At 62.8% G+C, this 161,711-nt stretch carries 149 protein-coding genes and 1 tRNA gene (1 of these 150 only partly in view); 85 read left to right on the top strand and 65 right to left on the bottom strand.

From position 1 onward, the window contains the following. On the top strand, nt 1-223 hold a 223-nt coding region (locus HJ536_RS11825; RefSeq protein ID WP_177157857.1), incomplete at its 5' end, for a 5-deoxy-glucuronate isomerase. A 53-nt stretch (nt 224-276) separates the two neighbouring features. Here HJ536_RS11825 and HJ536_RS11820 read toward each other — a convergent pair. From HJ536_RS11820 to HJ536_RS11810, 3 genes are all read right to left on the bottom strand, one after another. Next, complete coding sequence (locus tag HJ536_RS11820; RefSeq protein ID WP_177157856.1) at nt 277-675, bottom strand: hypothetical protein; 399 nt, start codon at nt 673-675, stop codon at nt 277-279. A 12-nt stretch (nt 676-687) separates the two neighbouring features. Continuing rightward, nucleotides 688-873 carry a hypothetical protein gene (locus HJ536_RS11815; protein WP_177157855.1) on the bottom strand — a complete coding sequence of 62 codons (186 nt, stop codon included), beginning with the start codon at nt 871-873 and terminating at the stop codon, nt 688-690. A 243-nt stretch (nt 874-1,116) separates the two neighbouring features. After that, a complete protein-coding gene (locus HJ536_RS11810) occupies nt 1,117-3,156 on the bottom strand; it encodes a methyl-accepting chemotaxis protein (RefSeq protein ID WP_177157854.1) in 2,040 nt (679 codons plus the stop codon). Between the two features lie 485 nt (nt 3,157-3,641). Here HJ536_RS11810 and HJ536_RS11805 point away from each other — a divergent pair, with 485 nt between their 5' ends. The 14 genes from HJ536_RS11805 (at nt 3,642) to HJ536_RS11740 (ending at nt 15,586) form a co-directional block, all read left to right on the top strand. Then, entirely contained in the window at nt 3,642-4,787 is a 1,146-nt protein-coding gene (locus tag HJ536_RS11805) for an amidase (protein WP_177157853.1), read from the top strand. Further along, on the top strand, nt 4,784-5,935 hold the full coding sequence (locus HJ536_RS11800; RefSeq protein WP_177157852.1) for an acyl-CoA dehydrogenase family protein: 1,152 nt from the start codon (nt 4,784-4,786) through the stop codon (nt 5,933-5,935). Before HJ536_RS11805 ends, HJ536_RS11800 begins: the two co-directional genes overlap by 4 nt. A gap of 39 nt (nt 5,936-5,974) precedes the next feature. Then, nucleotides 5,975-6,340, top strand: coding sequence for a hypothetical protein (locus HJ536_RS11795; protein WP_177157851.1), 366 nt, complete (start codon nt 5,975-5,977; stop codon nt 6,338-6,340). Further along, nucleotides 6,337-6,873, top strand: a complete 537-nt coding sequence (locus HJ536_RS11790; RefSeq protein ID WP_338082434.1) for a nuclear transport factor 2 family protein — start codon at nt 6,337-6,339, stop codon at nt 6,871-6,873. Before HJ536_RS11795 ends, HJ536_RS11790 begins: the two co-directional genes overlap by 4 nt. Nucleotides 6,874-6,890: 17 nt before the next feature. After that, a complete protein-coding gene (locus tag HJ536_RS11785; protein WP_177157850.1) occupies nt 6,891-8,165 on the top strand; it encodes an aromatic ring-hydroxylating oxygenase subunit alpha in 1,275 nt (424 codons plus the stop codon). Continuing rightward, on the top strand, nt 8,162-8,656 hold the full coding sequence (locus tag HJ536_RS11780; protein WP_177157849.1) for an aromatic-ring-hydroxylating dioxygenase subunit beta: 495 nt from the start codon (nt 8,162-8,164) through the stop codon (nt 8,654-8,656). Before HJ536_RS11785 ends, HJ536_RS11780 begins: the two co-directional genes overlap by 4 nt. An 11-nt stretch (nt 8,657-8,667) precedes the next feature. After that, complete coding sequence (locus HJ536_RS11775; RefSeq protein WP_228028705.1) at nt 8,668-9,417, top strand: SDR family NAD(P)-dependent oxidoreductase; 750 nt, start codon at nt 8,668-8,670, stop codon at nt 9,415-9,417. A 3-nt stretch (nt 9,418-9,420) separates the two neighbouring features. Beyond that, nucleotides 9,421-10,386: a PDR/VanB family oxidoreductase gene (locus HJ536_RS11770; RefSeq protein ID WP_177157847.1), complete on the top strand. Its 966-nt coding sequence runs from the start codon at nt 9,421-9,423 to the stop codon at nt 10,384-10,386. Between the two features lie 11 nt (nt 10,387-10,397). Next, on the top strand, nt 10,398-10,880 hold the full coding sequence (locus HJ536_RS11765) for a flavin reductase (protein ID WP_228028418.1): 483 nt from the start codon (nt 10,398-10,400) through the stop codon (nt 10,878-10,880). A 61-nt stretch (nt 10,881-10,941) separates the two neighbouring features. Beyond that, on the top strand, nt 10,942-11,973 hold the full coding sequence (locus tag HJ536_RS11760) for a TRAP transporter substrate-binding protein (protein ID WP_177157846.1): 1,032 nt from the start codon (nt 10,942-10,944) through the stop codon (nt 11,971-11,973). Next, nucleotides 11,970-12,512: a TRAP transporter small permease gene (locus tag HJ536_RS11755; protein WP_177157845.1), complete on the top strand. Its 543-nt coding sequence runs from the start codon at nt 11,970-11,972 to the stop codon at nt 12,510-12,512. Before HJ536_RS11760 ends, HJ536_RS11755 begins: the two co-directional genes overlap by 4 nt. A gap of 2 nt (nt 12,513-12,514) precedes the next feature. Beyond that, nucleotides 12,515-13,807 carry a TRAP transporter large permease gene (locus tag HJ536_RS11750; RefSeq protein ID WP_177157844.1) on the top strand — a complete coding sequence of 431 codons (1,293 nt, stop codon included), beginning with the start codon at nt 12,515-12,517 and terminating at the stop codon, nt 13,805-13,807. 15 nt (nt 13,808-13,822) lie between these two features. Beyond that, complete coding sequence (locus HJ536_RS11745) at nt 13,823-14,818, top strand: ketopantoate reductase family protein (protein ID WP_177157843.1); 996 nt, start codon at nt 13,823-13,825, stop codon at nt 14,816-14,818. A 3-nt stretch (nt 14,819-14,821) separates the two neighbouring features. Then, on the top strand, nt 14,822-15,586 hold the full coding sequence (locus tag HJ536_RS11740; protein ID WP_228028704.1) for a class II aldolase/adducin family protein: 765 nt from the start codon (nt 14,822-14,824) through the stop codon (nt 15,584-15,586). Between the two features lie 9 nt (nt 15,587-15,595). Here the strand turns inward: HJ536_RS11740 and HJ536_RS11735 are convergent, their stop codons facing one another. After that, nucleotides 15,596-16,060: a MarR family winged helix-turn-helix transcriptional regulator gene (locus HJ536_RS11735; protein WP_176853961.1), complete on the bottom strand. Its 465-nt coding sequence runs from the start codon at nt 16,058-16,060 to the stop codon at nt 15,596-15,598. Nucleotides 16,061-16,194: 134 nt separating this feature from the next. Beyond that, nucleotides 16,195-18,219 carry a Hint domain-containing protein gene (locus tag HJ536_RS11730; RefSeq protein WP_177157842.1) on the bottom strand — a complete coding sequence of 675 codons (2,025 nt, stop codon included), beginning with the start codon at nt 18,217-18,219 and terminating at the stop codon, nt 16,195-16,197. Nucleotides 18,220-18,615: 396 nt separating this feature from the next. Between HJ536_RS11730 and HJ536_RS11725 the strand changes: the two genes are divergently transcribed. After that, a complete protein-coding gene (locus HJ536_RS11725) occupies nt 18,616-19,104 on the top strand; it encodes a LysM peptidoglycan-binding domain-containing protein (protein WP_177157841.1) in 489 nt (162 codons plus the stop codon). A 150-nt stretch (nt 19,105-19,254) separates the two neighbouring features. Further along, nucleotides 19,255-20,910, top strand: a complete 1,656-nt coding sequence (locus tag HJ536_RS11720) for a U32 family peptidase (RefSeq protein ID WP_177157840.1) — start codon at nt 19,255-19,257, stop codon at nt 20,908-20,910. A 40-nt stretch (nt 20,911-20,950) separates the two neighbouring features. Here HJ536_RS11720 and HJ536_RS11715 read toward each other — a convergent pair whose 3' ends face one another. The 4 genes from HJ536_RS11715 to HJ536_RS11700 form a co-directional block, all read right to left on the bottom strand. Then, nucleotides 20,951-22,339, bottom strand: coding sequence for a glutamine synthetase family protein (locus HJ536_RS11715; RefSeq protein WP_177157839.1), 1,389 nt, complete (start codon nt 22,337-22,339; stop codon nt 20,951-20,953). 12 nt (nt 22,340-22,351) lie between these two features. Continuing rightward, complete coding sequence (locus HJ536_RS11710; protein ID WP_177157838.1) at nt 22,352-23,725, bottom strand: transaminase; 1,374 nt, start codon at nt 23,723-23,725, stop codon at nt 22,352-22,354. Nucleotides 23,726-23,842: 117 nt separating this feature from the next. Beyond that, nucleotides 23,843-24,319 carry a CAP domain-containing protein gene (locus HJ536_RS11705; protein ID WP_177157837.1) on the bottom strand — a complete coding sequence of 159 codons (477 nt, stop codon included), beginning with the start codon at nt 24,317-24,319 and terminating at the stop codon, nt 23,843-23,845. A gap of 153 nt (nt 24,320-24,472) precedes the next feature. Continuing rightward, nucleotides 24,473-25,414 carry a class I SAM-dependent DNA methyltransferase gene (locus tag HJ536_RS11700; RefSeq protein WP_177157836.1) on the bottom strand — a complete coding sequence of 314 codons (942 nt, stop codon included), beginning with the start codon at nt 25,412-25,414 and terminating at the stop codon, nt 24,473-24,475. A gap of 268 nt (nt 25,415-25,682) precedes the next feature. Here HJ536_RS11700 and HJ536_RS11695 point away from each other — a divergent pair, with 268 nt between their 5' ends. Continuing rightward, entirely contained in the window at nt 25,683-26,657 is a 975-nt protein-coding gene (locus HJ536_RS11695; protein WP_177157835.1) for a GNAT family N-acetyltransferase, read from the top strand. Nucleotides 26,658-26,687: 30 nt separating this feature from the next. Here HJ536_RS11695 and HJ536_RS11690 read toward each other — a convergent pair whose 3' ends face one another. Both HJ536_RS11690 and HJ536_RS11685 read right to left on the bottom strand, forming a co-directional pair. Then, nucleotides 26,688-27,977 carry an NAD(P)/FAD-dependent oxidoreductase gene (locus HJ536_RS11690; protein ID WP_177157834.1) on the bottom strand — a complete coding sequence of 430 codons (1,290 nt, stop codon included), beginning with the start codon at nt 27,975-27,977 and terminating at the stop codon, nt 26,688-26,690. A 12-nt stretch (nt 27,978-27,989) separates the two neighbouring features. Continuing rightward, nucleotides 27,990-28,655 carry a haloacid dehalogenase type II gene (locus HJ536_RS11685; RefSeq protein WP_177157833.1) on the bottom strand — a complete coding sequence of 222 codons (666 nt, stop codon included), beginning with the start codon at nt 28,653-28,655 and terminating at the stop codon, nt 27,990-27,992. A gap of 203 nt (nt 28,656-28,858) precedes the next feature. Between HJ536_RS11685 and HJ536_RS11680 the strand changes: the two genes are divergently transcribed. From HJ536_RS11680 to HJ536_RS11635, 10 genes are all read left to right on the top strand, one after another. After that, nucleotides 28,859-29,227: a cupin domain-containing protein gene (locus tag HJ536_RS11680; protein WP_177157832.1), complete on the top strand. Its 369-nt coding sequence runs from the start codon at nt 28,859-28,861 to the stop codon at nt 29,225-29,227. 3 nt (nt 29,228-29,230) lie between these two features. After that, nucleotides 29,231-30,349, top strand: a complete 1,119-nt coding sequence (gene argE / locus HJ536_RS11675; RefSeq protein ID WP_177157831.1) for an acetylornithine deacetylase — start codon at nt 29,231-29,233, stop codon at nt 30,347-30,349. 129 nt (nt 30,350-30,478) lie between these two features. Next, nucleotides 30,479-31,312, top strand: a complete 834-nt coding sequence (locus tag HJ536_RS11670) for a GNAT family N-acetyltransferase (RefSeq protein WP_228028703.1) — start codon at nt 30,479-30,481, stop codon at nt 31,310-31,312. Between the two features lie 15 nt (nt 31,313-31,327). Then, a complete protein-coding gene (locus HJ536_RS11665; protein WP_177157830.1) occupies nt 31,328-32,701 on the top strand; it encodes an aspartate aminotransferase family protein in 1,374 nt (457 codons plus the stop codon). Further along, nucleotides 32,701-33,612, top strand: a complete 912-nt coding sequence (locus HJ536_RS11660) for a 2-hydroxyacid dehydrogenase (protein ID WP_177157829.1) — start codon at nt 32,701-32,703, stop codon at nt 33,610-33,612. The genes HJ536_RS11665 and HJ536_RS11660 overlap by 1 nt, the downstream gene beginning before the upstream one ends. Nucleotides 33,613-33,900: 288 nt before the next feature. Next, complete coding sequence (locus tag HJ536_RS11655) at nt 33,901-34,632, top strand: HAD-IA family hydrolase (RefSeq protein WP_177157828.1); 732 nt, start codon at nt 33,901-33,903, stop codon at nt 34,630-34,632. Nucleotides 34,633-34,702: 70 nt separating this feature from the next. Next, a complete protein-coding gene (locus HJ536_RS11650; protein ID WP_177157827.1) occupies nt 34,703-36,322 on the top strand; it encodes an ABC transporter substrate-binding protein in 1,620 nt (539 codons plus the stop codon). A gap of 69 nt (nt 36,323-36,391) precedes the next feature. Continuing rightward, nucleotides 36,392-37,351, top strand: coding sequence for an ABC transporter permease (locus HJ536_RS11645; RefSeq protein WP_176853945.1), 960 nt, complete (start codon nt 36,392-36,394; stop codon nt 37,349-37,351). Continuing rightward, nucleotides 37,348-38,208 (top strand): ABC transporter permease, encoded by an 861-nt coding sequence (locus HJ536_RS11640; RefSeq protein WP_177157826.1) that lies wholly within the window; start codon nt 37,348-37,350, stop codon nt 38,206-38,208. Before HJ536_RS11645 ends, HJ536_RS11640 begins: the two co-directional genes overlap by 4 nt. After that, nucleotides 38,208-39,869 carry an ABC transporter ATP-binding protein gene (locus tag HJ536_RS11635; RefSeq protein ID WP_177157825.1) on the top strand — a complete coding sequence of 554 codons (1,662 nt, stop codon included), beginning with the start codon at nt 38,208-38,210 and terminating at the stop codon, nt 39,867-39,869. Before HJ536_RS11640 ends, HJ536_RS11635 begins: the two co-directional genes overlap by 1 nt. A gap of 25 nt (nt 39,870-39,894) precedes the next feature. Here the strand turns inward: HJ536_RS11635 and HJ536_RS11630 are convergent, their stop codons facing one another. Then, nucleotides 39,895-40,392 carry an Lrp/AsnC family transcriptional regulator gene (locus tag HJ536_RS11630; RefSeq protein ID WP_176853942.1) on the bottom strand — a complete coding sequence of 166 codons (498 nt, stop codon included), beginning with the start codon at nt 40,390-40,392 and terminating at the stop codon, nt 39,895-39,897. 161 nt (nt 40,393-40,553) lie between these two features. On the opposite strand from HJ536_RS11630, the gene HJ536_RS11625 reads away from it, so the two are divergent. Continuing rightward, complete coding sequence (locus HJ536_RS11625) at nt 40,554-41,879, top strand: NAD(P)/FAD-dependent oxidoreductase (protein WP_177157824.1); 1,326 nt, start codon at nt 40,554-40,556, stop codon at nt 41,877-41,879. 2 nt (nt 41,880-41,881) lie between these two features. On the opposite strand, the gene HJ536_RS11620 is transcribed toward HJ536_RS11625, so the two are convergent. After that, a complete protein-coding gene (locus HJ536_RS11620) occupies nt 41,882-42,985 on the bottom strand; it encodes an NAD(P)/FAD-dependent oxidoreductase (RefSeq protein WP_177157823.1) in 1,104 nt (367 codons plus the stop codon). A 102-nt stretch (nt 42,986-43,087) separates the two neighbouring features. On the opposite strand from HJ536_RS11620, the gene HJ536_RS11615 reads away from it, so the two are divergent. From HJ536_RS11615 to HJ536_RS11580, 8 genes are all read left to right on the top strand, one after another. Next, nucleotides 43,088-43,963, top strand: a complete 876-nt coding sequence (locus HJ536_RS11615; protein ID WP_177157822.1) for a LysR family transcriptional regulator — start codon at nt 43,088-43,090, stop codon at nt 43,961-43,963. A gap of 74 nt (nt 43,964-44,037) precedes the next feature. Continuing rightward, nucleotides 44,038-46,122 (top strand): hydantoinase/oxoprolinase family protein, encoded by a 2,085-nt coding sequence (locus tag HJ536_RS11610; protein ID WP_228028702.1) that lies wholly within the window; start codon nt 44,038-44,040, stop codon nt 46,120-46,122. A gap of 4 nt (nt 46,123-46,126) precedes the next feature. Continuing rightward, complete coding sequence (locus tag HJ536_RS11605) at nt 46,127-48,112, top strand: hydantoinase B/oxoprolinase family protein (RefSeq protein WP_177157821.1); 1,986 nt, start codon at nt 46,127-46,129, stop codon at nt 48,110-48,112. Further along, nucleotides 48,109-48,414: a (2Fe-2S)-binding protein gene (locus HJ536_RS11600; RefSeq protein ID WP_177157820.1), complete on the top strand. Its 306-nt coding sequence runs from the start codon at nt 48,109-48,111 to the stop codon at nt 48,412-48,414. The genes HJ536_RS11605 and HJ536_RS11600 overlap by 4 nt, the downstream gene beginning before the upstream one ends. Further along, nucleotides 48,411-49,760, top strand: coding sequence for an NAD(P)/FAD-dependent oxidoreductase (locus HJ536_RS11595; RefSeq protein ID WP_177157819.1), 1,350 nt, complete (start codon nt 48,411-48,413; stop codon nt 49,758-49,760). Before HJ536_RS11600 ends, HJ536_RS11595 begins: the two co-directional genes overlap by 4 nt. A gap of 135 nt (nt 49,761-49,895) precedes the next feature. Continuing rightward, nucleotides 49,896-51,359 carry an aldehyde dehydrogenase family protein gene (locus tag HJ536_RS11590; protein WP_177157818.1) on the top strand — a complete coding sequence of 488 codons (1,464 nt, stop codon included), beginning with the start codon at nt 49,896-49,898 and terminating at the stop codon, nt 51,357-51,359. A 20-nt stretch (nt 51,360-51,379) separates the two neighbouring features. After that, nucleotides 51,380-52,426, top strand: a complete 1,047-nt coding sequence (locus HJ536_RS11585; RefSeq protein WP_177157817.1) for a tartrate dehydrogenase — start codon at nt 51,380-51,382, stop codon at nt 52,424-52,426. A gap of 3 nt (nt 52,427-52,429) precedes the next feature. Then, entirely contained in the window at nt 52,430-53,866 is a 1,437-nt protein-coding gene (locus HJ536_RS11580; RefSeq protein ID WP_177157816.1) for an NAD-dependent succinate-semialdehyde dehydrogenase, read from the top strand. 69 nt (nt 53,867-53,935) lie between these two features. Here HJ536_RS11580 and HJ536_RS11575 read toward each other — a convergent pair whose 3' ends face one another. The 6 genes from HJ536_RS11575 to HJ536_RS11550 are packed head-to-tail and all read right to left on the bottom strand — an operon-like array spanning nt 53,936 to nt 57,687. Then, on the bottom strand, nt 53,936-54,370 hold the full coding sequence (locus tag HJ536_RS11575; protein ID WP_177157815.1) for a c-type cytochrome: 435 nt from the start codon (nt 54,368-54,370) through the stop codon (nt 53,936-53,938). Between the two features lie 19 nt (nt 54,371-54,389). Then, nucleotides 54,390-54,839: a cytochrome c gene (locus HJ536_RS11570; RefSeq protein ID WP_177157814.1), complete on the bottom strand. Its 450-nt coding sequence runs from the start codon at nt 54,837-54,839 to the stop codon at nt 54,390-54,392. Nucleotides 54,840-54,843: 4 nt separating this feature from the next. Beyond that, nucleotides 54,844-55,368 carry a methylamine dehydrogenase light chain gene (locus tag HJ536_RS11565; RefSeq protein ID WP_176853930.1) on the bottom strand — a complete coding sequence of 175 codons (525 nt, stop codon included), beginning with the start codon at nt 55,366-55,368 and terminating at the stop codon, nt 54,844-54,846. A gap of 34 nt (nt 55,369-55,402) precedes the next feature. After that, entirely contained in the window at nt 55,403-55,990 is a 588-nt protein-coding gene (mauD, locus tag HJ536_RS11560) for a methylamine dehydrogenase accessory protein MauD (protein WP_176853929.1), read from the bottom strand. Nucleotides 55,991-56,017: 27 nt separating this feature from the next. Continuing rightward, nucleotides 56,018-56,545 carry a MauE/DoxX family redox-associated membrane protein gene (locus tag HJ536_RS11555; RefSeq protein ID WP_177157813.1) on the bottom strand — a complete coding sequence of 176 codons (528 nt, stop codon included), beginning with the start codon at nt 56,543-56,545 and terminating at the stop codon, nt 56,018-56,020. 2 nt (nt 56,546-56,547) lie between these two features. Beyond that, on the bottom strand, nt 56,548-57,687 hold the full coding sequence (locus HJ536_RS11550; RefSeq protein WP_177157812.1) for an amine dehydrogenase large subunit: 1,140 nt from the start codon (nt 57,685-57,687) through the stop codon (nt 56,548-56,550). Nucleotides 57,688-57,897: 210 nt separating this feature from the next. Here HJ536_RS11550 and HJ536_RS21165 point away from each other — a divergent pair, with 210 nt between their 5' ends. After that, nucleotides 57,898-58,821: an AraC family transcriptional regulator gene (locus HJ536_RS21165; protein ID WP_177157811.1), complete on the top strand. Its 924-nt coding sequence runs from the start codon at nt 57,898-57,900 to the stop codon at nt 58,819-58,821. A gap of 1 nt (nt 58,822) precedes the next feature. Here HJ536_RS21165 and cynS read toward each other — a convergent pair whose 3' ends face one another. After that, on the bottom strand, nt 58,823-59,266 hold the full coding sequence (gene cynS / locus HJ536_RS11540; RefSeq protein ID WP_176853925.1) for a cyanase: 444 nt from the start codon (nt 59,264-59,266) through the stop codon (nt 58,823-58,825). A gap of 835 nt (nt 59,267-60,101) precedes the next feature. Between cynS and HJ536_RS11535 the strand changes: the two genes are divergently transcribed. The 5 genes from HJ536_RS11535 to HJ536_RS11515 all read left to right on the top strand — a co-directional run bounded on the left by HJ536_RS11535 (nt 60,102) and on the right by HJ536_RS11515 (nt 68,637). Next, complete coding sequence (locus HJ536_RS11535; protein ID WP_176853924.1) at nt 60,102-61,142, top strand: fatty acid desaturase; 1,041 nt, start codon at nt 60,102-60,104, stop codon at nt 61,140-61,142. A 317-nt stretch (nt 61,143-61,459) separates the two neighbouring features. Further along, nucleotides 61,460-64,057 (top strand): bifunctional lysylphosphatidylglycerol flippase/synthetase MprF, encoded by a 2,598-nt coding sequence (gene mprF / locus HJ536_RS11530; protein ID WP_338082433.1) that lies wholly within the window; start codon nt 61,460-61,462, stop codon nt 64,055-64,057. A 272-nt stretch (nt 64,058-64,329) separates the two neighbouring features. Beyond that, nucleotides 64,330-65,964: a calcium-binding protein gene (locus HJ536_RS11525; RefSeq protein ID WP_177157810.1), complete on the top strand. Its 1,635-nt coding sequence runs from the start codon at nt 64,330-64,332 to the stop codon at nt 65,962-65,964. A gap of 171 nt (nt 65,965-66,135) precedes the next feature. Further along, nucleotides 66,136-67,272 carry a cytochrome-c peroxidase gene (locus HJ536_RS11520; RefSeq protein ID WP_177157809.1) on the top strand — a complete coding sequence of 379 codons (1,137 nt, stop codon included), beginning with the start codon at nt 66,136-66,138 and terminating at the stop codon, nt 67,270-67,272. A 174-nt stretch (nt 67,273-67,446) separates the two neighbouring features. Then, nucleotides 67,447-68,637 (top strand): hypothetical protein, encoded by a 1,191-nt coding sequence (locus HJ536_RS11515; RefSeq protein ID WP_177157808.1) that lies wholly within the window; start codon nt 67,447-67,449, stop codon nt 68,635-68,637. 2 nt (nt 68,638-68,639) lie between these two features. On the opposite strand, the gene HJ536_RS11510 is transcribed toward HJ536_RS11515, so the two are convergent. Next, entirely contained in the window at nt 68,640-69,308 is a 669-nt protein-coding gene (locus HJ536_RS11510) for a GntR family transcriptional regulator (RefSeq protein ID WP_177157807.1), read from the bottom strand. Between the two features lie 129 nt (nt 69,309-69,437). Here HJ536_RS11510 and HJ536_RS11505 point away from each other — a divergent pair, with 129 nt between their 5' ends. From HJ536_RS11505 to HJ536_RS11490, 4 genes are all read left to right on the top strand, one after another. Then, complete coding sequence (locus HJ536_RS11505) at nt 69,438-69,731, top strand: ribbon-helix-helix domain-containing protein (RefSeq protein WP_177157806.1); 294 nt, start codon at nt 69,438-69,440, stop codon at nt 69,729-69,731. Nucleotides 69,732-69,844: 113 nt separating this feature from the next. Further along, a complete protein-coding gene (locus tag HJ536_RS11500; RefSeq protein ID WP_176853918.1) occupies nt 69,845-70,240 on the top strand; it encodes a VOC family protein in 396 nt (131 codons plus the stop codon). A 30-nt stretch (nt 70,241-70,270) separates the two neighbouring features. Continuing rightward, on the top strand, nt 70,271-70,795 hold the full coding sequence (locus HJ536_RS11495; protein ID WP_177157805.1) for a Twin-arginine translocation pathway signal: 525 nt from the start codon (nt 70,271-70,273) through the stop codon (nt 70,793-70,795). 25 nt (nt 70,796-70,820) lie between these two features. Further along, nucleotides 70,821-72,392 carry a GMC family oxidoreductase gene (locus tag HJ536_RS11490; protein WP_177157804.1) on the top strand — a complete coding sequence of 524 codons (1,572 nt, stop codon included), beginning with the start codon at nt 70,821-70,823 and terminating at the stop codon, nt 72,390-72,392. Between the two features lie 54 nt (nt 72,393-72,446). Here HJ536_RS11490 and HJ536_RS11485 read toward each other — a convergent pair whose 3' ends face one another. Continuing rightward, the gene (locus HJ536_RS11485; protein ID WP_177157803.1) at nt 72,447-73,130 is read right to left on the bottom strand and encodes a DUF2161 domain-containing phosphodiesterase; all 684 of its coding nucleotides are present in this window, start codon (nt 73,128-73,130) and stop codon (nt 72,447-72,449) included. Nucleotides 73,131-73,248: 118 nt separating this feature from the next. On the opposite strand from HJ536_RS11485, the gene HJ536_RS11480 reads away from it, so the two are divergent. Further along, nucleotides 73,249-74,406, top strand: a complete 1,158-nt coding sequence (locus HJ536_RS11480) for a WD40/YVTN/BNR-like repeat-containing protein (RefSeq protein WP_177157802.1) — start codon at nt 73,249-73,251, stop codon at nt 74,404-74,406. On the opposite strand, the gene HJ536_RS11475 is transcribed toward HJ536_RS11480, so the two are convergent. After that, on the bottom strand, nt 74,403-75,017 hold the full coding sequence (locus HJ536_RS11475) for a glutathione S-transferase family protein (protein ID WP_177157801.1): 615 nt from the start codon (nt 75,015-75,017) through the stop codon (nt 74,403-74,405). The two genes, HJ536_RS11480 and HJ536_RS11475, sit on opposite strands and share 4 nt — an antisense overlap. A gap of 73 nt (nt 75,018-75,090) precedes the next feature. Between HJ536_RS11475 and HJ536_RS11470 the strand changes: the two genes are divergently transcribed. The 9 genes from HJ536_RS11470 to HJ536_RS11430 all read left to right on the top strand — a co-directional run bounded on the left by HJ536_RS11470 (nt 75,091) and on the right by HJ536_RS11430 (nt 86,646). After that, a complete protein-coding gene (locus HJ536_RS11470; protein WP_177157800.1) occupies nt 75,091-75,795 on the top strand; it encodes a helix-turn-helix transcriptional regulator in 705 nt (234 codons plus the stop codon). Nucleotides 75,796-75,925: 130 nt separating this feature from the next. Continuing rightward, entirely contained in the window at nt 75,926-77,377 is a 1,452-nt protein-coding gene (locus HJ536_RS11465; RefSeq protein WP_177157799.1) for a TrkH family potassium uptake protein, read from the top strand. A 265-nt stretch (nt 77,378-77,642) separates the two neighbouring features. Beyond that, nucleotides 77,643-78,395 carry an SDR family NAD(P)-dependent oxidoreductase gene (locus tag HJ536_RS11460; protein ID WP_177157798.1) on the top strand — a complete coding sequence of 251 codons (753 nt, stop codon included), beginning with the start codon at nt 77,643-77,645 and terminating at the stop codon, nt 78,393-78,395. A gap of 57 nt (nt 78,396-78,452) precedes the next feature. Next, nucleotides 78,453-79,337 (top strand): DMT family transporter, encoded by an 885-nt coding sequence (locus HJ536_RS11455; RefSeq protein WP_228028701.1) that lies wholly within the window; start codon nt 78,453-78,455, stop codon nt 79,335-79,337. A gap of 86 nt (nt 79,338-79,423) precedes the next feature. After that, complete coding sequence (locus HJ536_RS11450) at nt 79,424-80,392, top strand: efflux RND transporter periplasmic adaptor subunit (RefSeq protein WP_177157797.1); 969 nt, start codon at nt 79,424-79,426, stop codon at nt 80,390-80,392. Continuing rightward, nucleotides 80,385-83,597 carry an efflux RND transporter permease subunit gene (locus HJ536_RS11445; protein WP_177157796.1) on the top strand — a complete coding sequence of 1,071 codons (3,213 nt, stop codon included), beginning with the start codon at nt 80,385-80,387 and terminating at the stop codon, nt 83,595-83,597. Before HJ536_RS11450 ends, HJ536_RS11445 begins: the two co-directional genes overlap by 8 nt. An 81-nt stretch (nt 83,598-83,678) precedes the next feature. Beyond that, nucleotides 83,679-84,608: an HlyD family secretion protein gene (locus HJ536_RS11440; protein ID WP_177157795.1), complete on the top strand. Its 930-nt coding sequence runs from the start codon at nt 83,679-83,681 to the stop codon at nt 84,606-84,608. Beyond that, nucleotides 84,605-85,528 carry an ABC transporter ATP-binding protein gene (locus HJ536_RS11435; protein ID WP_177157794.1) on the top strand — a complete coding sequence of 308 codons (924 nt, stop codon included), beginning with the start codon at nt 84,605-84,607 and terminating at the stop codon, nt 85,526-85,528. Before HJ536_RS11440 ends, HJ536_RS11435 begins: the two co-directional genes overlap by 4 nt. Then, a complete protein-coding gene (locus HJ536_RS11430; RefSeq protein WP_177157793.1) occupies nt 85,525-86,646 on the top strand; it encodes an ABC transporter permease in 1,122 nt (373 codons plus the stop codon). Before HJ536_RS11435 ends, HJ536_RS11430 begins: the two co-directional genes overlap by 4 nt. A 36-nt stretch (nt 86,647-86,682) precedes the next feature. Here the strand turns inward: HJ536_RS11430 and HJ536_RS11425 are convergent, their stop codons facing one another. The 4 genes from HJ536_RS11425 to HJ536_RS11410 form a co-directional block, all read right to left on the bottom strand. After that, nucleotides 86,683-88,398, bottom strand: a complete 1,716-nt coding sequence (locus tag HJ536_RS11425) for a tannase/feruloyl esterase family alpha/beta hydrolase (RefSeq protein WP_177157792.1) — start codon at nt 88,396-88,398, stop codon at nt 86,683-86,685. A 129-nt stretch (nt 88,399-88,527) separates the two neighbouring features. Next, on the bottom strand, nt 88,528-89,448 hold the full coding sequence (locus HJ536_RS11420; protein ID WP_228028700.1) for an FAD:protein FMN transferase: 921 nt from the start codon (nt 89,446-89,448) through the stop codon (nt 88,528-88,530). Then, nucleotides 89,429-91,618: a PepSY domain-containing protein gene (locus HJ536_RS11415; protein WP_177157791.1), complete on the bottom strand. Its 2,190-nt coding sequence runs from the start codon at nt 91,616-91,618 to the stop codon at nt 89,429-89,431. The genes HJ536_RS11420 and HJ536_RS11415 overlap by 20 nt, the downstream gene beginning before the upstream one ends. Before the next feature lie 10 nt (nt 91,619-91,628). Further along, a complete protein-coding gene (locus HJ536_RS11410) occupies nt 91,629-92,099 on the bottom strand; it encodes a DUF2271 domain-containing protein (protein ID WP_176853902.1) in 471 nt (156 codons plus the stop codon). Between the two features lie 164 nt (nt 92,100-92,263). Between HJ536_RS11410 and HJ536_RS11405 the strand changes: the two genes are divergently transcribed. Both HJ536_RS11405 and HJ536_RS11400 read left to right on the top strand, forming a co-directional pair. Beyond that, the gene (locus HJ536_RS11405) at nt 92,264-92,923 is read left to right on the top strand and encodes a response regulator (protein ID WP_177157790.1); all 660 of its coding nucleotides are present in this window, start codon (nt 92,264-92,266) and stop codon (nt 92,921-92,923) included. Then, on the top strand, nt 92,920-94,242 hold the full coding sequence (locus tag HJ536_RS11400) for an ATP-binding protein (RefSeq protein ID WP_177157789.1): 1,323 nt from the start codon (nt 92,920-92,922) through the stop codon (nt 94,240-94,242). The genes HJ536_RS11405 and HJ536_RS11400 overlap by 4 nt, the downstream gene beginning before the upstream one ends. On the opposite strand, the gene HJ536_RS11395 is transcribed toward HJ536_RS11400, so the two are convergent. The 16 genes from HJ536_RS11395 to HJ536_RS11320 form a co-directional block, all read right to left on the bottom strand. Continuing rightward, complete coding sequence (locus HJ536_RS11395; RefSeq protein WP_177157788.1) at nt 94,243-95,196, bottom strand: DUF808 domain-containing protein; 954 nt, start codon at nt 95,194-95,196, stop codon at nt 94,243-94,245. 60 nt (nt 95,197-95,256) lie between these two features. Next, entirely contained in the window at nt 95,257-96,249 is a 993-nt protein-coding gene (locus HJ536_RS11390) for a zinc-binding metallopeptidase family protein (RefSeq protein WP_177157787.1), read from the bottom strand. Nucleotides 96,250-96,376: 127 nt separating this feature from the next. Beyond that, nucleotides 96,377-97,360, bottom strand: a complete 984-nt coding sequence (locus HJ536_RS11385) for an ABC transporter substrate-binding protein (protein ID WP_176853897.1) — start codon at nt 97,358-97,360, stop codon at nt 96,377-96,379. A gap of 57 nt (nt 97,361-97,417) precedes the next feature. After that, entirely contained in the window at nt 97,418-98,245 is an 828-nt protein-coding gene (locus HJ536_RS11380; RefSeq protein WP_176853896.1) for an ABC transporter permease, read from the bottom strand. Further along, nucleotides 98,242-99,105 carry an ABC transporter permease gene (locus HJ536_RS11375; RefSeq protein WP_177157786.1) on the bottom strand — a complete coding sequence of 288 codons (864 nt, stop codon included), beginning with the start codon at nt 99,103-99,105 and terminating at the stop codon, nt 98,242-98,244. Before HJ536_RS11375 ends, HJ536_RS11380 begins: the two co-directional genes overlap by 4 nt. Next, nucleotides 99,102-99,878: an ABC transporter ATP-binding protein gene (locus tag HJ536_RS11370; protein ID WP_177157785.1), complete on the bottom strand. Its 777-nt coding sequence runs from the start codon at nt 99,876-99,878 to the stop codon at nt 99,102-99,104. The genes HJ536_RS11375 and HJ536_RS11370 overlap by 4 nt, the downstream gene beginning before the upstream one ends. Nucleotides 99,879-99,935: 57 nt before the next feature. Next, complete coding sequence (hydA, locus tag HJ536_RS11365) at nt 99,936-101,387, bottom strand: dihydropyrimidinase (protein ID WP_177157784.1); 1,452 nt, start codon at nt 101,385-101,387, stop codon at nt 99,936-99,938. A 64-nt stretch (nt 101,388-101,451) separates the two neighbouring features. Beyond that, nucleotides 101,452-101,847 (bottom strand): tautomerase family protein, encoded by a 396-nt coding sequence (locus tag HJ536_RS11360; RefSeq protein ID WP_177157783.1) that lies wholly within the window; start codon nt 101,845-101,847, stop codon nt 101,452-101,454. Between the two features lie 151 nt (nt 101,848-101,998). After that, nucleotides 101,999-103,249 (bottom strand): Zn-dependent hydrolase, encoded by a 1,251-nt coding sequence (locus tag HJ536_RS11355; protein ID WP_177157782.1) that lies wholly within the window; start codon nt 103,247-103,249, stop codon nt 101,999-102,001. 266 nt (nt 103,250-103,515) lie between these two features. After that, entirely contained in the window at nt 103,516-104,820 is a 1,305-nt protein-coding gene (preA, locus tag HJ536_RS11350; RefSeq protein ID WP_177157781.1) for an NAD-dependent dihydropyrimidine dehydrogenase subunit PreA, read from the bottom strand. Beyond that, nucleotides 104,820-106,154: an NAD(P)-dependent oxidoreductase gene (locus HJ536_RS11345; RefSeq protein WP_177157780.1), complete on the bottom strand. Its 1,335-nt coding sequence runs from the start codon at nt 106,152-106,154 to the stop codon at nt 104,820-104,822. The genes preA and HJ536_RS11345 overlap by 1 nt, the downstream gene beginning before the upstream one ends. A 144-nt stretch (nt 106,155-106,298) precedes the next feature. After that, on the bottom strand, nt 106,299-107,363 hold the full coding sequence (locus HJ536_RS11340) for a 4-oxalomesaconate tautomerase (RefSeq protein ID WP_177157779.1): 1,065 nt from the start codon (nt 107,361-107,363) through the stop codon (nt 106,299-106,301). Nucleotides 107,364-107,451: 88 nt separating this feature from the next. Continuing rightward, nucleotides 107,452-108,126, bottom strand: a complete 675-nt coding sequence (locus HJ536_RS11335; protein WP_177157778.1) for a 4-carboxy-4-hydroxy-2-oxoadipate aldolase/oxaloacetate decarboxylase — start codon at nt 108,124-108,126, stop codon at nt 107,452-107,454. 13 nt (nt 108,127-108,139) lie between these two features. Next, nucleotides 108,140-109,093: a VOC family protein gene (locus HJ536_RS11330; protein WP_177157777.1), complete on the bottom strand. Its 954-nt coding sequence runs from the start codon at nt 109,091-109,093 to the stop codon at nt 108,140-108,142. 30 nt (nt 109,094-109,123) lie between these two features. Continuing rightward, on the bottom strand, nt 109,124-109,612 hold the full coding sequence (locus HJ536_RS11325) for a cytochrome b (protein WP_177157776.1): 489 nt from the start codon (nt 109,610-109,612) through the stop codon (nt 109,124-109,126). 65 nt (nt 109,613-109,677) lie between these two features. Next, complete coding sequence (locus HJ536_RS11320) at nt 109,678-110,409, bottom strand: PIG-L deacetylase family protein (protein WP_177157775.1); 732 nt, start codon at nt 110,407-110,409, stop codon at nt 109,678-109,680. Nucleotides 110,410-110,561: 152 nt separating this feature from the next. On the opposite strand from HJ536_RS11320, the gene HJ536_RS11315 reads away from it, so the two are divergent. The 4 genes from HJ536_RS11315 to HJ536_RS11300 all read left to right on the top strand — a co-directional run bounded on the left by HJ536_RS11315 (nt 110,562) and on the right by HJ536_RS11300 (nt 114,659). Beyond that, nucleotides 110,562-111,731, top strand: a complete 1,170-nt coding sequence (locus HJ536_RS11315) for a LysR family transcriptional regulator (RefSeq protein WP_177157774.1) — start codon at nt 110,562-110,564, stop codon at nt 111,729-111,731. Nucleotides 111,732-111,871: 140 nt separating this feature from the next. Then, on the top strand, nt 111,872-112,849 hold the full coding sequence (locus HJ536_RS11310; RefSeq protein ID WP_177157773.1) for a TRAP transporter substrate-binding protein: 978 nt from the start codon (nt 111,872-111,874) through the stop codon (nt 112,847-112,849). A gap of 5 nt (nt 112,850-112,854) precedes the next feature. After that, the gene (locus HJ536_RS11305) at nt 112,855-113,358 is read left to right on the top strand and encodes a TRAP transporter small permease (protein ID WP_228028412.1); all 504 of its coding nucleotides are present in this window, start codon (nt 112,855-112,857) and stop codon (nt 113,356-113,358) included. Beyond that, entirely contained in the window at nt 113,355-114,659 is a 1,305-nt protein-coding gene (locus HJ536_RS11300; RefSeq protein ID WP_176853881.1) for a TRAP transporter large permease, read from the top strand. Before HJ536_RS11305 ends, HJ536_RS11300 begins: the two co-directional genes overlap by 4 nt. Nucleotides 114,660-114,720: 61 nt before the next feature. Here HJ536_RS11300 and HJ536_RS11295 read toward each other — a convergent pair whose 3' ends face one another. Continuing rightward, the gene (locus tag HJ536_RS11295; RefSeq protein WP_177157772.1) at nt 114,721-115,782 is read right to left on the bottom strand and encodes an FAD-binding oxidoreductase; all 1,062 of its coding nucleotides are present in this window, start codon (nt 115,780-115,782) and stop codon (nt 114,721-114,723) included. Nucleotides 115,783-115,785: 3 nt separating this feature from the next. Next, nucleotides 115,786-117,021 (bottom strand): aromatic ring-hydroxylating oxygenase subunit alpha, encoded by a 1,236-nt coding sequence (locus HJ536_RS11290; protein WP_177157771.1) that lies wholly within the window; start codon nt 117,019-117,021, stop codon nt 115,786-115,788. Nucleotides 117,022-117,189: 168 nt separating this feature from the next. Between HJ536_RS11290 and HJ536_RS11285 the strand changes: the two genes are divergently transcribed. Together HJ536_RS11285 and HJ536_RS11280 are read left to right on the top strand one after the other, a co-directional pair. Then, entirely contained in the window at nt 117,190-118,080 is an 891-nt protein-coding gene (locus HJ536_RS11285) for a LysR substrate-binding domain-containing protein (protein WP_177157770.1), read from the top strand. Nucleotides 118,081-118,534: 454 nt separating this feature from the next. Beyond that, complete coding sequence (locus HJ536_RS11280) at nt 118,535-120,184, top strand: methyl-accepting chemotaxis protein (RefSeq protein ID WP_177157769.1); 1,650 nt, start codon at nt 118,535-118,537, stop codon at nt 120,182-120,184. A 79-nt stretch (nt 120,185-120,263) separates the two neighbouring features. Here the strand turns inward: HJ536_RS11280 and fdhF are convergent, their stop codons facing one another. Together fdhF and HJ536_RS11270 are read right to left on the bottom strand one after the other, a co-directional pair. Beyond that, nucleotides 120,264-123,035 (bottom strand): formate dehydrogenase subunit alpha, encoded by a 2,772-nt coding sequence (gene fdhF / locus HJ536_RS11275; protein ID WP_177157768.1) that lies wholly within the window; start codon nt 123,033-123,035, stop codon nt 120,264-120,266. A 2-nt stretch (nt 123,036-123,037) separates the two neighbouring features. Continuing rightward, nucleotides 123,038-124,729, bottom strand: a complete 1,692-nt coding sequence (locus HJ536_RS11270) for an NAD(P)H-dependent oxidoreductase subunit E (protein WP_177157767.1) — start codon at nt 124,727-124,729, stop codon at nt 123,038-123,040. A gap of 159 nt (nt 124,730-124,888) precedes the next feature. Here HJ536_RS11270 and HJ536_RS11265 point away from each other — a divergent pair, with 159 nt between their 5' ends. Further along, nucleotides 124,889-125,116 (top strand): sulfurtransferase TusA family protein, encoded by a 228-nt coding sequence (locus HJ536_RS11265; protein ID WP_177157766.1) that lies wholly within the window; start codon nt 124,889-124,891, stop codon nt 125,114-125,116. Here the strand turns inward: HJ536_RS11265 and HJ536_RS11260 are convergent. Genes HJ536_RS11260 through HJ536_RS11245 form a run of 4 tightly spaced genes read right to left on the bottom strand, consistent with a single transcriptional unit; the run spans nt 125,113 to nt 129,156 of the window. Next, entirely contained in the window at nt 125,113-127,194 is a 2,082-nt protein-coding gene (locus HJ536_RS11260) for a molybdopterin-binding protein (protein ID WP_177157765.1), read from the bottom strand. The genes HJ536_RS11265 and HJ536_RS11260 overlap by 4 nt on opposite strands. 3 nt (nt 127,195-127,197) lie before the next feature. Continuing rightward, nucleotides 127,198-127,689 carry a molybdopterin-guanine dinucleotide biosynthesis protein B gene (mobB, locus tag HJ536_RS11255; protein WP_177157764.1) on the bottom strand — a complete coding sequence of 164 codons (492 nt, stop codon included), beginning with the start codon at nt 127,687-127,689 and terminating at the stop codon, nt 127,198-127,200. Further along, complete coding sequence (gene mobA / locus HJ536_RS11250; RefSeq protein ID WP_177157763.1) at nt 127,686-128,294, bottom strand: molybdenum cofactor guanylyltransferase MobA; 609 nt, start codon at nt 128,292-128,294, stop codon at nt 127,686-127,688. The genes mobB and mobA overlap by 4 nt, the downstream gene beginning before the upstream one ends. Further along, nucleotides 128,287-129,156 (bottom strand): formate dehydrogenase accessory sulfurtransferase FdhD, encoded by an 870-nt coding sequence (locus HJ536_RS11245; protein WP_177157762.1) that lies wholly within the window; start codon nt 129,154-129,156, stop codon nt 128,287-128,289. The genes mobA and HJ536_RS11245 overlap by 8 nt, the downstream gene beginning before the upstream one ends. Nucleotides 129,157-129,244: 88 nt before the next feature. Between HJ536_RS11245 and HJ536_RS11240 the strand changes: the two genes are divergently transcribed. The 4 genes from HJ536_RS11240 to HJ536_RS11225 all read left to right on the top strand — a co-directional run bounded on the left by HJ536_RS11240 (nt 129,245) and on the right by HJ536_RS11225 (nt 132,065). Further along, entirely contained in the window at nt 129,245-129,748 is a 504-nt protein-coding gene (locus HJ536_RS11240) for a DUF2478 domain-containing protein (RefSeq protein ID WP_177157761.1), read from the top strand. Nucleotides 129,749-129,856: 108 nt separating this feature from the next. Beyond that, nucleotides 129,857-130,561 (top strand): ABC transporter permease, encoded by a 705-nt coding sequence (locus tag HJ536_RS11235; RefSeq protein WP_177157760.1) that lies wholly within the window; start codon nt 129,857-129,859, stop codon nt 130,559-130,561. Further along, a complete protein-coding gene (locus tag HJ536_RS11230) occupies nt 130,558-131,265 on the top strand; it encodes an ATP-binding cassette domain-containing protein (protein ID WP_338082432.1) in 708 nt (235 codons plus the stop codon). Before HJ536_RS11235 ends, HJ536_RS11230 begins: the two co-directional genes overlap by 4 nt. Next, nucleotides 131,262-132,065, top strand: a complete 804-nt coding sequence (locus tag HJ536_RS11225; RefSeq protein ID WP_176853866.1) for an ABC transporter substrate-binding protein — start codon at nt 131,262-131,264, stop codon at nt 132,063-132,065. The genes HJ536_RS11230 and HJ536_RS11225 overlap by 4 nt, the downstream gene beginning before the upstream one ends. 54 nt (nt 132,066-132,119) lie before the next feature. Here HJ536_RS11225 and HJ536_RS11220 read toward each other — a convergent pair whose 3' ends face one another. Genes HJ536_RS11220 through HJ536_RS11205 form a run of 4 tightly spaced genes read right to left on the bottom strand, consistent with a single transcriptional unit; the run spans nt 132,120 to nt 134,626 of the window. Beyond that, complete coding sequence (locus tag HJ536_RS11220) at nt 132,120-132,638, bottom strand: DUF6505 family protein (RefSeq protein WP_177157759.1); 519 nt, start codon at nt 132,636-132,638, stop codon at nt 132,120-132,122. 1 nt (nt 132,639) lies between these two features. Further along, nucleotides 132,640-133,371 (bottom strand): biotin/lipoate--protein ligase family protein, encoded by a 732-nt coding sequence (locus HJ536_RS11215; protein ID WP_177157758.1) that lies wholly within the window; start codon nt 133,369-133,371, stop codon nt 132,640-132,642. Beyond that, on the bottom strand, nt 133,368-134,432 hold the full coding sequence (gene apbC, locus HJ536_RS11210; RefSeq protein WP_177157757.1) for an iron-sulfur cluster carrier protein ApbC: 1,065 nt from the start codon (nt 134,430-134,432) through the stop codon (nt 133,368-133,370). The genes HJ536_RS11215 and apbC overlap by 4 nt, the downstream gene beginning before the upstream one ends. Beyond that, on the bottom strand, nt 134,429-134,626 hold the full coding sequence (locus HJ536_RS11205) for a DUF6494 family protein (RefSeq protein WP_176853862.1): 198 nt from the start codon (nt 134,624-134,626) through the stop codon (nt 134,429-134,431). Before HJ536_RS11205 ends, apbC begins: the two co-directional genes overlap by 4 nt. 62 nt (nt 134,627-134,688) lie before the next feature. Between HJ536_RS11205 and HJ536_RS11200 the strand changes: the two genes are divergently transcribed. Continuing rightward, a complete protein-coding gene (locus HJ536_RS11200; RefSeq protein ID WP_177157756.1) occupies nt 134,689-135,429 on the top strand; it encodes a c-type cytochrome in 741 nt (246 codons plus the stop codon). On the opposite strand, the gene HJ536_RS11195 is transcribed toward HJ536_RS11200, so the two are convergent. Next, nucleotides 135,423-137,369, bottom strand: coding sequence for a 4Fe-4S binding protein (locus tag HJ536_RS11195; RefSeq protein ID WP_177157755.1), 1,947 nt, complete (start codon nt 137,367-137,369; stop codon nt 135,423-135,425). The two genes, HJ536_RS11200 and HJ536_RS11195, sit on opposite strands and share 7 nt — an antisense overlap. A gap of 334 nt (nt 137,370-137,703) precedes the next feature. On the opposite strand from HJ536_RS11195, the gene HJ536_RS11190 reads away from it, so the two are divergent. The 10 genes from HJ536_RS11190 (at nt 137,704) to HJ536_RS11150 (ending at nt 148,244) form a co-directional block, all read left to right on the top strand. Further along, the gene (locus HJ536_RS11190) at nt 137,704-138,267 is read left to right on the top strand and encodes a DUF3305 domain-containing protein (RefSeq protein ID WP_228028699.1); all 564 of its coding nucleotides are present in this window, start codon (nt 137,704-137,706) and stop codon (nt 138,265-138,267) included. Further along, on the top strand, nt 138,267-138,875 hold the full coding sequence (locus HJ536_RS11185) for a DUF3306 domain-containing protein (protein ID WP_177157754.1): 609 nt from the start codon (nt 138,267-138,269) through the stop codon (nt 138,873-138,875). Before HJ536_RS11190 ends, HJ536_RS11185 begins: the two co-directional genes overlap by 1 nt. Before the next feature lie 8 nt (nt 138,876-138,883). Beyond that, on the top strand, nt 138,884-139,495 hold the full coding sequence (locus tag HJ536_RS11180; RefSeq protein WP_177157753.1) for a TorD/DmsD family molecular chaperone: 612 nt from the start codon (nt 138,884-138,886) through the stop codon (nt 139,493-139,495). An 83-nt stretch (nt 139,496-139,578) separates the two neighbouring features. Beyond that, on the top strand, nt 139,579-139,773 hold the full coding sequence (locus HJ536_RS11175; RefSeq protein ID WP_176853858.1) for a twin-arginine translocation pathway signal protein: 195 nt from the start codon (nt 139,579-139,581) through the stop codon (nt 139,771-139,773). 78 nt (nt 139,774-139,851) lie between these two features. Next, nucleotides 139,852-142,746, top strand: coding sequence for a formate dehydrogenase subunit alpha (locus HJ536_RS11170; protein ID WP_177157752.1), 2,895 nt, complete (start codon nt 139,852-139,854; stop codon nt 142,744-142,746). Between the two features lie 11 nt (nt 142,747-142,757). After that, nucleotides 142,758-143,351, top strand: a complete 594-nt coding sequence (gene fdh3B / locus HJ536_RS11165) for a formate dehydrogenase FDH3 subunit beta (RefSeq protein ID WP_176853856.1) — start codon at nt 142,758-142,760, stop codon at nt 143,349-143,351. Between the two features lie 107 nt (nt 143,352-143,458). Further along, complete coding sequence (locus HJ536_RS11160; RefSeq protein WP_177157751.1) at nt 143,459-144,700, top strand: formate dehydrogenase subunit gamma; 1,242 nt, start codon at nt 143,459-143,461, stop codon at nt 144,698-144,700. 18 nt (nt 144,701-144,718) lie between these two features. Beyond that, nucleotides 144,719-144,844: a hypothetical protein gene (locus HJ536_RS21105; RefSeq protein ID WP_265575600.1), complete on the top strand. Its 126-nt coding sequence runs from the start codon at nt 144,719-144,721 to the stop codon at nt 144,842-144,844. A gap of 24 nt (nt 144,845-144,868) precedes the next feature. Further along, nucleotides 144,869-146,245, top strand: coding sequence for a sigma-54-dependent transcriptional regulator (locus HJ536_RS11155; RefSeq protein WP_177157750.1), 1,377 nt, complete (start codon nt 144,869-144,871; stop codon nt 146,243-146,245). Beyond that, complete coding sequence (locus HJ536_RS11150; RefSeq protein WP_177157749.1) at nt 146,238-148,244, top strand: sensor histidine kinase; 2,007 nt, start codon at nt 146,238-146,240, stop codon at nt 148,242-148,244. Before HJ536_RS11155 ends, HJ536_RS11150 begins: the two co-directional genes overlap by 8 nt. Here HJ536_RS11150 and HJ536_RS11145 read toward each other — a convergent pair. The 6 genes from HJ536_RS11145 to HJ536_RS11120 all read right to left on the bottom strand — a co-directional run bounded on the left by HJ536_RS11145 (nt 148,238) and on the right by HJ536_RS11120 (nt 156,376). Continuing rightward, nucleotides 148,238-150,454: a histidine kinase N-terminal 7TM domain-containing protein gene (locus tag HJ536_RS11145; protein ID WP_177157748.1), complete on the bottom strand. Its 2,217-nt coding sequence runs from the start codon at nt 150,452-150,454 to the stop codon at nt 148,238-148,240. The two genes, HJ536_RS11150 and HJ536_RS11145, sit on opposite strands and share 7 nt — an antisense overlap. A 150-nt stretch (nt 150,455-150,604) precedes the next feature. Next, on the bottom strand, nt 150,605-151,867 hold the full coding sequence (locus tag HJ536_RS11140) for an OpgC family protein (protein ID WP_177157747.1): 1,263 nt from the start codon (nt 151,865-151,867) through the stop codon (nt 150,605-150,607). After that, a complete protein-coding gene (gene mdoH / locus HJ536_RS11135; protein ID WP_177157746.1) occupies nt 151,854-153,641 on the bottom strand; it encodes a glucans biosynthesis glucosyltransferase MdoH in 1,788 nt (595 codons plus the stop codon). Before mdoH ends, HJ536_RS11140 begins: the two co-directional genes overlap by 14 nt. 20 nt (nt 153,642-153,661) lie before the next feature. Beyond that, nucleotides 153,662-153,841, bottom strand: a complete 180-nt coding sequence (locus HJ536_RS11130) for a hypothetical protein (RefSeq protein WP_176853849.1) — start codon at nt 153,839-153,841, stop codon at nt 153,662-153,664. Next, nucleotides 153,838-155,427 (bottom strand): OpgD/OpgG family glucan biosynthesis protein, encoded by a 1,590-nt coding sequence (locus HJ536_RS11125; protein WP_176853848.1) that lies wholly within the window; start codon nt 155,425-155,427, stop codon nt 153,838-153,840. Before HJ536_RS11125 ends, HJ536_RS11130 begins: the two co-directional genes overlap by 4 nt. 875 nt (nt 155,428-156,302) lie before the next feature. Continuing rightward, nucleotides 156,303-156,376 (bottom strand) — tRNA-Cys (locus tag HJ536_RS11120). Nucleotides 156,377-156,518: 142 nt separating this feature from the next. Between HJ536_RS11120 and HJ536_RS11115 the strand changes: the two genes are divergently transcribed. The 3 genes from HJ536_RS11115 (at nt 156,519) to HJ536_RS11105 (ending at nt 159,477) form a co-directional block, all read left to right on the top strand. After that, entirely contained in the window at nt 156,519-157,169 is a 651-nt protein-coding gene (locus HJ536_RS11115) for a protein-L-isoaspartate O-methyltransferase family protein (RefSeq protein WP_177157745.1), read from the top strand. A gap of 66 nt (nt 157,170-157,235) precedes the next feature. Continuing rightward, a complete protein-coding gene (locus HJ536_RS11110) occupies nt 157,236-158,672 on the top strand; it encodes a TolC family outer membrane protein (protein WP_177157744.1) in 1,437 nt (478 codons plus the stop codon). A gap of 73 nt (nt 158,673-158,745) precedes the next feature. Beyond that, complete coding sequence (locus HJ536_RS11105; RefSeq protein WP_177157743.1) at nt 158,746-159,477, top strand: hypothetical protein; 732 nt, start codon at nt 158,746-158,748, stop codon at nt 159,475-159,477. A gap of 135 nt (nt 159,478-159,612) precedes the next feature. Here HJ536_RS11105 and HJ536_RS11100 read toward each other — a convergent pair whose 3' ends face one another. Continuing rightward, nucleotides 159,613-159,936, bottom strand: a complete 324-nt coding sequence (locus HJ536_RS11100; protein ID WP_176853844.1) for a DUF6280 family protein — start codon at nt 159,934-159,936, stop codon at nt 159,613-159,615. Nucleotides 159,937-160,149: 213 nt separating this feature from the next. Between HJ536_RS11100 and efp the strand changes: the two genes are divergently transcribed. Then, nucleotides 160,150-160,713, top strand: a complete 564-nt coding sequence (gene efp / locus HJ536_RS11095; protein ID WP_176853843.1) for an elongation factor P — start codon at nt 160,150-160,152, stop codon at nt 160,711-160,713. An 81-nt stretch (nt 160,714-160,794) separates the two neighbouring features. Here the strand turns inward: efp and HJ536_RS11090 are convergent, their stop codons facing one another. Continuing rightward, entirely contained in the window at nt 160,795-161,652 is an 858-nt protein-coding gene (locus HJ536_RS11090) for a universal stress protein (RefSeq protein WP_177157742.1), read from the bottom strand. Nucleotides 161,653-161,664: 12 nt separating this feature from the next. Next, nucleotides 161,665-161,711 carry the final stretch of a SulP family inorganic anion transporter gene (locus tag HJ536_RS11085; protein ID WP_177157741.1) on the bottom strand. 1,441 nt of this gene lie beyond the right edge of the window, so only the last 47 of its 1,488 coding nucleotides appear in the window; the start codon falls outside the window, past its right edge; its stop codon occupies nt 161,665-161,667.

The raw sequence follows: 161,711 nt of genomic DNA, 5'->3' as shown, positions 1-161,711 counted from the left end.
GGGCTTCGGCATCCAGCGGGTCTACACCGATGACGGGCAACTGGACGAAACCATGGCCGTCAAGGATGGCGACGTGGTCTGCGTCCCCCGCGGCCACCACCCCTGCGGCGCGCCCTATGGGTTCGAGATGTACTACCTCAACGTCATGGCAGGGCCCCTCAGGAAATGGCGCTTCGTCCCGGCGCCCGAGGTGGAGTGGATCATGGAGAGAGACGCGAAGTGATGGCTATGGCCTGAAATACCCCGCCGTGGCGCTGATCACGGCGGGGTATTGCGTCAGGCGGCCTTCTTCATCCCTTTGGGCGGGGTGCGCGGGGCCGAGGGCGACGGGGTCAGCGGGAAGACATTATTGGGCGTGGTGCCCTCGCGGTTTGCCCGTCTGACGGCCCGCAGGAACAGGGCGGTGGTGGCGATGATCGCCGCGATGCTGGCCAGATCAATGGCCGAGTTCATCAGGGTCGACAAAGACAGTCCATCCGCGATCAGCCGCCACAGACCCAGCAGCGTTGCGGGCACCGCCAGCGTATAAAGGCCCACCAGAAGGGCCATCAGGTTCATCCCGATATATTCCGATTGCAGCCAGCTGCTCTGGCGGGTTCTGAACCGGCAGACATAGATCAGGCCGATCAGGGTTAGGCTTGCGACACTCGAGAAAAGAGCGACGATGTGGTTCATTTGTTTGCGTCCTTACGCAGGGAGGGCCGCACGGCTGTGCGGTGTTGGTGTGGGGGGCTGAACGTGGGGGAAAGGGCCGCTCTGGTTGCGCAGGTTGGCCTGACACGGGGCAGGGCGATAGAACCGCCGCTGGGTGTCGGGCATCGTCGTGCGGTACACGGGGAGTGCGGCAGCGTGCTGCCAAACCAGTTGTTCCATAGCCGACCCTCTTGTCCTTCGTATGGTCCGAAGGGCGATGACCGTCCGTCGTAGGTGGCAAGACGCGGACCGTTCGGGCGGCCGTGGATGGTCTATGGCGGGCACGGATATGGTGCCACGGCCATGAAACAAAGCAATAGGGAAAATGTTGGTTTCGGGGGGCTGCGCTGCCCCCTTAGGGCACAAAAGAAAACGCGCGGGGGATGGCCCTCGCGCGTTTGAAAGTTTGCTCTGGCGAAGAGCTCAGATCTTTTCGAGGCGCTCGTTCAGGCGTCCGATCGCGGCCTCCATCGCGTGCGACGCCTCGTCCACATCGCCGACACCGGCCAGCAGTTGGGTCGCTGCGGTGGCCGCACGTCCCGAGGCATCGTGGACCGTCCGAAGGCTGTTGCCCGAGACCTCGACGTTGGTCGAGGTGCGGCGCATCCGTTCTGCGATGGCGTTGGTTGCCTCTTTCTGCTGGTGCGCCGAGACCGAGATCGTCTGGGATTGCTGGTTCACCTGCGCGATCATCTCCGAGATTTCGCGCATCGCTTCGGTGCTGGTGTCCACGGCCCCGAGAACCAGTTCGATCTGCTCCGAGATTTCCTGCGTGGACTGGCTGGTGCGCTGCGCCAGCTTGCCGATTTCACCGGCCAGAACCTTGAAGCCGCTGCCCACGACCCCTGCGTTCGCGGCCTCGATCGCGGCGTTGATCGACAAGAGCTTGGTCTGCTTGGCGATGTCGTCGATCAGGGTCACGACCCCGTTGATCTGCTTGGCGGCCTGTTGCAACTGCACCGAGGCTTGCTCGGCGTCGCCCGCTTTGGTCGCGGATTGCGCGGTCAGGGTCGATGCCGCTTCCACCGATTGCGAGACGGTTTGCAGGGCCGCCGACAGTTCCTCGATCGAGGCGGCGACCTCGGTCACGTCCGCGTTCACCGCGTCGGAACGCTGGCTAACATCGCTGACCTTTGTGCGGGTTTCCTGCGCGATGTCCACCATGCTCTCCGAGGCAGAGCGCGCCTCTTTGGACTTGTCGGCCAACGTTTGTAGCGCGACAGAGGCCTCTTGCGAGACAAGCCGTGCCAGCGCCTTGATCGGCCCCAGCAGCCAGTTGGTCATGAAGGCACCGGCCACCATGATCACCAGCATCACCATGCCCACCGTTTTCAGGGTGCGCGTGATGATCGCTTTGGATTCTGCCATCGCCTGACTGCGATCCAGTTCCGACACGATCTTCCAGTCCAGACCGGGGATGTGCAGGGATTTCCAGACCGCCAGCACGTCTTTGCCGTCAGGCAGGGTGGTGACAATGTGTCCCCGTTCGCCGCTGTCGATCGCCTGCTCGACCTCATCGTGCAGCTTCTGACCGATGGACAGATCGGCGCTGTATTCCGAGCGCAGCCTGTGGTCGGCCCCGATCAGGAACGAGTGATAGCGGGTGTCGTCCTTTTCCACTTCTTCGATGATTTTTGCGACGATGTCCGAGGGCATCTGCACCGCAAAAATCCCGCGGAAGGTGTCATCCTTGCCGACGGGGAACAGGATAAACGCGGCCTGCGCATCGAACGAGGGCGCGTATTTGGCAAAGTCCGCAATGACATAGGGCTCTTTGCCCTTGGTCTTGATGATCTCTTGCGCGGCTTTGCCGAAATTGGTGTCCTTGTAGGGGCCCGACACCAGACGCGTGCCGTAGTCGACCTCTTTGAACACCGAATAGACGATCCGGCCCTCTTGGGGTTCGATCAGGAAAATGTCGTAGAACCCGTATTGCTGCATCTGCCCGCGATAGCCCTTGTGCAAGGTGCCGTGCAGGCGGCCATAGGTGCTCTGGGCTTCGGGCACGTCCAGCAGGTGCTTTTCACCGATCTTGTTGGGGTTATCCGCTATGAACAACTGCTGCATTTTCAGCGCGACAGGATCGAGGTCATCGTACCACCCCGCCTCGCGGGCATCGTCGGTGTCCGGCGTGTGCTTGCGCTGGTAATCATAGCGCTCCTTCAGGGCGCCAGAGACGGTGACCTCTTCGTCCTTTTTCAACAGGTAGCGCGAATGTTTGGCCAGATTGCTGATCTGGTCGCCGATGTCCTCGCGGTTTGCGATGACCTGTCCATAGTGGATGATGCCGTGAAAGTAGTTCTCGACGATCGAGCGTTTCAGCGCGACAGAGGTGTTGGCCTGTTGCAACATCTGCCGTTCGGCATAGTCCGAAAAGCCGTCGATGTTGACCTTGGACACAAAGGCCACGGGCACCAGACCCGCGAGAAAAAGCGCGATTCCGAGCTTGTACTTGAACTTCAAAGCACCCTCCTGAGGCAAGCGTTCGGCAGGGCCTCCGGCAGATTCCGGAAACATGCGAATTGGGTGTGATTTTGAAGCTTTCGGCGCAGGGACCCAATTCATCATAGGGATTTCGGCAAAGCAATTCGGCTGCGTTTGCGCCCCGTTAGGCCTGTTTGGGGGTGTCTTTGGTGTGGATAACCTTGCTGTGATTTAATGTGAATAATCACATAAAAGCGGTGCGAGGAGGTGTTGTGCGGTTGTGGCCTGAAAAATAGGGACCTTTGGGGGGATTTGGCGCAGGCAAGGGTATTATTCACCGAAAACAGGCCTGTGTCTAATTTTTAGACATTGCCGCTTAGTCCTTGAAAAAGATGAATTTTCCGCACCCATATCCAAGTCTGCACCGCTCTGATTGAAATATAATGGTGATTATTACCATAAATCATCTTCCTGAATTTCCGAAATACGGTAACATTCATGTAAAAAGGTCGCCCGAGGTTCCGATGCTCCAGCATATCGACATCATCACCAACACGCTTGTCCTTGGGGACGCAAATGGCCCCTCGGTTCTGGTCAAGGAATGCCTTGATGTGCAGGGCTTGCCGACCCGCTGCGGCAGCGCGGCCTTTGCCGATGCGCCGGCGGCAGTGGCCCATTCCGATGTGGTGGCCCGCCTGATTGCAGGGGGCGCGTACATCACCGGAACCACCACCATGCACGAACTGGCGTTCGGGGTGACGGGGGCCAATGCCTATGCCGGAACCGCCCCGAACCCGCTGTGGCCGGACCGCATTCCGGGGGGCTCGTCCTCGGGGTCGGCCTCGGCAGTGGCGGCAGGCCTGTGTGATTTCGCGATCGGCACCGACACCGGCGGGTCGATCCGCCAGCCCGCGTGCTGCTGTGGGATCTATGGCCTGAAGCCGACCCAAGATGCGATCAGCCGCCGGGGCGCCATTCCCCGCGCGTCCTCTCTGGACGTCATAGGCCCCTTCGCCGCCAGCGCCGAGATGCTGACCCGTGCCGCAGGGATGTTGCTGGACGGGTTCGCGCCGCTACAGATCGATGCGCCTAAACTGGGCCGCGTGCCGGTCCAAGTGGACGCGGACATCATCGCGGCGGTCGATGGCGTGCTGTCGCCACGCTGGGAAACGGTCACCCCGCTGGATGGGCTGGAGGCTGCGTTCAAAGCGGGCATCACACTGATTAACTACGAACTGGCCGGAGAATTCGGGCATCTGGCGCGATCGAACGCTACCCTTGGTGCCGATGTACGCGCCCGCCTGCTGAACGCCCTGACCGTCACCCCCGAGATGGCGGCCGAGGCTGAACAGATCCGCACCCACTTCACCCAAGAGGTCGACACCGCCCTGACCGGCCTTGATGCGCTGGTGCTGCCGACCATGCCTTGCGTGCCCCCGACTTGGGATCAGGCCCAGGACCCCGCCGCGCTGATCCCTCTGACCAAGCTGGTGCGCCCATTCAACCTGTCCGGCCACCCCGCGCTGACCGTGCCCCTGCGCACCGCCGCCGGACTGCCCGCTGGCCTGCAACTGGTGGGCCGCAAGGGCGAAGAAGCCCGCCTCTGTGCCATCGCCGAATTTCTAGAGCGCCAGCTCACCACCGAACCTTTTGTGGAGATGATTGGATGACCCATCCCGAACCGGTTGCCACGCGCAACGCCCAAAGCGCCGAGATGGCGCAACTGCTTGATACGATCCGTTCCCGCCGTGCCGAATTCGACCAGCTGCGCCACATCCCGCAGGACATCGTGGACGGGTTCAAGAAGGTCGGTGTGTACCGAGCCTTTGTGCCCCAGCGGCTTGGCGGGGATGCAATCAGCCCGATGGACTTTCTGGCGCTGATCGAGACCATCGCAGCGGCGGATGCCTCGGCGGGGTGGGTGGCCAGTTTCGGGGTCTCGTCGACCTATCTGGCGGCTTTGCCGACCGATAGCTTCGCGGCGATCTACAGCACGAACCCCGACACCGTGTTCGCGGGTGGCCTGTTCCCGCCCCAAGACGCCACCCGCGTGGCTGGCGGGATCGAGGTCACCGGCCGTTGGCCGTGGTGCTCTGGCTCTATGGGGGCGGACCTCTTGGGAGGCGGCATCAAGCTAGAGGGCGAGGGTTCCCCGCTTCCGCGCACCGCTGTCATGCCCCGCGCCGCGATCACCATTGACGAAACGTGGGACACCATCGGCCTGCGCGGCACTGGCAGTCACGATCTGGTCGCCGACAAAGTGCTGGTGCCCGACGAGATGACCTTTGTTCGCGGCGCGCGCTCGGCGATGGAGGATGCGATTTTCCGCTATCCCGCGATGGCCTTGGCCGCGCAGGTGCTGGCCGTGGTCGCGCTGGGAACGGCCCGAGAGGCGCTGGACTACATCCGGTCGGATGCTGCGCAGCGTGCGTCGATCACTGGCGCGCCGAACCCCGGAGCCCGCCCGAACATCCAGTCCATGCTGGCCCGCGCCGAAAGCCGCCTTGCCGGTGTGCGCGCCCAATTCTTCGACGCCACCGCCCGCGCGTGGGAGGAGCTGAAGCACAATTCCAGCGTCACCCCCGACACCCATGTGCGCCTGCGCCTCGCCGCCACCGCCGCTGCCCACGAAGGGGCCGCCGTGGCCCGTGATGCCTTTGTCATGGGGGGATCGAACGCGATGATGGCGGGGCACCCCTTGGGCCGTCTGATGATCGACGCGGCCTGCGTCGCGCAGCACGCCTTTATGGGCGAGGGGACGTGGACCGCCGCTGGCGCTGCCATGTTCGGCGAACGCACGCCCCCCGGTTTCCCCTGATCCGCACGCAAAACGACATCCACCCGAAGGAATAGAATAATGAGTGATACCAAACCTTTGCGCACGCTTCTGTGCATCGCGGTCCAGCAGAATTTCTTTGACCTGCCGTTCGACCAGATCGGTATGGTGTGGAAGGGGTTCTCGACCTTTATGGGCACCGTCGCCGCGACCGAGGGCGTGACCGTTTTGGGCACCATCGACGACGACGAAACCATGGTCGGCACGTCGCCCACCGGTTTCCCTTGGACCTGCTACATGCTCTGCGATTTCCCTGATCGAGAGGCTGTCAAAGCCGCGTGCAACCTGTTCCGCACCATCGAAGTCGGCGAGGAAAACCACCGCCTGTGGCGCTACATGCGGATCGAGGCCCGTATGGGCCGCGCGCTGGAGATCCCCGCGCTGTGAGCGATCTGACCGCCATCCTGTCCCGTCTGGACGCCCTCGAGGCCGAAGCCGCCTGCCGCCGCTGCCTGTCCGATTACATGGACATCTGCGACCGGCTGGACGCGGACACGGACCTGACCGCACTGGAGGCTCTGTTCACCACGGACGCCATCTGGTCCGGTGCCGGTGACCGGTACGAGGCCGACTTTGGCGCCCACCGTGGCCGTCAGTCGATCATGAATTGGATGGCGGGCTTCTGCACCACGCCACCGCATTTCGCGATGAACGCGCATTTCCTGACCGCAGAGGCGCTGACCCATAACGCGGACGGCACCAAGACCGGGCGCTGGATCATGCTGCAAACGCCGACCTTTCAGGGTGGGCAGTCCTTTGTGATGGCGGCGCGGCTGGTGATCACCTTTGCCCGTCAGGACGGCGCTTGGCGGATGCACCGCTTTACCACCCGAAACCTTTATGCGCGGCCCGTATCCGACTGGAACCAGCCCGTGCAAATTCCCGCTCCAACCCCGTCTGCGCCTGTGGCTGCGGACTGAACCAATAGGACAAACCGATGTCTCTTGACCAAACCCCCGGCGGCATCGGCACCGATGATCTGGTGCTGAACGACCGCGTCAAAACCCCGATGTACGAAGACCCCGCGCTGTTCAACGAAGAGATGGAAAAGATCTTTGGCAAGGTCTGGGTCTGGGTCGGCCACACATCCGAAGTGCCGGACAAGGGCAGCTTCAAACTCAGTTATGTGGGCCTGCAGCCGGTGATCATTTCCCGCGACCGCAAAGGGGAAATCCACGTTCTGGTGAACCGCTGCCGCCACCGCGCCGCGACCGTGTGCGAGATCAAGAAGGGCAAGACCTCGTCCTTTCAGTGCCCCTATCACGGCTGGGGCTATGCCCTGAACGGCGAGCTGCGCGCGATCCCCTATACCGAGGGCTACAACACCGACTTCGACAAGAAAGACTTCGGCCTGAAGCAGCTGAAGGTCGGCATTTTCGAAGGCATGATCTTTGCGTCCTACAACATGGATGTGGAGCCGCTGGAAGACTTCCTTGGGAACGCCAAGCCTTGGATCAAACTGTTCATGAAGCAGGGCGGCGGCTATCCGGTAAAAACCTTGGGGGAACATCAGTTCAAGGTGCCGATGAACTGGAAAATCCAGTTGGAAAACACCACCGACGCCTACCATTTCCCCATTGTTCACAAGAGCTTCCTGCAATCTCTTGATGGCGAGGCGACCGAGACGTTCAGCTTTATGGACGACGATGACGGCTATGTCGAAGACCTTGGAAATGGCCACTCGGTCATGGTGATGATGCCCGAATTCATTGATCTGGATAACGATGATGGCGCACCGATCCCCGAGCGGTTCGCTGAACTGGCCGAAGACCTACGCAAGGACTACGACGAGGCGCAGGTGCGCCGCTTGGTCCGCGCTGTGGGGGGCTGCGGGTTCAACCTGAACCTCTTCCCGAATGCGGCGTGCTCGCTGTCGTTCTTCCGCATTCTGCGCCCTGTCTCGGTGCACGAAACCGAAATCCGCCACATCGCGATTGGCATGGACGGTGGCCCCGCGGCGGCCAACCAGATGCGGATGCGCATTCACGAACACTTCCAAGGGCCGATGGGCTTTGGCTCGCCCGATGATGCCGAGATCTGGGAACGCGTCCAGCGCGGCTCGGCCGGTGGCGGCGAGGATATCGACGTCATGGTGAACCGTGGTTTGGGGCTGGAAAAGACCTCTGACAATGGCCTGCCCGTGGGCGACATCAGCGCCGAGACCGGCATGCGCTCTGCCTACAAAATGTGGAAGAAGGTGATGGAACAATGAAAGATTTCCCTGCGCAAACCGACGTAAATCTGGCCGTCGTCACCGAATTCCTGTGGATGGAAGCGGACCTCTTGGACGCCAAGGAATACGTCGAGTGGCTCCAGCTTTGGACCGCAACCGGCCACTACGTGATCCCCGTGGAAAAAGAGGGCGACGATTTCGCCAACTGCCTGAACATCGCCTATGACAACGCGCTGATGCGCGACATGCGGGTCAAGCGTTTGCAGGGCGGTTTCTCGATCTCGGCTGCGCCGCCGGCGGAATCCGTGCGCACGGTTTCGCGCATCGTGATCGACAGCGTCGAAGGCAGCCTGATCACCGTCCGCGCCGCGCAGCACGTGATGGAGGACAAGTTCGGCCGCCAGCGCAGCTTTGCCATGAACGTCACTTGGAAGCTGGAGCAAACCGAAGAGGGGCTGAAAATCCGTGACAAGATCATCCGCCTTCTGAATAGCGACGGGATGCTGACCTCGATCAGCTATCTGTTCTGATGGGGACGCCGTTGCCGGATGTCATCCAGACGGCCGTGATCACGGGGGGCGCCAAGGGATTTGGCGCCATCGCCACCCGTACCTTGCACGCCGCAGGCTTTCGCGTGGTGATCACCGATCTGGATCAGGACGCGGCGGGCGCGCTGGCCTCGGAACTGGATCTGGCGGGGGAAACGGCTGTGACGGCGACGCTGGACGTGGCCAACCCCGCCGATTTCCAGACCGTTCTGGACAAGGTGATCGAACGCTGGGGCAGCGCCGAGGTTCTGGTGAACAACGCCGCCATGACACAGGCCCGCCCTGTGCTGGAGATTGATCCGGCCGAGTTCAACACCGTCATGGCCGTGAACGCGGGCGGGTGTTTCGCCGGATGCCAGACCTTTGGCCGTCATTTCAAGGAACGCGGCTACGGCCGCATCGTGAACATGGCCAGCCTTGCGGGGCAGAACGGCGGGACGGCCACGGGGGCGCATTACGCGGCCTCCAAGGGGGCGATCCTGACGTTAACCAAGGTGTTCGCCCGCGATCTGGCCCCGTTCGGGGTTACGGTGAACGCGATTTCGCCCGGCCCGATGGACACGCCGATGGTCCACGGGATCGTCCCCGAGGACCGGATGGAAGGCTTCTTGGCCGGTATCCCCGTGGGGCAGCTCGGACGCCCTGAATTTGTTGCGAAAATGGTGGCCATGCTGTGCGCCCCCGACGCCGGTTTCACCACTGGCGCCTGCTGGGACGTGAACGGCGGCCTGTACATGAGGTAAGCCATGAAGGACATGCACGACACCACGCCCTTGGTCCTGACCGTTGCCAAACGGCTGGACGATCGCGGCGATATCATGCGCCTGACCCTGACCGCCGACGGCCCACTGCCCGAGGTCACCGCGGGCGCCCATATCGACCTGTTGGTAGACACCCCCGAAGGCCCCCTGTGGCGCCAGTATTCGCTGGCCGGTGATCCCGCGGATCGCTCGGCTTGGCGCTTGGGTATTCTGCGCGATCCGGCCAGCCGAGGCGGTTCGATCGCCCTTCACCAACTGGTGAAGGCAGGCGAAAAGGTTCATGTTGAGGGGCCGCGCAACCATTTTGCGCTGGACCACTCGGCCCTGAAAACAGTGCTGTTTGGCGGCGGGATCGGCGTGACCCCGATGCTGGCGATGGCGTGGGAACTTCATGCCAAGGGCGCGGATTTCACCCTGCATTACTGCACCCGCTCGGCGGACCGGATGGCCTTTGCCGACCTGATCGAAACCGCCCCGTTCAAGGACCGGATTGTGGTGCATCACGACGACTCGGCCCCCTTGGATTTGCAAGCGGCGCTGCCTGCACCGGATGCCGGTACGCACATCTACGTTTGCGGCCCCGCAGGATATATGGACTGGGTGATCCAGACGGCAGAAAATGCCGGGCACCGTCAAAAAAATGTGCACCGCGAATATTTTAGCGCGGATGTGGATGCCTCGGGCGAGACATTCGAAGTGGTCGCGGCGCAATCTGGGATCACTGTGACTGTCGGGCCGGACGAGACCATCGCCAAGGCTTTGGCCCGCGAAGGTGTAAAGATCGAGGTCAAATGCGAAGAAGGCATCTGTGGCACCTGCGTGACCGATGTTCTCGAGGGCGAAATCGATCACCGCGACCAGTTCCTGACCGAGGAAGAACGCGAAGAGGGCGAGATGATTTGCGCCTGCTGTTCGCGGGCTTGCTCGGACCGGCTGGTGCTGGACATCTGATGGGGGCCGCCATGCAGAACCTTTTCCGCGAGGGCATGAGCCGCTTGGGCGCCGCTGTCACCGTCCTGACCACGGACGGGGTGGCGGGGCGTCACGGGATGACCGCCTCGGCTGTGTGTTCGGTCACCGACACGCCGCCGACGCTGCTGGTCTGCGTCAACACCCGCAACCGCAGCCACGATCTGTTCGTGCAGAACGGGGTGCTGTGTGTGAACGTGCTGGGTCCGCGCCACCGCGACTTGTCCGGCCAGTTCGCAGGCCAGTGCGACGGGGACCGGTTCGCCCAAGGCGGCTGGACCACCCGCGCCACCGGAGCGCCCGTTCTGGACGATGCGGTCGCCGCCTTTGACTGCCGGATCATCAACCGCGAGGTCATCGGCACCCACTCGGTTTTCTTTTGTCAGGTCGAGGATATCGCCCTGACCGAGGGCGACGCCTCGGGCCTGATGTGGTTCGGGCGTCAGTTCCACCATCTGCCACAAATCGCTGTCTGAAGCGCGGCGCAGAACCGCGCGCAGATCCATCTCAGGAAATTTCAAAACAGGGAAACGCACTATGAATAAACTGATTTCTGCCAGCCTTCTGGCGCTAGCCGCCGCACTGCCTGCCAGCGCGCAAACCACCCTGACCGTGGCGAACTGGCTGCCGCCGTCGCACCCGTTGGTGTCCGAGGTGATCGTGCCCATGACCGAAGCCATCGCCGAGGCAACCGGCGGCGAAGTCACCGCCAACATCCTGCCCGCCCCCCTCGGGCCGCCCCCTGCGCATTTCGATTTCGCGGTTAACGGTGTGGCGGACATCACCTTTGGCGTGCAGGGCTACAGCCCCGGACGGTTCAAGACCACCAACTTGGCCGAGCTGCCCTTCCTCGGGAACAGCGCCGAGGCGATCTCGGTCGCGTATTGGCGCATGTTCGACAAGACCCTGAAGGGCGCAGGCGAATATGATCAGGTCAAGGTTCTGGGTGTCTTTACCCACGGCCCCGGCGAGATATTCCTGAAAACCTCGGCGGACCCGTCCTCGGTCGATCTGCTGAAGGGCGCGAAACTGCGCGTGGGCGGCGGTATCGTGCACACCGTGGCCACCGAACTGGGGGCCGTGCCGGTCGAGGGGCCGTCCTCCAAGGCCTATGAACTCCTGAGCCAAGGGGTCGCGGACGGCATCCTCTTCCCCTATGAATCGGTGAACTTCTTCAAGCTGATCCCGCAGCTAGATGTGGGCGTTTCGGTGCCCGGTGGCCTCTATAACACCTCGTTCTACGTGGTGATGAACAAAGCCAAATGGGAGAGCCTGACCCCCGAAGAGCAAGCCCAGATCGACAGCGTCACCGGCGAGGCCCTGGCCCGCATGGCTGGCCAGATGTGGGACCGCGCGGATGCTGCGGGCAAGGCCGCGATGGACGGCGAGATCGCGATCACCCCGGCCTCTGACGTGCAGCTGGCCGCGTGGGAAGAGGCGCTGTCGCCCGTGATCCAAGCCAAGCTGGCCGAGGTCGCCGAAGCGGGTGTTGATGCGGATGCCGCCTATGCCGCGTTCAAGGCCGAAATCGAAGCCGCGAGCGCAGAAATGAAAGCCGCAGGCGAATGAAGCCTGTCACCTCTCTCCATCAATCAGAACTGCCGGCAGCCAGAGTGCTGCCGGCGGGGATCTCGGTCCCCAAGCCGCGCACGGTTCTGGCGGTGATCGGGGGCCTCCTGCTCCTGAGCATGATGGGGATCACCGTGGTAGATGTGATCGGGCGCTATCTGTTCAATTCGCCGCTTCCCGGTGCGGCAGAGCTGACGGAGATGCTGCTGGCCGCGACCATCTTTCTGGGGCTGCCTGCGGTGGCGCTGGATAACGAGCACGTCACGGTCGATCTGATCACCGACCACATGCCGCGCAAAGTGCATCCTTGGCGGCTGGCGATCACGGGCGTTGCGGGGGCAGGGGTGCTGCTGGTCGTCGCTTGGCGGATCTGGGTCTATGCGGCGCAGTTCGCCAGCTATGGCGGGGCCTCGCAGACCTTGGGGCTGCCGATTGCCCCCTTAGGATACTTCTGCGCGATCTGCACGGTTGCGGGCGCGCTTCTGACGGCTTGGGTGCCTCTGCGCCGTCTGGTCCTCTGGCTGAAAGCGGAGAAATAACGATGGAACACTGGCCAATTGGCATGGCGATCGTCATGGGCCTGTTGCTGTGCGGCGTGCCGATTTCGCTGTCGCTGGCAGGGGTTGGCTTGGTCGGGGTGGCCTCGATCATCGGGTGGACACCGGCGCTGTCTTTGCTGGGCTCGGCGTTCTTTGACAACGGGCGGGATTATTCCCTGTCGGTATTGCCGCTGTTCCTGATGATGGGGAACTTCGTGGTCCAGTCCGGCATCGCCGAAGAGCTGTACAAATCCGCCTACGCCTGGCTGCGCCACCGCAAAGGCGGGCTGGCCACCGCCACCGTGATCGCCTGCGGCGCGTTCAGTTCGGTGTGCGGGTCGTCCATGGCAACGGCGGCGACGATGACTCGGATCGCGCTGCCCTCGATGCGGAAATTCGGCTATCCGGACCAGCTGTCCACGGCGTCGATCGCGGCGGGTGGGACGCTTGGCATCCTGATCCCGCCCTCGGTTATTCTGGTGTTCTACGGCATCATGACCCAGCAAGACATCGGCAAGCTGTTCCTTGCGGGACTGATCCCTGGTGTTCTGGGGGTACTGTTCTATTCCATTGCCGTGCGCATTTCGATCAAGTGGCAGGGTCTGGACCTGCCGGTCGAGCCTAAGCTGCCCCTGCGGGACCGTCTGGCGGCACTAAAGGGCACGTTGGGCGCGCTGATCCTGTTCGCCTTTGTCATGGGCGGGATTTACCTCGGTGTCTTTACCCCCACGGAAAGCGCGGGCATGGGCGCGGGCGGCGCGCTGCTGCTGGTCGTCCTGTCGGGCCGCTTTACCATCGAGGGGCTGTTTCAGGTGCTGCTCGACACGATGAAGACGACCGCCATGATGTTCTTTATCCTGTTCGGGGCGCTGACGTTTACCAACTACGTCAATATGTCGGGCATGACGAACGACATCCAGAATTTCCTCAGCACCTTTGACACCACGCCGATGATGACCATTCTGGTGATCCTGTGCATCTATCTGGTTCTGGGCTGCGTGCTGGAAAGCCTGTCGATGATCATGCTGACCGTGCCGGTGTTCTATCCCATCGTGGCGGCCCAAGGGTTTGACCTGATCTGGTTTGGCATCTTCGTGGTCATGGTCACCGAGATTTCCTACATCACGCCCCCCGTCGGCATGAATGCCTTTGTCCTGCGATCGGTGGTGCCCGATGTGCGATTGGGCACGATCTTCAAAGGGCTAGGGCCGTTCGTTGCGATGGACGTGCTGCGAGTCGGGCTGCTGACGGCCTTGCCGGGGTTGGTCCTGCTGCTGGCGCACACGGCCGGCTAAAAGCGGAGATTTTTCATGAGACTAGCAATCATCGGTGCCGGAAATATCGGCACCGCCATGGCGGCGCTGTTGGCTTCGGCCGGACTGGATGTAACCGTTGTCGCCCGTGGCGCGCGGCTGGAGCGTATCCGTGCTGAAGGCGTGGCGCTGGATGACCGGGGCACCCTACATCAGGCCCGCGTGAATGCGGTCGAGGCGCTGACTGAGCCCATGGACGCCGTGTTCGTCACTGTGAAGTCGCAGGATTTGGGCGCTGCACTGGCGGCCAACGCGGCGGGGATCGGGCCGGACACATGGGTGATCCCGATGGTTAACGGGCTGCCGTTCTGGTTCTTTGACCAACCCGCGCCCTACACCGACCCCACGGGCGATCTGGCCCGCCTGAACAGCGAACGCGTGCTAGGGGCGGTCCTGTTGATGACCGTGCAGACGGGTGCGGACGGGGTGGCGGTTTCCTCGAACACGCCGACCCTGTCGCTGGGGCGGGCTGCGGGGCAGGGCGGGGACCTTGGCCCCTTGGTTCAGGCGCTGAACGCGGCGGGTGTTCGCTCCGATGTGACTGACACCATCCGCACCAAAGTTCTGGTCAAGTTACTTGCCAATGTCGCCACCAACCCCCTGTCTGCGCTGGTGGGCTGTTCGCTGGCGGAGATCGGGCGGAATGAAGCCTTGCGCACCATCGCCTTTGGCATCGCCGACGGGTTTCGCGCTTGGGCCAAGGCGATGGGCTATGACCTGCCGCCCAACACATGGCTTGGCGATCTACTGCTGGACGCGGGGGAATTCGAAACATCGATGCTGCAGGACGCCCGCGCGGGCCGCACGCTGGAGTTGGACGCGATCTGCCGCGCCCCCATGGCGATGGCCGCGCAAATGGGCCTGCCGATGACCGGCCTGAAAAACCTGCTGGCCGAACTGGAAAAAGCCCCCGCATTGCCGCTGCCCGACGCTGGCGCGGCGCTCAAGAATTTGACCTCACATCTTACCCATACCGAACTGGAAAGGATTTAACCGATGAACGTTGCAACCAAAATCGCTGACCCCATGGCTGGCATGACCGAAGCAGACCTGCGCGTGCAGCTGGCCGACTTCTATCACCTTGTCAGCTATCTCGGCTGGGCCGAGCTGATCTTTAACCACATCTCTGTACGTCTGCCCGGCGAACAGCACGCCTACTTGGTGAACCCCTTTGGCCTGCATTACGACGAGATCATCCCTGAAAACCTGATCCGCGTGGGCGTTGACGGCAAACTCTTGGACGAAGGCGGTCACGGCGCGAACCCCGCAGGTTTCGCCCTGCACGGTGTGATCCACGAAAACCGCCCCGATGTGGGCTGCGTGGCGCACACCCACACCACCCCGCTGTCGGCCATCACCATGAAGGGCTTCGACATCGACCACGACAGCTTCTACGGCGCGCAGCTGTATGGCCGCGTGGCCTATCACACCTTCGAGGGCATCACGATTTACTCGGACGAGCGCCAGCGCATGTTGAAATCGCTGGGGGACAAGCACGTTCTGGTCCTGCGCAACCACGGGATTGCCGTGGCCGAGGCCGACATTCCCCTGACCTTCATGCTGCTATGGACGGTTCAGCGGGCGGCGGAAATCCAGTGTGCGGCGTCCTCGATCCCTGGGCCGAACAGCATCTTGCCCCAGGAGGTCAAAGAAAAATGCGCCCGCGATGCCGAAAACCTGAAGGACAACGCATTCTTCGCGACCCTGCTCTTCGATGCGATGGTCCGCAAGATGAAGCGCGACTGCCCCCAGTTCGCGTGAAGAGGGCCGTCAGGACAGACGGTTGAACACCTTTTGCAGGAGCAGGTTCAGGATCATCTGCTCCTCTTTCGACAGGTCGGTGAAGGCGCGGGCAAAGACATCTTCGGCGATGGCGCGCGCCTTGCGCCGCATCTGGTGGCCCAGGTCGGTCAGGCGCACTTCGGTGACACGGGCGTCTGTGGCGCGGGTACCGGTTTCGACCAGCCCCTCGGCGGTCATGCGTTGTACGATTTTGGTCGCGGTATTGGGCTTGATAATGCAGTAATTCGAGATTTCCGAAATCGACAGGGCGCTATCTTCGTAGAGAGACATCAGCACCCGCCAATAGGCGATATCCATCCCGATTTCCTTGAGCCGTAATTCCAGCACCTGCATATAGCGGGACGATGTCTGGGTGATCCAATAAAAGGGCCATTCCGATTTATGAAAATCGGCTTCGTTCGGGGGCGGAACGTCGATGGTGTCTTTGGACATCGGAAACCCTGCAAAAACTGGAACAGATAGTATGTGATTGAAACTGAATCTGTACCGCTTGCTCGGAAAAGACAATCCGTTCGTATATCTTTCGTGCACATTCTTGTGAACGAAAAAAGCCGCGCCGGCCCGGATCAGGCTGCGGCTGTCCTAAGCGCGTCGAAATCCACAACCTCGCGCACGGTCGGGCCATAGACATGACAGGCGCTATCAAGGCTGTCGATGTCAATAAAATCAGGGAAAACGCCAAGCAGGCTTTCCAATGCTGCAGGGCAGAGAGATTTCAGCGCCTGCGGTCCGGGGTACATGCTCTCGGTTGCGATCCCTTCGGCGTAAATTAGCTGATGGGACTCGAACATAATGTGGAAATAGGTCACGCGCTTGCGCCCCTGAGCGATCCGGACCCCCGGTACATTCATCTTGACCAGCTGAATCGCACGGGCCAGCTGGTCCTGCTCGGGCAATAAGAAGGCGTGCTGGCGGGAAACAATCAGATCCCGTTCGGCCCCGAAAACCCGTGCGCTAACCACAATTGGGCGCAGCTTAGGATTCCGGGTCAGGGCCAATTCGTCATAGGACGACGTTCCGATCCATTTGATAGGAAGTGCCCCGTGATCGACGGTCTCGACCAGATCGCCAATCCGCAGATCCTCGATCATGCGGGGGCCACCGGGGGTGCGAATATTTGTGCCCTCGGTAAAGCAGACCACGCCGGTGTTGTCGGTCGTGAACGAATAGGCATTGGCCCCTTGGAACACCAGACCGTCACCCGGCAGGAACTGGGTGTTGTCCGAATAGTCCGCGTCCGTGTTCGACTGGTTGAGGATGCCATCGTCCAGAAAGTCAGCCCGGAGTTCCGCGGTGCCGTCATAGTAGCCGGACAGGTCGATGAAGTCGTTGTTGGTGTTGTCACCGTCGGTGATCGACCCCGTGTTGCCGGTGTTGAAGTCGGCAATGGTGTCCATCCCCTCGCCGGGGGCGTAGTGGAAGATGTCGTTGCCATCGCCACCGATCAGGCTGTCATTGCCCGCAAGGCCATAGAGGTTGTCGTTGCCGATGCCGCCGGACAGGGTGTCGTTGCCCGCGTCGCCGATCAGATAGTCGTCGCCGCCATCGCCCGAGATATAGTCGTTGCCGTCGCCACCGAACAGCACGTCCATGTCGTCGCCGCCATAGACGAAGTCGTCGCCCTCTTCGGCGTAGATCCAGTCAACGCCCGCGTCGCCGTAGATGGTTTCCGAGGCCGCGCCCGAGTAGACCGTATCGTCGCCGTCGCCGGCATAGATCAGGTTGGCCCCGTTTAAATGGGAGCCACCAACGTCGTCGATCACGTCATTGCCAGCGCCGCCATAGACCGTATCGTCGCCGCTGCCGTAGTAGATCGTGTCGTTGCCGTCGCCGCCATAGATGACGTCGGTGCCGTCGCCGCCCTCGATATAGTCGGCGCCTGTTCCGCCTAGGATGGTGTCGTTGCCGGTGCCGCCATAGATGACATCGTCGCCTGTGCCACCGTCGATAGAGTCATTGCCGCCCGCGCCGTTGATGGTGTCGTTGCCATCGTTGCCGTAGATGATGTCACTGTTTTCCGTGATGACATGCATGCCGTCGTTGTAGCCGACGCCCATGCTGTCGTTGCCGGTGGTGCCATCGACCTGACCGGCAAAGTACTGGTTCACACGGCTGGCGATCATGTCGCCGCCCGAGTCCCCGTCCGGGCTGAGGACCGAGGTCAGGCTGACCGACTGGATCGGCTTGGTCGTCAGAGCAATCTGGTCGGCGTTTGTGGTGGTTTCCGGCGCCAGAAAGGTCGCACCCGTGACGTCCTGGAAGACGAACGCGGTGATGTTTGCGGTCGTCCCGTCGAAATAGGTCAGGGTGATGTTGTATTCAGCGACCGCATCAAAGGCCAAGTCCCATGACTGGCCAAGCCCGCTGATCCGGAACGTGTCGTAACCACCGCCGTTGTCCGTGTCGTAGGTGTCGTTCGCATCCTCGGACAGGTTCAGGGCGGACAGCTCTCCAATCCAGTTATAAGCCGGATTGTTGGCGTCATAGTAGGTTCCCAGAATGCCAGAGGCATTCTCGGCGAATTCATTGCCTTGCGTTGTATCTATGTGGGCCAGCGTGCCCAGATACATTACCTGAAAAGTGGTCGACATTGAACTCTCGGAACTTGGTAGCGGACGCGGGTCCTGCAAAACCTACGCTCCGAGTGCGTCATAATTAAGTTGCAATTACGTTAAGTATCCGGAATTCCGTTGATAGAAACTTTCGAAGGTCTGGCGATTAACGTCCGAAAGTATTGGTTAATTACCAATCCGCATGGGGAATGTCCGGTATTTTAAGGGGGCTTGATAAGGCCAGAAAGTTTGCGGCATTGATAATTACATCTTTCGGAAATGTGATCCGAATTGTGACTATACCGTGACTTGTAAAAATCACCGCTTTCCGGATTTCTGATTCTCTTTCGCTGCAATCTCGGGCGCGGCCCCTGTTCAGGTGGCGCAGGTTCGGGCATCATTCCCGTTATGGTTGTTTTTCAGGGAGGACCCGTTATGCACCCCACGATCGATATCCAGCAGCCGCAACCCTATGACATTGTCGGGCAGACCATCCTCGTGGCCGGAAGTGCCGGCGCGTTCGAGGGCACGCTGTCCGTCTATGTCACCGAAGGTCACGACGAGTTTCGCACCCATGTGCAGGTCGGCTCTATGGGCATCCGGCAGTTCCAAGGGCAGGTCACGGTGCCGGACGAAACCGCCTTTACGCTGCCGCGCCTGTATCTGACGCTGGCCGATGACACCGGCAACGAAGATGGCCCCTCGGTCACCATTCCTGTGCTCTATGGGCCGCTGATCCTGCCCGGATATCGGGGGTGGCAACCCTATACGGTGCAGTCGGGGGATACCCTGACGCGGATCGCGCGGATGATGTACGGCCACGGGGACTACGGCCCGATTTTCGCGGCCAATCAGGACATTCTGGCCAGCCCCGATCTGATCAAGGTCGGTCAGGTGCTGCGCATTCCCCGCGATGACATCTGACCGCAGGCAGGGGAGGGGTTAACCACTGGTAACGCCCCGCAGGACGCGCTAAGGCAGGGCCAATCCCCGTATTGGCCCCGATCCATGCCGCGTTGCCGGACCCGTTTTCTATGGTCCCTCAGGTAGCGGCCCCCGACAGGAATACCGCCCATGACCGCGCAGCCCGCCCGCCGTTCCGAACTCTTGATGCCCGCAGGATCGTTGGAGCGTCTGAAGGTCGCTGTCCTCTATGGGGCTGACGCGGTGTATTTGGGTACGCCCGATATGTCTCTGCGGACCAAGTCGAAGTTTTCGCTGGAGGATATCAAAGAGGGCGTCGCCTTTGCCCATCAGCACGGGGTGCGCGTGTACCTGACGCTGAACCTGTTCACCCACAACAAGGACGTGCCCAAGCTGGCCGAATACGTGGAAACGCTAAAGGATATTCAGCCGGACGGGGTGATCATCGCCGATCCGGGTGTGTTCCATTATGTCCGCAAGCACGCGCCGGGGATTAACCTGCACATCTCGACCCAAGCGAATGTGTGCTCGTCCCTGACCGTCGATTTCTGGAAAGATCAGGGCGCCGAACTGGTGGTTCTGGCCCGCGAAGTGACCTTTGCCGAAATGGCCGAGATCCGCGAGAAGTGCCCTGACATCCGGCTGGAAAGCTTTGTCCACGGGGCGATGTGTATGACCTATTCGGGGCGCTGCCTCTTGTCGAACTTTATGGCGGAGCGGGGCGCGAACCAGGGGAACTGCGCCAACTCTTGCCGCTGGCAGTACAAGGTGCACCTGCGCCTGAAGGACGGCACGATCAAGGAACTGGAACTGGACGAGCACAACAGCAAGCTCTTTGAATGGGTGTTGGAAGAGGGCGCACGTCCGGGCGAGCTAATGCCCATCGAAGAGGACATTCGCGGCTCTTACATCCTGAACTCCAAGGATATGTGCCTGATGCCCAAGCTGAACGATCTGCTGCGGATCGGTGTGGATAGTCTAAAGGTCGAGGGGCGGAACAAGAGCCCCTATTACGTCGCCACCGTGGCGCGTGCCTATCGCCGCGCTATTGATGATTATTACCGTGATCCCGAAGGCTGGCGCCCCGACGAATACATGCGCGACCTAGAGGGCGCAGGCAGCCGCGGCTACACCATCGCCTTCCACGAAGGCCGCTTGCAGAACTACGCCCACAACTACGAACACACCAAGGCGATGGCCCCGTGGGAATACGCTGGCATTGTGCGCGAGGCCCGCGAAGATGGCTTGGTGCTAGAGGTCCGCAGCCGTCTGGACGCGGGCGATGTGATGGAATTCCTGCCGCCCGACAGCCGCGCGGAACCGGTGCTGCTGCGTCTGTACGAATACACCACGATCAAGAGCCCCGAGAAACCGGTGGAAAGCGTCTTTGGCAGCCGTCAGGACGTGATCTTTATCCCCTACAGCGCGTTCGACCACGAAGATCCCGAAACCGTCCGCAGGAACTTTCCCGCCTTCACCATCGTCCGCAAGGAATCGATGCTGCTGGACGAGGATTGGCGGCGCCTCAAGCTGGACAAAACCGCGCAGCGCATCGAGTTGGGAGAAACCGCCCGCGAAGGGGCCTACCGCAATCAGGTCGCCAAACTACAGGACGCTATCGGGGCCGAAGTTATGGAAACCCGCGCGCGAACCTCTCGCAAAGGGGTCGAGGGGTGCTGCGGGCGCGGTTGCAACGGCTGTCTGATGTTCTGGAACGATCCCGAATATGCCAAGGCCCGCGAACTGCTAAAGCAGAAGAAACACGGAGAGATGCTGGACCGCGACATGCGCGAGACGCTGGCATGAAAAAGGGGGCCGATTGGCCCCCAATTCATGTCCAACCGGATCAAATCGTGTGGAGATACAGATCGAAGTCCACATCGCTGACCGTCCGCGCCACACGGGCGTATTCGGCTGCCTTCACGGCGGTAAAGGTGCGGTGCATTTCCGCGCCCAAAGCATCCTTCAGGAACTCTGAGGCCGTGGCCGCCTGAATGGCTTCGCGCCAGTCGCGGGGAATGTTCGCGCCATCCTCGGCATCATAGGCGTTGCCGGTGGTCTCGGGGCCCGGATCAATGCGGTGCTCGATGCCGTGCAGGATGCCCGCCAGCACCGTTGCCCCCACCAGATAGGGGTTCGCGTCCACACCAGCGGGGCGATGCTCGATCCGGCGGGCTTTGATTTCGCCCTCGGGGACGCGCAGGGCGACCGAGCGGTTGTTTACGCCCCACGCGGTGTTCACGGGCGCATAGCTCTGGTTGGCAAAGCGGCGCCACGAATTCAGGTGCGGGGCGAAAACCAGCATGGACTCGCCCATGGTCTGGCGCAGGCCCCCCATGGCGTGCAGCAGCGTATCCGTCCAGCCCGCGCCCGGTTCCTCGGCAAAGACGTTGCGGCCTGTCTCATCCTGCAATGACACGTGGAAATGCATCCCCGATCCGGCGTAATCCTCGACGGGTTTGGCCATGAAGCAGGCAGTCACCCCGTGGGCGCGGGCCTGCTGGCGCACGATCCGTTTCAGGCGCATCAGGTCGTCAGCGGCCTGCATCACATCCTCGCGGTAGTGCAGGGTCAGCTCGTACTGGCCGGGGGCATATTCTGAGATCATGGTTTCCGCTTTGATCCCCGCCTTTTCCGCGCCCGCGTAGATGTCCGAAAACAGGGGCAGCATCCCGTGCAGGTGATCGACCGAATAAACCTCGGTCTTGTGGCTCATGCGGCCGTCCAGCACGTCGCGGGCGGGCTGCGCCTTGCCAAAGGCGTCGCGTTCATTGGCCAGCAGGAAAAACTCCAGCTCGAACGCCCCCGCAGGTTTCAGGCCGCGCGCGGCAAAGGCATCGACCTGCCGCTGCAACGCGTGGCGCGGGTCCGAGGTCATCGGGCGGCCGTCCAGCTCATAGAGCGACATGAATACCTCGGCCCGCGCGGGTTTGGTGTTGTGCAGGGCCTTGAGCGTGCCGGGGATCGGCCACGCGCGCAGGTCGCCATCGCCCTGATCCCAGATCAGGCCGGTTTCGTGCACATCCTCGCCGCAGATATCAAGGCCAAGGATCGAGATCGGCATATGCCGCCCCGATTTATACAGGGACGCCAGTTCGTGACGGCGGATGATCTTGCCCCGTCCGATGCCGTTGGAATCGTGCAGGACGATGTCGATGGCCTCGATCTCGGGGTGGGCGTTCAGGAACTCTTCGGCTTCGGCAAGGGTCGCGCCAGAGGGGCAGGCTTGGGTCATTTCAGTGTCAATTCAGGCAAATAGATCGGACAGGATGTCGTCGAAGGCGGCGATCAGGCGGTCGATCTGTTTCTTTTTGGTTACCGGACTCACGAGCATCATGTTGTGGAACGGGGCAATGAGGCAACCTCGGTTCAGAAGGGCGGTGTGAATGGCGGCCTCGACCAGCGGCACATGGGCGGCGGCGGCTTCGGTCCCGTTGCGCAAGGGGCTGGGGGCGCAGATGAATTCCACCCGCGCGCCAACGCGCACCACATGCCACGGGGCCTCGTATTTCTGGATCACCAGTTGCAGGCCCGCAGCTAGACGGGCGGCGCCCGCCTCCATCAAGGCGTAGTTCTCGGGGGTCATTACGTCGGACAGGGTAGCGCGCAGGCAGGCGAACTGCATGGGGTTGGCGGACAGGGTCGTGCCCATCCCCGAATGCCCCGAGGGGCGCTGCGCATCGTATTCCTTGAACCGTTCGGCGATGGCGGGGCGCAGGCCCCAGGCCGCGGTGGGCATCCCGCCTGCCACGCATTTCCCGACGACAAAGATATCGGGGTCCAGCCCATGCACGCCCGTATAGCCGCCAAGCCCGCTCGAGATCGTGTGCGTCTCGTCGATGATCAGCAGAGCGCCATATTGGGTCGCCAGTTCGCGCAGACTGGTCAGGAAACCGTCATCGGGCAGCACCATGCAAGAGTTGGTCATCACCGGCTCGGTCAGGATCGCGGCGATCTGGCCGGTTTTCAGCTGATCTTCAACGCTGGTCAGGTCGTTGAACTCGGCGCAGACGGCAGTGGCGGTCAGGTCCGCAACCTGACCCACCAGCCCCTGACGGGCAGCGGTGACACCGTTTTGCAGCTCGACCATCGTGTCGTCCACGGTGCCATGATAGCAGCCGTTGAACACCAGCACCTTGGGTCGTCCGGTCACCGCCCGCGCCACGCGCAGGGCAAAGCGGTTGGCGTCGGTCGCGGTCGTCGCGATCTGCCATTTGAAGTCGCCGAACCGCTGGGTCAGCAATCGGCCTGCCTCGAGCGCCGCGGTGGTGGGCAGCATGTAGGTCAGGCCGTTCTCGGCTTGTTTACGGATCGCTTTGGCCACGGGATCGGGCGAATGGCCGAACATCGACCCCGTATCCCCTAGGCAAAAATCATCCAGCCGGTTGCCGTCATAGTCGGTCAGCTTGGCTACGGTTGCCTTGGTCACCAGCATGGGGAAAGGCATCGGCCAGTCCTTCATCCAGTGCATGGGAACGCCGTCCAGATATTCCGACGCCCCGCGTTCCAGCCGCGCTTGGGTCAGCGGGCGGGCAAGGGCATAGGCGTCCGCCTCGCGGCGGGCAAAGACGTCCAGATGGGTGCGGTTGATCCCGCCGATCCTAACGGTTGTGTCGGCCACCAGAAAGACTCCTGCGGGCAGGGGTGTGATGATTTGATCAAATATGAAAACGCCTGAATTGGAAAGCGGAAAAAGAAGTCAGGCTTTCTGTTCTGGTTTGATCAAATGGTCGCAGGGTCAATCCGATGAAAAGATCGACACCCAGTAGCGCCCTCCGGCCGAGGCGACGCCAATTTTGGTGAAGTTTCCGTCCAGAATGTTGCGCCTGTGACCGCGCGACTGCATCCAGTTCGTGACGGCGACCTCGGGAATCAGGGGGCCAGTAAAGATATTCTCGCCGGTGTATTTGCTGCCGACGCCCGCAGCGGCCATACGTTCAGGGAACGACATACCCCCCGGAATATTGTGGCTAAAGAACCCTTTCTGCACCATCAGCGTGCCATGAGCGGCGGCTGCATTGGTCAGTGTGCGGTCCACGGAAACCGCGCGAAGCCCTTGTTTTGCTCGCTCTGCGTTGATCAAGGCGATCACACGGGCGGACTGTGCGTCAGGTGTATAGTTCGACGCAGAAACAGTTGCGCGTGTGGTCGTGGGGGCAGGCGTGCAGGCGGTCAGCAGGGCCAGCCCAAAAGCAGCAAGTAGGGGTCGCAGCATCGGGTACTCTGGAAATCAACATGTAACGTCCAGACCATACACAGCTTTGGCCAATGCGTTTCGGAAACAACGTGTTTTCATTCTGCGCTCGGCGGGTGCCCGCCGTCCATCGGCGGAAATCGCCCCGTCCGGTGCGGGGCGAGGCAGTCGGGATCAGGCGTCCATCTCTTCGCCTTGCTGGCGGCGCAGGGTCGCGCTTTGGCCGGGTTGGCGCTTGGTGGCGTGCACGATCAGGGCCCAAACCGGCTGGTCCCGATCCTGACGCAGCACCGCGCGGCTGAAGCGCGCGTCGAAACCGGCCTCGTCCAGCAGGTCCTCTAGGTGGTGGCGCGCATGGGCATAGCGGCAGCTGTCCCGCAGCACATAGGCCTGCTGGCCGGTGTGTTCCTCGACGGTAAAGGCGAACTGGCCGCCAGCGTTCAGCGCCTGAGAGACCCAGCCCACGATCTGTTCCAGCGAGCCCACATAGATGAACACATCCGCCGCCGTGATCAGATCCCACTGGTTCACCTGCAGGTCCAAGGTGGCCAGATCGCGTTTGGCCAGCGCGTCATAAACGCCCTTGGTCCGCGCCTCGCGCAGCATCTCGGTGGAGATGTCCCACCCCTCGAGCCATCCGGCCATCGGGCGTAACTGCTGGCCCATCAGGCCGGTGCCGCAGCCCATATCCAGCACGCGGTCAAAACGGCCGGTCAGGCCGCCCGCAATTAGGTCGGGCCCGCAATAATCCAGCTTGCCCACCAGCGATTTTTCGAACTTGGCGGCGTATTGGTCGAACAGCGCCTCGACAAAGGCAGGCGGCATCGAGTCCGCCAGCGACCGCTCGCGCAGCAAGTCCAGCCGCAAGCTGGCCCCCAGACGGTCGGTCGGATCGGCGGACAGAGCGGCCTCGAACGCGGTGTCTGCGTCGGGCAGGCCAGCGGTTGCGCGGATATCCCCCAGACGGTACCAACCCGCAGCCCATGCGGGCGCGATCTGCAGCGCCTGAGCATACAGGTCGCTGGCGGCTGCCGGATCATCGGGCAGCATGGCTTCGGCAAAGTCGGCACGGCGGTCGGCAATCAGATCGCCCGAGGACATCGAAACTGGAATCATCTGGTTTTCGGAAAGTGGCACGGAGCGTGGCGTCCGCGAGCGCCATTTATCCCGCCTATAAATCCGGTCAAGCACCATTTCGATAGCGCCCGCCCGCTGCGGCGCAAATCCGCAGAGGCCACAGAATATACGACTATTTCACGCGGCAGAATGTGTCGGAGAAACCGCATATTCGGTAGAATAATCCATCTGTTCCGCGCGATAGTGGTGTTGCACCCGGCCGTATCTCGCTGGCTTCAGTGCACCAAGAACAAGACAAGGGCAATCCATGCAGGGCACTTCTCCGACAGCCGCTCCGGCCACCCCAAAGGGCCACACCACCGCATCTGCGGACAGGTACGGCGCGTTCATGGCCGGTGCCCGCTTGGTCGAAGAGGCGCCCTTGGTTCTGGACGCGTTCGAGGCGGTGATCGTCCCGACCGATGTGTCCAAGCGCCCTTTGCTGCACGAACTGACCGTCAGCGTGTTCTGGCCCCACCGCGACCACGATCTGGACCTGTTCCTGTCGCTGGGGCAGGGGTACATCGCGCTGGATGCGATCGGGCGGCCTTTGGGGTCGTCGATGTATTTCCCGATGGGCGATGATTTCGCCATGTTCGGGATGATGGTGACCACGCCGCGCCTTCAGGCGATGGGGGCGGGGCGGCGCCTCTTGCGGGAAATCATGCGCGACTGCGAAGGGCGCGACCTGCGCCTGAGTGCGACGCGATCGGGCTATCGCCTGTACGAGGCTGCCGGTTTCGATCCCGTCGGCACCATCTGGCAGCAGCAGGGGATCGCGCGCCCCTTCCGTTTGCCGAGCCCCGTGGCGGGGCTGGACCTGCGCCCCATGAACTCTGCGGACCGCGATGTGATCCATGCCTTGGACGCTCACGCCTATGGCGCGGCGCGGACGGTGGTGCTGGATGCGCTGCTGGGCCATTCGACGGGCATGGTGGTGGAACGGGGCGGCGCAATCTGCGGCTATGCCCTGATGCGTAAATTCGGCAAGGGCATGGTGATCGGTCCCGTCGTGGCTGAGGATGACGCCATGGCGATGCAGCTGGTCGCGCCCCTGATCCAAGCGTGCGAGGGGCAGTTCACCCGCCTTGATACCCCCCAGCAAAGCGAACAGTTCAAAGCGTTCCTGTCCGCAGCAGGCATGGGTGTCTTTGACACCGTGACCGAGATGTATATCGGCAAACAGCGCCGCGCGACCGAGGGGCCACTTATGTACGGACTTGCCGCGCATTCACTGGGGTAAAGGAAAAGGGGCCTACGCGGCCCCTTTGGTTTAGCTCAGGCGATCTTTCAGCCCGAAATAGAGGCCCACCAGTGGCAGGAACCACGGCTTGCCGCTGTGCATCGGGATCGTCGGCCAGTCCATGCCCGCCAGCGGGTTGGTGTCCGTCCGTCCCATCGCCAGATCGGCCAGAGATTGCCCCAGCAAGGTCGACATCTGCGCCCCGTGGCCGGAATACCCCATGCCATAGATCATCCCGTCCGCCTGTCCGGCGCGGGGATAGCGGTCCTTGGTCATCCCCACGAGGCCACCCCAGCAATAGTCGATCTGGATGTCCTTCAGGTGCGGGAACAGACGCTCCATGCTGGCGCGCAGGATATCGCCCGACTTGGCGTCCGACTGCTGGTCCGACGTGGCCGAGAACCTTGCCCGCCCGCCAAAGATCAGCCGGTTGTCTGGCGACAGGCGGAAGTAGTTCCCGATATTCATCGAGGTCACATAGGTCCGGTTCCTCGGCACGGTCTGCGCTATTTCTTGCGCGGTCAGGGGACGGGTGGCGATGATGAACGACCCGACCGAGATGATGCGGCGGCGGAAATAGCCCAAGGGCGATCCTTGAACCCGCCCGCCATAGGCCCCCGTGGCGGCGATCACGCGACCCGCCTCGATGCTGCCCTTGGGGGTGGTCAGCCGCCATCCGGTGGCGGTTTTGTCCCGCGCGGTGACCGGCGCATATTCCCAGATTTTCGCCCCTTGGCGGGCCGCAGCCGTCCCCAGACCCTGAACATATTTGCCCATGTGCATCATGGCGGACTTCTCGTAGAGCATCCCGCCATGGAACGCCTCTCCGCCGACTTCGCTCGTCAGATCGGACTTCGACAGCCAGCGGGTATCTGGATCAACTTCTTTATGGATCAGGTCAAAATTGGCCTTCAACCCGTCCACATGGGAGGGCTTTGAGGCCAGCTTCAGCTTGCCCGAGCGGCGGAAATCACAGGCGATGTTTTCTTCGCGGATAACCTCTTCGATCATGTCGATCGAGCGGTCATAGGCGTGATAAAGGGTGTGCGCTTGATCGGCCCCCAGATGCCCTTTGGCATCGGCATAGCCATGGGCGACCCCGTTGTTCAGGTGCCCCCCGTTGCGCCCCGAACCGCCTGCGCCCACATGGTCGGCCTCCAGTACCGCAACGCTGACCCCTTCGCGGGCCAGTTTGCGGGCGGCGCTGAGGCCGGTGAAACCTGCGCCGATGATCGCCACATCGACCTTGCCCTCAACAGGGCCCTGCATGGCGGCGGCAAAGGGCACCGCCGTGTCATGCCAGTAGGACATGTATTTCATAGCAGCCTCCGCTTACAGGCCCACGACGGCGGGCAGTTCGGACACATCCTTGATCTCGGTGTAGCCGTAATAAGGGTTCGCGGGCTCGTGGCCGCGGTTCACCCAGACCTTGTTCTTGATCCCCATGTCGTGGGCGGTCATCAGATCGTAGCGGAAGCTAGAGGACACGTGCAGGATATCCTCTGGCCCGCAGCCCAGTTGATCCAGCATGTATTCGAACGGCTTCATCTGCGGCTTGTAGGCGCCCGCGCTTTCGGCGGTGAACACATGGGCAATCGGTGCCCCCAGTTTCGCGATGTTATGCGGGATCTGCGCGTTCATCGAGTTGGTCAGCGCCACCAGCGGGATCTCCGGCGCGATCTTGGCCAGACCGGCGGGCACATCCGCATGAGGGCCCCAAGTCGGCACGCGGTTATAGATATCCTCGGCCACGGCGGGGTCAAAGGCGACGCCATTTCGTTTACAGGTCCGCTCCAGCGCGTTGTAGACGATCTCGGCATAGGGTTTCCACGCACCGAGCACCTCGTCCAGACGATAGGCCGAGAAATCGGCGATGAATTTGTCCATCTGCGCGGGGCTCAGGATCGCGCCGTAATGATCGCGCGCCGCACCGGCCATATCGAACAGGATCATGGTGCCGTGGCAGTCAAAGGTGATGAATTTGGGGCGGAAGGTCATGTCAGCGGTCCTTGGACAATCTTGGATGCTGTCAGTGTGGCGCGGGCGGGCAGGCACAGTGCGCCGCGTTTGCTCGTTTCGTGGCACGAAATTCCGTATCGCCCGTGACCCACGGCACGGGATGCCGCCAAGGGGCGATGTTCGGTGACTGGCGCGGGGGCTGGCGGGGCACTCTGGCGGCAGACCTAAGGATTGGACCTGACATGACCAAACTGCTGCCCGTAAACACCGCGCCGACCTTTGATCCCGTATGCGCAACCGCTGCCCCAGACCGCCTGATCGAAGGCAACCCCGCCTACCAAACGTGGGAACTGGACGCCGCCATCGCCGAGGCCTCCAAATGGGGGAAAATCCGCACCGGCATCTGGGAGACGACCCCCGGCAAGACAATCTCGATTAAGGGCGAAACCTTTGAATTCTGTCACATTCTGTCCGGTAAGTGCGTGATCACCGAGGATGGCGGAGTGGCGAGTACCTTCACCGCTGGCGACAGCTTCATCATGAAGCCCGGTTTCGTCGGCACATGGGAGACGCTGGAAACCCTGCGCAAAATCTTTGTGATCGCGTCCTGAGCCATGGCGGATCGGTACACCCCTGAACAGATGTTGGAACGGCTGGTTGGCTTTCCCACGGTGGTGGGGCAGAGCAACGGCGCGCTGATGGAGTTCGTCAGCGACTACCTGACCGGCCACGGCATCCCGCATCATCTGCTGCAAGGCCCCGAGGGCGACCGGTATAATCTGCTGGCCACCCTCGGCGATCCTGCAGTGCCGGGGTACATTCTGTCGGGCCACGCGGATGTTGTCCCAGCGGGCGAACCCGAATGGTTGGCCGATCCGTTTATATTGCGCCGCGAGGGCGACCGCCTGATCGGACGCGGGGCCTGCGATATGAAGGGCTATGTCGCTGCCGTTCTGGCGATGGCCCCCGATCTGACCGCGATGCCCCTGACCGCGCCCATCCACATCGCCCTGTCCTATGACGAAGAGGCTGGCTGCAAAGGCGTGTCCCACCTGATCGCCGCCCTGCCAGACCTGATCGCGCCGCCCTTGGGGTGTTTTGTCGGCGAGCCGTCGGGCATGACCCCCGTTCTGGCGCACAAAGGCAAAGCCGCCCTGCGCCTGACAGCCAAAGGGATCTCTGGCCACAGTTCCCGCCCCGATCTGGGGGTGAACGCGATCCATGCCCTGCTTCCGGTGCTAATGTCGGCGGCGGAGCAGGCCGAAACACTGAAATCGGGCCCTTCTGACGACCGTTTCGCGCCGCCATATTCATCACTGCAAATAGGCACGGTTGCAGGCGGCCAAGCGGTGAACATCATCCCCGACCACGCCTCGGCCCAGATCGAAGCCCGCGCCATAGCCGGTATCGCTCCCGAAACCCTGCTGGCCCCGATCATCGCGTCCTGCCCGCCCGAAGTGACCGCCGAAATCATCTCGTCCTATCCCGCCTTGGCCCTTGCTCCTGACGCCCCCTTGGCCCTACTCGCCGAACGCCTGTCGGGCAATTCGCCAATCGGCGCAGTCAGTTACGGCACCGAGGCGGGCCTCTTTCAGCAGGCGGGCATCCCCTCGGTGATCTGCGGGCCCGGCGATATCTCTCGCGCGCACAAGCCCGAGGAATACCTGACCACCCACGAACTAGATGCCGCTGCGCAGATGGTTCTGGCGCTGGGTCGCCACCTGTCGGCCTAACCCAAATCACCCGCGGCATTTTCTGCGGCAGGGCGGGGCGAGCGCAGCCCAAACTGCCGCGCCGCCACAGCATCAAACGGATCATGCCGCGGGCGTCCTCCTAATCTGGCCATGAACAGAATGGACCCGATGACGATGGACACCCTGAACTCCCCTTCGCCGCAGCAGATCACCTTGGCTCCCTTTGGCCCCGAGCATATCGCGGGGGCCGTGCGGCTGTCGCAGCAGGCCGGCTGGCCCCACCGCGCCGAGGATTGGGCTCTGACCCTGACCACCGCCCAAGGGTTCGTGGCGCTGGATGGGGGCCAGATCGTCGGCACTGCCTTGTGTTCTGATTTTGGCGACGTGGCGACTCTGAACATGATCATCGTGGACGAAGCCTGCCGTGGCCGCGGCCTTGGCCGCCGCCTGATGGATGCGATCATCGCGCTGGGGCAGGGGAAAACCCTGCGGCTGGTCGCGACTGCAGATGGCCTGCCACTCTATGAAAAGCTGGGGTTCGTCGCCCACGGCCAGATCCACCAGTACCAAGGCATCGCGCAGGCCCGCACCCCCGAACAGCCCGTCAAAACCGGCAGGGCCGACCTGCACGACCTGACCAAAATCGACCAATCCGCATCGGACATGTCCCGCCATCACCTGCTGGAGCAGATCGCCGCCACCGGCACTGTCCTGACGACCGCAGGCGGCTTTGCCATGTTGCGCGAATTTGGCCGTGGCATGGTCGTTGGCCCCGTGGTGGCCGAGGATGCCATCGCTGCCCGCGCCTTGATCGACGCTGCCGCGAGCCAAGCCAAAGGCAAATTCCTGCGGATTGACCTGACCTCGGACGCCCTTGGCGGGCACATGGAAACGCTCGGCCTGACCCATGTGGGCGGCGGCACCGCCATGCAAATGCCCGCCCACGCGCCCCATCCCACCCCTTTCAAAACCTTCGCCCTCGTGTCTCAGGCACTGGGCTAATTCCGGAGCAAGATTATGCTGACCAATTCCCTTGTCGAGCTGGACCGCCAGCACCTGATCCACCCCGTGTCGTCCTTTCAGGGCCACGAAGCACGCGGTGTCCGCGTCCTGACCTCGGCCAAAGGGGCGCGCGTCACTGATGCCGAAGGGCGCGAGCTGATCGACGGTTTCGCGGGCCTGTGGTGCGTGAACGCGGGCTACGGCCAAGAGTCCGTGATCGAGGCCGCGACCGAGCAGATGCGCCGATTGCCCTATGCCACGGGGTACTTTGATCTGGGGGCCGAGGCGCCGATCAAACTGGCCGCCGTGCTGGCCGAACGAGCACCCGGTGATCTGAACCACGTCTACTTCACCCTTGGCGGGTCGGATGCGGTGGACAGCACCATCCGCTTTGTCCGCTACTACTGGCACGCCAAAGGCCAGCCCGAGCGGGACCAGTTCATCTCGGTCGAGAATGGCTATCACGGCTCGTCCTCGCTAGGGGCCGGTCTGACCGCGCTGAGCGCCTTCCACGACGGGTTCGGTTTGCCCTATCCTTGGCAGCATAAAATTTCGTCCCACTATGTGTATCGCAACCCCGTCGGTACCGATCCGCAGGCGATCATCGACGCCTCGGTCGCGGAACTGCGGGCCAAGGTCGAAGCCATCGGCGCGCACAAAGTCGCGGCCTTCTACGTGGAGCCGATCCAAGGCTCGGGCGGCGTTCTGGTTCCGCCCAAGGGCTGGATCAAAGCCATGCGTGACCTCTGCACCGAATACGGCGTCCTGTTCATCGCGGATGAGGTGATCACCGGTTTCGGCCGCACCGGCCCGCTGTTTGCCTGTGCCGAAGAGGGCATCGTCCCCGACCTGATGACCACCGCCAAAGGCCTGACCTCAGGCTACGTGCCCATGGGCGCGGTGTTCATGTCGGACCACGTCTACCAGACCCTAAGCGACGGGGCAGGGGCCAAGGCGATCGGCCACGGCTTCACCTACTCTGGCCACCCTGTGTCGGCGGCTGTGGGGCTGGAGGTTCTGGCGCTCTACGAAGGCGGTCTGTTGGAGAATGGCGAGAAGATGGGCGCACGTCTGATGGCCGGTCTGAACGGCCTGATGGATCACCCGCTGGTTGGCGATGTGCGCGGTCGCGGAATGCTGGCCGCCGTGGAACTGGTCACCGACAAAGAGGCCAAGACCCCGCTGCCCGCCAGCGTCCAGCCTGCCACGCGCCTGTTTGATCGCGCATGGGAGCATGGGTTGATCGTGCGGTCCTTTGCCCAAGGGATCTTCGGCTACGCGCCGCCCCTCTGCTGCACCGAAGAGGAAATCGACCAGATCGTCGAGCGCACCCGCAAGGTGCTGGATCTGACCCTCGACGATCCCGAAATCCGCGCGGTTCTGCGCTGATGGCGCTGCTCTATACCTCTTTGCCAGACCGCGCCAAGGTCTGGCTGCCGATGCTGGAGGCCGCAGGCGAACGTATGATCATCGGCGAGGATGCGGTCACCGACCCCGCCGATGTCACCTATCTGGCCTGCTGGCAGCCCCCCGCCGATCTGAGCCGATACCCGAGCCTGAAAGCGGTGATCTGCGTGGCGGCGGGTGTGGACCACATGCCCCCGATGCCCGAAGGCGTGGTGCTGACCCGCACCATCGCCAGCGGGATCGAGACGATGGTCCGCGACTGGGTCGTGATGGCGACCCTGATGCTGCACCGCCAGATGCCGGTTTATTTGGAACAAGCGACCACAGGCACATGGCAAGCCCAAGGCATCTACCCCAGCCACAGCCGCTGCGTGGGCATCATGGGCATCGGCCGGATCGGGGCCTTGGCTGCGCAAACCCTGTCCGGCCTTGGCTTTGATGTCGCTGGCTGGAGCCGCTCTGGCACCCCAGTGGACGGTATTGAAGTGTACGGCGCGGACGGTCTGCCTGATTTCCTGCAGCGCACCGACCTGCTGGTCTGCCTGCTGCCCCTGACCGATGAAACACGGGGCATTCTAAACGGGGACCTTTTCGCGCAGCTGCCCCACGGGGCGATGCTGGTGCACGCGGGCAGGGGGGCGCATCTGGATATGCAGGCGCTGCAAGACGCCCTGAACAGTGGCCGCATCGCCAGCGCCATGCTGGACGTGACCGACCCCGAACCCTTGCCCGCCGATCATTGGGCGTGGGCCGATCCGCGGGTGATCGTCACGCCGCACGTGGCCTCTTTGACTGATTATGCCGAGGGCGCAGAGCACGCCATCAACGTCATCCGCGCCCTGCGCGAGGGGGCCGAAATCCCCGGTCTGGTGGACCAATCCAAGGGCTACTGACACGCCATGTCGGGCCGCGGTGCGAAATGCCGCGTCCCGCCACAGTTCAGCAGAATATGCCGCGCCCCCGCACAATTTCGGCGTTTTGCCTGCGGGTTTCGGGGTCAAGCTGAATGTAACAGGGAAACGAAACGCAGGCCGAAACGCCAGCAAACACAGGGCAAACCGGCCGGACCCCTCCTCTGGCACGCCCGCTTGGGCCGCAGAATATCCTGCCGCTTTGGACCCGTTTTCCAGCATCCGACCGCCCCCCTCCACGGGCGCACCATTTGAAAAGGACTGCCGCAGATGGCAACGACGACCGCCGTGAAACCTCTGACCGCCTTCAGCTACCTGACCTTTGACGTGGTCGGCACCCTGATCGACTTCGAAGGCGCGATCAAAGACGCCCTTGCCACCATCGCCGCCAAAGAAGGTATCGACATCGACGGAGAGGCCGCGTTGGCCGTGTACCGCGATGCCCGCTACGAGCCCGGCGCGGGCCTATTCCCCGACGACCTTGGCCGCTGCTATGGCCGTATCGCGGAAACCTTCGGTCTGCCTGATACCCCCGAATACCGCCAGTTCATGGTGGACAGCGTAGGCGATGCCAAACCGTTCCCCGACAGCGCCGCCGCCATGGCCAAGCTGAAACAGCACTACAAGCTGGTCGCCATGACCAACGCGCAGCGCTGGGCCTTTGACAAATACGCCGAGAAACTGGGTCAGCCCTTCTACGCCGGCTTTACCACCGACGACACCAAAACCGAAAAGCCCGATCCCGCCTATTTCCATCATGTCCTTGCGTGGGTCGAGACCGATGGCGGCTCCAAATCCGACATCCTGCACACCGCCCAAAGCCAGTACCACGACATCGGCATCTCTCGGGCCTTGGGCATGACCAACGCATGGATCCAGCGCCGCCACGCACAAAAGGGCTACGGCGGCACCATCGAACCAAAAGAGTTCACCGAACCCGATTACCACTTCCACTCGCTTATGGAACTGGCCGAGGCCGCAGACGCCGCCTTCGGCAAATAACGTCACCGGCCCGAGCGGCGCCAAGACCGCAGGGCCGACCCCATTCAACCGAACAACAGGGAATTGCCACATGACCAAGAACACCCCCAATAACTGGACCGGCCGCGACGACGCGATGGTCGAGAACATGATCCGCCGCGGGGCCTCGCGCCGCGAGCTGCTGAAGATGCTGATGGCGTCTGGCGTCGGCATGGCGGTTGGCGGATCGCTGCTGACCCGCGCGACCCAAGCCGTCGCCGCGACCCCCGTCTTTGGCGGTAGCATCAAGGCGGCTGGCTGGTCGTCCTCGACCGCAGACACGCTGGACCCCGCCAAGGCGTCGCTGTCGACCGACTATGTGCGCTGCTGCTCGTTCTATAACCGTCTGACGTTTCTTGACGAAGCTGGCGTGACCCAGATGGAACTGGCCGACAGCATCTCGACTGACGATGCGCAGACCTGGGAGATCAAGCTGAAGTCGGATGTTCTGTTCCACGACGGCTCGACCATGACCGCCGATGACGTGGTCTACTCGCTGAAGCGCCATCTGGACGAGGCTGTGGGTTCCAAGGTCAACTCGATCGCCAAGCAGATGACCGAGATCACCAAGCTGGACCCTACCACCGTCAAGATCGTGCTGGCCGCGCCCAACGCCGACCTGCCCACCATTCTGGCGCTGCACCACTTTATGATCATCAAGGACGGCACCACCGACTTCTCCAAGGCGAACGGCACCGGCGCGTTCATCTGCGAAGTGTTCGAGCCCGGCGTGCGCTCGGTTGCGGTGCGCAACCCCAACTACTTCAAAGGGGCGACCGTCTATCTGGACAGCTACGAATACTTTGCGATCCCCGACAACAATGCTCGCGTGAACGCGCTCTTGTCCGGCGATATCCAAGTCGCGGCCTCGGTCAACGCGCGCTCGCTGCGGATGCTGGAGGGGCAGTCCAGCGTGGCCACTTCGATCACTACCTCGGGCAACTACACCAACCTGAACATCCGTAAGGATCTGGAGCCCGGTCTGCGCGAAGGCTTCATCGAGGGGATGAAATATCTGGTCAACCGCGAGGCCATCCAGAAATCGGTGTTCCGTGGTCTGGCTGAAATCGGCAACGACCAGCCCGTCTCGGCAGCGAACAAGTACCACAACCCCAACATCGCGCCCAAAGCCTATGACCCCGAAAAGGCGAAGTTCTACTTTGAAAAGTCGGGCCTTCTGGGCACCGAAGTGCCGATCGTGGCCTCGGATGCGGCGACCTCTTCGATCGACATGGCGATGCTGGTCCAGCAGGCCGGCAGCGAGATCGGCATGAACCTCAAGGTGGATCGCGTGCCCTCGGATGGCTACTGGTCGAACTACTGGCTGTCGGCGCCTGTCCACTTTGGCAACATCAACCCGCGCCCGACACCGGATATCCTGTTCTCGCTGCTCTATTCCTCGGACGCGCCGTGGAACGAAAGCCAGTACAAGTCCGAGAAGTTCGACAGCATGCTGGTCGAGGCCCGCGGCGCGCTGGACGAAGACAAGCGCACCTCGATCTACTGGGAAATGCAGGAGATGATCGCAAACGAGGCAGGCACCATTATTCCCGCCTACATTTCGAACGTTGACGCGATTTCGTCCAAGCTCAAGGGTCTGGCGCCCAACCCGCTGGGTGGCCAGATGGGCTATGCCTTTGCGGAATATGTCTGGCTCGACAGCACTGCCTGATCCAGCCTTGGGCCCGTGCCATCCGGTGCGGGCCCTTTCCCTGAATTCCCAGCCGGACGAGGTGCCCATTTGCCCAAATCGCTTTTGCCCTGGATACTAGTCACGCAGCGGCTTGGCATTGCGCTGCTCACGCTCGTCATCGTGTCTTTTGCCGTTTTCTTTGCCACCGAGCTGTTGCCCGGTGATGTTGCCCAGATCCTGCTCGGGCAGGCTGCCACCCCCGAAGCTGTCGCCGGTCTGCGTACCGCCATGGGCCTTGATGAACCTGCGATGCAGCGGTTTGTCGGCTGGCTGGTCGGTCTGGCGGGCGGTGATATGGGGACCTCCTACGTGAACAAGATGGCCGTCGCCGACCTGATGGGCGGACGGCTGGTGAACTCGCTCCGGTTGGCCGGTGTGACCACGCTGGTGTCGGTGCCGATCGCGCTGACCTTGGGCATTTGCGCCGCCATGTGGAAAGGGTCTCTCTTCGACCGAACCGTATCTATCCTGACAATTTCGGTGATCTCGGTGCCCGAGTTCATGGTCGCGACCTTGGCCGTTCTGATCTTTGCCGTGTGGCTGGGATGGCTGCCCGCGCTGGCCTATGGCGCGAACGTGGACAGCTGGAGCGCGATGCTGCGCGCCTATGCGATGCCGGTGATCACCCTTGGCTTTGTCGTATCCGCGCAGATGATCCGCATGACCCGCGCCGCCGTGATCGAGACGATCAACACCCCCTATGTCGAAATGGCCCTGCTGAAGGGCGCGTCCCGCCGCCGGATGGTTCTGGGCCACGCTTTGCCCAACGCCCTTGGCCCCATTGCGAACGCCGTTGCCCTGTCGCTGAGCTACCTCGTGGGCGGCGTGATTATCGTCGAGACAATCTTTAACTACCCCGGTGTGGCCAAGCTGATGGTGGACGCCGTGTCCACCCGCGATCTGCCCCTGATCCAGTCCTGCGCGATGATCTTCTGCGTCAGCTACCTGTCGCTGATCACGCTGGCCGACCTGATTGCAATCCTGTCCAACCCGAGGCTTCGTCGATGATGATTGAACGGTCTTCTGCATTCGTGATCCCGACGCCGAAACGCCTTGGCTATTCGTTCAACTGGGTGGGCCGCATCGGTCTGGCGGTGATCCTGTTCTGGTGCGTGATCGCTGTGATCGGTCCGTGGATCGCCCCGCACCCCCCCGGAGAGATCGTGGACTGGGACTATTTCGGCCCCATGACCGGCGATTTCTGGATGGGTACCGATTATCTGGGCCGCGACATCTTTAGCCGCATCCTGATGGGCGCGCGCTATACCGTGGGCATCTCGGCGGCATCTGTGGCGCTGGCCTGTGCGGGCGGTGTGATCTTTGGCATGGTGGCGGCCGTGGCGGGGGGATGGTTCGACATGATCTTGTCGCGCCTGTTGGATGCGTTCAACGGCATCCCGTCGCTGCTGTTCGGTCTGGTGGTCGTGGCGGCGGTGGGTTCGTCGATCCCCGTGCTGATCCTGACGCTGGCGGCGATCTATTTGCCGGGGTCCTACCGGTTTGCTCGCGCCTTGGCGGTGAACGTGAACGCCACCGATTACGTGACGGTCGCCCGTGCCCGCGGCGAAAGCACTCCCTATCTGATCTTTACCGAGATTTTCCCCAATATCCTCGGCCCCGTTCTGGCCGACCTTGGCCTGCGGTTTGTGTTCATCGTGCTGTGCCTGTCGGGTCTGTCATTCCTCGGGATCGGGGTGCAGCCCCCGAACGCCGACTGGGGCGCCTTGGTCCGCGAGAATATCGAGGGCCTGTCCCTTGGCGCGCCTGCCGTGGTGTTCCCGTCGATTGCGATCGCGACCCTGACCATCTCGGTGAACATGTTCATCGACAACCTGCCCACCAAAATCCGGGATCGGAGCGAATGATGACCCAGCCTCTTGTCACCGTGAACGACCTGCGCATCGGCGCGGTCACAGACGCAGGCCGCAAGGTCGAGATCATCCGAGGCGTCACCTTTGACATCTTCCCCGGCGAGATTGTCGCCCTGATCGGCGAGTCCGGCAGTGGCAAGACGACCATTGCTCTGTCATTGATGGGATATTGCCGGACGGGCTGTTCGATCAGTGGCGGGCAGATCACCTTGGACGGGACCGATGTCACCGCGCTGCCCGAACGCAAACGCGCGGCCCTGCGCGGAACCGAGGTCGCCTATGTGCCCCAATCGGCGGCGGCGGCCTTTAACCCCTCGAAGCGGATCATGGACCAAGTGATCGAGATCACCGCCATCCACGACCTGATGCCCCGCGATCAGGCCGAGGCCAAGGCGGTGCAACTGTTCCGTGCCTTGGCCCTGCCTGACCCCGACCACATCGGCGAACGCTATCCGCACCAAGTGTCGGGCGGGCAGCTTCAGCGGTTGTCGGCGGCGATGGCGCTGATCGGAGACCCCAAGCTGGTGATCTTTGACGAACCAACCACCGCGCTGGACGTCACCACCCAGATCGAGGTTCTGCGCGCCTTCAAATCCGTGATGCAAAAGGGCGGCATGGCGGGCGTATACGTCAGCCACGATCTGGCCGTTGTGGCCCAGATCGCCGACCGGATCATCGTGCTCAAAGGCGGCGAAATCCAGGAGGTCGGCAAGACCCAGCAAATCCTGCATCACCCCGCGCACCCCTATACCCGCCAGCTCTTGGCCGCGTTTGAACCCGTGCCGCACGTGTCTGTCGCTGTGCCGCAGGTCGACAAACCCAAGCCGATCCTAGAGGTGGTGCACCTGCACGCTGGCTATGGCGCGATCCGGAACGGGGTGCCCGAAGTCCCGATCCTCAAAGACGTCAGCTTCCGGCTGGAGCGGGGCCGCAATCTGGGGGTCATCGGGGAATCCGGCAGCGGCAAGTCCACCTTGGCCCGCGCGATCGCCGGTATTCTGCCGCCCCATCAGGGGGACATCCTGCTGGACGGTCAGGAAATGCGCCGCGACCTGAAAAACCGCAGCAAAGAGCAGCTGCGCCGTGCCCAGATCGTGTTCCAGTTGGCCGACACTGCCCTGAATCCCGCCCATTCGATCGAACAGATCCTTGGCCGCCCGTTGACCTTTTATCTCGGGCTCAAGGGCGCCAAACGCGAGGCGCGGGTCAAGGAGCTGCTCGACATGGTGCGCCTGCCTGCGAACCTGCGCCACCGCCTGCCAAGCGAACTGTCGGGCGGCCAGAAACAGCGGATCAACCTTGCCCGCGCTTTGGCGGCCGAGCCCGAATTGATCCTGTGTGACGAGATCACCTCGGCCCTCGACACCGTGGTTGCGGCGGCCATTCTGGACCTGCTCAAGGAACTCCAGCGCGAGCTTAGCCTCAGCTACATGTTCATCAGCCACGATCTGTCGACCGTTGAGGCGATCTGTGACGACGTGTTGGTGATGCTGAAGGGCGAGGTGGTCGAGGCCTTGCCCGCCGCACGCATGTCCGCCGAGGCGCAGCACCCGTATTCGCGGCTGCTCATCTCCTCGATCCCGCAGTTGGACACCGGCTGGCTGGCGGGGCTGGAGCAAGACCCCAATCTGGTCGCCCAATTCGCCAACCGCTAAAGGGGGCGCCCCGCAGGTCGGGGCGTTATCCCACCCGATCCCCGAACAGGCGCGTCAGCGGGATCTGGTTTTTGACGAATGGCGTCTTCATCACCACAAAGCTGAAGTACTTGTCGATCCCCACATCGCGGTCGATCATCGCCTCGATGATGTTCTGGTAGTCGGTGATCGACGCGCACACGAACTTGGCCAGATAGTCGTAGCCCCCCGACACCAGATGGCATTCCACGCAGCTATCGACCTTTTCCAAGGCCTCCTGAAAGCGGGCAAAGTCGATCTGGCGGTGGTTTTTGAGGGTGAACTCGGTGAACACCGTCAGCGTATCCCCCAATTTCGCGACGTCGATCTGCGCGGTGTAGCCGGTGATGTAACCGGCCTGCTGCAGCTTTTTGACCCGCATCAGGCAGGGCGAGGGCGACAGGTTCACCAGATCGGCCAGCTCGACGTTGGTAATGCGGCCATTGCGCTGCAACTCGGCAAGAATCTTCACGTCGATCCGGTCGAGCTTAAGCTGGGTACTCATAACAGGGGTCCTTCGGGGTATTCGTGCGATTCACTCTGGGTCAGTCGTGACGCGGGGGCAAGCCCATGACATTCGACAGGAAATGCCGCGCCTTGGGGGGAATCCGGCAGAACCGGCTGTGGCGCGCAGGCTAGGGTCAGGCAAAAGACCGGAGACAGCCCATGACCGCCCCCCTGATGCACATCGAGACCGACACCACCATGCCAAAGGCCGCCGACGTGGTCGTCATCGGCGCGGGCATCGTCGGCGTCAGCGCGGCCTACTGGCTGGCGCGCGGGGGGATGAAGGTCGTCCTCTTGGAAAAGGGCCGCATCGGGGCCGAGCAATCCAGCCGCAACTGGGGCTGGTGCCGCCAACAAAACAGGGACGCCCGCGAATTGCCCCTGTCCACCCGCAGCTTGGCCCTGTGGGAGGATATGACTGCGGACATCGGTCAGGACATGGGCTTTCGCCGCTGCGGGTTGCTCTATCTGTCGAACAATCAGGCCGAGATTGACGGCTGGGACCGCTGGGGCCAGTTCGCGCGGGGGCAGGGGGTGGACACCCGAATGCTGACCGCAGACCAAGCGACCGAGCGCGGCGCGGCCACCGGAAAACGCTGGCTGGGGGGCGTCTGGTCGCCCACCGATGGCATCGCGGATCCCTCCCGCGCGGCTCCGATCATTGCCAAAGGTGTGATGCAGCATCAGGGCGTTGTGCTGCAAAATTGTGCAGCTCGCGGGATTGATGTGCAGAATGGAAACGTTAGCGCTGTCATCACCGAGCGCGGGGTGATCAAGACGCAGCAGGTGGTGATGGCGGGCGGCGCTTGGGCGGCCAGCTTTTTGCACCAGTCGGGGCTGTTCTTCCCTCAGGCGTCGGTACGCAGTTCGATCCTGTCCGTTCAGCCGGGGGCCGAAGGGCTGCCCGATGCGCTGCACACGAATGAGGTCTCGGTGACCCGCCGCGGGGATGGGGGCTATACGCTGGCTATCTCGGGCCGCGCCAATCTGGACCCGACGCCGGGGGCCTTGCTTGGGGCCAAACACTTCTTGCCGATGTTCGCGAAACGCTGGCGCGCGCTGCGGCCGGGCGGGGTGCAGGCGTGGCAAGCGGGCCATGAGACCCGCCAGAAATGGGCGCTGGACCGCGAAACCCCGATGGAGCGGATGCGCATCTTGGACCCGAAGCCATCCGCGTCGTTGGTCAATCTGACCCTGACACGTGCCCGCGATCTGCTGCCCGAGTTGAAAAAGGTCGCCGTGCAGGCCACGTGGGCCGGTTACATCGACAGCACCCCCGATGGCGTGCCGGTAATCGACAGCGATATCGGGATCGGCGGGCTGACCTTGGCGGCGGGTCTGTCGGGGCATGGGTTCGGCATCGGGCCGGGGGTGGGGCATCTGGTGGCCGACATGCTGCTGGACCGCACCCCGATCACCGAGACCGCGCAGTACAAACTGTCCCGCTTCCAAGGCACCCAATGGGGCAAGGTGGCCGAGTTCTGATGTCATGCCGCGAACCGCGATATGCTGAACGGCTCCAGCGGCGTTTCGCACGCGCCGGTGGTGATCAGTTCGGCCATCGCGTCGCCCACACCGGGCCCCAGCTGGAACCCATGCCCGCAAAAGCCAAACGCGTGGTACAGCCCGTCCGTGGTGCCCGAAGCGCCCATCACGGGCAGCCCATCGGCCACATATCCTTCGCAGCCCGACCACTGGCGGATCACGGCCACATCGCGCAGGGCAGGGAAGATCTGCACCAACTGCCGCAGCTGTTCTGGCAACACGTCGAAATGCGCCTTGGCATAGCCGTCCGGCCCCACATCGGACCGAGGCACCCCGCCGCCGAACACGATATTCCCCCGCTCGACCTGCCGGAAATAGGCCCCATGATGCTGCGCCCACACGCCGATCACGGGCAGAATGCGGTGGGGCAGGGGCTCGGTCACGCCCATCTGCGGGCCGTGCATGGTCAGGGGGACGGTTTCGCCGAAATCCGCCGCGATCTGCCGGCCCCAAGCGCCCGCGCAGTTCAGGACAGCTTCGGCGTGGTAGGTGCCCTTGGTGGTCCGGACCGTGAAACCGGCCTCGGTCTTCTGAATGCTGGTGATGGTCGTGTGATCCATAATCCCGGCCCCATCCCGCGCCGCCGCACTGGCGAACGCTGGTGCGGCCAGCCGAGGGTTCGCGGACCCGTCATTGGGGGAAAACGATGCCCCGATCGCCGTTGGCCCCAGCATCGGATAGCGGCGGTGCAACTCGGTAGCGGACAGTTCCTCCAGTTCCAAGCCCCACGGCACGGCGTCCTGAGCAAACCGGCGCATGTCGGCCAAACTCGCCTCGTCAAAGATCAGCCGCAGGTGGCCAGTGGCGCGGAATTCCACGTCGCGCCCCAGCAAGGCTTCGGCCTGATGCCACAGGGCCAGCGACCGATGGGCCAAGGGCATCTGCGGCAGATACCGACCCGACCGGCGGATGTTCCCGAACGACGCCACCGTTGCGCCCGCGCCGACATACCCGCGTTCGATCAGGCGCACTCGTGCCCCGCGCCGCGTCAGAAAGAACGCCGCCGCGCTGCCCATCAGCCCGCCACCGATCACGATCACATCCATTCCGGCCCCCTTTTGCGTTTCGCCCATCTCAGCCCGACCACGGGGCAGGGGTCAAAGACGGGAAACGGGGTGGGTCATAAGCCGCTCTTATAGGAGGCCGCGATGCGCGCCAGACAGCTAGAGGTTTTCACCGCCGTCATGCGGGCGGGCACCGTGACAGGGGCGGCGCGGCTGCTCAATATTTCCCAACCGGCGTTGTCCCAAGTGCTGATGCATTGCGAGGATGAACTGGGCTTTCCCCTGTTTGACCGCGAAAAGGGGCGGTTGCGCCCAACCCCCGAAGCATTGGAACTGTACCCCGAGGCCGAGCGCCTGTTCGCCAACCTCGAAGGACTGCGTCGCAAAACGCAGGATTTGCGGCTGGGGCGGGCGGGGCTGGTGCGGATCGCTTCGTCGGCGCCCCCCGCGATGTCCCTGTTGCCGCAAGCGATGGCAGCGTTTCGGGCACGTCATCCCGATATTCTGCTGCGCTCTCATGTGGCGCCGATTGCCAGCCTGATCTCGATGCTCAGGGCGGGGGATGCGGCGCTGGCGCTGGCTTTGGATGACCGGCTCGCCCCTGATATCGGCGTCGAAATCCTGCGGCAGGTGGGGTTCTGTTGCCTGCTGCCCGAAGGGCATACTTTGGCCGATAACCCCGCGCTGACCTTCGCCGATCTGGAGGCTGAGCACATCATTTCCTACCGCGCCGCGACCCGCCCCCATGACGAGCTGGACCAAGCCGCCAGGGCGCAGGGCCTGCGCTTCGCCCCTCAGCTGGAGATTGACGTGTCCATCTCTGCCGTGGGGTTCGTGCAGGCCGGATTAGGCGTGGCCGTGGTCGACGATCTGCTGCCTTGGAGACAGTTCTCAGGGGTCGTAACGCGGCCCTTGTCAGGCGCGCCCGACATGCCGCTGGCCCTACTGACATTGGCGGGCAAAGCCCTGTCCCGCGCCGAATCCCTGATGACAGACCAGATCCGCGCCGCCATTCCATAAGCCCGCCTTATAGCCTGCCGCGCCATGCGTCTTGGACGGGCGGGCCACTTTCTGGTGGCATCAAGGCCAACGGAATGACCCAACCAAAGGCACATCAAATGGACGGCAGCACCCCGATCCCCGCCGACGCGGACTGGAAAATCGGTGTCGATATCGGCGGCACTTTCATGGATTTCTGCGCACTGGAAACTCGCTCGGGGCGGATTGCTTCGCTCAAGGTGCTGACCACGCCCGATGATCCGGGGGCCGAACTGCTGATCGGCCTGCGGCTGCTGGCGGAACGAGAGGGGCTGGAGCCCGAAACCGTCAGCCGCTTTGTTCACGGCACGACCGTCGGGATCAACACGATCATCCAGCGCAAAGGGGCCGATCTGGCGCTGATCACCAACGCGGGCTTCGAGGACGTCATCGAACTGGCCCGCCTGCGGATGCCCGACATGTATTCGCTGTTTTGCCACCGGCCCGATCCCTTGATCCCCCGCGAACGCATCTTCGGCGTGCCTGTGCGGATGCGGGCGGGCGGTCAGGAAACGGTGCCTTTGGACCGCGCGGCCTTGGCGGATGCCGTGGCGGCCGCCCAAAAAGCCGGTGCCGAAGGGATCATCATCGCCTTCCTGCACAGCTGGTCCGATCCCGCCCAAGAGGCGCAGGCCAAAACGTTGATCGAGGAAATGGCCCCCGATCTCTTCGTCTTTACCTCGTCCGAGGTCTGGCCGGTGATCCGCGAATACGAGCGTACCTCGACCGCGATCCTGAACGGCTATGTGCACCCGCGCGTGTCGGGCTATCTGACCGCGCTGCAAGACCGTTTGGCGGGGCAGGGCGTTCCCGCGCGGCCAATGTTGACCAAGTCGAACGGCGGTCTCATGACCGCTGGCGAAGGGCGGCGTGACTGCGTGTCGATGCTGCTGTCCGGCACGGCGTCGGGCGTGATCGGGGCGTCTTGGCTGGCGCGGCAAGCGGGCGCAGACCGTGTGTTGACGCTGGATATCGGCGGCACATCTGCGGATTTCGCGCTGATCATCGACGGAGAGGTCCGGTTCGGCACTGACGAATTGATCGGGGAATTCCCGCTGCACATCCCGTCCGTGTCGGTCAGTTCGATCGGGATCGGCGGCGGATCTATCGCGTCGGTGGACGACCACGGCGTGCTGCGCGTTGGGCCTGAATCGGCGGGGTCTTCGCCCGGTCCGGCGTGCTATGGGCGCGGCGGCGACCGTGCCACGGTGACCGACGCGATGGCGGTTTGTGGTTGGCTGGGACATTCCCAGATGGCTTACGGACAGCTTCAGATGGATGTGGAGCTGGCGCGCCAAGTGGTTGGCAAGCTGGCAACGAAACTGGGACGCGGGCTGGAAGAAACCGCTCAAGCCATCCTCGACATCGCCATTTCCGAGATGTTCGTCGAGGTCGAGAAACTGTCATCCCGCGCGGGCGTGGACCTGCGGGATTTTGCCCTGATGCCGTTCGGTGGGGGCGGCCCGATGCTGGGGGCGTTTCTGGCACGCGAACTGGGGATGCGCAGCGTGATCGCGCCGCGTAGGCCGGGGGTTGTGTCGGCACTCGGCGGCCTTGTGGCCGACCTGCGAGGGGACTTTATTCGCACGATCTTTGCCGATCTGGATGCTTTGGCAGGGGCCCCCCTGCAAGACGTCTATCAGGCGCTGGCGAGTGAAGGGCAATCATGGCTGCAGGCCCAAGGGCACGACGGGGCAGGTGATCTGCGCCTCTCGGCCGATATGCGCTATGCGGGTCAAAGTTATGAAATCGAGGTGGCCATCGACACCGATTGGCTGGCCGACCCCACTCAGATCGCGCAGGCCTTCCACGAAACCCACCGCCGGATTTACGACTTTGACGACCCCGCTGGCCGGATCGAAGTGGTGAACCTGCGCCTCTCGGCCATCGGCACGGGGCCAAAGCCAGACTTCCCCGTTCAGGCGGCGGGCAACGCCAGCGCCGAGCCCACCCGCCTTGTCCCCGTTTACCTGAACGGCTGGCAGAGGGTGCCCCTGTTCGACCGCGCTGCCCTCGGCGCAGGGGCCACATTCGCAGGCCCCGCCATCGTCGCCCAAGAGGACACGACCTTTGCCATCCCTGGCGGCGCCACGGCCCAAGTGGACGCCCACCTGAATATTCACCTGACCTATGCGGAGTGAGCCGATGTTCGACAAAATGACCCTTTCGGTGCTGGCCAACCATGCCCGCGCGGCGGCCGAGAACATGGCCCACACCCTGCACCGCACCGCTCATTCCGCGTTCGTCAAGGAAACGCAGGACTTTACCGTCATGCTTATGGACCGCGCGGGCGATACCTTTGCCGTCCCGATGGAGCTGGGGGCCACGTGGTACCCCGGCCTGACCTATGGCCGCGCGATCGCGATGGTGGATGATTACCGCCCCGGCGATGTGGCGTTTACCAACGATCCTTATTCCGGCCACGTCGCGACCCATGCGCCAGACACCCATCTATGGAAGCCCGTGTTCGCCGAGGGCGAGATCGTCGCGTGGACCGGCGGGCATATCCACAACACGGACATGGGTGGCGCGGTGCCGGCGTCCTTGTCCCGTTCGCTGACGGAAATCCACCAGGAGGGCATCCGCTTTCCCCCGATGAAGCTGGTCCGCGAGGGCGTTTTTGACGAGCAAATCCTGCGGATCATGGAGACGAACGTCCGCAAGCCTGCCCTGAATATCGGGGATATCAAGGCCCTCGTCGGGGCCCTGAACACCGGCGAACGCAAGGTGCAGGCGATGATCCAGCGCTTTGGCAAGGCGGGGTTCGTGAACGGAGTCGCCGCCCTGATGGATCAGGCCGAGGCGCAGGCCCGCGCCGTTTTGGACCAGATTCCCGACGGCGACTACGTGTTCGCCGACTATGCCGATGAGGACAGCGATCAGGCCAACCCGTGCCGCCTGAAACTGACCCTGAAGATCAGGGAGGACAGTGCGGTTCTGGACTTTACCGGCTCCGATCCACAACTGGCCTCGTCCTTGAACGTGCCAAGTGGCGGCGATCCGCGCCACACCATGCTGCTGGTGGGGGTGTATTACGTGCTCTACACCCTGAACCCGCGGATTTTGCTGAACACGGGGCTGACGCGCCCCTTCACCTGCATCGCGCCCGAAGGGACTGTGTTGAATCCCGTCGCCCCTGCAGCCGTGGGGATGCGGTCCTTGACCTGCGCCCGCCTGCGGTCGGTGATTTTCGGCGCGTTTTCCCAAGCGATCCCCGACCGGATGCCCGCCGCGCCTGCGGGCAACAATTGCATCGTCAACGTCATGACCCGCGATGAGCGCACCCAGAAAACCGTGATCGCCGCCGTGAACCCCGTGGTCGGCGGCGGCGGCGGGATGCCCCACCGCGACGGGACCAATGGCTCGGGCGCCGACGCGGCCTATCTGAAAAACACCCCCATCGAGATCACCGAGACCGAAGTTCCTGTGGAATTCGTCCGCTATGGCTTGGCGCAGGACAGCGGCGGGGCGGGCTATTGGCGCGGTGGATTGGCGACCGAGATGGCCTTCCGCGTCTTTGCCCCCGACACGCGGATCACGGCGCGGAACCGCGACCGGTCATTCTTTCGCCCTTGGGGGGTGATGGGTGGCAAGGCCGCAGGCCTGTCCGACATGGTGGTGAACGCAGGCACCGAGGCCGAGCGTCGTTTGGGCGCCGTGGACACCGCCATTCTGGAGCCGGGCGATGTGCTGACCGTGCGCTCGGCAGGGGGCGCGGGACGGGGATGCCCCTTGGATCGACCTTCCGAACGGGTCGCGCGGGATGTGGCGGGGGGCTATGTCTCCGAAGCCGCCGCGCGGGAGGAGTACGGCGTTGTGCTGGTGGAAGGCGAAGTGGATGTTGTGGCGACTGAGGCATTGCGGGCGTCTATGCCCCGCTATACCGGGCATTTCCACTTCGGGCCGGAGCGGTCCGGTTACGAGGCCCAGTGGACCGATGAGGCCTATGATCTGTTGACGGACATTCTGGCGGATTTGCCGATCCACTGGCGGTTCTTTGCGAAAACCGAGGTGTTTCGCCAGATGAATGGCCGTTCTGGGGCCTCTGGAGTGGCGGAGGCCTTCGAAGAGGTCTGCGCCCGCTTCCCCGAATTGCCCCGTCCCGCCGCCTATGCAAGAGCCGCAGAATGACTGGCGGCCGCGTGAATCGGTTGGCAGAAATGGGCCGCACGCCCATCGCCTTTCATCTGGACGGGGAGCCCGCCAGCGCCCTGTCCGGTGACACGGTGCTGACCGCGATCTTGTTGGTCCGCCCCCACCTGTGCCGCGCAGAATTCGGCCCCGAGGGGCGGGCAGGGTTCTGTCTGATGGGGGCCTGCCAGGACTGCTGGGTCTGGCAGGAAAACGGCCCTCGCCTGCGCGCCTGTTCTACCGAGTTGGCAGAGGGGATGCGGTTGCTCACCTCTGCCCCCGAGCCTTGGGGGCAGCCATGACGGTGCTGATTGTGGGTGCGGGGCCGGCGGGGATACGGGCTGCTGAAACCTTGGTTAAGGCTGAGCTTAGGGCGGTCATCGTGGACGAAGGCGCAAGCGCCGGTGGTCAAATCTATCGTCGTCCTCCAACCGGTTTCGTCCGCCCGCCATCAAAGCTCTATGGAGCCGAGGCGCGGAAGGCTGTCCATTTACATGAAACCTTCGACCGGATGGTCGCGGCGGGGCAGGTGGAATATCGGCCCAAGACCTCGGTTATGGCGCTTCGGGATGGTGTGGCGCAATTGGTTGGGCCGGACGGGCTGTCGGACCAGCGATATGATCGCTTGATCCTTGCGACGGGGGCGATGGATCGCGTGCTGCCAATCGACGGCTGGCAGAGTGGCGGGGTTTATACCCTTGGCGCGATGCAGATTGCATTGAAGGCGCAAGGGGTCGCGCTGGGGCAGCAGATTGTGCTGCTGGGGTCGGGGCCTTTGCTGACGTTGCTGGCCTCGCAACTTCTGAAGGCTGGGGCGGATGTGCGGGCGGTGCTGGATACGGCGTCGATGCGCAGTCAGGTCAACGGCGGGATGCGGATGCTGGCCGCGCGGCCCTTGGTTACCTTGCGCGGATTGTCCATGCGGGCCGGTTTGCGAAGGGTTTACCATTCGGGTGTGACAGGGTTGCGGATCGACACCGATGTTGATGGCCCTACTGCGGTGCACTGGCGCGATGCCTCTGGCCGAACGTACAGGACCAAATGCGACGCGGTCGGGATGGGGTGGCATCTTCGGGCAGAGACCCATCTGGCCGATCTGGCGGGGGCTCAGTTCCGGTGGGACGACGACTTTGCCCAATGGCTGCCGCAGGTGGATGAGTTGGGGCGCGGGGGCAAAGGGCTCTATCTGGCGGGCGACGGTGCGCGTCTGCTCGGGGCGGATGGTGCTGAAATCGCAGGACGTTTGGCTGGGATCGCGTGTTTACACGACCTTGGGCTGACGGCCCCCGATCCCTCTGCCGATTTGCGGCAAATGCGTCGAATGAAGCGGTTTGCGCGGGGAATGCAGAGCGCCTTTCCTTGGCCCGCAAAGCTGGCCGCGCAGACACCCGATCACACGGTCCTGTGCCGATGCGAAGGGATCACCGCTGGTGATCTGCGCCAGACAACCGACTGGTCTGGCCCCGAGGCGAACCGTACCAAGTCCTTGGGCCGTGTGGGTATGGGCCGCTGTCAGGGGCGCTACTGCCAGCTGGCAGGTGCCGAGGTTATTGCGGCGCAATCGGGGCTGCACCCTAGGGATGTGGGCCGCCTGCGGGCTCAGGCCCCTGTGCGTCCGGTGCCGATCGACGCCCTGATCAAGGACTAAGCCCACTGGCAGCACAATCTTCTGCGTAGCGCCCCCTGCGCCGCAGAGGATTATGCCGTGCTGCCCGCGCATTCGGCAGCATTGCCCGCCGCCGGTGCCTGATTTTCATCATGACAACCGGCGAAAGACTTTGCGATGACAATTGCCTTTGATCCTGCGACCCCGACCTTGCCTTGTGCCCACTATATCGGGGGCGCCTATGTGCCTGGTGCCGAGGGCATTGCGGTGACCTCGCCCTCGACCGGAATGGCGGTGGGGGCGGTTCCGGTGGCGGACGCGGACATCGTGGATCGGGCGGTTCAGGCGGCGCGAGATGCATTGGCGTCTTCTGGCTGGGCCGGATGTGCGCCCCGTGACCGGCTGAAAGCCTTGCATCGCTGGGCCGATCTGATTGAGGCCGAGGCGAGCACTCTGGCGGGGCTGGAGGCGATCTGTTCCTCGCGCCCCTATGCCCATGCACTGACCGGCGATGTGACCGTGACGGCCGAGCAAATCCGGTTCTTCGCCGAATTCGCGGACAAAGAGGGTGGCTCGCTGGCCCCCACCAATGACAGCAGTTTCGGCTATATCGACGATGCGCCCTATGGGGTGATCGGGGCGATCACGCCTTGGAACTTCCCGATCTCGATGGCGGGGTGGAAGCTGGGGCCAGCCTTGGCCGCAGGGAATGCGGTGGTGCTGAAACCGTCCGAGATGACGCCCTATTCCACGCTCTACATGGCTGAACTGGCCGTTAGGGCGGGCATTCCGGCAGGGCTGATCAACGTGGTGATTGGCGACGGTCCGACCACGGGGAATGCGATCACAGGGCACGGGAACATCGACAAAGTGTCCTTTACCGGATCGACCCGCGCAGGCGCCGCAATCATGGAGAATATCGCCCGCACCGGCATCAAACCCATGACGCTTGAGTTGGGGGGCAAGAGCCCGATGGTGGTTTTTGCCGACGCTGATCTGGATCTGGCGGTGGACTGTCTGGACCGTGGGATCACTCCCAACGCCGGCCAGTTCTGCGTGGCCGGATCGCGCATCATTGTGGCCAGAGAGATTGCCGATGAACTGGCCGCGCGGCTGGCCGAACGTTTCCGCGCCTATCGCCCCGCTGATACCTTTGCCGCCGATCCGGGCTTCTGCCCGATCATCTCGGACCGCCAGCTGCAGCGGATCGACAGTATCGTTCAGGCGGGCGCGAAACAGGGCGGGGAAATCCTGTGTGGTGGGGCGCAGTTCGACCATCCGGGCAGCTTCTATCAGCCGACCCTGATCGCGGGCGTGGACGCTGCAAACCCCGCCGTGACCGAGGAAATCTTTGGCCCCGTCGCCACTTTCCAGACCTTCGAGACCGAGGAAGAGGCGATGCAACTGGCCGCCCACCCGACCTATGGCCTGTGTGCGGGGCTTTTCACCCGCGATCTGTCCCGCGCCCTGCGCCTGTCGCGCAAACTCGAAGCGGGCACCGTCTGGATCAACCGCTATGGCCGCAGCCGCGACCACATTCTGCCCACTGGCGGGTGGAAAGCCTCTGGCCTTGGCAAGGACCTGGGCCGCGAGGCCTATCACGCGAACCGCCGCACGAAATCGGTGCTGATCGACCTCTGATCAGCCAAAGGAGACAATGAATGACCCCCTACAAGATCGCCCTGATCCCCGGTGACGGCATCGGCGTGGACGTGACCGACGCCACCATGCAGGTGCTGGACGCTGCCGGCGCCAAGTTCGGTTTCACGCTGGAGCCGACCACCTTTCCTTGGTCCTGCGAATACTATCTGGAGCACGGCGCGATGATGCCCGAGGACGGGATCGAAACCCTGAAGGGCTTTGACGCGATCTATCTGGGGGCCGTTGGCTGGCCCGCGACGGTGCCTGATGCGGTGTCCTTGCACGGGCTTCTGCTGCCGATCCGCAAGGCGTTCAAGCAATATGCCAACATCCGCCCCCACCGCCTGCTGGCCGGTGTCGAAGGCCCGCTGAAGGCCGAAGGGTTCGACATCCTGTGTATCCGTGAGAACACCGAGGGCGAATATTCCGGCGCCGGTGGCCGCGTCCATCAGGGCCAAGGCAACGAGGTCGCCGTCGAGACCGCCATTTTCACCCGCGAAGGTGTCGAGCGGATCATCAGGTTCGGCTTTGAGCAGGCTATGATGCGCCGCAAGCATCTGACGTCGGTGACAAAATCCAACGCGCAGAAATTCTCGATGGTGTTCTGGGACGAGGTGACGCGCGAGGTTGCCGCCGACTACCCAGAGGTTACCGTCAGCCACATGCATATCGACGCGATGGCGGCCAAGATGGTGATGGCCCCGCAGGACTTGGACGTGATCGTGGCGTCGAACCTCTTTGGCGATATCCTGACCGATCTTGGGGCGGCTATTCAGGGGGGCTTGGGCTTTGCGGCCTCGGCCAATATCAGCCCGGATCGCGCGTTGCCGTCGATGTTTGAACCCGTTCACGGATCGGCCCCCGATATTGCGGGGCAGGACATCGCGAACCCCATCGCGGCGATCTGGTCGGGGGCGATGATGCTGGAGCATCTGGGGCAGACCGAAGCCTCGGCCGCTGTTCTGAAGGCCATCGAAACCGCCACGGGGCAGGGCATCGGCATCCGTCCGGGCCTGAATTCCACATCTGAAATCACCGCGGCGATCCTGTCCGCACTGGAGGCTTGAGCCATGCAGTTGAACGATCCCGATCTTTTCCGTCAGGCCGCGTTGATCAACGGCGAATGGATTGCCCGCGATGATATGGCGGTGATCAACCCTGCCACCGCCGCGCCCATGGGCCACATGCCCGACTGCACGGCGGACGAAACCGCCGCGGCCATCGCCGCCGCCGAAGAGGCGATGATCGCGTGGAAGGCCAAGACCCATCTGGAGCGCGCTGACCTCTTGATGGCGTGGTACGATCTGATGCTGGACCACGCAGACGATCTGGCCATGATCCTGACCTGCGAACAGGGCAAGCCGCTGGCCGAGGCTAAGGGAGAAATCCTGTACGGTGCGTCCTTTGTCCGCTGGTTCGCCGAAGAGGGGCGCCGCATCAACGGGCACATCATCCCGTCGCCGGTTCCGGGCAAGAAGATATTCGCGATGAAAGAGCCCGTGGGCGTCTGCGCGATCATCACGCCTTGGAACTTCCCCAACGCGATGATCACCCGCAAGGTCGCGCCGGGTTTGGCCGCTGGCTGCACCATGGTGATCAAGCCGTCGGACTTCACCCCCTATTCGGCCTTGGCCTTGGGCGTCTTGGCCGAGCGGGCGGGCATCCCCAAGGGCGTCCTGAACATCCTGACTGGCCGCCCCGAGGTCATCGGCGCGACCCTGACCGCCAGCCCCGTGGTGCGCAAACTGTCCTTTACCGGATCGACCCGCGTGGGGGCTTTGCTGGCGGAACAGTGTGCGCCGACGCTCAAGAAGATGTCGCTGGAATTGGGCGGCAACGCGCCGTTCATCGTGTTCGATGACGCAAATCTGGACGCAGCGGTCGAAGGGGCGATGGCCTCGAAGTTCCGCAATGGGGGGCAGACCTGCGTCTGCGCCAACCGCATTCTGGTGCAGTCGGGCATTCACGACGCGTTCGTGGCGGCTTTGGCGGCCAAGGTGGACGCCTTGAAGGTCGCCGCTGGCACCGAAGAGGGCGCGATGATCGGCCCGATGATCAACGCCGCCGCCATCGACAAGATCAACGCGCACGTGGCCGACGCCATGTCGAAAGGCGCGACCAAAGCCACCGCAGAACGCGACTTGGCCGCAGGGTTCGCGGATCCCGTGGTGCTGGTCGGCGCGACCACCGAAATGCGCTTGGCGTCCGAAGAAACCTTTGGCCCCGTCGCGCCGATCTTCAAATTCGAGACCGAGGAAGAGGCGCTGGCCATCGCCAACGGCACACCGTTCGGCCTGGCCGCGTATTTCTATACCACGGACTTGGCGCGGGCCTTCCGTGTGGGCGAGGCGTTGCAGGCAGGGCTCGTGGGCCTGAACACCGGCGCGGTCAGCCACGCAGAGGCGCCGTTCGGGGGCGTCAAATCCTCGGGCCTGGGCCGCGAGGGCGCGCAGGAGGGGATCGAGGAATACCTTGAGACCAAAGCCTTCCATTTCGGCGGGCTCTGAGCCGCGCAAAGCAACAAAAAGGGCCGCCAGAGTGATCCGGCGGCCCTAATGCGTTCTGATGTGAGTGGTTTATGGCCAAGGGTAATCGGCGATGCTGATCCCTTTGGTCTCTAGCTCTTGGACCACCGCGCGGCGGGCGACGACGATATCGGTCATCGGCAGGGCGCGGCGTCGGGTGACTTCTTGGGGGGTGAATTCCGGCGCATCGGTCGTGTCGAAGGTCGCCATGACATAGTTCATCACGGCGGCAATCTCGGCGTCCGATAGCGACGAGGCGATCACCCCCGGCACGTGCATCATATAGTCCCGCCCCGCATCAATGCTGGCAATATGCCCGACCGATCCGGGAAAAGGGGGGACGCCGCCCTCTGCGGTGCCCATGCCTTCGATCCCGTGGCAGCCGGTGCAGCGCAGGACATAGTTGCTGCGGGCGGTCAGTTCGGCCCGAGCGGCCATCGGCACGGCAGTCAGGGCCATCAGCCCGAGGGCAAAGAGACGGTTCATGGGGGCGGCTCCTTTCATTCTATTCGGCGGGGCGCTTGGCCATCAGGGCAGCGTTATCGGGCAGGGCGACGCGGACGGCGGCGACGGTTTCGGCGCTGGCGGTGGCATCGGTCTGGCCCAGATCACCGGCCACATAGGTGGCGATGGCGGCGATCTCGGCGTCCTCGATCTGGGGCAGGGGCGGCATCCGCAGGCCCACATACATCTGGCCGCCCACGGTCATGGTGCCGTGCAGGCCTCCGATCACCACGGCGGCGATATAGTCGGTGGGCGCGTCCATCCCTTGCCAGAAGGCAGGACGGTTCAGGGGCGGGGCAAAGCCGGGGTTCCCAAGGCCCCCTTCGGCGTGGCAGACCGCGCAGTTATCGTTGAACAGGGTGGTTCCGTCGATCTCTTGGGCGCTTGCGGGCAGGCTGGCGCCAAGGATCAGGCAGCCCGCGATACGGGCTGCAAGATCGTTCAGGGTCATGGGGTTACTCCGCAAGGCCCACCACAACCGACACGGTGCAGTGATAGCCCTTGTCGGTGTTGGCCATGCACCAGTTGATGTCGTTGTAGAGACCCATGCGATAGCCGGGACGCTCGCCTTCGGAGGTGTAGCAGAAGGTGGCCGAGTTGACCTGAGGCTTGCCGCAGCAGTCGTTGTAGCTGACCAGATAGTCCTTGCCGTCATCGGGGTTCTGGCAGGTGCCGACCCAAGACACGGCCGACACGGTGGAGCCGGGGGGACAGGACGTCAGCGTGCCGCCAGAGGTCGAGCACAGGTTGCCGTCCAGCGCGCAGTGGCGCCAGTAGCCGCATTCATCCTCGGGCAGGGCTCCGGCGGCCGAGGCGCGGCGGTCAAAGGGCAGGATCGGGGTGGCCACTGCGGCCCCCAGCATGGTCACGCCAGCGCGGGCCAGAAAGCTGCGGCGGCCGAATTCGCGGGCGCTTGCGCGGGTGCGGGTCTCGACCACTTTGTCGAGCTTGGAGAAGAGACGGTCAAACAGACTGTTCATGTTGGTTTCCTTTGTCAGAAAATTCGGGATGGGATCAGGCCGGCAGGGCAGCGGCGGCCTGAACCGAGGCGATGCCGGTTTCCGAGGCGGTAAAGAGGCTTTCGAGCTGCTCGCGGCTGTTCACGAGCCCCTTGGCCCGCACGGTGCCATCCGCGCCGATCAAGACGGCAAAGGGCAGCTTGGCGACCTTGAAGGTCAGACCCAGTTCCGAGCTGAGCACATAGGGAAAGCTCTGCAGGTTCTCGGATTCGATCAGGCGGCGGTGGATGGCTTCGCGGCCATCCGAGGCCAGAACGACATCCAGCCAGCGACCTTCGTCATCGCGGATGGAGCGCAGGGCGGGTAGTAGGGCCTTGCAGATCGGGCAGGTGGTGGACAGGAAGAACACCAGTTGCGCACGCCCTTCGGGACCGCCAAGGGGCAGTTCAGCGCCGTTCAGGTTGGGCAGGGTCAGGGCGGGCACCCGTGCGCCGATGTCGGGGCCGGAGTCGCTGATCATCGCGCCCACGGGGGACACACGCTCGTACAAAATGCCGATCTGACGGGCGAGGGCGAAGATCACCGCGATCTGCACCAGAACCGCAATCCACAGGGCGATATTCGAAAAGATAAGAAGTTCCATGTAGTTATCCTTGTGTCTTGCGTCAGGTCACGGGGTCTGGCGGATGTTGGGCAAGTGCGAGGCCAGCTTCTCCACGACCGAGTAGATCGCGAAAAAGGTCAGCCCTGTGGCAATCGCCACCGCCGCGCCCGCCGGTCCCACCGTGCCCGAGGGCAGCTGCGCAACGGACAGGGCGATCAGCACCAGCACAGCGTTCCGGCCCAGGGTCAGCCCCGACACGATCTGGGGCGCACCACCGCAGCCGCAGTCGATCCGGTCACGGCCAGCCCGCAGGGCCAGCGCCATCAAGGCGCCGTACCCTGCGAACAGCCCCGCAGCGACAATGGCCGCGCCCTCCCGCGTTTGGGGCAGGAGCAGCCCCAGAACGACCAGCGGCTCTATGACGGCGAGTGACCGGACAATGGCGGGTGTCATGGTGTCGGGGACCAGCCTGTAGCCTTGGGCAAAGCCAACCGTTTCAGGGTAGTTCTGCCATTTATGCAGGGCCGCCCGCGCCAGCACAGCGGTCAGAAAACAGACCGCCGCCGCCGAGGTATATGAACCCAGATCTGCCATGCTTATTGGTCCAGCGCGATGATGGTGGGCCACTTGGCAAGGCCTTCGAACTCTTCGCCCATCTTGATCGAGACTTCGTCGCCCAAGGTGATCTCGTACTTGTTCAGGGCACCTTCTTCGCCGGTGGCAAACAGCATCGGCTCTTCGGTCTGGGTCACGGCGATGCCGTTCTCGTGGTGGGCTTTGCCGCGGCCGACGACCTTTTTCGAGGTCATATTGACGGCCCAGATTTCCTCGGCGGGGTTCTTGTGGCTGCCGTTGTATTTGGCCGAATGCATCAGGACGAACATCGTGTCAGAGGGCGCGTGATAAGCGATCACTTCGGACCCGCTGGGGGCCCAACCGCCAAGGGTGCCATCGGTGATCGAGAAGGTCTCGGTCAGGACAGGGGCCGCGCCGCTGTCATCCACCACGTAGAGATTGCCGTTGAACGACACATAGACGAGCTTGTCGCCCATCCGCGCGGGGTTCGAGAACAGCGCATCCGCGTCCACGTCGAAAATGGTTTCCGAGCTGGCCGGTTCCGAGAACGAGCCATCCGCCGCAAAGGTGTAGGTCTTCAGGGTGCCGTCGCCGCAAACGCTGGTGAACTTCATGCCGCTGGTGGCGGGGGTGGCGGTCCAGCAACCGGGGATCGGAACCTCGGCGATCTGCGCGCCCTTGGCGATATCCACCACCGAGATCGAGGTCGCAGGGGTGGCGTTCTGGGCCAACAGGTACCCTTCGTCCCCGACCAGCGCCAGCAGGCCCGGCTGGCTCTCGACCTGAGCCATTTTGTTGCTGATCTCGATCTCTTGCTTCAGCTTCAGGGTGGACACCTCCCATTCCTGCACCACGGCGGTCACTGGGCCATAGGTGTAGCGCTCCAAATAGACCGACGAGGTATAGAGCGTGTCGCCCGCCTTGTTCAGTGCCATCTGGCCCACGGTGCCGGGGCCCACGTTGCCCTTCATCGCGAAATCATCCGCGCCAAGCACCAGAACAGAGCTGGGACCCGCCCACGCCTGATCCATCACAAAGACATTGTGGCCGGGGTCGATGGTCTCTTTCACGGTCAGGGTTTCGGGTTCGATCGCATCTGCCGCATAGGTCGGGGCAGCCAGTGCCATCAGGGCCAAAGCCATGGCGGTGCTGTGTTTCATTTTGTCTCTCCTGTCGGTTTTGTCCCCGTCAGGCTAGCGCCGCGGCGCGGCGTCGGACTATCCAGAGTTGATCGAAAAATTTGCGCAAAAAATGTGCAGTCAAAGAAAACTGGCCCGCAAAGGTTTTGTAACGCTTTGACAAAGCCGGGGGTTGAGGCGCAGCAATAGGATAAGATTCACCGAATGCCCCCTTGTTTTCAGGATATTTTGATGGTTTCCGACCAGGTGTTGCCCCGTGCTGCAACGCAGCCTTGCGTTTCCCAATGCCGTTTCTCCAGCTTTCTGGATCAGGAAAAGGCGCTGCCAAAATTTGATCAAAAGTACCGTCAGATGACGGCAGGGGCGTTCGAGGGCACGATAAAATCCTTGGATTTCGGGGCGGTGACGCTGACGCGGGAACGCCTGAACCAAGGGCTGGAACAGCACAGCGCCGTGCACACGGGCACGGTGGCGGTGGGTTTCCTGATGGGGTCGGGAATCATGCACGATCTGTCCAAGGACGAGACTCTGCGCGGCGAGGCGATGCTGCTGCCGGGCGGGTACGAGCACATCAGCTACGTCGAAGGGGAAAGCGACTGGGTCATCGCGTCGATCGCGCAGGACGTGCTGCCCGATGACATGTTGCAGGGCCGCGTTCTGGCCCCCGAGGTCGCCCGCCCCGTGGGCGCGTGGATGCGCACCCTGATCGAGGTCGCCGGCAGCGGGGCCGAGGCGCAGGGGCTGATGACCTTGGTGCCTGATCTGGTGATGGACCGCCTGTCGCTGCTGTTCGGCCATCCCGCACAGGACGGTCTGCGCCACAACCGGCGCGAGGCGCAGCTGTTCCGCCGTATTCTGAACGCCTGCGAGGAATTGCCCCCCGAGGAACTGACGGTCTCGGGGCTGTCCCGCCATTTGGGATGCACGCGCGCGGATCTGCGGGGGGCGTGCCTGTCGGTCACTGGGTTCCGACTGGACGACATGCTGACGGCCCGTCGACTAAGCGATGTCTACCGCGTGCTGCGGGGCGCGCGGGTGGATGCGGTGAACGTGACCCAGACCGCGCTGAACCACGGCTTCACCCATTTCGGGCGCTTCTCGGTCGCCTACCGCAAGATGTTCGGAGAGCGCCCGTCGGACACTCTCCGCGCGTGAATTACCAAGCGTTGTACTGCAGGTATTTCCCGCTCATTTCGACTTTGACGCGGTCACCTTTGGGGTGGGGGACTCGGGTGACGGACATGTCAAAGTCGATCGCCGACATAATTCCGTCGCCGAACTTTTCGTGGATCAGGGCCTTGAGGGTCGGGCCGTAAACGCCCACGATTTCATAGAAACGATAGATGCAGGGGTCCGTGGGGACGGTCTGCGCAAAATTCTTGGTCGGGCTTTCGGACAGGACCAGCGCGGCCTCTTGGGGTAGGGCCAGCACTTTGACCAGTTCCTCGGCCTTGGCGGGGGGAAACGCGTTCATGCCAACGCAGGCCGAGTGGGTGAACACCGGCGACATGTCGATCTTTTCCGCGATCTCTTCCCATGTCAGGCCAGCAGTTTTCTTGGCCTCGAGGATCATCATCGCAACGTCGTCTTTGGTCATCATGGACGGAAATACCTTTGTCTGTTGGATAAGTCGGGTCTGACCACCAAGGCGGTTTCGGGGCCGGTTTGCGGCCAGTCGGGGAGCCGGTCGAAAGGTGCAGCGCCGTTGCCGCGAGCCGCCGGAAAGCTGTCAGACAAGGCTGCCACGATGCAGCCCCGCGCGCGGGTTGACCCGCGTCGCCTGACTTCAGGCTAGGGGCGGTTCGGGGGATCGGGCAACGGTGGATCGGAAATTGCGGGGGGAAACAGGCGCATTTTTCGGCGCAGTGCTGCCTGATTGGTCAGATCGGGTGGATCGGTGGCCGGTATGGGATGTTCTGGGGCGGCGGGGCGGGGGATGTGTAATCCTTGGTTTCCATCCGTGGGCGGGTTTTGTCAGCGGTGCTGCGGCTTCGCGAGGCGCCTTGACCGCACCGCGCCCCGTCCGTGCACAGGCCTGCGCAGATTTAACCTTTGCAAAGATGTCCAAGCCAGAAAGGTTTTCCACCGCCTTCAACGCCCATCCGCCAGAGAATCCGCCGGGGTTGAGTGCCTTGCCCGCGGCCCACGGCGTGCTAAATGGGCCTCCTCGCGCTTGGAAGGGTGCGGCAAACTGATCCCCGCGACATGAAATCCAGTGTCACCGATTGCCCGAAAACATGGCAGATCGGCGATGTTAGCGCGTGAATCCGCCGGTTAGAGCGCTTTTTCCATGATTTTTCGGAGAAGCCGGCATACGGACGGCCAGAAAAAATCTGCAATTCGGCTTTCTTGCTAACTTTGTTTTGTGTAAATCGGCGCATGGCCTGTTCGTTCTTTTCGGATAAGCCCGATAATGAAAAACAACGAGCCGGACCATGACCGAACAGCACACCGAGGCCGAGATCCGCAGCGAGCGCGAGTGGATTCGCGTATTGGCCAAGTACCGTGACCCGAATCTGTCGCGTAGCATTACAGAAATTGTGGTGACTTTGGTCCCGCTGTTCGCCCTGTGGGGCGCGGGCATCTGGCTGTCCACCCGACTGCCGATCCTGGCGTTGCTGGTGGCGGCTGTCGCGGGTCTGTTTCTGGTGCGCACCTTCATTCTGCAGCACGACTGCGGCCACGGCGCGCTTTTGCCGAACCGCAAGGCGCAGGACATGCTGGGCCGTATCCTTGGCGTGCTGACGGTGACCCCCTATGCGGTCTGGCGTCAGACACACGCGGTGCACCACTCGGCCGCGGGCCATCTGGACAAGCGCGGCATGGGCGACGTGACCACCCTGACCACCGAGGAATACCGCGCCCGCGGGTTCTGGGGCCGTCTGGGCTATCGCGCGTATCGTCATCCGCTGTTCCTGTTCGGAATGGCGCCTGCGCTGCTGTTCCTGTTCCAGAACCGCATTCCGCTGGGTCTGATGGGCGAGCGTCGCTTCTGGACCAGCGCCATGGGCACCAACGCGGCCATTCTGGCCCTGCTGGTGGTGTTCTGGCTGATCGGTGGCTTCAGCGCGATCCTGCTGGTCTGGCTGCCGTCGGTTGTCGTGGGCGCGACCGTTGGCGTCTGGCTGTTTTACATCCAGCACCAGTTCGAAGAGACCTGCTGGGACAACACCGAAGATTGGGACCTGCACCACGCGGCCCTGCACGGCAGTTCGCACTATATCATGCCCGGTTGGATGGCGTGGATGGTCGGCTATATCGGCATCCACCATGTGCACCACCTGTACAGCCGCATCCCGTTCTACCGCTTGCCCGAGGTTCTGCGCGACTACCCCGCCTTGGGCGAAGCACAGCAGTTGACCATTCTGGAGAGCTTTGCCTGCGCGCGCCGTCACCTGTGGGACGTGAAAACCCGCCGCCTGCTGACCTTCCGCGAATACGCCAAGATGCTGCGGTCCGAGGCCGCGCTGGCCTGAGGCCGATGCAGCCACTCAAGACATTCACAAAAGGGCGCGAACCGGTGGTTTGCGCCTTTCTTCTTTGAAGGGGGCATCGGCGACGCCGCCCCAAAGGGCCCGAAAGCCATAGGTCAGCTAATCCCCGACCCGGCAAAATTGTATGACCGCTTCGGGTTTCCCCCTGCTCTGGCTGAAAAATCCGGGCAGTTGACCGTGCGGCACCCCTAGGTCGTACTTTACAAATCCGCCCAAGAGAGCAGTTTGTCTGCCAAAACAATTTCCAAACCAGCGCCTCCCTGTGCCATAGGCCTCAGAGAAGTGTCAGGAGTTCGTCTGTGTCGCGTTCATATCTGCTAATGCTGCGTCGGGCTTTCCCGATCCTGCTCGGGGCGGTGCTGTTTGCGGCGGGGCTCTATGCGTTGCTGCACCTGTTGCGGCCGGTGGATACGGGGATGATCCTGCACCAGATCCGCACGACGCCCGCCTCTGCCCTGTGGGGCGCGGCGGCGGGGACGGTTCTGGGCTATGTCGCGCTGGCCTTCTATGACTGGTACGCCCTGCGCTATATCGGAAAGTCCCTGTCCGGCGGGATCATCGCGCTGGGGGGCTTTCTGGGCTATGCCTTCGGGAACACCATCGGGGTCAGTGTGGTGTCGGGCGGGGCGGTCCGGTATCGCATCTATTCCGCCTACGGTCTGAATGCGTTCGAGGTGGCTGCCATCTCTGGCTATATCGGGCTGGCTTTGGGCAGTGGTCTGGTGCTGGTGGGGCTGGCGGCAATGGCGATCCATCCCCACGCGGTGCTGGCCTATCTGCCCTATGGACCCGAGACTGTGCGTTGGGTCGCCGCTGCGATTTTCGTTGGCTCTGTGGCCCTGATCACGTGGATGTCCGTGGGCGACCGGCGTCTGAGCTTGATGGGCTATCAGCTGCGTATGCCGCCGCCGGGTGATCTGGCGGGGCAGGTGGTCGTGGTGCTGCTGGACATCGCGGGAGCGTCCTTTGCCCTGTGGGTGCTGCTGCCGATGGGCAAGCCGGACTTCGCGACCTTTGTGGCGATCTATTCGACGGCGATGATGGTGGGCGTTCTCAGCCACGTGCCCGGCGGGGTGGGCGTGTTCGAAACCGTGGTCATCGGCACCCTGCCAGCCACGGTGCCTGTGGGGGATGCGGCGGCTGCGCTGCTACTGTTCCGCCTGATCTACTATCTCATCCCCTTCGGCATCGGCTTCCTGATCGTCGCGCTAAACGAGGCACGAGAGGCCGGCGGTTTCCTTGGCCGTCTGTTGGCGCGCTTGCCGCAGCCGGTGCAGCCTGCACTGTCCACCCTGCACGGGCTGGTGCCGTCCTTGGCGGCGCTGGTGGCGTTCGGGTACGGCGTTTACCTCTTGATGGTCACCATGATCCCCTCGGTCCGCGTGGATGCGATGGCCGAAGGGGATCTGCTGTCCACCCTCCTGCGCGAAGGGGGCACCTTGGCCTCGGCGATGGCGGGGGTGATCCTGCTGATCATCTCGCACGGGTTGGCGCGGCGGGTGTCGGCGGCGTTCTGGATGGCGGTGGCAACGCTTTTGGCGGGGGCCTTTGCGGCGCTGGTCAGCGACTTCAACCTGCATGGGGCGATGCTCTTGGGGCTGGGCGCGCTGTCGCTGCTGCCCCTGCACAAGTCCTTTGACCGGCACGGGCCCCTGACCCAAGGCGTGTTCGAGTTGCGCTGGTTCCTGATGGTGCTGGCGGTGATGGTGGCCACGGCGGCGTTCTTCTTCTTTGCCAACCGGACGGTGCCCTATAGCAACGATCTGTGGGTCGAGTTTTCCCCTGCCTCCGACACGCCCCGCGCCTTGCGGGCGGGTTTGGCAGCCTCGGCGCTGCTGCTGCTGTTCTGCCTGTTTCTGGCCACGCGCCCGTCGCCCCGACGCGGCCCCGCTGTGGACGAGGCGAACCCCTTGTCCCGCGCGGCCCAGATCATCGAGGCGTCCGGCAACCCCCAGGGCTGGCTCGCCGTCACGGGGGATAAACAGATCCTGTTCGCGGACGAAGGCGATGCGTTCATCATGTACGCGGTTCTTGGGGGGCGCTGGATTGCCTATGGCGATCCCGTGGGCAACCCCGACCGCTTTGCCGCCCTGTGCTGGCGGTTCAGCGAACGGGCGGCCCGTGCCAATGCCCGCCCCGTGTTCTACGAGGTCCGCGCCGCTCATCTGTCCATGTGGACCGACCTTGGCTTTGCCCTGAACAAGGTCGGAGAAGAGGCCGTGATCCCGCTGGACCGCGCCTCTGACACCCTTGCCGCCATGCAAGCGGCCAAGCAGCAGCGTGAACGGGACGGCTATACCTTTGACCTTCTGACGCCGCCCCATTCCGACGCGGTGTTTCAGGAGTTGCGGGGCGTGTCCGATGCGTGGCTGGCGGGCAAAACCGGTCAGGAAAAGAAGTTCCTCGTCGGGCCCTTCGCGCTTGAATATCTGGACGGGTTCGACATTGCCGTGGTCCGCCATGGAGGGCGCATCGTTGCCTTCTGCAACGTGATGTCCTCTGGCGCAGGGCGGTTCAAGGCCATCGACCTGATGCGCTATCTGCCCCAAGAGGGCGCGGCCATTATGGAGTTCATGTTCCTGAACATGATCGAGCATTTCCGCATCGAAGGCGCGGCAGAGTTCAGCCTCGGGGTGGCGCCCTTGTCTGGCCTGTCCGAGCGCACGATCGCCCGCACGTGGAACCGCTTTGGCCGGATGATCTATCGCCACGGCGGCGCGTTCAGCGATTTCGAGGGGCTGCGGGCCTTCAAGCAAGCGTTCCAGCCCGAGTGGCGCCCGCGCTATGTGGCGCTGCCCACGAACGTCTCGCCACTGGTGGCGATGAGCGACGTTGCCCTGCTGATTTCGGGCCGCAAGCACCGTTTGCAGCGACGGAAATCCGCGCCCAAACCGTGATTCTGTGATCGGCGCCATACCCGCGCCTCTGGCTAAATCCTGAATTTTCCATGTTCATTCTTCGCTAACCAACCGGTGCGAAAGCGGCTTCCATGGACGGCGCATCGGGATAGTTTATGCCCTGCGGGATACGACATACGGTCGTTTTTCCCACATAAACCTGAGGCCGATATCCGTTTTCGCCGGAATTTACACCCTACTGCCGATTACAAATTAGGCATCATTGGACCCAGACTTTGGACAGCGATGCCAAAAACCAAGGGAGGGCAAAAATGTCTTCGAACGATCTTTATTCTTTCGATTTCGATACCGACGGTACCATCACTCAGGTCTACGAGGTTTCATCCTCGGGTGAGCTTTCGGCAGAGGATGTTGATAGCAACGAAACCTTCTCCTTGCTGGACGGCTATGTGATCCAGACCGAGGCAGAGCGCGGCAGGTCCGAATACACCGTTTACAAGCAGGATGCGGACACCGGTTATTGGTTCGAAATTGCCGAAGGACGCGGGACGCTGGACAGTAATGGTCTGGCCGCGATTATCGATGCGACCGCTGATCTGACCTATTCCACCGATGACTCCGAGGATGACGATATCGAAGACAGCGACGGGTCCGAGGATCATGGCCATGATGGCGATGTCTATCAGATCAACCTGAATGAGGAGGGGACTGCCGTCGTCTCGATCTATCAGGTCGAGGATGATGGATCGCTCGAAATCGAGCCGATTTCGCCGAACGAAAGTTACACCATCTCTGGCGACTATGTGGTCGAGGTAGAGGTCAAGCGCGGCGGCATGGAATGGAGCGTCTATCAACTGGATGCCACCACCGGCTATTACACCGAGGTCGCCGAGGGTCATGGCGCCCCCGATCTGTCCGACATTGACGCGCTGGTCGCCAGCTATACCCCCGGTGACTACACCCGCGTGGACGATGACGACTATTACGAGGGCACCTCGGGCGACGATGATTTCCAGGGCGAAGATGGTGATGACATCTACGAGGGCGGCGAAGGCCATGACCGCGTCGTTTACCATGGCAGCACCTCGGTTCACATTGATCTGGACGATGATCAGGCGCAGGACACCGGCTATGGCTACGACACCTTCTCGGACATCGAAGAGGTCGAGACTGGTGACGCCGATGACTATGTCTCGGGGGATGCGGCAGCGAACCGTCTGATCGGCAACGGTGGCCGCGACGAGCTGCACGGGGGCGAAGGCGACGATGATCTGGAAGGCGGGCGCGGGAATGACCGGCTCTACGGCGGGTCCGATGACGACACGCTGACCGGGGGCTCTGGCCGTGACCGCCTGTCCGGCGATGACGGGGATGACCATCTTTCGGGCGGCGCCGGTCGGGACCGTTTGTTCGGCGGACGCGGCGATGACGATCTGTCAGGCGGCGACGATGCGGACCGGATCAAGGGCGGCGCCGGTCTGGATAGCCTGAGCGGCGACACCGGCAACGACCGCCTGTTCGGTCAGGCGGGCGACGACACCTTGTCCGGTGGCGAAGGCAATGACATCATCAAGGGCGGCTCGGGCAACGACAGCATGGCTGGCGATGCGGGCAATGACCGTCTGTTCGGGCAGGCCGGAGATGACATCATGGACGGCGGCGATGGCGATGACCGACTGGTCGGGGGCTCGGGCAACGACACCATGACCGGCGGCACCGGCGCGGATGTCTTTGTGTTCGAGGATGCGGATGGCGACGACACCATCACCGACTTCGAAATCGGCACCGACCTGCTGTACATCGACGCTGGCGACGAAACGGCCTTCGACGAACTGACCGTGACCGCAGCTGGCAGCGATGCGGTGGTGGATTACTCCGGCGGCTCGATCACCTTGACCGGCGTGGATGCGGCCCTGCTGGACGCTGACAGTTTCGTGTTCGGCTAACGGTTCGGCGCCAGCCCGTCTGGCGCGACCCCTTCATTTACGGTAAATGACCAGAGGCTCCGGCGACGGGGCCTCTTTGCGTTTTGTCGCATTGAAAGAGGGGTTGATCCCGATCAAATACCCAATAGAAAAAGTCAGCTAATCCCGCGCGTAGGTTTCAGGAGTTCGTCCATGGGTCAGTCTCGCATTCTGATGGTAGCCAGCCTTTGCCTGTCGGCCCTGCCTGCCGTGGCGCAGGATCACGCCTATGACAGCCTAGAGGCCTTGGGCGAGGCGCTGTTTTTCGACACCAACCTGTCGGCGAACCGCACGCAGGCCTGCGCCACCTGTCACGATCCCGAAACCGGCTTTGCGGACCCGCGGGGCATGGCCTCGATCGGGGATGACGGGGCGTCTTTCGGCGACCGGAACGCGCCCACAGTGACCTACGCCGCCCACACCCCCGCCTTTGGCAAGGACAAGGACGGCCGCTGGCAGGGTGGCCAATTCTGGGAGGGGCGCGCAAGTTCGCTCGAGGATCAGGCAGGCGGACCGCCCTTGAACCCGATTGAAATGGGGATGCCGGACAAGGCTTCGGTCGTCGCGCGGATCAAGGAAAACGGGGACTACGTTGCGGTCTTTGGATCGCTACTGGGGGAGGGCGTGCTGGACGACCCCGAGACCGGATATGCCGCGTTAACCCAGGCACTGGCCGCCTATGAACGCACCGATGTGTTCAGCAGTTTCGACAGCAAATACGACCGCTATCTGCGCGGCGAGGCCCAATTGACCGCCGAAGAATCCCTTGGCGAGACGCTGTTCTTTTCCCAGCAATTCACAAATTGTAATCTGTGCCATCAATTGAATGTCCGTCCTGCCGCCCAAAACGAGATGTTCACCAATTTCCAGTATTTCAATATTGGTGTCCCCAATAACCCTGACTTGCGAGAAATAAACGGGGTGCAGATGGATCTGGTGGACCAAGGGCTTGCTGCGCATCCCGGCGTGAATGATCCCGCCGAGGCCGGTAAATTCAAAGTGCCCACCTTGCGCAATGTCGCCGTGACCGGCCCCTATATGCACAACGGGGTATTTCAGGATCTGCGCACCGTTATCCTGTTCTATAATAAATACAATTCCATTTCCGAAAAGCGCCAGATTAGCCCCGAAACCGGAGAGCCATTCGGCCCGCCGCCGGTGCCCGAGACCCTTGCTACGACAGAGTTGACCACGGGCCCTGCGCTAAAAGATCGGGAAATTGACGCGCTGGTCGCGTTTTTGAAAACCCTGACCGACGAGCGGTACGAACATCTGCTTGCCGAGAAATAACGATAAAGCCGGAATTCGGATTTTAAAAAGGGGCGGCATGGGTGCGGCCCCTTTTTTCATGTGAATAATTCTGACGATTTTTGCATTTCACAAATACGTTCCCCTTGCTCTGCATTTGTGTAGGCTAGCCCCTATTAAACGGAATTCTTTTAAATGACGTGTGTAGAGGGTCATATGAAGGTAAATCGACTTTTTGCCGCTTTTGCGATGCTCGGTTTCGGGACGGCGTGCGCCAGCGGTGCGCTCAAGAATGAATACGGCGGGTTCAATATTGCCGGAACCGATGGCGTGATCGAGCAATCCTACGGCCAAGCGCGCGGTTGGAATATCGTATACGGCCAGACAAACGGGCGCGCTGCCTATTGCGCGGCAGAGACCGGCGCGGGGGATACCCTTTGGCGCATCGGCTATGACGGGGGGCAGTGGCAGGTCGCGATCCCCTATGCGCCCTCGGGGGCCAGCAATGATTTCCAGAGCATGTGGGAAGTTGATGGCGTGTCCCGCAACATTTCTGGCGTTTCGACGGACGCATGGACCTTTGCCTGGTTGGGTCTGCCGGAGTTGGACCGCGTGATGCAGGGCAACCAGATGATCATCGAGATCGGCCGTGCCTCTGTGGATCGCAGTCTGAGCGGCACCGCTGCGGCCGTGGCCAAAGTCCGCGAATGTGTGGCGACCAAAGGCGTCAGCTATGCCGATCCCGATGGGGACTCGGTCGCGATGCAGCAGCCCGCGACGGGGTGTCCCGATGATGGCCCGCGTTTGCCCGGATCGAACATTTGTCAGGGGCGGGCGGCCAATTATCTGGCGGCCTATCCCGACCAGCCGCCCTATGCGCCTGACGGGCAGGACTGCCGTTGGGCGGTGCGTCAGGCCGAGCTGCCCGGCGATCGCTACTTGCTGTACCTTGCCGCGCAGTGCGGCTCCAAAACCGCCAAGCTGGAATTCGCGGGCGGCAATCACCGCTCTGATCTGATGCTGGTGAACAGCGTATACGAAATGTCAGACGACTCAGTGGCCGAGATTTACGCCGCGCACGGGGCAGGGGCGAACGCGATCCTTCAGCGCGCGGCCGAGTGGTCAGAGGACCCCGCGGAAATGGCGGGCTGCAAGCTGATCCGCCAGAGCCGCGATCCGCTGAAATACCAAGTGGACAATATGGGGTTGGCGCAGTCGTCGGACGGGCCGCGCGCCTCTTGCGGGCAGCGTGGGTATGACGGCGACAGCCCCAATTACTGGACGGTTTTCGGGGACGAGGTCTGGTACATCCGCCCGTCGATCGAAATGGCCGAGGATATCTTCATGCCCTCGCTGACCGTTCTGTCCAAAGGGTTCTCGGGCGAATACGTGGCCAGCGGGAACTGATCTCACTTCGGATCGCGGCGGTCCGCCAGGGTCGCCGTGATCTTTTCGTTCGCGTGGTTGATGTGATGGCGCATCGCCTCGGTCGCGGCGGTGGTGTCGCCGGACAGCACCGCGCGGGCGATATTCCGGTGTTCGGCCCATGAACTGACGGCGGCCAAGGGGGTTTTCAGAACCTCGACCATCGAGCGCCGGATGTGGTGCCAGTTCAGCTGCATTGAGGTGTCGATGACGGGGTTGCCGCTCCAGCGATAGAGCATCTGGTGAAAGTCGATATCGGCCTCGAGCAGGGCCTTAGTGTCCCGCGTGGCGACGGCGCGTTCACCGCGGATCAGGATCTCTTCGGCCTCGGGCGCGGCATCGGCGGGCAGGCGGGTGCAAGCTAGCTGGACCGCCAAGGGCTCGATCACGCTGCGGAACTCATAGATCGACTGAAAGAGAGAAATGTCGGGCTCGGCCACGACCACCCCGCGACGGCCGGTATCGACCACCAGACGGTTGGTCCGCAGAATCGATATGGCGCTGTTCACAGGCTGGCGGGATACATTCAGGCGGGCGGCCAGTTCATCCTGATTAAGCCGTGTGCCCGGCGCAAACTCGCCTGTGCAGATCGCGTTCAATAGGATTTCGTAGGTCTGATCGACCAGCGATTTCTGGGGCTTGATCGTTTCCATCCGAAACCTGTTCTGCTGTTCCTAAGATTGCTCAATACACCGTAAATGGTTAATTGCAAATTTCGTATACGAAATTCAACATTAGGCGTACACTCGCTCCAGTGCGTGCGGATCAAGGGAGGAACGATCATGTGCCACGTCTTTGCCAGCCAAGACCCGGACCGTTACACTTTAACCACCCGCCGTTTGCGGCTGAACGGCCAGAGCACCAGCATCCGTCTGGAAAACGCCTTCTGGGCCATTCTGGATGATATCGCCGCGTCCGAATCCGTGTCGACGCCCCACTTCATCTCGACCTTGCATTCCGAAGTTCTGGAACTGCACGGGGAGCCTTCGAACTTTACCTCTCTGTTGCGCTGCTGCTGCCTGAAGTTCATGGAAAATCCGGCCTCGCACCCTGCGCTGTCTGTGGCCGCCGAATAAGATCATCCTAACCCGGCAGAAAAAATAACAGGTAGTAAAGGGCTACTACCCGCGGCCCCCATTCCCCCGATTACGCTGGTTTCCAGACAATCGACCAAGGAAAGGAGCCGCAGATGGCCAAAGCCATCCATTCCATGATCCGCGTTCTGGACGAGGCGCGATCGCTGGCCTTCTATGAGGCAGCGTTCGGCCTGACTGTCGCGGATCGTCTGGATTTCCCTGATTTTACATTGGTTTACCTGAGCAACCCCGAAACGGAGTTCGAACTGGAGCTGACGATCAACAAGGGCAAGGAGGAGCCCTATGATCTTGGCAACGGGTACGGACATCTGGCGGTGTCTGTGTCCGATCTGGACGCGGAACATGCCCGTTTCGAGGCCGCAGGTCTGAACCCCCGCAAACTGGTTGAATTCGCGCCCGCCGGGGAGGTCGTCGCGCGGTTCTTCTTTGTTGCTGATCCCGACGGCTACCAGATCGAGGTTCTGGAGCGCGGCGGCCGTTTCAAATGAGCTGACATTTTCTCAGGGAGGAGGAGAAAAATGGGCAACAACCAAGGCCCCAAGGGGCTGACCCGTCGCGAACTCCTGTCGCGGGCAACCGCGGCAGGCGCGACCTTCATGGTAGGCACCGGTTTCGTCACCAGCGGTTCGGCCGCTTGGGCAGTCGAGGCCAGCGCACTGAAACCCGAAACACTGGCGACTCTGGTCCAGATGGCGCGTGACATCTATCCCCACGACAAGGTGGCGGACGAGTTCTACGTCATCGCGGTCAAAGGCTATGACACCGCAGAGGCCGCCCCCGCCATCGAGGCGGGCATCGCGGCGCTGAACGCGGCCGCTCAGGGCAAGGGTAACGCCAGCTATCTGGACACCGGATGGGAACGCGACCGCGTGGATATCCTGCGCGGGATGGAAGACAGCGCGTTCTTCCAGCAGATCCGCGGCGGCCTCGTGACCGGATTGTACAACCAGAAAGCTGTGTGGCCGATCTTTGGCTACGAGGGCGAGAGCTACTCTCAGGGTGGCTACATCGAGCGCGGCTTTGACGACATCAACTGGCTGTAGGGCCATAGTGGGAGGAGAATAAACTATGCCTGCAACCTTTGATCTGAACGACGACAGCGTTGTCGTCATTATCGGCACCGGCGCTGGCGGTGGCGTTCTGGCCAACGAACTGGCACAAAAGGGCGTCAAGGTCGTCTCGCTCGAGGCGGGCGGTCGCTATCTGCCCGACGACTATATCAACGACGAATGGGAAAGCTTTGGCCAGCTGGCTTGGGTCGACCCGCGCACCACGTCCGGCGACTGGCGCGTGGCCAAGGATTTCAGCGGCTTGCCCGCCTGGATCGTCAAGGCCGTCGGCGGCACCACCATCCACTGGGCGGGCGCATCCCTGCGCTTCCAAGAGCACGAGTGGAAGGCCAAGACCACCTATGGCGACGTGCAGGGGGCGAACCTTCTGGACTGGCCGATCGACGGGGCAGAAATGGCGCCCTATTACGAAAAGGCCGAGACCAAGCTGGGTGTGACCCGCACAGGAGGCCGCGCTGGCCTGCCGGGGAACAACAACTTCAAGGTCTTTGAAAAGGGCGCTCAGGCGCTGGGTTACAAAGAGGTCCACACGGGCCGGATGGCGATCAACTCTGGCGATTATGACGACCGGATGTCCTGTCAGCAGACCGGCTTCTGCTTTCAGGGCTGCAAGTGGGGCGCGAAATGGTCCGCCGCCTACACCGACATCCCCCGCGGCGAGGCCACCGGCAACCTCGAGGTGCGCGACCGCTGCCACGTGGCCCGCATTCTGCACAACGAGGCAGGCAAGGTCACCGGCGTCGAATACTTTGACAAGGACGGCAACCTGCAAATGCAGAAGGCCCGCATCGTTTGCGTGGCAGGCAACAGCTTTGAAAGCCCGCGTCTGCTGCTGAACTCGGCCTCGTCGATGTTCCCCGATGGTCTGGCAAACAGCTCGGGTCAGGTGGGGCGCAACTACATGCGCCACATGACCGGCTCGGTTTACGGTGTATTCGACAAACCCGTCCGCATGTGGCGCGGCACCACTATGGCTGGCATCATTCAGGACGAAGCCCGTCACGATCCCAGCCGCGGTTTCGTCGGCGGCTTCGAGATGGAGACCCTGAGCCTTGGTCTGCCGTTCATGGCGGCGTTCCTTGATCCGGGTGGTTGGGGCCGCGAGTTCACCACTGCGCTGGATGGCTATGAGAACATGGCCGGCATGTGGCTGGTGGGCGAGGATATGCCTCAGGAAACCAACCGCGTGACCCTGAACCATGACGTCAAGGACCAGTACGGTCTGGCGGTCGCCAACGTGCATTTCGATGATCACCCCAACGACATCGCGATGCGCAACTACGCCTACAAAAAGGGTATGGCGATCTATGAGGCCGTGGGCGCAACCCGCGTCTTCCCGACGCCGCCCTATCCGTCGACGCACAACCTTGGCACCAACCGGATGTCCGAGAATGGACGGGATGGCGTTGTGAACCGCCATGGCCAGACCCATGACATCGCGAACCTGTTCGTTTCGGACGGCTCGCAGTTCACCACTGGCGCTTCCGAGAACCCGACCCTGACCATCGTGGCGCTGGCCATCCGTCAGGCGGACTTTATCGCGGGCGAGATGTCGCGCGGAAACCTCTAAGGTCTCTCAAGTCCTGTTGCAGGGGCGAACGGCGGGTGCCAGCGATGGCGCCCGCTACTTTGTTTGGGTCAGGGCGGCGATTTCATCCGCATAGGTGACGATGTCGGCGGCCCCCTTGGGCGTCAGGACATAGAGCCCCTTTTGCGGCCGTTCGAACCAGCCATAGTGGTCGTGCAGCATGATCCGGCCAGCCAAAGCAACGCCGGTTTCGCGGGCCACTTCGGCGGGGCGGCAGGGATCGCGCCCCTCCAGATAGGCGGCGCAGCGCAGGGCATCCTGACGATAGGCTGTGACCTGTTTCTTGCGCGTGGTCCCGCCGGTGTTGGGGTCGCCCACACGCCGCTCGAATTCCCGCAGCAGGCGGCCAAGGCGTTTGGTGTTTTTGCGAGGGGTGTAATCCTCGGGGTCGAGATGCGCGGTCACGCTGCCCTTCTTCACATCCACCGCCAGCAGGCCCAGGCCCAACCGGCGACAGAGGCGCGTGATGTCCTTGTACCGCAGCTTCCATCCGCGATCCGAGGACACAGGCACCGCCACGTATACGAAATCCGACACCGTCTGCCGCTCCACCCCCTGAAAGATCAGCGCCAGGGAAAACGTGGTTTTCAGTTCCACGATCACGGGCGGTTCGTCCCCGCGAATGGCCATCACATCGCACGCGCCGATCTCGGCCTTGACCGTATAGCCTTGGCCTTCGAGGTAGAGTTTGACGGGTTCGTACAGGTCGGCCTCACGCATGGGGCCGAGGTAACAGGGACGCCGCAGAAACGTCAACGCGCCTTTCAGGAATGTCGCTAAGCGGAATCGCAGACCCGTGTTATAGTCCCCCCAAGCGAGATCGAGGGGGATAGTCGCGATGGACGGGTTTCAGGTTCTGGTCGGAACGACCAAGGGCGCTTTTCTGGTGTGTTCGGATGCGGCGCGCAAAGATTGGACAGTGACGGGGCCCCATTGCGGCGGCTGGTCGATCAACCATGTGGTGGGCGATCCGGCGACGGGCCGGCTCTGGGCTGGCGGCGGCGGCGAATGGTTCGGCGCGGGCGTCTGGCGGTCCGACGATGGCGGGGCCACGTGGACTTTGGCCAAGCTGACCAAGGGCACCATGGATGACTGGGCCGCGAACGATCCCGGCTTTGCCGCGATGATCGGCTGGACGCCGGACGCGCCGCCCTTTGGCGATGAATTCTCTCAGGTGTGGTCGCTGGGGTTCGCCCATGGGGTCGTCTATGCGGGCACCAAACCGGCGGGCCTGTTGGCCAGCCATGACGGCGGCGTCACGTGGCAGCGGGTGAACGGGCTGACCGACCATCCCTCGCGGCCTGACTGGAATGGCGGGGCGGCGGGCCTGATCCTGCACAGCATCGTTGTCAGCCCCGAAGATCCGAAAAAGATGTGGGTCGGCATTTCCGCCGCCGGTGTGTTCGCCACCGAAGATGGCGGCACCACGTGGGAGCGTCGGAACCGTCTGGCCAACGCCGAGGCTTGCGGCCACCACCACCATCCTGCGGCGCCTAAGGACGGCGAGACAGGTTATTGCGTGCACAACATCGCGCACGGGGCAGGGCAGGGCGATCTGCTGTATCAACAGAACCACCACGGGGTCTGGCGCTCTGCCGACGGGGGCCGGAGTTGGGAGGACATGAGCGAGGGGCTGCCTTCGTACTTTGGCTTCCCCATTGCCGCCCATCCGCGCGATCCGCAGACCCTTTGGAACCTGCCCCTGAATGGCGACATGGAGGGGCGCTATCCCCCCGATGCCGCCGCTGCCGTGTGGCGCAGCCGCGACGGCGGGCAGAATTGGCAGGCCATGCGGGACGGCCTGCCTCAGGTGTCGTGCTATTTCACCGTGCTGCGGCAGGCCATGGCGACCGACCGCGCCGATCCGGTGGGTGTCTATTTCGGCACCAACAGCGGATCGGTCTTTGCCAGCTTTGACGAAGGGGACACGTGGCACGAGATCGCGCGCCACCTGCCCACCATTCAATCGATCGAGGTGATCGGCCCCGAAGTTTAGGCCTCGGCCATTTCGGCCATCGCGGCCATATCCGCTGCGGCGATTTTGGCGATCGAGGGTCGCGCGCCGCAGCGTTTCACCCAGTCCTGCACCAGCGGGATATCGGGGGTCATGTGCGCCATCCAGTGGAAGGGGCTCGAGCACAGGATATCCGCCGCCGAGAAACTTTCCCCCAAGAGGTAGGGCCCCTTTTCCAGCGCGGCCACCAGCGTGGCGATCATATCGTCAAAGGTGCCATAGGCCTTGATCATGTCGGGGGTGGCCTGACCCAGCATGGTGTTGATGAACACCGGCTCCATGATCCCTTGGTAATAGGACATCCACGTCACATAGGCGCCGCGGCCCTTTTCACCGACTTGGGGGGCGATACCCGAACCGGGGAATTTGTCGGTCAGGTACAGGAAAATAGCGCCGCGTTCGCGCAGGTGTTCGTCGCCGTCCACCAGATAGGGCACGCGCTTTTCGGGGTGGGGGTTGGCCGGATCGGGGGCACCGGCACCGCCCATGCGGCGGATGCTGACGGTCTGCACATCAATGTCAGCGCCAAGCTCTTCGATCAGGGCCAGCACGGACGAGGAACGGGACATGGGAGCGTGATAAAGAGTAGTCATTCGCGTTATCCTTTCGGTTTGAATAAGCCTGTTCTAATCTGTCCCTGCTGACAGATTCCGTCAGGAGGAAACCTTGGCCCGAACAGATCGCCTGATGCGCCTGATGGACACCCTGCGCCGCTTGCCCGCGCCGGTGACGGCCGACCGTTTGGCGACGGAAACGGGAGTGTCGCGCAGGCAGCTTTACCGCGACATTGCCACCTTGCGCGCGGGCGGCGCGCTGATCGACGGAGAGGCTGGGCTAGGCTACACCCTGACCGAGGACAGCGCCCTGCCACCCCAAAGCTTTAGCCGGCTCGAGATCGAGGCGCTGGTGCTGGGTCTGTCGGGTTTGGACCAACTGGCCGACCCCGCGCTGTCCGAGGCTGGCCAGAACGCCATCGCCCGCATCATCGCGACTTTGCCCGACCGTCAGGCGCGGCAGGCGATGAACACCATCCTGCGCAACTTCCGCCGCCCCGATGACCGTCCGCCCGTGACCGTTGACATGGACCTGCTGCGCCACGCCCTGTGGGAGGAAGTCAGCGTCACCTTCCGCTACACCGACCTGCGCGATCAGGTCTCCGAGCGCGAGGTCTGGCCCCTTGCCATGTCCTATGGCGAAGGGAACCTGATGCTGCTGGGGCATTGCCGTGTGCGGCTGGACTATCGCCTGTTCCACGTCTCTAGGATCGAAAATCTGGCGCTAGGGCAGGACAGCTTTCGCCCGCGCCGCGTGGCCATGGTGCGCGAATTTGCTGAAACACGCGGCCAATATCCCCGCCGGAACACGGTTTGACGCGGCATTTATGCTGCAAACGCGAATTACATACGGCACGCGACTATACTCGGACTCGCACTGGCAGACCGGTTGTCGTAGGCAGTGCGAGTCGTTTCCGGCACACTTGCCGGGGTTCGGGGCGTGAAGAATGTACTATGTGGTCTTCATGAACGGTGTGGTTCTGGCCTTCTTCGGGGTTCTGATGGGGGTCACGGCGCTGTTCTTTCACTCGACGGCGGGGGTGTTCCTGCTGGCGGGGCTGCTGACCAGTTTTCTGGGTATGATGCTGGCGATCGTTTCCTATCGGCCGGATATGGAGATGGAGCGCCTCGACGCTTTTGTCATGACCTCGACTGTGTGGATGACCGGCGCCATTGCGGGGGGCGTGCCCCTGTGGATGTGGGGCCTGACCCCGATCGACGCGCTTTTCGAGGCCATGTCGGGCATCACCACCACCGGCTCAACGGTCATGAGCGGGCTGGACCACACCCCGCGCGGTATCATCTTCTGGCGGGCGCTGTTGCAGGGCGTGGGCGGCGTGGGCTTTGTTGTGACGGCGATTGCGGTGCTGCCGATCCTCAAGGTCGGCGGGATGCAGCTGTTCCGTACCGAAAGCTCTGACAAGGGCGAAAAAGAGCTGCGGAACGCGGCGGTTTTCGCCTCGGCCACGTTGCAGGTCTATATCGGGCTGATCGCGGTATGCGCGTTCGTCTATATGGCGGGGGGCATGAATTTCTTTGACGGCGTGACCCATGCGATGACCACCCTGTCAACGGGCGGATATTCGGGATACGACGCGTCCTTTGCCCATTTCGAGAGCCCGTTTCTGCAATGGGCCGGAACCATCTTCATGCTGCTGGGGGCGTTGCCCTTTGCTTGGTACATCCGGATTCTGAACCGCGGGATGTTCTATAGCGAGCAGGTCTCGGCAATGCTCTGGAGCCTTGCGGTGGTCATTCTGGTGCTGTCGTTCTGGCTGGTCGCCACGTCCGAGATGCCCTTTACCACCGCTCTACGGCTGGTGGCGTTCAACGTGGTGTCCGTGGTCACGACCACGGGCTACGCGGACACGGACTATACCCAGTGGGGGCAGTTCTTTGTCATGGCGTTCTTTTTCCTGACGGCGGTGGGGGGCTGCACAGGCTCGACCGCGGGCGGGGCCAAGGCGATGCGCTGGCTGCTGGCATGGCGCGCCGTGGTGGCCAAGTTCCAGAACGTCCAATCCCAGAACCGCGTCACCAGCATCAAATACGAAGGTCGCGCCGTGGACGAAGACGTCCTGAACGGCGTCGTGGTGTTCTTTGTGTTCTACTTTGCGACCTTTGTGGTGATGACCATCATTCTGGCCTTGTTGGGTCTGGATCTGGAAACCGCCACCAGCAGCGCCCTGACCGCGCTGGCGAATGTGGGCCCCGGCGTGGGCAGCATCGTGGGGCCGTCGGGCAACTTTGCCACCCTCAGCGATCCGGTGAAATTCGTGCTGACCATCGGCATGTATTTGGGCCGACTAGAGATGCTGACCGTTCTGATCCTATTCACCCCGATGTTCTGGCAGGAATACGCTGTTGCCACCCGTCCGGCCCATCGCATTTCCCGCTAAGGTTTCCGTTTACACCGCAGCTTTTTGAGGCGTAAGCTTTGCTGGGTCTGCTGTGCCCTTTGTTGGGGGCGGCTTTGCTGCGGGGTCTTGGCCCCTTGGCAAGACAGGGAGAGGACCAATGCAAATCATCGGATGGCGCAATCGGGGCGCGCTTCTGGCCCCGATCCGGAATTTTTCGGACCGGATTCGTTACCGGTATCAGGATGAAGCAGGCTCTGCCTCGGCAGGAACGAATAGTAGCAAGATTTCCGAACAAGGAATTGATATGACGACCAAAGTTGCTCTGGTCACCGGCGCGGCGCGCGGGATTGGCCTGGCCACCACCCATCTGTTCATCGAAGAAGGCTGGCATGTCGCGATGATCGACCGCGACGGCGATGAACTGGCGCTGGCCGCCGAAGGTGTCGCGGCCGCGAAACCCTTTGTCTATGACGTTTCCATCCCCGAGCAGGTGGACGCGATGGTTGCTGATGTGCTGGCCGCATTTGGCCGGATTGATGCGGTGGTCAACAATGCGGGCGTGGCCGAGTTCGGCCCGATCGAGCAAACCGACTTTGCCATGTGGCGCCGTGTGATGGAGACGAACCTTGATGGGGTGTTCCTTGTCTCGCAGGCGTGCATTCCCGCGCTCAAGGAAACCAAGGGCGCGTTTCTGAACATCGCCTCGATCAGCGGGCTGCGGGCATCGACCCTGCGTGTGGCCTATGGCACGTCCAAGGCGGCGGTGATCCAGCTGACCAAACAGCAGGCCGCCGAATTGGGCGAATACGGTATACGCGCCAACTGCGTCTGCCCCGGACCCGTCCGCACCAAGCTGGCGATGGCCGTCCACTCTCAGGAAATCATCGACGCCTACCACGACGCCATCCCCCTGAACCGGTACGGCTCGGAACGGGAGATCGCCGAAGTGATCGTATTCCTGTGTTCCGAACGGGCAAGCTATGTGACGGGGCAGGTCGTGGCCTCGGACGGCGGGTTTGACAGCACGGGCGTGGGCCTTCCGGCGCTGCGCCGCTGATCCGACACCGGAGAGGGCCGATGGTGGCCCCCTCCAATCCGCATTTCGCAGGTAGTTATGACACAGACCGCGACCCCCTCGAACGCCAAAGGGATTGCCCTGATGGCGCTGGGGATGTTCAGTTTCGGCTCGGCCGATACGATCGCCAAATTCATGGCTGGCGGGTACCATCCGCTGCAAATCGTGGGGATCCGGCAGACGGGCCTTCTGGTCGGGATCACCCTGTTCGTGATGTTCACGCGGCAGAACCCGTTCCACACCAAAGCGCCCAAGATGCAGCTGTTCCGGGGCCTGTGTGCCACGGTATCGGCGTTCCTGTTCGTGATCGGCCTGCGATATATCCCGCTGACGGATGCCAGCTCGATCGCCTTTGTGGCGCCGTTCTTTGTGACCATCCTCGGGGTGGTGTTCCTGCGCGAACAGGTCGGCATCCGGCGGATCACAGCGATCATCGCGGGCTTTCTGGGGACGATGGTGATCATCCGGCCCGGTTTTGACAGCTTTCACCCCGCCTATCTGGTGGTGATCGTGTCGGCGTTCCTGTTCGCCACGCGGCAGGTGATCTCGCGCTCCTTGGCAGGGGTGGACCCGACGGTGACCACGGTGGCCTTTACGGCGCTAACGTCGGTGTTCCTGCTGGCGCTGGTGCAGCCCTTTGTCTGGAAGCCCATCCCGCGAGAGGACGTGATCCTGTTCATGGTTTACGCCGCCTGCAGCGGGTTCGGAGAGTTTCTGGTCATCAAAGCGCTGGAAATCGCGCAGGCCGTGGTCGTCGCCCCCCTGCAATATACGATGATTTTCTGGACGACCGGTTATGGCTATCTGATTTTCGGAAATATTCCGGACATTTACACGGTCATCGGCGCGGCCATTATCATCGCCTCGGGCCTCTATACCCTGCAACGCAGCAGGCCACGGGTCACCAAAGTGGGGCCGTTCTAGGGGGATTGTCCCCGCCTTGCGCCAGATCAAAGCCAATCGCACATCATGCATTCATATTTCGGAATGTAACTGATTCTGGGGATGATATGCGCGCGATAGTTCTTTCACTGGCGATGGCCTCGATCGGGGCCATGAGCCATGCCGAAACCCTGACCCTGACGCCGACCTCTGTGACCGAATGGAAGTCGGTGTTCGGCCAAATCGAAACCAAAGACCGCGTGCCCGCCCGCGCGCGGATCGCTGGCACCGTGGACACGCTGGACGTCTCCGAAGGGGACAAGGTCACGGCCGGCCAGCTTTTGGCGACGATCACGGACACCAAGATCGACTTCCAGATTTCCGCCCTTGATGCGCGGCTCGAGGCCGTGGCCTCGCGCCTAGAAACGGCCCAAACCGACCTGACCCGAGGCGAGGCGCTGAAAGAGCGCGGCGTGATCTCGAACCAGCGGTATGACGAATTGCAGACCGCCGTGGACGTGCTGCGGGGCGAACAGTCCGCCATTCAGGCCGAACGTCTGGTGCTGGAGCGCCAGATCGAAGAGGGGCAGGTTTTGGCCCCCGAGGATGGCGTCGTGCTGGACGTGCCGCTCTCTCGCGGGTCGGTGATTAACCCCGGCGAAAGCGTTGCGGTGATCGGCGGCGGCGGCACCTATCTGCGCCTGTCGATCCCCGAACGCCACGCCGAGGCGCTGCACACCGGCGACACCATCGAAATCGACGGGGACGGCGCGATGACCGGCACCTTGGCCAAGGTTTACCCCTTGATCGAGGGCGGACGGGTTGAGGCGGACGTAGACGTTCAGGGGCTCGAGGCCCGTTTCGTGGGCCGCCGCGTGCAGGTGCGCTTGCCGGTTGCGGAACGTCAGGCCTTGCTGGTCCCGCCGACCGCGCTGCACCAAGAGGCCGGACTGGACTTCGTGACCATCGAGACCGCCCACGGACCCGTGGCCCAAGTCGTGATCCCCGGCGACACCGTGGGGCAGGGCGATGCCGCGCTGGTGGAAATCGTCACCGGCCTGAGTGCGGGCGCCAAAGTGGTGATCGATCATGAGTAACGAACACATCCCCTCGGGCGCATTGGGGATCGCGGGGCGCCTGACCCGCGCCTTCCTGAACTCGCCCCTGACGCCGCTCTTGCTGATGGCCTCGCTGGCCGTGGGCCTGATCGCGATGATGAGCCTGCCGCGCGAGGAAGAGCCGCAGATTTCCGTGCCCTTGGTTGATATCTTTGTCGATGCCAGCGGATTGCGGGCCGAAGATGCGCTGAAGTTGATCACAGAACCCCTTGAAACCATTGTCAAAGGAATCGATCAGGTCGAACACGTCTACTCGGACACCCGCGACGACAGCGTCATGGTGACTGCTCGTTTCGACGTGGGCGTGTCGGCGGACACCGCGATCCTGCGGGTCCGTGACCGCATTCTGGCGAACATGGATCGCATTCCTGTGGGCATCCCCCAGCCACTGGTCGTGGGGCGCGGGATCAATGACGTGGCCATCGTCTCGCTGACCTTCAGCCCGACCGAAGGCTTTCCCGATGTCACCTCCGCCGACCTGACCCGCATCGCGCAGGAGGTCGAGGTCCGCCTGTCCACCATCGAAAACGTCGGCCTGACCTATCTGATCGGCGGCACCGAGGAGGCGCTGCGCGTTGCCCCGATCCCCGAAAAGCTGTCTCTCTATGGCGTGACCCTCCAGCAGCTGGTGGCCAAAGTCCAAGGCGCCAACTCTGCCGCGCCCGGTGGTCTGGTCCGTGATGCGGGCCAGCAGGTCAGCCTGATCATCGGCCAGACCCTGACCACCCCAGACGAGATCGGCAATCTGGAGCTGACCGCCCGCGATGGCCGCACGGTCTATGTCCGCGATGTAGCGGATGTAGGCTTTGTCAGCGGGCTGGACGATAAATACGTCAGCACCCAGCGCCGCGCCGAGGATGGCACGATCCTAGAGGCCCCCGCTGTGACCTTGGCCTTGGCCAAGCGGGCAGGGGCCAACGCCGTCACCGTGGCCGAGGAAATCCTGCACTCGGTCGAAGAGATGGAAGGCACCCTGATCCCCCATTCGGTGCAGGTCGAGATCACTCGCGACTACGGCGAAACGGCGGATGAAAAGGCGAACGAGCTGATCTTCCACCTCGCTCTGGCGACCGTGTCGATCGTGGCGCTGGTCCTGTTCACCATCGGTTGGCGCGAGGCGATTGTGGTCGCCATCGTGATCCCCGTGACGATCCTGCTGACCATGTTCGCGGCCTATATCATGGGCTACACTCTGAACCGAGTGTCCTTGTTCGCGCTGATCTTCTCCATCGGTATTCTGGTGGATGACGCGATCGTGGTGATCGAGAATATCGCCCGACACTGGGGCCTTCAGCGCGAAGGTCAGACCCGTTTTGGCGCGACCGTCGCCGCCGTGGCCGAGGTCGGAAACCCCACCATCGTTGCAACCCTGACCGTGGTGGTGGCCCTGCTGCCGATGCTCTTCGTGTCCGGCCTGATGGGCCCCTACATGAGCCCCATCCCCGCTAACGCTTCGGCCGCGATGATCTTTTCGTTCTTTGTGGCGGTGATGATCACCCCGTGGCTGATGTACAAGATCACAGGCCGCGCGACCCTGCACCACGACGATCACGGCACCCCCGGTGGCCGCATGGGCCGGATGTACGCCCGCGTGGCGCGCCCGCTGCTGTCGGGCAAGGGGCGCAGCGCGCTGTTCCTGCTGATCGTGGCGGTGCTGTCCTTTGGCTCGCTCTCGCTGCTCTACACCAAGGACGTGACGGTCAAACTGCTGCCCTTTGATAACAAATCCGAGCTGGCGGTGATGATCGACCTGCCCGAAGGGGCCTCGGTCGAGGCGACGGACGGCATCGCCCGCCAAGTGGCCCGCATCGCGCTGGACCTGCCCGAAGTGGTCAGCACCCAGACCCACGCGGGTACGGCCTCGGCGTTCAATTTCAACGGGCTCGTGCGCCACTACTACCTGCGCCAGAACCCCGAAATGGGCGAGGTGCAGCTGAACCTGCTGCCGAAAACCGACCGCGACCGCACCAGCCATGATATCGCGCTGGACCTGCGGGATCGTCTGGCCGCGCTGGACCTGCCCCAAGGGACCGTCCTGAAAACCGTTGAACCGCCGCCCGGCCCGCCGGTCATCGCGACCCTTCTGGCGGAAATCTATGGCCCCGACGGCGACACCCGCCGCGCCGTGGCCGAGAAGGTCCGCGCTGCCTTCGAAGAGGTTCCGTTCATCGTGGACACCGACGACAACTACGGCATTCAGGCCCGCCGGCTGCGGGCAGAGCTTAAGCCCTCGGACCTCGAATTCTACAACGTCCAAGAGGCAGATGCCCTGCAAACCCTGCAACTGCTGAACGGCTCTAGCACCGTCGGCTATTCTCATCGGGGCGAAGGCCGCGCGCCGATCCCGATCATCGTGACCCGCGACCGCGGCGACCGCGTGATGGACGCCGAGGCCCTGTCCACGCCCGTTCCCGCCAATGCCCTGCCCGGTGGGCGCGGTGTGGTCGAACTGGGGGATGTGGTGGCCCTGACCGAGGAAAACGCGTCCTTCCCCATCTTCCGCCACAACGGGCAAGAGGCGGTGATGGTCATGGCCGAACTTGCGGGCGACTATGAGGCGCCGCTTTACGGGATGCTGGCCGTGGCCGATAAACTGGACGCCATGGACTGGCCCGAAGGCATGAAGCCCCAGATCAGCCTGAACGGCCAGCCCAACAACCCCGATACGCCGGTCCTGCTGTGGGATGGCGAGTGGGAGGTCACATGGGTCACCTTCCGCGACATGGGCGCAGCGTTTGGCGTGGCTCTGTTGGGCATCTACATCCTCGTGGTCGCGCAGTTCGGCAGCTTCCGCCTGCCGCTGGTGATCCTGACGCCGGTGCCGCTGACCTTCCTTGGGATCATGCTGGGGCATTGGCTGTTTGGCGCGCCATTCTCGGCGACCTCGATGATCGGGTTTATCGCCTTGGCGGGGATCATTGTGCGCAACTCGATCCTGCTGGTGGACTTCATCCGCCACGCAGACCCCGAGGGCAAAGTCACCGTCGATGTGCTGATCGAGGCTGGTGCGACCCGCTTTAAACCGATCCTCTTGACCGCTCTGGCGGCGATGATCGGGGCGGCGGTGATCCTTGTGGACCCGATCTTTCAGGGGCTGGCGATTTCGCTCTTGTTCGGGCTGCTGTCGTCGACCGCGCTGACGGTTCTGGTGATCCCCGCGATTTATCGCATCGCCAAGACCTGAGGCAGAATAAACACTTGCAGGGGCAGGGACCGGATGGGACCTTGCCCCTGACATCAACGGTTTACACCGAAAGGCCGCCCCATGAGCCTGCTTTGCAGCCTGCCGCTGATTGCGGCGATTGCCAACTGTACCCCTGCGCCCTTTGCCACGGGGTATGTGGAGGGGGAGTATACCCTTGTGGCCCCCGTGCAGACCGTCCAGATCCGGCAGGTGAACGTGGCTCGCGGCGATCATGTGCCCGCCGGAACCGTTCTGGCGGTGATGGAGCAGCAGGACGCCGCAATCGCACTGGCCCAAGCGCAGGCCCAACTGGCCCAAAGCCAGAGCGCCCTTGCCAACCTGACCGAAGGCGCCCGCCCCGAAGAGATCGCCGTGATCGAGGCGAACCTCGCCGCCGCTCGCCTGCAATCGGCCGAAGCGGACCGCAACGAGGCCCGCATGGTCGAGCTGAACGCCCGCAGCGTGGTCACCGACGCGCAGCGGGACGACGCCGTCACCTCGGCCGAGGTGGCCCGTGCCGCCATCGCGCAGGTCGAGGCAGAGCTTGCGGTCGCCAAACTGCCCGCTCGCCCCCAAGCCATCGCCGAGGCCGAAGCCGCCGTGCGCGCCGCCGAAGCCACCCGCGATCAGGCCCAATGGCAGCTGGACCAACGCACTCTGACCCTGCCGCAGGACGTCACCGTGATGGACGTGGTCCGGCAGACGGGCGAGATTGCGGGGCCGTCCGCGCCGGTCCTGTCGACCCTCGCCGAAGGGGCGGTGAAGCTGCGGCTCTATATCCCCGAGGCGTCTTATGCGCAGGTTCAGGTGGGTGACACCCTGACCGTCGGCTGTGACGGCTGCGCGCCCCAGACCGCCACCATCAGCTACATCAGCGATGAGCCCGAATTCACCCCGCCGGTCATCTACTCGCTCGAGAACCGGCAAAAGCTGGTCTATCTGATCGAGGCCACCCCCGATGCCGGAGAGGCCCTGAAACCCGGCCAGATCGTCAGCGTGACCCTGCCATGACCGCCCCCGCGATCGAGGTTTCGAACCTGACCAAGCAGTTCGGCGGCAAGGCCGTGGTGAACAATGTGACCCTGTCGGTTCGCAAGGGCGAGATTATGGGCTTTCTCGGTCCCAATGGGTCGGGCAAAACCACGACGATCCGGCTGATGTGCGGGCTCTTGGAGCCTGACAGCGGCGAAGGGCGCGTTTTGGGCCACGACATCCGCACCGAACGCGGCGCGATCAAGCGCAAGGTTGGGTACATGACCCAGAAATTCTCGTTCTACGAGGACCTGACGATCAAAGAGAACCTCGATTTCGTGGCGGGCCTTTATGGGCTGCCCAAACGCCGCGAGGCGGTGCGCGAGACGCTAGAGGACTTGGGGCTGACCAGCCGCAAAGACCAACTTGCGGGATCCCTCTCGGGCGGGTGGAAGCAACGCTTGGCGCTGGCGGCCTGCGTGATGCACAAGCCCGACCTCTTGATGCTGGACGAACCCACTGCGGGCGTGGACCCAAAGGCGCGGCGCGAGTTCTGGGACGAAATCCATGCACTGGCCCATGGGGGGCTGACGGTGCTGGTCTCGACCCACTACATGGACGAGGCCGAGCGCTGTCACCGGATTTCCTATATTTCCTACGGGCACTTGATTGCGACCGGCACCGTGGCCGAGGTCGTGCACAACGCGGGCCTGACCACCATGATCATCACCGGCCCCAACACGGGCGAGGCTGAAAAGCGCCTGCGCGGGGCCGATGGCGTGGACCAGATCGCGCCGTTCGGGGCGACGCTTCATGTGGTGGGACGGGATGGGGATCGGCTGCGTGCCGCGGCCACGCGCGTCGCTGGAGAGACCGGAAACGTGGTTAATCCCGCCGAAACCAGCCTCGAAGACGTGTTCATCCAACTCATGTCAGCCGCAACGGATAACATGCAATGAGCCGCTATTTCTCGTTTGGGCGGCTCTGGGTGCTGCTGGTCAAAGAGGTGATCCAGATGCGGCGCGACCGCATTACTTTTGCGATGATGCTGGGGATGCCGCTGCTCCAGCTCATCCTTTTCGGGTTTGCAATCAACACGGACCCAAAGGCCTTGCCCGCCGCGCTGGTCGCCCCCACGCAAGACCGCTTTACCCGTGCCATGGTCAGCGCGCTCGAGATGACCGGGTACTACCGCTTCATCCTGCCCGACGCCACTGCCGAAGGCGCCGAAGAGCTGATCGCCCGCGGGGATGTGGCGTTCGTGGTCACCGTGCCTTCGGATTTCGGGCGGCGGATCGAGCGGGGCGACAACGCGCAAATCCTGATCGAGGCCGACGCCACCGACCCCTCGGTCGCCTCTGGCGCGATCTCGACGCTGCAAACGGTGGCCTCTTCGGCCCTGACCCGAGAGACGGGGGCCACGGGTAGCAGCCTGCCGGTCGAGATCGTGGTTCACCGCCGCTATAACCCCGAGGGGATCACCCAATACAACATCGTGCCGGGGCTGCTGGGGGTGATCCTGCAGATGACCATGGTGATGATGACCTCGATGGCGCTGACGCGGGAAAACGAGCGTGGCACCATGGAGAACCTGCTGGCCATGCCCGCCACGCCGTTAGAGATTATGCTGGGGAAAATCCTGCCCTATCTGGGGGTGGGCGGCGTGCAGGTGGCGGTCGTTTTAGCCTCGGCCAAGGTGATTTTCAACGTCCCGTTTGTCGGCCCGCTGGTGGTGGTGCTGGCGGGGGTCTTTGTGTTCGTGCTGGCGCTGGTAATCCTTGGGTATCTGATTTCCACGGTGGCGCGGACGCAGATGCAGGCGATGCAGCTGACGTTTTTCTTCTTTCTGCCGTCGATGCTGCTGTCGGGCTTCATGTTCCCCTATCGCGGAATGCCCGCGTGGGCGCAGGTGCTGGGGGAAATCTTCCCTTTGACCCATTTCCTGCGGCTCAGCCGATCCGTGATGCTAAAGGGCGCGGGGTTTTCCACCGTGTCGGGATCATTCTTGGCGCTGATTGTGTTTGCCCTGGCGCTGGCGCTGCTGGCCTTAAGACGGTTCCGCAAGACACTGGACTGAAATGGAAAAGGGCGCCAACCGGGGCGCCCTGATCGTTTATTCGCTGAATGAGAAGGCCCCGAACAGATCCGCCCCCGGCCAAGCGCGGGTGTTCACGATCTGCGCCGGTTCCCCGCGGCTCCAGTTGGCGCCGTCGGTCACATTGCCCGCGCCACTATAGGCCGCGGTATAGGGGTAGGGATAGATCGGGCGGGTCATGTCGGGCAGAGGCGCGACCCCCAAAATGGCGGGTTCGGGGCGGCCTTGGGGCGCGCCATCCCCCAGATCGGGCATCCCGAAGTTCGACACCACAGAGGTGCTGGAGGTCATCACCGCGTCCGGCGCAACGCCGCCCTCGACCCAGTCCATCATCGGAGTCAGCAGGTCCAGATTGCTGGGTCCCTGACCGCCGCCGCAATGGCCAACACCGGGCAGGAAATACAGTCGCTCGAAGCTGTTCACAGCCTCTTCGCCCATAAACCCGATCATCGCGTTGTGCAGGGACAAGGTGTTCGCCGGAGAGATATGCGGATCCGCCAGGCCGTGCCACAGGATCAGCTTGCCGCCAGCGGTTTGGAAATCGCTAAGGTCGGCGTTGGTGGCGTCAAAGAATGGATGGCGGGGGCGCAGGGCGTCCAGTGTTTCGGTGGTGAAGGCCAGATCGGACAGGGCAAAGTCGGGGTTCGGGGTCTCAAACGCCAGATATTTCAGGACGGGGTCCACGATCTTGGCGCTAAAAATCTCGTCATCCTTGTGGTCGGCGACGAAGACACCCTGCCATTCCAGTTCCGAGCCGTATTGCACTTGGCCAGCGGTCAGATAGTCGCCGGTGCCTAGGTCTTGGGGACCGGCATAGAACTTGGCCACAGTGTCCGCCTGCTGCGCGGTAAGGCAGGTGGCGGGGTCGGCGCCTTCGGCACAGATCAGGGTCTTGGGGTCGAAATCACAGAGCGCAGGCTGGGACACCAGGCCATCCGCCACACCGTCCAGTGCATCACAGGCCTGCGTAACGGCCGCCGCGATCAGGGGCAGCTTGTCCGAGGTCACGATCACCTCGCCCTCCGCGTCATAGTTCGAGGCCGCCATCCACCCGTGATAAAGGGTGTTCTGCACCTGAAACAGCATCGCGGGGGCACCGGCGACCACGCCGTCGAAATCATGGGGAAAGCGCATCGCCTCCATCAGCGCCTCGCGCCCGCCGTCCGAGCACCCGTTAAAGTAGCTATAGGCGGCGTCCTGACCATAGAACTGGCCGATCAGGCGCTTGGCGGTTTCGGCAGTCAGGTGCTGCGAGCGATAGGCGAAATCGGCGCGCTGGGTGTCGTTCAGCCCCCATTCGCCGGAATTTCCGGTGTGGCCCATGTCGGTTGCTGCCACGACGAAACCACCGTCCGAATAGGTCTGGCAGCCCGAAGACGCGCCCGAGCGCAGGGTGATGTTGCCGCAGAGCCCTCCGCAGCCCAGTTGCAGATAGCGTTGGGTCCAGCTGGTCATGGGAAGCAGCACTTGGAAGTTCACCTCGGGTGCCAGAGTGCCAGTGACCGAGCAGACAGGAATGCCGTCGCTGGTGGTTTCCTGAGCCGTTTTCACGGTGCTGCCAGTGCCGCCGATATCGGTCAGATCAACGTCCAGCATCTGGCCGCATGTGCCGCTGGGGGCCACGGCGGGCAGGTCCGCGGGCGCGGCGCTGGCGGTCACGGTGTGCATCGGCAGGCCTAGCGCCAGAATGATCGGGACATGCAAAGCGGGCAGCGCCCGTGGGGTGAAAAGCATCAATCTAAATCCTTGTCGTGACAGTGGCCGCGAATTGGCGGGGTATGGGACTGTTACGGCCAAGGTCGTGCGATCCGGCGGCTAAGGCGCATTAGAAATGCGCAAGGCCGGATAATTTGGGGCTATGGGTCAGGCGGGGATGGGGGCCTCGCGCTCCAGGAACATGGCCTGAATGTTGTTGGCCTTGGCCAGCAGGGTGCCTTCGGTTTTTCCCAGCACCATCAGGGCGGTGGCCCATGCATCGGCGGTCATGCAGTCGGCGGCAACAACGGTGACCGAGGCGGGGGACTGTTGCAGCGGACCGCCCGTGCGGGGGTGCATGGTGTGGGACAGGCGCTGCCCGCCCACGTTGATCCAGTGGCGGTAGTCGCCAGAGGTGGCGACGGCCAGATCCTCTAGCTCCAGCATGGTATAGGCGGCGCGGCGGTCGTAATCGGGTTCTTCGATCGCGATGGGCCAAGGGCTGCCATCAGGCCGCGTGCCAGCGGCGCGCAGGTCGCCATCGAGACCGGACAGAGCATCGGCAACCCCGTGCAGGGCGGCGGTTTCGATCAGGCGGTCGGCGCCGTACCCCTTGGCAATGCCGTTCAGGTCGAAACGAGCGGGGGCGTGTTTCATGGCGCGGCGGTTGGGGATGTCCAGCTCCAGCAGGTCGGAGGCGCGGGGGTGATCGGGGGTGGTCAGCATCCGGCGGATGGCCTCCTGATCGGCGGGACGGGGGCCGAAACCCCACGCGGCCACAGCCTCGCCCACGGCAATCTCGAAGGCGCCGCCACTGGAGCGTCCGATTTGCAGGGCGCGGTCCAGAACGGTGGTGATCTCGGGTGCCAGATCGACCCAGACGCCGGTGGGTGCGTCGTTCAGGCGGCACAGGTCGCTGTCCGGTTTCCACAGGGACATCTGGGCATCGACGCGGTCCACGGCGGATTGAAGGGCCTCTTGCAACCCGTCCACGGGGGCGGGGGCCCAGAACAGGGTGCTCCAGCGGGTGCCCATGGTTGCCCCGTTCAGGGCGAAGCGTGTCAGGCCGTCAAAAGACATCTTCGACATAGCGTCCCTCGGATTTCAGCAGGTCCACGGCCAAGCCGTGACTTTCCAGAATGTGGTCCAGCGCCTTGCGCACGCCTGCGGCCATGTCACGCCCGCCGCAGACCATGATCCGTGCGCCACTGGTGATCAGTTGCGCCACGCGGTCGGCGTCGGCCTCCAGAGCGTCCTGCACATAGCGGGCAGGGGTGCCGCGGGACACGGCCAGCGTGCTGGCGGTCATGTGGCCGTCCTGCTGCCAGTCCGCGAACTCTTGGTCATAGGGGTAGCCGCCCTGATTGCTGCGAATGCCGAAATAGAGGTGCAGCGGACGCTTCGCGGTGTTCTCGCGGGCAAAGCCTGCCAGCGCGCCGATCCCTGCACCGGCCCCGACCAGCAGGAGGGGCGCGGTGTCCCGAACAGGGTGGAAGCTGGCGTTGCGGGTGGCATAGGCGGTGACGGTTTCGCCAACGGTCAGGGTACACAGCTGGGTCGAGCACAGGCCCCCCGGTTGCTTGCGCACACAGATTTCAAGGAACCCGTCGCGGGTGCCAGAGGCCAGCGAATAGGCGCGGGGGGATTTGCTGCCTTCGGGGATGATGTTCAGCAGATCGCCCGCCCGCAGACCGGCAAAACCGCGGCCAAGCAGGCGGTCCAGCAGGGACACACGCGGCAGGGCAAAGCGCAGGATGGCAGTGGGGGCTTGGGCGTCCTCGCCGTACATGCGGGCCGATTGCAGGGTCAGAGCGGTGGTGGGGCGATCCTCGAGATAGGTGGCGACCGCGCTCAGGTCCACGCCGATGGACTGGCCAAAGGCGACGGCCCAGTCGGTGAAGTCCCGCTCGGACTGACGGTTGACGTTGCCTTTGGGGCCGATGGTCCAGCCTTTGGCGGCGGAGGTATCGCGCACCAGATCGCCATAGGCGCAATAGGTCGGATAGCTGCTGTCACCAAAGCCCAGCACGGACAAGGGGGCGGTCAGCGGTTTGGCAGTGTTCAGGCGGTCGATGAATCCGTCCGCACCCGAGGGGGCGTCGCCTTCGCCATAGGTGGCGGCAAAGGCCACGATCTGGCGGGCTTGGGTGTACCGGTTGGGGGCAAAGGCCGACATGGCCGCAACGTGGACGGTTTTGCCCGCGTCCTGCATCGCCGCGCCAAAGGCGTTGGCAAAGCGCCACGTGGTGCCCCCTTCGGAGCCGACCAGCACGATAACCTCGGCTTTGGGGGCAGGGGAAAACTTGCGGGTGCCGGTGATGCGACCCGCCAGCCAGACCAGAACGCCGGTGCCCGACAGGACAGGCACCATCAGAGAGGCAAGACCCAGCACCAGACCCACCCAAGCCATGCCTTGGCCGGTGTGCAGCAGGTGAATGACATCCATCGCCTTTGACCAGCCATCGCGGGCGTCCCACGACAGCATCTCGCCGGTGACGGGGTCGATATAGCCCGCGCCTGCGTCGGTCTCGACCATATAGGCCATGCCGGGGACGTCGGTGCGGGGCAGGGTGATGGCGCGGATGGTGCTGCCATCAATCGCGGTCAGCTCGGTCAGGGTGGCGGGGTCCGCTGCGGTGCCGGTGCTGACATTGGTGGGATAGGCAGGGTTGGGCGCGGTTTCGGGCACCCAGCCCATGGTGGCGGCGGCCATCCACAGCCCCGTCAGGGACGACAGGATGATCCCGAAGCCCGCAATCCGCGCGATCTTCAGGTGCCAGCCCCCCGCGCCGCCAGAACGGTCACGGGCGAAAAGCTGGCTCCAGCCACCCATACGCCGTGCGGCCAGAACATAGCCCGACACGCACAGCAGGATCATCGCCGCCGTCGCGCCGATGACAATCCAGTGTCCCGTGTCCCCCATAAACAGAGAACGGTGGAGATCCTCAAACCACAGCTCGGTTGCGTTGGTCTCGACCGGACCTAGGGCCTCGCCGGTCGCGCCATCAACGCGGATCTGTTCAAAACCGTTTGCGCCGAACCTGACGGCAACCATACGACCGTTGTCATCAACAGTGATCTGCTCGGCACCGGGGACGTTGGCGCTGACGGCAGAAACCAGATGACCGGCGTCCAGAGTGGTGGCCCTGCTGTCTGCCTCAAGCGCAGGGAACACCGCAAGGATCGCTCCGGTCAGGGCAATCGAGATCAGGACAAGCGCCCCGATCAGGCCCGCATAACGGTGGAGGACACGGAACATGGGTTCACCCTCACATGTCGAAGGTGAAACTGGCGATATAGCCGCGGCCTGCCACGGTCTTGCCCGCATTGTCCGAGGTCAGCGGGACCACGATTTCGGCAGGGCTGTTGGGCATGTGTTCAACGGCGGCGTCCACGCGGATCTGGTAGCCCGCGTCGATCAGGGCGTCTTCGACGTCCACGGTGAATTTCAGGCTGCTGCCCGAGCCGACGCTGGCGCCGGTCAGGCCCGCGATCTCATTGGCGTTGCCTGCGGTGGCCGAATACCAGCCGGTCAGGTGGTCCCACCAGCGCGACTTGCCGCTGGCGATGTGCAGGGTGCGGACATATTTGCCGCTGGCGTCGGTCAGGTAATACGCCAGATAGGCGTCTTCGCCGCCATAGTTCATCAGCTTGGTGTCTACGGTGATGTCTTTGGCCATCGCAAGGGAGGGCACGGTCAGCGCCGTGGTTGCAGCCAGTAAGGATCCAAGAACTTTCATCTATCTTCTCCGTCATCAGGGGCCAAGGGGAGCTGCCCCGCGAGTCGTGTTTTCTGCGCGCAACCTGAAGCTTTCCTGAAGGGGGATATGTTTGTCCTTCAGCTTGGCTTCAGGTTCGGGGAAGATTGTGGTGAAGTGCCGGAAATTAGGCGGAGAATGGCCCGATGCGCGTCCTGTTGGTCGAAGATGATATGGTGCTGGGAACGGCTGTGGCCGATCAGGTGCGCTCGGACGGGCATAGTGTGGATCATGTGACGCGGCTGGGGGATGCGGATACGGCCCTGCGGGCGTCGGCGTTCGATCTGGTGCTTCTGGACCTGATGCTGCCCGACGGGCGGGGCGTGCCGATGCTGCGGGACTGGCGGGCGGGGGGCAACGTGACCCCTGTGATTATTCTGACCGCGCTGGACCAGATCAGTGACCGCATCGCGGGGCTGGACGCAGGGGCCGACGATTATCTGGTGAAACCCTTTGATCTGGCGGAACTGTCGGCGCGGATCGGGTCGGTGTCGCGGCGCTATGCGGGGAACCCCAATCCGGTGATCACCCTTGGCGGGATCGAGGTGAACCTTGCCGCCCGTACCCTGACCGTGGACGGCAAGAAGGTGACGCTGACCGCCCGCGAATGGGCGATCTTCGAGGCGCTGCTTCAGCGGCCCAATCAGGTGCTGACCAAGGTGCAGCTGGAAGAGGCGCTCTATTCCTTTGACGATGTGATCGGGTCCAACACGATCGAGGTCCACGTCAGCCACCTGCGCAAGAAACTGGGCCGCACGGTGATCGAGACCGAGCGCGGCCTTGGCTACAGGCTGGGCCGACCATGAAGACGCTGCTGGCCCGCCCCATGTCCTTGCAGGCGCGGATCGCGCTGGTGCTGGGGGCTGTGATTACCCTGCTGTGGATCATCTCGGCCATCGTGACCAGCCGCGTGTTCCTGCACGAGTTTTCCGAGCAGTTCGACCGTGAATTGCGTGGCACCGCTGAACGGATTGTCCAGATCGCCCTGCGCGACAAACACCGCGAGGATGAAGAAAGCGATCATTCCGTCCGCCGCCTTCAGGGGCACAAGGACAAGCTGGAATTCGTGGTCTGGTCCGCCGATCGCGGCATCATCCTGCAATCCGAAGGGGCGACCGCGCTGGGCTTTCCCACCGCCGAGGGGTTCTCGGATATCGGGGGGTATCGGGTCTATGTGGACCACATCAAACGCTTTGACATGACGGTCGCGGTTGCGCAGCACATCAGCGAGCGGAACGAGCTGGCCTGGGCGGCGGTGCTGGGTATGTCGCTGCCCTTGGTGGTGGTGATCCCCTTGTCCCTGATCGCGATTGTGCTGGTGGTGCGTCGCGGGTTCACCCCCGTGACCGACCTGCGCCGAGAGATGGCCCGCCGTGGCCCCCATGACCTTTCGCCCATTGCGGTGAACGGGATGGTGCCGGAACTGGCGCCCTTGGTCCGCAGCACGAACAAACTGATCGCCCGCCTGTCCGAAGCCTTCGAGGCCGAGCGCAGTTTTGCCTCGAACGCGGCCCATGAATTGCGCACGCCCGTTGCGGGGGCCATCGCGCAGGCCCAACGCTTGCGCGCCGAAAGCACCGATGCAGGTGCCATTGCCCGTGCGACCGAGATCGAGGCGACCCTGAAACGCCTGAACCGCTATACCGAAAAGCTGATGCAACTGGCCCGCGCCGAAGGGTCCCGCCTGCGCACGGGTACCCCTACGGACATCCGCGCCGTGGTTCGCCTGATCGTGCAGGATTTCGAGCGCGCCGGTGCCGAAGGCCAGATCACCCTGAAGCTGCCCGATCAGCCGGTGCATTCTGATCTGGACATGGACGCCCTAGGCATTCTGCTGCGCAATCTGGTGGAAAACGCCATCCGCCACGGGAACGCGGGCGCTGCTGTCACGGTCGAACTGACCGCCGACGGAGAGCTGGTGGTTGCCAACGATTGCCCCCCTGTCAGCGCCGAGCATCTGGCCCGCCTGACCCAGCGGTTCAACCGTGGGAACGGGGCGGGGGACGGCACCGGTTTGGGCTTGGCGATTGTGCATGTGATCGCGGATCGCAGCCGCAGCTGGCTGACCGTGCGCTCGCCCCGAACCGGATCGGATCAGGGCTTCGAGGTGCGGTTCCGCCCGTGATCAGTGGGCCTTTTTACCCAGCAGGCGCATGACGCCGGTCACCACAGGGATCAGGATCGCGCCAACGGTCAGGCCAACCACACCATCCAGAAGCGCGGTAACGGTCCATTCAACGGCCCCTTGGAACTGCGAGACAATGTGCGCGGCGCTTTCGGCGGCGTGCTCGATGATTTCTTGGGGCAGGTGATAGCCCAGCTCGTGCATCCCGTGCACCAGAATAGAGCCCCCGACCCAGATCATAGCCGCCGTGCCGACCACGATCAGCACATCCATCAGCACCGGCATGGCCCGCACGATGAAGCGCCCGACAGATCGGGTCAGGCCCAGACTGCCCTTGTTCGCCATGGCCAGACCCAGATCGTCAGCCTTAACGATCAGGGCAACCACGCCGTAAACGCCCACGGTGATGATCAGTGCGGCGACGGCCAGAATGGCGGCCTTCATCACGATGGTTTCCTCGGCGGGGACGGCGGACAGAACGATGGTCATGATCTCGGCCGACAGGATAAAGTCTGTCTTGATCGCGCCGCTGACCTTGCTGTCCTCCATGTCCTTACCGGCGGCCTTTTCCTCGATCGCGGTGGCTTGGTCGTGGTGAGAGGGGCTGATCACATGCCAGACCTTCTCGGCGCCCTCAAAGGCCAGATAGGCCCCCCCCAGCATCAGAAGCGGCGAGATCAGCCAAGGGGCAAAGATCGACAGCAGCAGCGCCGCAGGCAGCAGGATCACCAGCTTGTTGAACAGCGACCCTTTGGTGATCTTCCACACGATGGGCAGTTCGCGCTCGGGTTTGAAGCCGTGCACGTATTTTGGGGAAACGGCGGCGTCATCAATCACGGCCCCCGCGGTTTTGGACGATGCCTTGACGGCTTGTCCGACCACATCGTCAACCGAGGCCGAGGCCACTTTGGCAATTGCTGCCACATCGTCCAGCAGGGCGATCAATCCGCTCATATCGTTTCCCGAAAATCCAATCGTTATTGTCAGACACTATAGGCGAGTGTTTCGACAGGGTTAAGCCACCAGTTCCGGCTGTGGGGCCGTATTGTTGACTGTCCGGCGCAGATAGCGATGGGCCAGCGCCAGCTTTGCCTTGACCGCCGGGGTCAGCACAAAGGGATAGAGGTCCGGCAGATCCAGCGCGCGGTTCACATGGTTGATGGCCAGCGTGGCATCGATCGCCATGCGGATCATGTTTTCCGTATCGCTGTCCTGATAGGGGTCATAGCCGCCCTGCGGCCCCCCTTGGAACCCGATGCCCACGGCCTGAACGCTGTCCAGCAGGTCCACAAGGTGCAGCAGGTGGGCGGTGGTTTCGGCCCAATCCTCGTGCGGGTGCGCCGAGGCATAGGAGGTGATATAGGTCCCGTCCATCGGCGCGGGATCGGCATAGTGCTGCTCTAGCGCCGCGCCATAGTCGGCCCGTTCATCGCCAAAGGTCGCGCGGAATTCCGACAGAAAAGCGGGGTCCTCGGACAGGCGCAGGAACAGAAAATGCGCCATCTCGTGCCGCATATGGCCGACCATGGTGCGATAAAGCTCTCCGAGCGCGGTCTGGCGGGCAGCCAGCGTCACGGGGCTGGCCTCGGAGACGTTGATCGTGATCTCGCCGTCAGCGTGGCCCATCACAACGCGGGTCTTCCCGTCCGACGTTTTTTCCGAGAGCAGTTGGAACACGGGCAGAGCGCCAGTGTCCTGCGGCCCGAACCAGCCCCAGCGGGACAGGTTGGCCAGCATCCAGCGCTTGGCTTCCTCGGTGCGGGACCACAGGTCGATGTTGGCGGGGCGGTCGGTGTCGGGGACGGTCTCGGTCATGGCGCAGGACCGGCAGAGGCCGCCGTCCATGGGTGTCCAGTTGCAGCCGATCCGGTCGCGGTTGGCGCAGCCGGTCTGTAGGGCAGTGATGGCTTGGGTGTCGGGGGCAAAGACCAGCGCCTGTCCGCAGGTACAGGCCAGATTGTCGAAATAGACGCGGGCGGCGCAGGCTGGGCAGTGAAAGACTTGCATATCAAAACCTTCGGGAATGGGTGCTGGCATAACCGTGACTATACGGCGTCTGTTCCCTATGCCCCGAGATTTCTACAGATTTTTAAAGGTTCCGGCGCGACCACAGGGGACGCGCCGGAGCCGTGCGTTAGTTCAGAGCCTTGTCGGTGATGGCGTGGGTCCAGGCGCCCTCTGGCATTTTGGTAATAACCGGGTCCGAGCCGCCGCCCATCAGGGTGTCCACGGTGCGCTGGTAATCCGCCTCGTCCAAGGCGCCGTTCGAGCCTGCGGTCAGTTTGGCCACTTCGCCCATCATGCGAACCTGATGGCCGATGGTTTGGGCACCGGTTTCATCATATTCCAGAACGATTTCAGCAGCTTCTTCGGGGTTTTCCTCGGCCCACTTCCAGCCCTTCATCGAGGCGGCGACGAAACGCACCATTTTGTCCTCGAAGGCGGGGTCGGCCAGCTTTTCTTCCATCACATAAAGGCCGTCTTCCAGTGTTGCGACGCCCTCATCTTCGTACTTGAAGGTGATCAGGTCATCCGCCGAAATGCCAGCGTCGATAACCTGCCAGTATTCGTTGTAGGTCATGGTGGAAATGCAGGCTGCCTGCTTTTGCAGCAGGGGATCGACGTTGAAGCCTTGCTTTAGCACTTCGACGCCATCGGCACCGCCGGTGGTGGGGATGTTCAGCTTCGACATCCACGACAGGAACGGGTACTCGTTGCCAAAGAACCAGACACCCAGCGTCTTGCCGGGGAAGTCTGCGGGGCTGGTGACGCCGCTTTCCTTCAGACAGGTCAGCATCATGCCCGACGATTTGAAGGGCTGCGCGATGTTCACGATAGGCGCGCCGTTTTCACGGGCCGCAAGGGCCGAGGGCATCCAGTCCACCATCACATCCGCGCCGCCACCCAGCAGCACCTGCACGGGGGCGATGTCGGGGCCGCCGGCCTTGATGGTGACGTCCAGATCGGCCTCTTCGTAATAGCCTTTTTCCAGCGCCACATAGTAGCCTGCGAACTGGGCCTGAGTGACCCACTTGAGCTGCAAGGTGACGTCATCTGCGGCAAACGCGCCGGTGGCCAAGGCGGCCAGAGAAACAGCACTGGTCAGTAGAGTCTTCATGGGAACAACCTCCGAGTTGTGGTGCCGGATTTTCCGGCTGTTATCTTGGTGCGGGGTCTAGCCGCGTTGGGACGGGTGCCAGAAGGTCACCCGTTGTTCGACAAAGGACACGAGGCCATAAAGGGCCGAACCTGCAATCGCTGCTACCGTGATTTCGGCCCAGACCATGTCTAGATTCAAGCGTCCGACCTCGGTCGAGATGCGAAAGCCCATGCCCTTGATCGGAGAGCCGAAAAACTCGGCAACAATGGCTCCGATCAGCGCGAGGGTGGTCGCGATTTTCAGGCCATTAAAGATAAAGGGCATGGCGGTCGGGATGCGCAACTTGGCCAGCGTCTGGATATAGGACGCGTTGTAGGTGCGCATCAGATCGCGCTGCATGTGGTCGCTGGCTTGGAGCCCCGCGACGGTGTTCACCAGCATCGGGAAGAACACCATGATCACGACGACGGCGGCCTTGGACTGCCAGTCAAATCCGAACCACATCACGAGGATCGGCGCGACCCCGACGATGGGCAGGGCGGCGACGAAGTTCCCGATTGGCAAGAGCCCCCGCTGCAGGAAGGGTGAGCGGTCGATGATGATCGCGGTCAGGAAGGCCGAGCCACACCCGATGATGTAGCCACTGAATGCGCCCTTGATGATGGTCTGGACAAAATCCTCCCACAGGGTCGGGATTTCACTGCCAAAGGCCAGCGCGATGTCCGTGGGCGGGGGCAGGATCACAGGGCTGACGCCAAACAGGCGGACGGTCAGTTCCCACAGCAGCAGTAGGGTGATGCCGAAGAGCACAGGCACGAACCACGCGGTTTTGGCGCTGCGGGCAAGGCGGGTGTTCAGCCACCACAGGCCGATCCACACCAGAAGGATGATTGCGATCTTCATACGGCCATCCCCATTCTGCGCAGGGTGATCTTCTCGATCACGCCGACGATGATGACGAGGGATGCCGCCAGTAGGGCCGCCGCGAACAGGGCCGACCAGATCTGGATGGTTTGCCCGTAATAGGACCCGCTCAGGAGGCGCGCGCCAAGGCCGCGCGTCGCGCCAGAGGGCAGTTCGGCTACGATGGTGCCAACCAAGGATGCCGCCACGCCCACTTTGAGAGAGGCAAACAGATAGGGCATCGACGAGGGCAGGCGCAATTTCCAGAAGGTTTGCGCATCCGAGGCGCTGTAGGTCCGCATTAGGTCCAGTTGCATGGCGTCGGGGGCGCGCAGGCCTTTGACCATGCCGACAGCGACAGGAAAGAAGCTAAGGTAAGCCGCGATGATGGACTTCGGGATCAGCCCCGAGATGCCCATGCTGTTCAGCACCACGATGATCATGGGCGCAATCGCCAAAATCGGGATGGTTTGCGAAGCAATCGCCCAAGGCATCACCCCCAGTTCCATCGCGCGGTTGTGGGTGATCCCGATGGCCAGCAGAATGCCCGCCGTGGTGCCGATCGCAAAGCCCAGCATGGTTGCCGAAAGGGTCACCCAGCCGTGGAACACCAAACTGCGCTTGGAGGTGACCTTTTTCATCACCGTCGTATCCCACAGCTCCTGCGCAACCTGATGGGGCGCGGGCAGGACGGGGCGTTCTTGGGCAAGGGTGTCGCGGACGACTTCGCTGAAGGTGACTTCGGTGCCCGCCCGTTCGGCCTGAGCATAGGTCCAGGGGGCGTTCATCTTGATCGCGGCGGCGTACCAGACTGCCACGATGACCAAGAGCACGGTCAGGATGGGCAGGATATTCTTCATGCGTTGTGCCCCTCGCGCAGGCCTTCGCGGACGCGGTGGGCGATCTCGATGAACTCGGGCGTATCGCGGATTTCGAGGGGGCGTTCGCGGGGCAAGGGGCTCTCGATCACGTCGGTGATGCGGCCGGGACGGGGGGACATGACGACGATCTTGGTCGACAGGTACACCGCCTCTGGGATCGAGTGGGTGACGAAGCAGATGGTTTTGCCGGTGCGATCCCACAGCTTCAGGAGTTCCTCGTTCAGCTTGTCGCGCACGATCTCGTCCAGCGCGCCAAAGGGTTCGTCCATCAGCAGGATATCCGCGTCAAAGGCCAAGGCCCGCGCGATCGAGGCCCGCTGCTGCATCCCGCCGGACAGTTGCCACGGGAATTTCTTGCCAAAACCGGACAGGTCCACCAGATCGAGCACGCGCTTGACCCGCTCGTCCATCTCGGCCTTGGGGTAGCCCATGATTTCCAAAGGCAGTTTGATGTTCTTCTCGATCGTGCGCCAAGGGTACAGACCCGCCGCCTGAAACACATAGCCGTAGGAGCGCGCCTTGCGGGCCTCGTCCGGGGACAGCCCATTGACGGTCAGCGACCCGCCCGTGGGGGTTTCCAAGGCCGCGATACAGCGCAACAGGGTGGTCTTGCCGCAGCCCGATGGCCCGATAAAGGACACGAAGTCCCCCTTGTCGATCTGCAAATTCACGTCTTTGAGGGCGTGGACAGGTGCGTCTTTGGTCTGGAAGGTCAGGTTCACCCCCGACGCATCAATCACTGGCTTTTTCATAAGGTCTTCTTTGCTGGCAATCGATTTGGGGCAGGACTGGCCCGCCCCGAAATGGTCTTAGACGCCGGTGGCGGGAATGCCGGTGCGCTCGACAGGGCGCGGGGCGGTCAGTTCCTTCCACTTGGACAGGGCTTTGTTGACGGTCGCATTGGGTTCACGTGCGACGAATTCACCATGCCCTTCCTTGGCTTTCAAGTCACCGTTATCGACAGCTACATATCCGCGGGTCAGAACGTAGCGGGGCAGGCCTTTGACCTCGATCCCTTCGAAGACGTTATAGTCGATGGCCGAGGCCTGCGTGCCCGCGCTGATGGTCTTGGTTTTCTCGGGGTCCATGACGATCAGGTCCGCATCCGCGCCCACCAGAACGGCGCCCTTTTTCGGATAGCAGTTCAGGATTTTCGCAATGTTGGTCGAGGTGACGGCCACGAATTCGTTCATGGTGATCCGGCCGGTGTTCACACCATAGGTCCACAGGACAGGCAGGCGATCCTCTAGCCCGCCAGTGCCGTTCGGGATTTTCGAGAAATCACCAACGCCAAAGCGTTTCTGATCGGTGGTAAAGGCGCAGTGGTCGGTCGCCACGCAGGACAGGGTGCCCGACGCCAGACCGGCCCACAGGCTGTCCTGATGCTGTTTGTTGCGGAAGGGGGGCGACATCACGCGGCGGGCGGCATGGTCCCAATCGGGATTAAAGTATTCGCTTTCATCCAGAACAAGATGCTGGATCAGCGGCTCGCCCCACACACGTTTGCCCTGCATTTTGGCGCGGCGGATGGCTTCGTGGGCCTCTTCGCACGACGTATGCACGACGTACAGAGGCGCCCCCGCCATATCGGCGATCATGATGGCGCGGTTGGTGGCCTCGCCCTCAACCTGCGGGGGGCGGGAATAGGCGTGGGCCTCTGGGCCGGTGTTGCCCTCGGCCAGCAGTTTGGCGGTCAGTTCGGCGACCACATCGCCATTCTCGGCGTGAACCAAGGGGGTCGCCCCCAATTCAGCGCAGCGTTTGAAGCTGGCGTAAAGCTCGTCATCGTTCACCATCAGCGCGCCCTTGTAGGCCATGAAGTGCTTGAAGGTGTTGATGCCCTTTTCGGTGATGGCCTTCATCTCGTCAAAGACCTGCTCGCTCCACCATGTGATCGCCATGTGGTAGCTGTAATCGCAGGCCGCCTGAGAGGACTTGTTGTCCCACAGTTGCAGGGCGTCCAGCAGGCTCTGACCGGGCGAGGGCAGGGCGAAATCGACGACCATTGTGGTGCCGCCCGCCAGCGCGGCGCGGGTGCCGCTGGCAAAGTCATCCGCCGAATAGGTGCCCATGAAGGGCATTTCCAGATGGGTGTGGGGGTCGATCCCGCCGGGCATCACATAGCAGCCGCTGGCGTCCAGAACCTCGTCCCCGCTCAGGTCGGGGCCAATCTCGATGATCTTGCCCCCGTCGATTTTCACATCTGCCTTGTAGGTCAGATCGGCGGTGACAACGGTGCCGCCCTTGATGACTGTAGTCATTGGTATCTCCCTGTTCTGGATTGGGCGCGGGCTGATCCGTCCGCACCCATCCAGTGCAGAGAGGTCAGCCCAATTCGCCGGTAATGTATTGGGCGCGACCAAAGCCAAAGCTCCAGTCGGCCTGAGTGTTCTCGAAGATCGAGATCATGAGGTTTTTCGGATCGAGCCCGCAAACATCCTGCAGTTTCGCTGCCAGTTGATCGTAAAAGGCCAACTTGGCCTCTTGGGCGCGGGGCGAGGTAAAGACCTGCACCAGCACCTGCTCGGACGGGTCCCGTTCGAAGCCAAGGCCCGTGTCCTCGAGGATCATCTGGCCGGGTTTGTGCTCGGACACGATCTGATAGCGGTCGCGCTGAGGCACGCCAAAGACGTCGACCACCACCTGATGCGCCGCGTCCAGCATGGTGCGGGTGGCTTCGGGGCTGCGGCCTTCCTGAACGAAAAAGCGAATGAGGGGCATATCCGGTCCTTTCCAAAATCGACTGGTCAAATTCCGCCGCGCCGTGTTTGGGTGCGGGGGCTTCTTTCCAGAGATAGGCGATCGGATCTTTCATAGAACGCTCAATGTTGCAGTCTGATCTTGCGGAAATGCCTGTGCGCGGTGGGGTATTTCACTCCTGAATTTGCGCGGTTTCCAGTGCGGCGTGTAGCAGGACGTCGGTTCCGGCGGCGGCCCATTCGGGGCTGATCTCTTCGGCCTCGTTGTGTGACAGGCCGTCCACGCAGGGGCACATGATCATCGCGGTGGGGGCAACATCGTTGATCCAGCAGGCGTCGTGACCCGCACCGGACACGATGTCCATGTGGGAATATCCCAGAGTTTCTGCCGCGTTACGGATCGACGTGACCAAACCTTCGTCAAAGGCGGGCGGGTCGAATTGGCCGACAACTTCGGTCTCCAGACCAACCCCGATCTCTTCGCACAGCTTCGGCGCCTTCTCGTAAAATTCCGCGAGCATCGTCTCGATAATTTCGGGCAGGTGCGAACGCAGATCCACGGTGAACACGACCTTGCCCGGAATGATGTTGCGCGAGTTCGGGTATACGTCGATATGCCCGATGGCGCCGACCGCGTTGGGCTGATGCTTCATGGCAATCTCGTGGACCAGTTCGGTGATCCGCGCCAATCCACGCCCCGCATTCTTGCGCATGGGCATGGGGGTGGAGCCTGTGTGGCTTTCCTTGCCGGTCACGGTGCACTGGATCCAGCGCAGGCCCTGACCGTGAGTAACCACGCCGATATCCTTGCCCTCGGCCTCCAGAATGGGGCCCTGTTCAATGTGCAGCTCCAGCATGGCGTGCATCTTGCGGGCGCCAACGGGTTCGTCGCCCTTCCAGCCGATCCGCTCTAACTCGTCGCCATAGCGCTTGCCCTTGGCATCCACGCGGTCATAGGCCCAGTCCTGATCATGGATGCCCGCAAACACGCCCGAGGCCAGCATGGCGGGGGCAAAGCGCGTGCCTTCTTCGTTCGACCAGTTGGCGATGACGATGGGGTGCTTGGTCTTGATATCCAGATCGTTCATGGTCCGGACTGCCTCCAAAGCGCCCAAAACGCCGAGAACGCCGTCATATTTGCCACCCGTAGGCTGGGTGTCCAAGTGGCTGCCCATATACACAGGCAGGGCGTCAGGATCGGTGCCGGGACGCGTCATGAACATGTTGCCCATGGTGTCCACGCCCATGGTCATCCCCGCGGCTTCACACCATTTCTGGAACAAGGCGCGGCCCTCGGCGTCCTCGTCGGTCAAGGTCTGGCGGTTGCAGCCCCCCGCGATTCCGGGGCCGATCTTGGCCATCTCCATGAGGCTGTCCCACAGCCGTTCCTTGTTGATTTTCAGGTTCTCTCCGGCGGCGACCATCGGTGGTGTCCTTCCCTTTTGGCGGGGCAGGGCCCGCCGCATCTGCAATCTGTTTGCCCCTATGGGGGCGGTCCGTCCGGTCGGCCCCGCATCAGGACCAGCCAAGGAGAATTGCCCTATTGGAATGATCATTTGACCATCCGGTCAATTCCTTTGTTGCATTCCTGTCGTAAAATGCACGCGCCCCAGTTTCCCCAGAAGGGCGCGCCGGTGGTTGCATGAAATTTGTGCAGTCCAGCAGGCGCGCCCGACCGGGAGAACACGGGTCACTCGGCGGCGGTGGCCATCGGGTTGTTCGGGTGCGTGGTCCAGTTGCCATAGTCGGCGGGCACGGGCTTGCCGGTGCGTTCGTCCATCTGGCCGGCGGGGACTTGCTCCATGGTGATGCAGTTCTCGACGGGGCAGACGTTGACGCACAGGTTGCAGGCTACGCATTCGTCGTCCTTGACCTCGAACACGCGGTCGGCGGACATGCTGATCGCTTGGTGGCTGGTGTCCTCGCAGGCGGCATAGCAGCGGCCGCATTTGATGCAGTCGTCCTGACTGATCCGCGCCTTGGCGACGTAGTTCAGGTTCAGGTACTGCCAGTCGGTGACGTTGGGCACGGCCGAGCCGATGAAGTCCGACGTTTTGGTGTAGCCCTTTTCGTCCATCCACTGGGACAGGCCGCTGATCATCTCTTGCACGACCTTGAAGCCATAGGTCATGGCTGCCGTGCAGACCTGCACGTTGCCAGCCCCCAGCACCATGTATTCCGCCGCATCGCGCCAGGTGGTGATGCCGCCGATGCCGCTGATGGGCAGGCCGTGGGTGGCGGGGTTGCGAGCGATCTCGGCTACCATGTTCAGGGCGATGGGTTTCACCGCAGGGCCGCAATAGCCCCCATGGGTGCCCTTGCCGTCGATGGTGGGCTCTGGGGCCATGCTGTCCAGGTTCACCGAGGTGATCGAGTTGATCGTGTTGATCAGCGACACCGCATCCGCGCCGCCGCGTTTCGCGGCCTCGGCGGGGTAGAGGATGTTTGTGATGTTGGGCGTCAGCTTGACGATCACCGGCAGATCGGTGGCCTCTTTGCACCAGCGGGCGACCATTTCGATGTATTCGGGGACCTGACCCACGGCGCTGCCCATGCCGCGTTCGGCCATCCCGTGGGGGCATCCGAAGTTCAGCTCGAACCCATCACAGCCGGTTTCCGCAATGCGGGGCAGGATGTCCTTCCACGCCTTTTCCTCGCACGGGACCATGACCGAGGCGATGAGCGCGCGATCGGGGTAATCCTTTTTCACGCGGGTCATTTCCTCGAGGTTCACCTCGAGCGGCCGGTCGGTGATCAGTTCGATGTTGTTCAGACCCAGTAGGCGACGGTCTGCCCCGTGGATCGCGCCATAGCGGGGGCCGTTCACGTTGACCACGGGCGGGCCTTCGGTGCCGAGGGTCTTCCACACGACACCGCCCCAACCGGCCTCAAAGGCGCGGCGGACGTTGTATTCCTTGTCCGTGGGCGGGGCCGAGGCCAGCCAGAACGGGTTGGGCGAGGTTATGCCAAGAAAGGTTGTGGTAAGATCGGCCATCACTTGCCTCCCATCAGAACGGTGTGGATGTTCATTGCGGCGTCGCGCCCTTCGGCGACGGCGGTCACGGTCAGGTCATCCCCGCCGGTCGCGCAATCGCCCCCAGCCCAAACACCCTTGGCCGAGGTATGGCCGTTTTCGTCCACCTTGATCTTGCCACCCTCGAGCGTGACAGCCTCGGGGGCGCCGGACAGGGACTGCCCGATGGCGCTGAACAGCTGATCCGCAGGCAGGGTAAAGGTCTCGTCCGTCACCACCAGTTTGCCGTTCTGGGTGTCGGTATAGGCTAGGGTCACGCCGGTCAGGCTGCCATTGCCGGTCACGCCCACGGGGGCCACATTACAAAGGATGCGCACGCCGCTGGCCTTGGCCAGATCCTGCTCGAACTCCGAGGCCGCCATGGCCTGCTGGCCGCGGCGATAGGCGATGGTCACCTCTTCGGCCCCCAGCAGTTTGGCCTGCACACCGGCGTCGATCGCGGTCATGCCGCCACCGATCACCACCACGCGCCGGCCCACAGGAACAGAGCCGAGATCGCTGGCCTGCCGCAGTCCGGCGATGAAGTCCACGGCGTTCATCACGCCCGATTTGTCTTCTCCCAGACCCAAGGCATTCACGCCCGCCAAGCCCATCCCAAGGAACACGGCGTCAAAATCCTCTCGCAATCCGTCCAGAGTGATCTGGTCCCCCAGTTTCTGACCGTTGCGCACCTCGATCCCGCCGATCTCCAGCAGCCACGCGACCTCTTTCTGGGCAAAACCGTCGGTCGATTTATAGGCCGCGATCCCGTATTCGTTCAGACCACCCGCCTTCGGGCGCGCATCAAAGACCACGACCTGATGGCCCAGCATCGCCAATCGGTGCGCCGCCGAGAGACCGGCAGGCCCCGCGCCAACTACAGCCACGCTGAAACCGGTTTCCTCGGCGCGGGCAAAGGGGTGCGCCCGATCCAGCATCCGGTCGGTGGCATAGCGCTGCAGCTGCCCGATCTCGACCGGCTGGCCCTCGGCGGTGTTTCGCACGCAGGCCTCTTCGCACAGGGTCTCGGTGGGGCAGACGCGGGCACACATCCCGCCAAGGATGTTCTGGGTGAAAATGGTTTTCGCCGCGGCCTCGGCGGTGCCGGTGCTGATCTGGCGGATGAACAGGGGGATGTCGATGCTGGTGGGGCACGCGGTCATGCAGGGTGCATCATGGCAGAAATAGCAGCGATCTGCCGCCACCTTGGCCTCGTGGGCATCCAGTGGCGCATGCAGATCACAGAAATTCTCCTGGAGCACCGGTCCCGCAAGCCTCCCTGCTGCGATCCCGTTTTCTCTGGGGGTCGTGGTCATGTTTTCCTCGCTGTCGGTCTTTTGATTTCATGGAACCGCAATTCTGACCATTTGGTCAATTTTTATTTTGCGCGAGGTGCAAAGAAAAAGGGCGCTGCCCGTATTTTGGGCGCGCCCTTGTCCGAAAACCTGTATTCGTTGGGGTTACCGGCGGGGGGAAACCCGCCCCTGCATCAACTTTCGCGCCGTCCGCAGGGTGCCCGCGCCGGTCACAGCGCCCGTTGCATCGGTGCGGATCAATACTTCGGCGGCCCCGCTGGGATGTTCGATGGCATAGCGCCCATCTTCTGGAGACACCGCCATGTCATAGGCAACGCTGCCCTCCATCGTGCAGGCACTGGCCACGCTGACGGCGGCAAAGACGCCGATGCTTGAATGACACCGATGGGGAATAAAGCTGCGGGTGTTCACCGCACCGCCGCTCTGGGCAGGGGAAATCAAGGTCATCTTCGGCACCGACTTCTCGCGCACATCGCCAAGGTTCATCAGCGGCCCCACGGCCAGCCGGATCGCCTCGATCCGCTCTTTCAGCGTGGTGTCCGCCTCCAGCTCTGCAGGGCTCTCGTCCCCGCGCAGCCCCAGGTCCACTGCCCGCATCAACACCACAGGCATCCCGTTGTCGATCAGAGTGCACGCCACCCCCTCGACCACATCGCACACCTGCCCCGAGGGCAGCAGCGCCCCACACATGGACCCCGCGATATTGGTGAACATCAGCTCGATCGGCGCGGCCGTCCCCGGCACCCCGTCAATCGCCGCATCCCCGTCATAGCGCACCACCCCACCGGGGGTTTGAACGCGGGCCACAGCCACTTCGCCGGTGTTTAGCATGTGGATGCGCACCTCGGTCACATCCCCATTAGCGCGCACCAAGCCCATCTCGATCGCCGCTGGCCCCACGCCCGCCAGAATATTCCCGCAGGCCTGCGCATCCGACACCAGCGCCTGATCCACAAACACCTGCAAAAACAGGTAATCCACATCCGCATCTTCACGGCTCGATGGCCCCAGCAGTGCCACCTTGGACGCCAAAGGATCAGCCCCGCCAACTCCGTCGATCTGCCGCGGATCAGGGCTGCCCATCAGGCGCAGCAACAGGTCATCCCGCGCCGCCACGTCACCCGGCAAATCCGCCAGACGCATATAAAGCCCCTTGGACGTGCCCCCACGCATCCAGATCGCCTCGATCCCGTCCATCACATGCTCCATGCCCTTGCTTTCTTTTTTGCCAAAAATACTCCGGGGGTGAATTGCCGCCCCCAAAGGCGGCAAGAGGGGGCAGCGCCCCCTCAACCCGTCAGATATATTTCAGACCTTTTTCAGCCAGACGCGGCCGCATGTCATAGATGTCGAGCCCCAACTCGCCCGCCGCCAGACGGACGCGCTTGGCTTCTTCGGCGGCCAGACGTTTGCGGGTGGCTTCCAGAACCACCTCGGCATCCTCGCGGCGCACCACACAGACGCCATCGTCATCGGCCAGCACTATGTCGCCCGCATTGATGGCCTGACCAGCGCACACGATCGGAACGTTCACCGACCCCAAGGTCTCTTTCACCGTGCCTTGGGCCGACACAGCCTTGGACCAGACGGGGAAGTTCATTTCCTTCAGGTCGCGGATATCGCGGACACCGGCGTCGATGATCAGCCCGCGGCAGCCACGGGCCTGCGCGCTGGTCGCCAGAAGGTCCCCGAAATAGCCGTTGTCGCAGGGGCTGGTCGGTGCCAGCACCAGCACGTCACCGGCTTGAAGCTGCTCGATCGCCACATGGATCATCCAGTTGTCCCCCGGCGCGGCCGAGATCGTGACCGCGCTGCCCGCGATCCGGGCCCCCGCGTAGATCGGGCGCATGTAGCTGGCCAGACAGCCGGTGCGGCCCGCGCTTTCGTGGACGGTTGCAACGCCCGCTGCGCCAAGTTCGTCGATCACAGCCTGATCGGCGCGTTCAATGTTCTGAACGACGACATTTGCCATAATTGTGTCCCCCTTAGTGCTCGACCGGCGGTGTGCCGTGGGTGTGGAAGCTCTCGATCGTTTTCAGACCCCATGCCTGACCCTTCTTGCGGTCGGTCTCGGTCCAGACGATGGGCTTCCAGTCGGGGGCGGTGATCAGGCGGGCGCCAGAGTTCGCCAGCTCCACGCGGTTGCCCGCAGGCTCCCAGACATAGAGGAAGAACGTCCCCTGAATGGCATGCTTGTGGGGGCCGGTCTCGATATGGACACCGTTCTGAAGGAAGATGTCAGCGGCGCGCAGGATGTCCTCGCGCTGGTCGGTGGCATAGGTCACGTGGTGCAGACGGGCGTTGCCGCCGCCGTGCTCTTCTGTGCAGGCCAGATCGTAGGTTTTGTTGTTCACGGTGAACCAGCAGCCACCGATGCGGCCGTTGTCCAGCTGGATATACTCGGTCACGCGGCTGCCAAGGCAGGTCTCCATGAAACGGCGGAACTCGGTCACGTCGCTGGACAGCAGGTTCAGGTGGTCGATGCGGCGGGGCGCGGCGCCGGTGAAGGACGACGCGGTGTTCTTCAGGGCTGCCTTTTCGGCCTCTTCCTGCGCTTCGTACCAGTTGGTCTCGTAATAGACCTCGAAGATATGGCCAAAGGGGTCTTCGAACCGGAAGGCGCGGCCGTGGCTGTCATCGCCATCAATCCAGCCGTGCACCTTGTAGCCCGACGCCTGAATGGCGGCGACGCGGCGCTCCAGCGCCCCGGGCGAGGCACAGCGATACCCGATGTGGGCCACACCGGTGGTATCGCTGCGCGTCAGTTTCAACGAGCAGTACTCGTAATCGTCCCAAGCACGGAGGTATGCCGAGTTCTCGTCCTGCCCCGAAAGCTTCAGCCCGTAAACGCGGGTAAAGAAATCAAGGCTCTCTTCGAACTTGTTGGTCAGCATTTCCACGTGGCCCAGATGGGCAACGTCAAAACAGGCTTCGGGCATGTCTCTCCTCCTTGGGGACGGGCCGCGCGGTTATTTCATGCGCAGCAGCAGATTGTCTTTCCAGACGAACTGGTGAACCAGCGCGGCCAGAACGTGGATGCCGACCAGCGCCAGCAGCACGTTGGTCAGGATTTCGTGCACTTGGGCGGGGGTGCCGATTTTGCCGAACCATGCCACCGAGCCAGAGATCGGCAGGATGATCAGCAGGGCGTAGATGCCGTAGTGCACAGCTTTGGATGCCAGCTTGGCGCGGTCAGGGGTGCCCTCGGGCTCTTCGGGCACACCGTGGCTGCGGCGCAGGCTCAGGCGCCAGAGGGCAGCCAGCAGAACCAGAACGCCGATGGCCAAGTGGATCACGACGGTGGTGGTCCAGGCGTCCTGACCTTCCATCAGCTGGTGAAAGGGCCGGCCCATCCCGTCAAAGAACAGGTATTGCAGGGCCAGCAGGATCACGACAGCCCAATGCAGGCGCTTCTGCATCGGGGAATAGGCGGTAACAGCAGGGAGGGAAGTGTCCATGTCTCAAATCCTTTGAGGGGTAATTCACACGGCCCTTTGTCGCCTGAGTCGCCGCCTATGGTCGATCACAATTCGTCGACGGTGCGCGGGAAGATCGACTGGAAGCCCTCGGCGTACTTGCAATCGCGACCGCCGGACATGCCGCCCGAGTTGCGCTTGAAGTGGTTGGCGCGCTGTTGGGCCACACTGGTGTAGTAGTCCCACAGGTGGACCTGACCGTTCATGTGCTCCATCGCGGCGCGCTTTTTGTCCCAGACAGGGGTGATGTCGAGGAACGTGTCCGGTTTCCAGCCCATCTGCTCGGTCTGGTGGGGTTCAAAGAGGTACAGCTGCGGTGCCCCCAGAACCTTTTCACCGGGGTTGTGGCCCCACGCCTGCGCGATCATCCGGCACTCCAGCGCCACCTGAGTGGTGTACATGTGGTCGGTGTTATAGGGGTCGTATTGGCTGTGGCTCAGCATGAAGCTGGGCTGGACCTTGCGGATCAGGTTGACAAGATCGGTCTTGTTGTCGCGCGACAGCTCCAGCGGGTAATCCCCCAGATCAAAGCACACCAGATCGTGGACACCCAGCGCCTTGGCGGCTTCTTCGGCCTCGCCACGGCGGATGGCTTTGACTTCGTCCAGCGACTTGCCTTCTTTCCACAGACGGGCGCTTTCGCCGCGCTCGCCAAAGGACAGGCAGGCCACGGTCACGTTATAGCCCATCTCGGCATGCAGGGCGATGGCACCGCCGCAGCGCCAGACGAAATCTGCGGCGTGGGCGCTGATCACCAGCGCGGTTTTCTTGTCGGACATGGGATCCTCCTCGGGGTCGTTGGCGCTGAGATGGCGTCGAACCGGCGGGCAAAGCAATTCAGAAAGATCGCATTCGGCATAAGATACTGCTATACCACATTGCGATAGGCCGGCATTTCACCCAAAACCCCGCTGAAACCAAGGATAGCCCTATGATCGGATCAAACCTGCGCCATTTGCGCGTGTTTCTGGCGGTTGCGGACACCCGCAGCGTGACTCAGGCTGCCGATAGATCGCTGGTCAGCCAGCCCGCCGTGACGCAAGCACTGGCCAAGCTGGAGCTTGAGGCAGGGGCCCCGTTGTTTCTGCGGATGCCAAATGGCTTCTTCCTGACCGACATGGGCCGTTGCCTCGAGGCGCGGGTGCGGCGGGCGATGGGAATGCTGGATGGGGCGCTGGCGGATATCTCGGCCCGTCTGGTGCTGACGGCCACGCGGGCGCAGCTGGTGTCGCTGGTCGCAGCGCACGAGGCCCAGAACTTCTCGCTCGCGGCGCGGCAACTGGGGGTGGCGCAGCCCACCGTCCACCGCGCCATCAGCCTGCTCGAGAAAGAGGCCGGTCGGTCCCTGTTCCAGCGCAGCCCCGTGGGGATCACCCCGACGCGCCTGTGTACCCAGCTGGTGCGGACCACCCGTCTGGCGCTGGTGGAACTGGATCAGGCCCGCGTGGAGCTGGCCGAAATGCAGGGGCAAGAGGTCGGTAAGGTCGTGATCGGCGCGATGCCTTTGTCGCGGTCGCACGTGCTGCCCAAGGCGCTGGCCCTGTTCCGTCAGTCCCGCCCGAACATCACCGTGGATGTGCTGGACGGCCCCTATGACACCTTGCTGTCGGGGCTGCGGATCGGGGATATCGACTTCCTCATCGGGGCGATGCGGGACCCTTTGCCGATTGACGATGTGGTGCAGGAGACCCTGTTCGACGACACGCTGGTCATGCTGGCGGGGGCGGGGCATCCGCTGCTCGGGCGGCCTCTGGATCTGGCGGCGCTGGGGGATTACCCGTGGCTGGTCGCCCGCCAAGGCACCCCGACCCGAGCCCAGTTCGAGGCCCTGTTCGCCGCGCAGGGCAGGGCGCTGCCCCCCGGCCTGATCGAGACGGGTTCAGTTATTCTTATGCGTGAAATGGTGCAAGACGGGCACCATCTGGCCTGTATTTCCGGCAGTCAGGCGATGCCCGAACTGACCCGCGGCTTTGTCCATGCCTTGCAGTTCGACTGGCCCGAGTCGCGCCGTCATATCGGCCTGACTTATCGGGAAAACTGGCGCCCCACTGCGGCACAAGATCAGTTTTTACAGGCCCTTCGCCAAGTGTCTAAGGCGTGATCCCTTCACGTCTTTTTGAGGCTGTTATATGCGCTTCTTATGACCAAAGGTGCGCTTCTTATTAGAGCCTGAGAGCATGATGTCCTACTTCGGCGGCACTGGGGGCGGCCGGAGATCCGCCCCGCTACCGGGAGGACATCATGTATATCCGTAAACTTATCGCCGCTGGCGCTCTGGCCGCCGCAGCTGTCTCGACCCAGGCTCAGGCAAACGAACTGAAGTTCGCCAACTTCATGCCCGCCGGTCACCCTTATGTTGCCAGCACCTTCCAGCCCTTGGCCGATGCGATTGCCGCAGGCACCAACGGCGACGTCACCGTGAAAATCTACAGCGGCGGCGAGCTGGGTGCAGGCCCCGTTGAGCAATACAACCGCGTGGTCGATGGCGTGGCCGAACTGGCCGTCAGCCTGCCCGGTTACACCGCCTCGCAATTCCCGCTGACCCTGCTGTCCGAGCTGCCCGGTGTTCTGACCGAAGCCAACGGCACCGAGACTATCTGGAACAACGTCGACCTGCTGGGTTCCGAATACCGCCGCACCCATCTGGTCGCCCTGTGGTCCAGCGCCGAGAACGTGCTCTTCACCCGTGACAAAGCCGTCCACACCCCCGAGGATATCGCCGGTCTGAAGATCCGCGTCCCCTCGCGCAACACCGGCCTTCTGGTCGAGGCATGGGGCGCGTCGCCCGTGTCGATGCCCGTGTCGGAAATCTATAACGCCCTGCAAACCGGCGTGATCGACGGCGCAATGATCGACGGCACCGCCGTTGGCGCGTTCAAGCTGGGTGAGGTCGCGAACTTTATCACCGTTGGCATGGACACTACCATTTCGCCGTTCTTCATCCTGATGAACCGTGACGCCTATGGTGATCTGAGCGACGACCAGAAAGCCGCTGTAGACGCCGCCGGTAAGGCCGCATCGCTGAACGGTCAGGCCAGCCAGCTGGCCGGCGCCGCCAAAGGCATCGAGGGCTTTGCCACCACCGAAGGAAAAGAGGTCATCCACCTGACCGACGCCGAAGCAGCGGCCTTTGACGCATTGTCGGCTCCGGTTGTTCAGGCCGTTGTCGGTGAAACCGGCGGTGACGCTGCCGCGATCGTCGAAGCCCTGTCGAAGTAATGTCGATGGACCAACATAAATCCCCGGTCTGGTTGGAGGCATCCAACCGGGCCACCCTCGTACTGGCGGCGATTTCGGGCGTCCTGCTTCTGGGTATGCTTGTTCTGGTCTTCGTTGCTGTTTTTGCCCGCTACATCTTTGGCACGCCGATTTTGGGCGTGAACGAAGTGGTCCAGTTGACCTCGGTCGGGGTTGTGATGCTGGCGCTGCCCTTTGCGACCGCGATCCGTTCGCATGTCAGCGTCGACGTTCTGGACAATGCCATCGGACCCGTCGGCCGTTTCGTCGGCGATGTCCAAAGCCGCATCCTGTCGTCGCTGGTGCTGTCGGTGCTGGTGCACCGCTCGTGGCTCAAGGCGCTGGATGCCTATGAATTTACCGATACCACCAACATGCTGGGTCTGCCGATCTGGCCGTTCTATGGCGCGATTGCTGCGGGCATGGCGCTGTGTGTGGTGGTTCTGCTTCTGCAATTGGTCGCCATTCTGACCGGAAAGCTGCGCCTATGACCCCTTTGGTAATCGGATTGATCGGGATCGCCTGCCTGTTCGGCCTGATGATACTGCGGACCCCTGTGGCCTTTGCGATGCTGATCGTCGGCTTTGGCGGTCTGTACGTTCTGGAAGGCAGCCGCGCTGCGGGTGGTGTGCTCTTGATCGAAAGCTACGGCGCGGTGTCGAACTATTCGCTGATCGTCGTGCCGATGTTCATTCTGCTGGGGAACGTGTCCTCGGCGGCCGGGTTCAGCCGCGCGCTCTATGATGCGGCGTTTGCTTGGGTGGGGCGCTTCCGTGGCGGTCTGGCCAGCGCGTCCGTTCTGGGCTGCGCGGTATTCTCGGCTGTGTCGGGATCGTCTGTGGCGACCGCTGTAACCATCGGCAAGGTCGCTCTGCCCGAGATGAAGCGTCTGGGCTATGGCGATGGTCTGGCGACCGGCGCGGTAGCGGCTGGCGGCACTCTGGGCTTCTTGATCCCACCATCCACCGGTTTCGTGCTGTACGCGATCCTGACCGAGGAGTCCGTGGGCAAACTGTTCATGGCCGGTATTCTGCCCGGCCTACTGCTGATGTTCCTGTTCATGGGGACCGTCTGGCTGATCTCGGTCTTTGATCCGGCGGCGGGCCCGCGCGGCGATGACGTCGCGCTGCGCGACCGGATGGTGCTGTTGGGGCGTGCCGCTCCGCTCCTCAGCATCATCGGGGTGTCGATCGGAGGCATCTATGCGGGGATCTTTACGCCCGTCGAGGCCAGCGCCATCGGGGCCGGTCTGGTGATCCTGCTGGCCTTTGCCAAGCGCGCGATCAACTTTGCCGCCTTCCGCGGCGCAGTGGTCGAGACGATTAGCACCTCGGCCATGCTGTATATGGTGGTGATCGGGGCGAACGTGCTGAACCCGTTTCTGGCCGTGACCCACATCCCCGAAGTTCTGGGGAACACGCTGGTCGGCTTCGGGCTCGGGGCCTATGGCACGCTCTTGATGATCATTCTGGGCTATGTGGTGCTGGGGATGTTCCTCGACGGTCTGTCGATGCTGGTTGTGACCATTCCGATCGTGTTTCCGGTGATCCAGCAGCTTGGCTTTGATCCGATCTGGTTCGGCGTTGTCGCTGTGATCGTGATCGAGATGGGCATGATCACGCCCCCCGTTGGTCTGAACGTCTTTGTGGTCAAAGGGGTGGCCGGTGACGTGCCCATGGCGACCGTGTTCAAAGGGGTGATGCCGTTCCTGTTTGCGATGATCGTCGGCCTGTTGCTGATCATCATCTTCCCGTCGATCGCACTGATCATACCGCAAACGATGTTCGGCTAACGCTCTGACCCAAGCTATACATCGCACTGCGCCCCCGCTGAACATCAGCGTGGGCGTTTTTTTATGCCTCGATTTCGACGGTCCCGATGGGGTGGGAACAACAGGCCAGAATGTAGCCCTCGGCGATGTCCTCTTCGGTGATGCCGCCGTTATGGACCATGTGCACCTCGCCCGACAGTTTGCGGGTCTTGCAGGTGCCGCAAACGCCGAATGTACAGCCTGCGGGGATGTTCTGCCCCGCCTGACGGGCCACCGCCAGAATGGTGTCGGTCTGGGCGCAGGTCTGCCGCTTGCCCGAGATCGAGAACACCACTTCCGATGCCACATCCTCGTCGGGGGTTGCATCTTCGGGCACGTCCTCGGCCTGTTGCAGGGGCGCGTGGAAGCTTTCCTGATGATAGCGCGCCATGTCATAGCCAAGGCCCGCCAGCGCCTCGCGGACGCCGGTCATGAAATCCTCGGGGCCGCAGCAATAAACGTCGCGCTCCAGATAATCAGGCGCCATCAGACCCAGCATCAACTGGTTGAAGCGCCCTTGGTAGCCGGTCCACGGCTCGTACGGGTCCGCGCCGGAAACCACCCATTTCAGGTCGATCCCCTGCACGCGGTTCGCCATATGCTCGAGCCGCCGACGGAAGATGATGTCCGACGGGCGGCGCGCACAGTTCACGAACACGATGTCCAGATCGGGGCCCAAATCATAGAGGTAGGTGGTCATGGACATCATCGGCGTGATGCCCGAACCGGCCGAGATGAACAGCAGCTTTTCCCCGGGCTTGCCCGCGTTGGTGAAGGTCCCCGCAGGGCCGGTCGCCTTGAGCCGCGAGCCGACCTTGAGGTTGTCCATCATCCAGCGCGTCCCGATCGAGCCGTCCTGCACCTTGACCGTCACCGTGATCGACATCGGCCGCGAGGGCGAGGACGAGATCGTGTAGGTCCGGTAAAGCGGCCCCCCCGGCACCGGCAGTTCCAGCGTCAGGAACTGGCCGGGGTCATAGCGGAACAAAGCTCCCGAAGGCGCCTGAAAGCAAAACGTCACCACATTGCGCGTCTCGGCCAGAACCGCGACGCATTCGAGGGGTTCGTTGTCCGTCCAGAACTTGGGCTGATCGGGTAGGGCCATCGGTTACTCCGCTGCCAGTCGGGTGGGTTTCAGCGACCGCTCCAGCGTGTCGGCGTACCAGTCCACGAACTGGGCCACGCCGGTTTCTTCGCGCGGGGAATAGGGGCCGGGTTCGTACATGGGCGAGTTGATGCCCTTTTGGTTGTTCTCGACCACGATACGGTCTTCGTCGTTGGTGTGGTCCCAAACCTCGGTCAGGCGCTTCAGGTCATAGTCCACGCCCTCGACCGCGTCCTTGTGCACCAGCCAGGTGGTGGTGACTTCGGTTTCGGTCGGGCTGACGGGGGTGACGCGGAAGGTCAGCGAATGATCCGGCAGGAAGTGGTTCCAGGTGGTCGGATAGTGGAACTTCAGCAGGGTGCCTGCGTCGGGCAGGCTGACGCGGCCCAAGGGTTTGGTCACGGCGGCCTTGGTGTCCATGGTATAGCTCAGCGCGCCCTCTTGCAGGGGCATACGGGCGAAACGGAACTGCCCATCGTCCGAGATTTTGAACTGCGACGGCGCACCGGCGGCCTCGCAGCGGTCATAGTGGGCCTGCAGGCGCGGGGGAACGCTGCCGTCGGGCAGAATGCCGGCCACATCGGGATCCAAGGGGAAGGACCGGCACAGGGCAGGGTGGTTGCCGCTGCAGTGATAGCACTCGCGGTTGTTTTCCCAGACCAGCTTCCAGTTGCCCTTTTCGATGATGCTCGACACATGGGCGACTTTGGCGTCGGTCAGGTCGTGCACCTCCAGATAGGGGCGGGCCACGGCGGCAAAGGTGTCAAAGTCGGGCGCTTCGGGCGCCAGACAGATATAGACCAGACCGCACAGTTCGCGGCAGTGCACCGGCTTCAGACCGTGCTGGCTGGCGTCGAAATCCGCGCCCATGTCGCGGGCGTACAGCAGCTTGCCGTCCAGCTCGTAGGTCCACTGGTGGTAGGGGCAGACGATTTTCGGAACGTGGCCCGACGCAGCCTTGCACAGCACCGACCCGCGGTGACGGCAAGAGTTGTGCAGCGCGCGGATCACCCCGTCCTGACCACGGATGATGATGACGCTGTAATCCCCCACCGTGTGGACCACATAGCTGCCCGCCTTGGGCAGTTGGGCCGCCGGAATGGCATAGAGCCACTCGCGGTAGAAGATGTTCTTCATATCCAGATCAAAGATCTCGGGAGAGGTGTAAAACGGGCGTTCGAGCGAATATCCCGAGCGGCGGCGTGCCAGCAATTCGGTGATGGAGAAAGAGCCGTCCATGGGAGGAATCCTGTGTGCGGTAAAGCTGTAGAATGGACTGACGATTTTCCGCAAAACCGCCCCGTTGCAACGCTAAAAAATCTTGGCTTGAGATGAATTGAATTCAACCGTACCGTCTGGGTGCCCCTGATAGATCAGGGAAAACCCTTGTGATGGATCAGCCCTTCTATGGCAAAACGCCCCTATGACATGCCCTCGATGACGTCTTTGGCCTGTTTTGAGTCGGCAGCGCGCCATTCCAGCTTCAAACTGGCGGCCTCCGAGCTGAACGTGACCCCCGCCGCAGTCAGTCACCAGATCAAGGCGCTTGAGGTCGATCTGGGCCGCCAGCTGTTCCGCCGCCATCATCGGGGCGTCGAACTGAGCGAAAGCGGTGCCTATTTATTCATCGCCGTGCAGCGCGGGTTCGAGGGGATTTCCGATGCGGTGGGCCAGTTGCGCCTGCGGATGGACCGGACCGATGTGATGGTTCACGCCAGTACGGCGGTCAGTTCCCTGTGGTTGACCCCGCGTCTGGCGGCCTTCTGGAAGCACCACCCAGAGACCACCGTATCCCAGCATGTCAGCGATGATCCCGCCGCCGCCCGCAGCTGTGACCTGAGCATCGAATACGGGCCCCTGCCAGAGGGCGGGCCCGACGCGATCCGACCCCTGTTCAACGGGCGCATCATGGCGCTTGGCAGCCCGCGGTTCCGCGATCAGAACCGGATCGGGGGGCTGGCCGACCTGACCCACGTGCCCCTGATCCATCTGTCCGCCGAGGATCGGGACTGGACCAAGTGGTCCGACTGGTTCGCGGCCCTCGGGCTGGAAATGGGCGAGGGGCGGGGCTTTTCTGTGAACAACTACGTGGTCGCGCTAGAGGCCGCGCAGGACGATATGGGCGCGGTTCTGGGCTGGACCGAGCTGCTGGGGGATCGGCTCGACACCGGCAAACTGGTGCCTCTGGTGCCCCAAGGGATCGACGCGCCGCAGGACTTTTACCTGCGAATCCACCCCGAGGCTTCGACTGCCGCCATCCGCTTGGCCGACTGGCTGACCGCCGCCGTCCAGCGCTGAGCCAAGCCGCAGAATCATCGGGGGTTTCTGGCGGTTTTAACGGGCGTCAGATCGGCCAATGGTGGCCGAAACACAGGCCGCGTGCGCGCCAAAGGACAGTTAGGCGCCCTGAACCAGCCCGCGATGGCCATTGCGCCCCCATCTGCCCGCAATCCACGCCAAACCGCCGCCAACGCGCACCATCCCCCGAAAACGTCAGGAAAAGTTGCCAATTCCGCGCCTCCTGCGCGGGTGCAACCGTCCCGATACCCCTTGCCGCACGCACTGTCATATTCCCGCAAAGCGCCCTCATCCGGTGACCGGCTACACCTAGTGGTATAGGTCAGGCATCCCTTTGCCGTGGGGTGCCTTCGTTGAAAAAAAGATGCGTCGTATATTCGCGCAAACACGTGGTTGCTGTGGGGGGGTATTTGGCCGGTCCCGATGCACTACCTTCTTAAATACGAGGGCTCAGATGCGCTTCACCCTGCGAGCGAAACTTGCGTTAACATTTCTGTCGATCTTCGCCCTGTCGGGCGCATCGGTTGGCTTGGCGCTCTATGACTTCAAAGAGGTGAAGGACGAATTCACCCAGATCATCGATGTCAAACAGGCCGACCTGCAAACCATCAACCTTCTGGCGGAAACCGAAGTCGCCATCCGCGCCAAGGTCGGCGAGGCTCTGGTCGGGCTCGAAGGCACGGGCGAGGAACGGATCAAGGACCTGCGCAAGGAAATCATCGGCCTGTCAGACGATTTCTACCTGAACGTTGCGGACATCACCCGCCGCTCGGAAGAAGACGTTCAGGTCATGTTCCACGAACTGATCGTTCTGCACGACCGCATGGTCCTTGTGAACAAGAACGTCATTTCGCTGGAGCTTAAGGGCGACCCGAACGCGAACATCAAATTCCACGGCGACGCCAAAGCTGCGACCGACCGCGTGATCGAGCAGAGCCTCAAGATCCGCAAAGAGATGGTCGCCGACATGCAGGAGTCGGTGGTTGAATCGAACCTCGTGTACCAGCGTTCGCGCCTGTGGCTGCTGTCGCTGGGTGCGCTGTCGTTGCTGATCGGGACCATCAACGCTGTGATCATCATGAAGTCCATGTCCCGCGGTCTGAACAAAGCCATCAAACTGGCCCGCAACGTGGCCGAAGGGGACCTGCGCGAAACCGCGACCTTCAAGCGCAACGACGAGGTTGGTGATCTGCTGCGGGCCCAGAACGAGATGGTGCAAAAGCTGCGCGAAACCGTGGGCAACGTGGCCTCCGCTGTGCGCAACGTAGCGGCCGGGGCCAACCAGATGGCATCGACCTCAGAATCGCTGGCGACGGACTCGACCACGCAGGCCTCCTCGACCGAGCGCGTCTCGACCGCGATCGAACAGATGTCCGGCAACATCGAGAGCACCTCGGAAAACGCCGGTCTGACCGAAGAGATCGCCACCAAGTCCGCTCGCGACGCCACCCAGTCGGGCAAGGTTGTGGCCGACGCGGTCAAGGCGATGCGCGCCATCGCAGAACGGATCAACGTGGTGCAGGAAATCGCCCGCCAGACCGACCTTCTGGCGCTGAACGCCGCCGTCGAAGCCGCCCGTGCGGGCGAGCATGGCCGCGGGTTTGCCGTGGTGGCCTCCGAGGTGCGCAAGCTGGCCGAGAACAGCCAGAAAGCCGCTTCCGAGATTTCGGCCCTGTCCGCAAACACCGTCCAGTCCGCCGCTGCCGCTGGCAAGATGCTCGAGGATCTGGTGCCTGACATCGAGAAAACCTCGGAACTGGTGACCCAGATCACTATGGCCTCGCGCGAATTGGCGAACGGTTCGCGGGATATCAACCGATCCATTCAGGAGCTGGACAAGATCACCCAGTCCACCAGCTCTGCCTCCGAGGAAATGTCCTCGGCTGCGACCGAGCTGTCCAGTCAGGCCGAGCAGCTGGCCGATACCATCTCGTTCTTCCGTGTGGGCGATGATGATGTGATGGCCGAAGGGGCAAACTGGGTCCGCGCAAACCAAAGCGTGGCCGAGGAACTGGTCGCTGACATCGCGGCTGGCACTCCGTCGGATAATTCGTCGGATACCCGCAGCAAGAAGTCCGAAACCTTCGAATTCAATCTCGGCTGATCTCCGTCCCCCACCCTAGGGGATTGGCCAAGACAGGCAGCGCAGGACCCCCATCCTGCGCTGCCTTAATTTTTGGGGCCTAGCCCGCAGCGGTGACGCGCACAGCGGCGAACTTGAACTCGGGGATTTTGCCATAGGGGTCGAGGGCAGGGTTGGTCAGCACGTTGGCTGCCGCCTCGACATAGGCAAAGGGCACGAACACCATATCGGGCGCCACTGCACGATCCTCACGCGCGAGCAGGGTGATCGTGCCGCGGCGGGTTTCCAGCTTGACCTTGTCGCCGACCTTGACCCCCAGCTTGCGCAGGGTGGACGGGTGGAGCGAGCAGTTCGCCTCTGGCTCGATCGCGTCCAAGACGGTGCTGCGGCGGGTCATCGAGCCGGTGTGCCAATGCTCCAGCTGGCGGCCCGTGGTCATGATCATCGGGTAGTCCGCATCGGGTGCCTCGTCCGGCGCGATCACGTCGGCGGGGGTGAACTTGGCGCGGTTGTTCGCACGGGGGAAGCCATCGCCGAACACAATCGCCTGACCGGGGTCCTCGGGCGACAGAGACGGATAGGTGACTGCGTTCTCGCCCTCTAGGCGGTCCCACGTGATGTTGTCTAGGCTGGGCATACCCTGCTTCATCTCGGCAAAGACCTGACTGGGATGGGTGTAGGTCCAGTCCAGCCCCAGCTTTTGCGCCAAAGCCACGGTGATCGCCCAATCCTCGCGCGCCTCACCCGGAGGCGTGGCCGCCGCACGGCCCATCTGGACCTGACGGTTGGTGTTGGTGACCGTGCCGTTCTTTTCGTAGAAGGCCGCAGCGGGCAGGACCACATCCGCATAGTTCGCCGTTTCGGTCAGGAAGATGTCCTGAACGACCAGACATTCCAGCTTGGCCAGCGCCTCTCGGGCGTGGGTGACGTCGGGGTCGGACATGGCGGGGTTCTCCCCCAGCACATACATCCCCTTGATGTCGCCCGCATGGACGCCATCGAGGATCTCGGTGACCGTCAGACCCTTTTGGTTGCTGAAGTCATCTGTGCCCCAGATCTTGTTGAAATGGCCGCGGATTTTATCGTTGGTCACGTCCTGATAGTCGGGCAGGAACATCGGGATCAGGCCCGCATCGGATGCGCCCTGCACGTTGTTCTGACCGCGCAGGGGGTGCAGACCAGCGCCCGGTTTGCCCACGTTGCCAGTCATCAGGGCCAGCGAAATCAGGCAGCGCGAGTTGTCCGTGCCGTGGATGTGCTGCGACACGCCCATGCCCCAGAAGATCATGCCAGCCTCGGCACCCGCGAAATCACGGGCCACAGCGCGGATCGTCTGTGCGTCGATGCCGCAAATCTCGGCCATCTTTTCGGGGGCAAAGCCAGCGAGGTGCTGCTTCTCTGCCTCCCAGTTTTCGGTGTGCGCGTCGATATAGGACTGATCGTACAGCCCCTCTTCGACGATCACGCACATGATCGCGTTCAGTAGGGCCACGTCGGTGCCGGGGCGGAACTGGACCATGTGGGCCGCGTGCCGCTTCATCGCGGTGCCGCGCGGGTCCATGATGATCAGCTTGCCGCCGCGTTTGGCGAACTGCTTGAAGTAGGTCGCGGCGACGGGGTGGTTCTCGGTCGGGTTCGAGCCGATGACGATCGCCACATCCGCATTCTCGATCTCGTTAAAGGTCGCGGTCACGGCGCCGCTGCCCACGTTCTCCATCAGCGCGGCCACAGAACTGGCGTGGCACAGACGGGTGCAGTGGTCGACGTTGTTGTGGCCAAAGCCCTGACGGATCAGCTTCTGGAACAGATAGGCCTCTTCATTGGTGCATTTGGCGCTACCGAACCCGGCGACGCTGCGGCCCCCGCTGGCATCGCGTAGACCACCAAGGCCGTTCGCGGCGGCATCCAGCGCCTCTTCCCACGTGGCCTCACGGAAGTGGGTAAAGGGGTTGGCGGGGTCCACGGCCATCTCTTTGGGCGCGTTTTCCAGACGGATCAGCGGTTTGGTCAGGCGGTGGGGGTGGTGGATGTAGTCATAGCCAAAGCGGCCCTTGACGCACAGGCGCCCTTCGTTGGCGGGACCGTTGATGCCCTCGACATACCTTACCTTGCCGTCCTTCAGCTTCAGGCTGACCTGACAGCCGACCCCGCAGAAGGGGCAGACTGACTGCACTTCGCTGTCGAAATCGGTGCTGTCGCCCTGCTGGTCCGCGTCCAGAACCGTGGCAGGCATCAGCGCGCCGGTGGGGCAGGCCTGAACGCATTCACCGCAGGCCACGCAAGAACTGGCGCCCATATCGTCGTCCAGATCGAACACAGGATAGGCATCGTGCCCACGGCCGCCCATGCCGATCACGTCGTTCACCTGCACTTCGCGGCAGGCCCGCACGCAAAGGCCGCACTGGATGCAGGCGTCAAGGTTCACGCGCATCGCAACGTGACTGTCGTCGAGCAAAGGAATGCGATCCACGTCGAGCGTCGGGAAACGGCTCTCGGTCACGCCTTGGGCGTCGGCCATTTCCCACAGGTGGCTGCCTGCATCATGAGCCGCCTCACGTTCGGGCTGGTCAGCCAGCAAGAGCTCCATCACCATCGCTCGGGATTTCACGGCGCGCTCGCTGTCGGTCTTGACCTTCATCCCGTTCGAGGGGTTCCGGCAGCAGGACGCGGCCAAGGTCCGCTCGCCGTCAATCTCGACTACGCAGGCGCGGCAGTTGCCATCGGGGCGGTAGCCGGTCTGGGGCTTGTGACACAGGTGAGGTATCGTTTTGCCGTGGCGCTGCGCGACCTCCCAGATGGTTTCGCCATCCACGGCGGTGACTTCCTGCCCGTCGAGGGTAAAGCTGACCTGATCGATGTGGTTGCCGTCCATGATCACACCTCCTCGCTGAAATGTTGAATGACGAGCTTGATAGGGTTGGGCGCTGCTTGGCCTAGGCCGCAGATCGACGCGTCGGTCATGACTTGGCACAGTTCGGTCAGCAATTCGCGGTCCCATGTTTCGGCCTGCATCAGTTTCACGGCCTTTTCGCAGCCGACGCGGCAGGGGGTACACTGGCCGCAGCTTTCGGATTCAAAGAACCGCAGCATGTTCAGGGCGGCATCGCGGGCGCTATCCTGATCCGACAGCACGACCACCGCAGCCGATCCGATGAACGTCCCGTGCGGTTGCAGGGTGTCAAAGTCCAGCGGCACGTGGTCCATATGAGCAGGCAGCAGGCCAGACGAGGGGCCACCGGGCTGATAGGCCTTGAACACATGTCCTTCGGCCATGCCACCGGCGGCGGCGATCACATCGGTGATGGTCGATCCGGCGGGCAGCAGGTAAACGCCCGGAGTGGCGACGCGCCCCGAAACCGAGTAGTTCCGCAGACCCGTGCGTTCGTTGTGCACGGTGGCATTCATGACCTCGGGCCCTTCGCGGCAGATCATGGCGACCCAGTGCAGGGTCTCGACGTTGTGCACCAGCGTGGGGCGGTCAAAGATCCCGACCTGCGCCACATAAGGGGGACGCAGTCGGGGAATGCCGCGCTTGCCTTCGATGCTCTCGATCATCGCGCTTTCTTCGCCGCAGATATAGGCGCCCGCGCCGCGGCGCAGGTCGATGTAGCCTGCGGGGGCGATGCCGGCCTCTTCCAGCGCGGCGATTTCTTTGCGCAGCAGCTTCAGGATCGCGGGGTATTCGTCGCGCATGTAGATAAAGCAAGTGTCCGCCTCGACCGCCCACGCGGCGATCAGCATCCCCTCGAGGAAGATGTGCGGCTCGCGCTCCAGATGCACACGGTCCTTGAAGGTGCCGGGTTCGCCCTCGTCCCCGTTCACGGCCAGATAGCGGGGGCCTTCTTCGGACCGGACAAAGCCCCATTTCTTGCCGGAGGGGAAGCCCGCGCCGCCAAGGCCGCGCAGACCAGCCTCGAGCAACATGTCCTGCACCTGTTCCCAATTGCCGCTTTCCCGCAGCTCGGTCAGTTTGTCGTAGCCGCCGCGGCCACGATAGGACAGCAGGTCCTCATATTCGGGCATCACGGGGCGGAAATCGCCGCCCGCAATCACGGCGTCGATCTTCTCGGGGGTGGCTTGGTGGATATGGCGGTGGCCCAGTTCGACCACAGGCGCAGTGTCGCAGCGGCCCATGCAGGGCGCCCGCAGAACGCGGACCTTGCTGGGGTCCATGCCCGACTCCAGCGCCTCGTAAAGCGCCTCGCTCCCTGCCAGCTCACAGGACAGGGAATCGCAGACGCGGATGGTCAGATCGGGGGGCGGTGTCTCGCCTTCTTTGACCAGATCGAAGTGGGCGTAGAAGCTGGCAACTTCCCAGACCTCGGCCATGGACAGGCGCATTTCCTCGGCCAAAGCGCGCAGATGGGGCGCAGACAAGTGGCGGAAGTGGTCCTGAAGCAGGTGCAGATGCTCGATCAACAGGTCGCGGCGACGGGGGCGGTCCCCCAGCAAATCGCGGACCTCGGCCCATGCTTGTTCATCCAGCGGACGCCCCTTGGTGTGAGCGCGTCCCTTGTTGCCGCTGCGGCCTGACGTCCAGGGGACGTCCTTGTGATCCAGAGCCATCTATTTGCCTTCCCGAAGCCGGTGGGTTTCCAGCGCAAGTGCCCACGAATAGGGGCACGAAATCAACTCTCAAATAATGGGAGTTCCTGTCCGCACACTATCATATCGGCGGCGATATAAAGATGGACACCGACATAAGTGGGCCCTAAATCGACACATATGGAATGGAACGAAGAAATCGACGCCATCGGGCTCTTGTGCCCATTGCCCGTACTCAAGGCACGAAAGCGCCTGAAGTCAATGACTTCAGGGCAGGTCTTGCGTTTGATCGCGACCGATCCGGCGGCTGTGGTCGACGTGCCGCATTTCTGCTTTGAAAGCGGGAATGAACTGGTCAGCCAGTCAGACGAGGGCGAGACCCAGATCTACCTGATCCGCAAGGCCTAACGCAGGCCAAGCATCGCATAGGGGATGTATTTCACCGGCGTTCCGTGGGTGATCTCTGCGGCCTCATCGGGCAGTTCCACCAGCCCGTCCGCCCAAGACAGCCCGCTGATCCGGCCCGAGCCTTCGGATTTGAAGACCTCTGCCATGCCTTGGTCGTTCAGCCGCGCCCGCAGGTATTCGCGGCGGCCGGCCTTCTTGCGTTTCTCAAATGCCGCTGGGACAGTAAAGCCGACAGGTTCCGCCCATCCGCTGCCCGCCATCAAGGACAAAGCAGGGCGCGCAAACACCAGCGCACAGACCAGCGCCGCCACAGGGTTGCCGGGCAGGCCGAACACGGGCGTGCCGTCCCACATCGCCAGCGCCAGCGGGCGCCCCGGTTTCAAGGCAATGCGCCAGCTGGACAGGGTGCCCTTGGTCCGCAGCAGATGGGACACATGATCCTCGTCCCCCGCAGAGGCCCCGCCCGAGGTCAGGATCACGTCCACATCGGCCTTGTTCAGAGTGCGTACGATCAGCTTGGGGTCGTCCTTGCAGTGGCCCAGATCGATGGGCAAGTAGCCCCAGCCGTTCAGCAGGCTCAGCAGCATCGGGCGGTTCGCGTCGAAAATCTGGTAGGGCAGGGCGTCCATGTCGGGGCGGGCGATGATCTCGTCCCCCGTGGACAGCACGCCCACGCGCAGGGGCTGATATACCTGCACCTCGGCGATCCCGAGGGCCGACAGTAGCGCGATATCAGGCGCGCGCAGGATGTGGCCCGCGCGGATGGCGGTTTGGCCAGCCTCGACATCCTCGCCCGCCTTGCGGGTGTTGGCGCGGGGCTTAACCGGCCCGTCAAAGATCACCGAGGCCCCGTCGAGGGCGCAGTCTTCCTCCAACACCACAGTGTCGACCCCGTCCGGCAGGATCGCGCCGGTCAGGATGCGGACGGCCGCGCCTTGGGGGACGAAGCCTGCGAACGGTTGACCAGCAGCAGCGCGGCCCTGAACCAAGGGCAATTTCTGCGGGCCCTCGCCAGTGGCTGCATGGGCAAAGCCATAGCCATCCACAGCCGAATTGGGGCGCGGCGGGTTCGACCGGCGGGCCACCGCATCGGCGGCCAGAATGCGGCCTTGGGCTTGGTGGCTTTGGATGGTCTGGGTGGCTTTGATGGGGTGCAGGGCGTCTTTGAGTTTGGTTAACGCCGCGTCCACAGGCACCCAGTTCACCCCTTGGGGCATGGCAAAACAGTCGTTCCGCAAGCGCGGGGGAAGGGTCTGGGTAGGTACCGCAGCCCGCAGGGCGACTTCGTGGTTCAGGCCAAGGATATGGCCCTCTTGGCTGGGCTCCACATCGAACGGAGGGGGCAGCGATCCGCCCGCATTAATTGCCCACAAAGCTTGCGCCAACATTTCGACCTGCGCCTGATCGGGCACCATGCCGGGGTGGCGGGTCAGATGTGCGCGGACCTCGGCGCTGAAGATCGAGGGGTAGACTTCGGCCACCGTCACGCGGCTGATCGGGTCAAACGGCCAGACAGTTGCGCCATCTTCTCGCAGGCGGTGGATCATCGGCATTCCGGTCAGCGATTGCGCCCCGACCGAGCCCGCGCCCGCCAATTGCCAGCAGGATTTGGGGGTCAGACCGTTCGCACGGGCGACTTCTTCGCAGGCGCGCCATTCAGGCAGGGTGCTGGCAGGTTTGGTACGGGGCAGGTGCGGGATGTCGGCCTTGGTGCCGTTGCCCCAGAAGGGGCCTTCGCCCTCAAGCCTTTGGTTCAGATCGGCCGCAATCTCGCGGTAGTTCGAGGCGTTCTTGTCGGTATCGCTGTGGTGTGCCGCGAGGTGCTGCCACAGGCCAAACGCATCCATTCCCAGCCGGTCCAGAGCCGCTGCGGGCAAAGACAGCGAAAAATCCACGCCGATCAGCAGGCGGTCACCCTCAGCCATCAGCGCCATCAAACGCTGCTCGGCCTGCATCCGCGTGGGGATATTCTCGGACCGTACGCCAGAGGCATCTGCGACCGCCAGCCAGATACTGTCCTTGCCCGTTTTGGGCGTTCCGGCGGCGGACCAGTCCAGAATGGCGATGCGGTCGAACATGGGTTACAGCCCCGTTTCAGCGGCGATGAAATCGGCTATCGCGGCGGTGTCGTTCAAGTCGAACTGGGGTTTGTCGATGTCCAGCGGCGTGTCGGTCGCCAACGCGCGGATCGTGGTGCTGTCGGGGGCAAGGGGCGCACGGCCAGTTTCGGCGCGCACGCATTCTACCTTTGGGTGGGCGTCGCGTTTGAAGCCTTCGATCAGGATCAGGTCCACGGGGGACATGCGGGCCAAGAGTTCGTGCAGGGGCGGCTCGCCCTCGTCCCGCAGTTCGTGCATCAGGGCCCAGCGGTTGGGCGAGGCAAGCATGACCTCGGTTGCGCCAGCCTCTCGGTGGCGGAAGCTGTCGCGGCCGGGCTGGTCCACATCGGTGGTGTGGTGGGCGTGCTTGATGGTCGAGACGCGGTAGCCACGGGCGGTGAACTCGGCCACAAGACGCTCCATCAATCCGGTTTTTCCAGAGTTTTTCCAGCCGGTTACGCCGTAAACTTTCACATTGCCTCCAAGAGGCGCTCGGCCTCGGTGATGTCGTCGGGGGTGTTGACGTTGAAGAACGGGTCAACGGGATTGGTGTCGAAAACGGCAAGGCCAGCGTTGTGCTGATCGGTCCACATGACAATCTTGCGCAGACCGTTTTCTAGGGCGTCGCGCAGGTCATCCCGCAGGGCCACAGGCCAGAGGCCAAAGGTCGGCTGACGCCAGATTTTGTCCCCTTCGCGGGTGGCAGCAAGGGCGAGGCCACTGGGGACAGCGGCCTGCTGTAGACGCTCGACCAGATCGGCGGGGAAGAAGGGCGTGTCGGCGGCGGCGGTCACGATCGCGTCGTGGCCCTGCCCAGCGGCCCAATCGAGGCCTGCGAGAACCCCAGCCAAGGGGCCGGGATGGTCGGGCAGAGTGTCGGGCAACACCGGCAGGTCGTAGCCTGCGAACCGCGCAGGATCGCCGTTCGCGTTCAGGGCGATGGGGCCGGACTGGGGGCGCATACGATCGAGGACGTGGTCGAGCAGGGGCTTGCCGCCGATGGTGCGCAGGCCCTTATCGCCGCCGCCCATACGGGTCGCCTTGCCACCGGCCAGGATCACTGCGGGGGGCTTAATCATGGTCTGCCCCTTTGCGGCGGTGCTTCCGGTCTTCGTCACCCACTGCGGACAGGTCGGCATCGCGGATCAGGCGCTCTTCGCCCGACAGGCAGACAAAGCGTTGGCCGCGCATCCGCCCGATCACGGTCAGGCCCACTTGGCGGGCAATCTCGACCCCCCAAGCGGTGAAACCGGACCGCGAGGCCAACACCGGAATGCCCATCATCGCGGTCTTGATCACCATTTCAGAGGTCAGGCGGCCCGTGGTGTACAGGATCTTGTCGTCCGCAGAGACACCGTGGTGGAACATATAGCCCGAGATTTTGTCGACGGCATTATGCCGGCCCACATCCTCCATATAAACCAAGGGCTTGTCGCCGCAGCACAGGACCGTGCCATGGATCGCTCCAGCCTCTAGGTACAGCGATGGGGTGGTGTTGATCTCTTTGGCCAACGCATACAGCCAAGAGGTGCGGACGGGGGTCGCGGGCAAGGTCAGCCCCTCCAGCCCCTCCATCATGTCGCCAAACACCGTGCCCACGGCGCAACCCGAGGTGCGGGTCTTTTTCTTGACCTTCTCCTCATAGCTGGTCTGGCGGGTGGTGCGGACCACGACCGTTTCGATGTCTTCCTCGTAATCGATGCCGGTGACCTCATCGTCGTCCCGCAGCATCCCCTGATTGCGCAGGAACCCCAGCGCCAGATACTCGGGATAGTCCCCGATGGTCATGGCGGTCACGATTTCCTGGCTGTTCAGGTAGATGGTCAGGGGGCGTTCCTCGACCACCGAGACCTCGACCTCGGCGCCGGTATGGTCATGGCCCGTCACGCGGCGGGTAAGGCGCGGGTCTGTCGGGTTCGGCAGGATGGGATCGTGGTCCATAAGACGGTGTTCCGCAGCAAGTGGTTGCTTTTTCTGATTTCGGGGCATCATTTATGGCCGGTCAGGGTTTTGCAAGGGGGAGGCCTGCATGCTGGGATATGTTGTGGGGCAAGGGCGCGGGGACGCGGACCGGTGCTTGGTCAAAGTGTCCGAGATGCTGCGCGAGGCCGGTGTGAAAATGGCCGGCGCCGTCCAGTTTAATATTGAGACCGAGCCCGCCTACAAATGCCAGATGGACCTGCACATCCTGACCGGATCGGACGTGGTGCGGATCTCTCAGGACCTTGGGGCGCTGTCGCAGGGCTGCCGTCTGGACCCCGAAGGGCTGGAGCGTGCGGTGGGCCTTGTAGCCAGTGCGCTAGAGGCTGATCCGCAGGTGATGATCCTGAATAAATTCGGAAAACAAGAGCTGGACGGCCGCGGGTTCCGCCCCGTGATCGGCGAGGCTTTGACCCGAGGCATCCCCGTTCTGACCGCCGTGGCACCGGGTAACGTCGATGGCTTTCGCACCTTTGCCGACGATCTGGGCCAAGAGCTGCCCGCTGACCCAGAGGTTGTGCTCGAATGGGTGCAGTCCCAGCTGAACGGGTGATGTGGACATTTTGTCCCTGACTTTTTTCATGACCCTCAATTTGTCCGTTTTTCCGGTTTTCTCTGGGTGTTACGCCCTGTGGACCAACAATGCATGGTGTGACGGAAGATGAATTCGATCGGAGAAGGTTTGTGGCAGGCGGCGCGACTCGTCGCGACCCTGAACCCTGATCTGGTCGAGATTACGGCCCTTTCCTTGCGTGTGTCTTTGGGGGCAACCGTGGTGGCATCGTGCATCGGGCTGCCCTTGGGGGCCTGGCTGGCGGTGAACCGCTTTCCTGCCCGCCGGTTTGTGATTGCGATCCTGAACGCGCTGATGGGGCTGCCGCCGGTGGTGGTGGGGCTGATCGTCTATGTGCTGTTCTCGCGCTCTGGCCCTTTGGGCGTGTTGGGGCTGTTGTTTACGCCCACGGCCATGGTCATCGCGCAGGTCATCATCATCACGCCGATCATTGCTTCGGTCGCCCATCAGGCGATCCGCGATTTGTGGGCCGACTACCATGACCTACTGATTTCCCTGCAAGCCACCCGCCTGCAACGGATCAAGACCCTGCTCTGGGACGGGCGCCGCGCGTTGATGACGGCCTCTCTCGCCGGTTTCGGCCGCGCGATCGGAGAGGTCGGCGCGATCATGATCGTCGGCGGCAACATCGACCACGCCACTCGCGTCCTGACAACCGCCATCGCGCTGGAGACGGGTAAGGGAGAGTTCGACATGGCGTTGGCCTTGGGCTTTGTCCTGATCGGGTTGGCGATCCTTGTGAACCTCGGGCTGCATTTCATCAGCCGGACCGAACGGGGGGCGCGCTGGTGAGCGGTTGGGTCTCTCTGTCCGGCGTGACTGTGCGCCGCCGTGGCCGCACCATTCTGGGGCCGCTGGATGCCACTCTGAACGGGGGCGGGCTGACGATCCTGATGGGGCCGAACGGGGCGGGCAAGACGACCCTCTTGCGCGTCCTGCACGGGCTGGAGCGTGTGAACACCGGCGATGTCCATTGGACCGATCCAAAGGACGCGGACGGCCGCAGTCAGGGCTTTGTGTTCCAGACGCCGGTGCTGATGCGCCGCTCTGTGCTGGACTGTATCGCCTATCCCTTGCTGCTGGACGGGGTCAGCCGGACGCAGGCCCGCGAACAGGCCCGCGCTCATGCGGCCGAGGTCGGGTTGACCGTAAACCTCGACCAAGCGGTGACTTTCCTGTCCGGGGGCGAGAAGCAGAAAATGGCGCTGGCCCGTGCCCTGATGCGCCGCCCGCGCATTCTGTTTCTGGACGAGCCTTGCGCCAACCTCGATGGCCGCTCGGTCAAGGAAATTGAAGAAATCCTCCACCGGATCAAGGCCGGTGGCACCCGCATCCTGATGTCCACCCACGATATGGGGCAGGCGCGCAGGCTGGCGGATGATGTGCTTTTCCTCCACGCAGGCAAGCTGGTGGAGCAATCAAACGGGGACGACTTTTTCCGGTCGCCCCGCACGGCCGAGGCAAAGGCCTATCTCAAGGGAGAGATTTTACTATGAAGTTCAAGTCCATTGTTCTGGGCACTGTTGCGGCCCTGTTGACCACCACCGCGGCCATGGCCGAGGAAATGAAAATGGCGGTCACCACGTCGTTCGCGAACTCGGGTCTGGCGGATGTTCTGCTGCCCAAGGTCAAAGAGGACACCGGCATCGACGTGCAACTGCTGATCGTCGGCACGGGTCAGGCGCTGGCACTGGGCGCAGCCGGTGACGTTGACGCGGTTCTGGTGCATTCGAAAGCCGCCGAAGAGAAATGGCTGGCCGAGGGCAACGGCACCCACCGCACCGAAATCATGTACAACGACTTTATCTTCGTTGGCCCGCAGGCGGACCCCGCCAAAGCCCATGACGCCGAGAAAGCCACCGATGCGCTGAAAGCCATCGCCGACACGCAGGCCCCCTTTGTCAGCCGCGGCGACGACAGCGGCACCCACAAGATGGAGCTGAAGCTGTGGAAAGCCGCCGGTATCGAGCCCGCAGGTGACTGGTACAAAGCCGTTGGTCAGGGCATGGGCGCTGCGCTGAACACCGCCGCTGGCATGGACGCCTATATCATGGCGGACCGCGCAAGCTGGCTGAACTTTGCCAACAAGGGTGATCTGGGCATCGTCTTCGAAGGCGACCCGATCCTGTTCAACCAGTACGCCTATCTGCCCGTGAACCCCGAAAAGCACCCCCACGTGAAGTCGGAACTGGTGGACCAGCTCGAAGCATGGCTGCTGAGCGACACCGCCAAAGAACTGATCGAGGGCTACCAGATCGCGGGCCAGCAGCTGTTCGTCTATAACGCTGCGCGCTAATAGGTTGCGCTGAAACGATTTAGGGGCCCTGCGAGGGGCCCCTTTTTTATGCGCTCAGTGGTCGTGGCCGCAGCCCGGCCCATGCACATGGTCGTCGTCATCCAGCGAACCGTGGATGGCGAATTGCTCCAGCCCCGCATCGGACGGCTCCAGGAACCGGTACTGTTCGCGCACGCCCGCATCGGTCAATTCGCGCAGGACGGTCAGCACGGTGTTGGGATTGTGGTCAGCGCACAGCTCTGACATCTGGACCAGTTCCTCGGCGGCGACGGGCAGGGCGGCCTCTAGGTTCGGCGCGCCGTAGACCTGCACGAAATGCGCGGCCAGCGACTGGACCAGCGCGTCGTATTCGGCCTGCTCGATCCGCGTCACAGCCACGAATGTCACGCGGCCAAAGGTCTCCAGCCCCAGCCAGCCATTGGCAAAGGCTTGGCGCGCTTTGCCGACCAGATCGCCGTCGCCCCAGTTGGAGAACTCGAAGCCCCCCGAAATGCACCATTCCCCCGTCCGCGCAGGACAGTGGAAGACGTTGCGGTCGCTTTCGTCAAAATGGATCGCGCGGGCAAGGTACATGTCAGACCCTTTCGGCCAAGGTGGTCAGGGGGATCAGGCGGGTGACCTCGCCTATTTTCAGGATCATCCCGAAGTTTTCGTCAACGCCAAGGAACCGTCCGCCGATCCGCTCACCGGGCAGGGACACGGCGGTGTCCTCCCCCAGCTTCCAGACCAGCCCGCGCCATTCGCGATACAGCGTTTTCAGCCCGTTCGGGTGGTCCAACTCGTTCAGCCAGATCAGCGAATGCTTGGACCAACCTTCCAGGAGGTCGATGGGGTCCACTTCGCCCGCGCCCTCTTGGTCAAGCGCGGTCCAGTCGGGGGTTTCACCGGGCTCGATCTCGGCCTTGTCGGGCAGGCGCATGGTGAGTTCCAGCGAGACGATCAGCCAATCGGGCGTCTCGTCAGGGTTTTGCGTGCTGGAATAGAGGCGCATACCCCCCGCATGACCGCCATTCAGCCGAATGCCGCCCGCCCATTCCAGATGGACAGCGGTTTCCGGCGGGACCAGCACGCCAAGGGCGTTTTGCAGACCCACGCCGCAGGCGACCAGCGCGGAGGCGGCATGGGACAGGGGCGTTTCAGGGGCCAGCACCAGCGCGGCGCGCATCCGGTCATCGGTTAGGGACCAGACCAGAAGGCCCGCGTCGGTGCCCCGCTGCGCCTCGGCAGTGGCAATGGTCAGAGGGTTGGCCGGACCAGCGGCCATCCCCTTGATCAAAGGCGGAAACTGAGGCGCAACGCGGATCATGCGCGGCCGTCCGCGATCAGTTGCTTGGCGATCCCGCGGAAGACTTGCGCCTGCGGGCTGTCGGGCTGGCTGACCACGATGGGCGCGCCGCCGTCCGATGCTGTGCGGATATCCAGATGCAGGGGCACTTCGGCCAGCAGGGGTACGCCCATCTTCTCGGCCTCTTTCGCGACACCGCCGTGGCCAAAGATATGCTCTTCGTGGCCGCAGTTTGAACAGATGTGGGTGCTCATGTTCTCGATCAGGCCATAGATCGGGACGTTCAGTTTCTTGAACATGTCGATCCCTTTGCGGGCGTCCAGCAGGGCGATGTCTTGCGGGGTCGAGACCACGATCGCGCCGTTCAGGTTGGTCTTTTGTGCAAGGGTCATCTGCACGTCACCGGTGCCCGGCGGCAGGTCGACGATCAGCACGTCCAACGCGCCCCACTGCACCTGAAACAGCATCTGTTGCAGGGCACCCATCAACATGGGGCCGCGCCAGACGACCGCTTCGTCCTCTTGGATCATCAGACCCAGCGACATCATGGTGACGCCGTGGTTGCGCAGGGGCAGAATGGTCTTGTTATCGGGGGATGCCGGACGGCCAGTGACCCCCAGCATGCGCGGCTGGCTGGGGCCGTAAACGTCGGCGTCCAACAGGCCGACCTTGCGCCCTTCGGCGGCCAAGGCGGTGGCAAGGTTCGCCGACACCGTCGATTTGCCCACGCCGCCCTTGCCAGAGGCGACGGCGATGATGCGGGCGACACCCGGAATGGCCTCGGGGCCAGCGGGTTTAGGGCGGGCGGTGCCCTTCAGTTCCGGTGGCTTCGGTGCGGCAGAGTGCGCGGTCATCGCGACCGAGACCTTCTCGATCCCCATGCCCTTCAGCTTGGCTTCGGCCTCGGCGCGGGCGGTTTCCAGAACCGACGCTTTGGCCGGATCAATCTCCATCACAAAGCGGGCGCCATTTTCGTCCACGGTCAGGGCGCGGACCAGACCCGCCTCGACCAGATCTTTGCCGGATACGGGGTCTTTGACAGTTTTCAGAACGTTCAGAACGTCCTCGCGGGTGACGCTCATGCTTGTTTTCCTTTGATTTCGCCGGTGACGACGTGCTCGACACCCAGATCCTCGATGGTCAGGGTCATCTTCACGGCATGGGCCTTGGACGCATCCACACCCTCGGCGCGCAGGGCCTCTTCGATGGCCTGCTGCGAGGTCACACCGACCTGCTTGAGAAATTTGCGGATCGACATGTTCAGATCGTCATCCATTGGCGTCTCCTGTTTGTTTCAAATTCCGTTGACCCAAGGGCGCGGCAGTCCATACTTGGTCCATGGAACGGACCACTGGAATACTGGCTGGCCTGATGCTGGCGGCGCTGATGGTGCGCCCCGCCACGGCCCAAGAGCTGCGGACCTTTGGTTTGCAAGCCGATCCGGCGCTGCATTCCTCGGGTTTGCTTGACTATATCCTGCCGCGCTTTGCCCTCAAGACCGGAAGGCGCGTTGACCCCGACTTGGCCCCCGATGTGGCCTTGGAGGCGGGTCTGGGGGCGCCGGTTTTCCAGTACGGTGACGCGATTTACGGCATCGACGTGCTGACCGGCAGCGATCCGGCGGCGAAGTTTGTGGATTGGCTGACGTCCGAGGTGGGGATCAACACCGTTCTGACCTATGCCGAACAGAGCGGGGAGCCGTTCGCGGCTGTCACTGTACAGGCCGAAACCAACGCGGTCGCCTTCGAGGGCAATGTCGAAAAGGGCCGCGCGGTCGCGGGCAGCCACTGCACCCGTTGCCATAAAATCGCGCCCGAGGATCGCAGTTCCATCGGCTCGACCCCGTCCTTTATGGCTTTGAAGGCGATCCCCGATTGGGTGGACCGGTTCGCGCAGTTCTACCTGCTCAATCCGCACCCATCCTTTATCCAGATAGAGGATATGACCGCCCCGTTCGATCCGCGCAGGCCGCCGTCGCTCGTTCCGGTAGAGATCACCGTGGACGAGTTTAACGACCTGCTGGCCTATGTGCAGACGGTTCAGCCTGCGGACCTTGGGGCAGAGGTGCAGCATCAGTGATCGCGGCGCTTCAGGTAGTCGTCGGTGGTGCGGACCATCGGACGATCAGCTGATGCGAACGGGTTCGATTGGTTGTGATACTGGGCCTGAATGCGGCAGGTGTCGCACATCTGGATCAGGCGGCCTGCGCCGTTCCCTTCGAACATGGAATGCTTGCCCGCCAGCTTCTCCATGATCTTCTCGACCGTGGATTTCACGCCAAAGGGTTTGCCGCATTCGATGCAGCAGAAGGGTTCTTCTTCGTTCAGGGTGACCAGCTTCATCGCCTCGTCCGAGGGGTTGAAGCGCGGCTCTAGGGTGATCGCCTTCTCGGGGCAGATGGTGGTGCAGATGCCGCATTGCAGGCAGGCATCTTCTTGGAAGCGCAACTCGGGCTTGTCGGGGTTGTCGACCAGCGCGCCCGAGGGGCAAAGAGACACACAGGACAGGCACAGGGTGCAGGCGTCTTTGTTCACCATAGTCGCGCCATAGGGCGCACCGGCGGGCAGGGCCACGGGTTGATCATCGGGCAGCAGGGCCTTGGCGGCGACACGGGCCACTTGGCGGCGGTCACCCATCATCAACTTGGGCGCGACGATGATCGGCGTGATTTCAGTACCATAGAGCGCGTCGCTCAGAGAGTCGGGCGTATCCACGTCAATCAGAGACAGGCGCGCATCGCCGCCCATGGCGTTCGCTAGGGCGATCTCGCGGTTGATGGGGTCACGCTCGGTGCGGGGGCTCGGCAGGATCTGGACGCTAGCGAACCCACTGACCAAGGCGGCCAGCATTTCGGCGTGTCCGAACTCGGCCAGAGCAGAGATCGACAGGGGGATTACATCCGCAGGCAGGCCGCGGCCAAAGCGGGCGGACAGGCTGATCATCTCGGCCCCATGATCATCGTGGACCAAGAGGCGGGGCGCTTTGCCGCCCGCCTTGGCATAGGTTTCGGCCAAGGTGCGGATACGGGTCAGGATGTAGCTGACGGGCGGGGCATCGTACTTGATCGCGCCAGAGGGGCACAGTGACGCGCACGCGCCGCAACCCGCGCAGACCATGGGATCCACGTCCACATGCTCGCCCGCGGGAAAGATCGCGCCGGTCGGGCAGATGTCCAGACAGCGGGTGCAGCCGGTTTGTTCCGCGCGCGAATGAGCGCAGAGGTGTGGTTCCAGCGACAGATACAGCGTCTTTTCAAAGGTACCGACCATCTCGCGGGCCTGAGCGATCACGTCTGCCACCGCAGGCTGGCTGCCCGGATCGGCGCGCAGATAGCCGTCGCGCTTGTGGGGTGCGGGGAACAAGGAAGTCGCTCCGCTGAGGTCAACGATCACATCGCAGCGGGTTTCAGCCCCGTCGCGGGGGGCGGTCAGGGTGAACTCGCCGCGGCCCGCGGGATTCAGCATCTGGAACCCGTCGATCCGCAATTTGAAATCGCCAAAGGTGCCCGTCGCTTTGGTCAACTTGCCGCGCACCACCTCATAGGCGCGGGTCAGGGGCAGGTCCGCGTCATCGGTCAGCAGCACCGTCACGGCCAAAGCATCAGCCAGCTTTTCGGCGGCGGGCAGGGCGACCGCGCCTGCGCCGATGATCAGGCACATCCCTTCGGAAACCACGTCCACTGTCTTGGCGGCGGGGGCGGGGATCAGGCTTTCGGCGACCAACGCGGCCATTTTGGCACTGGCGTTTTTATCATCGTTCCAGCCCGCGCGGTCGCGAATATCGACAAAAATCGGGGGCTCTGCTGACAATTCGGTTGCCAGTTCGTCAAACCTTTGGGCCTCTTGCTGGCAGGCGATGATGGCATTTCCGGCCGAAATGGCCTTGGCGGCGGCCTCGGCCTCGCGGGTGCAAAGGGCGGTGTGGATGCGCGAACAGGTCAGACCGGTGGCCCGCCCGATCACATCCGCATCTATGGTTTGCGAGCCTGAACAATCACACAAAATCAGTTGCTTAGTCATCACCCTCTCCCCTTGCTGGCGGGTCTGGCCGGTCGGTGCAGGGGGCAGCTAGGCACGTTTCCCCCGTCTCCGTAAAGCCGGAAATGTGGTGATTCGAGCCGATTTCCACACGAAAATGTCCGACTAAAAAACAAGGGATTTGAAATCTGGACAATTCGTCTAGGCCAAATTTTTGGCCGAATGGACAAAGTGGACATTTTGTCCCGAGCGCTAGATGCTTTTCCGAAAGTGTAGCCGTTGTTGCGATTTGCGTTGGACAGTTCGAAGCCGCCTTGGGCATCAAAGGAGGCAAGAGTGTGCAACAGTACACCGAACAGGGGGGAACATATCCAAGATGGCATTGATCACTGACACCATGCCTGTCGGCCTGATCATCCGGAAGCAGCCCGGCGTGACGCGTTGGGTGAAATGGATATGGCGTCCTGTGGCCTTGATCCCCGGCGCAGGTCCGGCCGAGTGGCGCGAGCTGCGCCGCGACGGCGATGTGGTGGATTACCACGCGGCCACGATGAACCTGATGGTGTTCTCGTCCGACACAGACTCCTATCGCGTGACGCTGAACGCGCGGGTCCCCAGCATCTATGTGGTGATGAAGGACGCCGAGAGCCCCGTGAATGATTGCCCTTGGACGCCCAAGCTGATCACCGCCAATGCCTATGAGGGGCAGGGCTATAACGAAAGCGGCGAGGGGCTGGTGGAACTGGTCCCGATGCCCGTGCCTATGATCGCGTGGCTGCGCGACTTCGTCGAGACCCACCACGTCGAGGAAGAGTTCATCAAGCGCCGCCGCGACAAGAAGCGTGTCGATCTGGTCGAGGATGGCAAGGGCGATATCCGCATCCGTCAGACTTCGGATGTGTTCCGTGCGCCCCGCAACTCTTCGGGGAGGCTGAACTGATGGGCGCTGACTTCTGGAGCCGTCGCCGCGCCGCCGTTCGCGCCGAAGCTGAGGCAGAGGTTGCCGAGGCCGCCCGCATCGCCGAAGTGCAGGCCGAAACCCTGCGCGCCAAGACCGAGGCGGAAAAGACCGACGAAGAGCTTCTGGTCGAACTGGGTCTGCCCGATCCGGACAGCCTGCAGGCTGGCGACGATTTCACTGCCTTTATGTCCCGCGCGGTGCCTGCGCGCCTGCGCAACCGCGCGCTGCGCAAGCTGTGGGTGTCGAACCCCGTGCTGGCGAACCTGGACGGTCTGGTGGACCACGCCGAGGATTACACCGACGTGGCGACCGTCATGCCCGATATGAAGACCGCCTATCAGGTGGGGAAGGGCATGTTGGCCCACGTTCAGGAACTGGCCCGTCAGGCCGAGGCCCTTGCCAACCCCCAGCTCGCGCCAGAGCCCGTGGCCGAAGAGCCCGCGCCCCAAGAGGCCCCCGAAATGATCGCCGACGCCCCCGAGGCCGAGGCGCCCGCAACACCCGCATTCACCGACACCCCGCAGGATGACGGCGCGCAGCCCATGCCGCGCCGCCACATGCGGTTTGTTTTCGCCGACAGCCACTGAGGACGCTCATGACGCAGGCCGCCGTTAAAACCCCCGAGATCGCCCCCGAAGACCGCCTTCGGGCCGAGCTCTATGACTTTCTGGCCGCATTGCTGGCCAACCCGCCGTCGGATGGCTTGCTGCGCCAGTGCGCCAAGCTGACCGGCGATGACACCGATCTGGGGCAGGGCGTCCAGACGCTGGCGACCCTTGCCAGCAAGTCCACCGCCAAATCGGTCGAGCGCGAGTTCAACACCCTGTTCATCGGCATCGGCCGCGGCGAGCTGCTGCCCTATGCCAGCTATTACATGACCGGCTTTCTGAACGAAAAGCCGCTGGCACAGCTGCGCCGCGACATGGCCGAGCAGCAGATCCGCCGCGCGCCCAACGTCTATGAACCCGAAGACAACATCGCCAGCCTGATGGAGATGATGGCCGGCCTGATCGAGGGACGCTTTGGCGCGCCCGCCAGCATCGGCCAGCAGCAGACCTTCTTTAACCGTCATATCGCGCCTTGGGCCGGTCCCTTCTTTGCGGATCTGGAGCGGGCTCAAAACTCGGTCTTCTACACGCCGGTTGGCACTGTGGGACGGGTTTTCATGCAGATCGAAAGCGAAGCCTTCCGGCTGGCCGGAAACTGAGCACACCACCACCGCTTCGGGCCACACCGGCCCGCGGCACCCAGTCTGGCCCCACGGGGCCGCGAAACAGGAGGACACCCACGATGTCAGAAACGCGCAAGGACAAGACGTCCAGCCGCCGCGATTTCCTGAAACTGGCAGCGACCACTGCGCCTGCTGCCGTGGCCGCCGTGGCAACGGGCGCGACCAGTGCCGAAGCCGCCACCGAGGCCAAGCCCGCTTCGGGTCTTCAGGATACCGCGCAGACCCGCGCCTACTACCAGACCGCCCGCTTCTAAGCGCCGGTCCGGATCACGGATCAAAATACCTAGCACGCGCACGGGGCCAGTGGCCCCTGCCAGCAAGGGGAGGTAAAAATGTTAAGAAAGAAGACGAACGGAGTCGCCCGCACCACCCAGCGCGCCTCGCTCCTGTCTGCAGTCGCAGAGAAAACCGTCGACCGCCGCGCATTCCTGCGTGGGTCCGGTCTGGCGATCGGCGGTCTGACCGCCCTCGGGGTGACCGGTGGCACTGTGACCAAGGCCGACGCGCAAGAAAGCGTGGCGCGCGCCGTGGACGCCGTGAAAACCGTCTGCACCCACTGTTCGGTCGGTTGTACCGTTGTGGCAGAGGTCGATAACGGCGTCTGGATCGGGCAGGAGCCCGGCTATGACAGCCCGTTCAACCTCGGCGCTCACTGCGCCAAAGGGGCCTCGGTCCGCGAGCACGCGCATGGTGAACGCCGCCTTAAGTACCCCATGAAAAAGGTCGCAGGCGAGTGGGTCCGCATCAGCTGGGAAGACGCCATCAACGAGATCGGCGACAAGATGCTGTCGATCCGCGATGAAAGCGGCCCCGACAGCGTGTACTGGCTGGGTTCGGCCAAGCACAACAACGAGCAGGCCTATATGTTCCGCAAGTTCGCCGCCTACTGGGGCACGAACAACGTGGACCATCAGGCACGTATCTGCCACTCGACCACCGTTGCGGGCGTTGCGAACACATGGGGCTACGGCGCCATGACCAACAGCTACAACGACATCCATAACTCCAAGGCGATCTTTATCATCGGCGGCAACCCGGCCGAGGCGCACCCCGTCTCGCTGTTGCACGTCCTGAAGGCCAAAGAGGAAAACAACGCGCCCCTGATCGTCTGCGATCCGCGCTTCACCCGTACCGCGGCCCACGCGGACGAGTATGTGCGCTTCCGTCCCGGCACCGACGTGGCGCTGGTCTGGGGTCTGCTCTGGCACATCTTCGAGAACGGTTGGGAGGACAAAGAGTTCATCCGCACCCGCGTCTGGGGCATGGACCAGATCAAGGAAGAAGTCTCCAAGTGGAACCCTGCCGAGGTCGAGCGCGTCACCGGCGTGCCCGAAGCGCAGATGGAACGCGTGGCGCGCACCCTGGTCAACAGCCGTCCCGGCACCGTGATCTGGTGTATGGGCGGGACCCAGCACACCAACGGTAACAACAACACCCGCGCTTACTGCATCCTGCAGCTGGCTCTGGGCAACATGGGCGTATCGGGCGGCGGCACCAACATCTTCCGCGGCCACGACAACGTGCAGGGCGCAACTGACCTTGGCGTTCTGTCCCACGACCTGCCGGGCTACTATGGCCTGACCGATGGCGCTTGGGGCCACTGGTGCCGCGTCTGGGGCGAAGATGTCGCTTGGCTGAAGGACCGTTTTGCCACCGGCAAAGACGCCGACGGCAAGGACATCAGCCTGATGAACACCAACGGTATTCCGGTGTCGCGCTGGATCGACGGTGTTCTGGAAGACAAGGAAAACATCGACCAGCCCGACAACGTGCGTGCGATGGTTCTGTGGGGCCACGCGCCCAACTCGCAGACCCGTATGACCGAGATGAAAACGGCGATGGAAAAGCTCGACATGCTGGTCGTGATCGATCCGTTCCCCACCGTTTCGGCCGTGCTGCATGACCGCACCGATGGCGTGTACCTGCTGCCCGCGACCACCCAGTTCGAGACCCGTGGCTCTGTCACCGCCTCGAACCGCTCGATCCAGTGGCGCGATCAGGTTGTGGCACCGCTGTTTGAATCGAAGCCCGACCACGTCATCATCGCGAAGTTCGCGAACAAGTTCGGCTTTGCCGACCGTCTGTTCCGTAACATCGAGATGGAAGACGCGGAAACGCCGAACATCGAATCCATTACCCGCGAGTTCAACCGCGGTATGTGGACCGTCGGCTACACCGGTCAGTCGCCCGAGCGCATCAAATCGCACATGGCCAACCAGCACACCTTTGACAAGACCACGCTCCGTGCGAACGGCGGGCCTTGTGACGGGGATTACTATGGTCTGCCGTGGCCCTGCTGGGGCACCCCCGAGATGAAGCACCCGGGTTCGCCCAACCTCTATGACATCTCCAAGCATGTGAAGGACGGCGGTCTGCCGTTCCGCGCCCGCTACGGTGTCGAGCGCAATGGCGAGAACCTCTTGGCCGAGGGCACCTACACCGTAGGGTCCGAAATTCAGGATGGTTATCCCGAGTTCACCATGCAGATGCTCATGGATCTGGGCTGGGATGGCGATCTGACCGCAGAAGAGCGTGACACCATCATGGGGATCGCCGCCGAGAAGACCAACTGGAAGACCGACCTGTCGGGCGGCATCCAGCGCGTCGCGATCGCTCATGGCTGTGCGCCCTATGGCAACGCCAAGGCCCGCTGCGTGGTCTGGACCTTCCCTGATCCGGTCCCGCTGCACCGCGAGCCCCTGTACACCAGCCGCCGCGATCTGGTCGAAGACTACCCGACCTACGAAGACCGCAAGCTGTACCGTCTGCCGACCATGTACGCCTCGATCCAGAAGAACGACTTCAGCCAGGATTACCCGATTATCCTGACCTCGGGTCGTCTGGTCGAATACGAAGGCGGCGGCGACGAGACCCGCTCGAACCCTTGGCTGGCAGAACTCCAGCAGGAAATGTTCGTCGAGATGAACCCGCGCGATGCCAACAACCTTGGTGTGCGGGACGGCGGCATGGTCTGGGTCGAAGGCCCCGAGGGCGGCAAGGTCAAGGTCAAGGCCTTGGTCACCGAACGTGTCGGAGCAGGGGTGGCGTTCATGCCGTTCCACTTTGGCGGCCACTATCAGGGTCAGGACCTGCGGTCCAAATATCCTGCCGGTTCGGACCCGTATGTGCTGGGTGAATCCACCAACACCGCACAGACCTACGGCTATGACTCGGTGACCTTGATGCAGGAAACCAAAGCAACGCTCTGCAAGATCAGCGCAGCCTAAGGAGAGACATTATGGGAAGAGCTAAATTCCTTTGCGATGCCGAGCGCTGCATTGAATGTAACGCCTGCGTCACCGCCTGTAAGAACGAGCACGAAGTGCCGTGGGGCATCAACCGCCGCCGTGTGATCACCATCAACGACGGCAAACCCGGCGAGCGGTCGATCTCGGTCGCTTGTATGCACTGTTCGGACGCGCCCTGTATGGCGGTCTGCCCGACCGACTGCTTCTACCAGACCGAGGACGGCATCGTTCTGCACTCCAAGGATCTGTGCATCGGCTGTGGTTACTGCTTCTATGCGTGCCCCTTTGGCGCGCCGCAGTATCCGCAGGCGGGCAACTTCGGTACCCGCGGCAAGATGGACAAGTGTACCTTCTGCGCTGGTGGCCCCGAGGCCGACAACTCGGTCGAGGAGTTCCAGAAATACGGTCGCAACCGTATCGCCGAAGGCAAGCTGCCGATCTGTGCTGAAATGTGCTCGACCAAGGCGCTGCTGGCCGGTGACGGCGACATCGTCTCCGCAATCTACCGCGAGCGTGTTGTGGCCCGTGGTTTTGGGTCCGGCGCTTGGGGCTGGGGCACCGCCTACGAGACCAAGGCGAACTGATCCGTTCGGCCCGCGCCCCCGACCATAGGGGCGCGGTTCACGAAACCAGCGGCCCGCGGACGATCCAAGTCCGCGGGCGCATCTTCTGAATTCAGGGACCTTCGGGAATGGCGCGCATTTCGACGAAATTTCTAACCCTGCTGGTTGCGGCCTTTGTCGGGCTGACCAGCGTGGCTGTGGCCCAGACTGTACCGGCACCGGGGGAACCCCGCGCCGAAACCGGCGGGGCACAGACCCTGGCGGATATCCTGCGCCGTCAGGAACAGCAAAAGGTGGACGACAGCTTCCGCCGCGACAACATCGGCAACCCCGAAACAGCCGCGCCCATCGACGGGCAGCTTGGCACGCGGGGCGGGGTGTCGGATTCCGAATTCTGGCGGGCCTACCGCTATAACGAACTGGACGAACTGGGCACCGTGCGCGCCTCGGCCAAGGGGCCGTCGGGCGACACCAGCGTGACCAGCGTTGTCATCCAGAGCACCGGCATGGAATGGCTGAGCTTCCGCAAAGGGCCGCTCAAGGATTACGGCGGCTACCTGCTGCTGGGGACGATCGGCATTCTGGTGCTGTTCTTCCTGTTCCGTGGCCGCATCATGATCGACGGTGGCAAGTCGGGCAAAACCATCACCCGCTTTATCGGGATCGAACGGTTCGCTCACTGGACCATCGCGGGCAGCTTTATCCTGCTGGCTCTGACCGGTCTGACCCAACTGTTCGGCCGCTTCTTTATCATCCCCTATCTGGGCCACGAGGCCTTTGCCCCCATCGCGATCTACGGGAAATGGATCCACAACAACGTCTCTTGGGCCTTTATGCTGGGTCTGGTGATGGTGTTCGTGATGTGGGTCTCTCACAACATCCCGAACCGTCTGGACCTGAAGTGGTTCGCGGTGGCAGGGGGCCTCTTCTCGAAAAACGTCCACCCGCCTGCAAAGAAGTTCAATGCGGGCCAAAAGGTCGTCTTTTGGGGCGTGGTGCTTCTGGGGGCCTCGATCTCGGTCTCTGGTCTGTCGCTGCTGTTCCCGTTCGAGATGCCGATGTTCGCGGCCACCTTCCACCACCTGAACGATCTGGGTCTGCCGCAACTGGTCGGCCTTGACCCGCTGCCCACCGATCTGGCCCCCCAGACCGAGATGCAGCTGGCCCAAGCATGGCACGCCATCGTCGCCTTTGTCTTTATGGCGCTGATCATCGGCCACATCTATATCGGCTCGGTCGGGATGGAGGGCGCGTTCGACGCCATGGGGTCCGGTCAGGTAGACGAACAATGGGCCAAGGAACACCACGGCCTGTGGTACGAGGAAGTCACCGGCAAACCCGCCTATCACGACAGTCACCCCGCGGAATAAGAGCAAGGAGTTCCCCATATGAAAGCCATGTTCATCGCCTTTGTCGGGATCATCGTGATTGCGGTCGGTGCGGACCAGATCCTGCACCACGCCGGTTTCGCGATTGACGAGGTTACATCTGCCCCGTCGGTTCGGTTAGACTGAGCCAAAAGCCAGAGCGGACCCGCCATGACACCCAGCACCCAGCCCGCCGCGCAGCCCCCCGCCGAGGGGGCTTCGCAGTCTCATATCGACCGTGCGATCCGGCATGTGTCGATCCTGATCGTCGATGACGAGCCGGGGATGCGGAACTATCTGACCCGCACGCTGGAGCCCCGCTGCAAAAAGGTCATGGCCGCCGCCAACGCCGAAGAGGCCAGCGCGCTGCTGGACGCGCACCACTTTGATCTGGTGCTGCTGGATAACGTGATGCCGGGGCAGTCCGGGCTGGACTGGCTGGCCGAGCAGCGCCGAGTGGGCCTGTTCGCCGAGGCGATCATGATGACCGCCTATGCCGATCTGGAAACCGCCATCCACGCCATGCGGGTGGGGGCGTCGGATTTTGTGCTCAAGCCCTTTCGGTCGAACCAGATCCTGAACGCGGTCAACCGCTGCATGGTGCAGAAATACCTGCGCCGCGAAAACTTCTTGCTGAAGTACGAACTACAGGCCGACAGCTTGGCCGCCCGTGGCCGCCTGATAGGCACCTCTCCGGGGATCGAGAGCGTTCGCAAGACGCTGGAACGTGTCGCGCCCATGCCCACGCCGGTGCTGTTCACCGGCGCCAGCGGCACGGGCAAGGAAATCTGTGCCCGCACCCTGCACGCCATGTCGGACCGAGCCAATGCGCCCTTTGTTCCGATCAACTGCGCCAGTATCTCGCCCGACCGCCTGTCGCGCGATCTGTTCGGGGACCCGACCCAGCCGGGCTCTGACGGGCTGCTGGTTCATGCCTCTGGCGGGACGATCTTTCTGGATGAGGTCGCAGAACTGCCCCTGCCGATGCAGGGCGAGCTTCTGCGCGTGCTCGAGGATGGCAGCCTGCGCCCCCACGGGTCCGAGCGGGAGATGCCCCTGAACCTGCGCTTTGTGTTCGCCACCAACGCTGATCTGGACCGCGCGATGGAAGAGGGGCGCTTCCGCCGCGACCTCTATCACCGGATCAACGTGGTGAATATCCAGATGCCCCCCCTGCGCGAGCGGGTGGGCGACATCCCCGAACTGGCCGAACTGTTCATGGGAAAATTCTCGCGCCAGCTGGGGGTCGAGCCTTTGGTATTGACCGATCAGGTGCTCTTGAACATGGCCCGCTATGACTGGCAGGGGAACGTGCGCGAGCTGAAGAACCTGATCGAACGGTCCTTGATCCTTGGGGAATTTCCCCCTGAATTTGCGGGCAGCGCCGATGGCGGCGACAACGAGCCCGTGGAAAGCTTGCATGCAGTCGAACGTCGGCACATTCTGAGCGTGCTGGAGGCCTGTGGCGGCAACCGTGCCGAAGCGGCGCGGCGCCTTGGGGTCAGCCGCAAGACGATCGACCGTAAATGCAGCATGTGGAATGTCTGAACGCATCAGAAATCCGGTAAGCCTTCGTAACACAGTCCGCGCGCGCCTGCTGGTGATCGCGCTCTTGCCCATTCTGATCCTGCTGCCCTTGCTGCTGGTCACCGCCGTCAAAAGCTGGTCCGACCGGATGAACGAGGTTCTGACCGCCAAAGTATCCGGCGAACTGACCGTCGCCCGCCAGCACCTTGACGGTCTGGTGCAGGACCGCAGCGCCGCGATCGAGGCGTTGGGCCGCTCCGCCCTGTTCCGCGACCAGTCCCGCGCGCCCTCGACCATGGGCGGGTTCCTCGAGGCCGAGCGCCTGAAGATGGGGCTCGACTTTCTGTATTATGTGACGCCGCGGGCCTATGTGGTGATGGCGGGGCAGGGCGGCGGCGTGGCCGATCCGCGCAACTGGCCGGTGGTGAATTCGGCCCTGAACGGGCGCAGTCAGGCGGCGATTGATGTGTTCACGCAGACCGATCTGGCGGGCCTGTCCCCTGATCTGGCGGCCCGCGCGCGGCTGGAACTGCTGCCGACCCAAGGGGCCGTGCCCACGGACCGCGCCTTGGAAACGCGGGGGATGGTGGTGCACGCGGCGGCCCCTGCGCCCGGCGGCGCCTTGGTCGGCGGCGTTCTTTTGAACCGCAACCTTGGTTTCATCGACGAGATCAACGATCTGGTCTACCCCGAGGGCAGCCTGACCGGCGCCAATGACGGCACCGCGACCCTGTTTCTGGACGATGTGCGCGTCAGCACCAACGTCCGCCTGTTCGAGGGGCAGCGCGCCCTTGGTACCCGCGTCTCGGCCGAGGTGCGCGACCGCGTCCTGCAAAAGGGCGCCACGTGGACGGCCCGCGCCTTTGTGGTGAACGACTGGTATATCTCGGCCTACGAGCCCATCCGCGACAGCTTTGGCCGGCGGATCGGGATGCTCTATGTCGGGTTCCTAGAGGCACCGTTCCGGCAAGCCGAACAACGTACCCAGATGGTAATCTGGTTCAGCTTCCTTGCGGTGATCGCAGTGACGGTGCCGGTGCTGCTGTTCTTTGCCCGATCCATTTTCCGCCCGCTGGAACGGATGAACCTCGCCATCGCGCGGGTCGAAGGCGGGGACCTGAGCGCGCGTTCCGAAATATCCGGTCGGGATGACGAGATCGCCCGCCTTGCGGCCCATCTGGACACCCTGCTGGACCAGATTCAGGAACGCGACCGCCGCCTGCGCAACTGGGCCGAAGAGCTGGAAACCCGCGTCACAGAACGCACCGCCGATCTGCAAGAGGCCAACGAGCAGCTGGAAATCACCACCCGCCAACTGATCCTGTCGGAAAAGCTGGCCGCCTTGGGCGAGATCACCGCAGGTGTCGCCCACGAGATCAACAACCCCCTCGCGGTGATCCAAGGCAACCTCGATGTCATTCAGGACCACATGGGCGAGGCCGCGCTGGAATACCGGATCGAGTTCAAGCTGATCCAAGAGCAAATTCAGGCCATCAGCATTCTGGTGACCAAGCTACTCAGCTTTTCCCGCCCCGAGGAATTCGATCTGCCCGAACAGGGGATCAATCCCGACAACGTGGTGCGGGCGACCTTGCCCTTGGTGCAGCACATCCTGACGAAATCGGGCGTCGCGCTGCATCTGGAACTGGACGGCGCGGGCGACGTGTCCATGAACGAGACCGAGCTTCAGCAGGTTATCGTGAACCTGATCACCAATGCGGTGCAGGCGATGCCTGCGGGCGGAGATATCTACATCCGCACCCGTCTGGACGATGGCTGGGCCCGCCCCATGATCGTGCTCGAGGTGCGGGACACCGGCGCGGGCATGACCCCCGAGGTCAGCGCCCGCATCTTTGATCCGTTCTATTCCACCAAGGGGGCCAAGGGCACCGGTCTGGGCCTGTCGATCACCCGCGACATCCTGCGGCGCGCGGGGGGCTCGGTGTCTGTCAGCAGTGTGCCAGGGCAGGGGGCGACCTTTACCGTGCGCCTGCCGATCAAAGAGCAGCTGCCCTACTGACGGCGGGCGAGTTCGGCTTCGATCGTGTTCAGAACGTCGGTGCTGCGGAAGGGTTTGCCCACGCAGGCATCGAACCCAGCCCCAAGGTATTCCTGAATCTGGTCGGCCATGACGTTGGCGGAAATCGCGATGCAGGGTGGGCGTTTGCGGCCGGTTTTGCGGGTGATGGTGTCAATCGCCTCGAGCGCGGTCAGGCCGTCCATCTCGGGCATCGAGATGTCCAGCAGGATCACGTCCCACTCGCCATCGGGGAATTTCTCGACCGCCTCGCGTCCATTGGTGACCAGAACCGCGCGCATCCCCGCCCGTTTCAGCAGGCTGCCAAGGATCAGGCGGTTGGTGCCGTTGTCGTCGGCGGCCAGCACGTTCAGGCCCGTCAGAATGGTCGAGGGCGCGGGCGCCGGTTCCGGCTGTTGGACCTCGGCCGAGGCGTCTGAGACCGGCAGAGGCACGCTGACCTCGACCTTGGTGCCTGCGCCCTTGCGGCTAGTTACGTCGATGCGGCCGTTCATCATGGTGACCAGACGGCGGATGATCGACATCCCCAACCCCGTGCCCCCATAGCGGCGGGTGATCGCGCCGTCGGCTTGCTCGAAATCCTCGAATATGCGGGTGATTTCCTCGGGGGTCATGCCGATGCCCGTGTCGATCACGGTGAACACCAGATTACCGTCCGCAGGGTTGTCCATCCTGAGGGTGATCGAGCCCTTGTCCGTGAACTTGGTGGCGTTGCTCAGCAGGTTGTTCAGGATCTGCATCAGGCGCATGGGATCGCCCTCGCGCCGCGGACCGTTGCCCGAGGGCATCTCGACGATCAGGGGCACGTCCTTGCGTTCCGCGGCAAGGCGGTGCAGGCCCGTGGCCCGCCGCACCAGTTCCTGCGGGTCAAAGGGTTCGGGCATCAGCGCCAGCTTGCCGGCCTCGATCTTGGACAGGTCCAGAATGTCGTTCAGGACATTCAGCAGCACATCGCCGGATTGGCGGATCGTTTCGACCATCTCGGCGTGACGGGGCGAGGTGATCTCGTGGGACAGAACCTCGGCCATGCCCAGAATGCCGTTCAAGGGGGTGCGGATTTCGTGGCTCATGTTCGCGATGAACTGGGATTTCATGCGGTTGGCGCTTTCGGCGCGGTGCAGGGCGCGGCCCAGTTCAGCGTTGCTTTGCAAAACCTCGGTCACGTCCTTGAGCAGCAGCATCCAGCCCATACAGCTTTGCGATCCGCGCAGGGGCTTGTCGATGGGGATGACGCGCAGCTCGTAACTGCGGCCCTCGGCCACCAGCAGGCTGCCCTTGGGCTGGGTATAGTCAAAGGCCAGCGTGTTCAGTTCTTCCCAATCGGCCAGATAGACGGCGCTGTCATTGCCGGTTTCCGCACGCAAAATGTCGAAGGACGGGTTGGTCACGATGAACTTGCCATCCTCGTCGATCACGGCGACGGGCTGCTCGGCATCAAGGAACATGTAGCTCTGGGCAATTGAGGCGATGTCGAAAACCTTGTTTGTCAGGATCATCCGCACCAGCAGGATCATCACCATCGAAAACAGGAACGGCGTCGGATCAAAGCCATAGAAGCTGATCCCGAACACCACATAGGCCACGTTCCCCGCCGAAGGGATCAGCGTCATCAGGAACAGCGTCAGAAAATAGGTGCGGAAGGCTGGCTGCGCGCGGATCAGGCTGCGCAGGACAATGACGATCGACGCCACCAGAAACAGATAGAGATAGGCCGCCGCCAGATAGAACAGCGGGCCGTGCAGGTATTCCAGCGCGATCCCGTGCTCTATTTCGATGATCTTTGTGCCATCCAGATAGAACAGGTGGTGCATGCCGTTCGTGGTGGCCAGTAGCACGATGGCAAACGGCGAGACGATCATGGACGCCAGCCGCGGTAGGCTCATCGCGTCTGACCGCGCATGGGAATAGTCATAGAGGAAGTAGCACCATGCGGTCGGAAGCAGCGTGATGAACAGGTAGCTGATCTCTGCCCACCACATCTTGCATTCCGGCGCGCTGCTGAGCAGTTCCAGCAGAACCCCCAAGAGCCAGCCTTGGGTCGCCAGAAAGCCGATCAGGAAATAGGGGCGGCCGTGGAACTCGCGTTTGCGCAGCACGGTCAGCCCTGCGACAGCCACGCCGGCAAAGGTTGCCATCGCCACATAGGCGGGCATGTGCGGGGCGGTCAGGGCGAAACACTGAGGCGTATGCAAACCGGAACTTCCTCTGGACTAGGGCAAGAAGCCTTCTGTCCAGTGCTGCCAGATATGGCCGCAAATAAGGAGGTGCCCTATGGGCTAATCGCCTGAGTAATTCGGGGGTAAGATTGGCGCGACCCGACCTTTTGGTCGGGTCAAAGGGGATCAGGCGCGCGGGCTGCCTTGGGACAGGGCGCGCAGATCGTCATAGGAGGGGGTCGGGGCGGCGGCGATGACGCCATCGGCCTTGGCCGGTCGACGAGAGATATTCTCGGCGGTCCACGCGATGAAGAGCATGGCACCGATCCCGACCAGAGGCAGTGTCCAGCCCATCCACTCGGGCTGATCGGCGGCAGCCATCGCCACCTGCGCGGTCAACGACATCAGCGTTCCGGCCGAGAACACCAGCAGACCCTGACGACCCATCATAGCAAAGGGCTCGGTCCAGCGCTGTTTGCACAGGCGCACCACAACGCCCGCATGGGACATCACATAGGTCAGTGCCAGAATGTGCAGCATCCGGGGCAGGGTGACAAAGGTCTTGTCATGGGCAACCAGATGGAAGGGCGCACCGGCGCGGCCCATCGACAGCATCAGCGAGTTCATGAAACTGCCCAAGGGCGCGATCTTCATCCACGCGACCACGAACACCAGAAATGCGGTGCATCCCCAGAAGAGGACGGGTTTGTAGGGGATGAACTGTTTGCCCTGACGTTTGCACAGGCCGGTCATCAGGCCCGCAACGAACAGGATTTGCCACGCGAAAGGGTTAAAGAACCAGCCGCCGGGATTGGGAAAGTTCGGCAGGTTCCAGCGGTAGAGACCGGTAAAGAACCACAGTGCCACCGATAGCCCCATCATCAGCGCAGGGCTGCGCAGGCCAATCATGATTGCAATTGGCGCGGTCAGCAGCAGCACGGAATAGGCGGGCAGGATGTTCACATAGCCAAGCTGGTGCCCCAGCAGGGGCAGGCCAACCAGCGTTTCGGCAGTCTCGCCGAACACCTTGGCCATGTTAATCTTGGTCACCATGTCCGGTACGCCGAACCACAACGCGCCGCCCGCAAAGATTGCGATAGCCCAAGCGGTTAGGAAGATCTGGGTCATGTAGAGGGTCCACGAGCGTGACCACAGCGGCTGTATCGCGGCCCACAGGCCCTTGGCCGCGCGCTGCGCAGGCATGAACCGCCCCGAATAGGCCAGACCCGCAGCCATGCCCGACAGCATAAAGAATGCCTCGGCCGCGTCGGAGAACCCGAAATTCCGGTTGGTGTAATTCTCGTAGGGGTTGCCCGGCACGTGGTTGATGAAAATCATCGTCAGCGCCAGCCCGCGGAACACATCCAAGCGGGGGTCACGGGGGCTACGAGTCGGCTGGCTGGCAGGTGCCTTGGGAAAGGGCACCAGCTTGGCTTCAGGCTGGGGCATGGTTGGCTTTTCCTTCGCCAGCGGCGGCGCCATGGGCGTCTTCGTCCTGCCAGCGGTTGTGAATATCGTGATAGGCGGCCACCACGGGGGCAGAGGTGCTCTCGGACGGGGTGACGAAGAGAAAGTGGGTCAGGGGCCGCGAAGTGATCGCGATCAGGAACGGCGCCAGCAGCATCGGCACGCAGACCGGCATTAGCCACAGGATCAGATCGGGGGCCACGTAGTACACGGTGGTCAGGGCAATCGCGCCCGAACCGGTAATCCACATGCCCGCGCCGACGCCCTGCCACAGGGTCAGCTTACCTTCGCCGCGCTGGTTGGCGGGCCAGCCGCCATCCTTGCCGGACAGAACCTGCAGGACCGCGCGGCTCTGGTACATCAGCATCAGGGGCGCAAGGAACGAGGACAGCAGGATTTCGGTCGCAACCGACAGGCCCGCGCGCAGGGTGCCGCCAAAGCCCGCAATCTTGCCCGAGCGGACGACCGCAGACAGGATCAGGAACTTGGGAACGATCAGCAGGCCGACGATGCCGATAAAGAGGGCCGTGATTTCCTTGGTCCGGTCATCGGGGAAGACGGGGAACAGCTGATAAGGTTCGGGGAAGTAGTCGGGCAGGGGCGCCATGATGGTCGCCAGCACCGAGGCCACCAGAAAACAGGCCCAGATCAGCGAGACGATATAGGCAAAGATGCCCTGAACGAACACAAAGCGGCTCCACGGTGCCAGACCCGGCGCCAGCAGAAGACGGCTGTGTTGCAGGTTGCCCTGACACCAGCGGCGGTCGCGGCGGGCATAGGACAGGATGTTCTCGGGGCCTTCTTCATAGGAGCCTTCGATGGTCTCATCCACCAGAACCTTCCAGCCGTTGCGGGCCAGAAGCGCGGCCTCGACATAGTCGTGGCTCAGGATGTGACCGCCAAAGGGGGGCGGGCCTGCCAGTTCGGGCAGGCAGCAGCTTTCGGCAAAGGCTTTGACGCGGATGATCGCGTTGTGACCCCAGAACGGGCCGGTCGCGCCCTGCATACGGGCCAGACCACGGCTGAAGATCGGGCTGTGGAAGCTGGCGGCGAACTGCATAGCACGGCCAAAGAAAGAGTTGCCGTTCACGATCTTGGGCAGGGTTTGCAGCAGACCGATATCGGTGTCCGCCTGCATACGGGCGACCATGCGGCGGATGGTTTCGCCTTCCATCAGGCTGTCGGCGTCCAGAATGACGGCCAACTCGTAGGCACCACCGGATTTGCGGATGAAATCCTCGATGTTGCCGGCCTTGCGACCACGGTTATCGGTGCGGCGACGATAGAAGATGCGCCCACGGCCATTCGTTTCGCGGATCAGGCGCAAATAGACCTGTTCCTCGATCGCGGCGTTGGCGGGATCGCGGGTGTCGGACAGGATCGCGATATCGGCAGGCATGTTCGCCGCATGCAGCGAACGGTCCATTGCCGCGATGCGGGCAAAGGTCGATACCGGATCTTCGTTACAGATGGGGACCAGCACCACGGTCGAGGGTGCAGGCAGCTGCAAATCGGGCGAGGGGACCGGCCGTTTGCGGGCTGCCAGCCCGAGGCACGCTTGCGCAGCGCCCCAGGCCAGCCATGCTGTGGTGATCAGGATCAAAAAGGCCCTGAGCACATCCCAGACATCGACGCCGTCCTGAATTGTGGCATCCACCATCAGAACTGTGGCTGTAGTGGCGGCAAAAGCCGCAAACGCCAGTGTCGCGATACGATAAAAAACAGTGCGACTGTCTAACGGAGGCAGGCGTCTCATCTTGGGTCGTATTTATGCGATCAGGCCCACTGGCGCGGAACCAGAAGGCGGATCAGATTGGTCATGAACGGCCTTTCGGCGCGCGGGGTTTCCAGCACCTGCTGGGGCATGTCCAGAGGTGCAACCGGAGGAGCAGCAAAAACATCCATGTCCACAATATCCACCGAGTGAGAAGGATTGTTACGGATCAACGTGGTCATTCTTTCATCCACTGATAAAGCCAGGTTTCGGTCAAAGACTGCTCGTAGCCTTCGATTGATGCTTTTAGTTCCACAACAGAGTCCGAGGTCGCGCGGACTTCGATCACAAGGCGCCAAATGTTCGTTCCGCTGATTTTGCTCAGAACGGTCTCGGCGACTTCGCCTCGGTTGACTGTTACGTTTGCTTTAACGTCCGCGTCGTCCGGAAGTTCCGAGAGCGCGCCGCCCTGGAAATCAACCACGAACTTGCGGGTGTCCGCTTTTTCCTCGACGCCAGCGACGCCGCCTTCGCCCACGCGGGTGCGAATGACGCGGGCGCGGTGCTCAGATCCGTCAGCCTCGGGCTTGTAGCCCCAGTACATGCGGTAGGACAGCTCGATCGCCTGACCGGCCTTGGCTTCGGCCTCGGGGATCCAGAAGGCCACGATGTTGTCGTTGGTCTCCATGTCCGAGGGGATCTCGACCAGACGGACAGAGCCTTTGCCCCAGTCGCCCACGGGCTCGATCATCAGCGAGGGGCGCTTTTCGTAATGCGCCTGCGCGTCGAGGTAGTTGTCGAAACCGCGGCTGCGCTGGACCAGACCGAAGGACTGGGGGTTCTCGGCCCCAAGGTACGAGGACGCCAGACGGGTCGGGTTTTTCAGCGGGCGATAGAAAGTCTCGCCTGCGCGGGTGTTCAGAACCAGCGCCTCGCTGTCATGGACGGCGGCGCGGAAGTCGTCAAAGTTGCCTTTGTCGTTGCCCGCGAACAGGAACATCGAGGTCAGGGGCGCGATACCCAGCTGCTCGACGTCGTTGCGCATGAACAGGCGTGCGGTCACATCGACCACGGTGTTGTCGCCGGGGTTCACCACAAAGCGGTAGGCACCGGTCACCGAGTCAGAGGTCAGCGCGGCATAGATGGTCACGGTGTCCGAGAAGGGCGCGGGACGCTCCAGCCAGAATTCCGAGAAGCGGGGGAACTCTTCGGAGCCCGACAGGCCGGTGTTCACCGCCAGACCGCGGGCGCTGAGGCCATAGACGTTGCCCTTGCCCAAGGCGCGGAAGTAGCTGGCGCCAAGGAACACGATCAACTCGTCAAAGATGTCGGCGCGGTTCATCGGCGCGTGCACGCGGAAGCCAGCCACACCGGGCATCTCGGCATCTGCGGGGACGCCAGAGTTCTCGGGGTAGTAGAAATCCTTGGTCGAGAACGCCATCGGGCGCGCTTCGCCGTTCACCACTTCGTTGATGTGTACGGGCTGCTTGAACAGCCAGCCCAGATGGAACGCATGCAGGCGGAAATGCTGGCCTTCGTCCTGCCAACGGGCGCGCTCGGGCAAGAAGCGGATGCGCTGGTAGGCGTCATAGTTCAGGCCGGCCAGGAAACCGTCGATTGTTTCCGGCTCGGGCAGGGGCGCGGCAGCGGCGGCCTTCATGCGATCCGACAGCATGTCGAACGTGAAAGGCTGACCCAGCGCCTCCTGAGCTTTCGCGAAGGTTGCGGGAATCAGTGCAGTTGCAGCAGCGGTGCATGCGAGGCCGGCCAGAAACGAACGGCGGCCGAATGCGGGGTATTCGGGGTGTTGGGCAGTAGGCTGCTGCATCTTAAACAATAGCGACTCCAGCAAAAAAACGGGTTGGTACCAGTCCACTTATTTTAATCACGGCAGCGATGGCGCAAGTCCAAAAGTTGTCGCTGCATAGCAGAATTTTGCTCATGGCGGGATATGCTCAAAGTGGTGGCGGTTGGCGGGGTGTTGGGGTTTCTTAAGTGCCCTTTGAACCTGACTGTTTCTATTTTCCCATTGTTTGTTGGGGTCTAGGCAGTTGTCGGCAGGTCGGGGGGCGTTTCGAGGGGGCGTTTTTTAAGGTCTGGTTACCTATGATGCTGCGCGAACTGTTGCTCATGCTGCACTGCAGATGAGCGGCTGTGTCGCACTATTGCACTAGGTCAACTTTTTGTGCGCACCCCAAAGGTCATGAAAAGCAGCGTTTTCTCGCAAAATGTACCGACTCGTATTGCGAAGATCGATATTTGCGGTGTGCTCCTGACGGGGAGATTCGCTGAATTTCGAGGCAGATTTATGCTGCACCTGCGATGCAAGTTCAGCGGGAAAATCCCGCGACGTCAGGCAGGTGATATCGTTGATCAAAGGACGACAGTTTCCCGCGACGGAAAAGCGCGCGGCCAACGTAATGTCAGTGCGAGAGGAAGTGCAAAGCGCGGTCATCTTGTAACGATACTATGGGTTGTTCCGGTGCCGTCGGGGGAAGGGGCCGACAAGCAGCGCTCTCGTGTCATCAAAGTGTCATTTAGTAAAGCGCGACGAAGGCTGTGTGTCCGTCCGGCGCCCATTTTTCACACATATTTGAGGGCAGATATGTCCTTTGAAACACGCTTTGCTCGCGGCGCAGGCAAACAGCATGTTCAGCGGCCCTAAACGGATGCTCTGGCTACATATTTGAGAGGGAATTTAGGTGGAGGCGAGTAGGAGAATCGAACTCCTGTACACGGATTTGCAATCCGCTGCGTCACCACTCCGCCAACTCGCCGCCGTGTGGTTCGGGCTGATTAGACCATCCGTCCGAGAGGCGCAAGCCCTCATGTTGAAGGAAACGTCGATACAACCGTTGCCGTGCCTGTGCTAATGTGGCATGACGCCAAAGACCTCACTGAACGAAAGAGTTTAGTCCCATGACTGATTTCGCCAAGCGCCGCACAATGATGGTGGATACGCAGGTCCGCCCCTCGGACGTGACCAAGTTTAACGTGATCGAGGCGATGCTGGCCGTACCCCGCGAAGTCTATGTTCCCGAAGCGCTGATTGAAGCCGCTTATATGGGTGAGAACATCGAACTGGCAGGCGGCCGCGTGATCCTCGAGGCGCGCACCACCGGCAAGCTGCTTGATGCCCTGGATATCCAGCCCGACGAGATGGTTCTGGATCTGGGCTGTGCCTATGGTTACTCGGCCGCTGTCGTTGCCCATCTGGCTGAAGCGGTGATCGCCGTCGAAACCTCCGAATTCGCCAAAGAAGCCGAAGCCACCCTGTCGCAGAACGGCGTCGACAACGTCGCTGTCATCGAAGGCGAGCTGGCTGAAGGCGCCGCGAAGCACGGCCCCTATGATGTCATCATCGTCGAAGGCGGCGTCGAAGAGCTGCCCGCAGCCATCGAAGCCCAGTTGAAAGAGGGTGGTCGAATCGGTGTGATTTTCCAAAGCGGTGCCTTGGGCACTGTTAAGGTCGGTTACAAGCTGGATGGCCTGATCAATTGGCGTTATTCCTTTAACGCGGGTGCTCCGGTGCTCAAAGGATTTGCAAAACAGCCAAGCTTTGCGCTCTGATCGCAATGGGCATGGGTGTTGTTTTTAAGAAAAGCCCCCATGCTTTCGGGGCGAAGGAGTTTGAATATGGCGGATTTTAAAAAGTACCTGAAGAGCGGTGTCGCCGCACTCGCTCTTGCTGTTGCGGCTGCGGTTCCTGCCAACGCCGACACACTGGGGGATGCTCTGGTCAAGGCCTACAAGAACAGTGGCCTACTGGAACAGAACCGTGCCTTGCTGCGTGCCGCAGACGAGGACGTGGCACAAGCAGTAGCGGGTCTCCGCCCTATTCTGGCATATTCGGCCTCGGTCACCGCGAACCGCGAATACCAAAGCCTTGGCCCGCTTTCGGCCCGCTATGACGCGCTGAACGAGACCACCACCGCGAACCTGACCCTGTCGGCCAGCCTGCTGCTGTACGATGGTGGCGCATCGCGCATGGGCATCGACGTCGCCAAAGAGGCAGTTCTGGCCACCCGCCAGACCCTGCGCGCCGCCGAACAGACCGTTCTGCTAAACGCGGTATCGACCTACATGACCGTTCTGGCCACCAGCCAGATCGTCAGCCTGCAGAAAAACAACGTGAACGTTCTGGACGAGCAGCTGCGCGCCTCGCGCGAGCGTTTCGATGTGGGTGAAATCACCCGTACCGACGTTGCTCTGTCCGAAGCCGCCCTGGCGACCTCGAACAGCGATCTGGTTGCCGCACAGGGCGATCTGGCCGATGCGCGCGCCGCCTACATCACCGATATCGGTGAGGCTGCCGGCAGCGTTTCGCAGCCCAAATCCTTCCCCGTTGCGGTGAACTCGGTCGAAGAGGCCCTGCGGATCGCAATGCGCAGCCACCCCAGCCTGATTGCCGCGCAGCACGCTGTTGCTCAGGCAGAGCTGAACGTGGCCATCGCCCAAGCCGCTCGCAAGCCCGAAGTGTCGCTCAGCGCGTCGGTTGGCACCACCCGTTACCTGCAAGAAGACACCACCGTCTCGGAGAACAACTACCTCAACGACGCGAGTGTCGGCGTGAAGGTAAGTGGCCCGATTTACTACGGTGGCGCGATCAGCTCTGGCGTGCGTCAGGCGATGGCGTCGCGTGATGCGTCGCGCGCTTCGCTGCACACCACTAAGCAGTCGATCGAAGAAGCGGTGCGCGTTGCGTACTCGGCTCTGACCCAAGCCCGTGCGGCGCGGGGCGCTGCCGAAGAATCGATCCGTGCGAACACCGTGGCCTATCGCGGCGTCAGCGAAGAGGCATCTTTGGGGGCCCGCACCACGCTGGACGTGCTGGACGCAGAGCAGGACCTGCTGGATGCCCGCGCATCGAGCATCACTGCGGCGGCCAATGAATACATTGCCGCTTATGCGCTTCTGTCGGCGATGGGTCTGCTGAACACCGAGTATCTGAAGCTCAACGTGCCGACCTACGACCCCGAAGCCTATTATAACACTGTCAAAAATGCGCCTGCCGTGATCAACACCCGCGGCGAGAAGCTGGACGAAGTGCTGCGCTCGATCGGCAAAAAATAAAATACGCGTTGGCAAGCGGTTGTGAGATCGCTTGCCAACCGTTACCCTTAGCGCATTGTCTCGTGAGGGTGGAATGTCAGAGCCAAACACCAATGTAGATATCGAGGATGTCCTCACCTCCATTCGCCGACTCGTTTCCGAGGAGGCGCACGATGTCGTGCTGGAGAAGGTGAAGCCTCATGGCGCCGCCGACAGGCTGGTGCTGACCCCCGCTTTGCGGATCGCAGAGCCCCCCGTTCAGGTCGCCGAACCCGAAGAGGTGGTCATCACTACCGTCGAGGCCGCGCCCGAAGTGGACGAAGCGCCTTTCGTAGAAGTTGATCCCGAGACCGAGATCACCGATCTCGATTTCACGGCCGAGCCCGAAGAGATCGAATTCGCCGAGGTCGAAGAGGTCGAGGTGGCGCCCCTGCGCCGCCCTGCGGACAACCTGCCGATCGACCAGAAGATTTCCGAGCTGAGCGCCGCGTTCGACCGCGCCAAGGCCGAGTACGAGCCCGAAGAGGGTGACGTATTCGGTGGCATCGCATCGCCGCTGCCTTGGGCCGAAACCCATCCCAGCGACCAGCTGTCCGGCAAGGCAGCAGGCGAGGGCCCCCTCGATGACGACGCCTTTGACGAGGATGACGCATCGGACAGTGACGACGAGGTCCCCATGTTCGACCAAGAGGTTCTGCGTGCGATGGTCGCTCAGATCGTCCGAGAGGAGCTTCAAGGCGAGCTAGGAGAGCGGATCACCCGCAACGTTCGCAAGCTGATCCGGCGCGAAATCAACCGCGCTCTGGCGATACAGGATCTGGAATAACCACCTGATCCACCGGAATAAAAAAGAGCGCCTAGGCGCTCTTTTTTTGTGCCTTGCGGTGAGGGGCCGCGCGGGCATCAAAAAAGGGCGCGCCCGGTGCGCACCCTTTTTTGAAATTTGGTTTTCCGGTGCCGCTTAGGCGGCGTCCAGATCCAGCATAGCTGCGTTGCGACGTTCGCTTTCCTCGCGCGACAGGGCGACAGAGGTACGAACACCTTTGGCTACGAAGTCCATCAGGCCCGAAACCACACGTTCGCTCGGGTCGATGCCCGCGCAGGTCAACACTTCGCGCCCATCACGCGAACGTGCCCAACGTGCGATTTGCTCGGGTCCATTGCCGTATTTTTTGTCATCGGCGATGGCATCATCCAGAGCCGCCAACACAACCGCGGCAAAAAGTTTGCGTGCACGGTTGCCCTGTTCATTACTGTAGGCCGTGCCGTCAACGAAATCTTTCATGATTCGTCCTTGTTGTTTCGATCTTGCGTCTTGGGGCGTGGCGCGCTTTATGACGTAAATATGTCGATTCTGGCAACCTGTTTCTGAATGGCTGCTATGCAATTTCTGCATGGCTCTGACATTCGCTTTAGCGCCGTTACCACGCTTGCTTTGGTCCTGAGCCCCAGATATAGGGGGCGGAAACTTAATATCAACCGCTGTGCAAGGTGTCTTATGCCCAAGATCAACGGCAACGAAATCCGTCCCGGCTACGTGCTGGAACACAATGGTGGCCTCTGGAGCGCCGTCAAAGTCGATCACGTGAAGCCCGGCAAAGGTGGCGCGTTCGCTCAGGTCGAGATGAAGAACCTGCGCAACGGCTCCAAGCTGAACGAACGCTTCCGCAGCGCCGACAAAGTCGAGCGCGTCCGTCTGGAGCAGAAGGACCAGCAGTTCCTCTATGAAACCGACGGCATGCTGGTGTTCATGGATGCGGAAACCTACGACCAGATCGAACTGCCCGCTGACCTGTTGGGCGAGCGTCGCCCCTTCCTGCAGGACGGCATGACCATCGTTGTGGAATTCCACGACTCCGAAGCGCTGAACGCGACCCTGCCCCAGAAGGTGCAGTGCAAGATCGTCGAGACCGAGCCGGTCGTCAAAGGTCAGACCGCTGCGAACAGCTTCAAGCCCGCGATCCTGGATTGCGGCGTCAAGGTGATGGTGCCCCCCTTCGTCGGCAACGAAGAAGAGATCATCGTCAACACCGAGACCTTCGAATACGTCGAACGCGCATAAAAAACGGCCCCTCGGGGCCGCTACATGCATCGCTTGCATAACGACCCGCCACATTGGGGCGGGTCGTTTTTGTTTTAGTGGTCACTTTACCAGAACGACCGGAACCTTGCAGCTGCGGATCATCTCGGTCGTGGTCGAGCCGATGATCAGGCTGCGGATGCGCGAATGCCCGTAGGCACCCATGACCAGCAGGTCATAGCCCGCGCGGTCGGTCAGATCGCCAAGCACCTGATCGGGGCTGCCTTGGATGATGTGGGTCTCGGCCTGATGGCCACCCGATTGCAGGGTCATGGCGGCGCGGTTCAGGTCCTCGGCCAACTCGTCGGTCTGATGGCCAACGGTCACGATGGTGCAGTCCAGACCTGCGAACAGGGGATTGCGCGCCACCAGATCTACCGCCTTCATCGAGGACGCGCCGCCGTCATAGGCGATCAGGACCTTCTGCGGCTCTTTATAGGCGCGGTTGGCCACGAAGACGGGCTGTGAGGTGGCTCTGACGATCCGTTCGAGGTTGGACCCTAGATGCAGCTTGGCAAAGTCTGCGGCCTCTCCACGCTTGCCTATGGCCAGCATGGAGGCCAGCCCTTCGCGCTCGGTCACGGTGTCCATCAGGTCGCCGTTGCGCAGGCGGGTGGTGACAGCGATGTCTCCGTGCTGTTCCACAATTGCTTTGCCGTCCTCGAGGATGGCGCGGCCGGTGGCCTGCGCCAGCTTGTTGCGCTGCGCGTCCAGAGCAGCCAGTTCCTCTAGCAGGGCGGTGCGGGCCCCGAGGCGGATCGAGCCAGACAGATCCTGCGAGGCACCGCCCTCGCGTCGACCCAGAACGTGAGTCAGCTCGACGGTGGCGCCGGTTCGGGCAGCGATCCAGCCGGTATAGTGGCACAGGCTCTCGGAATAGGCAGAGCCGTCAATCAGGGCGAGGATGTTGGGATTGGTCATCTGGGTCGCTCCTTAGTGGGACATCAGTTTGTCCATCCCGCCCGGCTTGTCATGCAGGG

This window comes from Donghicola mangrovi, assembly GCF_013377535.1.
In the GTDB taxonomy this organism is placed as follows: domain Bacteria; phylum Pseudomonadota; class Alphaproteobacteria; order Rhodobacterales; family Rhodobacteraceae; genus Donghicola; species Donghicola mangrovi.
This window is presented reverse-complemented; position numbering and strand designations above follow the sequence as displayed.

Bases quoted from the DNA above. Each gene is read 5' to 3' on its own strand.
- HJ536_RS11415 (WP_177157791.1), bottom strand. From the start codon at position 91,618: ATGTTCCGTGTCCTCCACCGTTATGCGGGCCTGATCGGGGCGCTTGTC.
- mobA (WP_177157763.1), bottom strand. From the start codon at position 128,294: ATGATTAAGCCCCCCGCAGTGATCCTGGCCGGTGGCAAGGCGACCCGT.
- HJ536_RS11680 (WP_177157832.1), top strand. From the start codon at position 28,859: ATGACCAAACTGCTGCCCGTAAACACCGCGCCGACCTTTGATCCCGTA.
- HJ536_RS11760 (WP_177157846.1), top strand. From the start codon at position 10,942: ATGAATAAACTGATTTCTGCCAGCCTTCTGGCGCTAGCCGCCGCACTG.
- HJ536_RS11295 (WP_177157772.1), bottom strand. From the start codon at position 115,782: ATGGCCCTACCCGATCAGCCCAAGTTCTGGACGGACAACGAACCCCTC.
- HJ536_RS11400 (WP_177157789.1), top strand. From the start codon at position 92,920: ATGAAGACGCTGCTGGCCCGCCCCATGTCCTTGCAGGCGCGGATCGCG.
- HJ536_RS11215 (WP_177157758.1), bottom strand. From the start codon at position 133,371: ATGATCCGCGTTGCGCCTCAGTTTCCGCCTTTGATCAAGGGGATGGCC.
- HJ536_RS11765 (WP_228028418.1), top strand. From the start codon at position 10,398: ATGCAGAACCTTTTCCGCGAGGGCATGAGCCGCTTGGGCGCCGCTGTC.
- HJ536_RS11580 (WP_177157816.1), top strand. From the start codon at position 52,430: ATGCAGTTGAACGATCCCGATCTTTTCCGTCAGGCCGCGTTGATCAAC.
- HJ536_RS11300 (WP_176853881.1), top strand. From the start codon at position 113,355: ATGACCCCTTTGGTAATCGGATTGATCGGGATCGCCTGCCTGTTCGGC.
- HJ536_RS11405 (WP_177157790.1), top strand. From the start codon at position 92,264: ATGCGCGTCCTGTTGGTCGAAGATGATATGGTGCTGGGAACGGCTGTG.
- HJ536_RS11725 (WP_177157841.1), top strand. From the start codon at position 18,616: ATGCACCCCACGATCGATATCCAGCAGCCGCAACCCTATGACATTGTC.
- HJ536_RS11510 (WP_177157807.1), bottom strand. From the start codon at position 69,308: ATGGAAACGATCAAGCCCCAGAAATCGCTGGTCGATCAGACCTACGAA.
- HJ536_RS11410 (WP_176853902.1), bottom strand. From the start codon at position 92,099: ATGAAAGTTCTTGGATCCTTACTGGCTGCAACCACGGCGCTGACCGTG.
- HJ536_RS11330 (WP_177157777.1), bottom strand. From the start codon at position 109,093: ATGCCCGAAGCCTGTTTTGACGTTGCCCATCTGGGCCACGTGGAAATG.
- HJ536_RS11590 (WP_177157818.1), top strand. From the start codon at position 49,896: ATGACAATTGCCTTTGATCCTGCGACCCCGACCTTGCCTTGTGCCCAC.
- mauD (WP_176853929.1), bottom strand. From the start codon at position 55,990: ATGGAACTTCTTATCTTTTCGAATATCGCCCTGTGGATTGCGGTTCTG.
- HJ536_RS11355 (WP_177157782.1), bottom strand. From the start codon at position 103,249: ATGGTCGCCGCCGGAGAGAACCTGAAAATCAACAAGGAACGGCTGTGG.
- HJ536_RS11220 (WP_177157759.1), bottom strand. From the start codon at position 132,638: ATGTACCTTGCCCGCGCGATCCATTTTGACGAAAGCGACCGCAACGTC.
- HJ536_RS11550 (WP_177157812.1), bottom strand. From the start codon at position 57,687: ATGAAACACAGCACCGCCATGGCTTTGGCCCTGATGGCACTGGCTGCC.
- HJ536_RS11660 (WP_177157829.1), top strand. From the start codon at position 32,701: ATGGCGCTGCTCTATACCTCTTTGCCAGACCGCGCCAAGGTCTGGCTG.
- fdhF (WP_177157768.1), bottom strand. From the start codon at position 123,035: ATGGACGGCAACCACATCGATCAGGTCAGCTTTACCCTCGACGGGCAG.
- HJ536_RS11270 (WP_177157767.1), bottom strand. From the start codon at position 124,729: ATGGCTCTGGATCACAAGGACGTCCCCTGGACGTCAGGCCGCAGCGGC.
- hydA (WP_177157784.1), bottom strand. From the start codon at position 101,387: ATGACTACAGTCATCAAGGGCGGCACCGTTGTCACCGCCGATCTGACC.
- HJ536_RS11640 (WP_177157826.1), top strand. From the start codon at position 37,348: ATGATGATTGAACGGTCTTCTGCATTCGTGATCCCGACGCCGAAACGC.
- HJ536_RS11795 (WP_177157851.1), top strand. From the start codon at position 5,975: ATGAGTGATACCAAACCTTTGCGCACGCTTCTGTGCATCGCGGTCCAG.
- HJ536_RS11310 (WP_177157773.1), top strand. From the start codon at position 111,872: ATGTATATCCGTAAACTTATCGCCGCTGGCGCTCTGGCCGCCGCAGCT.
- HJ536_RS11155 (WP_177157750.1), top strand. From the start codon at position 144,869: ATGACACCCAGCACCCAGCCCGCCGCGCAGCCCCCCGCCGAGGGGGCT.
- HJ536_RS21105 (WP_265575600.1), top strand. From the start codon at position 144,719: ATGAAAGCCATGTTCATCGCCTTTGTCGGGATCATCGTGATTGCGGTC.
- HJ536_RS11720 (WP_177157840.1), top strand. From the start codon at position 19,255: ATGACCGCGCAGCCCGCCCGCCGTTCCGAACTCTTGATGCCCGCAGGA.
- HJ536_RS11175 (WP_176853858.1), top strand. From the start codon at position 139,579: ATGTCAGAAACGCGCAAGGACAAGACGTCCAGCCGCCGCGATTTCCTG.
- HJ536_RS11430 (WP_177157793.1), top strand. From the start codon at position 85,525: ATGAGCCGCTATTTCTCGTTTGGGCGGCTCTGGGTGCTGCTGGTCAAA.
- HJ536_RS11520 (WP_177157809.1), top strand. From the start codon at position 66,136: ATGGGTCAGTCTCGCATTCTGATGGTAGCCAGCCTTTGCCTGTCGGCC.
- HJ536_RS11620 (WP_177157823.1), bottom strand. From the start codon at position 42,985: ATGGATGTGATCGTGATCGGTGGCGGGCTGATGGGCAGCGCGGCGGCG.
- HJ536_RS11630 (WP_176853942.1), bottom strand. From the start codon at position 40,392: ATGAGTACCCAGCTTAAGCTCGACCGGATCGACGTGAAGATTCTTGCC.
- HJ536_RS11700 (WP_177157836.1), bottom strand. From the start codon at position 25,414: ATGATTCCAGTTTCGATGTCCTCGGGCGATCTGATTGCCGACCGCCGT.
- HJ536_RS11525 (WP_177157810.1), top strand. From the start codon at position 64,330: ATGTCTTCGAACGATCTTTATTCTTTCGATTTCGATACCGACGGTACC.
- HJ536_RS11670 (WP_228028703.1), top strand. From the start codon at position 30,479: ATGACGATGGACACCCTGAACTCCCCTTCGCCGCAGCAGATCACCTTG.
- HJ536_RS11815 (WP_177157855.1), bottom strand. From the start codon at position 873: ATGGAACAACTGGTTTGGCAGCACGCTGCCGCACTCCCCGTGTACCGC.
- HJ536_RS11780 (WP_177157849.1), top strand. From the start codon at position 8,162: ATGAAAGATTTCCCTGCGCAAACCGACGTAAATCTGGCCGTCGTCACC.
- HJ536_RS11655 (WP_177157828.1), top strand. From the start codon at position 33,901: ATGGCAACGACGACCGCCGTGAAACCTCTGACCGCCTTCAGCTACCTG.
- HJ536_RS11375 (WP_177157786.1), bottom strand. From the start codon at position 99,105: ATGAAGAATATCCTGCCCATCCTGACCGTGCTCTTGGTCATCGTGGCA.
- fdh3B (WP_176853856.1), top strand. From the start codon at position 142,758: ATGGGAAGAGCTAAATTCCTTTGCGATGCCGAGCGCTGCATTGAATGT.
- HJ536_RS11195 (WP_177157755.1), bottom strand. From the start codon at position 137,369: ATGACTAAGCAACTGATTTTGTGTGATTGTTCAGGCTCGCAAACCATA.
- HJ536_RS21165 (WP_177157811.1), top strand. From the start codon at position 57,898: ATGGTTTCCGACCAGGTGTTGCCCCGTGCTGCAACGCAGCCTTGCGTT.
- HJ536_RS11785 (WP_177157850.1), top strand. From the start codon at position 6,891: ATGTCTCTTGACCAAACCCCCGGCGGCATCGGCACCGATGATCTGGTG.
- HJ536_RS11595 (WP_177157819.1), top strand. From the start codon at position 48,411: ATGACGGTGCTGATTGTGGGTGCGGGGCCGGCGGGGATACGGGCTGCT.
- HJ536_RS11390 (WP_177157787.1), bottom strand. From the start codon at position 96,249: ATGCAAGTCTTTCACTGCCCAGCCTGCGCCGCCCGCGTCTATTTCGAC.
- HJ536_RS11755 (WP_177157845.1), top strand. From the start codon at position 11,970: ATGAAGCCTGTCACCTCTCTCCATCAATCAGAACTGCCGGCAGCCAGA.
- HJ536_RS11190 (WP_228028699.1), top strand. From the start codon at position 137,704: ATGGCATTGATCACTGACACCATGCCTGTCGGCCTGATCATCCGGAAG.
- HJ536_RS11735 (WP_176853961.1), bottom strand. From the start codon at position 16,060: ATGTCCAAAGACACCATCGACGTTCCGCCCCCGAACGAAGCCGATTTT.
- HJ536_RS11345 (WP_177157780.1), bottom strand. From the start codon at position 106,154: ATGACCACGACCCCCAGAGAAAACGGGATCGCAGCAGGGAGGCTTGCG.
- HJ536_RS11110 (WP_177157744.1), top strand. From the start codon at position 157,236: ATGGCGGATTTTAAAAAGTACCTGAAGAGCGGTGTCGCCGCACTCGCT.
- HJ536_RS11480 (WP_177157802.1), top strand. From the start codon at position 73,249: ATGGACGGGTTTCAGGTTCTGGTCGGAACGACCAAGGGCGCTTTTCTG.
- HJ536_RS11180 (WP_177157753.1), top strand. From the start codon at position 138,884: ATGACGCAGGCCGCCGTTAAAACCCCCGAGATCGCCCCCGAAGACCGC.
- HJ536_RS11805 (WP_177157853.1), top strand. From the start codon at position 3,642: ATGCTCCAGCATATCGACATCATCACCAACACGCTTGTCCTTGGGGAC.
- HJ536_RS11750 (WP_177157844.1), top strand. From the start codon at position 12,515: ATGGAACACTGGCCAATTGGCATGGCGATCGTCATGGGCCTGTTGCTG.
- HJ536_RS11625 (WP_177157824.1), top strand. From the start codon at position 40,554: ATGACCGCCCCCCTGATGCACATCGAGACCGACACCACCATGCCAAAG.
- HJ536_RS11685 (WP_177157833.1), bottom strand. From the start codon at position 28,655: ATGACCTTCCGCCCCAAATTCATCACCTTTGACTGCCACGGCACCATG.
- HJ536_RS11475 (WP_177157801.1), bottom strand. From the start codon at position 75,017: ATGACTACTCTTTATCACGCTCCCATGTCCCGTTCCTCGTCCGTGCTG.
- HJ536_RS11125 (WP_176853848.1), bottom strand. From the start codon at position 155,427: ATGCAGCAGCCTACTGCCCAACACCCCGAATACCCCGCATTCGGCCGC.
- HJ536_RS11435 (WP_177157794.1), top strand. From the start codon at position 84,605: ATGACCGCCCCCGCGATCGAGGTTTCGAACCTGACCAAGCAGTTCGGC.
- HJ536_RS11315 (WP_177157774.1), top strand. From the start codon at position 110,562: ATGATCGGATCAAACCTGCGCCATTTGCGCGTGTTTCTGGCGGTTGCG.
- HJ536_RS11445 (WP_177157796.1), top strand. From the start codon at position 80,385: ATGAGTAACGAACACATCCCCTCGGGCGCATTGGGGATCGCGGGGCGC.
- HJ536_RS11185 (WP_177157754.1), top strand. From the start codon at position 138,267: ATGGGCGCTGACTTCTGGAGCCGTCGCCGCGCCGCCGTTCGCGCCGAA.
- HJ536_RS11130 (WP_176853849.1), bottom strand. From the start codon at position 153,841: ATGACCACGTTGATCCGTAACAATCCTTCTCACTCGGTGGATATTGTG.
- HJ536_RS11535 (WP_176853924.1), top strand. From the start codon at position 60,102: ATGACCGAACAGCACACCGAGGCCGAGATCCGCAGCGAGCGCGAGTGG.
- HJ536_RS11385 (WP_176853897.1), bottom strand. From the start codon at position 97,360: ATGAAGACTCTACTGACCAGTGCTGTTTCTCTGGCCGCCTTGGCCACC.
- HJ536_RS11615 (WP_177157822.1), top strand. From the start codon at position 43,088: ATGCGCGCCAGACAGCTAGAGGTTTTCACCGCCGTCATGCGGGCGGGC.
- HJ536_RS11450 (WP_177157797.1), top strand. From the start codon at position 79,424: ATGCGCGCGATAGTTCTTTCACTGGCGATGGCCTCGATCGGGGCCATG.
- HJ536_RS11745 (WP_177157843.1), top strand. From the start codon at position 13,823: ATGAGACTAGCAATCATCGGTGCCGGAAATATCGGCACCGCCATGGCG.
- HJ536_RS11160 (WP_177157751.1), top strand. From the start codon at position 143,459: ATGGCGCGCATTTCGACGAAATTTCTAACCCTGCTGGTTGCGGCCTTT.
- HJ536_RS11610 (WP_228028702.1), top strand. From the start codon at position 44,038: ATGACCCAACCAAAGGCACATCAAATGGACGGCAGCACCCCGATCCCC.
- HJ536_RS11265 (WP_177157766.1), top strand. From the start codon at position 124,889: ATGGAATGGAACGAAGAAATCGACGCCATCGGGCTCTTGTGCCCATTG.
- HJ536_RS11495 (WP_177157805.1), top strand. From the start codon at position 70,271: ATGGGCAACAACCAAGGCCCCAAGGGGCTGACCCGTCGCGAACTCCTG.
- mdoH (WP_177157746.1), bottom strand. From the start codon at position 153,641: ATGAGACGCCTGCCTCCGTTAGACAGTCGCACTGTTTTTTATCGTATC.
- HJ536_RS11200 (WP_177157756.1), top strand. From the start codon at position 134,689: ATGGAACGGACCACTGGAATACTGGCTGGCCTGATGCTGGCGGCGCTG.
- HJ536_RS11370 (WP_177157785.1), bottom strand. From the start codon at position 99,878: ATGAAAAAGCCAGTGATTGATGCGTCGGGGGTGAACCTGACCTTCCAG.
- HJ536_RS11465 (WP_177157799.1), top strand. From the start codon at position 75,926: ATGTACTATGTGGTCTTCATGAACGGTGTGGTTCTGGCCTTCTTCGGG.
- HJ536_RS11140 (WP_177157747.1), bottom strand. From the start codon at position 151,867: ATGCCCCAGCCTGAAGCCAAGCTGGTGCCCTTTCCCAAGGCACCTGCC.
- HJ536_RS11635 (WP_177157825.1), top strand. From the start codon at position 38,208: ATGACCCAGCCTCTTGTCACCGTGAACGACCTGCGCATCGGCGCGGTC.
- HJ536_RS11090 (WP_177157742.1), bottom strand. From the start codon at position 161,652: ATGACCAATCCCAACATCCTCGCCCTGATTGACGGCTCTGCCTATTCC.
- HJ536_RS11585 (WP_177157817.1), top strand. From the start codon at position 51,380: ATGACCCCCTACAAGATCGCCCTGATCCCCGGTGACGGCATCGGCGTG.
- HJ536_RS11245 (WP_177157762.1), bottom strand. From the start codon at position 129,156: ATGGACCACGATCCCATCCTGCCGAACCCGACAGACCCGCGCCTTACC.
- HJ536_RS11770 (WP_177157847.1), top strand. From the start codon at position 9,421: ATGAAGGACATGCACGACACCACGCCCTTGGTCCTGACCGTTGCCAAA.
- HJ536_RS11690 (WP_177157834.1), bottom strand. From the start codon at position 27,977: ATGAAATACATGTCCTACTGGCATGACACGGCGGTGCCCTTTGCCGCC.
- HJ536_RS11440 (WP_177157795.1), top strand. From the start codon at position 83,679: ATGAGCCTGCTTTGCAGCCTGCCGCTGATTGCGGCGATTGCCAACTGT.
- HJ536_RS11340 (WP_177157779.1), bottom strand. From the start codon at position 107,363: ATGGAGCATGTGATGGACGGGATCGAGGCGATCTGGATGCGTGGGGGC.
- HJ536_RS11320 (WP_177157775.1), bottom strand. From the start codon at position 110,409: ATGTCCGACAAGAAAACCGCGCTGGTGATCAGCGCCCACGCCGCAGAT.
- HJ536_RS11305 (WP_228028412.1), top strand. From the start codon at position 112,855: ATGGACCAACATAAATCCCCGGTCTGGTTGGAGGCATCCAACCGGGCC.
- HJ536_RS11425 (WP_177157792.1), bottom strand. From the start codon at position 88,398: ATGCTTTTCACCCCACGGGCGCTGCCCGCTTTGCATGTCCCGATCATT.
- HJ536_RS11460 (WP_177157798.1), top strand. From the start codon at position 77,643: ATGACGACCAAAGTTGCTCTGGTCACCGGCGCGGCGCGCGGGATTGGC.
- HJ536_RS11705 (WP_177157837.1), bottom strand. From the start codon at position 24,319: ATGCTGCGACCCCTACTTGCTGCTTTTGGGCTGGCCCTGCTGACCGCC.
- HJ536_RS11490 (WP_177157804.1), top strand. From the start codon at position 70,821: ATGCCTGCAACCTTTGATCTGAACGACGACAGCGTTGTCGTCATTATC.
- HJ536_RS11235 (WP_177157760.1), top strand. From the start codon at position 129,857: ATGAATTCGATCGGAGAAGGTTTGTGGCAGGCGGCGCGACTCGTCGCG.
- HJ536_RS11730 (WP_177157842.1), bottom strand. From the start codon at position 18,219: ATGTCGACCACTTTTCAGGTAATGTATCTGGGCACGCTGGCCCACATA.
- HJ536_RS11695 (WP_177157835.1), top strand. From the start codon at position 25,683: ATGCAGGGCACTTCTCCGACAGCCGCTCCGGCCACCCCAAAGGGCCAC.
- HJ536_RS11740 (WP_228028704.1), top strand. From the start codon at position 14,822: ATGAACGTTGCAACCAAAATCGCTGACCCCATGGCTGGCATGACCGAA.
- HJ536_RS11605 (WP_177157821.1), top strand. From the start codon at position 46,127: ATGTTCGACAAAATGACCCTTTCGGTGCTGGCCAACCATGCCCGCGCG.
- HJ536_RS11285 (WP_177157770.1), top strand. From the start codon at position 117,190: ATGGCAAAACGCCCCTATGACATGCCCTCGATGACGTCTTTGGCCTGT.
- cynS (WP_176853925.1), bottom strand. From the start codon at position 59,266: ATGATGACCAAAGACGACGTTGCGATGATGATCCTCGAGGCCAAGAAA.
- HJ536_RS11420 (WP_228028700.1), bottom strand. From the start codon at position 89,448: ATGTCGAAGATGTCTTTTGACGGCCTGACACGCTTCGCCCTGAACGGG.
- apbC (WP_177157757.1), bottom strand. From the start codon at position 134,432: ATGAGCGTCACCCGCGAGGACGTTCTGAACGTTCTGAAAACTGTCAAA.
- HJ536_RS11555 (WP_177157813.1), bottom strand. From the start codon at position 56,545: ATGGCAGATCTGGGTTCATATACCTCGGCGGCGGCGGTCTGTTTTCTG.
- argE (WP_177157831.1), top strand. From the start codon at position 29,231: ATGGCGGATCGGTACACCCCTGAACAGATGTTGGAACGGCTGGTTGGC.
- HJ536_RS11715 (WP_177157839.1), bottom strand. From the start codon at position 22,339: ATGACCCAAGCCTGCCCCTCTGGCGCGACCCTTGCCGAAGCCGAAGAG.
- HJ536_RS11665 (WP_177157830.1), top strand. From the start codon at position 31,328: ATGCTGACCAATTCCCTTGTCGAGCTGGACCGCCAGCACCTGATCCAC.
- HJ536_RS11100 (WP_176853844.1), bottom strand. From the start codon at position 159,936: ATGAAAGATTTCGTTGACGGCACGGCCTACAGTAATGAACAGGGCAAC.
- HJ536_RS11600 (WP_177157820.1), top strand. From the start codon at position 48,109: ATGACTGGCGGCCGCGTGAATCGGTTGGCAGAAATGGGCCGCACGCCC.
- HJ536_RS11150 (WP_177157749.1), top strand. From the start codon at position 146,238: ATGTCTGAACGCATCAGAAATCCGGTAAGCCTTCGTAACACAGTCCGC.
- HJ536_RS11205 (WP_176853862.1), bottom strand. From the start codon at position 134,626: ATGGATGACGATCTGAACATGTCGATCCGCAAATTTCTCAAGCAGGTC.
- HJ536_RS11115 (WP_177157745.1), top strand. From the start codon at position 156,519: ATGACTGATTTCGCCAAGCGCCGCACAATGATGGTGGATACGCAGGTC.
- HJ536_RS11240 (WP_177157761.1), top strand. From the start codon at position 129,245: ATGCTGGGATATGTTGTGGGGCAAGGGCGCGGGGACGCGGACCGGTGC.
- HJ536_RS11335 (WP_177157778.1), bottom strand. From the start codon at position 108,126: ATGGCAAATGTCGTCGTTCAGAACATTGAACGCGCCGATCAGGCTGTG.
- efp (WP_176853843.1), top strand. From the start codon at position 160,150: ATGCCCAAGATCAACGGCAACGAAATCCGTCCCGGCTACGTGCTGGAA.
- HJ536_RS11225 (WP_176853866.1), top strand. From the start codon at position 131,262: ATGAAGTTCAAGTCCATTGTTCTGGGCACTGTTGCGGCCCTGTTGACC.
- HJ536_RS11800 (WP_177157852.1), top strand. From the start codon at position 4,784: ATGACCCATCCCGAACCGGTTGCCACGCGCAACGCCCAAAGCGCCGAG.
- HJ536_RS11290 (WP_177157771.1), bottom strand. From the start codon at position 117,021: ATGGACGGCTCTTTCTCCATCACCGAATTGCTGGCACGCCGCCGCTCG.
- HJ536_RS11570 (WP_177157814.1), bottom strand. From the start codon at position 54,839: ATGACCCTGAACGATCTTGCAGCCCGTATCGCGGGCTGCCTGATCCTT.
- HJ536_RS11565 (WP_176853930.1), bottom strand. From the start codon at position 55,368: ATGAACAGTCTGTTTGACCGTCTCTTCTCCAAGCTCGACAAAGTGGTC.
- HJ536_RS11170 (WP_177157752.1), top strand. From the start codon at position 139,852: ATGTTAAGAAAGAAGACGAACGGAGTCGCCCGCACCACCCAGCGCGCC.
- HJ536_RS11325 (WP_177157776.1), bottom strand. From the start codon at position 109,612: ATGGACACTTCCCTCCCTGCTGTTACCGCCTATTCCCCGATGCAGAAG.
- HJ536_RS11575 (WP_177157815.1), bottom strand. From the start codon at position 54,370: ATGAACCGTCTCTTTGCCCTCGGGCTGATGGCCCTGACTGCCGTGCCG.
- HJ536_RS11280 (WP_177157769.1), top strand. From the start codon at position 118,535: ATGCGCTTCACCCTGCGAGCGAAACTTGCGTTAACATTTCTGTCGATC.
- HJ536_RS11105 (WP_177157743.1), top strand. From the start codon at position 158,746: ATGTCAGAGCCAAACACCAATGTAGATATCGAGGATGTCCTCACCTCC.
- HJ536_RS11380 (WP_176853896.1), bottom strand. From the start codon at position 98,245: ATGAAGATCGCAATCATCCTTCTGGTGTGGATCGGCCTGTGGTGGCTG.
- HJ536_RS11260 (WP_177157765.1), bottom strand. From the start codon at position 127,194: ATGTTCGACCGCATCGCCATTCTGGACTGGTCCGCCGCCGGAACGCCC.
- HJ536_RS11515 (WP_177157808.1), top strand. From the start codon at position 67,447: ATGAAGGTAAATCGACTTTTTGCCGCTTTTGCGATGCTCGGTTTCGGG.
- HJ536_RS11360 (WP_177157783.1), bottom strand. From the start codon at position 101,847: ATGCCCCTCATTCGCTTTTTCGTTCAGGAAGGCCGCAGCCCCGAAGCC.
- HJ536_RS11500 (WP_176853918.1), top strand. From the start codon at position 69,845: ATGGCCAAAGCCATCCATTCCATGATCCGCGTTCTGGACGAGGCGCGA.
- HJ536_RS11505 (WP_177157806.1), top strand. From the start codon at position 69,438: ATGTGCCACGTCTTTGCCAGCCAAGACCCGGACCGTTACACTTTAACC.
- preA (WP_177157781.1), bottom strand. From the start codon at position 104,820: ATGGCCGATCTTACCACAACCTTTCTTGGCATAACCTCGCCCAACCCG.
- HJ536_RS11455 (WP_228028701.1), top strand. From the start codon at position 78,453: ATGACACAGACCGCGACCCCCTCGAACGCCAAAGGGATTGCCCTGATG.
- HJ536_RS11820 (WP_177157856.1), bottom strand. From the start codon at position 675: ATGAACCACATCGTCGCTCTTTTCTCGAGTGTCGCAAGCCTAACCCTG.
- HJ536_RS11485 (WP_177157803.1), bottom strand. From the start codon at position 73,130: ATGCGTGAGGCCGACCTGTACGAACCCGTCAAACTCTACCTCGAAGGC.
- HJ536_RS11395 (WP_177157788.1), bottom strand. From the start codon at position 95,196: ATGAGCGGATTGATCGCCCTGCTGGACGATGTGGCAGCAATTGCCAAA.
- HJ536_RS11650 (WP_177157827.1), top strand. From the start codon at position 34,703: ATGACCAAGAACACCCCCAATAACTGGACCGGCCGCGACGACGCGATG.